Origin of the sequence: Spiribacter sp. 1M189 (genome assembly GCF_040838345.1) — a bacterium.
GTDB classification, from domain to species: Bacteria; Pseudomonadota; Gammaproteobacteria; order Nitrococcales; family Nitrococcaceae; genus Spiribacter; species Spiribacter insolitus.
Window position 1 is genome coordinate 510,733 of record NZ_JBAKFF010000001.1, and the last position, 223,042, is coordinate 733,774.

The window sequence follows — 223,042 nt, forward strand, 5'->3', positions numbered from 1 at the left end:
AATCGTCGGTGAGGGCTTCAATCACCCGATCGGTTTGCATGATCCCACCGCGCATGCCGAGATTCTTGCCCTCAGGGACGCTGGCGCTCGGCTGGGGGCCTATCGCCTTCCGGGCAGCACGATGTTCGTCACACTCGAGCCCTGTCCCATGTGCGTTGGGGCCATGATCCATGCCCGGGTTGAGCGCGTGGTGTTTGCCGCCAGTGATCCGAAGACCGGCGCCTGTGGCGGCGCCATGAGCCTGCATCAAGACACCACGCATAACCACCGGATCGCGGTCGAGGGCGGGCTTGAGGCCGAGAGTGCCTCCGCGATGCTGCGCGGATTCTTCCGGGCGCGTCGAGGCACTTGAGCGGAGCGTCAATTCCCCACTACATTGCATGACAATTCCGGCCAACCAGCGAGAGACCGTGAACCCGACAGCAATCCCCGAGACCATGGCCGCCGTCCTGCTCACCCGCCACGGCGGGCTGGATGCCCTTGAATACCGCACTGATGTTCCGGTGCCGCAGCCGGCGGCCGGCGAGGTGCTCCTCGAGGTCCATGCCTGCGGCATGAACAATACCGATGTGTGGGTGCGCGAGGGTGCTTACGGCAGTGATACCGATCCGCAGGCGGTCTCCACCTGGCGGCGCGGGCGCTCGACCCTGACCTTCCCCCGGATCCAGGGGACCGACAGTGTGGGCCGGATCGTTGCCGTGGGCGATGGCGTGCCCACGTCGCGTATCGGTGAGCGGGTCGTCGTCGATTTCAGCATCTACAACTGCGAGGACGACAGCCTCGCCGATATCGACTACATCGGTCATGGTCGTGACGGTGGTTATGCGGAGTACCAGTGCGTGCCGGCGGAAAATGCGCATGCCGTGGAGACGGATCTGACGGATGCCGAGCTCGCCACGTTCTGCTGTGCCTATCTGACCGGCGAGCACATGCTCGAGCGTGCTGCGGTCCAGGCCGGCGAGCGGGTCCTGGTCACCGGTGCCTCGGGCGGCGTCGGCTCGGGTATCGTTCAGCTCTGCCGCGCCCGTGGCGCCATTCCCTACGCCGTGACCCGGCGCGACAAGGCAGAAGCCCTTAAGGCGATCGGCGCCGAGGCGGTCATCGATCGGGCCGCCGACGACTGGGTCGTGGCGGTGGAAGAAGCCACCGGTGGCGAAGCCATTGATGTGGTCGCCGACCTCGTTGCCGGACCCCATTTTAATGATCTTCTGCGCATTCTCCGTCCGGAGGGCCGCTACACCACCGCCGGGGCCATTGCCGGGCCGGTGGTGGATCTCGACCTGCGCACGATGTATCTCAAGCAGCTCCAGCTGCATGGCTCCTCGCAGGGCCGGCGCAGCGATTTCCGGCGCCTGCTCGGGCATGCACTGGCCGGGCGTATCCGGCCGCTGCTGGACGCGACCTATCCGCTTTCGGATTTCCACCGGGCCCAGACCGATTTCATGAGCAAGGATTACGTGGGCAAGCTGGTGGTGGTGCCCGACCGGCACTGGGAACAGGTCGGTGCGCCCCATGCCCGCCGCTGACGGCTGGCCACGCCTTGAGTGGATGGATGTCGCCGTTGGCAGTGACATCCATCGCGTGGTCTTCTCTGGTGTGCCCGTCGACGCAACCCGCAGCGTGCGGGCGCGTATGGAATGGCTGAGCGGGCCGGGGGACGGACTGCGCCGTCTGCTGATCGAGCCGCCCTATGGGTTGCCCGCCTTCTGTGTCGACCTGATCACGCCGCCGGATGATCCCGAGGCCGAGGCGGGGTTCATCATCATGGAGGTGATGGGTTATCCGTTCTTCTCGGGCTCCAATACGATGGCGACGGCCTGCGCGCTCATTGAAAGCGGTCGTATCCCGCGCGAAACGGACGATGGGGTCCAGTGTGTCCGGTTGGAAGCGCCCGGGGGAAGGGTGGATGCGCATGTCACGCTTAAAGCGGGGCGGGTGGTCTCGGTGGATGTGGAGGGCGATGAGACCTTTGTCCACCGGGCCAACGCGTCGATCGAGCTGGCGGAGACCGGAATGGTCGGCTACGACCTCGTCTGGAGTGGCGGTCATTACGTCATGGTCGATGCCGATGCGCTGGGCTTGCGGCCGGAGCAGGCGGGTGATGCCGATGCGCTGGCCCTCGCTGCCCGGATGATCGAGGCGGTGCAGGCGGATTTCGATCTGAAGCATCCGGTGCTCGGTGACGTCGGGCTGCCCCGTTTTCTGCACTGGATGTGGCCGGAGCGCGAAGAGATGCCTGGTTGCTGGGTGGCCATCGGTGGGACCTACGGGCATCCGGGTGTCCTCTGGGGCTGCCCCACCGGGACCGGCACCGTTGCCCGTCTGGCCCGGCTCAGCCGTCAGGGGCGGGCCACGGTGGGCGCCACGCTGCGCAACACCAGTCCCTCCGGCACCATGTTCGAGGGCGAGATCGTCAGCGAGGGGATGGTCGGCGACTGCCGAAGCATCCGCACCCGTGTGCGCGGTGAGCCACGGGTGACGGGCGTCATGACCCTTGATCTGCCCCCGGCTAGCCCGCTTGTAACGGACCTCTCGCTGCAATGGCTGATGCAGTGAACGCCCCCAGGGGATCGCTCAGCCGTTTTTCATGTGAAGGTAGGTCTCGGCGTAGCGCCGACTCAGGTGCTGGCCGGCACTGATTGGATTGTCGGATCCGCTCGGGGCGACGTTCGCCTCGTAATCCGGGTTGAAGAACAGCGGCGCGGATATGCGCTCCTCCGCGTCGCCGACGACACGGTGTGGCGTGGCCTTGACGGCGCCTCCGCTCCACATCTCGAGCATTTCGCCGAAGTTGATGATGAATACGCCGGCTCCCCCCTGCACGCTATGCCAGCTGCCATCGCGCAATTCCACCTCCAGTCCACCGCGCCCATCGGTGGCCAGTAGTGTGAGGCAGCCGTAGTCGGTATGGGTCGCGATCCCGAAATCGCGGTCTCCGGCCCAGATCGGACGGGGCGGGTAGTAGTTGCCACGAAGCAGCGCCATGGGTCGGGCGAACTTGTCGGCGAATGCATCGGCATCATGACCGATCGCCCAGGCAATGCCTCGCAGTACCTCCATCGCGACCTCCCGCGCCTCCAGGAAGTACGCCTCGATGGTCTGGCGAAAACCGGCCGGTGAGCTTGGCCAGAGATTCGGTGCATAGACCGGGAGATCGGAGAGCGGATCGGTTTCGGGGAGGGGTACCCCGCAATCGAATACTTCCTTGTAATCCGGGTTGGACACCGGGTCCACCTGCTCGGATCGCGATGCACCCCAGCCGCGGTTCGAACCGGTGCGCGCCATGTCCACCTCGGACTTCACCGCGGGATCCTGACGGAAAAACCGGAGATACGCCGCGAGAACCGCCTGTTGCCTTGCGGCCGATATGGGCGTGTTCTCCAGAAGCAGGAAACCGGTATCCCGGGCGCCGAAGGCGACTGCTTGAAGGGTGTCCGTATCGCCCGCGGCGAGCTTCTGGAAGTCGATGCGTGGAATCAAGGCTGCTCCTTCCATTGTGAGGGCTCAGGCCTGATCGAGAATCCAGTCGGGGGCGATGCCGGATGCAGCGATGGCGGCATCGATATCCATATCGGCCAGTACGCCGCTCCGTGTGACCAGCGCGGTATGGAGGCCGGCGGTCTGGCCACCCAGGACATCGGTATGGAGGGTGTCCCCGACCATGAGTACTCGGCCGGGATCGATTCCGGCATCCTGCTGCAGCCGCTCCATGGCCAGTTCGAAGATGTTGCCATAGGGCTTGCCGTAGAAAACCGGCTCGACTCCGGTCTCGTCCTGGATTTCGTGGGCGTAGGTGCCCGGCTCGGTGGAATACCCGCCTTCCTGTGGGGCGAGCAGATCGGGGTTGGCCACAAACAGCGGACGGGGTCGCCTTTTGAGACTCTCGATGAGCAGCGCCTGACGGGCCGGCGTCCATTCCGATGCCCCGACCAGCAGAAACCCCTCGACGGCATCGTAGTCGGCGATGTCGTCGGCCAGCATGCGATAGTCGAGGGGCGGGAACTCGTCGGGGCCGAAGTGCTGACCGGCGATCATGCCCCAGTGGCGCAGCCCCTCCTGCTCGAGCTGCCGAACCAGTGTCTTGCGGCTGGTGATGACGTCCTCGGCATCGAAGTCGTAACCGAGACGACCGTAGCGCTGCATCAGCGTGCGATGGGCAAAGCCCGCTGCATTGGAGACCACCATGATGCGCTTGCCGCTGGCCTGCAGGGCGCAGATGCGCTCGGGTACACCCGCGACCGGCTCCATCCCCCGATTGAGCACGCCGTAGGCATCCAGCAGGATCGTGTCATAACGATCGGCGATGTCACCCAGATGACGCGCCCGGCGGCAGGCACCCTTTCTCGCCGGCGCCGGTAGCCGGTGCCGGATGGCTTCGTAGGCGGTGAAGCCCGGAGGCGCATCCGCTGGGGAGAGGGTAGCCGTGTTCTGATCCATCCTGATCCCGGAAAGCGATGACAAGACGGCACAGTCTAACGCGTTCCGTTCAGATGATCGCGTGGCGCATGCGGGCCGAGATCCACTCGCTCACCACCACGGTGCCGAGGATGAGCAAGAGGATGACGCTGACCTGTCCCCAGGCGAGGGTATTCAGCGATCCCTGCAGTTTCAGGCCGATACCGCCGGCACCCACCAGGCCCAGAATCGTGCTCTCGCGGATATTGATATCCCAGCGGAATACCGAAATACCCCAGAAGGCCGGCATGATCTGCGGGACGATGCCGTAGTTGAGCACCTGCGCCCGGCCTGCACCGGTGGCCGCCACGGCCTCCACCTGAAGCGGGTCGGTCTCCTCGATGGCCTCGTAGAGGAGTTTGCCGACAAAACCGATCGAGCGCAGGGCGATCGCCACCATGCCGGCGAGGATGCCCGGGCCGATGATGGCGACAAGAAGCAGGGCCCAGATCAATGCGTTGATTGAACGCGAAGTCACGATGATGAAGAGGGCGACAGGGCGCAGGAACCGGGTCGAGGGGGTGGTGTTACGCGCCGCCAGGAATGCGATCGGCACGGCCATGAGCACGCCACCAATGGTGCCAATGGTGGCGATGTTGATGGTATCCCACAGCGGAATCAGCAGCTCGGGCAGGTATTCCCAGCGGGGCGGCCACATGCGGCCACCGATATCCGCCGCCTGGCGGGGTGCATCCAGCACGAAGAACCACATGGTCTCGCGGTTCATGAGCTGCCAGCACCAGACGAACAGCGCGACCAGCCCCAACCAGCCGAACCAGAGCATCAGCCGCTGTCGGCTCGTGCGATGGCGCCAGATGGCCTTTTGATTGCTGGACTGGCTCATTGGACGAACTTCCGGACGTAACCCGAGGCATATTCGGCAACCATCACGATGGCGATGATGACCAGCAGAATGGCGCCGGCACTGTCGTACTCATATCGATCGATGGCGGTGTTGAGCGTACCGCCGATGCCGCCGGCGCCGACGATGCCGATCACCGCCGATTCGCGGAAATTGATATCGAGCCGGTAGAGCGAGAGGCCGATCAGCCGCGGCATGACCTGGGGCTGGATGGCATAGTTGATCAGTTGCCACCAGGACGCGCCGGTGGCCCGAATGGCGTCCGCCTGTCCGGGCTCGATCTCCTCGATGTCATCGGCGAGCAGCTTCGCCAGGAATCCGATGGTGGCGAGGCTCAGGGTCAGGAATCCCGCAAACGGGCCAAAGCCGAACATCGCCACGAAGAAAATGGCGATGATGATCTCCTGCAGGGCGCGGCTCACCGCAATGATGGCGCGGCAGACCAGGTAGACACTGCGTGGCGCGAGATTGCGCGCGGCGCCGATACCGATGGGCACCGAGATCAATACGCCGATGACCGTGGAGGTCAGCGTCATCGTCAGGCTCTCGATGAGCCCGCGTGAAATATCCCCCCAGCGGCTGGCGAAGTCGGGTTGCAGAAAGCCCATGGCAAAGCGCTGGCCGCGCTCCAGACCCTCCATTACACGTTGCCAGTCCACTTCGACGGAGCTGCCGGCGAGGATGAGGTACGCCAGGATGCCCAGCTGAATGCCGATGCGCCAGCGGCGACCCGTGATGATCTGCGGTGGCCGGCGCCAGCTCGTGGGGTAATGGGATACCGCGGCGCGACTCATCGAGCGGCGGCCTCCAGTGACTCCCGTGATGTACCGGCGTCTCCGACAGCCTGCGGTGCATTCGCCGGGGTCGATCCGTCGTCCTCGCGGTTCGGGTTCCAGTCCTCCTCGCCGTAGATGGTGGTGAGCGTTGCGTCATTGAGCGCGGCAGGATGGTCATCGAACACGATGCGCCCCGCATGCAAGCCGACAATCCGCTGCACGAATTGCTGGGCCAGCGGAACGTCATGGATGTTGATGATCGCCGGAAGCCGTTGCTCGACGCAGATCTCGGTAATCAACCGCATGATCTGACGTGAGGTGCGAGGGTCGAGGCTGGCGGTGGGCTCATCCACCAACAGCAGTTCGGGTTGCTGCGCCAGGGCACGAGCAATACCGACGCGCTGGCGCTGGCCGCCGGAGAGGGCATCGGCGCGTTTGTCGGCCTGCGCCATCAGCCCGACGCGATCAAGCAGCTGGTAGGCGCGCTGGATATCCTCAGGGGGGAACCGGCGGGTGAAGCTGCGCCAGAAGGGGACATAACCCAGCCGTCCGGACAGGACGTTTTCCATCACGGTCAGCCGTTCGACCAGGGAATATTCCTGGAAGATCATGCCGATCCGGCGTCGCTGCCGGCGTAGCTCCCGGTGGCCGATCGTCGCCAGATCGACCCTGCCGAGCTGGATCTGACCCGCCGTTGGCTCCACCAGACGGTTGATGCAGCGTATCAGCGTCGACTTGCCAGCGCCCGACGGACCGATCAGCCCAACGATCTGGCCCTCCGGCACATCCAGCGTGACCTCCGAGAGGGCCGTATCACCGGTGGCGTAGGTCTTGGTGAGCTCGCTGATCTGCAACATGGCGACGGTCCCCCGGGCAAAGCGAGGAAACGGGTGACCGTGGGCCACCCGTTTCATGGCGCTGCTGAGTCGTTACTCGCAGTCGTAGGCCACTCCGTTGGCTTCGTCAATGGTGCGGATGACGGCCCAGTCGTCCTGGAAGGTGATGGGGATGAACTGATCCTCACCGTTGCGGCCGAATTCCTCGGCAAGCGCCGTGCCTTCCCAGTCGAAGCCGAAGAACGCCTCCTGGATCTTCTCCTGGAGCGCCGGCGTCAGGTTGTGGGCAACACCATAACCGGTGGTGGGGAAGGTCTGGGACTGGTAGACCACCTCGATCTGGTCGTCGCTGATGACATCGCGGTCGAGCATCCGGCCCTTCACCGAGTTCGCAACCGAGGCGGCGAGGTAGTCCTGATTGGCAACGCCAAGGATTGAGTTGTCATGGGCACCCGAGAAGCTGGCCTCAAAATCCTCGCCGGCCTCCATGTCGAATTCGGCCTTGAGGATGGCCGACGGCGCCTTGAAGCCTGAGTTGGACGTCTCGGCGGTGAAAGTCAGTTCCTGACCACGGATGTCTTCGACCGATTCGATGCCGGATCCGGGGTAGGTGATGATCTCCATCTCGTAGCCGAACGAGCCGTCTTCAGCGGCCATCATGGCGAACGGACGAAAGCCCGCGCAGGCTACGGCGATGGGGTTGGAACCGGTGTTGAAGCCCGCGACATGCAGGCGCCCGGCCCGCATGGCCTCGATCTGGGCTGCATTGGACTGCACGGGGAAGAACTGCACGTTCTTGCCGGTCACCTCGGCCATGTGGTCGAGAAAACCGTCCCAGACCTCGGCATACACCGCCGGATCCTCGACTGGCGTGTAGGCGAAGACGAGCGTGCTCGGGTCGACCCACTCTGAGGCGTCTTCCGGAACGTCAGCGATCAGATCGCCGTCGCTATCGGTGTAACGATCGTCCAGTGCGAACTCGGCATTGGCGGCGCCGGCAATCGCAGCGGCGGCAAGGGCGGTCAGCGCCATGGTCTGCTTTTTCATCGTGTTCTCCAGCCTGCGGTTGGTTGATCCGAGAGACACTAAGCCGGTCCTGTTACCGCGCGATGACAGTCCTCAGGGTTTTCACCCCGATCCGGGGATGATGTACACTCTTTGCCTGCTGGAGAGGTGGCTGAGTGGTCGAAAGCGCCGCACTCGAAATGCGGTGAGCCGAAAGGCTCCGGGGGTTCGAATCCCTCCCTCTCCGCCAGGCAAAGAAAGAGGGGCCTTGCGCCCCTTTTTCTTTGCCTGATGAAAGCCGGGGTTCGAACCCCCGGAGCAGGCAGATTGGGTTCGACCAATCGCCGTGAGGCGATTGGGACGCTGAGCGTAGCGAGGCGCCCGAAGGGTGAGGCCCGAAGGGCCGAATCAATCCCTCCCTCTCCGCCGGGCAAAGAAAGAGGGGCCTTGCGCCCCTTTTTCTTTGCCTGATGAAAGCTGGGGTTCGAACCCCCGGAGCATGCAGATCGGGTTCGACCAATCGCCGTGAGGCGATTGGGACGCTGAGCGTAGCGAGGCGCCCGAAGGGTGAGGCCCGAAGGGCCGAATCAATCCCTCCCTCTCCGCCGCAGGAAGCCTATCCATCAATCTCCTCGAGATTCTTCCCGGTGGTCTCGATCCGGAACCAGGCCGTGATCAATGCGCCCAGAAGAGAAGTGCCCACGAGAATGATGAGCAACGTCTGCGTGCCGATCTGCGCCAACAGCATGGGAAAGAGAAATGCTGTCGTAACAGCACCGATTTTCGCGAAGGATGCGGCAAAGCCCGCGCCGCGTCCGCGAAGCCGTGTGGGAAAGACCTCGCCGGCGATCAGATAGGTCTGAGCGTTCGGGCCCATGTTGGTCATGAAATTGAATAGCATGAAACCCATGACCAGCAGCGTCATCTGCATCGGGCCACTGAAACTCTGGGAAAAGGCCGCGAGCGCCAGCCCGATCGCACAGCCAACGAAGCCGATCACCTGCAGGCGGATCCGTCCCACTCGATCGGCCAGCAGCACCGCCGCGATGATCCCGACAATCAGGAGAATATCGATCAGTGCAGCGCCTTTTGCCGCGAGGATGTCGTTCTGAATAATCGCCGTGATGTTGTGTGGATTGGCGGTCTGATGCCCAAGGGCGGCGGCAAGGATCGTTGGCGTGAAAATGCCGATTCCGTAAGTGCCCAGATCCTGCAGGAACCACGGCAGCGAGGCGAGAATGGTCGCCCGTCGGTTACGCCCGGTGAACAACTCGCGATAACCACGCAATCCGCCCTGCCGGGAGGCGTTCTGGTGGCGTTCTGCCGGGGCGCTGAGACGAATCTTCTTCGGGTATTCCGGCCTGCGCTGCAGCAGCCGCTTGAGTTCGGTCTCCGCTTTCTCCGTCCTCCCGCGCTCCAGCAACCAGTGACTGCTGCCGGCAATCGTAAAGCGGCCGATGATGACGAGGATCGCCGGGATGATCGCGGTCGCGTACATCCACCGCCAGGCCGTGACGTCCTGGAGGTTCGCAAGGATCAGATAGCCGATCGCGGTCCCGGCGAGCGCGCCCACCGCCTGGAAGCCAAATGCACTCAGCACCAGTTTTCCACGGCTTCGGCTCGGGATGCTCTCGGAGATCATCAGGTGGGCCGTCGGGTAGTCGCACCCAAGCGCCAGGCCCATCCCGAACAGGAATACGACGAGCAGCGGATAACTGGGGCTCAGGCTCAGGGCGGCGAGGAAGACGACGAAAATGACCATCTCCACGATGAACATATGCTTGCGGCCGAACGTATCGGCGAGGCCGCCCAACGCCGAGGCCCCGAAGAGGATGCCAGCCAGCGTCGCGGCGCCGACCACCCCTTTCTCGGCGGCGGATAGCCCGAACTCGGAGACGATCAGGGGCAGGGCAACGCCGGTCATGAAAACCACGAGCCCCTCAAAGAATTTTCCCGCCGTGGCCAGCACCCATATCCACCACTGCATGCGCGTCATCGGCGCACTGGGCACGTTGGTACCATCCCGCCATACGGGTGTTTCGTCGATGTAACCCTGAACCGTTTTGGCGGCGGGGGCCTCCGCCTGCATGGATGCCCCGGATGTGGTGCTCATCGGAAAGTCGCCATCCCTTTGCCTGATAGGAATCATGACAATATCGACGGTCTGTGACTTTTCCGTGTCGAGCGCCCTGTCCAATACCGCGCTATGATTCCGGCGGCGTCCAGAGTGGTCCGATATTGGCCGGGGCCGAATAACGGAGTTTTTGATCTTGCTGAACCGAATCTTTCAATACTGGGTGTATGCAACGCCGCCGGCGGCGCTACTGCTCATCGGGCTTTACCCGCTCTCTGGTGCCGGAATCGCGCTGCCCGTTTACCTTGCGTTACCCATCTATATGATTCATCAGTTCGAAGAGCATGATGCGGATCGTTTTGCGGTCTTTCTGAAAGGACTGCTTGGCCCGGAGCGCAGAGGCCTCACGGCGGCGGATATCTGGGTGGTCAATGTGGTATGCGTCTGGTTCGTGTTGCTCGCCGTGTTCTATCTCGCGAGCGGCGACCCGGCATGGGGTGTCCTGACGGGTTATCTGGTGATCGTGAACGCGGTTCTGCATGCTGCCTGGGCCGTGCGGCTTCGGCGGTACAACCCCGGGCTGTGGACGGCGCTATTGCTGTTCCTCCCGCTCGCGGTCTGGATTTTCGCAGTCGTCCCGGCGCCGCTATCGATCCATCTGGCCTCCTTGCTGGCCGTGATCATTCTGCATGCCGCGATCGCCTACCGAGCCTCGCGGCCTGCATGATGCCGGCCCTTGTCCGGCAGGCGATCGGCTCTGCCGGACAGGGGCCGCGGGTCGCGGTCAGTGAATGAAGGCGAAACGCAGGACGAACAGCGCCGCAATCAGCCAGACGGCGATGTGAACCTGACCGGGCTTGCCGGCCAGGGTCTTGCCGAGCACGTAGGTAATGAAACCCAGGCCCATGCCGTCGGCGATGGAGTAGGTGAGCGGCATGGCGATGGCCGTGACAACCGCTGGCGCCGTGTCCGTGATGTCATCCCAGTCCAGCTCGGCAAGGCCACGGACCATCATGCAGGCGACGAACAGCAGCGCCGGCGCCGTGGCATAGCCCGGGATCGCGCTGACCAGCGGCAGGAAGAACAGCGACAGTAGGAACAGTCCGGCGATCACCACGGCGGTGAGTCCGGTGCGGCCGCCGGCATTCACACCCGCCGCGCTCTCGATATAGGTTGTGGTGGTGGAGGTGCCGAGGACGGCGCCGCCGATACTGGCGCCGGAGTCGGCGACCAGGGCATTGCGCAGGCGGCCGATGCGGCCATCCTTGTCGAGGAAGCCGGCGCGGTGCGAGAGGCCCACCAGGGTGCCGGTGCTGTCGAAAAGATCAACGAACAGGAAGACGAGAACTACGGACACCAGCCCGAGTTCCATGGCGCCCGCGATATCCATCTGCATGAAGGTCGGGCTTGGATCCGGTGGCAGCGAGATGACGCCGTCAAACTCGGCCACGCCAAACGGCACGCCGAGGATGCTGACCGCCAGGATGCCGATCAGCACCGCGCCCGGAATCTTGCGGTAGCTGAGTGCCACCATGATCACGAATCCCAGCATGGCCAGCAGCGTGGACGGCGTGGTGAGATCCCCGAGGGTGACCAGCGTGGCGTCACTATTGACCACCACGCCGGCGTTTTTCAGCGCGATGATGGCAAGAAAAAAGCCGATACCCGCGGAGATCGACATCTTGAGTGACATGGGAATCGCATTGATCAGCCACTCACGGATCGGCAGGACGGAGATGATCAAAAACAGGATGCCGGAGAGGAAAACCGCGCCCAACGCGGTCTGCCAGGCAATGCCCATCCCCAGTACAACCCCGTAGGTGAAATAGGCATTGAGTCCCATGCCCGGGGCCAGCCCGAAGGGATAGTTGGCATAAAGGCCCATGATGAGGCTGCCGAGGGCGGCGGCCAGGCAGGTCGCCACGAATACCGCGCCCCAGTCCATGCCGGTATCGGAAAGGATGCTCGGATTGACCACAACGATGTAGGCCATGGTCAGAAAGGTCGTGAGACCGGCGAGAACCTCCCGACGGATGTCCGTCCCGTTCTCGGCCAGCCCAAAGAATCGCTCCAGCATTGTTCTGCCCCCGGAAATGCCCAAATACGCAGTATAACCTCCGTATTTGCGGCTGCCATGACTTGATCCCGTCATCTTTCGTTCATTGATCTGTCACAGGTGGGTACTAGCGTGATCGGAGACATGTTCACGCAATGAGGAATGGATCAATGAAGGTGACAAGCGCCCTCGCGCTCTCCGCCCTGTTCGCCGGGGTGGCCGCGGCCCAGACAACCGCCCCGATCATGGTGACCAATGCCCAGGATGCGGGCGATGGCTCGTTGCGCGCAGCGCTCTCGCAGGCGGCCGCAACGGACGCACCCTCGCAGGTCGTCATTGCAACCGGCGATGACATCGTGATCGCCGAGAGTCTCGTCTACCAGGGTGAGGCTCCGCTGGAGATCATCGGCAATGGCCAGCGCGTTCGCTCCGATGTCAACACGCATCTGCTCGTAAGCGCGAATGGGGGGAGCCTCGCCATCAGTGATCTCGCTTTCGAGGGGCCGGGTCAGTTCAGCATCGTCAACCGCGGGGATACCAACGGACAGACCGCCGGTAAGGGCATCTTCATCGATGTCCGCGACGATCAGACCGGTATCGTTGATCTCGCTCTGGATAACGTCCTGGTCAAGGGCGTGGCCAACCATGGCATCCATGTCTCTGACTGCACTCTGGCGGATGACTGTGGTGCCGGTGCAGGGGGTGGCGGCCAGGGGTCGCCCGCCTCGGTTCGTGTGCGCCTGAATAACGTCACCGTTGATGGCGTCGGCAATGGCAAGTTCGATGCCGACGGCCTGCGGGTCGATGAGCGCGGTGAGGGGGATATTCATGTCACCGGGCTGGCCTCTGTGTTCGCCCGGGTGGGTGCGGACGGCCTGGAGCTTGATGAAGGCCAGGCGGGTTCCATCCATTCGACCATGACGCGGACCCGTTTTGTCGACAACGGCGCGTATTGTGACCCTGCCTTGCTCGCCGCCTACATGCCGGCCGAGCCGGAGGGTGAGTTCGAGGATGGCGAGGTGCGCGAGGCGGACATCCCGGGTGACGTGACGGGCACGCCGGATGACAGCTGCTTCGAGCGCGAAGTCGATCTCTACGACTCGGGCTACGTCGAGGCATACGAGATCGGCATCGATGTCGATGACGGAATCGACTACGACGAGGCCGACGCCGGCGACCTCAATCTCACCATGATCAGCAGCACCATCAGCGGCAACTACGATGAAGGTGTGGATATGGACGAGGCCGGCCCGGGTGGCGGCAACCTGCACTACATCAACACGCTTGCCTACCGCAACGCGGATGACGGCTTCAAGATGTCGGAAGAGGACGCCGGCAGCGTCCATGGCGCGGTGCTCGGCTCGGTGTCCCGGGACAACGGCGGCAAGGGCGTCGTTTTCGAGGAAGAGGGCCCGGGCAACGTCCGTCTCACCGTGACGGAGACGCACACCGTCAACAACGACGACAGCGATGACACCGGCCTTGAGGTCGTGCAGGAAGACGAAGGGAGCGGAGAGCTCATCGTCGAATCGAGCCGCATTGAGGACGGCATTGACGCCGAGGGCGTGACCGTCACTCAGTAAGTCACCAGAGGAGCTGGCGGGGGTGCTTCACCCCCGGGGCCAGGGACGGCCCGTTCGGGGGTAGTGTCGACTGCCCCCTTTTTCTTTTTAACGGGATCGGCTGTCGGAGTGGTGCGCCTCAAAAACGGCCGTCGCGCCGTTATCCATCACCAGCAGGGTCTCGTAGGCATCCTGCTGGTCACCCATTTCCATGCCAGGCGAACCGATGGGCATCCCGGGGACGGTCAGCCCACGGGCATCGGGTTGCTCGGAGAGCAGATCGCGGATTTCATCGGCGTGGACGTGGCCCTCGATGAAATAGCCATCCACCATCGCCGTGTGGCAGGAGGTGAGGACCGGATCGATATCCAGCTGTGCCTTGATGCCGTTGAGTTGCTGGTGGCTGACATCGTGGGCGATGACCTCAAAGCCGTTGTCCCGTAAGTGATCCACCCAGGCGCTGCAGCACCCGCAGCTGGCGGTCTTGGCGACCTCGATCTGAACGGGCTCCGCCTTTGCCAGACCGAGGCCCAACAGGATGCCGCAGGTGGTGGTGATTGCCGTTCCGATGATCCTCATCCCGATTCCCTCACGTCCTTTCCGATACACGAAAGCATAACCGATCAACTGTCCGTGTCGCCCCAATTTGCTCGAGGCTGGCGATCAGCGACGATATTGACGCTGCCCTCTAAACCCCCCATAATCCGCGCTTCTCACAACGCGCCTGTAGCTCAACTGGATAGAGCACCTGACTACGGATCAGGAGGTTGGGGGTTCGAATCCTCCCGGGCGCGCCATATGACGAAAGAGCCGGCCGAAGGCGGGTTTTTTCGTCATATAATCGGGATCTGACAGGTTCGAACCCCCAACAGCCGGACCAGGGGTTCGATCCGAGCGCGCAGCGCGAGAGCACGAGGCCCGCAGGGCCGAGCTAATCCTCCCGGGCGCGCCATATGACGAAAGAGCCGGCCAACAGGCCAGCCGAGCACCGGGCACTGCAAACGCAGCCACATTCACATCGGCCGTGGAGTGCCGCGCATGCCCGTGCTGCTCGTTGCCCTCGGTGCCTTTCAATGGGGCCTCTCCGGTGGATTGGCCAGCATCCTCATGGACGCCGGCTGGTCGCCCCAGGTCATCACGCTCTGGCGGGTCGTCTTCGGCCTGATCTGCATGGGGACCTGGCTCGCCTGGCGCTTCTACGGCGGCATGCGTGGCGAGTTCGGCTGGCGGCTTGTCGGATGGTCCAGCCTCGCCGGGCTCGGCGTCGCGGGCAACCTGGTCTACTATTTCCTCAGCATCAGTGCCGGCAGCGTAGCGGTCGCGATCACGCTGATGTACACCGCGCCGGTCATGGTCTATCTGGTGTCCTTCCTGCTGAGGACGGAGCGGCCAACGATCACCAGCGGGTTGGTCATCCTGGCGACGCTGATCGGCATCGTCCTGATGACCGGGGTCTATACCGGATCCTCGGTTCGGCTGACCACGTTCGCCATCACCAGCGGCCTGCTCTCGGGGGCCTCCTATGCGCTTTTCATCTTCGCCTTCAAATCCGCCGGTCGGCATGGTTCCACGCCCGCGGCCCTGACCGTCGCATTCACGGCGGCCTTGATTGCGCTTGCGCCGCTAGTGGACTGGTCGGAGGCGCTTGAAGCGCCGGCATCGCCTGATTTCGGCCTCTTCATCCTCTTCGGTCTGATGGGCGCTGGCTTGTCTTTTCTTTGCTACTTCACCGGCCTGCGCGGTGTTCTCCCGTCCACAGCAGCGGTGACCGCCATGGTGGAACCGGCCACCGCCACCCTGTTCGGCGTGCTGCTGCTCGGGCAGTTGCTGAGTCCCAGTGAGGCTTCCGGTATCGCAATCATTCTGATCGCGGTCACCTGGCTCAACATCCAGCGCCAGCTGGAACGTCGTCGCGAGGCCCGCAACCAGTGAGCGGGTCTCCTCAACCACCAATGAAGGCCTCTGCCAGCGCCACCCAGAGCGGTATCGACAGGATGGCAGCCGGTGTCCCCAGTCCGGTGGAAGTCGCGATGTAGGCGGACGGATTGGCCTCCGGCAGTGCACCCCGCAGGGTCGGGGGGCCAGAGATATCCGAACTGGACGCTGCCATGACCGCCATCAGCACGACACCGCCGAGGGAGAACCCGGTCAGTTCATGGGCGACCAGTCCCATGCCGAGGCCGATCAGGCCATGGATCAGCGGGGCCAGCAGCCCATAGAAAACATAGACATGGGCGACGCGACGCATTTCGCCGAGCCGGTTCCAGGCCTCGAATCCCATCATCAGCATCAGGATCGAGAGCAGTCCGCGGAAGAGGGGTTCATAGAAGCTCTCGAACACGCTGTCGGGTCTGGCAAAAAGCCCCAGGCCAAGGCCGAGCAGGAGCGCCGATATGGCCGGGCTGCGGATCGTGTCCACCAGGATCGATCGGATTAACGCCCAGTCGATTGCTGGGCCGCCGCCGGCGCCGCCGCTACCGATCACCGCGACGCCGCCCTGGGAGACATCGCTGCGGGCGGCACGGCGCTCGGCAGCCATTCTGGCCATGATGATCGCGGTCAGCAGCGCTGCCACGTCCATGAAGGGATAGATTGCGCCGATGAAGCCTTCATAGGCGATGCCGGCGTCATCCAGCATCGCCATGCCAGCGGCAAGCGTGGATGCCGAGACCGCACCGAACAGCCCCGCCGTCGCCATCCCGTCCATTTCGGCCACGCCCCGAAGTCGGACCAGCGTCATGCGTCCAATCAGCACGATCGAGACGCCGGCGATCACCGCCAGAATGCCGGGCACGGCGAGGGCGACAAGCTCTGCCTCACGGACCGAGATGCCCGCCGACATACCGACCTTGAGGAGCAGCAGCATGACGACCAGCTTGTAGACGGGCTCGGGAAGCTCCAGTCGGCTCGACATGGCCGCGAGGAGCATGCCGCCAATCAGAAAGGCGAGGGTGGGTTTCTGCATCTGCGCCAGCAGCGTACCGGTCAGTTCGGAAAGGAAGTCCACGGATAACCCCTTTGCGTTCTCTTGTGTCGCGACGCAGCATCGCTGACCAGTATCGTTAATACAAATACAAGTTTTGCATCTTATCGTTCGACGGGAGCGAATGAACGAGCAGCGGGTTTCATCGGATAGTGCGGCGACTCAGTCATCGTGACGATGTCGCGAATTCGGCATTCAGGTGGGTCCACCCCCGCAATGCGGGCATGTCCGGCAGTACGCCGGGTCTATCGGCTAGGTGCCAGGCTGAACAGGATGGCGACGTCCGGTCTGCCGGATATCAAGTCAGGTGGTATCAGCGAATCGACTGGCCCGTGGCCTGCCAGTCGCGGACGAACTGATCCAGCCCCTTGTCCGTGAGGACATGGTTTGCGAGCCCACGGATGACCGCCGGTGGGATGGTGGCAACGTCCGCCCCGGCAATGGCGGCTTCCTTGACGTGATTGCCGTTGCGAATTGATGCAGCGAGAATTTCCGTCTCAAAGCCGTAGTTATCGTAAATGGCCCGGATCTCGCGGATCAGCTCCATCCCATCGAGGTTGATGTCATCGAGCCGGCCCAGGAACGGCGAGATGTAGTTCGCCCCCGCCTTCGCGGCGAGCAGCGCCTGATTGGCGGCGAAGCAGAGTGTCACATTGGTCTGGATGCCGTCGGTACGCATCCGGCGGCAGGCCTTGAGCCCGTCCAGCGTCAGGGGCAGCTTGACGACGACATTATCGGCGATGTCCGCCAGGATGCGCCCTTCGATCATCATCCCGTCGAAGTCCATCGCGGCGACCTCGGCGGATACCGGGCCGTCGACGATCTGGCAGATTTCCCCAACCACTTCCTTGAAGTCGCGCCCGGACTTGGCCACCAGCGATGGATTGGTGGTCACGCCGTCGAGGAGCCCGTATTCATTCAGCTCGCGAATGTCGTCGGCGATTGCCGTGTCAACGAAGAATTTCATTTCAGTTCCCGGGCCAGGGCGGCCAGCCCATGCTGCGCCCGCCCATGAGATGCAGGTGGATATGCCAGACGGTCTGGCCGGCATCACTGCCGCAGTTGAAGATGCTGCGGTAGCCGCCCTCGGCGATTTCGAGCTCCCGGGCGAGCTTGCGGGCCGTCAGGTGCATGTGGCCGAGCAGCTCCGCATCCTCGGGTTCAATCTCCAGCATGCTGGTTATGTGCTTGCGCGGAATGATGAGCACATGCACCGGCGCCTGCGGATGGATGTCCCGGAATGCGACGACTTTGTCGTCCTCGTGGACGATCTCGGCCTCCATGCGGCCGGCGGCGATTTCACAGAAAATGCAGGGCTTGTTCATGGCTGGGAGCCTAAGTCGGAATTCCGGGCCGGCGCAAGCCCGCCCGCGTCGACCCGGGCCCGTAGTGCATCGGCCAGGGCTCTGGCCTGTTCATTATCTGATGCGTTCACGGGATCCAGATCCTCGCGGGTCAGGAACGTGTCCGACCAGTGATCTCCCCCTGCCGCGAAGGTGGCAAAGTCTCCCCACCATAGTAAATGGTAGTGCCCGTCGGTGACGGCATTGTGGGCAACGCGGCTTTCTTCCTCGAGCCCGTGGACATCAACCCGCGTGAGCACGGGCTCAAGCTCGGCCTTGATGGCGATCAGCGCCGGACCGCGCAGCCCCCATCGCTGCGGCTCCATGCGCCGAAGCCACTGTGCGATCTCTGGCATGTTGCGAAACCACTGCAGGATGATGCGTCCACCGTCGGATGTTGCGCAGCCCACCTGAAAGCGCCGGGGGTCGCGGCGCTGCGTGAGCAGGTCAACGTCAGCGAAATTCTGGCCTTCCCAAGCGTGCATGATATTCCATTAAGTTATATCTAGATGCTGTATTAATCTTTTGTGAGATCCTCCGGAGCCCCTATCGTACCGCGGACATGAGAGAAACAAGCCAGTCGCGGGAGGTTATTGATGGGGCTACGTATCGGCAGTGTCGCGCCGGATTTCACGGCACAGACCACGGAGGGCGAAATCCGCTTCCACGAGTGGATCGGCGACCAGTGGGCCATTCTGTTCTCGCATCCCAAGGACTTTACCCCGGTCTGCACGACGGAGCTCGGCTACATGGCGCAGCTCAAGCCCGAGTTCGACCGCCGCGGGACCAAGGTGATCGGGTTGTCGGTGGATCCGGTGGAAAACCATGCCACCTGGGCGAAAGACATTGAAGAGACGCAGGGCACGGCGCCCAACTACCCCATGATCGGCGATACCGACCTGGTGGTCGCGAAGCTCTATGACATGCTCCCGGAAGACGAGGGTGACAGCTGCGAGGGTCGCACCGCGATGGACAATGCGACGGTTCGCGCCGTCTATGTCGTCGGCCCGGACAAGCGCATCAAGGCCATGCTCATCTATCCGATGACCAGTGGTCGGGATTTCAATGAGATTCTCCGGCTGCTCGACTCCCTGCAGCTCAACGCCCGGCATACCGTGGCAACGCCCGTGAACTGGCGCGACGGTGATGACATCATCATCCCACCGGCGGTGAGCGACGAGCAGGCGCGGGAAAAATTCCCGGAAGGCTGGCAGACGCTCAAGCCCTATCTGCGGGTGGCAAAGCAACCGACGGACTGAGCCTGCTTGAGTGCCGGAGTGCGATGCCGGCCGACTGTATCCGCCAGGGGCAATCAGCTTCCGGGGAAAAGCAATCGGTCGGCATCGCCGTGTTACACTGCAACGCTTTTCCGCAGCAAATACCGGCGGGACTGTCATGGCGCCTGCAGAGCGAATCTACCGCGTGATCTTCCACAATCAGGGTAAGGTCTACGAGATATACGCCCGTAACATCTCCGACGGTGGGCTGCTCGGCTTCGTCGAGATCGAAGAGCTTACCTTCGGTGAGCGGACCCAGGTCGTGGTGGATCCGGCCGAGGAAAAGCTCAAGAGCGAGTTTGCCGGCGTGAAGCGCACCTACGTGCCTATGCATGCGGTCATCCGGGTCGACGAAGTCGAAAAGGAAGGGCAGGCGAAGATCTCCGATTCCGACGGTAACGTCACCCCGTTTCCGATGCCCGTCTATGGCCCGGGTAAGGGTAGCGATTGATCGCGGAAGGGCAGTGAATTAAGCTGCACGCTTTCTGGAGAGGTGTCCGAGCGGTCGAAGGAGCGCGCCTGGAAAGCGCGTGTACGGTAACCCCGTACCGAGGGTTCGAATCCCTCCCTCTCCGCCAGATACGAAATGGCCCCCGCAGGGGGCTTTTTTGTATCTGACAGTGGCCGGGGTTCGAACCCTCGGTACAGACAGATGATGGGTTCGACCAATCGCCGGAGGCGGTTGGGACGCCGAGCATAGCGAGGCGCCCGTAGGGTGAGGCCCGAAGGATGAGGGTCGAATCAATCCCTCCCTCTCCGCCAGATACGAAATGGCCCCCGCAGGGGGCTTTTTTGTATCTGACAGTGGCCGGGGTTCGAACCCTCGGTACAGACAGATGATGGGTTCGACCAATCGCCGGAGGCGGTTGGGACGCCGAGCATAGCGAGGCGCCCGTAGGGTGAGGCCCGAAGGATGAGGGTCGAATCAATCCCTCCCTTTCACTTTCCTTGCGATGGGTTCCCCTGAGGGCCTGTTAACGTACGACGTCATGGCGCCGCGCACGTTACGTCTCTCGTCAGTGATCAGACGTTTCACATCTCTTGAGAAATTATAATTAAAATCCTCTAACCATCTGATTTAGCGCGTCGTAACTTACCTTTGGTTCTGGTGTTGCAAGTATCTTCATATGGCTTGTTAGGGGTGGAGCTTGACGTTAGACGTCATACGTCGTGACCGTTTACGTCCTTCGTCGACATAGCGTGTCGAGCATGTGCAACGGTACTCAGGTGTCAGGTCGCGAGCGGGAGCTTGTCGATTTATTCGAGCGCACTTTCACCGATTCGGAAGGCGCGGCCGAGGGGCGGCTGGTCCGCGATCTGGTCAGACAGTTGCTGGAGACGACGCCACCGGAAGATCTGCGTCTGTTCACCATCGACAACGCGACCGAATCGGCACCAATCGCTGGCGCGGTGCGCTGCGTCGAGTCCCTGAATCGCCCTGACGTCTGGTAATCGCCAGAGCGACAAATCCCGTCGAAGAGGCGATGAGCTACTCCGGCTCGCCAACGGTCATGTGCACAGGCGCCAGGCCCTCGATCTCTCCGACAATCTCGTCGCCCGGCTGAACCGGTCCCACGCCAGCCGGTGTCCCGGTCATGATCAGATCGCCCGGCGCCAGATGGTAATAATGCGAAAGGTCCGAGATGAGTTCGTCCACCCCCCAGACGAGGTCATCCAGACGACTGGCCTGTCTGCGCTCACCATTGACGGTCAGCTCAATACGCTGGCTGACCAGGGAGCCGAACCGGTCCGCCGGGGTCAGTTCTGCAAAGACGGCGGAATGCTCGACATCTTTCGCGGTATCCCAGGGAAGCTGTTTTTCGCGAGCCGCCAGTTGTAGATCACGGCGCGTCATATCCAGCCCGCAGCCATACCCGTAGATGGTTCCCCAGGCCTGAGCCGGCTCAATGCGGAAAGCCTCGGTACCCAGGGCCACGACCAGCTCCACCTCGTGGTGATAGTTTGATGTAGCGGGCGGGTAAGGCAGCGTCTGACCACTCGCAGCAAACGCAAGCGCCGACTTGGTGAAATAAAAGGGTGCCGCCCGGTCAACCTCCGCCCCCATCTCCGCGGCGTGGGCGGCGTAGTTGCGTCCCACACAAAATATGCGATGCACGGGGTACCTCACGCTCTCGCCTGCGACGGTCAAAGTCGGCCATTGCCGAATGGGGAAAGCGGTGGTTGTTGACATCACTCTGTCTCCAGGCGTCAGTAGACTGTCCACATGCATGGGTTGACGTCAGTATGCCGTTGCCGACAAGCAACCGCGACCTGCAGTGGCTGGATGATCAGGCCCAGCCATTGATACAGGCTACGATAAAAGGGGTATGCGATACGCCAGGCCTATAGAAATCATTGGCAGCAACAAATTCCATTCCTCGCTGTGTTTGTTATAAATGCAGCCTGAACGGGGGAGCCGGCCAGCCGGTGGCCCCGTCAGCCCGAACACGCAAAGCAATCGTACGAGCGGAGACAGACCATGGCAGCAGCTGATATCGACAAGGCCGGTAAATGCCCGGTGATGCACGGTGGGGCCACCACCGAGGGCAGTGACAACATGGAGTGGTGGCCGAATGCCCTGAATCTGGACATCCTCCACCAGCACGATACCAAGTCCAACCCGATGGGCGAGAGCTTCAATTACCGCGAGGAGGTGAAGAAGCTCGACTACCAGGCGCTGTGGAACGACATGCGCGCGCTCATGAAGGACAGCCAGTCCTGGTGGCCGGCGGACTGGGGGCACTACGGTGGTCTGATGATCCGCATGGCCTGGCATGCCGCGGGCTCCTACCGGACCGCCGACGGCCGTGGGGGCGGCGGCACCGGCAATCAGCGCTTCGCGCCGCTTAACTCCTGGCCGGACAACACCAACCTCGACAAGGCGCGTCGCCTGCTCTGGCCGCTCAAGAAGAAGTATGGCAACCAGGTGAGCTGGGCCGACCTGATCATTCTTGCCGGGACCGTGGCCTACGAGTCCATGGGTCTCAAGGTCTTCGGCTTCGGCTACGGCCGTGAGGACATCTGGCACCCCGAGAAGGATGTCTACTGGGGCTCGGAGAAGGAATGGCTGGCGCCGAGTGAAGAGCGCTACGAAGACGTCGACAATCCGGAAACCATGGAGAACCCGCTGGCCGCCGTGCAGATGGGGCTGATCTATGTGAACCCCGAGGGCGTCAACGGCAATCCTGATCCGCTCAAGACCGCCGAGCAGGTTCGGGTCACCTTCGAGCGGATGGCCATGAACGACGAGGAGACCGTTGCGCTCACCGCCGGCGGCCATACGGTCGGCAAGTGTCATGGCAACGGTGATGCCGAGCTCCTCGGTCCCGACCCGGAGGCCGCGGACATCGAGGAACAGGGCCTCGGCTGGAACAACCACACCACGCGTGGTGTGGGCCGTGACACCGTCACCAGCGGTATCGAGGGCGCCTGGACCACGCATCCCACACAGTGGGACAACGGCTATTTCCATCTGCTGCTCAACTACGACTGGGAGCTCAAGAAGAGCCCGGCCGGTGCATGGCAGTGGGAGCCGGTGGACATCAAGGAAGAGGACAAGCCGGTTGACGTCGAGGATCCGTCGATCCGGCTCAACCCGATCATGACCGACGCCGATATGGCCATGAAGATGGATCCGGCGTATCGCAAGATCTCGGAGCGGTTCTATAACGACCCGGCCTACTTCGACGAGATGTTCGCCCGTGCCTGGTTCAAGCTCACGCATCGCGACATGGGTCCCAAGGATCGCTACATCGGCCCGCATGTCCCCGATGAGGACCTGATCTGGCAGGATCCGGTGCCGGCCGGCAGCACCGACTACGACGTCGATGCAGTCAAGGCGCGGATCGCCGACAGCGGTCTGACCATTGATGAGATGGTGTCCACCGCCTGGGACAGCGCCCGCACCTTCCGCGGCTCCGATATGCGTGGCGGTGCCAACGGAGCCCGTATCCGGCTGGCCCCCCAGAAGGACTGGGAAGGCAATGAGCCCGAGCGGCTGCAGAAGGTGCTTGGTGTGCTCGAGCCGATCGCGAAGGAGACCGGCGCAAGCCTCGCCGACGTCATCGTGCTTGCTGGCAACGTGGGCGTGGAGCAGGCGGCAAAGGCGGCCGGCGTCGACATCAGCGTGCCGTTTGCGCCGGGCCGTGGCGATGCCACCGAGGAGCAGACTGACGCGGCCTCCTTCGACGTCCTGGAGCCGGAGGCCGATGGCTTCCGGAACTGGATGAAGAAGGACTATGTCGTGAGTGCCGAAGAGCTGATGCTCGACCGGGCCCAGCTGCTCGGCCTCACGGCGCCGGAAATGACGGTGCTGGTCGGCGGCATGCGCATGATGGGCACCAACCACGGTGGCACGCAGCATGGCGTGTTCACCGATCGTGTCGGTGCGCTGACCAACGACTTCTTCGTCAACCTCTGCGATATGGGCAACATCTGGAATCCCACCGGTAGCAACAGCTACGAGGTCCGCGACCGGCAGACCGACGAGCTCAAGTGGACGGCAACCCGGGCCGATCTCGTCTTCGGCTCCAACTCCGTCCTGCGCTCGTATGCCGAGGTGTATGCCCAGGACGACAATCAGGAGAAGTTCGTGAACGACTTCGTCAGTGCCTGGACCAAGGTGATGAACAACGACCGCTTCGACCTCGAAGCCTAGGTTCGAGTCGCTTCACCTGAACGGCCCCGTCGTGCCCCGTGCACGGCGGGGCTTTTTTTATGGCAGTATTGCGGCGATGAAATTCGGGGTCGCCCAGAAAGGAAATGGGGGATTCCGACATTAGCTTTCAGGAGTCGATCTTAATGCCGCATCTTGTTGTCAATCGCAGTCGGGCGTATGACCTGCTGGAGTCCTCCGAGAAGGCTGGCAAGAGCTTTGTTTGGGAGAGTGTGAACGCGATTCTCTATATTTTCGGTGGCATTGCGTTCGTTCTCGGAAGCATTTTCTTCTTCCCTGAGCTGGCAACAGAGATCAACTGGGGCGTGTGGGCCTTCTTCATCGGCTCGGTGCTCTATCTCATCGTCACGGGGCACGACCTGGTCGAGGTGATCCGCTACCACCATCATTCCAGTCAGGGGCGTCGCCTGGAGCTGATCGCCGCCTGTGGGTATCTGATTGGAACGGTCCTTTTTCTCGTCGGTAGCGTATTCTTTTTCACCTTCGTCAATTTAATTGTCGCTGGGGCCTGGTGTTTCATCATTGGCAGTGTGCTGTTCACGGCTACACCGTTCGTGAATGTCCTCCAGGTCCACTATTTCAGTAAACGGGCACTGCAGCTCTATACCCTGACCGGGATCAGTTTCGTCGCTGGCGCCATGCTCTTCACCACTGCCTCCGTTCCCTATCTGTGGAATGTCGGCGACTCGGCACTCGCGACGGAACTGTTGAATTTCCTCGGCGCTCAGTATCTCGTCGGCAGCGTGCTGTTCCTCGCGGGCGGACTGCTCAACTACCGACGGGCCTGGGTCCGGATCGGCGAGTTCCGTCGGCGGCGGGCCGGCCATGACGAGCCCGCCACGGAGCAGATGTCTTGATTCCGCTTTTCGGCACACTGTTCCCGGGCTGGATTCTGGTCGTTTTCGCGGCCGCGGTGGTCACCATCGGGTTGACCGCTGCGCTGCGCCTCGTCGGGATCAGCCGGGCGATACCGCTCAAGCCGGTGTTCAATCTGGCGCTTTTCCTGCTGGTGACGTTCATTCTCTGGGAGTTTCTCTATGGCAGCCATTGATCGGCGCGCACGACTTCTGCGGGCAAGGCGATGACGGATCGCGACGACATGCGCCGCATGGTGGCCGGCCGCAAGGGCGAAGGTCGGGAGAAGCCGGGCCGTCTCCGCCGGATCGTGGGCATCGCCCTGCTGGTGGTTGTCCTCGTCGCTGCCGGAGTGATGGGCGAGCGGATCGTCCGGACCTTCGATACCAGCCCGAGAACCAACGATGCCCAGATTGGCGCGGACACCACGCTGATGAGTGCACCGGTGGCCGGGAAGATCCATGCATTGCATGTGAGAGAGAATCAACGGGTCAGCCAGGGGGATGTGCTTTTCCGCATCGATCCGGTGCCCTATCGCCTGGCGCTGAGGCAGGCGGAGGCCAACCTGGCCGCGATCAGTGCCGAGCTGGCCGAAGCACGACGCCGGGCGGAAGCGGAGCTCGCCAATGCCGGCGGTGCCATGGAGGAGATTCAGCGGGCCGAGGACGATCTCGAACTCGCCGAACGCACGGTGGAGAGGCTCGCGCCGCTTGCCGAGGAGGGCGTCGTCTCGCAGCAGACGTTCGATGAGGCCGTGACCGCGCGTGAGAATGCCCGCACCTCTCTGCGCCAGGCGCGGCAGGCCGCGGAGGCCAGTGTGGATCTGGTGGAGACCACCGAGGCGCTTGAGGCGGAACGCGATGCGGCGAGGGCCGCGGTCGAGCTCGCCCAGTGGGAGCTCGACCGCACGACGGTAACCGCGCCGTTCGACGGACTGGTCGCGGGCCTGACGGCGTCCATCGGTCAGTACCTTCTCCCCGGCGCGTCGATCTTCACCCTGATCGACGATCGCTCCTGGTACGCCACCGCTCTGGTCCGCGAGACCGATCTGGCGGGGATCAGCAATGGCGATCGCGCCGAGGTGACCGTCGCTATCAACCCCGGCTCGCCGATCATGGGTGAGGTGGAGGGCATCGGTCGCGGTATCCAGGCCAAGGATGATGTCGACCTGGCCGGGCAACTCCCGTACATCGAGGCGACCCTCGACTGGGTGCAGGTGGCGCGGCGGTTTCCGGTGCGGGTGCGCCTGAGCGACCCGCCGGATCAACTCCAGCACCTGGGCGCCTCGGCGCGGGTGGTATTCTCGCCGGCGGACCCACCGGCATCCGATAGCAACAACGCCGCTGGAGGCGCGCGTTGAGCATTCTGGCCGATCTGGCCCCTCGCCCGGGGCGCCTCCGCGATGCGGTTTCCATCGGCGGACTCTGCACGGCGATCGTGGTGGTCTCGATGACCATGCGTATCCCCGAGGCGGGATTGGCGGCGTATCTCGTGTTCTTTGCCTATCGCCCCGATGCCAACGGCACCATCGGGGTGTCGGTGATCTTCATCTTCGTTGCGATCTTCGTGGTTGGCGTGTCCATCCCGGTGCTCGGGCTGGTGATCGACAACCCGCCCGCGCGCATGGTGGTGGTGGCCTGCATTACGTTTGTCGGCATGTGGCTCGCGAGTGCCACGCCCCTGGGGCCACTCGCCAGCACGCTCGCCTTTCTGCTGACTTTCCTTCTGATCCTCCCGGACGTCGTCGATCTGCCCATCCCCAATATGGTGGATCTGCTCACGCACAGCATCATCTGGGTCGGACCCATCGTCATCATCGCCATGATCACCATCGGCCTGCTGGCCTACCTGTTCGGGCGCAATTCCATCGGTGTGGTGGAGGATCGCATGGCCGAGCGGCTGGCCGCGGTGGATGATCGGCTGGCGGGCCGGATCGATGCCGCGGCCTTTGCCGAGATCGTCATGGCGGCGCCGGCGAAGGTGGAGGATCTGGAGAAGTTCGCCAAGCTCTCGACCTCGAAGGCCGACTGGAACCGGCTGATGGCGCTGGACCGTGAATCCCTCGAGCTCATGCTGGCCGTGGCCGCGCTCGACGAGGCCGGGGCCGACCCGCAGACCCGGGCGGCGCTGCAGGGGCAATTGGCGGATGTCCAGTCGATGGCCCAGGCGAGCCTGACGATGCCGACCGGATCCCGGCCACTCGTCGCCGCCACCGCCGAGGATGTCGCCGCCTGCATTCGCCGTGTTGGCGGGATCCTGAACGGCGAACAGCTGCCGGAGAAGCCCGTAACGGCCAAGGAGGGCGGTGGTTTCCGCGCGCTGCTCATGGAACCCCGGCACTGGCAGTTCGCCACCAAGGTCACCCTGGCGGTCATGGTCTGCATTTTCATGTTCACGGGGCTGGACTGGGTCAGTATCCATACCTGCATGATCACCTGCTATTACGTCTCGGAGGCGACCCTCGGTGAGTCGGTCCACAAGATGACGTTGCGCATGACCGGCTGTCTGATCGGTGCGGCGATTGCCGCGCTCAGCCTGATCTATCTGATCCCGCTGATGAACGATGTGGGTCAGCTCGCCATGCTGGTCTTCGTGGTGGCCTCCATCGGCGGGTGGATCGGCGTCGGCTCGGAGCGTATTGCCTACGCAGGCTTCCAGATCGTGCTGGCGTTCTTCCTCGTCGTACTGGAGGCCTTCGGCGCCTTCGGGCTTAACTTCGGGCCGAGCTACGATTTCGAGCCGGCCACCGGCCGGATTCTCGGTATCCTGTTCGGCTCCCTGGCCTGTGCCTTCGCCTTTGTCCTGCTCTGGCCGCTGCCCATGCGCGTGGACGTCGCCGACGGAATCGCACGCACCCACCGGGCGGTAGCCGCAGGGCTCCGGCGGCAGCCGGCGACGGCACGCGCCGAAGTCGTCGCCGGTCTCGGTCGCGCCCGGGAGCTGCAGGACTACACCCTGTTCGAGCGCGCCGTCGAGCTGGATTCGATCACGCCGGACTGGTGCGCCGCGACCGATGAGGCCTTTCGGACACTGGCCGTCGCATCGGTGCTGGAGCGGCGCCGGGCGCGGCGTGGGGAGACCGACGTGGCCGGTGTGGATGCGCTGGCCGGGGCCTTCGATCAGGATGCCGACTATTTTGCCCAGGGCACCCTGGCACCGCGGCGGGAGGCCATGATTGCCGAAGCCGACGATCTCCCGCCTGCTGACTCGCGCGACGGGGCCCTCGTCAAACACCTCCAGGAGATTGCTGGATGCCGAACCGTTCCTTCGCAGGCAGCGTCGCTACAGCCGGCGCTCTCCTCCTGACGCTCGCCGGTTGTGCAAATGACGCGGGCAGCCTCGCCCCGGCGCAGCCGGACAGGCAGTGGGCGGTGCCGGCCGAGCTCGCCGGGGAGGTCGACCGGGCGCTGACGCAGCCGGATCCGGAAGCCGTTGGTGTGGATCGGGCCAAACGCTATGGCCTCCCCGGCCTGATTGATCTCGCCCAGCGTCTCGACCCCGAGACCCGTCTGGCCTGGGAGCAGGCGAGGGCAGCGGCCTACGCCGTGGACAGCGCGCGCGCCGATTATTTTCCCCAGATCGGGGCTGCCCTGGTCGCTGGCAGGAGTCGCTCCGATATCACCTTCGATCTGCCCGGCCTTGGCAGTACCACCGTGGACAATACCGCCACCTCCACGATCCCGAGCGTCTTCGTCGAATGGATGCTGTTCGACTTCGGCGAGCGTGAGTCGGCGGTGGCGGTGGCCGAGAAGCTCGCCATCTCCGAGAATCTCGGGTTCAATCTGGCACACCAGCAGACCCTGCTGGACGTGAGCCGGGATTACCATGCGCTGCTATCCGCCCGGACCCAGGCCGAGGCCGCCGAGCGGGCGCTGGAGAACAGTGAACGAATCCTGTCATCCGCCGAGGCGCGGCTGGCGCGTGGGGTCGGCAATGTCGTGGAGGTGGCGCAGGCGGAACAGGCGCTGGCGCAGTCCCGGCTGGATGCCGTCCGCGCACGGGGGGATGCGAGGGCGGCCTACGCCAGCCTGATGGCCACGGTGGGGCTGCCGGCAGGGCGTGGCGTTGATGTGTCGACCCGGCCGATGCCGCTGCCGGAGGCGATGCCGGAACGACTCGATGCGGTGGTCCGCGATGCACTGCGTCACCGGCCGGATATTCTCCAGGCAGTGGTCAACCTGCAGGCGCAGCGGGCCGCCCTGGATGGAGCGGAGGCCGCCTTCCGCCCCAAGGTCGGCCTGGTGGCATCCGCGGCCCGGAACAACGGCAAGCTCGCCATCAACGGCAGCAGCTTTGATATACCGGCCACGGATACACTGGCGCTGCTCACGGTCGAAGTGCCACTGTTCGACGGGGGGCTGCGTGAGAGTCGGCGTCAGGCGGCAGCTGCCGAGGTGGCCGGCGCGGAGGCGCAGCTCGCCGCGGTCCGCCGTGCGGCGGAGGCGGAGGTCGTGACCGCCTACGAGGGGCTGGCGACGGCGCTTTCCGCATGGGAGAGCGCCGATGCGCTTGTCGCGGCGGCGCGACGGACCGCCGATGCGACCCTGTCGGCCTATCGTCAGGGGGTAGGGAGTCTGCCCGAGGTGTTGGCCGCGCAGAATGGCCTACTCGATGCCGAGCAGGCCCGCTCGCAGGCCCGGGCGGATGCCCAGATCGCCATGACGGTGTTTGCTTTTGAAACCGGATCTCTCAACCAAGGAGCGATGTGATGTACAAGGACTGGCCCCAGACCGCCCAGGAACTCTCGAAGCTGATGCAGAACTTCGGCAAGGGGCATCCCGAGGTGGCCAAGGGCTTTACCCAGTTGTCAAAGGCCGCTGAAAAGGACGGTGCCCTGAGTGCCAAGGACAAGGAGCTGATGGCGCTCGCCATCGGCGTGGCGATCCGTTGTGAGGGATGTATTGCCTTCCACGCCAAAGCGGCGGCCCAGTACGGCGCCAGCCGGGACGAGGTGCTGGAGACCATTGGTGTCTGTCTGTATATGGGTGGCGGCCCGTCGTTCGTCTACGGCTCACAGGCGCTCGAGGCATTCGATCGCTTCGCCGCCGAATCCTGAGTCGGGCAAGTCCGCACCCGACGAAAAAGGCCCCTCGGAAGGGGCCTTTTTCATTGCAGAGAGGGGGTTCGTGCGGGCTCAGTACTTGCCCCGCACCCCGTCTTCCGCCGCGCTGGTCGGCACCAGCGCCCGCACCAGCGTTTTCATGTCCAGCACGCCGATCTGCTCGCCATCGCTGACCACCCGATAGGTCAGGCTGGTATCCCCCTCGGATTCGGCGATCACCGCCTCCAGGTTCGTGTCTCCGTCGACATCGCCGGCCAGTGTGGTTTCCAGGGGCTCGGTCGTCGGATCCATGACCGAGCGCACCCGGAGCACACGTGCCCGGTTGATGTCGCTGATGAAGTCCACGATGTAGGGGTCATTGGGGTGCAGAAGGATTTCCTGCGGCTCACCCTGCTGGACGATATAGCCGTCCTTGAGAATGACCAGATGGTCGGCCAGCTTGAGCGCCTCGTCGAGATCGTGGGTGATGAACACGATGGTCTTATGGAGCTCTTTCTGCAGCTCCAGCAGCAGGTCCTGCATATCCGTTCGGATCAGTGGATCCAGCGCCGAGAAGGCCTCGTCCATCAGCATGATGTCGGAGTTGGACGTGAGCGCCCGGGCAATGCCCACGCGCTGCTGCATACCACCCGAGAGCTGATGGGGGTGCTGGTTGTCATTGCCCTGAAGACCCACCCGGTCGAGCCACTTGCTCGCCTCCTGCAGGGCAGCGGATTTGTCTTCGCCCCGCACGATGAGTGGCATGGCGGCATTCTCCGACACGGTTCGGTGGGGCAGCAGGGCGAACTTCTGGAAGACCATCGACATGCGCTGACGACGCATCTGCCGAAGTGCCTCGGCGTCGTAGCTGATGACGTCATCGCCGTCCACCAGGACCTGACCATCGGTGGGCTCGATCAATCGGTTCAGATGACGGATCAGCGTCGACTTGCCGGAGCCCGACAGACCCATGATGACGGTGATCCTGCCGTCAACCATGTCCACGTTGATGTCCTGCAGGCCCAGCACATGGCCGTACTGCTCGAGCAGTTCGGCCTTGCCCACGCCGGCCTTGACCCGCTCCAGCGCCGCGGCCGGGTCGTCACCGAAAATCTTGTAGAGATGCTGGATCGAGATCTTGATCTGATCACTCATGATTCCGGTTCCGTCCGCTTACTGCTGGGCCGTGTTGACGCGGGCGAGGGCCGCCTTGGTCACACGGTCGAGAATGATGGCGAGCAGCACGATGCCGAGACCGGAGACCAGTCCGACGCCAAGCTCGAGATTACGGATGCCGCGCAGCACCAGCACGCCCAGTCCGGGGGCGGACACCAGTGAGGCGATGACCACCATGGCGAGACTCATCATGATCGTCTGGTTGACGCCGGCCATGATGTTCGGCAGCGCCAGCGGAATCTGCACACCGTAGAGTTTCTGCCGGTCGGTCATACCGAAGGCGTCCGCCGCTTCGATCACGTCCTTGTCCACCAGGCGGATACCAAGATCGGTCAGGCGGATCACCGGGACGATCGCATAGAGGATGATCGCGATGCCGTAGAGCTTGGGCTCGGTTACCGAGAACAGGAAAATCAGCGGGATCAGGTAAACGAATGGTGGTAGCGTCTGGAGCATATCCAGTATGGGAATGACGCTTTTCTGCAGCCGATCGCTGCGCGACATGGCGATGCCGATGGGCACGCCCAGCAACACGCAGATCGCCGAGCACACAAAGATGATCGCGAGCGTCTGCATCGCGTAGTCGTAGTGATCGATGAAGGCGAGGAACAGAATCATCGTCGCGACGGTCACCACCAGGCGGCTCGATCGCGACGCCAGGAATACCACGATCAGCAGCGCCGGGATCATGATGAACCACGGCACCGTCTGGAACAGATTCAGCGCGCCGCTGAGAAACCAGCTGAGCGGCTGAGTGATTGGGTCGAGCACAAACTTCAGGCTGTCCTTCATGCCCAGAAAGCCATTCTCCAGACCGGTCGTGAGCTGCCGGGTCTGGGCAATGGCCGGACAGGCATCATGCAGGTTGTCGAGAGAGGGAAAAGGGGTTTCCCAGACCGAAGGGGCCTCACCGCTTCGCTTCGCGATGAGATCCTGCATGCTCATCGTGCCGCCGCCGCTCTCGCCGCACCAGCCCCGCAGCCCGAGTCCGTCAAAAATGAAATCGTAGGTCGCCATGCCCGGCTCCTCTGATCAAATGGGGAGGGGCACCGGAGCGAATGCTCCGGTGCCTGTTTCCGAGGGTGGTCGCCCTTAGAACATGCCTTCCAGATTGGCCTTGGCGTCGTCGCTCAGCCAGCTCATCCACTGATCCTGGTTGTTCTGCAGAAAGTAGACGACGGCCTCGTCGATGCTGGCCTGATTGTCGGAATGCCAGGCAAGGAGGCTGTTCATCTGATCGTTGCTGAAGGTGACGTTCTCCATCAGCTCGAAGGCTTCCGGCTCACGCTCGGCCAGATCCGCGGTAACGACGTTGTACACGTCAGCCGACGGGAAGCCCGACACACCCACTTCAGTGCAATCCGTGTCCTGGTTACAGGCGTGGATTTCCTCGTTGTACGGGCCCAGGTCAACGCTGACCATGTCGTACTTGCCGAGGGGTGCCGTGGGGCCCCAGTAGTAGCCGAAGTAGGGCTCGCCGTTTTCATAGGCCGATGCCATGGCACCCGCCAGGGTCTCGCCGGAGCCGTGGTGGAAGACCTCGATGCCGTTGCCCTCGAGATCAAACGCCTCGGCCAGCGAGTCGCTCACGATGCGGCAGCCCCAACCATCCGGGCAGCTGTGGAACATCCCACCAACGGCCTCCGGATTGTTCAGAATGCCCTCGATGGTCCCCAGCTCGGGATTTTCCTCGACAACGTAGTCCGGCACCAGCCAGTGCTCGGTGCCGCCGTCGCTGAACGTATCGGAGGCACGGATGACCTTGCCTTCCTCGGCCAGCTCGAAGTAGACCGGTGCCGAGTTGACCCAGAGCTCCGGCACGATGTCGGGCTCGTTATTCTCGGCCAGCGAGGTGATCGCCGTGGTGGTGGCGGACGGTACGACCGTGACATCACAGCCGTAGCCCTGCTCCAGCAGGAAGGCCGTGATACCGGTAATGATGCCACCGGAGGTCCAGTTCATTTCGCCGACCGACACCTCGCCACACTCGGCGTTGGCGGCCATTGGCAGCATTGCGCCCGTCAGGGCCAGTGCATAGAGGGAACGCTTACTCATGGTTAGCTCCGTTCTCTTTCGCTTTATCAGCGGTTAGTGGATGGCGGAGTCGCCCATCGATGGCTGCCCCGGTCGTTGATCGCCGGAGAGCGCTTCGATGTTCAGGGGGAAGAGGGCAGACGGAACATTCCGTTTGCCGGTGACAGGACGGTGCGGGTTGTCGATGACCCGAGTCTCCTTGCCCAAGTATTACTTAACTATAGATCAACTTTTCTGATAAGCCAAACGTTTGACCCGGATCAATGGAACCAGAGCGTGAGCAGGCCTGCCAGCGGCGCCAGGATCAGCGTGACGGCCCAGCGCCGCCAGACGAAGGGCCAGCCCAGCGTGGGAAGCTCGTAGGAGAGCACGCGATGGAGGGCGAAACACGACCAGCTGGTCAGCAGGGCGATGAGCTGGGGAACCCCGACACCAGCGCGCTCGAAGACCAGAATCAGCGGAAACGTCACCATGGGTCCGCCCGGCATGATCCCGCCCAACAGTGATGCGATCAGGATGCCATTCAAGCCGGATGAATCGCCCAGCCAGCGACCGAACAGCGCCTGCGGGATCAGCTCACCGATGAAGCTGGCGGCGATCAGCGCAATGGGCAGACGCACCAGCAGCGGCGCGAGTTGCTTCCAGGCACGGTGCATGACATCGCCGTGGCGGATATGCGCGTCCCGATGGGCGAGGCCAGCGAAGAGGAGGGCCAGTGCAAGGATGCTCAGATAAGCGAATGGCATCAGCGGTGCTGCGGCTCGCCGAGCCACTGACTGGTTACACCGGCGAGCAGCGGCAGCGGGAGGGAGACCAGCAGCCTCAGTAAGACGAAGTCGAGGCCGAAGAATGGCAGCTCCCACATCAACACCCGCTGAATGCCAAGCAGCGACCAGGCGGTGAGATAGGTGATGCAGACCGGTAGCGAGGCGCCCATGGCGCGCAGCCCGACCACCAGAGGGAAGGCCATGAACGGCCCCCCGGGGGTGATGGCGCCGGCGCCGGTGGCGATCAACAGGCCGCGCCAGCCGGCACGCCGGCCCAGCCAGTGTTCCACCACCCGCCGCGGCAGGAGCGCCTGGGCATAGGCGGCCATCACGATCGCGATAACGACCAGCGGCACGACCAGCACAATCAGCTCACCGCCGGAGAGCAGCGCCTGCGTAAACGCCTCCGGGCCCTGGCGATACCAGAGCAGGGCGCCCGAGAGGACGCCGAGGATGACGAAGAAAACTGTCATCCGCCGCGCTCCGGATTCTCCGCGATCTTCGTTTCACGGCGCAACCGGCGCCAGTTCTCGAATCGCTGCGCTTCGATGGCGCCGGCGGCCAGGCCCTGTCGGACACCGCAATCCGGTTCCCGGCTGTGCTGGCAGTCACGAAAGCGGCACTCGCGGGCGGCTTCCAGAATCTCGGGATAGGCCCGGTCGACCGCCTCGCTGCCCAGATGATCCAGTCGCAGGGTCCGCACCCCTGGCGAGTCGATCAGGGCGCCCCCATCCTCCCGGCGGAAGAGGGTGGTCTCGCTCGTGGTGTGGCGCCCTTGGCCGCTGGTTGCCGAGATCTCGCCGATACGCAGCGACAGCGCCGGGATGAGCGCCTGGGTGATGGAGGACTTCCCCACGCCGGATTGTCCGACCAGGACAATGGTCTCCCCGCCGGTCTGGTTGCGTAGGCCAGCCAGGCCGGCGCCCGTCGTGGTGCTGCCCTCGAGGACCGGGATACCAAGGCGACGGCAGCGCGCCTGCAGCGCCGCCAGTGTCGGGGCCGATGGCCCGAGCTCGAGATCCGCCTTGTTGCACCACAGAAGCATGGCCAGGCCAAGCGTCTGGCCGAGCACCAGGTAACGGTCCACCAGCAGGCTGTCCGGCGCGGGTTCGGGCGCGACCACGATCACCAGCCGATCGATGTTCGCCACCAGTGGCCGGGGCCGGCCCCGGAAATCACCCCGCTCGACGAGGTTGTGACGCGGCTCGATGCCATCGATCACGCCCTCGGGTGTGCCCGGCGTCCAGCGCACGCGGTCACCGCAGACGGGACGCCCCGCCCGCCGACCGCGCAGCTGGCATCGATGCAGCCCGCCGGCCATATCGTCGACCAGGCAATGGTCGGCGGTACTCATGATGACGAGCCCTGTTTTCTGACTCATGGCCGTCCCGATCCGGCGCCGGAATGCCTCTGGTAGACTTCGCATTCACTCACGGCAGCCGGAATACAGCGCTCATGTCCTACTCGGCCAGCAACCTGATCTGGATCGATCTCGAGATGACCGGTCTGGATGTTGACCACGACCAGGTTATCGAGATCGCCACCATCGTCACCGATGCCCAACTGAATATCCTTGCCGAAGGGCCGGTGCTCGCCATTCATCAGCCCGAGTCCGTGCTGGCCGCCATGGACGACTGGAACCAGACCCAGCACGGCGGCTCCGGGCTGATGCAGCGGGTTCGGGACAGCGAAATCGACGAGGCCGAGGCAGAGCGGCGCACCATCGCTTTCCTCGAGCAGTGGGTGCCCGCCGGTGTCTCGCCGATGTGTGGTAACAGCATCTGCCAGGACCGGCGTTTCCTGCACCGGGCGATGCCGCAGTTGCTGCGCTATTTCCACTACCGGCATATCGATGTCAGCACGCTCAAGGAGCTCGCCCAGCGCTGGCTGCCCGGCGTCGCGGAAGCCATGACCAAGCAGTCCTCTCACCTTGCACTGGACGATATCCGCGACTCCATTAACGAGCTCCGCCACTATCGCGCCCATTTTCTGGTGGAAGCGGCTCGGGCCCGGTGATCACCGGCGTGTCGGGCCGATTGCCCCATTCCGACCACGACCCGGCATAGCCACGGACGTGCTCGAAGCCGAGATGGCGCAGGACCACATAACTGAGCGATGAGCGGTGGTGGGTCTGGCAGTGGGCGACGATCTCCTGATCGCGGCGCAGGCCGCGCGATCGATAAAGCGCGTCGAGCTCGTCGAGCGGGCGCAGCCGGCCACTCCGTCGGGGATCCCGATTGTCTCCCCAATCGACGTTAACCGCCCCCGGGATGTGTCCGCCACGGGCCGCGCGTAAGTCTTCGCCGCGGTATTCCGCCGGGCTGCGGGCATCGAGTATGCAGACGCCAGGTTCATCCAGATGTTCGCGAATGTACTCCTCGCCGGCGACCACTTCCGGGGAACGCAGCTCGGCCGGGTAGGGTGCCGTCTCGGCACCGGGGGCAGGCTCGCCGCTGGTCAGTGGGTGGCCGTCCTCGCGCCAGGCCGCAAGTCCGCCGTCCAGTATGCCGGCGCGCCAGTGACCCAGCGCGTGGAGCGTCCAGACCAGCCGTGAGGCCCGACCCCCACCACTGTCATCGTAGGCGATGACGGTCTGGTCGGGGCGAATGCCGGCGTTGCCGAGCACCTCCCCCAGCACCGCCATGGGGGGCAGCAGACCGCTCGCGGGTGGTTCGGCGTGGTTAAGATCGGCGAAATCGACTCGACCCGCTGTCGGGATATGGCCGCTTGCATAGACGTCTGCATCGCCGACGAACACCACATGGGGCGGCCTGTCGCCTTGCAGGCGTCGGGCCAGCTCATCGGTGCTGATCACAATGGCCGGTTCGGTATCGCTCATGGGCACTCCCCTGGGGCGACAATTGGGCCGGGGAGTATAGCAGCGTCGGCCTTGAGCGCCGCTCAGGCGACCTTGATCAACTCCAGCCAGTGCCGGACCGGGACGTCGGCTGCCTCATCGAGATGGGTCAGGCAGCCGATGTTGGCCGTGGCGATGACCTCGGGGTCGCCGGTGGCCAGGTTGTCGAGCTTCTGGCTGCGCAACTGCCCGGCGAGCTCGGGCTGGAGGACCGAGTAGGTACCTGCCGACCCGCAGCAGATATGGCCATCGGGCACCGGCGTCATCTCAAAGCCGATCCGCGCCATCAGGGCGTCGACCCGGCCGTTGAGCCTCTGGGCGTGCTGCAGCGTGCAGGGCGTCTGGAAGGCAACCCGCCGCGGTGCATCGTCCGCCGGGGCCAGGCGATCGGCATGCGCCTCCAGCAGCTCAATGGGGTCAATGGCAAGCTTGGTCACCCGCGCCGCCTTGTCCGCATAGTCCGGATCGTCCGCGAGCAGATGACCGTAATCCTTGACCTGTGCGCCACAACCGCTTGCATTCACCACGATGGCCTCGGCACCGGCCTCAATATGCGGCCACCATGTATCGATATTGGCCCGGATGCGCTCAAGGGCGGCATCCGGGGCGCCCAGATGCTGGTCAATGGCGCCACAACAGCTCACCTCGCGCGTGCGCCGGACACCGATGCCGAGGTCCTCGAGAATGCCCGCCGTCTGGGGGTTGATCGGCGGCTCCAGGGCAGGCTGGACACAACCTTCAAGCATCAGCACGAAGCGCTCCCGCGACTGGGTGGACGGCCAGGCGGGGGCCGAACGGCGGGGCCGGATTTTCTTGCGCAACGCCTCGGGTACCAGCGGCCGGACGACCCGACCCATGGCGAGGAGACTGGCGAACAGCCGCGGCCGCGGCAGGACGCTGCGCAGGGCCAGCCGCAGCCAGCCCTGGACAGGCGGTCGCGGCACCTGCGCCTCGACGATTTCCCGGCCCAGATCGGCCAGCCGGCCGTATTCGACGCCCGACGGGCAGGTCGTCTCGCAGGCCCGACAGGTGAGACAGCGATCGAGGTGGAGCTGCAGGCTTTGCGTCGGCGTCTCACCCTCGAGGACCTGCTTGATCTGATAGATCCGACCCCGCGGGCTGTCCAGTTCGTCGCCAAGCAGCCGATAGGTCGGGCAGTTGGCAAGACAGAAGCCGCAGTGCGTGCACTTGCGCAGGATTTCGTCGGCTTCCTGGCCGGCCGCCGTATCCTTGATGAAATCGGCAAGATGGGTCTGCATGCTCAGCTCACCTCCGCTTGCGGGTAGAGTCGTCCGGGATTGAGAACGCCATGCGGGTCAAAGGCCTGCTTGATATGCCGGTGCAGCCGCTCCTTGACCGCATCCAGTGGCGCAAAGGCAGCGACCCCCGGCAGCTCGCCGCGGAAAAGCGTCGCGCTGCCACCCACCGCGGCGGCCTGCGCACGCAGTGCGTCGGCATCCTCCCGGCCGCGCAGCCAGAGTTGCTGACCCGACCAGTCCACCAGCACGGACCCTCCGAAGTCCGCTGGATCAACCCCCGGCGGTAGCGCAAGCCGCCAGAGGGGGCGCTCGTCTGCCGTGAAAAAGGCGTGACGATGATCGCGGATCGACTGCCAGAAGGCAGCGGCGTCGGACGCCTCCATCACCTCACCGCCAAGTGCCGCCTGAGCGTCCTCTACGGCCGAGGCCGTGCCCTCGAAACGGACATGGAGCTGATCGCCGTCGTGGAGCATGCCGGTGAGCGGCCGGCCGGCGCGCAGCCACTGCTCACTGAGCCGATGGCAGTCACCCGCGGCAGCCGCAAGGCGCAACGTGGCGGTGGCGGGCATGGCCGGGAGCACCTTGAGCGATACCTCGGTGATGATGCCCAGGGTACCGAGCGCGCCGGTGTTGAGGCGCGCGACGTCGTAGCCCGCTACATTTTTCATGACCTCGCCGCCAAAGCGCATGGTCTCGGCGCGGCCATTGATGAGCCGTATCCCCAGCACCATATCCCGCACGGCACCCGCGTATGGCCGGGCCGGGCCCGATAGCCCGGCCGCGACCATCCCGCCAACGCTGCCCCCGCCATTGAAATGCGGTGGCTCGAAGGCCAGTCGTTGGCCCTTGTCGGCAAGCGCCGCCTCGATTTCGTCGATCGGCGTACCGGCACGGGCGGTCAGGACAAGCTCGGTCGGCTCGTAGTTGACGATACCTCGATGATCGAGGGTGCTGACGACGCGGCCTTGTGTCGGATTTCCGTAAAACGCCTTGCTGGCGCTGCCCTCAATCGTGAGTGGCTGGTCGTCGGCGATGGCGGCTGCAACCTGCTCGACGAAGGCTGCGGTCTGATCGGCATCGATCATTAGAGGCGCTCAAGCTCGGGATGGGGCAGTTCACCGTTATGCACATGCAATCGACCGAACTCCGCGCAGCGGTTGAGCGTTGGAATGGCCTTGCCCGGGTTGAGCAGCCCGTCTGGATCGAACGCCGCCTTGATGCGGTGGAACTGCTCGATCTCGGGGTTGCTGAACTGCACGCACATTTCGTTGATTTTCTCGAGACCAACACCATGCTCGCCGGTGACTGTCCCGCCGACCTCGACGCAGAGCTGGAGGATTTCACTGCCGACGCGCTCGGCGGCAGCGAGCTGGCCGGGCTGGTTGCCATCGAAGAGTATCAGCGGGTGCAGATTGCCATCGCCGGCGTGAAAGACATTGACCGTCTCAAGTGCCTCGGCCTGGCTGATCTCGCTGATCCGGCGGAGGACATAGGCGAGCTGGCGGCGCGGGATCGTGCCATCCATGCAGTAGTAATCCGGCGAGATCCGGCCCACCGCTGGGAAAGCAGCCTTGCGCCCCGCCCAGAACCGAGCCCGCTCAGCGGCGTCGGCGGCGACCTGAATGCGCGTCGCGCCATGCTCGCGCAGACACTCATCGACGGCGGCCATCTGGTCGGCGACCTCCGCCTCGCTGCCATCGAGCTCGCAGATCAGAATGGCGGCGGCGGCGGTGTCATAGCCCGCATGGACGAAATCCTCGGCGGCCTGAATGGCGGCTCCATCCATCATCTCGAGCCCGCCGGGGATGATGCCCCGGGCAATGAGCCCGGCAACGGCGTGGCCACCCGACTCAACATCCGCAAAAGAGGCCATGAGGACCTGCTTGGTCAGCGGCTCAGGCAACAGCTTCACGGTGACCTCGACAACCACCCCGAGCATGCCCTCCGAGCCGTGCATGAGGGCCAGCAGATCGAGGCCCGGGCTGTCCGGCGCCTCGGCGCCGATGGTGGTCAGCTCGCCGTCTATGGTGACCACCGTGATGGCCAGTACGTTGTGCACCGTCAGGCCATATTTAAGGCAATGCACGCCGCCGGCGTTTTCGCCCACATTGCCGCCTATCGAACAGGCGATCTGCGAGGAGGGATCCGGCGCGTAATACAGCCCGTAAGGTGCTGCGGCCTCGGTGATGGCGAGGTTGCGGACACCCGGCTCCACCCGGGCGAGGCGCCGCCCGCGATCGATCTCGCGGATGCGGTTGAACTTGCCCATGGCGAGCAAGAGCCCCTGTGGATGCGGCAGCGAGCCGCCGGAAAGGCTGGTTCCCGCGCCGCGGCTGACGACGGGCACGCCATTATCGCGGCATAGCCGGAGGATGGTCTGGACCTGCTCGATGGTCTCAGGGATGGCGACCAGCCGGGGCAGCTGCTTGTAGGCGGCGAGGCCGTCGCACTCGTAAGCGCGGCGGCCGGCCTCGTGCACGATTAGCCCATCGGGCGGCAGGACATCGCCAAGCGCTTCGATGAGCGGATCGATATCCACCTCGAAGCGGAGATCTTCCTGCCGGAACAGCTCATGCGCTGGCATGCCTCTCTCTCCTCGCCGAATTGTACTGCACAGGCTAGCCCACCGCCCCTTCGCTCTCAAGCATGGTTCGGCCGACTCAGGCCTCCTGCGCGTCCTCGCCCAGGTACAGCCAGGTCTCAACCACGCTGTCCGGGTTGAGCGAGACGCTGTCGATGCCTTCCTCCATCAGCCAGCGCGCCAGGTCCGGATGATCCGAGGGGCCCTGGCCACAGATGCCGACATACTTATTCGCGCGGCGTGCCGCCTGGATGGCCATGTGCAACAGCGCCTTCACTGCGGGATCACGCTCTTCGAACAGATGCGCCACCAGGCCGGAGTCGCGATCCAGTCCCAGCGTCAGCTGGGTGAGATCGTTGGATCCAATGGAGTAGCCATCGAAGATCTCCAGGAATTCGTCTGCGAGGACGGCGTTGGAAGGCAGCTCGCACATCATGATGACCTTGAGGCCGTCCTTACCCTTCTCAAGACCGTTCTGCGCCAGCAGCTCCACCACTTGCCGGCCCTCGTCCGGCGTGCGCACGAACGGGATCATGATCCAGACGTTGGTCAGGCCCATTTCGTCGCGCACGCGGCGCAATGCCTGGCACTCAAGCTCGAAGCAGGGCCGGAAGTCCTTGGAGATGTAGCGCGATGCGCCGCGGAAGCCGATCATCGGATTCTCTTCCTCGGGCTCGTACGCGGCACCGCCGATCAGGTTGGCGTACTCGTTGGACTTGAAGTCGGACATGCGCACGATCACCGGCTTATCGGCAAAGCTCGCAGCCAGCGTGCTGATGCCTTCAGCGAGCTTGTCGACGTAGAAGCTCACCGGATCGTCATAACCGCTGATCTGGTTGTCGATCACCGCCTTGAGATCCTCCGGCTGGCGGTCGTATTCGAGCAGGGCGCGTGGGTGGATGCCGATCATTCGGTTGATGATGAACTCCAGCCGCGCCAGGCCGATGCCGGCGTTGGGCAACTGAGCGAAGTCGAAGGCCCGGTCCGGGTTGCCGACATTCATCATGATCTTGAATGGCAGCTCAGGCATGTTGCCCAGGGCGATCTCGCGGACCTCATAGTCCTGGATACCGCGATAGATGTAGCCGGTATCCCCCTCGGCGCAGGAGACGGTGACCTCCATGCCGTCACGGACGCGTTCGGTGCCGGCGCCGGTCCCCACCACGGCCGGGATGCCCAGCTCGCGGGCGATGATCGCGGCATGACAGGTCCGGCCGCCCCGGTTGGTGACGATGGCGGAGGCGCGTTTCATGATCGGCTCCCAGTCGGGGTCCGTCATGTCCGTGACCAGCACGTCGCCGGCCTCTACCGTGTGCATGTCATCAATGGAGTCGACCACGCGGGCCCGGCCCGCGCCGATGCGCTGGCCGATGGCGCGACCTTCGATGAGAACCTGACCGCGTTCGTGCAGCTGATAGCGCTTGAGGCTCTGTCCGCCGTCGCGGCTCTTCACGGTCTCGGGGCGTGCCTGAAGGATGAAAAGACGCCCGGTCTCGCCATCCTTGCCCCACTCAATGTCCATCGGCCGGCCGTAGTGGGCCTCGATGGTCATGGCCTGACGGCCAAGCGACTCCACCTCGGTATCGGTCAGGCAGAAGCGCATGCGGTCTTCGTCGGGCGTTTCCACCACCGAGACCGTCTCGTCGCTCTGCGGATCGGTGTCGTAGACCATCTTGATGGCCTTCTCGCCGAGTATGCGGCGCAGCACGGCGGGCCTGCCCGCCTCGAGCGTGGATTTGTGGACGTAGAACTCATCCGGGTTGACCGAGCCCTGTACCACGGTCTCGCCGAGGCCGTAGGAGGCGGTGACGAACACCACGTCCCGGAATCCGGATTCGGTGTCCATGGTGAACATCACGCCAGAGGCGCCGGTGTCCGATCGCACCATCTCCTGGATGCCCGCCGACAGGGCGACCTGATCATGTTCAAACCCATGATGGACGCGGTAGGAGATCGCCCGGTCGTTGAACAGTGAAGCGAACACGTCGCGGATGGTCCGCAGGACGTTGTCCAGGCCGCGGACGTTGAGGAAGGTCTCCTGCTGGCCCGCGAAGGAGGCATCCGGCAGGTCCTCGGCGGTGGCGGAGGAGCGCACCGCGACGGCGAGATCGGTCTTGCCGGTGCGGGCGAGCAGCTGCTCCCAGGCCCCGGTGATCTCGTCATGCAGCCGACCGGGGAAGGGCGTGTCGACGATCATCTGGCGGATTCGTGCACCGGCCCTGGCAAGCGCACGGACATCCTCGACGTCGAGGCCAGCGAGTTCGGCTTCGATTTTCGGGCGCAGGCCGCTCTCATCGAGGAAATCCCAATAAGCCTGCGCCGTGGTTGCGAACCCGCCCGGCACCTGGACACCGGCATCCGCCAGGTTACTGATCATCTCACCGAGTGAGGCGTTCTTGCCCCCGACATGCTCGACGTCGTTCATGCCGAGGGACTCGAACCACACTACGTACTCGCTCACTTGCGCTCTCCCGTTCAAGATTATGCTGACCCCGGTACACTGGGGGTTAATGTTGGATAGCCTGGTTGAAAGGTGTCATGGAGCCCGATCGAAGCGTTTTCTTTGTCTCCGACCGGACCGGCATTACCGCCGAGACCCTCGGTCATAGCCTTCTGACCCAGTTCTCCCTGGACTGCAGGCCGGTCAGCCTGCCGTTCACCGACAGCCCCGAGGCGGTGGACGCCGCGATTGAGCGCATCGAGGCCGCCGGGCGGGCGACGGGTGCGCGTCCCATCGTGTTCAGCACGATTATCGATGCCGGGCTGCGCAATCGGCTGCGTCGCGTGAATGCCGTGGTGCTCGATTTCTTCGATACGTTCATCGGCCCGCTGGAGAGCGAGCTCGGCATGGAGTCGAGCCATACCGTCGGGCAGAGCCATGGCATGGCCGACCCGGGTGCCTACAATCTGCGAATCGATGCCATGAACTACGCCCTGTCGGCGGATGACGGCGCGGTCGTGCGGCATTACGAACAGGCGGATGTCATTCTGGTGGGAGTGTCGCGTTGCGGGAAAACGCCGACCTGTATCTATATGGCGCTCCATTACGGGCTGTTCGCAGCCAACTATCCGCTGACCGACGACGACTTGCTGAGCGGCCGGTTGCCGGAGGTCCTGCGCCCGCATCGTGACCATCTCTATGCCCTCACCATCCGTCCGGAGCGCCTGGCCCAGATTCGCGCCGAGCGACGACCGGACACGCGATATGCGTCGCTGCGGCAGTGCCAGTATGAAACGGTCCGGGCGGAGGGCCTGTTCCACCAGGAAAAGCTGCCCTTCTCTGATACGACAACGATGTCCATTGAAGAGATCGCCGCCATGATCATCCAAACCCGTCAACTGCCGCGGCGACTGTATTAAATTCCCCCGCGGAATGCCAGTCTCAACGCTCAGAACCGCACCTGGCGTGTGCTAGGATTCACCCATGGTCATGCAGGCAACGAACACCACTCCAGAGCTTCCGGTGCAGGGCAGTTTCGCGGCACTCATGGAGCTCTACGAGAACAACTACATTTATCTGCGCCGGCTGGTGCCCCAGCTCGACGGCAGGCGGGATGCCCAGGTTTCCAGCGTGGACCGCGGGCCCGATCTGCATCTCGAGGTCATCGAGCGCTGTCCGTACACGACCAGCCTTCTGCTGACGCATCGGTTCCCGCGCCATCGTGGCGAGGAGGCGCTGCCCGATCTAAAGGTGCGTATCTATCACGATGCCCGGGTCGCCGAAGTGCTCATGGCAAGCGCGTCGCCATCGGCATCGATTCCGCCGGCGGAACCGCAGCATGCGGGCGGCACGCTGGCCTGGCGCTGGGCCGCCAATCGCTTTCTCAACCGCTGGCTGCTGTACTGTCTGGGCGAGGGGCATGGTTTCCCGGTCGATGAGGATGGCTGGGGTCAGGATCGCCCACTGGCACGACGCTGGGCGGTGTAGCGCGCTCTGCCATGCGGCTTTCCACCAAGGGACGGTATTCAGTCACGACCATCATGGACCTGGCCCTGCATCAGGATAGAGGGCCGGTCGCGCTGGCGGATATCTCCCGCCGACAGAATCTCTCCCTTTCCTACCTCGAGCAGCTTTTCGCGCAGTTGCGCCGCCATGGCCTGGTGCGAGGCGTGCGCGGGCCGGGGGGCGGATATTGCCTGGCGCGGTTACCCGAAGAGATCAGCATTGCCGACGTTATTCTGGCGGTTGAACAGCCAGTCGATGCCACGGCTTGCGGGGGCGAGGAGGACTGTGACCTGGGCGATCGCTGCCTCACGCATGATCTCTGGGCCGAGCTCTCGGGCCAGATTCAGAGCTTTCTGGCGGGGATCAGCCTCGCGGCGCTGGCTGGCAATCCTGATCTGCTCGAAGCCGCCGGCCGGGAGTGACCTAGGTCTCGAGGTTGATCAGCCCCATTTTCACGGCCGCCAGGGTGGCCTCTGCCCGGGTCGACACGTTGAGCTTGAGATAGATCGCCTTGATGTGGCCGGCGACTGTTGATGGCCGAATGGCCAGCGCTTCGCCGACCCGATGCCGATCCCATCCCTGGGAGAGCAGTTTGAGGACCTCGACCTCGCGGCGGGTGAGGCCGGCGGTCTCGACAGTGGATTGCCATACGCCGTCACCCGCTCCATCCTGAGTCTCCGCGCGCTGGAACTGGCGCAGGATCTGCCGGGTGATCTCCGGTGAAAGCCCCGGTTCGCCCTTGGCGATGCCCGCCAGCAGGCGCTTGATACCGGCATCGCCCTGATCCTTGAGGATATAGCCATCGATACCGTGCCGGAGCGCGGCCCGGATATGGGCATCGTCATCGTGCCGGGTGATCAACACGCGTGCAGCTTCCGGGTACAGCGCCAGCGTCTGCTCGATCAGCTCCAGTCCTGAGCCATCCGGCAGGTAGAAGTCCGTTACCAGCAGACCCGGCATGTACTGACCGAGCCGGGCATGGCCATCTTTCAGCCCCATGGCCGTTGCCAGATCGATCTGAGGCCAGAGATTGAAGAGAATCTGACTGACCCGGTGCTGCTCCGTGGGATCGGGATCGATAACCAGTGCACGTCTCATTCCACAATCCTTTGCTCACGGCCGCCATCGCCGCCTGCGGACTGACGTATATCAGCCCTGACGCCCTATTCATAGTTTTTGGCCGATGCCGGACTAGTGCTGGAGGATCTGTTCGAGGAATTCCCGTGTGCGAGGCTGTTGCGGGTTGGTGAAGAAATCACCCGGTGCCGCCGTCTCGACGATTTCACCGCCGTCCATGAAGATGACGCGGTCGGCGACGGTCTTCGCAAACCCCATCTCGTGCGTGACACAGAGCATGGTCATGCCACTGCCGGCGAGTTCCACCATGACATCGAGGACCTCCTTGATCATCTCCGGGTCCAGCGCCGAGGTGGGTTCGTCGAACAGCATGATCTTGGGCTGCATGCACAGCGCACGGGCAATGGCGACGCGTTGTTGCTGGCCTCCGGAGAGCTGTCCGGGATACTTGTGGGCCTGGTCCGGGATACGCACCCGTTCCAGGTAGTGCATGGCCGTCTCGATGGCTTCACCGCGGGGCGTCTTGCGCACCCAGATGGGTGCGAGCAGGCAGTTCTCCAGCACACTGAGGTGGGGGAAGAGGTTGAAGTGCTGGAAGACCATGCCGACCTCGCGCCGGATCGCCTCGATGTTCTTGACGTCCTCATTCAGCTCCACGCCGTCGACCACGATGCGCCCGCGCTGATGGGCCTCCAGATGATTGATGCAGCGGATGAAGGTGGACTTGCCCGATCCCGAGGGGCCGCAGATGACAATCCGCTCGCCCTTGCGCACGTCCAGATTCAGTGACTTGAGCACGTGGAATTCCCCGAACCATTTGTTGAGGTCCTCCACCTGGATGATGGCCTCATCCCGTGCCGTCGACTCCACCGGCGATGTGATGGACTCGGTTTCGAGTGGTGCGCCCGTCTCATGCATGCTCGACCCCTCTCCCTTAGTTCCCGTGACCGGTTTCCAGCTGTTTCTCAAGGCGATGGCTGTAGCGTGACATGCCAAAACAGAAGACCCAGAAGCAGAAGGCCACGAACAGATAGCCCTCGGCCATCACATTGTTCCACGCCGGGTCGCTGAGCGTGGACTTGACCGCCCCGAGCAGGTCGAACAGCCCGATGATCAGCACCAGCGTAGTGTCCTTGAATAGCGAAATGACCGTATTGGCAATACCCGGAATCACGATCTTCAGCGCCTGGGGCAGGATGATGAGCCGCATGCGGCGCCAGTAGCCAAGTCCCAGCGCTTCCGCAGCCTCGTACTGTCCCCGGGGGATGGCCTGAAGTCCACCGCGCACAACCTCGGCCATGTAGGCCGACTGGAACAGCGTGATGCCGACCAGCGCCCGCAGGAGCTTGTCGAAGGTCACGCCGTCGGGCAGGAACAGTGGCAGCATGACCGAAGCCATGAAAAGAATGGTGATCAGCGGCACCGCCCGCCAGAATTCAATGAACACCACGCAGATGCCGCGGATCACGGGCATCTCCGAGCGCCGGCCGAGTGCGAGGAGGATGCCGATGGGCAGCGCGGCGAGGATGCCGACATAGGCGAGGATGAGCGTGAGCATCAGCCCGCCCCAACGCGAGGTGGGCACGGACTCCAGGCCGAAATATCCGCCCGAGATCAGCACGTAGGCGGCCACCGGCAGTCCGGTGATGCCGAAAATCGCCAACCACTTGCGGACCTGCGCCGGCAGCGGCAGGAACTGCGGCACCACACTGAGGGCGAACAGCGCAAAGACAACGTTCGGGCGCCAGCGCATCTCTGCCGGGTAGAAACCATAGATGAAAAAGCCCAGGCGCTGCTCGACGAACACCCAGCAGGCACCATCCGGGTTGCAGGCGTCGGCGCCGCTACCGGTGAAAACCGCCTGAATGAACGCCCAGTTGATCAGTGGGACGAAAGTGGTGATCAGCCAGTAACCGATCGCCACCGTCAGCAGACTGTTGTACCAGGTGGAGAACAGGTTTTCCCGCAGCCACCGCAGCAGGCCACGTTGGGTGGGCGGCGGCGGCAGGTCGGGCGATGCCTGGTGCGTTGCCATCGTCCTATCGCTCCTTGAGCGCAACCGCGCGGTTGTAGAGATTCATGAGCAGCGAGATCGCCAGGCTGATGGTCAGGTAGACGGCCATGGTGATGGCCACGATCTCCACCGCCTGACCGGTCTGATTGAGCGTTGTCCCCATGAACACGTTCACCAGATCGGGATAGCCGATGGCCACCGCCAGCGACGAGTTCTTGGTCAGGTTCAGGTACTGGCTGGTGAGCGGCGGGATGATGACCCGCAGGGCCTGCGGGATAACCACCAGACGCAGTACCCGCCGCGCCGGCAGTCCCAGCGCCAGTGCCGCCTCGGTCTGTCCGCTGCTGACCGAGACGATGCCCGAGCGCACGATCTCGGCAATGAAGGAAGCCGTATAGAGCGTAAGCGCCAGTAGCAGGGCGCCCAGCTCGGGGATCGCCGTGATGCCGCCGCGGAAATTGAATCCGCCCAGCGCCGGGATGTCCCAGCTCACCGGCCCGCCCATGAGCAGGTAGCCGAGCAGCGGCAGGCCCGGAATGAGGACGAGTGAGATGGGCAGCACCGGGAAAATGCGCCCGGTGGCCGCCTGCCGGCGTCGCGCCCAGACGGCCAGGACCACGGTGATCGCCAGGGCGACCAGCAGCCCCGCGCCCATCACCCAGGCGCCAGGCTCGAAGATCGGTTTGGGCAGGACGATGCCGCGGTTGCTCATGAACGCGATATCACCCACGTTCACGGCCTGTCGGGGACCCGGCAGGGCGCCCAGGACCGCGAAGTACCAGAAAAAGATCTGCAGCAGCAGCGGGATATTCCGGAATATCTCGATGTAGCCCAGCGCGACCTTGGCCACCAGCCAGTTGCTGGACAGCCGTGCGATGCCAACGATGAAGCCCACGATGGTGGCCAGCAGAATGCCCAGTCCGGAGACAAGCAGGGTGTTGGCGAGCCCGACCAGGAAGGTCCGGCCATAACTCATGGTCTCGTCGTAGGGGATGAGACTCATGATGATGCCGAAGCCGGCGGTTTCATTGAGAAAGCCAAAGCCGGTGGTGATGCCGCGGCTTTCCATGTTGTTGACGGTGTTCTGGAACAGGCTGTAGCCGATCCATGCCACACCGGCAATGGCAAGGATCTGGAAGACCACGGAGCGGACCCGCGGGTCATTCCAGGGTTTTGGGCGTCCGGGTCGAAGCGGCCGCGGATCGGTGGTCATTGTGCCGCCCTGTTCCGCTGATGGGTTTCAGGAGAGGGCGGAACCGGACATGTCCGGCTCCGCCCGGCGATCAGAGTCTGGCGTCTGGCTTACCGGAACGGCGGTGCGTAGAGGATGCCACCGTCAGTCCAGAGCGCGTTGACGCCGCGGCTCAGGCCGACCGGCGTATCCGGCCCGACGTTGCGGTTGAACATCTCGCCGTAGTTGCCCACCTCGCTGATCACCTCGACCATGAAGTCATCGTCGAGCCCGAGGATCTCGCCCATGTTGCCATCCGCACCGAGGATGCGCTGGACGTTCGGGTTGTTGGAGTCGGTCATCTCCTCGACATTGCTCGAGTCGACGCCATACTCCTCGGCATTGATCTGCCCGAACAGGACCCACTTCACGACGTTGAACCACTCGTCGTCACCCTGGCGTACCACCGGCCCGAGCGGCTCCTTGGAGATCACCTCGGGGAGGATCACTGCGGAGTCCGGATCGCTCAGCTGTGTGCGCAGTGCGGCCAGCTGAGAGGTATCGGAGGTGAGGATGTCGCAGCGGTTGTTGTCGAACCCCTGGGCACTGCCCTCCGAGGTGTCGAACACCACGGCCTCGTAGTCCATGTCGTTGGCACGGAAGAAGTCGGCGAGGTTGAGCTCGGTCGTGGTGCCGGCCTGGGTGCAGACCGCCGCGCCGTCCAGGTCATAGGCACTGTCGACACCGAGGGCCTCTTTGACCAGAAAGCCCTGGCCGTCGTAGTAGTTGGTGCCGGTGAAATTGAGCCCCAGCGAGGCATCCCGGGTGGTGGTCCAGGTGGTGTTGCGCGAGAGCACGTCGATCTCGCCGGACTGGAGCGCCGTGAAACGCTCGGCCGCCGTCAGCGGGATGAACTCCACCGCGTCGGCATCGCCCAGCACGGCAGCGGCCACCGCCCGGCAGGTGTCAACGTCCAGCCCGGCCCAGTTGCCGTCGCTATCGGGCTGCGAGAATCCGGGCAGGCCGTTGCTCACGCCGCAGCGCAGCTGACCTGCATCGCGGACATCTTCCAGCGTTGAGGCCTGGGCCTGTCCACCCAGAGCCAGCAGCCCCGTGGCGGCAAGGCCCATGGTTATGATCGTCTTCTTCATCACTGCTTCCCCTATTGCATCGAGGTTGTGCAAAGCCATCGTGGCAACCGTTGATAACGCAAGGCTCATGCCAACACGGGACTCTCCTCCTCCTGGCCGGCCCGCGTCATACGATCGCCTGTCCGTTATGTCACGAATGCACCATGCTGGACAAGGCATGCAGGCAGTGCACCGAGATGGCGCGCGGCACAGCATGGACGGCGGACGTCACGGCTGCGACGATAGCGGGATTGCCCCTGAATCCCATGGAGTTCCTCAATGAGCGCAACGTTCGGCCTGTTCCTCCCCCGCAATATCCGTTTCGGTCGCGGGGCGGCCGGAGCGACCGCTGATGCCGCCATGGCACTCGGCGAGCGGCCTCTGCTCGTGCATGGCGCCTGCGCGGGGCGGGCGGATTGGCTCATACAGGCCCTTGATGCGGTCGGCCGCAAGCCATGGGGGATCGCCTGCCCGCGCGAGCCCGACGTCGGGCTGATCGAACAGGGGGTCGCGCTGGGGCGGGAGGTCAATGCCGACGTCGTCGTCGGCCTCGGCGGCGGATCGGTGATTGACATGGCCAAGGCCGTCGCCGGATTGATTCCGGCTCATGGTGAGGTGATCGACTACCTTGAGGTCGTGGGGGGAGGGCAGACGCTGGATGCTGAGCCGTTGCCCTTCGTGGCGGTGCCGACAACCGCCGGGACTGGCACTGAGGCGACCCGCAATGCGGTCATCGACGTGCCGTCGGCCAGGCGCAAGGTCTCGCTGCGCGACCCGAGACTGCTGCCGGCAACGGCCATCGTGGATCCCGCATTGACCGATGCCACGCCGCGGCATGTCACGCTGGCGAGTGGCCTTGACGCCATTACGCAGGTGATCGAACCGTATATCAGCTGTCAGGCCAACCGCTTCACCGATGCCCTCTGCCGCGAGGCCATTCCGGTTGGTCTGCAGGCCCTGGTGCGCCTGATGACGGATGAGGATCCCGCTGCTCGCGATGACATGGCCTGGGTCAGCCTCAGTGGTGGCCTCGCGCTCGCCAACGCAAAACTGGGTGCAGTCCATGGTCTGGCCGGCCCCCTGGGCGGCGTGACGGATATGCCGCATGGCGCGATCGCCGGCGCGTTGCTGCCGCCGGTCCTGAGAGCCAATCGTGAGGTGGTTCAGGGCTCGGTGGCCACGCGGATCCATGAGGTAGAGCAGTGGATCGCGGGCGCGCTTGCCTGTGGCAGCGACGAGGCCATTGATCGCCTCGCCGCCTGGTCGCGCGCCAAGGGTTTGCCCGGACTGGGTACCGCTGGCCTGGAATCATCATCGCTCGCGGCTATCGCCGAGGCCGCCGCCGGCTCGTCCTCCATGAAGGGCAATCCCGTCGTGTTGCCCGCGGCAAGGCTGGTGCAGGCGATGGAAGAGGCGTGGTAAGCCCGCTTGCCCCCCGCGATCGGCTTGGCCATACTCCGCCACCTCATGGACCCACTGCTGCGCCTTAGTGAATGGATCGACACCCTCAGCGACCGGGTGGGCCAGGGGCTGCGCTGGGTGGCCCTGTTGCTGGTCGTTGTGGGCGTGGTCAATGTGATTGGCCGCTACCTCGGTGCACAGCTTGGTATGCAGCTCAGCTCCAATGCCCTGCTGGAGGCGCAGATTCAGGCGTTCGCCGTGATCTTCCTGCTCGGCAGCGCCTACCTGCTGCGCCATGACGGGCATATTCGCGTCGATATCCTGCAGTCACGATTCGGTCCGCGCCTGCGGGCCTGGATCGAGTTGCTGGGGGCGCTGATGGCCCTGATCCCCTTCTGCATGGTGATGCTGATTTACGGTGTCGATTATGTGGCGCGGGCCTGGTCCCGGCTCGAGGTGAGTCCCAATCCCGGTGGATTGCCGCTCTATCCGATCAAGACCATGATTCTCATCGGCTTCTCGCTGCTGCTGCTCCAGGGTGTCAGCCAGGCGATCAAGGCCGCCGCCCGTCTGCGCGGGAAGCGGGCGTGATGCTCATCGAACTCATGCCGCTGGCGATGTTCGCCGTGCTGCTCTTGCTGCTGCTCACCGGCTATCCGGTGGCCTTCGCACTGGCCGGCACCGGGCTGCTCTTCACGGTGCTCGGCAGCGACTGGCTGCCGTCGCTCGGCCTGGCATTGCCATGGGAGCCCCTGTTTCGGGTCGCGCGCCTGAATGTCCTGCCGCAGCGCCTGTACGGCTCGATCATGGAGAACTACACACTGGTGGCGGTGCCGTTTTTCATTTTCATGGGCACGATGCTGGAGCGCTCGGGGCTCGCCGAGGATCTGCTCCAGACCATGGGGCGGCTGTTCGGGCGACTGCGGGGCGGGCTGGCGATTTCCGTGGTGCTTGTCGGCATGCTTCTGGCGGCCGCCACCGGCGTGGTCGGCGCATCCGTGGTCACGATGGGCGTGCTGGCGCTGCCGGTGATGCTCAAGTACGGCTATGACCAGCGACTCGCCACCGGCACCATCGCCGCGAGCGGTACGCTCGGCCAGATCATTCCCCCCTCAATCGTCCTCATCATCCTTGGTGACCAGATGGGGGTGAATGTCGGCGATCTGTTTGTCGGCGCGCTGCTGCCCGGCCTACTGCTGGGTGCCGCGTATGTGGCGTGGCTGATTATTGTGGCCTGGCGGCGGCCACTGGCAGCGCCGGCGCTGCCGGCGGGGGCGGACGACGAAGGCGCGGCGGGCCCTCTCTGGCGGGCCGTTCTGCGCTGCCTGGTGCCCCCGCTCGCGCTGGTGGGCGCGGTGCTCGGCACGATTTTCCTTGGTATTGCGACGCCCACGGAGGCCGGCGCCATGGGTGCGTTGGGCGCTACGCTGCTGGCGCTTTTCTACGGCAAGCTCTCGGGCAGCAATCTGCTCTCGGTTTCCGATAGCACCGTGCGCCTGACGGCCATGGTGTTCACCATTCTGGTGGGTGCCACGGTCTTCGCCACTGTCTTCAGTGCCATGGGTGGGAAGTGGCTGGTGGAGGATTTCCTCCTCGCCCTGCCCGGCGGCGAGATGAGTTTCATTCTCTTTGTGATGCTGACGATCTTCGTGCTCGGCTTCTTTCTCGATTTCATCGAGATCACCTTCATCGTCGTGCCACTGATTGCCCCCATCGCCGATAGCTTTGGCCTGAACCCGGTCTGGTTTGCCGTGCTCATCGCGATGAACCTGCAGGCCTCTTTCCTCACGCCACCGTTCGGTTTCTCGCTTTTCTATCTACGCGGGGTCACGCCGGCGGCCGTGCCCACCGGCACGATTTACCAGGGCATATTGCCGTACATCGCCATTCAGCTACTCATGCTGGCGGTGATCGTGGCCTTCCCCGGTCTGGTGACCTGGCTGCCGGGTCTGGCCGGCTGAGGGGAGGCGCCCGCGTCCGAATGAGCGCCGGTGCCTCCCCGCTGAGTGTCTAGCCGCGATCCCTGTAGATGAATTCGCGATAGCGGAAGCTGTTGGTCTGATCCCAGCCACGGAGCCGCTCGAGGAAGGCCGACCATGACTCGTAAATCCGCGCATAGTCTGGGTTGGCCATATCCTCCTCGTTGACCTCGGTGGCCGCCTGGGCAAAGGCCTCCAGCACCGAGTCGGGGAAGTGCTTGATCTCCACGCCGGCCGCCTTGAGCTCCTCCAGGGCCAGTGGGTTCTTCGCCAGGTACTGCGCGGCCATCCAGTTGTTCGCCTCCGCACAGCAGGCCTGGATCTGCGCCTGGATGTCCGTGGGGAACGTGTTCCAGATCTCCAGGTTGAAGTAAAAGCCCAGCATGGCACTAGGCTCGGCCCAGCTCGGCAGGTAGTAGTACTTCGCCACATCCTGCATGCCCAGAATCTGGTCATCGTAGGGGCCGACCCATTCGGCGGCATCCAGTGCGCCGCGCTCCATCGCGGTGAACACCTCGCCGCCGGGGAGCTGCTGGATGTTGACCCCGGCCTTCGCCATCACCCGGCCGCCATGGCCGGGGAAGCGCATGCGCAGGCCCTGCAGATCGGCGGGGCTGTTGACTTCGACGTTGAACCAACCGCCGCACTGGGCGCTGGTATTGCCGCCGGGGAAGGCGATGAGATTGTCCTTTGCGTTGAGCTCATTCCACAGTGCCTGGCCATCGCCGCCGGTCATCCAGGCGTTCTGTTGTTCCAGCGTCATGCCGAAAGGCAGCGCAGTGAAGAACCCATGGGCCGGATTCTTGCCAATAAAGTAATAGGGCGCGGTGTGGCAGGCCTCGAAGGCACCGTTCGAGACCGCGTCGTAGACCTCCAGGGCGCCCACCTCCGCCCCGCCCGGAGAGGTCCTTACGCGGACGTCGCCATCGGTTATTTCCTCGATACGCCGGGCGAAGTACTCGGCCGTGCCATAGAGGTTGTCGAGGGCCGCGGGCCAGGAGGTGAGCAGGTTGATGCGGAAGCGTCGCGGTTGCGCTATGACGGCAGGTGCGTTGACACCGCCCGCCGCCACCAGACCTGTTCCCGCACCCTTGAGAAATCCGCGACGATCCATCATTGCTCTCCTTTGTGCTCCGTTCGCGAGTGGCGGCAAGGTTAATGCCGCCGATCCGATGGCCGCAATGGCTGACGGATCGGCGTGGCTCTGCTACCTTTCAATCTGGCGGATTTCACGGAGAGCGTCATGGCAACCAGAACACAGTGGATGATTGATGAGTGGGCATCGCAGAGCCTCACTCGTCAGGTGGTTTCCGTACTGGCCGGCACGCTGTTGCTGGCGCTCTCTGCAAGGGTCCAGATCCCGTTCTGGCCCGTTCCCTTCAGCATGCAGACTTTCGTCGTCCTGGCGCTCGGCATGGTCTACGGGCCTGTCCTGGGCGCTGCAACGGTACTGACTTATCTCGGCCAGGGCCTTGTCGGCCTGCCGGTTTTCGTGGCTGGCGGCGGCCCCGCCTATCTCGCCGGCCCGACGGGCGGTTATCTGCTGGGTATGGTGCCGGCGGCATGGATTGCCGGTGAGCTCGTGCGCCGCGGCTGGGGCGCAGATCCGATCCGGGCCGTTGCCGCGGCGGCCGCCGGCAACCTGGCGGTATATGCGCTGGGCGTGAGCTGGCTGGCTGTTTGGCTGGGCAGTCTGTCCCAGGCCGTCACCGCCGGGCTGCTGCCTTTCCTGCCCGGCGCAGTGATGAAGATCGCCGGCGCGGGGCTGCTGGTCTGGGGCGTGATGCGCTACGCCGGAAAACGCGAATAGCCCCACTGGATGCCCGCCGGGCGGGGTCAAGTGCAGAGGAGGAGAGCAGTGAGCGACGGTCCGAAAGTGGATCCTCTCACCGAAATCGCGCCGGGGCTCATGCGGTGCGACACCGGGTATCTGCGAGCCGGCCATACCGCCTGCTATCTGCTCACTCATGGCGGCCGCGCCGCCATCATCGATACCGGCGTCGGGGCCAGCGTCCCCGGTATTCTCGATGCGCTCTCCCGACAGGATATCCCCCGGGATGCCGTCGACTGGGTGATTCCCACCCATGTCCATCTCGATCATGCCGGTGGTGCCGGTGCCCTGATGCAGGCGTTACCGAGCGCACGGCTTGGCATCCATCCCTCGGGCGCCGAGCACATGGCCGATCCCAGCCGGCTTGAGGTGGGCGTCCGGGCGCTCTACGGTGATGAATTCTTCGATCGTGAGTATGCACCGCTCACTCCGGTGGCCCGCGAGCGCATGGTGACGCTGGATGACGGCGAAACGCTGTTCGTCGGCCAGCGTCCACTGGAGATACTGCACACCCCGGGGCATGCCTGGCATCACCTGAGCGTCTTCGATGTCGAATCCGCGGTGCTGATCGCCGGTGATGCCGTTGGCGCGAGCTATCCCGGCTACATCCAGCAGCGCAGCCTGTTCATGGTCCCGGTGGTGCCGCCGCCGCAGTTCAATCCGGCTGCCTATCGCGCGACCCTGGCGAGGATTGTAGCGCTGGCGCCGCGGGCGGTGGCACCCGCGCATTTCCCCATCATCGATCGGGTCGACGCCGCGGCATCGCTGCTCGAGGCGATGCTCGACGCCGCCATCGAATGGACCTGGCAGGCCGCGTCGGCGGCGGATCTCAATCAGCGCCTGCTGGATGGCTGGTGCCGCTGGCTTCCGTCCGATGCCACACGGGAGCAGCTCGAACGGGATTTCGGGCTCGATATCTGGCTGACGTCGGAGGGCCTATGGCTCTGGCGCAGCAAAGAGGAAAGAAAGGCCGCACGCTGAAAGGGCGCGGCTGCAACATGAGGAGAGTGGCCGCCATGAGTCATCACTATAATTCGCTGTATCAGGAGTCGCTGGACAAGCCCCAGGAATTCTGGGCCGAACAGGCCGGCGCGGTTGACTGGGACCGACCCTGGGACCGGGTGCTCGACGACAGCGATGCCCCCTTCTATCGCTGGTTCTCCGGTGGCCGCCTCAATACCTGTCATAACGCCGTGGACCGGCATGTCGACGCCGGGCGTGGCGATCAGGACGCGATCATCTGGGACAGCCCGGTTACCGGCCAGACCCGCCACATCAGCTATTCCGAACTCCAGGACCAGGTATCGCGGCTGGCCGGTGTGCTACGGAATCTGGGGGTGGAGACCGGCGATCGCGTCATCATCTATATGCCCATGGTGCCGGAGGCGGCCATGGCGATGCTGGCCTGCGCGCGGATCGGGGCCATTCACTCCGTGGTGTTCGGCGGATTCGCGGGACCGGAACTGGCCAAGCGCATCGACGATGCCGAACCCCGGGTCATCCTGTCGGCCTCCTGCGGCATCGAGCCGAGCGGCGTCGTGGATTACAAATCGCTGCTTAACGAGGCACTGGAGCGCTCGGAGCATTCAGTTGATCGGTGCGTCATCCTGCAGCGCGAGATCCATCGCTGCGAGCTGGACGCGGAGCGGGATCTCGACTGGGAGACGGCCATGGCCGAGGCCGCACCGGCGGCATGCGTATCGGTCGACGCCAACCACCCGCTCTATATCCTCTACACCTCCGGCACCACCGGCCGGCCGAAGGGCATCGTCCGTGACCACGGCGGGCACGCCGTCGCACTGCTCTGGACCATGCGCAGCATCTATGGGGTCGCACCCGGCGAGGTCATGTTCACCGCCTCGGATGTCGGCTGGGTCGTGGGGCATTCCTATATCGTCTACGCCCCCTTGTTGAACGGCTCGACCACCGTGATCTATGAGGGCAAGCCCATCGGGACGCCGGATGCCGGCGCATTCTGGCGGATCTGCGAGACCTATGGCGCCCGGGCGCTTTTCACCGCGCCCACCGCGCTGCGGGCCATCAAGAAGGAGGATCCCGACGGTGAGTTCATCCATCGTCATGACCTGAACAAGCTGCGCGCCTTTTTCCTGGCCGGTGAGCGCTCCGATCCCGACAGCGTCCGCTGGGCCGATGGCCACCTGGGTATTCCGATTCTGGATCACTGGTGGCAGACGGAAACCGGCTGGGCCATTGCCGGCTACCCGTTCGGCCTCGAAGAGATGCCGGTGAAAATCGGCACCGCCGGCCGGCCGATGCCGGGCTATGACGTGCGTGTGCTGGATGAGGAGGGTGAGGAGATGCCGTATGGCGAGCTCGGCAATATCGTCATCCGCCTGCCGATGCCGCCGGGGACCATGCTGACGCTGTGGGGCAATCGCGAACGCCACCGCGATGGGTACCTGATGCGCTACCCCGGTTACTATCTCACCGGCGACTCCGGCGTGATCGACACGGATGGCTACGTCCATATCATGAGCCGGATCGATGACGTCATTAACGTCGCCGGTCATCGCCTCTCCACCGGGCGCCTCGAAGAGGTGCTGAGCGACCATCCGGCGGTGGTCGAGGCGGCGGTCTTCGGGGTCAAGGATGCCACCAAGGGACAGCTGCCGATGGGGCTGGTCGTCCCGGGCAGCGCGTTCGACGGTGATGATGAGGCGTTGGCGGCGGAGCTCGTCCAGCGCGTCCGCGAGGAGGTGGGGCCGGTGGCCGCATTCCGTCAGTGCGTGGTGGTCAAGCGCCTGCCCAAGACGCGCTCCGGCAAGACCCTGCGCGGGACCATGCGCAGTATCGCCAACGGCGAGGAATGGAACATGCCGGCCACCATCGATGACCCGGGCGTTTTGGATGAAATCGCGGGTTATCTCAAGCGCTGATCGAGGCTAAGTGACGCCGAGTATCCAGCCCTCGAGGGCGGCAGCCGCCCGAGTGTCGGCATCAAGCACGGGCTCCAGCAACGGCCGGAGCCAGCCTTCACGGTCGCTGCGCTGCAGCGTCCGGGCGACGACGTAGGCGTCGTGCTGATCCGGCGTGCGCTCATCGCGGGGGTGATCGGCGGACCAGATCGAGGGGTAGATCTCCGCCACGGCGGAGCGCCCCGGCGGCAGCCGCCAGCCATCGAAGGGCCAGGCATGCAGGGTATCCCCATACCGCTGTCGCAGATGCCATAGCCAGGGCAGTCCGGCATGCGTGGACTTGGCCACCGAGCCGGGTACATCGAAGTGGAAGACCGACTTGGCGCCGACCCGCGCTTCCGCCCGGCGTCGCCATCGGGCATGACCCGCTCGTGCGGGGCCGCTCCCGATCGTGCCGTCACGCACCTGTTGAACGCTCACTCCAGGCAGGTCGGTGGGGTAATGGGCGCGGAAATCCGCCAGAAAACCATCCCACGCCCTGGCCATGCCGTACTGTTCATGCCAGGCGACGGGGAAGGCGAAACCGTGGTCGATGCCAACCAGTGTCGGCACCGGATCGTCCAGTGTGTCCATGAGCCATTCCGCCAGCGAGCGACGGCTCCAGTGGCGGCGGCCGTCTGCGGTCGGTCGTCGTTCCCCCGGCGATTCGTCGCCCTCCGCGCGGTAGACGCGAAGTCCGGTCAGGCCTTTCTCCGGCGTGGCGGCGCCGGAGTAGTCGATGCCGATATAGCGCTGGAAGGCCGGTGTCGCCACGGCTCAGGCGTCCCCTTCCAGCCCCTGAACGGCAGCCCGCGCCGCCGCCTCGCCGGCGAGTAGGGCGCCTTCGATCAGACCCGGACTCTGCTCGGCGGTCTCGGCGGCACAGAACCATAGGCGACCGTCGAGATGACCCGTGCGCAGCGCCTCGGGGCCCACGCTTGGGTGTTCCGGTGGCCCGTGACGATCCGCATCGGCGCAGATCCATGGCGCGTCGGCCCAGTCGCGGATGACGACGTCGGTGGGCGCCGCAGCCTGAGGGCCCAGGCACCGGGTCAACTGATCTAAGATAGCCGTGCGCAGCGTCTCGGCCCCGCGCTGCGCCGGCGGGGTCGCCACGAAGCCGAACAGGGCCGCCTCGCCATCGAGGCTGGTGTGGTCATGGGCTTCGAACAGCGGCCCGAGGCGGCTGGCGATCCGGCCCGAGAGACCGGACTCACGCCAGAACGGGCGCGGGTAACGGATCACTGCCTTCGCTTGAGCGGCCATCCAGGTCGGCATGGCTCGAAGCATGTCCTGCAGCGGCGCACCGATGTCCGCTGGCAGCTGGATTCGTTCGGCAACGATGCGCAGTGGCGCGGCGATCAGCACCCGCTCGGCGATCAGTGGCTCGCGTCCGGCCGTCTCAATGCGCAGCCGGCCGTCGTCGTGATGGCGAACTGCGTTGACGGCATGTCCGGTCTGGATGGCGTCGTCGGGGAGTTCAGCGGCCATCGCGTCGACAAGGCTGCCGGGTCCGGCGGCGATCCGGGCCATTCCGTACTGGCCCGGCAGTGGCTGACACACAGGTCGTTCGGCAAACCCATCCAGTACCGCCTCGCCGCTGTCGTACTGCTCGAAGGTGCCAAGGCCGAGCCGCTCCAGCCAGCGCGGCACACCGGGCTGGAACGGTGGCCATACCCAGGTGGGACCGAGGTCGCCGACGATCTGCCCGTCGGACCCGCGAATACTGTCGATACGACCGCCAATGCGGTCGCTGGCCTCGAGAACCAGCGATCTGATGCCGGCTTCATGGGCGGTACGAGCGGCGGTCAGGCCGGCGAGGCCAGCGCCGATGATCGCGAGTGGCGTGTCGGTCATGCGGGTCCGTTATTCAAGTGAGGGTTTGACGCCTGGGACTCGGTACTCGCGGCGGAGCGCCTTTAACAGGCTGATGCAACAGATCATCAGAATGATCGCGACCGGGAATCCGGCGGTCAGCGCGCCGGTCTGCAGGCTCTGCAAGGCCTCCTCTCCGCCGACCAGCAGCAGCGTGGCGGCGATGGCACCTTCGGTGATACCCCAGATCACCCGCTGCCGACGGGGTGAGTGCTTTGCGCCCCGCGAGATCAGCGAGTCGACCACGAAGGTCCCGGAGTCGGACGACGTCACGAAGTAGGTGGCGATCAGCAACGTCGCGAGGGCCGATGAGACGGTCGTCCAGGGCAGTTCCGCCAGCGTGCGGTAGAGCGCCACCGTGGTGTCTTCGTTGACCGCGGCAGCGAGCCCCTGGGCCGTGCCGAAGACTTCCATGTATAGCGCGGTCCCCCCGAAGACGGTCAGCCAGGCAAAGACGAACAGTGTGGGCAGGGCGAGCACGCCGATGATGAACTCGCGGATCGTGCGGCCACGGGAGATCCGCGCGATGAAAATGCCCACGAACGGCGACCAAGCGATCCACCAGCCCCAGTAGAACATGGTCCAGTCTTTCTGCCATTCACTGCCGTTCATTGCGCCCGTGTGCAGGCTCATGCCCACCAGCTGCTGCAGATAGCCGCCGGTGGAGTCCAGCAGGAAGCGGATGAGAAACAGCGTGGGGCCGGTGATGAAGACGAACGCCATAAAGACCAGCGCAAGCCCGAGGTTGAACAGGCTCAGCCATTTCAGACCGCGATCAAGCCCGGAGATCACCGAGATGACCGCGAACCCCGTGATGGTGGCGATGATGGCCACCTGCCAGACGGGGGCCACCGGCATGCCTACCAGGATATTGAGGCCGGTGTTGAGCTGCATGGCGCCGAAGCCGAGCGAGGTGGCCAGCCCGAAGAGCGTGCCGAACACGGCCAGGATGTCGATGACATGGCCGATGGGGCCATAGATGCGGTCGCCCAGCAGCGGGTAGAAGATGGAGCGGATGGTCAGCGGCAGCCGATGACGAAAGCTGAAGTAGGCCACCGAGAGCCCGAGGACGACATACACCGCCCAGGCATGCAGGCCCCAGTGGTAGAAGGTGTAGATCATCGCCTCGCGGGCGGCCTGCGGTGTTTCACCGGCGCCGCTGGGCGGGTTCTGGTAGTGCAGGATCGGCTCGGCAATACTCCAGAACACCAGGCCGATACCCATGCCGGCGCTGAAGAGCATGGCAAACCAGGCCGTGAAACCGAACTGAGGTCGATCATTGGGCTGACCCAGGCGGATACTGCCGTAGCGGCTGAAGCCAAGCCAGAGCAGGAAGCCGACAAAAAACGTGACCGCCAGCAGATAGCTCCAGCCCAGGTATTCGGTGATAAAGGCATGCAGGCGTGAGAACGCCATGCTGGCGGTATCCGGCAGAAACACGCCAAAGGCGACGAAGCCACCGATGATCAATGCCGAGGCCGTAAAGACCGTTGGGTTGACGGTGGCAAAAAAGGCGTCTGCGCGGTAGGTGCGCGCCATGGCTTCAGCCACCCTCCCGGGTTCGGGAAATCCCGCCCTCCAGGGTGGCCGTCGCCAGGGTATGACCTTGGATTTCGGTGTCGAACTGGCGGCGGGTGGCGCCAGCGGTCAGGTCCAGGATCTGATCGAGCGCCAGCAGCGTGAAGCGATAGATGTGACGGCCCTCCGGTGGAATCGGGCCCGTGTAACCGGTCTTACCGAAGGCGTTCATACCCCGCACCGCCTCATCCGGCAAATCGATTGCACTCACCGACTCGGTCGCCGGCGGCAGGTTCCACACCAGCCAGTGGGTGAGCTGGCCCACCGGAGAGTCGAGGTCCTCCAGCAACAGCGCGAGGCTCGCCGCCGTGCCGGGGGTATCGTGGATCTCCAGCGGCGGCAGGCGGTTTTCGCTCGCCGCCGACATGGTCCACGGCAACTCCGCGCCGTCGGAGAACTCCGGACTGCTAAGGCGCATCTAGCCGCTGTCCGGATTGTTCAGCTCATAGCGCTGGAGCGTCTCAAGATCAATCACGGCAAGCGTCTCCTCATGGGTGGCCGCCAGGTCCACTGGTGGCGCCACGCCGGCCCGGTAGGCCTCCAGCCAGCGGCCGGCACACAGACACCAGCGATCACCGGGTCTGAGTCCCGGGAAATCGGCGAACGGCACGGGCGCGGTCAGGTCGTTGCCGCGACTGCGTGAAAAGGAGAGGAAGGCCTCGGTGACGATCGCGCACACCGTGTGCATGCCGCCATCCTCATGACCGGTGTTGCAGCAGCCGTCACGGAAAAAACCGGTCACTGGATCCTTGCCGCAAGCCTGCAGTTCCTCACCGAAGACATTGGTAGCGCTGAACTTTCCCATGACCCCGAGTATACGCTTCATGCCGATCGAGTCGCCAAATGCGGCCTTGATTTGTTGAAATCGCTGAATAAATCCCGGAGACTCGAAATCCAGCGCAGGCGGGAGAGTCCGGCACCAGGTGCCGGCGCCGAAGGAGCAACCGCCCCGGAATCTCTCAGGCACCCGGACCGCCTGCGTGTTGAACATTCCGAAAAGCAGCCGGCAACTCATAACGGCTCGCCGAAGGAGCAAGCGGAGCGGCCCGGGTCGCGCCGTGAATCTCTCAGGCACCAGGACGGAAGGGGCACGGGTCGCCGGATGGCGACGGGTGCACACAACCGGACTGGGAGATCGACGATGAACACCATTGCAGTCATCGGCGGCGGAATCACCGGCATCACCACGGCCTACGCGCTCCTCAACCGCGGCTTCGAGGTGACTGTCTTCGAGCGCAACCGCTACGCGGCGATGGAAACCTCCTTTGCCAACGGCGGCCAGCTATCGGCATCCAATGCCGAGGTCTGGAACCATTGGCCGACCATCATGAAGGGGCTGCGCTGGATGCTGCGCGCCGACGCCCCGCTGCTGGTCAACCCCAAGCCGTCCTGGCACAAGCTCTCGTGGTTTGCGGAGTTTGTCGCGGCTACGCGGCATTATGCGGATAACACCACTGAGACGGCCCGTCTCGCCATCGCCGCGCGGGATTATCTATTCGACTGGGGGCGCCGCGAGGGCATTGATTTCGATCTGGAACAACGCGGCATTCTGCATATCTACCGCGACCAGGCGGGGTTCGATCACGCGGCCGAAGTCACCCGGCTGCTGGCGAAGGGCGGGCTGGAACGCCGTGCCGTCTCGCCGGAAGAGATGCGCGCCATCGAGCCCAATCTGCGGGGCGAGTACTACGGCGGTTTCTACACCGAGAGCGACAGCACCGGCGATATCCACAAGTTCACCCACGGCCTTGCGCAGGCCGTCGAGCGGCGCGGTGCGCGCATGCGCTACGACTGCCCCATCCGCGATGTCGGCACGGCGGCGGATGGCGCCTGGGTGGAAACCGCCGGGGGCCGCGAGTCATTTGATGGCGTGGTGGTCTGTGCCGGCGTCGGTAGCCGTGAGCTGGCCGCGCGTTTTGGAGACCGCGTCAATGTCTATCCGGTCAAGGGGTATTCCATCACCGTCGAGCTCGAGGACGAAACCTCCCGGGATGCCGCTCCCTGGATGAGCCTGCTGGATGATGAGACCAAACTGGTCTCGAGCCGCCTGGGCGAAGACCGATTCCGCGTCGCTGGCACGGCCGAGTTCAACGGCTATAACCGGGATATCCGCGATGACCGGATCCGGCCGCTGCTGGACTGGGTCAAGCAGTGTTTTCCGGCGGTCAGCACCCGACAGGCGGTGCCCTGGGCGGGGCTGCGTCCAATGATGCCCGACATGATGCCCCGGGTGGGCGAGGGCAGACGCCCCGGCGTGTTCTACAACACCGGCCACGGGCATCTGGGCTGGACGCTTTCTGCGGTGACAGCGGAGCAGGTGGCCGGTGTTGTCCAGACGGCGCTGTCCGATAATCTGGTGGCCAGTCCGGTGCGCTGAACGGCGATTAATGCCCCTCGCTCAGGGGCGCCGGTACCAGAACCAGCTCAACCGCTTGAAATGCCCGGCCCACGGAAAGAGCACAAAGGTGAACAGCACCAGCGCGTGCTGCCATGGCTTGAACCACTCGACCTTGCGGGCGGAGCTGATCACCGGCGACACATCGAGGATGCGGAAATCCAGTCCGCGGGCGCGGGCGGCTCGGCGAAGTGCCCGCGAGTAGCCGAGCTCGTCGCCGGCATAGAGCCTTTCGTTGAACCCACCGATGGCCCGGTGCAGATCGGCGCGGGCGAATACGAAGCATCCGGCCGCCAGCCGCAGGTGGCGGGACAGGGCGTTCCACGCCGCGAGACCCAGGCGCTGTCCGGTGGAGTCCAGCCGGTCAAAGCCGATCGGCGCGCCACCGCCAGCGCAGCCATGCTTGATTGCCAGACAGACAGCGTTCAGCTGCGCTGGTGTGACCTGCGTGTCGGCATCGACGAACAGCAGCCAGTCGCCACGCGCCGCTGAGGCGCCGGCATTCCGCGCGCTTGCGATGCGGTGCTCTGGTTCATGGACCACCCGTACTCCGGCGGCGCGGGCCAGGGCGGCGGTTTCATCGCTGGAGTCGTTGTCGACGACGATGATCTCCGAGCGCAGTGGCAGTCCTGCCACCGCGTGCTGCAGTGCCTTGATCGTTTTCGGGAGGTAGTCGGCCTCATTCCACGCCGGAATGATGACGGAGATCCCGCGGTTGTCGGGAGACTCAGGAGGCAAAGGCGTGACTCACCCGGCGTCTCAGGGGCGGTAGGGCGATGTCCAGAATTGCCTGTGCGATGCGCATACCCGAAGGCTACACCCCTGTCCCGCTGTGCGAAAATCCGGTCATGCATAGCGCTTACACACAACCGATCGCCCGCCTCCAGGCGCTTGTCGTCGCCATCGCACTGGTTGGCTTGACGGCGGATGCGTCGGCGCTTGACCGGGGGCTGCGGCTCGATCCCGTTGCCTTGCGTGATGCCCCGGCACCGACGCCCGGAGAGTCGACCGTGTATGCCGCCACGCCCCACCGCCTCGTTATGCCTGACGGCACGGCGCTCCCCTTGAGGCGTTGGGGGCCGGCGCCGGAGGCCGGTCAAGCGCCCGACGCGGTGGTTCTCGGGCTGCACGGGTTCAATGATCACGCCGGGGCGTTCATTGCCACGGCCCGGGCCCTGAGTGCGGCCGGCATGGCCGTCTACGCCTATGACCAGCGCGGCTTTGGTGGATCGGATCAGCGCGGCGACTGGCCGGGCGCCGGTCAACTCGTCTCGGACGCCCGCTGGGCACTCACCCAGCTGCGTCATCGATACCCGGACACACCCATCCATCTCGTCGGCCTGAGTATGGGCGGTGCGGTGGCGAGCCTGCTCATGGACCGCTCGCCGGCGCCCAAGGTGGACAGCGCGGTGCTGGTGGCACCGGCATTCTGGGGCCGGGGTGTCATGCCCTGGTATCAGCGCTTCGCCCTCTGGGCGGGTGAGCAGGTCGCCCCTGATCTCACCCTGAGCAGTGAGACCCTCGACATAGAGCCGACGGACGATCCTGCGGTGATGCAGGCGCTCGGCGACGACCCGCGCTGGATCCGGGCGCCCAGTGTTGACGCAATGGCGGGAGTTGCCGATCTCATGGACCGCGCGCTGCGGGCGCTGCCGCGCTTTGATGGCCCACCGACGCTGATCCAGTACGGCGGTATGGATGAGGTGATTCCCGCCGAGGCGGCCTGCGCCATGTTCAGCGCGCTGCCAGCCGGCGCGCCATGGCGGGCGGCGTTTTACCCGGATGGCTATCACATGCTCACCCGCTACAGCGGATCGGCCGCGGTGATGTCCGATATCCGCGTCTTTCTCACCGACTCTGGGTCGGTGCTGCCCTCCGGCCGAGGCATTGGTCAGACGGCTGCCCGCCAGGCCGTCTGCGATGACTGAGCATGTTGAGGGGTGAGGCGCCTAGTGGACGCCCCGGGCGGCGGGCTGGCGCGAGGGGTTGAGCGCCCGGGCGTGTTCCCCGGGTGGCAGGCCACGGGCGAGGGCCTCGGCTTCCCGGGCCCGGCGTGCCGCCTTCTTGGCCTTTTTGGCCAGTTTGCGGGCCTTCTTCCAGGTCTTCCTGGCTTGCTTGGCGGCGTCGGTATCCACGATGGGTAGTGGTGCATCCCGTGCAAGGATGGGCTCGCCCAGATCGAGGGAGTCGGGTGTGACGCGCACGGGCGTGGCCGGTGGATGCGCCGGCACCGCGGCGGCCTGCTTTTTCGCCTTGCGACGCGCCTTCTTGCTGGGGATTGCCTGATCGCCAAGGGCGGCGAGTCGAGCCGCGGACTGGCTGACCACTTCACGGCGTTCGGATTTCTTCATCTTCTTCCAGCGCTTTTTCTCTGCACGCAGTCTGCCGCAGGACAGGCAGACCTGATCACGGAATTTGCAGACACCGGTACAGGGGTTCGACGCGGAGGCCATCCTGGCTCCTGATTGAGAATGATTCCTGATTGTGTGGCGATGTATGCCGCAGGTCAAGACGGTCCGGGCACCGTGGATTTCCCTTTCCCATGCCCTGAGCAGTAGGATCGGTAGAGGACGGGCATTCAGGGATAAGAAAGCCATGACGGATACGCTGCTGCGCCAGTGGGTCATGCTGCGGCAGATCCCCCGCTACCCGCGCAAGGTCACCGTTCGGGCATTGCGGACACAGCTTCTCGAGCAGGGTTACGCCGTCACCGAGCGCACCATCCAGCGCGACCTGCTGCGTCTATCCGGCGCGCTCTTCGGCCTCTTGCTGGACGATCGCAGCCGACCCCATGGATGGTCCTGGGACCGAGACGCCGCACAGCTGGACATTCCCGGCATGGAGCCGCAGACCGCGCTCGCATTCAAGCTCGCGGAGCATTTCTCCGGGCAGCTCATGGCCCCGGCGACGCTGAATGCGCTGGCGCCGTATTTCCAGCGGGCCGGGGCCGTCCTCGCCGAAATGGACAGCCCGGTGAGCGCCTGGCCGGAGAAAATCCAGACCGTCACCCGCGGCCAGACACTGATCGCGCCGGCCATTGATCCGATCATTCTCGAGACGGTCTACGACGCGCTCTTTAATGACCGGCAGTTCCGCGCCCGATACCACCGTCGTTACGATGACAGTGTTCACGACTACGTCATTCATCCGCTTGGCATTGTCTTCCGCGATGGCGTGGTTTACCTGATCTGCAGGCGGTACGGCCGCGAGGGGATCGCGCAGATGGCGCTGCATCGGATGCAGTCGGCGGAGCCGCTGGATGCACCGGCGGAACGTCCGGCGGATTTCGATCTGCAGCGCTACATCGAGGACGGCGGGCTGGATTTCAGGATGGGGCGGCAGCCCCTGCGCCTTGAGTTGATGCTGGATCCCGCCACGGCGGTTCACCTTGCGGAGACGCCCCTCAGCGATGATCAGCAAATGACCGAGTCCGTTGACGGGCGAATGCAGCTCCGCGCCAGCGTGGCGGATACCGCCCAGGTCCGCTGGTGGCTGCTGGGGCTCGGTGATCAGGTCGAAGTGATCGCTCCGGAGACGCTCCGCGATGAGATCGCCGAGCGACTCAATCGGGCGGCGGGGCAGTATCGCCGTCCTGATGGATCATGACGGGCCCGGGTGTGCGATCACCGAATGGCGCCTGGCCCGGGTGACCGCCGTGTAGAGCAGCTCGCGGCCGGCCAGCCGGAGTTCCGGCCGGGGCAGGACGACCAGGACGTCCTCGAATTCCGATCCCTGGGACTTATGCACGGTCATGGCGAACACCGTCTCCACGGCCTCCAGTCGACTGGGGAGAAAGAGGCGGATGCCCTGATCCGGCAGCTCGAAGGCGACGCGCAGGCGTGGTTCCTCCTCGCCGGGCAAGCGCGTCTCCAGGCAGATCCCCACGTCACCGTTCATGAGACCCAGCTCATAGTCATTGCGCACCACCATGACCGGGCGGCCCTCGAACCATCCCGTATCCCGGGCGATCCGACCGTCGGCCTTGAGCCGCCGGGCAATGCGTTCATTGAGCCCGCTGACGCCCAGCCGTCCCTGGCGGACAACGGCGAGCACCTGGAAAGCCGCGAAGGCCTGTAGGACGTCCCGAGCCCAGGCACTGGTCGCCTCCCAGTCATCCGTCGCCGGGCGTGTGCCATGCAATCGGTCCAGATACGGGTGATAGCCCTCGGCGCCGGCGGCGTCGATTCGGGCATCGGTGGCGTCGCGCAGTGGCATGCGCCGGATATCATCGTCATCGCCATCGAGCAGGGCGGCGGCGCGCGGATAATCGTCCAGGCGCACGGATTCGGCGAAGGCGCCGATGCCGCTCCCGGCGCTGAATCGCCGGCTCTCGCGAAGCTTGACGATATGCTGCTGCAAGTCGTCGCCCTTCGCCTTCCAGGCGCTGATGTCATCACCACTGGCATCCGCCACCCAGGCGATGGTCTCCGCGGTGTAGTTGCCCTCATCGGCGCCCCTGCAGAGCTCACCGAGCACCGCCCCGGCTTCCACGGAGGCGAGCTGGTCCTTATCACCGAGCAACACCAGGGTGGTCTCCGGGCGCAGGGCGTCGAGTAGTCGGGCCGTGAGTTCCTGGTCGATCATCGACGCCTCGTCGACCACCACCAGATCGGCATGCAGGGGGTTATGACGGTCATGCCGGAACAGCCGGCTGCCGGGGCGCGGGCCGAGCAGCCGATGCAGGGTGCTGACCTCGCGGGGAATGGCCGCGCGAATGGATTCGGGCAGGGGTAGGGCGTCGATCTCGGCGCTGATGGATTCACCGAGCCGCGCTGCCGCCTTGCCCGTGGGGGCGGCCAGGCGGATGCGCAGGGGCTGGTCCGGCTCGGTATCCATGCGCTGGGACTGCAGCAGGCCGAGCAGGCGCAGGACGGTACGCGTCTTTCCGGTGCCCGGCCCGCCGGTGATGAGGGTAAAGCGCGACCGGCTTGCCAGCGCGCAGGCCACCCGCTGCCAGTCAGGTTGCTTCTCCTGCGGCGGGAAGAGCGTATCCAGTCGACTGCGAAGACCGGGCAGCGTCTGTTTCGGGGCGTTAAGGCGGGCATCCAGCGCCGCCCGGATGAGCTGCTCGTTGGCCCAGTAGCGGCGCAGGTAGAGATGATGGCCGTCGAGTACAAGGGGCGCTATCCCGGTGTCGTCTGTCGTGGCGGGATCGGGCACATCGACCACGGCCGATTCGGTCAGCGCCTGCACGGCGTCGGTCAGAGCCAGCGCATTCAGCCAGCGCGCCGGGCCGTCGGCTTCACTCGCCTCTTCCGGGGGGTCCGGCCAGAGGCTCTGCGGTTCGCGAAGGGCCGCGTCCAGATCCAGCCGGGTATGCCCCTCGCCCACCTGGCGACTCGCGAGGGCCGCCAGGCTCAGGACGGTGTCGCTGCGCTCGCCGCCGTCCTCGGCCAGGAGCGCGGCAAAGGCGGTATCCGTGCCGCGCAGCCAGCCGTCGGACACCCAGCGGAGGAGCCGGTGGGGAAGTCGCCCGCTGCGGGGCAAGGCCTCATTGCTCATGGCGCACCTCGTGGCGGAACAGGGCATCCAGTTCCTCGACCATCGCGCGTTCCGGTCGCTCGGCATGCAGCCCGCGGCTTGGATGGTGGATGCCGCGCAGGAACCAGCAGATGGCACCGCCGACATGCTGGTCATAGTCGTATTCATCCCCCAGCCGAGCGCGCAGCAGGCGATGCAGCGCCAGCAGGTAGAGGGCGTACTGGGCGTCATAGCGCTTGTCCATGACAGCGGCGCGCAGACTGTCCGCGTTGTAGTCGCGATCGGCAGGGCCCAGGTTGTTCGACTTGTAGTCCATCACCCAGTACCGCCCGCCATGCACGAACACGAGATCGATGTATCCCTTGATCATGCCGTTGAGGTCATTCTCGCCAAGGGCGGGCCGGCCGGCGTCATCCAGTGTGTGACGGCGGATGACGGCGTCGATCTCGAGGGCGCGGACGTTGCCGACCGAGACGAGGAACTCCATTTCAGCGATGAAATCACCCGGTCCCAGATCGGCAAGACACAGCGCTGGACTATCCGGCAGCGGCACCGGCGTTGCGGTGACCTCACTAAGCCATTGTTGGACGACCGGCCGCCATGCCTGCCAGCGTCCCGTATTGAGGCTGCGCTCGAGCACCTGCCGGAAAGGCGGTTCATCCGCGCCGGGGAACTGCCGTGCCGCCAGCGACTCGAGGAGATTGTGGACCAGCGTGCCGGTGGCCGGGCCGGGGGGAACGGCATGGGGGCTTTCCGGGTCGGGCACGAGGCGTCCGGGCGGTTTTGGTGGAGCCGTTGGGTGGCGTTCATCGGCGACGGCCTCTTCCAGCACCGCCTCCTGCGCACTCCCGGGTGTCCAGGCCTTCGGCCCCTCGGCCACCAGCGCGCTGTAACTGGCGATCCACCAGTTCTCCGAACTGGGGGGCTGGCCATGGTAGCGCCGGGCCGAGGCCATTGCCGGCCTGACATCGGTCGCCGCCTCATGGCATTCCATGCGGCCAGGTGGCGTGACCCCTTCGGTGGCCATGCCGGCATCGCCCTGGGTGGCCCTGTCGAGACAGTCTGCCACCGCCTCGGGGGCGGCCTTCTCCGGACAACCGATCAGGCAGCCGATGGCCGAGCGGTCCAGCACGACTGTTCTGGCGCCGGATCGGGCGCTCGGGCGTACGGCGGCCATACCCAGCCAGCAGGCATGGATGGCGCGGGTGATGCCGACGTAGAGCAGCCGCATATCCTCGGCGAGACGACGGTGCTCGGCCGCATCCTCGTCTTTCTTCGTTGGCTCGAAGGTGATGGTGACCTCATCTCCGTCATGATCCACCCAGGGTGCGCCGTCCTGCTTCGTCCGGTAGGCGCAGACGAACGGCATGAACACCAGCGGGTACTCCAGGCCCTTCGACTTGTGCAGCGTGATGACTTTGATGAGCGCGGCATCGCTCTCGAGGCGGAGGATCCGCTCGTCGGGAGTGGTCTCGCCATCGTCGTTAATGGCCTCCTCGAGCCAGCGGATGACACTGGCCGGTCCATCCAGTCCCGCCGCGGCATCCTGCAGCAACTCGCTGATCTGCAGAAGGTTGCTGAGCCGGCGCTCGCCGCCCGGACGCGCCAGCAGGCGCGGTGCCACGGCATGGTCGTGGATCAGTCGGCGTAGCGCCGGGAGGATGCCGCGCCGCTGCCACAACCCCGCATAGTCGTGGAACTGCTCAAGGGCCGCCTCCCAGCGGGCATCGCTGCTGAACAGCGCATCCAGTGTTCTCCAGTCCCATGCCAGGCTGGCCGTGCCGAGCGCGGTGCGGACCTGCCGTTCCGACTCCGGCTCGGCCATCGCCTGCAGCCAGCGCAGCACATCCTGCGCCTCGGGGGTCTGCAGGACATTATCGCGGTCGGAGAGATAGACCGAGGTCAGGCCATGGCGGTTCAGGGCGGCGCGGATGAGCTCGGCCTCCTTGCCGGTACGCACCAGGATCGCGATATCCGCCGGACGCACCGGACGGGGTGGCCCATCGCCACGGAACCCGGCCTCGCCCCGACGGCCCTTGTCGAGTAGCGCCTGGATTCTTTCGGCGCCGATTTCCGCCATCTCCCGGCGATACCGCGGGATGGGGATGCTCTCCGCGCCGCCATCCTCGCCGTGGGCCTCGAGGTGCCAGAATGTCAGTGCCGGCGGCTGCTGTCCGTCGATCTCAAGCCGATCCTGGCGACCCTTGGCCGCCACGCGGTGGAAACCGATGCCCTTCTCCAGAAACTGGCCGGGAGCCAGCGGGGAGTGACCGAAGAGCGCATTGACCGCATTGACCATGTCGGCGCTGGAGCGGTAGTTGCGGGCGAGGGTATGGCGCTGCGCGTCGGGCACGTCCTCCGCCGCCGCGAGGTAGGTCGCGAGATCCGCGCCGCGGAAGCCATAGATCGCCTGCTTGGGGTCTCCGATCAGGAACAGGCCGGTGGCGCCGCTGGTGGACTCGCCATCGGCATCGTCCCGGTAGACGGTATTGAGGATCGCGTACTGCACGCGGTCGGTGTCCTGGAACTCGTCCACCAGTGCGACCGGGAACTGCTCTCGGATGACGCGCGCCAGTCGCGCCCCGCCCGTGGATCCCGCGAGGGCATCGCGCAGGCGGGTGAGCATGTCGCTAAAACCGATGATGCCGCGTTGGCGGCGGGTCTCTTCCACCCGATGATCGACCCATCGCGCCGCATGGGCGTAAAGCGCCGGCGCCATGCCCGCCAGGTCGGTCTGAAGCGCGTTGAGTGCATCAATCGCCTCGACTGCCGGATGGCCGGCGAGTGTCTCTGGCAGTGTCTGGTTTCTCCGGCAGGCCTTGCTGAGTGCCTCGGTGCCAAGCTGGCTGAGGTCGATGTCGGGTAGCCGGGGGCCGTCGCTGCTGAGCCATTCCCGAAGCGCCGGCTCGAGACGATTGCGCCAGGTATCCGGCTTCGGGCGATTGCCTCGCGAGAGAATCTTAGCCTCCCACGCCGACTCCAGCGCCTCGCTGAGGCTGTCCAATCCCTCGCCATTCGGGCCGAGTGCGCGGCGCAGCCCATCGATCGCGGCTCGCCAGTCGGTGGCCATGGCCTGCACCGCCCTGGTGGGGGCGTCCGCCGGCGTCTCGGCGAGTATCTCGCTGCGGCCCAGCAGCGGGCGGAGCCTGCGGGCGAAGGCGCCCGGCGAGCGCGCCGAACCACCCTTACCGACGGAGAGCACGACGCCCAGTGCCGCCAGCGCCCCGCCGTCGAGCGGATAGACATGGACACGCCAGTAATCCTCGATCGCCTCACGCTGGATGAGCGATTCGTCAGCGGAGAGCTCAAGGTCGAAGGCGTTTCCTGAGTCGAAGGCATGTTGCCTGAGCATCCGCTGACAGAAGCCATGAATGGTGTAGATGGCGGCCTCGTCCATCCAGTCGGCGGCGGCGCGCAGGTGATCGGCATGGCGCTCGCGCTCCGGCGCATCCGGGTAGGCGGCCAGCAGTCCCATCAATACGGCATCCGCCGGATCGGGCGCCTCCACGCCGGCAAAGCAGCGCGCCGCCTGGGCCAGGCGATCGCGGATGCGCTCGCGCAGCTCCTTGGTGGCATCCCGGGTGAAGGTCATCACCAGGATCTGCGGCGGCAGCATGGGGGCGCGGTCGGGATTGGCCGGATCGTGGCCGAGGACCAGGCGCAGGTAGAGCGCGGCCAGGGTGAAGGTCTTGCCGGTGCCGGCACTTGCCTCGATGAGATGTCGGCCATCGAGGGGTGTCGTGAGCGGGTCGAGGGGGATCGGGTGGGTCATCCTTCGCCCTCCCGGCCGAGATGATCGATAAGGGGCTGATGGAGCCGGGCGGCCCAGTAGGCGAAAAGCGTTTCTTCGGCGTGTCGCGGCTCAAGCAGCGAGGCGGCATCCGGGAAGCAGCGGCGTAGTGCGCCACTGCCGGCGTAATCCACCTCGCCGGTCTGGTTCGGGTTGCCCTCGTAGAACGGGGCGATGGATTCTGCCGAGAGTGGCTTTTTGTGCGCTTCGGCGAGATACCGGAAAACCGTGCGCTGGGGCAGGGGGAGGGGGCGCTCGAGTCCGGCAATCCAGCCGGCGAGCAGCCAGTCAAGCCTCTCCGTGGCCGTCTCGGTATCGAGGGCCGGGAACGGATACTCGCCATCATGCCCCACAATGATGGTCTCGCAGTTGATCGAACCGGCGTTTATGGCCACATGGGCCAGCCATTCCGGTATGAGTCTCGGGTAGTGGGGGTTGCCGTCTTTGCGGGTATCGCCTGCCTTCAGGATGAGTCGGATCAGACGACCATCTGTCAGGCGGCAGAGACCCGTTGCCCAGTCCTCGATCCGGAAGACCTGCCCGCTCACTTCTCTAAGCAGCTGGAGTTCCTGCGCAGGCTCGTGCCCGGCGACTTCCGCCATCCAGCGCTGCCAGCGGGCGGCCGCCTGCTGCGCGCCGTTCCTGGCCTCGTCCAGGAGCAGATGGCCCATGCCGCCCACTGGTAGCCGACCGGCGCGCCGCAGCCGCTCGCCAGCGGCCTCGATCGCCGCCGCCGGGTCATCCGGCAGCGGGTCTTGTCTGAGCGGGGCAAGCAGCGCCTCATGCAGCGCATGCGCATCCAGTCCGTCGAGCTCGAAGGGCTCGGTCTCCGGGGTCACCTCGCCGGTTTCGTCAAAGCGCAGTTTGAGCCGTTCGGCGAGGAAGTGCCCGGCCGGGTCGCGGAGGAAACGGCTCAGATCCCGCAGGCTGATGGGGTGGGGGTCGGAGAGCGCCGGCGGCGGGAGCGTGTCAGGGCAGGCGGCATCCCCGGGCAGCGCTGCCTTGTCGGTCGCCGCCGTCTCCCACTCCCGGGCATAGGTGAAGTATTCGCCCTCGCCGGTATAACGCGCGCTGAAGGGCTGCAGGGGATGATCCACGGTGAGCGCAGTGCTCGCTGTAACCCGTCCGCTCCTGTTCCCGCCCTCGGGCCCGGACAGTCGCCAGCCGCGATCCAGATGATCACGCAGCTGGCTGACCAGCACCGACGGCGGCAGTTCGCTGTCGTCCCGCGGGTTGCGGCCGATCCAGCTCAGATGAAGACGCTCACGGGCGGCGAGCAGCGCCTCGAGAAAGAGGTAGCGATCGTCCTCACGGCCCGAGCGATCGCCCGGGCGGTACTGTCCCGACGCTGCCATCAGGTCGAAATCCGCCGGCGGCCGCGTGCGCGGGTAGTCGCCCTCGTTCATCCCGAGCAGGCAGACCATGCGAAAGGGGATGCTGCGCATCGGCATCATGGTGCAGATATTCACGCGCCCGGCCAGGAAGCGCTGGGTCGGGCCCTCATCCTCCAGCGCGCCGAGCCAGACATCGCGGGCCACCGCGAGCGGGACCGGTTCGTCGAACTGTGCCTCCTCGCAGGCCGCGACCCATTTCCGCAGTGCGTCGGTTATGCGCGCTTCCAGTGCCAGCTCGTCGGTCGCCTCCAGGGCGAAGCAGTCGGCGAGCAGGGTCTCCAAGCGCTGAGCCCACTCGGCTGGCCGGCCTGGCTCGCTGAAGGCGGCGAGCTGGGCCTCGAGGGTATCCAGCAGGGCGCGCAGGGGGCCAAGCAGCGCGGCATCCAGACTGCCTACCTCGGGGTAGGGCTCAACGCCCTGCCAGGCATCGCCGCTGCCCACGGCATAACCGAGCAGCAGGCGGCGCAGGCCGAACCGCCAGCTGTTCTGCTCGAACGCGCCAGGCAGATCGAGCCGCTGGCGCTGCTGGCCATCAAGCCCCCAGCGGATGCCGGCCTCCCGGCACCACCGTCGCAGCAGCGCGACGTCGTCCTCGGACAGGCCGAAGCGCCGGCGGAATGGCGCCACCTCGAGCAGGTCCAGTACGTCGCCCAGGGTGAGCCGCGCGTTCGGCAGGTCGCTCAGCCGGGCGAGGGCGGCCGCCACCGGCGCCTCACTGCGACTGCGGCGATCGCCGATGGTATAGGGGATATAGCGCGCGTCCCGGCTGTCCACCGTGCCGAATACCGCCTCGACCGCCGGGGCGTAGGCATCGACATCCGGGACCATGACGATAATGTCCCGCGGGCGAAGGGGGTGGCCTTCGCGGTCGGCCCGCTCGAAGGCCTCCAGCAGCCGGTCGTGGAGCACCTCGACTTCGCGCTGGCGACTGTGGGCGCGATGAAAACGGATGGAGTCGTCCACGCCCAGTGGGCGTTCTTCGCCCGGCGCAGGCAGCGGTGTCAGCGCGTAGATGTCCTGCTGGAGCTGCTGGAGAAGCGGCGCGGATTCGATATCGGTGGTGTCGCCGATCGGCGGCTCGAAAAGATCAATGGACTGGAACCAGTCCCGGTAGCGTTCAGGCTCGTCCAGCTCGGCGAGCAGGCCGATGAAGTCACGGCCCTGCTTGCCCCAGGCGGCGAGCAGCGGGTGGCCGGGTGTGCCCGTCCTGCGCTGATGGCGTTGCCGGTCGAGCCTGAGCAGTTCGCGATCTTCGATCAGATCCGCCCAGAAATAGCCCGAGGGGTTCTGGATCAGTTGCAGGATCTGGGTGTGACGGGAGAGGGCGTGCAGCGCCTCCAGGACCGGGCGGGGCATGGAGGTGATCCCGAAAACCGTCAGACGTCGTGGCAGCGCGGCGAAATGACCCGGCTCCGCGGCATCGAGCGCGGCGATGAATCTCGTCTGGATACCGGGGCGAGAGAGTGTGCGGGCGGCCTCGCCCATGTCGGCATGCAGGGCCCGCCACAGCGCCGGTTGCCAGTGCTGGTCCGCCGCCATTGCCAGCGCCTCGCCACGGGCGCTGCGGAGCTCGTCACGCCCCTCGAGCCAGTCAGCGAGCCAGTCCGGCCGGTAGACCTGGTACTGGTCGTAGAGATCCGCCAGGCGCCGGGCGAGCTGGTAGCGTTTGCGCTGGTCCGTATCCCCGGCGAGGAAGCGGATCAGCGGGGCGAACGTCTCGGGATCGGCGTCGAGCAGGTCGGGCAGCAGTCGGTAGATCCGCCACTGCAGACGTTGCTTCTCGAATGGCGAGGTCTCCGGCACCTCGCTCGCGCCCAGTACCGTTCGGTAGGACTGCCAGAGGAAGGACTGCGGGAGGACGAAGCGCTGGGCCGCCGCAATGCCGCAACCGGCGGCGTCGGGCGTCTGCTCGGCGGCGAAGGCGAGCTTGAGCCACTGCGCCATGCCATTGGACTGGATGAGCACGGTCTCGTGCTCCAGCGGGTTGAGTGGATGATCATGCAGGTGAGTGACCGCCAGATCCCGCAGCGTCTCGAGCCGGTTGGCGTGTATCTGGGCAAAGCCGGGCGGAAAGGCATCGTTCATCCGGAGAGCGTTCCATGCCAGCGCGTCATTCGTCCATCCTAATCGTCTCGCGCGACAACTGCTGACGCAGCCGGATGATGGCGTGCCGGCCTAGAAGCGTTCCGCTCGCAGCACCTCGCAGTCGACCACGCTGACGACGCCAATGTGCCGCTCGACGACCGCGAAGGCGGCATCAAGCAGTGTATCCACACGCTCTGGCCGGACGATGCAGACTACGTTGACCATGCCACCGACGCGGCTGATCTGGCCCTCACCGCTCCAGTGGCCGGACCGGCCCGAGCCACCCAGCACCGGCAGCACGCTGAATCCGGTCACGCCGGCCTTGATCAGTGCCGCACTCAGGCGCTCCTCCATGATCGACTCGATAATGATCTCGACGCGCTTCGCCTTGTGGGTCTGCATGGCATCAGCCTCCGGTCAGCGTCTGCGACACCGCGAGATAGATCGGGATGCCGAGGGTGAGGTTGAAAGGGAAGGTTACACCCAATGACAGGGTGAGGTAGATGGACGGGTTGGCCTCAGGCAACGCCACCCGCATAGCCGCCGGCACCGCGATGTAGGACGCCGACGCCGCCAGCGTCATGAAAAGCAGGACACCGCCCGGGCTCAGCCCGAGCAGCAGGCCCGCGGCGAGGCCAAACACGGAGCCGATCAGCGGCATCACCAGACCGAAGGCGAACAGACCGGCGGTGAGTACGGATTTCGCCTCGCGCAGGCCGCGTCCGGCCACCAGCCCCATGTCGAGCAGGAACAGGCAGAGCACACCCTGGAACGGCGCCTGGATGAACGGGGCGATCATGTTCATCCCCTCGTCGCCGGTGATCCAGCCGATCAGGAACGAGCCCACCAGCAGCACGATGGAGCCGTTCAGCAGGATCTCGCGGACGAGGCCTTCCTCCATTCCGGCGGATTCCTTGCCAAAGCGGGCGATGATCCAGAGCGCCGAGAGGATCGCCGGTGCTTCCATGACCGCGGCCACCGCGACCATGTAGCCCTCCGGCGAGAGCCCGGCGGACTCTGCCACGGAGGTGGCGGCGACGAAGGTGACGATGGAGATCGAGCCATAGTGACCGGCCACGGCGGCGGCATCGGTGACCGAGAGTTTCGACATCACGCGGAGCAGACCAAAGGCCACCAGCGGAATGGCGAACGAGAGGATTATGCCCGCGATCAGCGACAGGATCAGGGTGGCATCGACGCCATGCGAGGCCACGCTTGCGCCACCCTTGAAGCCGATGGCGAACAGCAGGTAGATCGACAGGCCTTTGGCGATGGCCTCGGGAATCGAGAGATCCGATCGGGCAAATGCCGCGAGGACGCCGAGCACGAAGAAAAGAATGATCGGCGACGTCAGGTTGTTCGCCGCCAGCGCCAGTGTGCCTTCCATGTCTGCCCCGTCGTTTTTTTAAGGTCGTTGATCGCCTGGATGAACGGGGCCAGAGGGTAACCGATCGGGCCGTGGCCGTCAGGCTTTGCCGCCGAGCCACTGCTCGGCCCGTTTGCTGTCGGCCAAAGCCGGACCGCCCAGGGCGAATCCATCGCAGCGGTCGCCTGCGTAATGGATCCAGCGATCGCTATCCAGCTGGTGCCATTCCCCGGCTTCGATCGGTTCACGGACGGCAAGGGGATAAAGCGTGGTCTTGATGTTGATGGTATCCGGCGTCCCGTCATAGGCGGCATCGCCGCCAGTCAACGACGCCGCGATGATCTCCGCCTGACGGCGAAGAGCCCGGACGTAGGGCCGAACCGCACCCTGGTATTCAACGCAGTCGCCTAGTGCACGGATGAGCGGGTCGCTGGTGCACAGCTTTGAGTCGACAACGATACCACGCGAGGTCCGCAGTCCGGCCGCGTCGGCCAGTCCCGTGCTGGGAGCCAGACCCAGTGCACTGATTACGATATCGCCTTGCCAATGGCCGCCGTCGTCGAGGCGGGCGGAAAAACCCTGCTCGGGATTGCCCACCAGGTTCTGGATGGTTCGCCCGGTATGGATTCGGACATCAGCGAAGGCCAGATGCGAGCGTAGTGCCTCCGACGCTCCGTGCGGAATGAGTGATGCCAGCAGCCGGTCTGACCGCTCAACCAGGGTGACCTCATGGCCGGCAACGGTGAGGTCGTTGGCAAACTCGCAGCCGATCAGCCCGCCACCAATAATCAGCACCGACGCTGTTCTGTCATCAATCGTCGAGCGAAGTTGGCGGTAATCATTTAGCGCGTTTACGCTCATCGGCTGGCCGCTGCTTCCCGGTGGTAGCGGGAGTGGGCGTTGCGTGGCGCCCAGTGCCAGAATTAACTGCGCGTAGGGGACGCCACCCCTCGGCGTCAGCACCCGCCGTCGCTCCCGGTCGATGCATAGTGCGCGGGTGTGAGCCATTAATGTCACGCCGAGCCTGGCTGCCTGCGCTGTGCCATCATTCAGGATCAAGTCATCGGGTGTGAGCCCTTCCCCCGCCGCGGTCGAGAGTCGGGGCTTGGGGTAGAAGGCGCCATTGTCCGACGTGATCACCACAATGGCCCGTTCCGGGTCGGCGCGGCGCAATGCCTCTGCAGCCGCCCAGCCGGCCATGCCCGAGCCGATGATCACGGTCTGGGCGGCGTTCTCGGCGAGCCGGGGGCTTTGCGGCGCATTGGCCGGTCGCTCCTTGACTGCCTCTTCAAGCGGAACGAAGTCCGCCTTGCTGACGCCGCAGTCGGGACAGACCCAGTCGTCCGGAATGTCTTCGAATCGCGTTCCCGGTGCCAGGCCTCCGTCCGGGTCGCCCGCGGCCTCATCATAGATATAGCCGCAGACCACACATAGGTACTGGCGGTAGGGCATCTCGCTTTTACCCGCCGTCATGCCTCACGCCGCCTCCAGCCGGGCCAGCTCCTTGCGGATATGCTTGATCGCCGGCGTGACAATGGCAACGAAATACGACTCGCGCAATTTCCGCTGCACGGCGGAGTCTGCCAGGTAGCCGCGGGCGCCGGCGTGTAGCATTGCCGCCTGCGACGCCCTGAGACTCAGCACCGATGCCCGCTCCCGGACCTGGAGTACATCCCGGAACAAACGATCGTCGGATCCCGATGCAACCTCCTCGGCCAGGGCGTTCACGGCGCCCCGCAGGTCTTCGAGCTCCGTGCGTAAGGTATCCGGCTGCTCATCGAGGAATGCATTGACATGCGCATGCGTCCGGCTCATGTCTTCTATGATGTCGATGCAGGCCGCAATGACGCCGAGCGGCATACCCATCTGTAACAAGACGAACCCTGCGCGGATACGCGGCAGGAAGGCTGCGGCATCGTGGCTGATCACGTGATCATCCGGGATAAACACGTCTTTGAAATGGCATGCGTAGGTGCCGCTGCCCTCAAGCGCGATGAACTCGGCGCACTGTTTCAGGGAAAAGCCTGCCTGCGCGCAGTCGACCAGCGCCATGACGCGACGGTCGCTGTCAGGTTCGAGGAACACGGCGGCGAAGACATGATGATCGGCAAGGTTGGAGACCCAGGGCAGGGTTCCATTAGCGAGATAACCACCGTCCACCCGCCTGACGCGGATTTTAAGCTCCTCGATGGCGGCGACGTTTTTCATGCCATTGGAGAGCCCGGTGCCGCCCAGCAGCCGACCGCTTGCGACCGCTTCGAGCCACTTCTCCCGGGTCGCCGCCTCCTCGGCGTTGTCCAGGTACCAGGTCAGTGCGTCGTGGCACCAATGGCAAAAACCGGTCGACATGCAGACGCGGGACACCTCAGCCATGGCATCGATGGCACTCGCGAAGTCATGCCCTCCGGCCGCCGTGTGGCGGTTATAGAGCCCGTGATCGCCCAGTGTTCGCATGAACCCCTCGGGATAAAGCCCATCCCGATCAATCGTTGCCGCGAGCGGTGCAAGCTCCCTCGCGGCGAGTTCGCGGGGGTCACGCGTCCATACCTCGTCGAGTGCGTGTACCGATTCCATTGCTTATCTCTCTGAGCGGCTATGACAGCCCGAAGAGGCTAGAGGCGACCGCTCTGGGACGGAAATATCGAATCCGGCTAGCGATATTCCATATTGAGATATCCATCGCTTGTTTATAACGATATGCCGAAAAATTCGTTCCGATGCCGTAACCGGTTCCGTACCGTCCCTCCCCATTGGTCAAGCGAACGATAAGGCGCAGGTCTTGAGTATCAATATTCGTATCGCCGGCGTGTCGCACTGGTTTGCCTCGCCCGAGGACCCGGTGCTCGACGGGGTGAATCTCAACCTCGATGCCGGACAAACACTGTCAATCGTCGGCGAGAGCGGCTGTGGCAAGTCCACTCTGCTGCACATGATCGCGGGCATGCTGCAGCCACGGACGGGCCGGGTTTACGTAGGCGGGCAGCCGGCGCTGGCACCCAATCCGCGCTGGAACATCATGTTTCAACGCTCAGCACTCTACCCGTGGCTCACCGTCGTGAAGAATGTTGCGCTGGGGCTGGAGTTTGCTGGTATCCGAAAGGGCAGACGGGCTCGAGCCCTGGCGATGCTCGAGCGGGTGGGGCTTGCCGACCGAGCGGATGCGCACCCCCAGGACCTTTCCGGGGGACAGCAGCAGCGCGTCGCCCTGGCAAGGTCGTTGGTGGTCTCACCCTCCGTGATTCTTTTGGATGAGCCCTTCTCGGCGCTGGATACGTTTACTCGCAGCGACCTCCAGGCCGAGGTGCTATCGATCGTCGCCGAGCAGGGGATCACGCTGGTCCAGGTGACTCATGACCTGGACGAGGCGGTGATTATGGGCGACCGAATCGCGGTCATGGAGCGCCACCCCGGCCGGATTCACGGCGTGATCGAAAACCGCATGCCTGCCCCGCGGCAGCCCGGACGGCCCGGTTTCGCGGAAATGCGTGACGAGTTGCTTGCCGCGTTCGGTCGCGCGCGCCGAAACCCGTTGAGTACTGATACCCGGCCGAGCCAAGCGCCGGTCGCCGTCAATGCCTGATCAGTCAGAGGAAAGGAAGATGACAGAAGAAGACCCGACGGGGCGCGCGCAGAGTCAGTCGGATTGCGGCTGCAGCCGGGTGCTGACACCTGATTATGAGATTCGCGCTGGCCGGCGCCGGTTCATGCTTGATGGTCTTGCCGCCATGGGCGGCCTCACCGCCGCAATGACGCTGCCGGTGGGGTTTTCGCCGGCTCACGCGGAGACTCATCCTGTCCTGCGAATCGGTTACCTGCCGATTACCGATGCCACCTCGCTCCTCACCGCCTACGCGATGGGCTATTATCAGGATGAGGGCGTCCAGGCCGAAAAGCCTGAGTTGATCCGAAGCTGGTCGTCATTGGTAGAAGGCTTCGCACGCGACCGTTTCAACCTGGTTCATCTTCTCAAGCCCATCCCAGTATGGATGCGCTACAACAACGACTTTCCGGTCAAGATAATGGCCTGGGCGCATGTCAATGGCTCGGGGCTGGTCGTGGGCGGGCGCTCCGATATCGAAAGCTTCGTCGACCTTGGCGGGACGCAGATCGCCGTGCCGTACTGGTACTCGGTGCACAACACGCTCTTGCAGATGGCACTCCGCAAAGCAGGTCTGGAGCCGGTCATTCAGGCTCAGGAGGCACCGCTCGGCCCGCAGCAGGTCAATCTGCTGATACTGCCGCCGCCGGAGATGCCGGCGAGCCTTGCGGCAGGGCAGATTGACGGCTACATCGTTGCCGAGCCCTTCAATGCCGCCGGCGAGTTGCTGGCGGGCGGTCGATTGCTGCGGTTTACCGGCGATATGTGGGAAAACCACCCCTGCTGTGTGGTCTGCATGCATGAGCATCAGGTCAGCGCCAATCCGCAATGGACGCAACGGGTCATCAACGCTGTGGTCCGCGGTGCGCAGTATGCGCAGAATCACAAGGCGGAGGTCGCGGAGATGCTCTCGCGCGACGGTGAGGGGTATCTGCCGATGCCGGCAGAGGTGGTGCGCCGCGCCATGACGCACTACGACACGCCCGAATATCGGGAAACGGGCGCGGTTCAGCACCCGGATTGGGCGACAGGGCGGATCGACTTCTCGCCCTATCCTTATCCCTCGGCGACCAAGCGGCTCGTCCGGGAGATGAACCAGACGCTCGTCGAAGGCGATCAGACTTTTCTGAATGGCCTGGATCCTGAATTTGTCGCCGATGATCTGGTGGACTACCGATTCATCGACGAGGCATTGCGGCGGTATCCAGAGGCCGATTATCTGGGCAGTCGCAAACGTCGGGAGCGTCTGGCGCTGTGAGTGCGGCCCGTGGCGCAACACTCCCGCGGTATGCCGGCCTGATGCATTGGCTGCAGCGGATCGGCTATCCGCTTGCCGGTGCGGGAGGCCTGTTGTTCCTCTGGTGGCTTGGTGGCGTTTACATCGATGCGCAGCCCGATCTCTTCGCCTTCACGCGGTTTGCTCCCTCGGCCGCATTGCCGGCGGCGTGGCAGTTGCTCGTGAGCGGTGATCTGCTCAATGCCGCCGCGGCGAGTCTTCAGCGTATTGGTTGGGGGATGTTGATCGCGACGCTGATCGCTGTGCCGGTCGGCATCCTTGTGGGGCTCTCCGAGGTACTGCAACGCGCGACGTCGTTCCCTTTCCAGCTCCTGCGCATGGTAAGCCCGTTGGCGTGGATGCCGATTGCGGTGATGGTCTTCGCCACCTGGGACGGGGCGATCATCTTCCTGATTGTTATGGCTGCCATCTGGCCGGTGCTTTTCTCGACCGCCTTCGCGGTCCAGCGCATCGACCCCCTGCATGCCCGCGTGGCGCGCAATCTCGGTGCCTCCTTCGCGGGCCGGTTGCGACGCCTCATCCTGCCGGCCATCGCACCAGATGTCCTCGCGGGACTGCGGCTTGCGCTGGGCGTGGCCTGGGTGGTGCTCGTGCCGGCGGAATATCTGGGCGTGACCAGCGGGCTTGGCTACGCCATCAACGATGCCCGGGACATTCTTGCCTATGACCGACTCGCCGCTCTGGTCCTGTGGATCGGACTTATCGGTTATCTGCTGGATAGCCTCGTGGTCTTTTTCATGCGGCGTGTCGCATGGCGGCAAACCGCTTAATCACTCAGTACTGTCAAGGGAGACGATCCGATGAGTAGCGTTACCAACGAATCCACCACCAAGGCAAACCTGCGGCCCATCGATCGGGAGGGCCTCCTCGGTTTCGCCGAGAAAGGCCGGAACAACCCGGGAGCACGCGGCACGAACACGGTGCACACCGTGGTGGAAGGCCAGTACCGGACCATCAGCTATGTCCGTGGCCACGAGGTAGTCGTTGACGAGCCTCTGCATTTGTTTGGCGAGGACACGGCGCCTGCGCCGGCGGAGGTCATCCTTTCTGCGCTGGGGGGCTGCCTTGCCGTCGGAATCACTGCGGTCGCCACCTGGAAGCAGGTCTCCCTTAGCAAAGTTGAGCTCCACCTTGAGGGCGATATCGGCAATCCCGCGGCCTGGGGCGCCGGTGGCCACGAGCCATCGCCGGAGGAAATGGGCATCCAGGCCGTCCGCGTGCGCGTCGATATCGAGGGTGACGCCCCGCGGGAGACGTTGGACGAAATCGTCCAGCGGGCGAATTACTTCTCGCCCATCGGCAACACCATCCGCAATCCCATCGATTTCGAGATCAGTCTGCTGGATTGAGCCGCTAAGCCCGGTATGGCACCCGGTAGCTGCACATCTTGCAGGTGTTGCCTTCCTCGAGCTGGTAGGGCGTGTCATAGAAGCTCACCAGCTCCCATGCACCGGCCGTCTCCAGATCGAGCATGCGGCGACGGTAGCCATATTCCTCGTAGGCCCCTTCCCGAATGGTGAAGACGATCACGCCACCGGGGCGGACGATGCGCACCAACTCGTCGAAGGCATCGCCGGTGACATGGCCGTAGGTGAAGGTGCCGGTACACACAACCGCGTCATAGGCGTCGTCGTCGACGGGCAGGCGATGTTTCATGTCGGCCTGCATGCGTTCACCGTAAATCCCTTTACGCGCCGCCTGGGCGAGCATGTCCGCGGAGTAGTCGAGGGCGTCGATGTGGCGGTAACCCAGTTTGACCAGCTCCTCGCCCACCAGGCCGGTGCCGCAGCCGGCATCGAGGATTCGTGCGTCGGTCGAGCCACCCAAGGCCTCGTGGAGAGCCTTGGCCGTGGCAACATGAGCGACATAGCCAAACCGGTCCAGCAGGTCGCTGTCGTATTGGTCGGCCCAGTCGCGATAGGCGCTCATCAGCGCCTCGTGATCGGTGGCGTTATAGACCCGGTTGAGGATCTCCGTCTCGGTGATCTTGCGCTCGCTCATACCGCTCCTGTCTCAAGCTTCGATCGGACGACTGTACCGCGATCGTTTCAGGCTTTTCACGGGGTACCCCGCCTCGGTAACTTCTCCGCGGTCAGGTCCAGCGTGCCGCAGGTGATAGCATCCCAGTCCGCACCAATAATGGAGACAAGCATGTCCTACACGATTAACCGGGTCATCGAGGATGCCGATTTCGAGGCCGTCGATGAGCGCACCCGCAAGGCGCTTGCCGATCACAGCTTCGGCGTGCTGACGGAAATTGACGTCCAGGGCACCATGAAGAAAAAGCTGGACAACGACATGGCGGGCTATCGGATCCTTGGCGCCTGCAACCCGGCAATGGCCTGGGAGGCCATTGGCGTCGAGCCACGGGTTGGAGCGATGCTGCCATGCAATGTCATTCTGCGCGAGGTGGCCGAGGGTATTGAAGTCAGCGCCGTCGATCCGGTCTCGTCCATGTCCGGGATCGATAACCCCGAGCTTACAAAGATCGCCGGAGAAGTCCGGGACCGGCTGGCGGTGGTTGTTGAGGCGATCTGACCCGGCATGCGGCGCGGACTCAGGGCGGGAATGACCCTATGACATGCACTGAGCCGGTCTCATCGGGCCGGACAACGACACCCTCACCGGAGCGCACGCCCTGTCCGGTGATCGCCCGGATATTCACCTGGTGAGTCACAAGGACGGCCGGTGGGCCGTTGGCGAGCTCGCCAAGTAGGTGGCGCAGGTCGGAGACGATTTCATCGCGCTGATCACGGGCCTGGAAAAAGCTGTTCAGCCCCGGATGGGGTTTCGCCTCTGTCAGTGCCATCTCATCGGCCGTGTCCCGGCAGCGGCACCAGTAACTCGTGTACACAACGGCGTCTTTGAGGCCCTCGTCGCGGAGCTGCGCGCCAATGGCCCGGGCCTGCTGGCGGCCGTTTTCCGAAAGGTTTCGCTGGGTGGTGCAATCCGCCACATCGAATCCTGCCGGATCGCCAAATCCGGGCGCGATGGCATGACGAAGCAGCAGGACATGCCCATTTTCCCTGAGTGCTTCGAAGACGTCGTCGTCAGCCGCGGCGCTGGTGCTCACCAGCGCTGCCACTAATAAGAAGGCGAAGTATTTCATTGAAAGCCACCCGCCGTCGCTGCCTATGCCTGAGAGTGGTCATCATGCCAGAGCTCAGATTGCCGCGGGCGGCTTTCCAGATCCTCGCATTCGCCTACAGGCGCCCGATGTATTCCATCTGGTCGCGGGCGTCGGCGGGTACATCCTTGACCAATGCGACCCTGAGCACTCGGCCACCTTCACTGTCCAGGCTGACCTCATCGCCGAGTGCGACATCGATCGAGTCGGGTCTGAGGTTGTACATCGCGCCCGTCATCGGGTCGACGACCAGCCAGCCGATCAGGCCCCCGAATACGAGATTTCCTGCGACATACCATCCGTTTGGACGGGATTCGATGAGAATCTCCCGCGATTCAAATCCGGTCTTGCTGACATCCACCGTGTAGGTTTTACCGCCGAAATAACTGCCGTCGGACTTTTTGAGCTGGACCGTGACCGGTGTCTCGCCGGAATGGATCTCTTTGCTACGCTCATCGGTAATGGTTACCTGCGCGTCATCCGGCGTACTGTTGATGGTGACCGCCTGTTCCCGTTCGCCAACGATGGAGGCGCAACCGGTCAGGATCGCCGTGAATCCAATGGCGGTGAGTGAAAGTGCTCGCATTGCCTTTTCCCTGGATCGCGAATGAAGTCTCCAGGGTAGGCGGTAGCAACGACGGCTCGCGTCGGAAGAATCACCCAGCAGTATGGGCTCGCCTGGACCTCAATCATCCCTTTGGGTCCCGCCCTTGATGAAATCCAGAAGCCGGCTCACACCCCAGGTCATCAACAGCAGGATCGCGCCCATAAGAGCCGATCCGTCGATCAGCATCCACACCCCTGTGATGGCCAGCATCAGCATCACGAGATACCAGAGCATGATCCAGAAGGCTTGCTGCAGTAGCAGGTAGACCAGTCCGACCAGGGCCAGTACGGCGATCCATTGCATGGCGACGCCCTTTTCCCTCAGTAACGGAAACTCAGGCCCAGACTGCCACCCAGTTCCGTATGCGCCCCGGCAATGATGCCCATGGAATGGCTGACTGGCAGGTGGTAATAAACGCCGGCGTCGGGCCGGATGACGTTGTCCTCGTTCTGCTTGTAGAGCCATCCGGTGATGTCGGAGCGGGCGATCTCGCTTTCCTCGTAGAACGTGAATCCGCCCGCAATCCAGAGCGAGCCATAGCGGCCGGGGAGCAGGCGATAGGCCACATCAAGGGAAATCAGGCTGCCGATGCGTTTCTTGCCGAGTTCGGTGTAATCAGAGTGGGGCACGGGATAGTCCCGGATCTCGCTGTCCGAATAATCACTATCGAAAACGGCACCGATGATGAGCCCCAACTCATCGCCCATCAGCCCGGCGTAGGCACCGCCTTCCCCATCGGCATCAGCTCCGCCCACCCAGACATCTGCGGCCGCCGTATTGATGATCGCCAGTGCCATGGAGATCGCCAGCATGATGATTAAGGGCAGCCTGAATGTGACCTGCATGATCCGGACTCCCGAGTGCTTGATTGAGCCTCGAGGAGATCATGCAGCCGCGACAGTCTGCGTCGGGGCGATTCCAGGATGGACTGGCCGGCGCTGACCGCGGAGGCTGCTGGCTGCAACGGGTTCACGGCGATAAGCTGATGGCATGTGGACTCAATGCGAAATTCCGCTGGCCCGTCCTGTCAGCTTTCGGAGGGCATCGTGACATCGCTCATCTATAACCGCAGCGTCTGGCTGGCGCTGCTCCTGGGTGTCCTGGGCGGTGTGCGCATCTGGGTCATGGCCTCCACGGGTGTCGCCGCTTTGCCGCATATCCTGGCGGCACTGACCCTCCTCATCCCCGGGGTTTTCTTTGGCGTCGCGCTGCGCAGCCCCTGGCCTGCCGCGGCCGGCCTGCTGGGCGTGGTGGTGATCGAGCTGTCGTTGTCGTGAGGGCCTGATCTGGCGCCGGCCAAAAAAAACCGCCGGTCGGTGACCGGCGGTTTGAGTACGCCGGACTAAGGCCCGGCGGGATGAGGCCGTTTTAGCTGGCCTTGGCGGTCTTCGCGGTCTTCTTCGCGGCGTTGACCGTCTGGGTCGCCGTGTCAGAAACACTCTGAACGCTGGACTCGACGAGCTTGCGGGTCTCGTTGACGAAGTCCTGGTTCATTGCGACGACCTTCTCGGCATCACCCTTGACGCGCTCGCCGAGGTCCTTGGCGACAGCCTGCTGCTTCTCGGCGTACTGCTGAAGGGCTGCGGTGTCCTTGATGTCGAGCATGGCGCGGGCCTGCTGCAGACCAAGCTCGTTGTAGGTCCGTGCCGCTTCCATCTGCGCGTCAATCAGCTTCTCGGCATAGTCCATGGCCAGCTTCGCGTAGTCGCGCGTCGGCGCCATGAAAAGCTTCTCGGCCTGCTCGCTGTACTTGGTAAACATCTCGTTGTTCATCATGAAGTCGTTCATCGTGTTGTCCTCATCGGATTTGCTGCATGTGAAGACGGCCATCTCCGTCTTGTTGCAGTGCAATATATCAAGCACGATTGTGCGGCGCAACAATTTTTTTCAATGCGTTGTCAGCGACCGGCGTCGTCGGATGTGTTCCAATCCTCCAGTCGACCGGGAACCCGGACAACCTCTACCAGACAGGATCGCAATCTGATGCCCAAACAGACCATTGTCTTCGGTGTGCTACTGATCATCCTCGGTGTCGGCGCCTACCTCTTCTCCGGCAGTCAAACGGCGCTTATGCCTGCGTATCCGGGTATTCTGCTTGCGGTTCTGGGTGCGCTCGCAGGCGCTTTTCAGAATGCCCGGCGGCACTGGATGCATGCAGCCGCAGCGGTTGCGCTGCTGGGTGCCCTTGCGCCGGCGTCCGCATTAGTCGTGAGAGCGGCGCAGATGAGTCCGCTGGCGCTGTTGGTCAACGTGGGGATGCTGGGGCTTTGCGCCGTATTGCTGGTGCAGATGATCCGCTCGTTCATTGCCGCGCGCCGGTCCGCCTGATCTCAGACCCGCCGCGGGTCGATGCCTCGAGGCTCATCAGCCCATCAGATAAGGCGGCTCCCGTTGGGTACGACGATATCGGGGCCGCAGAGCACGATGGCCCCGTCGTCACGATGGAATCCGGTGACCAGGCACTCGGACATGAATGGCCCGATCTGCTTGGGCGGGAAGTTGACGACTGCAAGGACCTGCCGGCCCATCAGGCTTTCTGGGTCGTAGAGGTCGGTGATCTGCGCGCTCGACTTGCGCTCGCCTATCTCCGGGCCGAAGTCGATGCGCATTCTCCAGGCGGGACGCCGGGCCTCCGGGAATTCCTCGACACCAATGACGGTGCCGACCCGCAGCTCCACGCGGGCGAAGTCTTCGAACTCAATAGTCTGCATGCGGGCGGTCTCGGTGGCGTGGACGGGTTAAAGACTAATCAGGGCGGCGAGGCGTCACAAGTGGACAAAGCCGGACCAGACGCCAAGGCCTTGACGCGTAGGACGCAGAGCAGAGCGCTGCCACTGCTATCATTACCGACATGTGGATCCAGCGCGAAATACAGCTTGCCCGTCCCCGCACGCTGGTGCTCACCCTCTCGGGTGATCGTCAGCGGACCGATTCCGACTGAAGCGGCGCGCTCGAATTGTCTCAGTACGAACGGCTCATCGCAGAGGGCGCGGTCCTGCGCCGACAGCAGATGCTTTTTCTGGGCGTGCCCACCTTCTTGGTCGCCGTCGCGGCCTATGCGCTGTCAAAAAGTCCTGCCGATGGACTCCTGTCGATCGTACTGGCGCTGGTGCTGACACCGGTAAGCGTCCATGCGCTGCTGCTGTTGGGCTCAGTGAGATATCGGGTTGCATGGCGGCGATCGTGTCAGGTTCGCGCCGAACGGGCTCGGCTGCGGCAGGCGTTGGCCGAGCGCTTTAACGCCTTCCGCGTCCGGGCCCGCGGTGAATCGTTCAAGAAGGCTTATGGTCTTGCCGGGCGCGATATCCGTAGCCTGGAGGAGGCCCTCGCCGTCGGCATGCACCGCGAGCGGCGCGAGGTTTTCGTCACCGCTTTCATGCGATCCGGGGTGGTCGTCCGTGTCACCGCCTCGATCGGCTCCTCGTACCGGTGCCGGCCGGCGGATGATCCGGCGAAGTGGCGTGATCACATCGACCGCCTGCGGTGCGATGAAATACGCCAGTACCACAATCACCCCGTTTACGAGGGCAGCACGACGCCCTCCGCCGGCGATATCCGGACCAGCAGGCAGTTCGAGAAATTGCTCGGCGCGCATGCCTCGAAGCTGCGGTCGTTCATTATCTGCTGGAACCGCGTGGGTGAATGGCGGGTCATCGAGTATGACGCCCGGGGTGGTCACTGGATGCATGATGCGTTTGATATCGCCCGGCAACACGCGGGGTTGAGTGACGAGCGCGGCGGGTCAAAACTGTCGGCCCGGGCGCGAAATCCCATGAGTCACCCATGAGGTCAGTGATGAGAACACTCGCAGCGCTTTTAATCGCAGTGGCGATGGCATGGAGCCCGATGGCGTTCGCCCATTCCGAGCAGCGCGCCACCGTGCCGGCGGATGGGGCGGAGCTGGAGACGTCGCCGCCGGCGATCGAGATCGGTTTTGATGACCGGATGCGGATCATCAGCGTCGCGCTGACCAGTGCCGCCGGCGAAGCCTATGACCTTGAACCGCGCAGCGGGCGGTCCGCTTCCGACACGCTGCGCGTGGATCTGCCCGAGCTGCCGGCGGGCGACTATCGCTTCGAATGGCGCGGTCTGGCCACGGACGGACATGCCATGTCCGGTGAGCTCGGGTTCTCAGTGATGGGCAATTAATGCTGGACGGGCTGGCCGTCGTCGTCCGCGCCGTATTCTACGCCGGTGCGCTAGTCGCGGCCGGCTCGGTGCTTTGCCTTTGGCTGCTCTCGACCCTGCCCGCCGCGGAGCGGGAGAGACTGCGGATGCTCACGCCGATTGCCGGGCTCGTGGCCCTTGTCGCGGCCGGGTCGGGTGTGGCGCTGGAGGCAGTCTTCCTGGCGGGGAATGATTGGGGCGCTGCACTGGATACAGAGCTCATCGGGTTCATTCTGGACGGGCCAAAGGGGCTCTCGCTAGCCGTTCTCGTTGCGGGGCTGATCCTGAGCTCGCTCATCTGGCTCCGGCGTCTGGCGGCCGACTGGCTGGCGCTCGCCGGTGTATTCGCCATCGCCATCAGCTTCGGGCTTACCGGTCATACCTGGACCGCACCGGACATCCTTCTGAATGCCCTTGTCGCCTTGCACGTCTTACTGCTCTCGTTCTGGCTGGGTGTTTTTGTCCCGCTCTACCGGATGAGCCGAGGGGATCCGCTGCGGGCCGGTGCGGTCGCACATCAATTCGGACGTCAGGCGGTCTGGGCCGTTGCCGGGCTCGCGGCCGCCGGGCTGATCACCCTGCACCAGCTGACGGGCGGGCTGCTCGCTGCACTGGCAACGCTCTACGGCCAGATCTTCGCGGTGAAGCTTTCGCTCTTCGTGCTGGTCATGGGCTTTGCGGCCTATAACCGGCTCAGGCTCACGCCGGCGCTGCTGTGCGGCGACCCGGCGGCCCCGGGCCATCTGCGCGCCTCCCTGGTGCTCGAGTCGGGACTGCTTCTTGGGATTCTGCTCGTGACCGCCACCGTGACCACGGTGACAGGGCCGGGCGCATCTTGATGATCACCTGGTCCCCGCACTCACGGGTGCCGCCCTATAGCCAGCGGCGCGTCCGGCGGCAGTAAGCCCGGTAATCTTCGCCGAACTTCGTGGCGAGGGCCTCTTCCTCGGGCCGGATCTGCCAGACGGTGAGGGCAACGGTGAATGCGGGCAGCATCACGAGACTGGCGACGTTCCCGAGCCACAGGATCCAGGCGAACAGCAGCAGCGCATCGGCGAGGTAGATCGGATTGCGGCTGCGGGCATAGGGCCCCGTGGTGATGAGGTGCCGGGTCTGCTCCGGATGCATCGGGTTGATGGTGGTGTGGGCGCGGGCAAACCAGATCGCGGAAATCATCATGACCGCCACGCTAAGCCCCGCGAGGATGACGGCCAGCGTTGCCTGCCCGGACAACTCGAGGCGCGCCGATGGCCACCATCGATCGATGGCCCAGGCGCCGATACCGGCCAGTAGCAGGAGGAGAGGGGGTGGCAGACGCGTGCTCATAGCCCGCTACTCTGCCCGGGATGACGGCCGTGCCCGACCGACCGTCCCCTCCCGGCGCGGATCGGCGGCGCCGCGGATTACGCCATTGGGTAGATGCTCGATGCCATGCAGTCCGCTGGTCATGGAATCGACCTCGATCTCATGGCCCAGCGCCTCCAGGCCGGGGACCAACGCTTCGGCGTCGGTATCGGCCTCGATCTCCGTCCTGCCATTGCGGTTGACCATATTCCCCGCCTCGATCGCCGCTTCAACGCCACTGTCCTGCATCAGCACATCGGCAACGCGCTGTGCGACATAGCCAATGATGCGTGTACCCCCCGGTGAACCGATGATGAGGCGCGGTTGATTGTCGGCATCGAGCGCAATCACCGGCGACATGGAGGACAGGGGGCGCTTGCCGGGCTGAACCCGGTTCGGATGAAGTCGTCCATTCGCCGCACGGGGGTCGAAGCGAAAATCCGTGAGCTGATTGTTCAGCAGAAAGCCGTCCACCATCAGACGGGAGCCGAAGGGCATCTCGATCGAGCTGGTCATCGAGACGGCATTGCCATGGGTGTCGAGCACACTGAAATGACTGGTCGAGTGATTGATGCGTTTCGCCTCGCTCATGGCGCTGTCCGGGTCGTTCAGGCCCGGGGCCGCCTTACCCATCGATTGCGTTGGCGATATCAACGCCGCGCGCTCGGTCAGATAGGGCTCACTCAGCAGGGTCGCGACGGGGACATCAACGAAGTCGGTATCGCCGAGATATTCGTTTCGATCCGCAAAGCCGAGACGCGACGCCTCAAGCAGCAAGTGCGCCCAGGCCAGCCGGGTCATGTCCTCGGTCTCGGCGCTCGCGATCTCCATCAGGCGGAGGATCTGTAAAACCGTCATGCCACCGCTGCTTGGCAGCGGCATGCCGCAGACCGATTCGCCCGCGATGGATCGGCAGACCGGCGCTCGCTCAACCGCCCGGTAGTCCGCCATGTCCTCGCGCGTGAGCTCACCCCCGTGGGCCTGCACCGTTGCCACGATCGCATCGGCAATCGGGCCCTCATAAAAGGCATCTGCCCCGTGGTTGGCGATCTCTGTGAGGGTTTCCGCAAGGGCGGGGTTGGTCAGTGTCATCCCGGCGCTGACGGGCTCGCCATCGGGGAAGAAATACCCTGCCATCGGCTCGAACGCATCCAGTGGCAGGTCAATGCGCAGCATTTCGGCCAGGCGGGGTGTGACCTCAAAACCCGTTTCGGCCAGGCGGATGGCCGGCTGAAAGAGTGTTTTCCATGGCAGTCGGCCATGTTCCTCGTGGGCCAGCTCGAGCATGCGCAGGGTGCCGGGTACGCCCACCGATTGCCCGCCGGGGACCGCATCGAGGAAATCCATCGGCGTGCCGTCTTCGGTGAGAAAATGGTCGGTTTCCACCGCCGAAGGCGCCGTCTCACGTCCATCGTAGGCCTGCACTTCGTCCGTTGCGTTGTCGTAGTACAGCAGAAAGGCCCCGCCGCCAATGCCGCTTGACTGCGGCTCCACCAGGGTGAGTACGGCCTGTATGGCGATTGCCGCATCAATGGCGGCGCCGCCGGCCTCGAGCACCTCGACACCCGCCGCCGTGGCCAGCGGATGGGCCGCCGCAACCATCCCGGGCTGCGGTCTCTCGTCGGCCTGAGTCGTCGCCGCGACGAGCAGTAAGCTGCAACACAGAAGGATGAGGCGCCAGGCGGTAAGGGGTGTTGCGGTCATAGGGGCCACCAATCAATTACCGGAGCCGGCCGGCAGGTTGTCCGTGAATCAGCTGCTAGCGTCGCGCACTCATGTTGCTCGGCGCAACGGGCGGACAGGACGGTGGTGGGCAGGGCACAATGCATCGCATGACGCTAGATATCGAACTGCAGTACCTGCACGGCTTCAACTCCGCCGCGCTCGAGACGGACACAAAGGTCATCGAGCTGCGGCGCCGGTTTACCGTGCGGCTCATCAACTACAACAGTTTTGCGCCGAGGGATGCCATCATCGAACAGCTCGAGGCGGCCACGCGAGCGCAGGGCCCGGTGGCGTTCATCGGCACATCACTGGGCGGCTACTACGCGGCGGTCATGGGAAAACGCCACGGTTGCCCGTCGGTTATGATCAACCCCAGCACGGATCCCCATTGGGGTCTGAGTCATTACCTGGATCAATGGCTGCCAAACCCCAAGCTACCGGATCTCCCCCCGCGCCGGCTGACGCCGGAGGCCGTGGCGTCCTACGCCGGGCAGGCGCTATCGCCGGACCCGGACGACTACGCCATCCCGCCGAAGCTCATTGTTGATCGGGCGGACGAGCTGCTGGATGCCGACGCCACGCTGCGGGCGTACGGAAGGCTCGGTGACCCCCTGGCGTTCGAGGGCGGTTCGCATCGCTTTGAGCACATGGCCGAGGCACTCGGGCCGATACAGGATTATCTCTCCCGCCGTTGATTCACGCTGAGGGCGGCTCGAGGAAAAAGACCACCGTCACCCGGGCATGGTCGGTCACGGTATCGGGCTCGATTGAGGGTTCGCGTGTCGCATCATCTGGCCCGGTGGCGGCGAGCGTCGCCGAGCGCATCGGACGGGGCGAGGGTGCACTCACTTCGTGGATGCAGAGCGCCTCGCCAATGGACTGGCCGAGTGCGTCGGCCATGGTCTCCGCCCGGGTCCGGGCGTTCCTGATCGCCGCGGCGAGGGCCGGATGAGCATCCGCGCCGCCCTCGGGTCGCGCCGTGTAGTTCTCGAGCGACAGCGAATCCGGTTCGGCATCGGTCAGCGTCTGCATCCATGCGCCCGCCTCGTCCACCGGCACATCGGTGAGACGAAGCATCCGCGTTGCCACAAAGCCGGCAAGGGTCCTGTCCCCATCGTCATAGCGCCACTGCGGGGTGATTGAGGCGTTGGCGGCCACCAGGCGCATGGGCTTTTCCGTGCGTGCGCGCAGGCGGTCGAGCAGTGGTCCAAAGCGTGCCTCGAGGGCATTGCTGGCCGCGGCGCTTGTCTGGGCGCGCTCCACAAAGCGGGCATGAATATCGACATGGGTGGCCGGGCGTTCGGTCCGTGCCTCGCCCTGTGCCGTCAGCGTTGTGACGTCATCGACGCACTGCGTGGCGGGCTGGGCATGCACGGCGCTTCCGAGGCCGAGGAAGGCGGCGACGGCGAGCCAGAAGCGATGACGGTAGTTGATGCGATGCATGAGACCGGTGCCTTTCCGTGACGCTGATAGCGCTTATCCTCGTGGGGTGCGGGCCGGGACGCAAGGCAGGATTGGAAATTGCCTAACGGCCCATTTGCCGTACTCGTGGAATAGCGCACAATTGGGCGTCCATACGTGAGGAATGCGTCATGGCGGGGATTACAGCAACTGAGGCGCGCAGCAGGCTTTCTCAATTGATTGAGGAGACCGCCGAGTCCCATCAGCCCGTTATTATTACGGGCAAGCGAAACAGCGCCGTCCTGGTTTCCGAAGAAGACTGGTCTGCAATTCAGGAGACACTGTTCCTGCTTTCCATACCCGGTATGCGGGAATCCATTCATGAGGGAATGGATACCCCGGTGCATGGATGCGATGCAGGAGAGCCACTATGAATGACCAGCTGCGGAGGCCATGATGACCGTAGACAAGACCGGCCGGAATGATCCATGCCCGTCCAGCGCGCGCCATGCTGTCCGCCATGGGGCAGCGGGAACTCTACCCCCAGCTCTTCCGGACCTACGTCACCGAGTTCAACTGGGCATACCAGGACGGGTATCCGGAAGTGCCTTTCGTGCAGCAGGCCTGGGGATTCACCGCCTATCTGCTTCATCTCGAGGGGCACCGGCAGCAACCCGCCACGTTTTACGCCGATGCCTTTCACCGGGCGTTCCCGGCGATCGACCACGAACTCGAAGACGACCTCCTGTGCCGCTCGCCGGAGGAGCTCTTGCGTAGCCTCTACACTCTACGCGTGCTGGAGCGTTTCGCCGATTTCACGGGCATTGCCACGGTCCGGCATGAGGGCGATGACATCCTGACCCGTCCGCAGACAACTACGGTGCAGGCGGCGCCACTGCTAGGCAGGCTCATCAGTTTCAGGTCCTGACGGAGAGGAGACCCGACTTGAATCAACCGACCATTGCCGAGGCGCTTTCCGCCGCAGAGCGCCAGGCCGTTCTTGAGTACACCAGCGGCTGTTTTGTGTTGCCCGCCCACAGCCCGCATGGGCCCGATCACTGGCAGCGGGTACGCTACAACGGGCTACTGCTTGCCGAGATCACCGGTGCCAACCGGCGGGTCATCGAGCTGTTTGCCTTCTTCCATGACAGCTGCCGCGAGACCGATGGCTGGGATATCGAACACGGGCCAAAGGGCGCCGAGCTGGCGCTTGCCTACCATGGCGAGGGTCTGCTGCCGGCCAGTGAGGCGGAACTCGATCTGTTAGTGATTGCCTGTCGCGGCCATACCGTCGAGCGCACGCATGCTGATGCCACGATCGCGACCTGCTGGGACGCCGATCGCCTGGATTTGCCGCGGGTGGGGATCAAGGTCGACCCGCAGTATCTGTGCACCAGCGCCGCCAAGAATCCGACCGTGATCCGCGAGGCAGAGGCGAGGGCGGTGGGGCACCTTTAAAAGGCTCCTTCCGCCCAGGCAGCGCTGGATTGCAAGATCAAGACTTAGATGCCCAGGCGCATACCGAAGATCATGATGCGGAGACGAACGAAATCCTGCGCTGAGTGCAGCACCCCAGGCGATGTCCTCTACCGGTGTCGGTATGGGACAGGCACCGATTGGGTTTTTGTGTGTGGCTCATGTCTTGCCGAGATCAAATCAGCCCATGCCGATACGTACCAGTATGGCGGGACATGGAAGCGTCGTAAGAACTGAATCCACCTGGACAGCAACAATGCGGAGAATCTCTTTAGCGGGGATTTTCCTCGCTGCCGCCTATAGCCTCCGGGATAGTAATCTCATAAACTAAAAGCTGGCCCACTCACGGGCCGGGGGGATTTGATCCAGCTTGCCGCCCCCGCCATACCGGCAAATGCGGCTAAAGCGGAGGCGCTTCGCATGTCATCCGACAACCTGCCTTTCGATGGGCCCGACCGGGCCGTCTATGCCAACTACAACATCCGTTTCCATCCCATGCCACCGGGGCCTGATATCGATACCGTCATCGCCTGGGTGCGCGACAACGGCATTGAGGCCCGACTGTTCAACACCTTCGATGGAGGCGGCAGCAACGGGTTGATCCTCGAGTGTCGTCACGTCGAGGATCTTCTGGATTTCCAGCAGCAGTGCCTTGATGAGCATGACCGCCGCGGCTGGGCGGAAGATGCTCGGGGTGGTCATCATCCGTTCCGGATCGAGGCCGGCGGCATCACCTTCACCAGAGAGGGGGAGCGATGAGCCTGGGCAATGCACCGGACTATGCGAGCATCCACCATTACTATGATCCGGTGGAGATCTGTTTTCTCTGCGATTACCTGCGCATGCCGCGGCCGGATGCGCTTAAATCGCGGCAACTCGAGGTCCGGCTTGATGATCGGGCCGGTCAGAGCCCGGAGGGGTTCATCCGGCCGGTGATCGGCGCCGGGGGTTCGGACATACTGCTGATCGAGAACTGTGTTGCCCGGCTCGCCCTCAATGCGATCGAGGATCGCCTGCCACAGTGGTTCGCGCGCAGGGACGATGGCGAACTGGTGAGCTCCCGCGAATCCCAGTCCGCGCGCTCGACCGGTGTGCCACTGCTGCCGACCTACCTTTTCAGCATCAACTGGGCGAGCACCGGCCCGGGCCTCGACTGGCCCGAGGACTATCACATGGGCTATCTGCCCGGCTTCGACGTGCTCGTGGTCACCGCCTCGCAGCCATCAACCGATGTCTACGCGTACCACGACCAGGCCATCGGCTGGTTTCCGGCCGCCGGTGATGTCGAGGCGGGCATCAGGGCGATCATCGTTGACTGGTGGCGGGCTCAGGCCTCATGTCTGCAGGAACGCTGGGAGGAGCTGACCGGCGTGGGGCTGATCAACGGCGACGCGGAGCGCTGGGCGGATGAGGTATGGTTCGAGGAAGAAGAGGAAGAAGAGGAAGAAGGCTGATCTTGGGCGAGGCTGACGTGGTCTGCGACACGATATGACGTAGGGAGGCGGTGGCGACGCGCTCCGGGTGACTACGTTAACGTCAACATCTGATGTCACACGATCATAGCCACGACCATAGCGCGCATTTCGCCGCCCATAACCGCTCCTTCGCCATCGCAGTGGGGCTCAATACGCTGTTCGTGGTGATTGAGGCGGTTTACGGCGTGATGGCCGGATCGCTCGCGCTCATCGCCGATGCCGGTCATAACCTCAGCGACGTCATGGGGCTCACCATGGCCTGGGCGGCCAGCTGGATGGCGAGCAGGGCCGCCACCAACGCTAAGACCTATGGCCTGAAAAAGACCACGATTCTGGCGGCGCTATTCAATGCGCTGATCCTCATCGCAGCGGTCGGCGGGATCACCTGGGAGGCCGTGCGACGGCTGACGGATCCGGCCGATGTCGCCGGGCTCACCGTTATCGGGGTGGCGGCAATCGGGGTGGTGATCAACGCCATCACCATGCTGCTGTTCCTCAAGGGTCAGCGGGGGGATATCAATATCCGCGGGGCATTCCTGCATATGGCCGCCGACACGGCGGTGTCGGTTGGTGTTGTGGTCTCCGGCACGGTGCTGGTGCTGACCGGGCTCGCCTGGATCGACCCCGTAGTGAGCCTCGTCATTGCGGCGGTGATCTTCATCGGCACCTGGCAGCTGCTCAAGGATTCGTTAGCGCTTGCCATCGACGCCGTGCCCCGGGGCATTGATCCGGCCGCGGTACGGGCCCGGCTCGAGGCGCTACCCGGTGTGAGCTCCGCCCATCATTTACATATCTGGGCGCTGAGCACGACCGAGAACGCGCTCACCGTCCATCTCGTCAAACCCGATCCCGAGGGCGACGACAGGCTCCTCAACGTGGCTTCGGCCCTACTGGCCGAGGACTTCAACATCCAGCACACCACCATCCAGTACGAGCGGGACCATCGACAGTGCCCGACCGGTGGCGGTTGTTGAGTGATCGCGTGGGCGTCATGAAGCCGATAATCGTTCGCGATCCTGCGCATGCGCGCCCAGGGCCATTTTTGGGAATGTGGCCTGCATCGTTAGGTGTCGGCGATCTGTCGGATCGCATCGGCGAGGCGGTCGGGCGGCTGAGCGCCCGAAATCAGATAGCGTCCGTCGATGACAAAACCCGGCACGGCACTGACGCCTGCCTGCATGAATCGTTGCTCGGCCGCCCGGACGGTCTCGGCGTAGCGATCGGAGCGGGCGACGGCCTCGGCAGCTTCACCGTCCAGGCCAACCTGCTGCGCCGCCTCGCGCAGGACCACCGGATCTGATGGGCGCTTCGCTTCACCGAAGTAAGCATCGAAGAGCGCCTGCTGCAATGCGGTTTCGCGGCCTTGTTCCGCGGCCCAGGCGAGCACGCGGTGGGCGTCGAACGTATTGTGCGCACGACGCGCCCTCGCACCATCGAAATTCAGGCCAAGGTCGCTGGCGAGCTTGATCATTTCGTCCTGAGTGCGCTCAACACTGTCGGCGTCCTGGCCGTATTTCCGGCATAGATGATCGAGTATCGGCTCACCTTCGGGTGGCATGTCCGGATTGAGCTCGAACGGCTGCCATGCGAGCTCGACTTCGATATCGCCGTTGAGTATTTCCAGCGCCTGTTCAAGGCGTCGGTAGCCAATCGCACACCACGGGCAGGCGATGTCAGAAACCAGGTCGATTCGAAGGTTCTGCATGATCTATCTCCTTAGACGCGCCTGGAATAAGCGGATGAATACTCGGTATTACTGGCCTGAAACGCTGGCTGATACGCTCGGTAATTCAATTATTTCAGGAACAGATCGCCATGAGTCGAGCCGACGAGTTTATTGAAGCGAACCAGCAGTACGCCAGCCAGTTCACGCAGGGCGACCTGCCCATGCCCCCCGGGCGCCAGGTCGCAGTCGTCGCCTGCATGGATGCCCGCCTCGATGTCTATCGCCTGTTAGGTCTCGGCCTCGGCGAGGCGCATGTCATCCGTAATGCGGGCGGCGTGGTCACCGATGATGTTGTCCGGTCACTCCTCATTTCGCAGCGTCTGCTCGGGACCACGGAAATCGTCCTGATCCACCACACCGACTGCGGCATGCTGACGTTCAAGGATGACGCGGTGAAAGCCGATATCGAAGAGGAGACGGGCCATCGGCCGGCGTTCGCGCTCGATGCATTCGATGACCCCCATGCGGACGTCCGCCAGTCGATTCGGCGGTTAAAAGCCGTCCCGTACCTGCCCAATCGTGAGGCTATCAGTGGGTTTGTCTACAACGTCGGTAACGGAACGCTGGAGTCTGTGAGCGAGTCGTCAGACTGATGACTCGCGGGCGCTCGGTGCAGCGGACGATGCGGGGTCTGAGTGCCGGTCTATCGCTATAGCCGCCCGGTGCCGCCGAATGCCCCTATTTTCGAGGGGACCATGCGAGGTGTCCCGCGGCGCTGGGCCAGGACCGTCTGCGACACCATATGACGCCACATGCCACTAGGGTGGTGCTGGCAGGGAGCGCCCCGGTTTGTGAAGCCGGATTCGGCCAGGGAAGGCCACCCTGTCCCGATCAAGGGACAATACCACTGCTGGCGGCCTCGCTATTTGCGGGCCCGCTGCATCGCCTTCAGCCAACCGCCGCCTGGCCGGCGTAGCGAATGCCCAGGTCGTCTTCCGCCTCCTGCAATGACCCGTTCTTTTGCTCAATCAGCACGACATCGCCGGATTGATTGACGATGACGAAGTCGATTTCGCCGAATGCCTGCCGACGAGGGGTGAGATCGGCGACGTGGCGGCTGTAGAAGACGGTGTAATCGGCAGAGAGCTCGTCAGCCAGGCGCTGGAGTGTCGCCAGTTCGGCCTCGGAGGCACCGCCGAGCCTGAGTTCGGCGATGTTGGTTGGCATGACCCGCGCCTTCCCCAACGACATCCTTGAGCTCCCTTTAACGCCGACCATGGCAGTGTCTTCAACCTTGAGCCCGCAGCCCGCCAGGGCGCAAGAGCTCATGCGGATCGGACTAGACCCGGGTCAAGGCACTGCCGACCCGGACGGCGCTTTGCAGCGTCTCGAGTGGCTGCCCGTCCAGGTCATACCGGCGTGCGTGGTCCGGGGTGTAGTTGATGATGAATCCGGTGACCGGGCCATAGAGGGGGATGCCGTTCGGGGCCTGATCCTGGCAGTAGGCGACATAACCCTCGGTGGGCAGGCCCGAGGGGAAGGGCAGACGCAGCCGTGCCGGGGCATTGATGAACCCCGCCATGGCCGTGGAGCTCGGCTGGCTGCGTGCAGTGGTCCAGACGGCATGGGGTTCGAAGCGGGCGCGGTAGTCCGCTTCGGCCTGCGCCTCGATGGCCTTGCGGGTGGCGCGTGCAGCATCCGCGATGTCCGTCACGGGTAGGCCCAGTGCGCCGGCGAGGCGCTCGCAGAGGTTGTCTTCCGGCAATGCACCGGCCGCCGCGAACGCATCGAGCCGCCGCAGCGCCTTGCTCGGGTTACTCGGGCTCAAGCGCTGGCCGATATCGCCGCGGGCTCGTCGCAGCGCGGCCATGCGATCACGCACCAGTTGCTCGAGGGGCGTTCGCTCAGGCATCGGCGGCCTCCCTTGCGTTTTTGGTGCCGTTGGCCTGCTGGGGCACACCCGTGGCGAGTCGGAAGAAATAAAAGCGCCGGTCGATGAGCTGGCAGTGATAGCCACGGATGCGCCGGGCGAGCAGGGCGCTTACACGGGCGTAGATGGCGGCTTTACGCGTCGTGTTGGGTGAGATGACGAAGTAGCTCGGCCGGGCGCGGTTGATCCAGCCGTTAATGCGCCCGCGCACAGCGCGCATCAGCCGGAAGGCATTGATGCCGGTATCAATATCGTCGAATAGCTCGATACCCGGCACATAGTCTTCCCATTTCTCAAAGGGATCGTATTCGCGGTAGAGATCGAATAGGTGGCCACGGCCGGGGATATGTCCGCCGGTAAGGGCGAGGGTGATCTCGCCTGCCTCACGCAGGACAAGGACGTATTCAAAGCCGTCGACCTTGAATTCATGACGCTCGATGGATGGCATACCGGGCATGGTTTTGCCTCCTTTTCCGCCAGGGGGGAGGATGAGCGGTCATCGCCCATCGCGATAGAATCGTATCCCACGGGTGCGACAGGTCCTGTCGGAGTTGCGCGTTACGTTACGCGTTCCGCTTGCAATGAGGTCCGGCTATGACATCGCCCATCCAGTGGTCTGACACCCTGACAAATCAAACGCGCCAGGCGCTCGAGAGCCATGGACTGGATATGCCTGGCTTCGCCTGGGAATACATCAACTTTAAAAACGCCGATGGCGGCTACGGACTGATGCAGATTGACGAGCTGCTCATGGGCCGGTTCGTGATCACCCGCCGCGAGACAGACACTGTGGAGTCCTTCGATACGCCGGACGCGGTCATCGAAGCAGGTTGGGTGCTCGACTGATGGCGGATCCCAGGCTCAAACGTATTGCCGTGATCGGCTCCCGGGATTTTGATGACTATGCACGGCTGGAGTCCGTGCTTGAGCCCCATCTGCCCGCCGTCCTCGTCTCCGGCGGCGCCCAGGGCGCTGATGCGCTCGCCGAGCGCCTGGCCCAGGAGCGCGGGCTGACCATCGACGTCATCCGCGCCGACTGGAATCGCTACGGCCGGGGAGCCGGCCCCATTCGCAATAAACAGATCGTCGAGTCGGCGGATCTCGTCATCGCCCTCTGGGATGGCAAGTCCCGCGGTACGCGTTCGGCGCTGGCGCATGCGGACAAGGTGGGTGTGCCGATGGAGTTCCACCACCCCGACGGAACGGTGACCGATTGATGCTGACCCCGGCCCACTGGATCGCGCCGGATGGCGAGCGCCTCGACGTACGCACTTCGCACATTGCGGCCGTCATTGCGGACCCGGCCCGCTTTGGCGTCACCGAGGCGTGGTTGCGAGCGGTCTATGCCGAGTACGGCGAGGCCGAGCGTTTTGGCTGCGAAGGCCGTGCACGCGCGGCCGTCATTCGGTATCTCGTCACGGCGGGCTGGATTCGGACGCGGCAGACCATCCGCCCGGTCACCTACTGGAGCATCACGGTCTATGACCTGGACGCCGAAACACGCCAACGACTCCAGGCCTGGGTGGATGACGGACTGGCGGCCGACTGGCTGAAAGCCGCCAGCGAGCTGCGCAGTTATTTCATCTCGGATGACAAGACCTCGATCATGGAAGCCGCCGAGCTGAAGGGATGAAGCGGCGTTGCAAGCGACCCGGTGCATGCTGGGGTAGCGGATGAGGTCAACCGCTAGTACCGTAAATTCGGACGGACGGCCAGGGAGTAGGGCATGTACGACATCATCGGCGACATTCATGGGCATGCCAGCCGGCTGGAGCAGCTGCTCGAGAGGATGGGCTACGAGCGGGATGCGGACAGCTGGCGGCATCCGGATCGCCAGGCCATCTTTGTTGGTGACTTCATCGATCGCGGGCCGGAGCAGATCGCGACCTATCGCCTCGTGCGATCCATGATCGACCGCGGCGCCGCGCTTGCCGTCATGGGCAATCACGAGTTCAACGCCGTCGCCTTTAAGACGCCGCACCCGGAGCAACCCGGTGAGCGCCTTCGACCGCACAGCGAAAAGAACCGCAATCAGCATGCGGCCTTCCTCGACCAGGTGGGCGAAGACAGCGCCCTGCACGACGAGATGATCGCCTGGTTCAAGACGCTGCCGCTCTACCTCGATCTCGAGGGCCTGCGTGTGGTTCATGCCTGCTGGCACGATTCGTCGCTCGAGACGCTGAAATCCCACCTGGATCGCCAACAGTGCCTGCATGCGGATGCCTGGCCCGATGCCGCCCGCAAGGGCACGGATGCCTATAACGCCACCGAAACCCTGCTGAAAGGCCTTGAGATCCCGTTGCCGCCGGGTGAGCGCTTTCTGGATAAGGACGGCCACGAGCGCCAGCACATCCGAACCCGCTGGTGGGGTGAGGGCGCGGGCACCTACCGCTCCGTCGCAATGCTGGATGACGCGACGCGCGAGACACTCTCGGAGGAGCCTGTTCCGGGTGACGTGTTACCTGGCTACACCGACGAAAAGCCGGTCTTCGTCGGGCACTACTGGCTGCGCGGGACACCCGAGCCCATGAGCGACCGAGTGGCCTGTCTGGATTACACCGTCACTGAGCCGGCGCCAGAAGGGAAGTTGACGGCGTATCGGTGGAGTGGAGATAGGAGCGTAAATCGTGAAGAGTTTGTTTGGGTTTGAATCTATGCGTTACTTATTGCAGTAGAACCGGCGATGCTTTCCACGCTAACGGTTATCGGTTCGGGTATCCGCACTGTCGAAGGGATATTATCAAGACCCCAACGTACTAGCCGAAGCCTATTTCCGCCTAGATAGGACCTTAAAATATAGAGTTATTCTTGAGAATTTAATTCGTTCTGTTCAGATGGGGTCAAGTGTCACTCGCAGTAAAGTCGAGTTCATGACTCAACCACATAAACATAAAAACCCTTCACCAAGAGTCCGCCTCGACAGAATAGCCAGATTTTTAAAGATAGGATGTTTACCTTATTGAATATTTGCTAGCGTTTCACGACTACCTTGGCGAATGTCGACGAATCCCTCGGGTCGAGTATGCCGACGCAGTTTGGCTTCGCTACTCCATCAGCAACTTGGCCCATGATATAAAGGAAAATTGAAGTGACTGGATTTACCGAGCTTAACATAAACCCAGACCGGATATTAGAAGCGGTTTCAAAAATTGGTTATCGTCCGCCAATTGCCTTAATGGATATAATTGATAATTCAATTGCAGCATTCGCAAATAAAATTGATGTTATCCTGGATCTCGAAGAGGGAAAAAAATTTCATAATCGATCCGCAATTAAACGATTTATACTCGTCGATAATGGAAAAGGCATGACAAATGCTGAAGTCCAGACGGCGCTGGACATCGGGTCTAACGTGAAGTATCCACCACATTCCTTGTCCAAGTTTGGGTTAGGTCTTAAGTCTGCAGGGCTGTCCCTTGGTGACCGTATATATGTAGTGAGTAAACAGGATGGTAAACTGACAAATGCCAAGTATATAGATAGAGAGGTGGTGCGTTCTGAAGGTTCATACGGTCTAGTGGAAGAAAGCCCTGAACCTCGCTTTGCTGATCTCCTTACGGATTATCAGTCCGGGACTGTGGTTGTAATAGAAAAGCCCGCGAAGCCACAGGACTCACCGAAAAAAATCATTAACGAACTCGATGAGCGAGCTGGAATTGTCTACTACGAAAAGCTCGGCTGCGAGGGTGGGGTCGAAATAAAAATAAAGTGCGGCGATGATGCCTGGACCGTTAATGGATTTGATATCCTTTGCAGCGAAGAAGCAAGGAATAGTTTTGATCCCGATGTGTACGACCCAAGATACCCGGTTCTAGCTATCGATGAAGATCTCGATGACCCACTCGATCCAGAAAAAAGCCCCCGCATAAAAGTGCGTGCGGCAATTTTTCCGCAGAATAAAATGGGAAATTATCCAGGATTTTCCGTGGAGGAAAAAAAGAAGATTAATTCATATAAAATCAAAAGGGACACGTCAGGAGTTTTTGTTTTCCGTAATGGGCGCGCAATTCGGTGCGGAGACTTGCTTGCTGGAATCACGAAAGACGACATAGGTTTTCGTGTTAAAATCAGTTTGCAAGATGAGCATGATGACTCTTTCCGTATTGACGTTTCTAAACAGAATGTCGAATATCCGGAAGAATTTGAAGAAAACTTGAAGCGCCTGTTTCGCGTACCGCTCGGTCAGGCGAGAGAGGCGTTCAAGATCTGTAGGCGTTTGTTGGATTCCGGAGACGATGCTGAGGGTCACGCTGTAAGCGAAAGGCTTGAAGACTTCGATGAAGATGCGAGTGATAGCGAGAGTGATGTCCCGCCCGGTGAGCAAGAGATAAGAGAGCGGGATCTCGTTGATAGCAGCAAAGCGGAGCAGGAAGAGGAGGTTGTGGTAGATGAAAGCGAGGATAATATTGCGGAAGTAAATTCGGGGGAGCGCGCAGAGACGGAGGAGTCCGAGTTCGCAAAAGTTCGTTATTCTGAAACCGTAACTGGGTCATATTTATATCGACCCGGTATGGACACGTATCACGGCACCTTTGTGCGTATCAGTAAGTCGCACCCCTTTTACGATACAGTATTGTCACAATTACCGGCAGCAGATACGACTCGGCAGTCTGTAGAAGCAATCATCTTTATCTTGGCGTCTGTCTATAATAGCTTGTATAAGACCGAGTCGAAAGTTACTACTGACGATTTAGAGAGACTGTTGAATAAGCATTCATTGGAGGTTTCCCAGCGATTGGAAAGATGGATTCTGCAGAACCAGGATTTATTTGAGTAGATCATGATCGTAGAAACAGGCATCCTTTTTTTGCGAAGGACGGTTGATCCTACGATTTATTTTATTCTCGTCGACGCGTATATATATATCGGGGAGACGATGTCCTTTCCGGCGCAGAGGTGGGGCGCACACGTCGCTCCGGGTGGGAGCTTAAGACAAAAGCTTTCTGCGATAGATACTAATTATGTTGACTGGTGGGAACCTTTGCGGTTCATCTCGTTCTCTTGTGCGGAGGAGCTGAGTGATGTCAAGGATAGTCAAAAGAAAACGGCACTTAAAGCAGTCGAACATCAAGTCCACTGTGATCTCGGTAGTAGGCCAAGTCAATTAATTCGGAGGGTGGAGGTTATTTCCGATACGGAAAAAACGGCCCCGCGGTTTTGGAGGGACTGGGAAAGCACACGCATAATTTCCCATCGTATTATTGAGGGATTGGCGTTGGTATTGGAGAATGAAGATGGTTAATAAATTGCTGAATCGGTATATCATTTCGATTATCCGGGCTTCGAGAAATTTGGTGGCCAGGCTGTGCTCTTTATGTTAGAAATATGGGAGCATTGCCATGAGATTTGGTAATGTCGGCTTGCTATGCGACAACATGAAAACACCACGGTGTATATGTGTAGTACATAGACTTATTGCGTTCCTTGACTCTTGCGCGATGGGGGTCGCATTCATGCGGTTCTTTATTAAGGCATAGATACAAGCTTGATGAGGTCCACAGAAAGTCTCCCATGTCATTTCCACATTACTCATCGGGCCGAGGTCAAAGGTATGGATAGGTGATTTGTCTTTTAACGAGGTGCAAAGGGCCCATCGGCAGAGAATGTTCCACTGTTGTATCTTTGTAGTGCGCTTCAGCCCAATTAATTGGCGCTTCCCCTGTTCGCTAATGCGGATGATGTCAGACATTCCTCAATCAGGCTCCAAAGTATCCGGTTTCGATATGTGAAGTCGCCCTTTCCTCACTGTACTGTATTGTGATGGCTTTTGAGGTGTTCGTCCTTAGGGCGGCATATAGATCTCCGTTGATCTCTTCGTCCGTGGAAAGTAGCAGGGACTGATGGCTTGCCATGGGGAAGTAGTTGTCGACGAGAGTTCGCCGGTGCAGGCTATCCAGCCGACCCAGGGGTGTATCGATCACCGTGGGTAAGGCGCTCGTTGAAGCCTTGGCGATAGACCACACGAGGCCGACGGCTAGTAACTGGCGCTCGCCGGCGGACAGTCGGTCCGGTGTTATCGGCCCCCCCTCCTGGTCCTTGAGAGTCAGCTCGAGTGTCCGTGGGTGAATTGTCACGCCCGTAACCAGTCGCTCTTTCCGGTATAAGAGTTTTAAGCTTTCCAATAGAAGGGTTTCTAGTCGATTAATATGCTGAGCTCTGAGCCGGTCATTAAATTGACTTAATATGGTTTGAGCGGCTTCTCGCTCGGTGAGGATACGCTGTGCTGTTTCATCCGCGAAATCGATCAGGGCCTTGTCACCCATTAAGTTGCTGATCTTGCCCTCCATCTCCTCAATTTCTCGCTGGACTTTCTCGATTTGCTCTTTTGTGGTCGCGATTTCTACCATTAGGCTCTCGCGAGAGGCCTTTTTGTCGGCCAGGTCGCGGCTGACGAGTTGCACGTCTTCCGTTTGCGGCAGCCCAGCGAGCGTACGCGTCGCACGTGTCTGTCGTTCCGTTGCGGCTTCGTGAGCGGCGTGTGCGTCCCTGGCCGCATTTCGAAGCTGATCGAAGTACTCTTGATCATACTTCGCGAGTTCGGAATAGGGTATGCCGATGGTTACCTCCGCGTTTATGCCTTCAGCCCGTCGGGTTCTGTCAGAGGTAATAAAGTCCTGAATGGCTGCGAGCGTGTCCTCATCGATGCTGATGGATTCCAGATAGGCAGTTAGCGCCTCGTCCCTCTCTTGTAGTACATCCAGTATTGCTCCATCGCGTTGCGCCGCTTCCTCTTTGGCGGCCTGTTCTTGGCAGTCTCTTAGCTGCTGTTCAACCAGCAGCAAGGGTAATCCTCCAGCCGCTAGCTCACGAAGTGCTTGCGATGAGGCCTCGACTGCGGTGTCCGCCGCTTGCTTCTCCTCTTCGAGCTCAGACTGCCGCTCATATAGATCGCCGCCGATGGATTGGAAGTGAGCGCTGAGCTTGTTGATCTCCTTGCTTACTATATCGAGGTCCTTTTGAGATACTGCTCGCCGTCTTGTCAGCTGTTCTCGCATCCCCTCTAAGTGGGTGAGTTCCGCTCGGGCCTGATCGATGTCCGCGTTAGCGTTCTTGTTGCCCGTTGACTTTATACGTCTTTGAGCGACTACATCCAGATCCTTCTTAAGCTGGTTGACAGTATCCAGTCCGAGTAGAGCATCTAATCCGCTGCGTATAAGCTCTGATGCATTATTGGGGTCAGCAAAATATTCGATCTTTTCTCCGTCGAAAAAGAACAACTCGGCTAGCCTGGTTGGTATAAACTCGTCGACGTGTTCATACCAATTTTCAGAGTAAACGGGGTCGAGCTTGCCATCCCTCGTCACTTCAAATTGTTCTTTTATCCCATCACCTGCCTGTCGCCAGGTCCGCATTATGCGGATCGTTTCAGGACGGTTTGCAGCATAACGGGTGAATTCGAGTTCGACTGCAGCGCCCTCTGCCGGATCGGAGTAACGATTAATTGCCCTTTTGAGGAAAGCATCATATCCAAGCGTCCCTCGGTTAGAGCATCGAGCGAATTTGCCGTGCAGGGCCAATTGCAGAGCATCAAGGATGGTAGTCTTGCCGCCGCCATTCAGGGCACCAATCAGGACGATTGGTTTGTCTGGCTCTACACTGAGGTCGAGCGTGTGCCGTCCTCTATAGATACCGAAGTTGTGGAGTGTGAGTTCTTCGAAGTACATAAAAGGCTCTAAGGCATCTCGTTAACAAGCTCAGAGAAATAATCGGGATGGCTCCCTGCAAGCTGTTCCCGAGCCGAGTCAAGCGCCTCTTTGCGCCTCAACGCGAAGGCCTCAGCCTCCGCTTCTGTCGTAAATGCGCCGCGCTCCATCGCTTTATCCAGGGCTTTAAAAAGGCCAGAGCGCCGCGCCATAGTGCGATGGCGTTCTTCAATGTGTAGAAGCTCGCGGATTAGTTCGAAGCGAAGGCCCTCGGGGTCCTCGTGTTCTGTGCAAACTTCCTTGAGCAGTGCCAAGGCCTCGGTGGAGAAGGCGGAACCCTCGCCGAGATTTCTGCCAGCGTAAGGTTCGCCTGTCGCTTCCTCGTAAAGGGAAGGTAGCCGGTCCTCAATCTCATGTTTCTCGACCACCCAGATCCTGCGGATTTCCTCGAGCTCAGCAAGCGAGATACTCTCAAAGTCTTTCACCATTTCAGGGGCTTCCCCGCGATGTGCAGCCTCTCGCACTTCCTGTTGGGAGTGCAGCAGGGCCTTCAATAGAGTCTCCCGGTAGTACTGCTTATAAGGTCCGTGCACGAGTCGTCCGTTGTGGACCATGAGTGAACCGTTCATCTTGCGGAAGTCTCGATGTTGCCGGTCTTCCTTGGTGTCAAGATATTTGTTCCGGAACTCCATAAGAGGTGTCATCCACTCCTTCTCGTGGTCGTTCTGGATCATCGCTTCCATTGATTTGTCCTGCTCGACAAGCGTGCAGACATAGCAACCGAAGCGGCTGTCTCCGCAGCTTGGCGTGCTCGTGTCGACTACCAGGGGGCACTCGCCGTCTTCCGTCGCGCCTTGGTACATCCCAAGCAGGTCTTTGTTGCGGTATCCCCAAGGATTTTTCACCTGCATCAGGTACTGCCATACGTCATCGTTCGTCCACTCGCCGATCGGGGTGAATACCCAGCTCCGATCGAGATCTCCGTGGCGGCTGAGCATCTCCCGGGTACTACCTTTTTCATACTTCGCCATATTGGCGGCGCGAGCGGCGCTCTCTGCCTTCCTTGTGCCCAAGACAAGGATTGCTTCGCCGTTTGACTCAACGACTTCGTTGATGAAACGGTTCGACGGGTTAATCTTGAGACGGCTCGTGCACCAACGGAACTTCGGCCTCGGTGCCGGATAGCCGCGGCCAATCAAATTGACCCAGAAGCTATCACTCGGGTCCGGCGTTAGCCGATGCGCCTGGATCGGCATGCCCTGATCTTCGCTCGCTGTGCGGACTTTGCGCAGCGAGTTCTCCACCCACATAGCTACAATCGGGTTTTCAACCAGAGTGTCTGTACTGATGACATGGATCGGTTTTTGGCGTTTTTCGCTGGGAAGCTCGGCGATGGCGTGCCATACCACTTGAAGGGTGGCCGTCGAGTCCTTGCCACCGCTATAACCGATCACCCATGGGATATCGTCGCTGAGGTAAAGCCCTCGGATCGCTTCGCTGAGCGCGTCGATTGAGGTCTGCAATCCGGCTTCAAAGGCCGTCTTGCGGGGAAGTGCAGAGACAGGTTCAGTCGACATAATCACCTCGCTGGAAAGCGGCTTCGGCACGGGCTTCCTCCGGGGAAAGGTCGAGCCCGAAGCGGTTCTTAATCAAGTTGGTGGTCAGGGTTACGTTGTGAGACCCCTTCTGGACGCGTCCGCCGATCATGGCTCTGCCTTCCCAGAGATAGCCATTACTACGGGCCCAGTCGACGTCCTTGAGCGGCTTAAGGCGCTCTCGCCAACCATTGGGGTGCTCAGCCAGCAATTTGCGGCCCGCGGTCCCAAGTGCCTGTAGGACGATCGAGTGTGAGTGTATGAAGTCCCTTCGGACCTCTCCTGCAGACATCTTCGACTGCCGGACGTAGTGCCACTCCGGAATGTACTTGGCGATTTCGTCCCAATAGGCCTGACATGCAGCGGCCGCCGATTCAACAGAGTCAACGTTCTCCGTGCCCTGAAGGGAGCTGCAGGCGGAATAGATAGCGCTCAGCGTGAAGAGCTTCCGTGACCGAGCCGACAAGGTCGTCTTTTCCATCTCGACGACGTCTTTGAAGGCATCTGATTCCATGGCAACGTGTTTGGCTACTTTGGCCATGTTGTTCCGATGGTCGTATAGCAGCCCGAGTGACCGGCTTGGCTTGACGGCATAGCGGTTGAGGTCAGCGAACATCTGCTGGCACCGTTCGAGGTTGCGGTCCAGGAAAAACACCACCGCGATGGTCTCGTCCGCGAGTGTTGGATCCTGTTTTAGAGCCTCTTCGACCGCCTTCCGTCTATGCTGCCCATCATTGACGATAAATCGGCTCTGCATGTCGACATGGAGTGCCCCGAGACGGTTTGCTTCGCCCTCATCGCCGACGGCGTTAAACCGCACATCACCATCGATGGAAGCCGTGAGCGCGGAGAACACGTAGTCTTCCCGATTCTCCAGCAGGTAACGTGTCATCTCGGGGATGCGAGAGTGGTTGAGCGTGCGCTGCGCCCGTAGCTCTGGCACAAGCTCCTCCTCGTCGAAGAGGAAGATTTTTGGGATGAGCCGCAATGGGCACATCGACACATAGTACTCACGCCCGGCCTGCACGCCACGTATGGAGGGGAAGACGTACTCGAAAGAAGCATCCATGCGTTGGTCCCGTGTTTGTATGTATGTTTGTATGATAAAAGCTGAATGTGTGGATGCAAGACCTGCAAACACCTTCAGCGACTCCGTTCGTCGGACAGGGAGGATTAGCCTTGACGGTTTACCTGGACTGCAATTCAACAACGCCGCTTGACCCAGTCGTGCGTGAAGCAATGTTGCGCTTCCTGGAAGATGAGTTCGGTAACGCGGGGAGCCGAACCCACGAGTTCGGAGCCCGAGCAAAACAGTCAGTCGAAGAAGCGCGGCGCTCCGTCGCCAGTCTGGCAAAGGCAGACGCTCAGGATGTCGTCTTCACGAGCGGGGCTACGGAGAGTAATAACCTCGCGATCCGTGGGTTGGCGGAGTACGGGCGGCGTGAGGGCAAGACGCATTTGGTCACGACAGCAATCGAGCACAAGGCGGTTTTAGAGCCTTTTGAGCAGCTCGAGCGACAGGGATTTGAGGTCACGATAGTCCCAGTGGACGCATCGGGGGCCGTCTCTGTCGCCGCTGTGGAGGACGCTATCCGCAGTGACACGCTTGTCGTTTCTGTTATGCACGCGAACAACGAGACGGGTGTCGTCCAGCCTATTGAGGAGATTGCTGAACAGCTTGACCCGGAGGGACCGTATCTCCACGTGGATGCAGCCCAGACCTTCGGTAAGCTCGATGACCCACTACAGCATCCACGGGTCGACTTGATCAGTCTGAGCGCTCATAAGATCTTTGGTCCAAAGGGGGTGGGCGCGTTAATCGCACGACGTCGCGGTCGAGCCCGGCCCCCGCTGGAGCCGCTGATGCATGGCGGGGGACAGGAGCGAGGACTGCGTCCGGGTACCTTGCCCGTTCATCTGATCGTTGGATTGGGTGAGGCTGCTCAGCAAGCGGCTCAAGATAAAGTGGAGCGAGCAGCCCGCTGCCAAGAGATTCGCCGAGGCATCGTTCATGCGCTCGCACCGCTTGGTGTTCAGTTCAATGGCGATCAATCGTTGGTAATGCCGCATGTCCTAAACTGTTCGGTGCCGGGCGTAGACTCTGAAGCGGGCATGTTGGCATGCAAGGGCAAGATTGCGATCTCCAATGGATCGGCCTGCACGTCAGTGTCGTACACGCCGAGCCATGTTCTCGAGGCCATGGGCTTCTCCGAAGATCGGATTGAAGGGGCAATGCGGTTGTCCTGGTGCCACCTAACGCCAGATGCGGATTGGCAGGCGCTAATCAGGCAACCTTTGGCGCGGCTGGCAGGTTAGGGCTCCATGCCTGAATCCATCGTCATTCTCACCGGTGCCGGGGTGTCCGCCGAGAGCGGCTTGGGAACCTTTCGCGATTCCGGAGGAATCTGGGACCAGTACGATCTCGAAGACGTCGCAGCGCCGGAGGGGTTCGCTCGCAATCCGGCGCTGGTCCACGACTTCTACAATGCCCGCCGGGAGAACGCCGCGCTTGCCCAACCCAATGCCGCCCATGAGGCGCTGGCCCGACTCGAGCGCCGTCTGCTCGGCCGGGTCACGCTGATCACCCAGAACATCGACGGTCTGCATGAGCGCGCGGGCAGCCGTCGGATCTACGCCATGCATGGCCGGGTTGACCGGGCCGTCTGTGCTGCCTGCGCGCACCGCTGGCCATCGCCGCCACAGCTATCAACCCAGACGGCGTGCCCGGCATGCGGGCAGAGCACCTGTCGTCCCGATGTGGTCTGGTTTGGCGAGATGCCCTATCACCTCGACGAAATCGAGCAGGCACTGCGACGCGCCACGCAGCTGGTGGTCATCGGGACCTCGGGGACGGTATATCCCGCCGCTGGGTTCGTGGAGGTGGCCAGCCAACTGGATGCGCACACGGTGGAAATCAATTTGGCCCGCAGCGAAGCAAGCGATGCCTTCGACCGTGTCATCGAGGGTCCGGCCAGCGAGGTGGTGCCCGCCTGGGTGGACGAGGTCCTCGGGTCATGGTGAACGCTTCTCATCTTTAGTTCTTCACGGACGATAAGGATCCGAAATGAGCATTGTCGGTAACGCCTCCCCATGTGCGGCCGCTACGTCCTGAACGCCTCAGGCACTGAAATCGCCCAGGCCCTTGGTATCTCCCAGGCGCCGGAGGTCACGTCATCGTTTAACATCCCCCCGGGCACGCGGCAGTGGGTGGCGCATGCCGCTGGTGAAGGCGGTGTGGTGCTGGAGCAGCTGGGGTGGGGGTATCGCCCGGTGTGGGCGGGCCAGGATGCGCCGCAGCCCATCAATGCCCGGGCCGAGAAGGTGGCGGCCTCGCCATTCTTTCGTGATGCCTTTGCCCGTTACCGCTGTGTGGTGCCCGCGACGGGCTGGTATGAGTGGCAGAAGCACGATGGTGCGAAGACGCCGTATTACGTCACCACGGCTCAGCCGCTGATGTTTTTCGCCGGGCTCTACGACCCGCCGCGAGAGGACAGTGCGGGCAGCTTTGCCATCATCACGCAGCCCGCCGCGCAGGGCATCGCCCATATCCACCCGCGCATGCCGGTGGTGCTGGATCAGACCTGCCTGCAGGATTGGTTGGATCCGGCCAATCAAACCCGGGACGAGGTAAAGGCCGTCACCCGCGCACTCGACCCGGCTCAGCTCAATGCTTGGCGAGTCGATACACGCGTCAACAAACCAGCCAATGATGATGCGGGGTTGATCGCTTCACAGGGCTAGAGGTGTCAAAAGCCATCATTCCGGCAGGCCGTCTTCGTCGTAGAGAAAGTCCTGACTTTGGCGGGCGCTGGTGCCGGGCAGGGCTTTCGCCGCCGCCCGAGCGCGGACAGCGGCGATTCGCACCGCTCTGCCTGCGCCCAAAGTGCGAGGGCGCATTGCAACCAGTCGGGCAACGGCATGCCCGTGCCGGGTCAACACGATATCTTCACCAGCCTCGGCCCTGCGGACGAGATCAGTAAGTCGTGCTTTGGCATCCGTGATGTCGAGTTGCATAAACCCTCCTGGTTGGGATCTGTTCTCGACCCTGCAGTGGTCTAAAATCAATGATCCGGTCGTTAAACGCCTCGCCCGGGACCCTTTGCGCGGTCTGCTACGCAGAGGTGTGATAACGATACGGTACTAGGCACACCAGCCAAGGATGGTTTCACCGATGGATCCCGTACAGGATGATGAATTGAACGCACTCACCGCCTTGGGGCAGGCGGTAGCTGACGCCCTGGAGCGTAAGCGTCGACTGGGACAGTATGCAGTGGTCTGGCGCGACGGCAGGGCGGTCAAGCTCTCCCCTGAGGAGATTGGCAGCGCGGAAGCGGATACATCCCAGGCCGGCCCAGGGGCTGCACGATGAGCGATCTGATCATCTTCGAAGACGATGCCCAGCAGGTGGAAGTGCGGCTGGAAGGGGAGACCGTTTGGCTCAGCCAGTCGCAGATGGCGGCTCTGTTCGACACCTCGACGGACAATATCGGGCTGCACTTGAAGAATATTTATAAAGTCGGGGAGTTGGATGAAGGGGCAACTACCGAGGATTTCTCGGTGGTTCGTCAGGAAGGCTCTCGGCAGGTCAAGCGCCGCCTCAAACACTACAACCTCGACGCCATCATCTCGGTGGGCTATCGGGTTAGCTCCATGCGCGCCACTCGCTTCCGGCAGTGGGCCACCCGCGTCCTTCGCCAGCATCTCACGCAGGGCTACAGCCTTAATGAGCATCGGCTGGCGCAACGCGGTCTGACCGAGCTGGAGCAGGCCGTCCATCTGCTGGGCGAAACGTTGGTGCGCCAGGAGCTGGTGGGCGACATCGGGCGCCTTCCTGTTTCTCCTGTACTTGCGCCAGGAAGGCATGCCGCTGACGTTCGATGAAAACGGCCTGACGGCACTGACCCTGCTGATTGCCGAGAGCGATCCGAAGGCGAAGGACCTGATGGTGCGGCTGGTCATGCACCTGCTTGCCCGGGACGACGCGGGGTTGATCGCGCAGTCTGCTACTCTTTCTGAATGATTCCCGTCAAAGGCCTTCACCACATCACCGCCGTGGCCGCCGACCCGCAGCGGAATCTCGACTTCTACGCCGGCGTCCTCGGCCTGCGGCTGGTGAAAAAGACCGTTAATCAGGACGATCCGTTCACCTATCACCTCTACTACGGCGATGCCCTGGGCCGACCCGGAACGGCGATGACGTTTTTCCCATTCCGCGGTGTGCGGGCCGGGCAACCGGGCCGAGGACAGCCGTTGGAGACGCGGTTTACGGTGCCGGCGGAATCATTGCCGGACTGGCAGGCGCGCCTGACACAGGCCGGCATTCAGCCCCGGACGGGATCAGTGGCAGAGGGAGCGCCCTCCCTGCATTTCACCGACCCCGATGGCCTGCCACTGGCGCTGGTGGGGCAGGGCACGGCGGAAGGCGCTCCCGGCGCGCCAGACTCAGACATCTGGCAGGCGCCGGGTCTGGCCGCCGGCATGGCAATCCAGCGGTTTGCCGGGATGACGCTCTCCAGTCACCGGCCGGATTCCACCGCGCGGGTGCTGACTGAATTACTCGGGTATACCGAGGGCGCAGCCGATACCGACGGCCGCTGGTTTCACGCTCCGGAGGGTGGCACTGGAGATCAGCTGTATTTATTCAACGATGCGGCGCCCGGCCAGCCAGGCTATGGCACGGTGCACCACATCGCGTTCCGTGTGTCGGATCACTCGGCACTGCTAGAGATGCTCGAGCGCGTGCAGGCCACGCGTCTGCCGTCGTCCGGTGAGGTGGACCGGTTCTATTTCAAATCCGTCTATTTCCGCGAGCCCGGCGGCATGCTCTTTGAGATCGCCACCGATGACCCGGGCTTTGCCGTGGATGAGCCCGCCGAGTCCCTGGGCGAGGCGCTTAAGCTCACCGACGCGCATGAACCGATGCGAGCGGCAATCGAGGCCCAGCTACCGGCGTTGCGATTAAAGAGGCACTGAAAAATGAGTAAGCAAAAAGTAAGCGATGAAATTTTGCAGGGTATTCGGGAGCTCCAGCATCACGACGCCTGTTCACCGGCGGAGCGTTTGCGGCTGTTTGAGGAGGCTACCGAACGGCAGCGGGCTCGAGAGAAATCCATGTCGATCAAGATAGATGACGAAGAATCCTCAGAGCGCGACTGGACGCGTGAACAGCTTTACGATGCTGAATAACTCACTGAGCCCACACCCCCAATGACTGACTTTTTCGCCACCGCTCCGCGCGGCTTCGAAGAGCTGCTGGCCGCGGAGTTGCGCGGCCTCGGCCTGGCCAGCGCGCGGGTGCGGCGTGGCGGGGTCAGCTTTAGCGAATCGCTGGCCGCCGCCTACCGCGCGTGTTTGTGGTCACGGCTCGCCAACCGCATCCTCCTGCCCATCGCACGCTTTGAGGCAGAGGACGAACAGGCCTTGTATGACGGCGTGCAGGGCATCGACTGGTCGGCGCATCTGGGCGTGGACAACACCCTGGCGGTGGACTTTACCGGGGTGCGGGCGCGCATTGCCCATGGTCGCTTCGCCCAGCAGCGCGTCAAGGATGCCGTGGTCGATCAGCTGCGTGATGCCAGTGGTGCGCGGCCGTCAGTGGATACCGATCAACCCGATGTGCGGGTGAACGTCCACATGATGGAAGCGGCGGTGACGGTGGCGATTGATCTGTCGGGCGAGAGCCTGCATCAGCGTGGCTATCGGCGCCAGGGCCGCAGCGCACCGTTAAAGGAGAACCTGGCGGCCGCCATGCTGCTGCGTGGCGACTGGCCCACACTGGCGGCCCAGGGCGGGGCGTTGATTGACCCCATGTGTGGCTCGGGCACGCTGTTGATCGAGGCGGTGTGGATGGCCACCGACACGGCGCCAGGGCTCTTGCGTACACGCTTTGGCTTTCATCACTGGCGGGGCCACGACGACGCCCTGTGGAAACCCCTCATCGACGAGGCGCTGGAGCGTCAGGCGCGCGGTGCTGAAAAGCCACCGACGATCCTGGGGTTTGATCAGGATGAGGAGGCGGTCGCCGCCAGCCGCGATCACCTGCGTCGAGTGGGTCTGGCCGATTGCGTGCCGGTGGAGTGCGCCGGGTTGTCTCAACTGCAGCGACCGGCCGATCGGCCGCGCGGTCTGGTCATCACCAACCCACCCTATGGCCAGCGCCTGGCCGAGCAACATGAGCTGGTGCCGTTGTACCTGAGCCTGGGCCAGACCCTGAAGACGCGGTTTGCGGGCTGGCGCGCGATGGTGCTGAACGGCTCGGGCTGTGCGCTGGGATTGAAACCCGAGCGCAGCTGGCAGGTCTTCAATGGGCCCATTGAGTGCCGCCTTGAGCGATTTGAGCTGCAGGCCGGTGGCGGGGAGGCAACCCCCGCCCAGGACCTGGTCAACCGCCTGCACAAAAACCAACGGCAGTTAAAGAAATGGCTGGCGCGTGAGGCCATACACGCCTATCGGGTGTACGACGCCGACATCCCGGAGTACGCGCTGGCCGTGGATGTGTACAACAGCCAGGATGCCCGGTGGCTGCACGTCCAGGAGTATGCCGCCCCCGCCACGGTCGATGCCGGCAAGGCGCAGGCCCGCTTGCGCGCCGCTTTGAGTGTGTTGCCCGGCGCACTCGGCACGGACCCTTCAAAACTGGTGTACAAAGTCCGCCAGCGCCAGCGTGGCGAGCATCAGTATCAGCGCCTCGCGGAACAAGGCCAGTATCTGGAGGTGCAGGAAGGGCCCTGCCGCTTGCTGGTCAACCTCACCGATCATCTGGACACGGGCCTGTTTCTGGATCACCGGCCGGTGCGGCAGTGGATTGGTGAGAACGCTCGGGGTAAGCATTTTCTGAACCTGTATGCCTACACCGGTGCCGCCACCGTGCATGCGGGCCTGGGGGGCGCGGCCAGCACCACCAGCGTGGATCTATCAAAAACCTACCTCGGCTGGTTGCAGCGCAATCTGCATCGCAATCAGCTCAACAGCCCCGTGCATGCGCTGGTCCAGGAAGATGTGATGGCATGGCTGAAGGGCTGTGATCGGCGGTACGACCTGATCTTTCTGGACCCACCGAGTTTTTCCAGCTCAAAGCGCATGGCCGGCAGTCTGGACATCCAGCGCGATCATGTGGCGCTGATCCAGGCGGCGGCCGCGTGTCTGAGTGAGGACGGCCTGATGATCTTTTCCACCAACCGCAAAGGCTTCAAGCTCGACCCGGTGCTGCATGAGCAGTTCAGCATCGAAGACCGCACGGCGTGGTCCATCCCGAAAGACTTTCAGCGCCATGTCTGGGTGCATGGGTGCTGGTACATTCAGCTAAGTGAGCGGGAGAGGCATCAGTGAATCATCCGATCGGTGAACAGACGGTCCTGATTACCGGAGCGGGCCGAGGACTTGGCGCTGCCATTGCCACGGCGTTTGCGCGCGAAGGCGCCCGCGTGGCCATCAATTATCGCCATAGTCGTAATCATGCTGAGGCACTGGCTGCGTCGATTGGCCCTCAAGCCGCTGTCTACCAGGCGGATGTCAGCGATGCGCAGGCGGTCCAGGAACTGGTGGCCCGAGTTGCCGATGAGCTTGGACCACCCACCACGCTGGTGCACAACGCGCTGGCGAATTTCCGCTTTAACGGCGAGGCCCGGAAGCACCTCGATACGCTGCAGTGGTCGGATGTCGCGGCGCAGGGGGAGGTGGCCGTGGGTGGCTTGATTAACGCGCTGCGTGCCCTTGATGAGCATTTTACGACTCACCAGGGTGGTCGTGTCATTACCGTGGGCACCAATCTCTTTCACAACCCGGTGGTGCCGTATCATGACTACACGGCGGCCAAGGCCGCCTTAATGGCGATGACACGTACCGCCGCGCGCGAGCTCGGCCCCCGCGGCGTTACCGTGAATATGGTCGCCGGTGGGCTGTTGCGCACCACGGATGCCAGCGCCGCCACCCCGGAGGCGGTCTTCGACCTGATCGCCAGCCAGACCCCATTGGGCCATGTGACCACACCGGAAGAACTGGCCGATGCGGTGCTGTTCTTCGCCTCACCCTGGGCTCGAGCGGTAACCGGGCAGACGTTGATTGTCGATGGCGGACTGGTCTGTGACTGAATCCGCGGCACTTGAGCGCAAGCGAACGTGAGCGGATGCTGAGGCCACTATGACGGACTCCACGACGCATTCCGGCGCCGAGGCGCCTCTCGACATCGCCATCATCGGCAGCGGCGTGGCGGGCGCATCGGCCGCGCGTCAGCTCGCACTCTCCTTGCCGGCTCGGTTGGGGCGTATCGCCATCCACGAAATCGGCCGCGGCCCGGGCGGTCGGGCGGCCACTCGCAAGTCCCGATCGCTGCTTGGCTTTCGGGTGAACCACGGCGCCCCCTATGCGGATATCACCACCGCTCAGGGTCAGGCGCTGATTGCTGCGCTGGACGGGGCAGCCGAAGCCTACACCGGTGAACGTGTGCGGATTGACGCGCAGACCGGCAGGATGCACCCGCTCGCAAAGCCAGAGGGGGTATCGCTTGTCACCGGCGCGGGTGGCGAGATGGCCCAGATCGCCGAGGGCTTGCTGCGGGATGACGCCGGTGGTGTGCTCGCCCCCATAGAGACCCGGTTCACCAGCATGGTGCGGGGGCTCACCCGTGAGCCGACAGACAAGGGCCCATGGCGGCTGAGCGATAAACACGGTGAGACCATTGACCGGGCCGATTGGCTGGTCGTCGCCGGCAGTGGCGTGGCGCATCCGCGATGGTCGCAGACCTTCGGTGGCGAGCCGCCCTTGGTGTCCGCGGCCCAGTCGGTGGACGATTCCACGCTGGACAAGGCATTGGCGGTGATCGCCGGGCAGGGCGTGGCCCCCGTTCTGACGGTGTTTTTCTACCTGACGGGGGAGGCGGCGGAGCCATGGCTCGCGATGGGCCTCAACGATGGGGTTGTGGAGGGAGACACCAGGATCGCCAGGCTGTCGGTTCAGCCGACGGGGGAGGGGAGTTGCTCGGTGGTCCTTTACTCCACCAGCGAATACGCCCGTGAAAACGCCGGGGTCCATGGCGCCTCCTCGAGCGCGGCCAGGGTGGGCAATGCCGCATCCAGCGCCGATCGGGAAGCGGTGATCATTGAGGATCTGCTCTCGGCACTTACAGGGATTCCGTCCATGCCGGCGGTCGAACCGAGCGCCTATGCTTTCGGCCCGCTGTTGCATCGCTGGGGCAATGCCTTCCCGCTCGGCGAACCACTGCCGCGATCCCTGGCCGTCTGCCCGGACGCCCGCGTCGCCTTCTGCGGGGATTACGTCGCCACTGATGCGCGCATGGGCAGTTATGAGAGTGCCCTTTTATCCGGTGCCAATGCCGCAGAGGCCATTTGCGGCTCACTGCGCTAGTCTGCATAGAATCAGCAAAATAACGACGAGAGAGGAGAGAGACGATGACGGGACAGCAGGATGTCGTGATTGTTGGTGGGGCACGGACCCCCATCGGCGAATTCGGTGGTGGTCTCAAGGATGTACCGCCGACGCAGCTCGCGGCCACGGTGTTGGGCGAGTCGGTCAAGCGTGCGGGTGTCGCGCCCGACCAGGTCAGTCAGGTGGTTTTCGGTAACGTCATCCACACCGAACCACGAGATATGTACCTGAGCCGCGTTGCCGCAATCGAGGGTGGGTTGCCTGACAGCGCCTGTGCGCTGACATTGAACCGGCTCTGCGGCAGTGGCCTGCAGGCCATTGTAACGGCCGCGTCCTACATTCGCCTGGGTGAGGCGGAGGCCGTAGTGGGCGGTGGTGCGGAGTGCATGTCGCGGGCGCCCTACTGGTTGCCGACCGCCCGTTGGGGGCAGCGCATGGGCGACGGCGGCATGGTGGATGCCATGGTGGGCGCGCTGACCGATCCGTTCGACCGGTGCCACATGGGGATCACCGCCGAGAATGTCGCCGAGAAGTGGGGCATTTCGCGCGAAGAACAGGATGCGCTGGCGCTGGCGTCGCACCAACGGGCGGTGGCGGCGATCGAGGCCGGTCGCTTTATTGAGCAGATCGTCCCGGTGTCGATCAAAACGCGCAAGGGAGAGGTCGTCTTCGATACCGATGAGGGGCCGCGCGCCGATGTCACCGCCGAGCGGCTGGGCGCGATGCGTCCGGTGTTCAAGCGTGAGGGCGGTACGGTCACCGCCGGCAATGCCTCGTCCATCAACGACGGTGCGGCGGCCGTCACGATGATGTCAGCGAGGGCTGCCGAGCAGTCCGGGATCACGCCGTTGGCGCGTCTGGTCGGTTCATCCCTCGCTGCGGTGGATCCCAAGTACATGGGCATTGGCCCGGTGCCGGCGATTTCCCAATTGCTCGAGCAGACCGGCGTCAATGCCGACGACATCGATGTCTGGGAGATCAACGAGGCGTTTGCGGCGCAGGCACTGGCCGTCGTGAAGGATCTCGAGCTCGATCCGGTGCGTGTCAACCCGAACGGCAGCGGCGTCTCGCTCGGTCATCCGATCGGTGCGACCGGTGCCAACCTGACCGTCAAGGCCCTCGCCGAACTCCAGCGAACCGGAGGCCGGTACGGCGTCATCAGTATGTGTATTGGCGGCGGTCAGGGCATTGCGGCATTGATCGAGCGCGTCTGATCGTAGGGTGACTACGCCCGGCGTTCCAGGCCCATCGCCCAGAAGTCGATCTCGAGCCGGGTGGCGTCACGGAAGACCGTGACCAGTTCCTGGAAACGCGCGGGGGTGACCTCGCCCAGCCGGGCGTCGAGCCATTCCTGCTCGGCCCGCATGGCGTCCTGGAACTCGGTGCTCGCGTACATGGCGATCCAGGCCTCGTAGGGGTTGTCCGCGCCACGCACGGTGCTGGGACGCTGGTTGATCCAGTTGGCGACCTCGCCATAGCCGATGACGCAGGGGGCGAGGGCGACGTGTAGATCCAGCAGGTCGCCGCGATGGCCGGTGTCCAGCACATAGCGGGTGTAGGCCATGGTGGCGCGGGCCTCGGGCAGCGCTTCGAGCTCGGCCTCGTGGATGCCCCATTCCTGGCAGTACTCCACGTGCAGTCCCAGCTCGAGATCGACGATGGCCTTCAGCCCCTCGTGGGCCTGGCGCAGGTCGGCGAGGGTGCGGCTTTTGTAAGCGGCAAGCGCGAAGGCACGGGCGAAGTGAATCAGGAAGAGATAGTCCTGCTTGAGGTAGTGCTGAAAGGACTCGCGGGGCAGCGTGGCGTCGGCGAGCTGCGCGACGAAGTCATGCTGGATGTAGGCCTGCCAGTCCTAGGCGCAGGCGGCCTTGAGATCATCGAATCGGTAATGGGTCGTGTCCGTCATATCCACCTCAATAGGGGCCATAGGTCGCTTGTGCCTCGTCGGCGGCCTCCTGGCAGGCCATGCAGAGTCTCTAGCGCGATGCCACGGTCTCCAGGTCGCCACGATAGCCGGCGAGCCGCTCCCGCGCCTGGGCGCGCTGCGCCGGGGTGAGGGTGCTCAGAAGCCGGTGGGTGCAGCGTCGCCAGAGCGCGCGGCTGGTCTGCCGGTAGTCCTGCAGCACGGGTGAACGTGCGGCATCTTCCAGCAGCCAGCCCTGGAGGAAGTCCTCCACCTCGGCCTGCGGTGCGTCGTTGCGAAGCAGGGTGATCAGATCCTCTTCTGTCTGCCGGCGCCAGGCCTGCCATTGATCGCTGACATCGGGCATTGCCGCCACGCACTCGGTCAATTCGGTCCTTTGGCTGGTATCCAGCGGCCCGACCCAGTCCTGCGTGCGCTCGATGGCGCGCTGCGCCTGGTCGACCAGCAGACACTCGGTATAGGTTTCCCGGCCCTCGGCCAGCGTCGTCTGGAGGGCCTCGATCTGCCCGGCGTCCAGTTCTCTCAGCAGCTCCGCGGCAAGCGGTATCACATCGGTGACGTTGGTCCGGACGAGCTGCTCGCCGTCGATGAAAAGTGCGTCCACGTCGGCCTTCTCTGGTTCCGGCGTGGCGAGCACGGTTTCCACCCGATCCAGGTAGGCATTGATATCAGGCAGGCGGTTCTGGCGGTGATACTGCTGATAGGCGGCGAGCCCATCGCGCAGCCGGCCACGCTGCTCGCCGGTGAGGTCGAGATAGTCACCGATCTGCCAGGCGCCGACCCAGTCCGCGTTTTCGTAGGCCAGTTCGACACGGCTGCAGGCCACCACGGTCAGGCTGACAATGATGACCGCGAGATAGCGTTGAATGGCGCGGTTAGGGCGAATCATCGGTGAATGCTTTGACCTGGAAGCGGATGCGCAGTTCATCCGCGACGCGCAGCCCGCCGCCCAGCGCAGAGTAGGGGACAAGGCCCAGCTCGCTGAAGCGCGTGCGCAGTGCGCCGGTGGCGGTGAGCTCGCTGTCATCCCGGTCCAGCGCAACGGGTACGGTGTGAACCGACGTCTCGCCGGCGATGGTCACGCGAAAGCGCACATCCGGCTGCCACTCGGGGCCGGTGATCTCGAGACTCGAGAGTCGGATGAGCGGATGCGAGGCGGCATCGAGCTGGGACTCGCCGAGCATGTTCTGCCGGGTGGCGCGGATGGCACTCTCCGGAACATCCGGCTCGAGCCCCTCGGCGGCACGCCATGCCGCCCGGTCCACCGCCAGTTCGGCCACCGGCACTTCAAGGCGGAAGGCGGAGTCCTGCCAGCGGTCCGCGACCACCACCGTGCCACCGATCACCGGCCCGCCGATGACGTGGGGATGGCCGAGCGCGGCGAGTGGCCCTTCAGCGCCCAGGATGATCCGCAGATGCGAGGCGGCGGGGTCAACGATATAGCGCCGGCCATCCGGGAGTGGCGGCAGGACCTGCTCGCTCGCCGCCGGGCTCGCTGAAACGGCGGGTGGCGTCGGCGAGGGGGCGGTGCTGCAGCCGGCCAGCAGCATTACAAGAGCCGTCAGCGAGAGTAGGCGGTTGAGACGCTGATGGGTCATGCGGATACCTCTCGAGAGCCCGTCCATGTCACCATACCTTTGATGGCGACGAAACGACTCTACTACGATGGCAGTTGCGGGATGTGCCGCCGCGAGATCGAGCACCTGCGCGGCCGCCTCGAGCCGGAACTCGAGCTGGTGGATATCAGCGCGCCGGCCTTCGAGCCGCCGGCGGGCTATACGTTCGCCGCGATGATGGAGCGCATCCATCTGCATGATGGCGAGCGCATGCAGGTGGGCCTGCCCGCCTCGCTTGTCTACTGGCGCATGGCCGGTGGCGGGTTTCGGCTGCTGGCGGGGCTGCTGAGCCTGCCGGGCGTCTTTGCACTGGCCAACCGGGCCTATAACCGCTGGGCGGCCTGGCGCCTGCGCGGCCGGTCATGCAGCGCTTGATTCGCCTCGGCATCGTTGCACTGGCCATGGCGTTGGCACTACCCGGCGCCGCCACTGCGCTCGACTGCCAGATCCCCGAAGAGCGACTTGAGGCGGTGGCCGCCTCCGGTGATCGATTCGACACGCTGCGCACCTTGCATGTGGCTGTGGACGGCGAGCCGATGGTGGCGAGGGGGTTCCGTGGCGTGTCGCCGCAGGCCGCCACTAACGTCAAATCCGCCTCCAAGACGCTGATCGCCGCCGTCGTCGGGGCCGCCATCGAGCGCGATGTGATCCGCGATGTGGACGAGCGGGTGGTTGAGGCGCTGCCCGATGCGCTCCCGCCAGAGCCGGCCCCTGCGCTTGAGCAGGTCACGTTGGCCCATCTGCTGTCGATGCAGGCCGGCCTCGAGCGGACCTCCGGCGAGTACTACGGGGCCTGGGTGGCCAGCGAAAACTGGGTGGAGGCCGCGCTGGCACGGCCCATGGAAGGGAAGCCGGGTGGTGAGATGCGGTATTCCACCGGCAACAGCCATCTGCTCTCGGCCATTCTCCAGCGGCGGACCGGCGAGAGCACCTATACGCTGGCCAACCGCTGGCTCGGGCCCGCCGGTGTCGAGGTCGCTGACTGGATGACCGACCCGCAGGGCATCGCCTTTGGCGGCAATCAGGTGGCGATGCGGCCGGCCGCGTTGCTGGCGCTGGGCGAACTCTATCGGCGTGACGGTATGACGGCCGCTGGCGAGCGGTTGCTGCCCGAGGGCTGGGTGGCGCAGAGCTGGCGGATCCGCGGCCGTTCCCGCTGGACCAATGATGGCTATGGTTATGGCTGGTTCATCCGGGAGTTTGCGGGCTACCCGGGCTACTACGGCTGGGGCTATGGCGGGCAGATGCTCTACGTCATCCCCGATCTGGCGATGACGGTGGTGATGACCTCCGATGCGGACCGGCCCTCCGGGCGTACGGGCTACCGTGATGCACTGCATGCGTTCACCGGGGAGATCGCAGAGCGGGTCGCTGACCTCCCGTCCGCCTGTCTGGCCCGTCAGGCCCGCTCAGGAGACGTCGGCATAATGCGCACCACGCGGGAGCTTCCCGACACCCGGGTTGAAGGTGTTGGTCGGATCAAGCCGGCGATAGAAGTCCGCTAGCGGCTCTTTCGCGGGGTACAAGTGGCCGACGTTGTGCTCCGCCGGGTATTCCGCGCCGCGGGCGTCCAGGATCTCCAGCATTTTCGCCTTATGCGCCGCGACATCGGCACCCTTGCGGAAGACGTAGTCCTGGTGGAACACGTTGCAGAAGAAGTGCCCGTAGTACAGCCGATGGACCAGGTCATCGGTGATTGATTTCGGCAGCGTCTCGAACCAGTCGCGATCATTGCGCGCCAGGGCGATGTCCAGGGCGAGGATGTCCTCGACCTCGGCGTCGTGAATGATCTGGTAGCGGACACCCGCCCCGGCGGCGGCGAAGCGGTGCAGCATGGCCCGTTCGGCCTCGTCCGGCGTGCAGCGGAACCAGGCGTCCGGGAAGCAATCGTTCAGGAACGCCTCGGTCTCCTCGACCATGTCCCCGTTGACCCTCAGGATCAGGTGATGTTCGAAGCGATCGCGCCATTCCACGACCCGTGCCGGGAGCGGGTCCGGCGCCAGACGGGAGAGGCGCTGGAGGACGTGATCGGTGAACGGCGCCGGGACCAGCGGAAGCCGGCGGAAGAGGCCATCAACGCGGTTTTTCAGCGCGAATGCCTTCGGCAGCCGTGCCGTCCCCAGATACTTGATGATCAGGAAGCTGTCCTTGCCGTAGCGTCGGGCGACATCGAACAGCTCGCGATGCAGGTACTCTGCGGTGATGGGCAGCTTCGTCGCCTCACGCAGGAAGCGGGCCCGGAATTCGGCCATCTGCCCGGTATCGTTGCTGCCGATGTAGTAGGTGCGCACGTCGGATTCCTGCTCGAAGGTATCCAGCCGCACGGCGAAGACCATGACCTTGCCGGCGCTGCCGGAGACGCCGTAGAGAAGGCGCGGATCGTTGTTGTACCGCGCGGCGCCGGGTTCATCGGCGCCGCGGATGATCTCCGGGTAGCCGTCATCGCTCGCCTTGCCGGCATGCCAGTCGATGTCCTCGGGCCGGTAGTCGCCGCGCTCGAGGCGCTCGAGGATTTCTTCGGGTGTGGCGCCCAGGTCGATGCCAAGTTCATTGATCAGCTCGAGCTCGCCCTGTTCGTTGACGCGGGCATAGATGGCAAGTTCGGTATAGGCCGGGCCGCGTCGGCAGAGTGCGCCGCCGGAGTTGTTGCAGACCCCGCCCACCACGCTGGCACCGAGCGAGGTGGAGCCGATCACCGAGTGCGGTTCGCGGCCGTACGGCGCCAGCGCCTGGGTCAGCTCGAAGAGGGTTGCACCGGGCAGGGCGATCGCCTGTCGGGCATCACCAATCAGCTGCAGGCCCTTGATGCGCATTGAATTGATCGCCACCGCCGGGCGGTCGTATTGACCTTTCGGTGTTGAGCCCTCGGTCAGCCCGGTGTTGGCCGCCTGCGGCACGATGACGGCGCCGGCCTCGACCGCGGCGCGCGTACACTGCCAGAGCTCGACCAGCGTTCCCGGATGGACCACCGCGACGACCTCGCCGCTGCCCGATCGGTAGCCGGTGCAGTAGGGCCGGGTGGCTGCCTCATCGGTGAGTACATGATCGCCTCCGGCGATGCTGATCAACCGATCAACAAGGACATCCGTCTCGCTCATCTCATCCTCCTTGGCCGAGCAGTCTGAATCGGCGCCTCCCCGCTTGGCGAGCCCCCGCCACTTTCTTACAGTGGCCGTTAACGTGCAACGAGGAGTCCATCCATTGTGAGACCGGAAGTACGTCATGTCTTCCATCCGCCCAGTCATACGTACTCGTATGTCGTCTGGGATCCGGCGACCCGCCGGGCCGCGATCATCGACCCGGTGCTCGACTATGACCCCGCGTCGGGCCGCAGCGAGACGGACACTGCGCAGGCGCTGGTGGATATCGTCGAGGCCGAGGGGCTGACGGTGGACTGGTTGCTGGAGACCCACGCCCATGCCGATCACATGATGGCGATCCCCTTCCTCAAGGCCCGCTTCGGCGCGCCGGTGGCGATCGGCGAGGGGATCACGCAGGTGCAGGCGCGCTTCGTCCGGCTCTTCAACCTTGGCTCGGATTTCCCGAGCGATGGCCGACAATTCGACCACCTGTTCGCCGACGGGGAGCCCTTCGCCATCGGCGAACTCCCCGCACAGGTCATCCACACCCCGGGGCATACCAGCGATCATGTCAGTTATGTGATCGGTGATGCGGTGTTCGTGGGCGACACGCTCTTCCTGCCCGACGCCGGTACCGCGCGCTGCGACTTCCCGGCCGGGTCGGCAACCGACCTTTATCGCTCGATCCATCGGCTGTTCGAGGCCCTGCCGGACAGCCAGCGAGTGTTCGTTTTGCATGACTATGGCACCGAGGCGCGCGGGCCGGCCAACGAGACCACCATTGGCGCGGAGCGGGAAGGCAACATCCACGTCGGCGCCGGCACCAGCGAGGCGGACTTCGTAGCATTGCGGGAGGCCCGTGACGCCACCCTGCCCATGCCGACGCTGATCCTGTCCGCCGTGCAGGTCAATATCCGCGCCGGCGAGTTCCCGCCGGCGGAGGGCAATGGCATGTGCTATCTCAAGATTCCGCTGGATGAATTCCGGGCGCACTGGCGACCGTAGCGGAGGTGTGTCCGGCGCTACCGGCACCGGTTCGCCCGCGCGCGCTCAGGGCGGGCCAGGCGACCTGAACCGGCGATGCAACGCCGCGATATGCGCGGGGCCGATCTCGCAGCAGCCGCCCACGATCGTGGCGCCGGCATCGATCCAGTCCCGCACATGCCCGGCATAGACGGCGGGCGTCATGCTCTCGCGCGCGGTCAAGGCATCCACGGTGCCGCCGGCCTCGAGCTCGGCTGCCGCCTCGAAGCCATTGGCATAGCCGCCGAAGGGGACGCCTCGACCGGCCAGGATTGGCATAGCGGTGGTGACGGCCTCCGGGGCAGAGCAGTTGATCAGTACGGCATCGGCGCCGGCCTCCACAACGGCCGATGCCGCATCGGCGAGTGGCTCCCCCGAGCGCAACCGCGTCCCGTCCTGATCATCCACGGTGAAGGCGATCCAGACTGGCCGGCCACTCTGCCTGCCCGCGTGGGCCGCGGCGACCGCCTCGCGGGTGAGGCTCATGGTCTCGGCGATGAAAAGATCCACGCCGCCGGCCTGTACCTCGACGAGGCGGGCGTAGTCTCGCTGGCAGGTGGCATCGTCCGGGACGAGCTCGGCGTGATAACTCGCCACCAGCGGGGGCAGACAGCCGGCTATGCGGACCCGGCGATCGCTCTTATCGCGGGCCGAATGCGCGGCGTCGAGTGCTGCCTTCTGCAGTGAATCGAACCATGCAGGATCCCCGTCGCGGGCCAGGCGCTGGGGAGTGGCGACGTAGGTATTGACGGTGATGACATCCGCCCCGGCCGCGATGTAGTCACGATGCACCGCGGCGACCAGATCCGGCTCATCGCGCATGACCTGCGCCGACCACAGTGGTGTCGCCGGTGCCTGCATGCGTTTGCGCAGCTCCTGGCCCATGCCGCCGTCGAGGAGGGTGATCGTGTGCTCGGTCATGGTTTGATCTTCAATCCGCCTCGCCGGCTGTTGTGTCCGTCAGCCCGGCGAGGTGTTGGGTGTCATTGAATCGCAGAATGCGGCAGCGGTAGGTGCTGAGGCCCTCGGAAGACGCCCGCGTTTCGGCATGGCCTTCGGGGGTGAGCTCGAACTCGAAAACGGCGGTGTTGTGCGGCCGCACCCCCCAGATGCGCCGGGTCCCGAGCACCGCCGAGAGCAGGTACTGCAGGAACCCCCCGTGCGTTACGCAGAGCACGGTCTCCCCAGCCCGGTGGTCTGCGAGCAGGCGCTCGACCACGGCGGAGGCCCGACGCTCGCGTGACTGCAGCGTCTCCGCCTCCGGGACGGCGTTCCAGTCGCGCTTCGCCGCGAACTGCCGGGCGACTTCCGGATGTTCCGCCTCCAGCTCGGCCCAGGTCCGCGCCGAGAACACGCCGACGTGGTACTCGCTCAGATCGGCAAGGGTTTTGATCGGTAGCGAAAATGCACTCGCCAACGCCGCCGAGGTGGCCTGGGCCCGGCCCAGCGGTGAGCTGTAGATCACACCGGGGGTGACACCTTCCGCTTCGAAGGCACTCAACAGCCCATCCGCCAGGCAGCGCGCCTGCCGCTGGCCCAGCGCACTCAACGGGTAATCACTATGCCCCTGCCATCGGCCCTCGTGATTGGCCGTGGTCTGTGCATGGCGGATGAGTAGAAGTCGCATGGTGCGCAGAGCCTAGCGACTGGCCGCGAAGCCCGCAATGCATGCGCTGATCCTGGGCTCTGTTAGGCTGCTGCCATGGCTGATACTGCGACCCATAAAGCTCACCTCTGGGTGGATGCCGATGCCTGCCCGGTGCCGATTCGGGAGATTCTCTTCCGTGCCGCTCAGCGGGTGGGGGCGAGGCTGACGCTCATTGCCAACCAGCCCATCCGTACGCCGCCATCACCGCTGATCGACACCGTCCAGGTGGGTTCGGGATTTGACGTGGCGGACGACGAGATCGTGCGTCGGGTCGCGTCAGGCGATCTCGTGATCACCAGTGACATTCCCCTGGCCGCCGAGGTCATTGATAGGGGTGCGCATGTCTTATCGCCTCGCGGAGAAGAGCAGACCCGCGAGAATATCCGTGCCCGGCTGCAGATGCGCGATTTCATGGAAACCCTGCGCAGCAGCGGCATACACACCGGCGGCCCGCCCAGTCTGAGCGCCACTGACCGCAAACGCTTTGCCGACGCGCTGGATCGCTATCTGGCGCACTGAGAGGGCGCTTACCCGGAGAGCGCCTCGAACAGTCTTGCCACCGCCTCAGCACCAGGATCATTGTGGCCCGACAGGCTATCCTCGGCGAGGTAGCTCGCCCGGCCCGCTTTGGCACGCGTGATGGTGGCGGTTTTGTCTGCGCCATTACGCGCCGCGCTCGCGGCCGCCGGTAAGCCGCTTGCGAGCGCATCGAGCGCGGGCGCAAGTGCATCGATCATGGTGCGGTCGCCCGGTTGCGCCCCGCCGACCTGCTGGATCCGCTCAAGACCCGCCTTCAGCGCATCAACTGGCCCCATGCCCGACGCCGATGCATCGCCTGCCGCCGCAAAGAAGATTGCCAGCAGGACACCGGAGGAGCCGCCCATGGTCTGGCTGAGTTCCAGCCCAATGGCCCGGTAGAGCTGGGTCTGATCGGCCAGCGGAAGCTTGTCCATGGCCTTGATCAGCGCCCGCGCGGCGGTTGCCAGGGTGCTACCGGTATCGCCATCGCCCGATTTGGCATCAAGGGCATTCAAATCCTGCTCGGCGTCGATGAGAATGGTGCAGCAATGCTCAAGAAATACCCGCGTTTCGGTGTTCTCGGAAGGGATGGCCTGGATCGGCGTCAGCCCGTCAGGCAGTGGTTCCACTCGAATTTCTCCGACGCTCGAGCAGCCGGGCCAGGCCCACGGAGCAACCGGTGCGACAAGTGCTGCTTGATCCGCCTCGGTGAGTGGGAGTAACGACACCGAGAAACCGCGCATGTCGAGCGAGGTCATCATGGGCGCCGGGCCGATCAGCATGCGGATCTGTTGGCCAATGCGCGACTGACATAACGCCTCGGCGAGGACAGACATCTCAAGCGGGGTGCTGCTGCCGAGATTATTGAGTAGCGCAACATGCGGGCCAGTCCCCATGGCCGGTTCCAGCCGCTCCACGACCATCTGCATTGCCTCGCGCGCCGACGAGAAGGCGACCTGTTCGACGCCGGGCTCACCATGAATACCAAGGCCGAGCTCCGCCTTGCCCGCCGGGATGCGCTCCTCCTTCGGAGACCCGGGGATGGTGCAGGTATCCAGTGACATGCCGATGGAAACGGCACCCTTGATGATTCGCCTGGCCGCCTCGGCCACCCTCTCCAGTTCAACACCCTGCTCGGCAAGTGCACCGGCGATCTTGTGAACGAACAGGGTCCCCGCGACCCCGCGGGGCTGGGGCAGGTCGGGCAGGGCGATGTCATCGTCCACGATTACCATTTCGACCTTGAGGCCCTGCGCTCTTGCGCGCTCCGCCGCCAGGCCGAAATTGAGGCGGTCTCCGGTGTAATTCTTGACGATCAGAAGACAGCCTGCCTTCCCTGTCACCGCCAGGATGCCAGCGAGCACGGCATCGACCGATGGCGAGGCGAAGACCTCGCCGCAGACGGCGGCGGTCAGCATTCCCCGGCCGACAAAGCCGGCGTGACTGGGCTCGTGGCCCGATCCCCCACCAGAGATCACTGCGACCTTCGAGCGGTCCCAGTCCGTGCGCACCACCACTTTGATATGCGGGTAGCCATCGAGTCGCGCGAGCCGACCCCCCGCCGTGCGCAAGGTCCCGTCAATCGCCTCCGTGACCAGGGTTTCCTTCGCATTAATGAACTGCTTCATTGCGTTGTTCCTCAGACAACTCGATCGCCGGCGGCGTCGAAATACAGCGGATTAAGGGGCTGGATTGGCAGGTAGTCGCCAGCTTCCAGCTCGTTGTGGGAATCCGTGAGCGTGACGATGTCATGGCCTTCAAGGCGAAGATGCAGCCGCGTCTGATCACCCAGCGGCTCCACTCGCACCACCTCTGCCGGCTTGCCTTCGCCCTGCTGGATATGTTCCGGGCGCAGACCAATGGTCGCGGCGCGTGTCGGTGCGCCGCCGAACAGGCTCGCCGGAAGGGTATTGATGCGTGGTGAGCCCAGCCGACCTGCCACATAGAGGCTGACAGGGTTCTCGTAGATCTCCCGTGGTGGGCCGAACTGCACCAGTCTGCCTTCGTCGAGCACGCCCACCTGCGTGGCCATGGTCATGGCCTCGATCTGATCATGGGTCACGTAGAGCAGCGTTGCACCGAGGTTGGCGTGTATGCGCTTGAGTTCGATGCGCAGATCCGCCCGCAGCTTTGCATCCAACGAACTCAGCGGTTCGTCCATGAGGTATATCGCAGGATCACGGACAAGGGCGCGGCCGATTGAGACACGCTGCATTTCGCCACCGGAGAGGGCAGTCGCCTTGTTGTCGAGCTTGTGCGCGATAGCGAGTACCTCCGCGACTTCCTGAACCCGGCGCGAGATCTCCGGCTCGGGCGTTTTCAGGATTGGCGAGCGCAGCGGGAATGCCAGGTTGTCCCGGACGGTCATGTGGGGGTAAAGGGAGTACTGCTGGAAGACCATGGCGACGTCACGCTGCGCGGGCGTCATGCCCAAGACGGACTGCCCATTGATGAGAACATCGCCGGCATCCGGTCTCTCCAACCCGGCGATCAGGCGTAGGATCGTGGTCTTGCCGGCGCCGGTCGGGCCGAGCAGCACGACGAATGCGCCGTTCGCGATCTCAAGGTTGACGTCCTGCACGGCGCGCGTCGTGCCGAATTGCTTGCAAATGCCGGTAACCGATACGTCAGCCATGCGACAGCACTCCTTCGTTCAGCGCTGACCGGAGTGCCCGGCCGGACTGCTCGTCGAACAGACTGACTGTGGCACCGTTGAAATCGAGACCGACGGGCTCACCCGGTTGCACGCGCTGTGTCGAGGGGACCCGAGCCTTGAGCTCACCGTCCGGGGTATGCAGCGTGACGATCTGGGTGGTGCCGAGGTATTCAACGGCCAGGACCTCCCCGCGATACCGGGACGTATCGGAAAAACGGACGTGCTCGGGTCGCACGCCGTACACCATCTGGCCCTCGAAAGCCTCGCGCTGGACCGGTACCGGAAGCGATTCATGATGCATCCTGACCGTCTCCGCACCCGCCTCGAGGGCACCTTCGAAGCGCAGAAAGTTCATCGGCGGAGAGCCAATGAACTCGGCCACAAACAGGGTGGCCGGCTTGTCATAGATGTCCTGTGGCCGCCCGAACTGTTCGATCACGCCGTGGTTCATGACCACGATCTTGTCGCCCATTTGCATGGCCTCCAGCTGGTCATGGGTCACATAAACCGTTGTAGCACCCATGCGGTTGTGCAGCGCTCGGAGTTCTTCTGCCATGTATTCGCGGAACTCGGCATCCAGCGCACCAAGGGGCTCATCCATGAGGAAGCACTTCGGATCACGAACGATGGCTCGTCCCAGGGCGACCCGCTGACGATCTCCGCCGGAGAGTCCGCCGACCCGTTTGTCGAGGAGTTCGGTGATGCCGAGGATGCGGGCGACTTCCTCGACTTTCTCATTCGCTTCGCTGCGAGGGACACTCTGGCTGATCAGCGGGTAGCTGATGTTCTTGCGCACGTTCATATGCGGATAGAGCGCGAACATCTGGAAAACGAAGGCGATGTCCCGCTGGCTTGCCCGCTTCTGGCTCACTTCCTCGCCATCGATGTAAATCGACCCGGAGGTCGGCAGCTCAAGCCCGGCGATCATGCGTAACGTCGTGGTCTTGCCGCAGCCGGACGGGCCGAGAAGCATGAAGAACTCGCCATCCTGAATACGAAAGCTCGAGGACTCCACGGCGGTGAAAGAGCCGAACTCTTTGCGCAGATTCTTGATGAGAATTTCCGCCATCGGTCACTCCGGAAAGTGGCTGACGATAATGAACATCACGGTGCCCACCAGCGTGACGATAAAAGAGTAGGTGAATGCCGTGATGATGTACGGCTGCATCAGCATGAAAACGCCCAACGCAATCAGAATGGAAGCGAGCATCTCCCAGGGGCCTCTTCGCAGCTGCAGGAGTCCATGGATGAAGCGGTTCATTTGCGCACTGCTCCAAAGGTGATGCCGCGCAGCAGATGCCTGCGCAGAAGAATGGTGAACACCATCACGGGCAGCAGGAAAATCGTTACGCCGGCGGCAACCGCGGGCCAGTCCCGGCCACCGACGCCGATGATGGTGGGCAGGAAGGGCGGAGCGGTCTGGGCCGTACCCGAGGTGAGTAGCACGGCAAAGGCGTACTCATTCCAGGCGAATATCAGGCAGAAGATCGCGGTGGACGCGATGCCCGCAGCCGCCTGGGGCAGTACGACCTTTCGGAAGGCCTGAAATCGGGTGTACCCATCAATGAGTGCCGCCTCTTCGTACTCGCGCGGTATCTCGTCGATGAAACCCTTCAGCAACCAGACCGACAGTGACAGATTGACGGCGGTGTAGAGCAGTATCATTCCGGCGTGGGTGTCGCTCAGGCCCGCCGCCCTGAACATCAGAAAGATGGGTATCGCGATCGCAATCGGCGGCATCATCCGCGTCGAGAGGATGAAGAAGAGCAGATCGTCCTTCAGCGGGACGCGGAAGCGTGAAAACGCGTAGGCCGCAAGCGTGCCGAGGAAAACCGACAGGAAAGTCGACCCGAAGCCGATGATCACCGAGTTCATGAACCGTTCGCCGAAACGCGACGCACCGGCGATGACCATCCCCTTGTCGTGAACGATCTCCTCGTACCAGTTCTCGGGTGGATTGGCCTCCAGGTACTCAGGGCTCTGCCGTGTCTGCGTGGTGAAAAGGTTGACGTAGCCCTCCAGCGATGGCTCGAAAACCACTTTCGGTGGATAGGCGATGGCGTCGGAGGATGACTTGAAGCCGGTACCTATGATCCAGAGCAGGGGCAGAAGGGTGATCAATGCGTAGGTGACGACCAGTACGCCGGCGATGGTTTTCTGCCGCCCGGATGGCTCAGTGATGGAAAAGCCGCTCATCGCTCCTTCACCTTGTTCAGGGCCTTCACATAGATCGAGGCGAGGCCAAATACCGTCACGAAAAGGATCACGGCGTAGGCCGAGGAGAAGCCGGTTCGCCACTTCTCGAACGCCTCGCGCTTGAGATCGATCGAGGTGAGGGTGGTGACATTGCCCGGGCCGCCGCCGGTGAGCTGCACGACGAGGTCGAACATCTTGAAGTTCTCGATACCCCGGAAGAGTACGGCCAGCATCAGGAATGGCAGCGTCATGGGGATCGTGATCGTCCAGAACTGACGCCACTGGGAAGCTCGATCACATTCTGCCGCCTCGTAGATCGAATCAGGAATCGATCTCAGCCCCGCGAGGCAGATCAGCATGATGAAGGGCGTCCACATCCAGGTGTCGACGATGACGATGGCCCAGGGGGCGAGATTGACATCGCCGATCATGGAGAACTGCTGCGGGTCGGCGCCGGTGAAAAACGCCATGACGTGATTGAAGACACCGATCTGCGGCTGATAGAGCAGCGTCCAGAAATTCCCGACGACGGCGGGAGAGAGCATCATCGGGAGCACGATGACGGTAGTCCAGAGGTCATTGCCCTTGAACTTACGATTGATCAGCCACGCCAGTGCAAAACCGATCAGCACCTGCAGGAACAGTGTCCAAAACAGGAAATGGGCGGTTGCCTGCATTGTCAGCCAGACGTCGCTGTCGGTGAGGATCCGCTCGTAGTTACGCAGCCCCACCCAGCTGACCTCGGCATTGGGCCGGTTGGCGCGGTAGTTGGTGAAGCTGAGCCGGATCGTCCAGATCAGCGGGAATATGTTGACGGCGAGTAGCAGTACGATCGTTGGCGCGACAAAGATCCAGGCGATGGCTCTATCGGATAACCCTCGGATTCGTCGCGCCACACGGACTGGCGCTGCTTTCGCGTCACGATCTACGACAGTCCCGGACATGAGACAGCTTCCCGGCGGTTTGTTGGGGGGTTGCGGGACTGCGGCCATGCCAGCAGTCCCGCCGGTTGTTGCCAGTGCCGCCCGTGCAACGGGCGGCAGCATGGCGTTGCCTTAGAGCTTGCCCTCGTCCTCGAAGACCTCGGTCCAGTCTTCCACGAGGCCGTCAAGCGCCTCTTGAGCGGTACCCTGATCCGCCACCACGTAGTTGTGGATGCGCTCCTGCATGGGGATCAGCAGGGACGCGTAGGCGGGTTCAGCCCAGAAGTCCTTCACGATCGCCATGGAGTCGAGGAAGGTCTTGGCATAAGGCTGGCTCGATTCGAAATCCGGATCTTCCACCACGGCCTTCAGTGCCGAGTAGCCACCCAGCTCCCACCAGCGTGTCTGCACCTCAGGCTGGGCGAACCACTTGATGTACTCCAGCGCCGCGTCCTGACTGTCGGAGTAGGACACTACGGAGATCCCCTGGCCGCCGAGCTGGGCATACTGGCCTGCCGGACCCGCCGGGTTCGGGAAGTAGCCGGCCTTTTCAGCCCCGACATTCGGATCGGCGTGCACGCCGGGCCAGATGAAGGCAAAGTTCATCTGTAGCGCGACCTGCCCCGACTTGAATGCGTCGATCGTCTCGGACATGTACCAGTTTGAGGATCCCGGCGGTGTGCAGCAGTCGTAGAGTTCTTTGTAGAACTCCAGGCCCTCGACGGCACCCTCCGAGTTCACATATCCATCGAGAATATAGGGGTTATCCGGGCTGCCGTACTCGAAGCCGTAGTTGTAGAGCGCATTGGTCGCGCCCATGGTGATCCCTTCGGAGCCGCGTTCAGTATAGATCGCCGCGCCGTAGACCGTGTTGCCGTCGATTTCGCGGCCCTGGAAGAACTCCGCAATGTCCTTCAGCTCCTCGAGTGTCGCGGGGACGTCGAGCTCACGGCCATAGGTCTCCTGGAATTCCGCCTGAAGTTCGGGACGCTCGAACCAGTCCTTGCGGTAGGTCCAGCCAACCACGTCACCGAATGCCGGCAACGCCCAGTAATTCGGGGTGCCCTTCGGCCACTCCGAGTAACCGGCCACGGTCGCCGGAATGAAGTCATCCATCGAGATGCCTTCAGCGTTGAAGAATTCATTCAGCTTCACGTAGTGGCCGGCCTCCGCACCGAGTCCAATCCACTGACTATCGCCGATCATCAGGTCGCAGAGCTCACCGCCGGAGTTGAGCTCGTTGAGCATGCGGTCGGCGAAATTCGGCCACGGCACGAACTCGAAGCTCATGTTGTGCCCGGACTGTTCCTCAAAATCCTTGGAGAGCTCTATGAGTGCATTGGCTGGATCCCAGGCGGCCCAGCAGAGAGTCAGGTCGTCGGCATGCGCGTTGGTCACGGTGAGGCCCGAGGCCGCGGTGAAGGCTGCCGCCGCCAATAGCTTGGCGCTTTTCATCGGTGATCTCCTCCGGTCGAATGACGGTTTTATTCTGTTCTCGCACCTGAACCGAATCCCTCAAGTGCTGGCTTGAACATATATGAGGTACGTACCTCTTTTCAACACCAATGTGTTCATCGGATGCCGGTCCGGCCGGATTGCTGATCAGGGAAGGTTTTCGCGCAGGAAGATCTCGATGCGTGCCTGCTCCTGGGCTTCATAGATCAGCAGGTCGTCGCAGAGTGCGCGCAAGACACGCAGGGCGCCGCGAATCAGATGGCCAACGTTGTGCGCGATAACCGCGGCAATCTCATCGTTCGACAGCGCCCGGTAGGTGGCGGGCGTGAGCTCGTGGGCAATCACGTGGAGGTCGCTCTGTCGTTCATGCCGGCGCAGGTGATCAAGCAGGGCGGAGTTGCCCGAGCCAACGGAGTAGATGCCGGCAAGCTGTTCCCGGCTGTTAAAAACCTGCTCAAGGATGCGGCCCATTCGGACGGGATCGTCATAGGCCTCCACCGACGGCAGCACGGTGAGATGCGGGAATTCCGCTGCAATGACTTCGTCGAAGCCGACCCGCCGCTCGAGGCTGTCCCTGGAGTGAATCGAATTTGTCACCACCAGGATTTCACCGGGTTTTTGTGCGAACCGGCCCATGAGTTGTGCCGCCGTCCGCCCTGCGGCAACACTATTGACGCCGAGGAAGTAGTCGCGGCGGGAATTCGGAAGGTCCGAGACCAGCGCGACAATGGCAAGGCCGGCGTCCTTGAGACGGGCAACAGCATCACGGACCTGGGGCGTCTCCGGCACCATTAACGCGATGCCATCGAGTTTTTCTGTCCCGAGGCCCTGCAATGTCCTCACAATGGCGTGTGGATCACGTTGGGGAACGCGGAGGGTCTCGACCACAGTGCGCTCGGCAACGTGGTAAGAGGAGGCCTCGTTGAGAGTGGATTCGAGCGCCTCGACGAACTGGCTCGGCCCGTCTGGCAGGATGAATGCGAATCGGTACTGTCTTTGTTTCGCAAGGTTGGCGGCTGAGGTGTCTCGCACATAGCCGAGCCGATCTGCCGCCGCGAATACCTTGTCCATGGTCTTCCGGCGCACGCCAGGGCGCTCGTTCAGTACGCGATCGACGGTCGCCAGGCTGACACCTGCTTCCTCTGCGATGTCATGAACTGTGGGTCGGCTCAAAGCGTTTCTCCCTTGTCGGCGAAAAGCTAGCCGGCTATTACTGATGCGTCAATTTCTGTGATTGTGAGGATGCGACATGCCCAGTCCCGCCCCGATCCTCGTCTTCGATGTCAACGAGACACTGCTCGACCTGACGGCCCTGGAGCCGGTATTCGAGGACCTGTTTGGCGAGCGCCGCGCCATGCGCGACTGGTTTGCCGAGCTTATTCTCTACTCCCAGACGCTGACGCTTGCTGGCCAATACCGGCCATTCAACGAGCTGGCGGCCGCCGTGCTGCGCATGCGTGGCGAGATCGTCGGCGTCGGGATCAGCGACGCGGATATACAGACACTGGCCACGGCAATCGGCGCCATGCCGGCGGTGGGCGATGTGGCCCCCGCACTGGAGCGCTTTCGTGACGGCGGTTTTCGCCTGGTGACACTGACCAATTCCCCACCCGCGGGCTCACCCACGTCGTTGGAGCGGGCAGGTATCGCCGGCTTTTTCGAGGATCATTTCAGTGTGGACGCCGTTTCGCGTTTCAAACCGGCGCCGGAATGCTACCGCCAGGTCGCTGATGCGCTGGGCGCGCCAATCACCGATCTCTGTCTGGTGGCCTGTCATGTCTGGGATACGATTGGTGCGCAGGCGGTGGGTTGTCAGGGCGCCTTTGTCCAGCGCCCGGGGAACGCGGTGATGACCGTGCCGCGGCTGCCGGCGCCGGATTTCGTCGCGGATGATCTGGGCGCGCTGGCTACCCGGATGGGCTGTCGGTAGCGCCGCGATCATGCAGCGCCCGGCTCAGTGCCGCGCCCAGCAGCACGATGAGCGCCGAACCGTACACCCAGAGCATCAGCACCACCAGCGAGCCGGCGGCGCCATAGGCCGATGTCGGCGCCTTGAGGGTGAGGTAGGTGGCCATGAGGTAGCGGCCCGGCATGAAAAGCATGGCGGCAAGCAGTGCCCCCGGAACGGTGTGGCGCCAGCGGATCGGGCGCTCGGTATCCGGCAGGATGCGGAAGATCACGGTCAGAAACAGGGCGATGAGGGTCACGCTGACCAACGGTTCGAGCTGCGCGAGGCGGGCGACGTTGAACGGCAGCCAGACGCTGGCAAACTCGGTGGCCGCCCGGAGCGCGACCGTGGCGGTGAGCGAGATGATGATCATCAGGCCGAATAGGGCCACCACCAGCAGCGAGATGAGCCGGTTGTAAATCACCGTAAGCAGTGCGGCGCGCTTCTTGCCGATGACCACGTCCCAGAGCTGGTTCAGCGAGCGCTGCAGCTGGACGAAGACCGCGGTGGCACCGATCAGGATGGCGCCGATGCTCGAGAGGGTCGGTAGCCAGCCCGCCTCGCGGATATGCGTGTTGGCGATCATCTGCCGCGCGGCCTCGGCGGCCTCGGCGCCGATCAACCCCTGCAGCCTCGTGACGATGCGACTCTCCGCCGCTTCCGGGCCGAGCACCAGGCCGGCCACCGCGATCACCAGGATCATGATCGGCGCGAGCGAGAACAGCGTGTAGAAGGCGAGTGCCGCGGCATTGCCGAAGGGGTTGTGCGCAAACCAGAGTTGAAAGGTGTCGGCGGCGACCTTCACGGCCTGTCCTGCACGGTGGCGAACGGGCTGGTCGCTTGAGGATCCCTTGGAGACGCGTTGAGCCGACATGGCGAAGATCATACCGCGTGATCGCTCGGTGCAGGTGGCCTGCGATATGATCTGTGCTTTGGTCTGTGATCGAATCCACTAACGGGGAAGCCTGCCCATGCCCGTCTTCGTCCTCCTCGCCGGTGTGCTCGGCCTGCTCTCAGTGGGATTTGGTGCATTTTCCGAGCATGCCATCCGGCCGAACGTCGATGCGGAGTATTTCCGCTACCTGATGACTGCCGTGCGCTATAACCAGGTGCACGCCGTCGCCCTGCTCGCCCTCGGGCTGGGGCTTGCCGCCCCGCTGGCAAGCGAGACGGTGGGGCGCCTGCGCATTGCGGGCTGGCTGATGTTCGTCGGCACGGTGCTATTCAGTGTCAGTATCTATGTCGCGGTCTTGCTGGATGTGATGGCCATCACCTACATCACGCCGGTAGGCGGGACAGTCCTCATGTTTGCCTGGGCGGCTTTGATCTGGGCGGGCTGGCGAGCGAACCAGGCCGCTTGACCGGGCGCTCCCGTTTAACGCCGGTTTTTCAGCAACCAGGTAAGCCACAGTCCCAGCATGCAGAAGAAGGCAAACACCCAGCCGGACACGGCCGCCGCCATGATGCCGGAGAGCAGTGTCCCCACGGTACAGCCGAGTGCCGTCATGGCCCCCCAGCCCATGAGGATGCCACCGGCCAGCTTGCCGGTGGTACTGGCCAGCGTCACCGGCTGCGGGCGGAAATCCCCGGCCGCCAGTGCCGAGGCGAACGAGCCCAGCACAAGGGCGATGATAAAGGCGCCGTTCTCGGAGAGCAGGGTGTCCTTGACCGCCGTGGCGCAGCCGGAGAAGCCGTCCAGGCCCTGCAGCCGCTCCGGTAGCAGGCTGAATCCCGCCCCGGTGGTGCGGGCGATACTGCCGATCTCGGCGGTCACGCCCAGCGGTGCCACGCGAAGGTAGGCCATGATGGCGAGGGCGCCGATCAACAGTCCGCCGACGTAGGTGGGCCATCGCTGCCCGAACAGGCAGGCGCGCAGGCCTGGCGGTGCCGCCGGTGCGGCCGGGGCGGCCGGGGCGGCGGGGCGATGCCACCGCATGAGCAGGAGGGCAAGACCACCGAGGATGCCCAGCTGGATCAGGACCGAACCGCCATAACCGGTCATCGCCGGCAGCCAGAGCACCGGTGCACGGTCGATGGCGGCGAGGTAGAGTGTGTTCCACGTGGCGAAACCCAACGCGAAGCCGACCAGAACGCCGGCGAGTGCGGCGATGGATTCGGTGGCCCCTTCGCCAAGCCGATAGAGATGGGCACTGATGCACGAGCCCGACAACGACATCCCGACTCCGAAGGCAAACGCTGCAACAGCCAGTACCCAGCTGACCGGGCCGATGTGGGCATCGGGTGGAAGCCGACCAGCCGCGGCGTCGGGCACAAAGAGCCCGAAGATCAGGTGATACCCCAGCGTGCCCATGGCAAGCGCGGCGATGATGCCGAGCAGGCCGCGGGCGTCGCGGCCCTCCAGGAAGTCACGGGTCACGCAGAAAAAACAGAATCGGGATCGCTGTAGCAGTACGCCGAACGCGGCGCCAAGCAGCACACTCAGTGCCAGCGGCTCACCTACGCCGCCACTCAGTCGCCAGGCCCAGATGAGAACGCCGATGGCGACAATCGCCGCTAATGCGTTGGAGAAAAAATCGCTCCGGCCCTGGGCCGGAGCGATTGTCGTTGCGGTGTTATTTGGCATCGTGAGTGTGAGGGCAATGCCCGAGTCTCGGTTACTGCCCGCCCCAGACAGTGCCTGCCAGGTTGGTGACCGGGACACCCACCGAGTTGCCATACTCAGTCCAGGAGCCGTCGTAGTTCTTCACGTCATAGCCAAGAATCTTCGAGAGCGCGAACCAGGTATGACTGGAGCGCTCACCGATGCGGCAGTAGGTGATCACCGGCTCGCTGCCATCGACACCGGCCTCTGCGTACAGGGCACCAAGCTCATCGGCCGACTTGAACGTTCCGTCCTCATTGACCGCGTTGCCCCAGCCCACGTTGACGGCGCCCGGGATATGGCCCGCCCGTACCGACAGCTCGTTCACCCCATCGGGCGCGATGATACGGCCTTCATATTCAGCGGCCGACCGGATGTCCACCAGCTGAGCGGCTGGCTCGTCACTACTCGCCACCTCGACCACTTCGGGGAGGAAGGCGCGGATGGAGTAATCCGCGGCGTCCACTGTGACATCGCCTTGTGCGTAACTGGCCGGCCGGATACCGAGCTCGCGGCCCTCGGCTTCCCACTTCTCGCGGCCGCCATCAAGCAGTCGGACGTTATCCACACCGTAGATATCGAAGATCCAGGCGCCCCACGCCGCAAACCAGTTGTTGGTGTCACCGTAGAGAATGACCTCGGTGTCATCGGAGATGCCGGCATCGCGCAGCAGAGCCTGGAAGTCGTCACGGGCGATGATGTCCCGGCTTACCGTGTCGACGAGGTCCGTGTGCCAGCGGAGGTTAACGGCGCCGGGGATATGGCCCCGTTCGAACTGGCCCGGGTTGACGCTGACTTCGATCACGCGGACGTCTTCCCGGTCGAGGTTATTGGCCAGCCAGTCCGTGCTGACGAGGGCATCTGTGCTGGCCTGGGTCAGCCCGGTGAAGAGGGCGAGGGCGGCGAGCGCCACAGCCCCGCGGATGGCATTGGCTACAATCATGATTGGCCTCCTGGTTGCTGATGATCGGTTAGCAGCAGTCTAGGGAGGCATAAGTAGAATAGGAAAGAATTTAAAGTGATTTGATAAGTGCGAAAAAGAATAAAAAAGGCGCTTCCTGCTGGCCCGCTCACCGGCCAGCCGGCACCAGCCTCAGCAGTTCGCCGTTCACATGGTCCGTGAGCAGATAGAGCGCCCCGCCCGGTCCCTGTTCAATGGCACGGATGCGCCGGCCACGATCGGTGAGCAGGCGTTCCTCCTCCACGACACGGCGGCCGTCCAGTTCGAGATGCGCGAGGTGCACCTGGGCGAGGGCGCCGACAAAGAGATCGCCCTGCCAGTCCGGAAAGACGGAACCGGTGTAGAACGCCATGCCGGATGGGGCGATGGAGGGTGTCCAGTGATGAATGGGCGGAATCGTCCCGGGTAGAACGTCGGGCCCGATCTCGGGACCCCAGTATTCACGGCCATAGGTGGTCTCGGGCCAACCGAAATTGCCGCCGGGCTCGGGCAGGTTGATCTCGTCACCACCGCGCGGGCCATGTTCATGGATCCATAGCGCGCCGGTTTCGGGATGGATCGCGGCGCCCTGCGGGTTGCGATGGCCAAAACTGTAAATGGCCGGCTGCGCGTCCGCTCGATTCGTGAAGGGATTGTCCGCTGGTACGCTGCCATCGTCATTGAGACGCAGGACCGATCCGTTGTGATCCCCCAGGTCCTGGGCATGGTCGCGCTCACCGCGGTCACCGGTGGTCATGAAAAGATACCCCTCGCGGTCGAAGACGATGCGCGAGCCAAAGTGCTTGGTGCTGCGCACACAGGGTTCGGCCACGAATAGCGTCTCAAAGTCTGCCAGTCGCTCACCATTGAGGCGCCCGCGGCCCAGATGCGTGGCATTGCCACCGTTACATTCTCCGGCCCACGTCAGATAGAGCAGGCGGTTCTCGGCATAGTCCGGGTGCAGTTCGATGTCCAGCAGACCGCCCTGGCCGCGGGCGTCAACCGGGGGCGTTCCGCGAATCGCCGTGCGCTCGCCCGTCTGCGGGTCAACCCGTAGCAGGCGTCCTGGACGCTCGGTGACAAGCGCCTCACCGCCGGGCAGAAACGCGAGGGCCCAGGGGTGCTCAAGGCCTTCCACGGCGGTCTCGACCGTTGGCTGGGCGAACGCGGTGGCCATCCCGAAAACCAGCGCGAGTGCCAGAAGCGATGCAGGCCGCATGGGCGTATCCCCTGAGTGAGCGTGTCATGCTGTGATCGATAAAAGCCGTTCAACGTTCCCGGTCATCCGGCGCCGATGGCCTATTGCTATGTACCAACACGATGCACAAGGTCGCCCAGCCGATCGAGCAGGCCGCATCGGTGCCTTTCATCCACATCGGCGATGTGACGCGTGAGGCCATTGAGGCGGCCGGCTTCGGGCGGGCTATCAGCGCATCATCGAGCGGCTCGTCGACGCCGGGGCCGAGGCGGTGGTGCTGGGTTGTACCGAGATCGGACTGTTGATTGATGAGTCGGCACTGCCCGTGCCGGTCTTTGATACGACTCGGCTTCATGCGGATGCCGCAATTTCCTTTGCCCTTGGCTGAGAAGGCATGACATGGCGCGTTGGAGCGCGTAGCGTCGAGGAGTATGACCGCCGACTTACCTTCTTTGGAAACCGTGATCGATGAGCTTGCCGAGTTACTCTCGCGCGAGCCCGATGCGGAAATCACGCAAGCCGGTGACTGCCTGCAGATCACCCGGCAGCAAACCGTCACCGATGTCATGCCATGCCGCGTCCAGGGGGTCGGCGTCGATGCCGGGGTGCGGTACCCGGCAGTCACCATCAAAACCGTGCCACGGGGCAATGTGGCGTTTCCGGGTTCGGCCCGAATGCGCGCGGCCCGACTCAACCCCCGCAGTGCGGTCGGCGCGGTCCAGCCCCCCTCGACAGGCAGCCGAGCGGGGCTGACCATCGGCAGCCGGGTCTGCGTGGATGCTGAAGTCCCCTGGCATGCCACCGGCCGGCATATGGTCCGGCTGGCGGTGATGGAATCCGGCGGAACCCTCTTCGATGCGCCGCAGCCCGAGAACCGGCATCTCGATCGGGCAGGGCTCGGGGTGTGGCGTAATTGCCTGCAGAGCATTGCCGGCGTTGAGCCGGATGCATGGCGTGTCGTCAAGCGAGCTCCGGACGGCCTGATGGCGCAGCCCCTGGGCTGGCCGCCGGTGCGCGGGGCAAGCATCTCGCTGGCGGTCCGCGGTAACACGCCGCTGGTGGGCCGCGGCTTCCAGTATCGGCTGCAGATGCCGAGGCAGTATTCTGACAGCGACGAGCTGGCCTGGCTCTGCGATGAGCTCAACCGCCAGGAGTGGGAAAACGCCACCGGGGCGCCGCATATCGGTGCCTGGTCGGCCTCCGAGGATGGTTATTGCTGCTATCAGGTCAGCGTCCCGGCCCGACTCGGGCGACGAATGCCGGATCTGCCCAGACAGCTCCTTGAGACCTCAGGTGCGCGGGCTAACTCTGCGGTTGCGCTGCAGTCCCTCGCCTGATCCGCCGCGGGTGTCCTGCTGCAGTCGGTCAGACTGGGGGCGCGGGCGCCTGCTGGCCAGCAACAGGCCGGCAAGGATGAATACTCCTCCCACCGCGTGAAACGCCGCGAGTTGTTCGCCCAGGAAGATCGTGCCGAGGATCGCCGCGAAAACCGGGATGAGATAGAGGAAGAGGGCGGCCCGGGAGGCGCCAATGGTGCGAACGCCGTTATTCCAGAAGGTATAGGCCAGCAGCCCGGGGCCAACGGCAACGGTCAGAAACACCCAGAAGTTCGACAGGTTGGGCAGCTGCAGACCGACCTGACTGATCTCGGCCAGGTAGAACGGCGCCACCACGGGAATCCCGAGGGCGATCTGCACGGTCAGGAAGGCGGCGGCGCTCAGCGGCACGGCCTGGCGGCGCAGTACCACCGAGAAAGTGCTCCAGGATGCGACCGCGCCGAGCATCACCAGGTCGCCGGGCACGAATTGCAGGCGCAGCAGCCGCATCGGGTCGGCCTCGGTGATGATGGTGAGGATGCCAAAGAAGCCCAGTGCGATGCCGAGTCCTCGGATCGGATCAAGGCGTTCGCCCAGTGTGAAATGCGCGGCCAGTCCGAGCGCGATGGGGAGGCTCGCGTTCATCAGCGCGATATTGAGGGCGGTGGTGGTCTGCGCGGCCACATACAGCAGGGTGTTGAACAGGCCCACGCTGAGCGCGGCCAGAACGACCATCGCGCGCCAGTGGCGCTTGACGATGGGCCATTGCCGGATCACCGCCGGGATGCCGATGGGGGCGAGAATGATCAGCGCCGTGACCCAGCGCCAGAACGCCAGCGAAATGGGCGGAATCTCCCCTACCGTGGCACGCCCCAGCACGGCATTGGTCGCCCAGAAGAACGCCGTCCCGGTAAGCCCGGCACAGGCAAGCAGGATGCGGTTTCTGGAAGGGCTGGCGTCGTTCATGGTGGCGGGCATGTTATGCCGGCCACCCGTTGGGTGAAAGGATTTTCGCTTCGCTCAGGCCGCCGCGGTATGCGCGTCAAGCGAGATGATGTCCTCGTCGCTCAAATGCAGCCAGAAGGCCGTGACGATGGCATTGCGTCGTGCCCGGGCGGAGACGCGCTGATCCGGCAGGGGCCAGTCCAGGGGGTGGCCCGGATGGATGGCGACGCGGTCGAACAAAGCGCCGGTCAGACTGGGTGTTATCGTGACCGCCTGGAACAGCGTGACGTGCATGGGCCACTCGTAATGCGCCGGCGCCTCGGTCTGCGCGGCGACGCTCACCATCCCGTTGCCCGATTGCCGGAAGCGCCGCCATGCGCGGAGGACCTCCGGCGCGCGAAGCAGGCGTTTGCGGGCATGCTGTTGCACCCGATCCAGCGCCATGAGCAGATCGGACTTGTCGGGGTTGATCATGAGCTGGCGGCGCTGCGTGAGCTCGGCATAAAGCGAGTCCGGGATCTCCGGGCGGATGTAGTCTCGAGCCATCGGAATGCCTCCGTTGCGGTGGATGATGACGCAAGACTGGCAATAGCCGCCGGCGCCTTGCTGTGAACCCTGCCGCATCATCAACCTGCCCAACCGCGGTGCATTCATGTTGTTGCCATGCACTATAACGTCGCGTTTTTTCGTATTTCACTGTGTAGTTTGCCCCTGCGAGAATCCCACAAGCGACGGAATATACAAAAAATTTTAGGCAAAAGGACTGGTCTGGCACGAGACGTGCATCTTCTTGTGCGGCACCGCATGGAACGCCGGATCAAAGGAGCAATGTGGCTCTGGATGATCCAGTCGCCAGCCTGGACTCGGGCGAAACACGTCGCTCGATTGTTGCGGTGCACGGCACAAATGTGTTGACAGGCCGGCACAGGTATGTAGGACTGAATGAACGTCGCGCATCAGTGTTGATGATGCGGCTGGTATAAAACATTGGGGCAGAGCGGCCCATCATCGAGGCGCCTTCCGGCGTGCTTGGTGATGGGCCGTTTTTTTTTGCTTGGCGCGGGCTGACAGCGCCACAAAACCTGAAGGAGGCGTCTCATGGATCGCCGCAAATTTCTGAAAGGTATGGGTTTAGGGGGTGCGGCCGGCGTTGCGGCCGTTAACGGATTCCCGCATGTGTGGGTCAAGGGCGGTACCGCGATGGCGGCATCGGGAGAGATCCCGGTGGGAGTGCTTTTCTCGCAGACGGGTGCGGTCGCCGTTGTCGAGAGTACGTTGCACGACGCCTGCATGATGGCTATTGAGGAGATCAATGCGAGCGGTGGCGTCAATGGCCGCATGCTCAAACCATTCGTCGAGGATCCGGCGTCGGACCCGGCGACCTTTGCCGATCGCGCCAACCGTCTGGTGCGCCGCGACAAAGTGGTATCGGTCTTCGGCTCCTACACATCAGCAAGCCGTCAGGCCGTGCTGCCGGTGGTTGAGGGTCAGAACAATCTTTACTGGTATCCAACGCTGTACGAGGGGCGCGAGTGCTCGCGCAACGTGATGTACGGCGGCGCGGTACCCAACCAGCAGCAGCAGGAGTTTGTGCCCTGGCTCATGGAGAATTTCGGCGGGCGCTTCTACCTCCTCGGTAACGACTACGTGTATCCGCGCGAGGAAAACAACGTTTGCCGGATGATCCTGGATGATTTCGGTGGCGAGGTCGTCAACGAGGAATACGTGCCGCTGGGCCATGACAGCTTCAGCTCGATCATCAGCCGCATCCGGCGTGAGCAGCCCGACGTCATCTTCTGCACCCTCGTGGGAGACTCCGACGTGGCTTTCCAGCGTGAGTACCGTGCTGCCGGCCTGGACGCCGAGAAGATGCCGGTAGCGAGCCTTACCCGCTCCGAGGTGGAGGTCCGTGCCATCGGTGGGGATGCAGCAGCGGGCCATTTCTCGTCGGCACCCTATTTCATGGGGCATGACTCGCCTGAGAATGAGCAGTTCGTCGAAGCCTATCTCTCGAAGTACGGCGGAGATCAGGTGACTCATTTCGTTAATGAGGCGGCCTATTTCCAGGTCTATCAGTTCAAGGCCGCGGTCGAGGCCCTCGGGGACGTGGACCTCACGCCAGCCGCCATTCGCGATGCGGCCATTGGGCAGTCACTGCGTGCGCCGCAGGGTGACATTCTCATCGACGGCAATCTCCACACGCATCTCTGGCCGAAGATTGCCCAGTGGCAGCCGGATGGCCAGGCCCGGGTGGTCGTAGAGTCAAGCGAGCGCGTCGCGCCCGAGCCTTACTGGGCCTACGACTTCCAGACCTGCACGATCGCGGGGCTGGAGGAGGGCTGATCCCCGGCTTTATCTGACGGCACGCCGGGCGTTTCGGGGATCTCCGAGGCGCCCGGCTCTATCCCGATAGTCTATCTGGAGTGGGGACGATGGGCGTCTTTCTCAACGAATTGTTTATAGGGCTGAGCCTGGCCTCGATTCTGCTGATGGTCGCGCTGGGGCTGGCGATCATTTACGGATCGATGGGTGTCATCAATCTCGCCCACGGTCAGTTCGTGATGCTGGGCGCCTATGGCGCCTGGTTGCTGCAGGATGCCCTGGGCTTGAGCCTCTTGCTCGCGATCCCGATCGTGTTTCTGGCCGTTGGTCTGATCGGAATCGTTATAGAGCGAGCCGTGGTTCATCGGCTCTACCACCGGCCGCTGGACACCATCCTCGCCACGTGGGGGATCGGTATTGTGATTGAGCAGGTGGTGCGTCTTCTGCTGAGCTCGGATGCGCGTTATGTGGCGCGTCCAGGGTTTCTCGATTCCGGCTTTGATCTCGCTGGCGCTTACATCGCCTCCTACCGACTTTTCGTCGTGGTCTTCGCGCTCGGCATGTTTGCCGCGACCTGGTACGTCATGTTCCGCACCGAATTTGGCATGCGTCTGCGCGCCATGGTGCAGAACGTCGAGATTTCCCGGTGCTACGGCATTAGTGCCCGGCGCATCTATGCGTTGACGTTTGCCTATGGGGCCGGCCTGGCTGGCATTGCCGGGGCCCTCGTCAGTCCTCTCGTCAGCGTGACGCCGACGATGGGCAATAGCTTTGTCGTCGATGCTTTCCTGGTGGTGATCGTTGGGGGCGTCGGCAGCCTCCTCGGCGCTGGGACTTCCGCGCTCATGCTCGGCGAGGCCACCGCGTGGCTGTCCTTCCTGTTCAACGAGACCACCGGCCGGATCCTCATCCTGCTGGCTGTCGTCGTGTTCATCCGCTTCCGCCCGGAAGGGATGTTCCCCGCGAAAGTGCGTGGCTAGGAGATTGCTGCAATGAACCGTATGTTCAAATTCGACTGTGTCGGCTATCTGATCTTCGCGCTGATCGTCCTGGTGCTGATGCCCGCCATGGTCGGCTTCGGGGGCTACGAGCTGAACACCTATTCCCGCTATCTGGCACTGGGCATGGTGGCCGCCGCGGTTGCGCTGTCGTGGGGGCAGGCCGGCATCCTGAATCTCGGCCAGGCGCTTACGTTTGGCATCGGCGCCTATTTCACGGCGATGCACCTCAAGCTCAAAGCCAGTGCCTCGCTGGCGGGTGGGTTGCCGGACTTCATGGGCTGGACCAATGTTGAGGCGTTGCCCTGGTTCTGGGTGCCGTTTCACTCGTTGGCGTTCACCCTGGCGGCGATCATTCTGGTTCCCGCCGCGCTGGCTGGACTGCTTGGGGCCTTCATGTTCCGCGGCCGGATTACCGGTGTCTTCGTTGCCATCATCACGCTCTCGCTGATGCTGGCCGTGCAGCTCTGGATCATCAGCGAGCAGGGCTGGACCGGCGGTGAGAACGGGCTCACGGGACTGGCACCGCTCAGCATCTTCGGCTTCTCGCTGGATCCCTACACAGTCGCGTTCTACTACCTGACCGCCGGCTTGCTGTTATTTGTCCTCGGACTTGCGCTGGTCATCGTCAAGAGCAAGGCCGGCCTGGTGCTTCGCGCTATCCGTGAGAACCCCGAACGGGTGCGCTTCTTCGGCTACGACGTATCGCGCTACGAAACGATCGTCTTCGCGGTCTCGGCGTCGATGTCCGGCCTTGCCGGCATGATCTACTGCCTGGTGCTCGAGTTCGCGTCGCCGACCTACATGGGGCTCTCGCTCAGCCTGGCCATGGTGATCTGGGCCGCCGTCGGTGGCCGTGAGTCGGTCATCGCGGCGGCGCTCGGCGGCATCGCGGTCAATATGGCGGAGGGAAAGCTCTCCGATCTGTTCTTCGATCAGTGGACGCTGATGCTTGGCGTGATCTTCATCGCGGTGGTGCTCTTCTTGCCGCGCGGCATTTTCGGGCTGATCGATCAGCTGCGCCTGCGTTTTCACGAGCGTGGCAGCCGTGAGCAGCGTGTCGATGCCGAGCCGCTGAGCCCCCCCAAAACCACAGAGCAGGAGGGCTGAGGCGATGGCGTCCGTCACACTCGAGTCACTCACCGTCCGCTTCGGCGGGCTGGTGGCAGTCAACGAACTCGATCTGCAGGTCCGTGATGGCGAACTGCGGTGCTTACTCGGGCCGAATGGAGCGGGTAAATCCACCACGCTCGATCTTATCTGCGGGAAGACCCGGCCCACCTCCGGGCGGATTCTGCTGGGTGGCACGGATATCACGACCCTGCATGAGTTCGAGCGAGCGCGCCACGGCGTCGGGCGCAAGTTCCAGACTCCAAGTGTTTTCAAGGACCTGACAGTGCTTGAAAACCTGGAGGTCGCGCGGTCGGCGAACCCATCCTTTCTGCATTCGCTACGCGTTTTCCGAACATCGGTCCAGGGCCGGATCCAGGAGGTTCTCGATCTGGTCGGGCTGAGCGCGGAGGTCGCCACGCGGGCCGGCAATCTCTCTCATGGCCAGACCCAATGGCTCGAGATTGCCATGCTCCTCATCCAGGACTGTCAGGTCCTGCTCATGGATGAACCCACGGCTGGCATGACGATTCAGGAAACCGAACAGACGGCCAGGCTCTTCAGCCAGTTGCGTGGTGAGCACACGATGATCGTGGTCGAGCATGACATGAGTTTCGTCCGTGATATCGCCGAGACCGTCACCGTCATGGACATGGGGAAGCTGCTGGCCCAGGGCACGATCCAGGAGATAGAGGCCGATCCAAAGGTTCGGGAAGCCTATCTGGCGGATACGGGGGATGAGGCTCATGCTTGAGGTAAAGGATCTCTATTCCTATTACGGCAAGAGCCCGGTCATCCAGGGGATCGACTTCCAGGTGGCCGAGGGCGGGTTTTTCGGCGTCGTCGGGCGAAATGGCGTTGGCAAGACGACGCTCCTGCGAACCCTCATGGGACTGACCGACAGGGCGACCGGGACAATCCGCTTCAACGGCCAGGATCTGCTCCAGAAGACCACGCCCGAGCGCGCCGGGGCGGGGATTGCCTACATTCCCCAGGGGCGTGAGGTGATTCCGCGCTTTACCGTGCGCGAAAACCTGATCATGGGCACTTTCCCGCGCGAGGACGGCAGTCGCGACATCCCCGAGCACATCTTCGAGATGTTCCCGATTCTCGATGAGTTCATCGAGCGCCGGGCCGGCGACCTGTCCGGAGGGCAGCAACAGCAGCTTGCCATCGGTCGCGCCCTGGCAATGAAGCCGCGGATCATGCTTCTGGACGAGCCCACCGAGGGGATTCAGCCGAATATCGTCCAGCAGATTGAGCAGGTGCTGAAGCAGCTCAACCGGGAGATGGGCCTGACGATCATCCTCGTCGAGCAGAACACCCGTTTCGTGCGGGAGGTTGCCGACGAGTTTTTGCTTATCGAAAAGGGCCGCGTCTCGCTGCGGGGGCCTGGCGAGGCGCTCACCGGCGAGGTCGTTGAGAAGTATTTGTCGATTTAGCGGTTCCTGCGATTCCACCAGGAATTGTCTGGGACTTTTTCATGGCGATATAGGAGAGAGCGCAATGCGTCACGGTGATATTTCGAGTAGTAACGACACGGTCGGCGTCGCCGTTGTCAACTACAAGATGCCCCGGCTGCATACCAAGGCCGAGGTGCTGGACAATGCCCAGAACATTGCCGACATGGTCGTCGGCATGAAGAAGGGTTTGCCGGGCATGGATCTGGTCATTTTCCCGGAGTACAGCACCCACGGGATTATGTACGACCCTGATGAGATGATGGAGACCGCCTCGACTATCCCGGGCGACGAAACTGAGATCTTCGCCAAGGCCTGCCGTCAGGCGAACACCTGGGGGGTTTTCTCTCTGACGGGTGAACGCCACGAGGAGCATCCCAAGAAGAGCCCCTACAACACGCTTGTTCTGATGAATAATAAAGGCGAGATCGTCCAGCGCTACCGCAAGGTGATCCCCTGGTGTCCCATTGAGGGCTGGTATCCGGGTGGCCATACCTATGTGAGTGAAGGGCCGAAGGGGCTCAAGGTCAGCCTGATCATCTGCGATGACGGCAACTACCCGGAGATCTGGCGCGACTGTGCCATGAAGGGTGCCGAACTGATCGTCCGCTGCCAGGGCTATATGTATCCGGCGAAGGAGCAGCAGATCAACATGGCCAAGTGCATGGCCTGGGCCAACAACTCCTATGTGGCCGTTGCCAATGCCACCGGGTTTGACGGGGTCTACAGCTACTTCGGGCACTCCGCGCTGGTCGGTTTCGACGGTCGCACGCTGGGTGAGTGCGGTGAGGAAGAGATGGGGATCCAGTACGCGCAGATGTCCGTTTCGCAGATTCGTGACGCCCGTGCCAATGATCAGTCGCAGAACCATCTCTTCAAGATCCTGCATCGGGGCTACACCGGCATGCATGACTCGGGCGACGGGGACAAGGGCGTAGCCGAGTGCCCGTTCGAGTTCTACAAGACCTGGGTCAACGACGCCGAGAAGGCGCGTGAAGATGTCGAGGCCATGACCCGCGAGACGGTCGGTACGGCCGAATGCCCCGTGGGCAACCTGCCGTATGCAGCGAAGGAGAAGTCAGCGGGTAAATAAGCTGACGGGCTGCCGTTGTGCCCGGCACCCTGGTGCCGGGCCGCGGCATGCAGACGATCCTTTCAGGGAGAGGCCATTGGATGCCGTTTCTGACCGACAGACTGGCCGATGCCGAGCGCAACCGAGCCGACCGTGAAGCCCTGGCCGCCGAGAGTGTGGGCAATGGCTTGCAGAATGCCGCCGAAGAGACTGCGAACCTGCAATCGCGCTACAAGTTTGATGTTGCCGGCGTCATGGCAGTGGTTCGGCACGAGGTGCGGGGGCAGTCTCAGGCGCTCGACGCCATTGAGCGCATGCTCAAGGTTGTCCGGGCGGACATCGCGGACCCTCGTCGACCCCCTTTTACGGCATTGTTTCTGGGCCCGACCGGTGTCGGTAAGACCGAGACCGTCCGCGCGTTGGCCCGTGGGCTGTATGACGATGCTGATGCCTTCTGCCGGGTCGATATGAATACGCTCTCGCAGGAGCACTATGCCGCCGCGATTACCGGGGCGCCGCCAGGGTACGTCGGCGCCAAGGAGGGTAAGACCATCCTTGATCAGGAGCTTATCGAGGGGCAGCGGGGCAGGCCGGGAATCGTCCTATTTGATGAGATCGAAAAAGCCAGTCCAGAGGCGACCCAGGCGCTGCTGAATGTCTTCGACAATGGCCAGATGACGGTCGCTTCGGGGGAGCGCACCTACAGTTTTCGCAACACCATCGTGCTCATGACCAGCAATCTTGGTGCTCGCGATATCTACCAGCACGAGGCGCTTGGCCGCGGTCGCCTTGGTCATTGGCGGCGCCTGCGTCGGTGGCTCGCCGGGCATAAACTCGACGAACTGCTGCGCAATCGGCTGAATGACCATTTCTCACCGGAATTCGTCAATCGCATAGATAACATTACGGTCTATAACTGGATCGAGCGCGAGATGGTCGAGGAGCTGGCGGGAATCGAGATCGAAAGGCTTAACCGGCGGCTGCAAAAGCACAATTGCAGGCTGGCGCTCGATCATGCGGCCCGCCGGGCATTGGCGGCCCGGGGGTTCGATCGTCAGTACGGCGCCCGGGCCCTGCGGCGGGTCATTCGCAGCGAGGTGGAGGTGCCGTTTGCCGAGTATTTGCTGAGCGGTGCGCATGACCCCGCCGCCCATCACGGGGCACCGGCGACCTACGAGGTGCGCATCAATAAAAGCGACGATATGGAATTTCATCGTATGACCGAGCGGGAAAATCAATGACAGGGAATCGAAACGAGGAAAGCTGGCCGGTTGGCATCCTGTTCTCGCAGACAGGCGTTACCGCGATCATCGAGCAGTCGCAGCTCAACGGCGCGCTGCTCGCCATCGACGAAATCAACGAAGCAGGCGGTGCGGCGGGCCGGCCGATTTCGCCGATCATTCTTGATCCAGCCTCCGATCCCGTCCGCTATCGGACCATGGCGGAAGAGCTGCTCGGCAGTCTCCAGACCAATGTCATCTTCGGCTGCTATATGTCCTCTTCCAGAAAGGAAGTGCTGCCGGTGGTCGAGCGCTATAACGGGCTGCTCTTCTACCCGACCCTGTACGAAGGTTTCGAGTATTCGCCGAACGTCATCTACGGGGGGGCCGCGCCCAATCAGAACAGTCTGCCCCTTGCCATGTACCTGATGGACAATTTCGGTTCTCGATTTTATTTCGTCGGGTCGGATTATATCTACCCGCGCGAGTCCAACCGGGTGATGCGCAATATCGTCCGCCAGGGGGGCGGAGAGGTGGTCGCCGAGAAATACGTTGATCTGAGCGCCGGTCCCGAGGACTTTGCGCCGATCATCCAGCACATCGCCGAGGTTCAGCCCGATGTGGTGTTCTCAACCGTGGTCGGTACCGGCACGGTGAATTTCTACCGCGCTTACCATGAGGCCGGTGGCGATGGCCTGCAGCGGCCGATCGCGAGCCTGACCACCAATGAAGCAGAGGTGGCGGCCATGGGTAACGCATCGGCGCAGGGGCATATCACCGCCGCGCCGTACTTCCGCAACATCGTCACCCGCCGCAATATGGACTTCCTGGCCCGTTACCAGGCGAAGTTCGGTGAGGTGGAGACGGTCACGAGCGCTTGTGAGGCCGCTTATTTTCAGGTTCACTTGTATGCCAACGCGCTGAGACTCGCGGGTGCGGGAAACACGGATCAGTTGCGCTCGGTATTGCGCGGGGCGGAATTTGAAGCACCGCAGGGACGCATCAAGGTTGATCCGGACAACAATCATGCGTATCTGCTATCCCGAATTGCGCGAGTGGACGATCAAGGCGAGTTCATCCTCGAGCGCGAGGCCTCTCGCCCGATCAAGCCGGACCCCTACCTGGCCGTGCCGGCCTTGAACGACTGGGCCAACACGCCGGTCTGGATTCGATGACGGGCGACGAGGGCATTATTGAACGCCTCCGCGGGCTGAATGCTCTCGTGCTGCATCCCAGAGACGGTGATGCCGAAGAGCTACTGCTGCAGCTCAACCGGATCGGATGCCGAGCGCAGGCGGTCTGGCCACCGCCCAAGGTGGATGCGGATCCGGTGGATATCGCCTTTATCCTTGTCCAGGAAAAGCCGCTTGAGAGTATTCTTGAGTATCTCGAGCGCCAGTCAACGCGTCCTTCCCTCATTGGCCTTGCCGGCTACGAGAGCCCGTCGGTACTTAATCACCTGATTTCGCTGCAGGTCGATAGTGTGCTGACCAAGCCGATCCGCCCCTCGGGGGTCCTGACCAGTATGGTCACCGCGCGGCGGATCTGGCAGGAGTGCCGGCACAAGGACCGGTTGATCTCAAAACTTCGAAGCAAGGTCGAGAACAGCCAGAAACTCAATGATGCCAAACTGATCCTGATGCGCCTGCACGAGATCGGCGAGCAGGATGCCTATCGGGCGATGCGCCAGCAGGCCATGGAGTCACGGCAGACCGTGACCGAGGTCGCCGAGGCCATCATTCAGTCACACTCCCTGCTGACGAGCCTTGTCAGTCACAGAGATTTTGACGCTGATCCCGGCCCTGACTGAATCCGAGCCCGCCATCCTGATTCCACCGCGTCATGATTGCAGCTGACATGACGTTCCTGTTAAGTGTGCAGTGCAACATACGCAGGAACAGGAGTCAGTATGAGCACCAGTACGCTACCCGGTGACTTTTCCCTGGAAGGCCGGGTGGGGATCGTTACCGGTCTCGCCAATGAGAACAGCATTGCCTATGGCTGCGCTCGGGCGCTCTCGGCGCTGGGCGCGGAGTTCATGGTGACCTATGCCAGCCCCAGGGCGGAGCGGTTCGTGACCCCGCTTGCCGAGGCAATGGGCAATCCGGAGTACCAGCTTTGCGATGTGCAGGATCCGGACTCGCTCGCCGGTCTGTTCCGCCGGGCGGAAGAGCGCTGGGGCCGGCTCGACTTCGTCATTCACTCCATTGCCTTCGCCCCGCTGGAGGATCTGCACGGGCGGTTGACGGATTCGTCATCAGCGGGCTTCACCCAGGCCATGGATGTCTCCTGTCATTCCTTCATTCGCATGGCCCATCACGCCGAGCCGCTCATGAGCGAGGGCGGTAGCCTGATCTGCATGACCTATCACGGTGCCGATCAGGCAGTAGCCAACTATGGCCTGATGGGACCCGTGAAGGCGGCACTGGAGTCGTCGACCCGTTACCTGGCCACTGAGCTGGGGCCTGCGGGCATTCGCGTCAACGCCATCTCGCCCGGGCCGATCCGGACCCGGGCGGCTTCCGGGTTGAAGGACTTCGAGGAGCTCGCCACCGACGGCGAGACACGATCGCCGCTGGGACGGCTGGCTACCGTTGAGGACATCGGCAACACGGCGGCCTGGCTGATCTCGGATGCCGGCTCCGCGGTTACCGGCGGGATCCATTACGTGGATGCCGGTCATCACATTCAGTTCTGATCAAGGAGAGCGCAATGGGGGCCCTAGGCCAGACCACCACGATCGAGAACCGGACCTATGAAGAGATGGTGGTGGGCGACTCGGCAACTTTCGAGAAACGCCTCACCATGGACGACATCAAGCTCTTTGCCGTGATGTCGGGGGACGTGAACCCGGCTCACGTTGACGAAGAGTTTGCCCGTAGCAGTCGCTTTCACGAGCTCATCGCCCATGGCATGTGGGGTGGCGCGCTGATATCAACGGTGCTGGGTACCCAATTGCCCGGGCCGGGGACGATCTACCTGGGACAGACGCTGCGATTCCGCGGGCCGGTGACACTCGGGGATCAAGTGCGTGTCACGGTTACCGTCCGCGAGAAGCTCGATGAAAAGCGCCATATCGTTTTTGGCTGCGAGTGCCACAACCAGGATGAGGCGCTGGTTTTGGACGGCGAGGCGCGGGTGCTTGCGCCCTCGGAGAAGATCAATCGACCGCGGGCGGTGATGCCCTCGGTACGGCTTGCCGAGCGCGGCCGTCTCTCCGAGATGCTGGCCGGGGCGGAGTACGACGAGCCGGTGACAGCTGCGGTTGTCCATCCGGTGGATATCGAGAGTATGCGTGCGCTATCCGCGGCGGCGGGTGAGGGCGTCATCCGCCCGGTGCTGGTTGGCCCGGCGGCCCGGATCGATGCCGCCGCAGAGGATGCCGGCGTGGACATCGGTGCCTTCGAACGGGTCAACACCCGGCATAGCCATGCGGCGGCTGAGGCGGCGGCGGGCCTGGCAGCAGCCGGTGATGTGGCGACCATTATCAAGGGCGGGCTGCCGATGGATGAGCTCCTCAGCGCCCTGATCAGGCGGGATAACGGCCTTGCGACGGAGCGCACCCCCAGCCAGGTCATGGCGTTTGACGTCCCGACCTATCCGCGGCCGCTGCTGATCTCCGATCCGCAGGTGAATATCCATCCGGCACTCTTCGAGAAGCGGGATATGGTTCGCAATGCGGTCGCCCTGGCCCATGCCCTTGGAATCGACGAACCGCGTGTCGCCATGCTCTCGTCGTCGGAGGCGATTGAGCCAAACCTCTCCTCAACCCTGGATGCAGCGGCCATCTGCAAGATGGCGGATCGGGGGCAGGTATCAGGGGCGGTCGTCGATGGCCCGATGGCTTTCGACACGGCCATTTCCGAGGCAACCGCGAGCGCGCGGGGCGTGGATTCTCCGGTGGCGGGTCGCGCGGACATACTGGTTGCCCCCGACCTGGAAGCGGCGAGTATGCTGGTAAAGCAGCTCAGCCACCTGGCCGATGCACGGGGTGCCGGGCTTCTGCTCGGGCTGAGAGTTCCGGTGGTGATGAGCAATCGCGACGACGATGTCGCAAGCCGACTGACGGGTATCGGCCTGGCAAGGCAGTACCTCGCGCATGTCGTGGATGCCCGCCGCGGCGCACTGGGTGCGGTCGTCTAGACCGGATCAGCGGTCGAGGGTCTTCTGCCGATTGGCATCGTCGACGAATACCAGCGAGGGCCGCCAGTTATCGGCGGTGTCGGCATCAACCGAGGCGTAGGCGGCGATGATCACCTTATCGCCACGGCTGGCCAGATGGGCGGCCGCCCCGTTGATGGTGATGTCGCCGCGATCGCGCTCGCCTTCGATGATGTAGGTCTCGAATCGATGACCATTAGTGATGTTGTAGACGTGGACCTGCTGGAATGGCACCAGGCCTGATGCATCCAGCAGTGCCCGGTCAATGGTGATGCTGCCTTCGTAATCCAGGTTCGCGTCCGTGACGGTGGCGCGGTGGATCTTGGCTTGCAACATGGAAATTTTCATCGCTTCAATTCGTGACCTTATCGCCGTTTCGTGGCCCAATAATGGGCTCAAGCCCGCACATTGTAATCACGGGAGACGCTTGTCAATGACATTTCGTAACGAGTACCACCACGGCGGGATCAGGCCGCCGGCTGGCCTGAAGCAACGCGGAGATGCCCTGTGAGCGAAGATATCTACGCCGGTCTCTCGCAGCTCGGCAGCCAGACGGCTATCCCGACATCGCCCGAGGACGCCGTCCTGGAACGGGTGCCCAACCCCCAATCCGACGTGCGCTACGTGGCGCGTTTCACCGCGCCGGAGTTTACCTCGCTCTGTCCCATGACCGGGCAGCCGGATTTCGCGCATCTGGTCATTGACTACATCCCGGGCCAGTGGCTCGTGGAGAGCAAGTCGCTCAAGATGTTCCTGTTCTCATTCCGCAACCACGGCGCCTTTCATGAGGACTGCACCGTGACCATTGCCCGGCGCCTCGCCGACCTGCTCGAGCCGGTCTGGCTGCGCATCGGCGGGTACTGGTATCCGCGCGGCGGCATTCCCATTGACGTGTTCTACCAGACCGGCGAGCCGCCGGCGGACGTCTGGATCCCGGACCAGGGCGTGGCCTCCTATCGGGGACGGGGCTAGAGCATGTCCTTTGCATAGCGCATCATCCCGGAGCGTCGCAGTGCAGAAATTTGGCGGTCTGCTGCGCCTGGCAAGCTATCTGAGGCCGTACTGGCGACAGGCCCTGATCGCCGGCGCTGCACTTATCGTGGCGGCTGGCAGTGTGCTCGGCATTGGCCAGGGCCTGCGGCTCGTGATCGATCGGGGTTTTGCCGAAGGTACGCAGGCCGCCCTGGATCAGGCCCTGCTGATCACCGGCGCGGTCGTGCTGGTGCTGGCGGCGGCCTCGGCGCTGCGCTTCTACTGGGTGATGTGGATCGGAGAGCGAGTGGCGGCCGATCTGCGGCGCGATGTGTTCAATCATCTGCTGGCGCTGGAGCCGGGTTTCTACCTGCGCAACGGGGTGGGTGAGATTCAGTCGCGTATGACCACCGATACGGCGCTGTTACAGAGCGTGCTGGGGTCGACGTTCTCCATGGCGCTGCGCAATGCGCTGTTGCTGCTTGGCACGCTGGCCATGCTGGTAGTGACCAGTCCAGGGCTGAGCGGGCTGGTGATCATTGGCATTCCGGTGGTCGTTGCGCCGATGCTGATCTATGGCCGCCGCGTTCGCCGACTCTCCCGGCTGAGCCAGGATCGCATCGCCGATGTTGGCAGCTATGCCGGAGAAACACTGGGTGGTATCGAGACCGTGCAGGCCTTTGTGCACGAGCCGGTGGACCGCGGTGTTTTCAGTGACCGGGTGGAGGAGGCATTTGCCACCGCGGTACGGCGTATCCGCCAGCGTGCCGGGCTGAATGCGGTGGCATTGCTTCTCGCGTTCAGCGGCGTGGCGTTCGTGCTCTGGCGCGGTGGGCACGCAGTCCTCTCGGGCGCCATGACGGCGGGGGAGCTCTCGGCCTTCATTTTCTATGCCGTGTTGGCCGCAGGCGCCGTGGGCGTGCTCTCGGAGGTTGCCGGTGAGCTATTCCGGGCATCCGGCGCCGCCGAGCGGCTCTTCGAGCTGCTGGACGCGCAGGCGGAGATCCGCGCACCGCAACGGCCGGTGCCTCTGCCGGCACCCGCGCAGGGCGAGGTCATGCTGGAGCAGGTGATGTTCCGCTATCCGACGCGTCCCGAACCCGCGGCACTTGCCGGTGTTGATCTGCGGATCAATGCCGGCGAGACCCTGGCGCTGGTCGGGCCCTCGGGTGCCGGCAAGAGTACGCTGATCAGTCTTCTGCTCCGCTTTCATGATCCCGACTCGGGCCGGATTCAGTTCGACGGCGTGGACTTGCCTGAGGCCGATCCGGCTGCGCTGCGTAGATCGATGGCATTGGTCGCCCAGACGCCGATCCTGTTCACGGGAACGGTCCGGGATAACATCCGATTCGGTGATCCGCAGGCAACCGACGCGCAGATCATCCAGGCCGCCGATGCAGCCAATTGCACGGATTTCATCGAAGCACTGCCACAGGGGATCGATACGCACATCGGACCGGGTGGGGTGCAGCTCTCCGGCGGACAGCGCCAGCGCGTGGCGATCGCCCGCGCCATTCTCCGCGATCCGGCCCTATTGCTGCTCGACGAGGCGACCAGCAGCCTCGACGCGGAAAGCGAACAGCAGGTGCAGATTGCACTGGCTCGTCTGATGGCGGATCGGACCAGTGTGGTGATCGCTCACCGCCTGGCGACGGTCCGTAACGCCGACCGGATCGCCGTCCTGGAAGCCGGGCGGATTCGGGCGGTGGGATCACACGACGAACTGATGGAGGCTGACAGCCTGTATGCGCATCTCGCCGCCTTGCAATTCCGTGCGTCCTACGCCTGAGTCGGGCAGGCCAACTGGCGCCGCTTGAGGCTGTAGCGCCCGGCAGCGGCGATCATTGGGGGTGCCGGCAGGGCGCGCAGAACGCCCCACAGATCCAGGGCGCGGGGTTGGCTCATTAAAAAGCGCACCAGTGATTCCGGCGGCGTATTTCGGAATAACGTCATGAAGCGCTCCGGTGCCTGGCCGAGTTCGGCGTCCGCCCAGAGCGATTCGAGGAATACGCCGTCGAGCCAGTCCATGATCCGCTGGCGGCCGGGCGGGGCCGGCTCGTGACCGGCGATCAGCGCATCGGCACACTGGTCGGCCCATTGCTGGATGCCGTGGAAAGCGTAGCCGGTGGCCGGTCGCATGCTGCCGCCGGCGGTGCCAGTGCGCATCCAGCCATCGCGATCGTACGGCGCAATGGGCGCCATCGGGAGATTGCCGTATTCTTCTCGCTTGACGGTGTATCCACCGCAACGACGCTGTTCGAGTAATCGGTCGAGCGCGCTGGCCAATTCCGCCCGATCCGGCCGATTCGGCGTGAAGCGAGTCAGCTCGACAAGGCGCCGGCTGTCGCTGATCGGCAACTCGTAGACGAAGGTAAGCAACGGTTCATCGTCTTCGAGGAAATGCATCAGACCAACGGGCCCGCTGCCGTCGAGATCAGGGCCGCTGATTTCCCGACCGATAAAGCTCTGCCAGACCCAGGGCCTTGGCAGTTGCAGCGTCGGCGCACGGGAATCCATAACCCGCTTTGCGCTTATCTCGCGTCCGTCGCTGAGGGTAAGCCGCCAGCTATCGGCCTCGAGCGCCGAATCCACCAAGGAGACGCCGCCGAGGTAAGACCAGTCGTCCCTGATTTCAACCGCGCCGAGGGCTCGTTGCTGAACCGCTGACGAGCGCAGCATTTCGTAGGGGAGGCGTTGGCTGCTGCGGACCAGGTCCTCGTCGGCGTAGCGGACGGACCAGCTGGTCCAGCTGCGTTCGACTTGCTCGATAAAGGGGTGGTCATGGACCCGCCAGCCGCACCAGGTCTGGTCATCGAGCGGCAGGGGGCGAGGTTCAACGACCGCGATACGGCCCGGGTAATGCGCACTCAGGCGCACGGCAAGACTCATCGCGGCGGCACCAAAGCCGACGAGCGCCAGGTCGAAGTCACTCATGCCGGCCGATCGCTGGCTCCGGTATCGAGCCGTGGCCGCGCTACCGTGTGCATCGCGAGCCGGCGCCGCTCGCGATGGCTGAGTGAGACCCGACCCTCCCAGTAGCGGCATCCACCGTCTCGGACGCGCAGACCAATGGCGCGGTAGAGTCGGGCGGCGACACGGATCGCCATGCGATTGCGCAGCGGAATCAGCCCCATGCCGGTCTCGGCCCGGGCATAGTGCGTTTCGGCAAGATCAACGACACGTCGGATTGCACTGCGCACCGGCTCGCGATGGACCGGCCTGGCGGTCGCAATCGCATCGGCGGAGAGCTGCCCGATCCACTGCCCGGGCAGATAACGTCGGCCGCGGCGGGCATCCTCGAGCACATCACGAGAGATGTTCGTGAGCTGCATGGCGATTCCGAGTGATACCGCCGCATCCCGCCCGCGAATCGGATCCGCCCCGAGTAGTGGGCACATCAGTTCACCCACCGTGCCGGCCACGCCGTAGCAGTAATCCAGCAGCTCCTGCTCGTCATTGATAAGACAGCCCTCATCGGCTTCCTTCGCCGCGGTACGGGCGAGTGTCACCAACGGCGCCGTGGCCAGTGCCCGTCGCCGGACCATCTCGCCAAAGCCATCCACCGGGATGCGTTCCGGTTCGTGGGCTTCCAGGGCATCGATGAAGTCCTCGATGCGCCCCGCACCATCCGTGGATTCGTCGGCGATGTCGTCAATAAGACGGCAGACGGCATAGAGGACGGCCACGTCATCGACATCTCCGGGGCGCAGCAGTCGGCTCGCCATGTGGAAGCTGCTGGCATGCCGCGCCAGGACGTCACGCGGGTTCATGCGGCCTCCGCATCATCCGGGAACAGGCGCTCAAGGACCTTGGCGCTGGAGAGCACGCCCGGCATGCCTGCGCCGGGATGCGTGCCGGCACCGACCAGGTACAGGTTTCGCAGCCCCTCGGCACGGTTGTGGAAGCGGAACCATGCCGACTGACGAAACAGCGGAGCGACGCTGAAGCCGCTGCCGTGGACGCTTTGGTAGTTATGGCGGAAATCGTCCGGTGTCATGTGAAAATCCGCCCGAATATGCGCACTGAGCTCCGGGAGGATCGTGCGCTCCAGCGCGTCGATGATCCGCGACTTCAGCTTCGGCCCTTCCACCGACCAGTCAATATCGCCGAGCAGGTTCGGTACCGGCGCCAGCACGTAGAAGCTGTCATGACCGGCCGGCGCAAAGCTGGGATCGGTCGCGGTCGGGCGATGCAGGTAGAGCGAGAAGTCCTCGGATAGCACCTTGCGGTCGAAGATATCGTGCAGTAGCTCGCGATAGCGCTCGCCAAGCCAAATCGTGTGGTGCGCCACCTCCGGATATTGCCGGTCGGTGCCGAAGTAGAGGACAAACAGACCCATCGACGTGCTGGCGAGGCGGCGCTTGATACGCGCTGTGGTCGGAACGCTGTCCATCAGCTCGCCGTAGAGGTGCATCGGGTCGAGGTTGGAGACAAAATTGTCGGCGCGAAGCTGCCGGCCATCATCAAGACTCACGGATTCGACGCGATTGCCGGTGCGATGCACGCCGGTGATACTCCGGCCGTTCTCGACCCGCACGCCCTGGCGCTCCAGCAGGCCGGCGAGGGCGTCGACCAGTGCGCCGGTCCCGCCCATGGCGAAATGAACCCCCCACTCGCGCTCGAGGTAGTGGATGAGTCCATAGATGCAGGTGGTGTCAAACGGGTTGCCACCGACGAGCAGCGGTTGCAGGGATAGGGCGCGGCGCAGGTACGGGTGCTGGATATGGCGGGAGACCATGGTCCAGACACTGCGGTCGAAGCGAAGGCGCAACAGCCTGGGGATCTGCCGCGCCATGAATGACGCGCGATGGAAGGGCTGGTCGCCGAGCTCGCGGAACCCGATATCGAACAGCTCGCGGGACTCCGCCAGCAGGCCATGGTAGCCGGATACGTCCTCCGGGTTGAACCGGGCGATCTCGGCCTCCATCCGCTCGATTCCCGGGCCGTAGTCGAAAAAGGTGTCGTCCGGGAAGCGGAAGCGATACCAGGGATCAAGGGGGCGCAGTTCCAGATGGTCGTGCAGTGACTCGCCGAACAGCTCGAAGAGCTCGGCGAACAGAAACGGCGCGGTGATCACCGTCGGCCCGGCGTCGTGCCGGTAGCCTTGGCGCTCGAACACCTGTGCCCGTCCGCCCAGCCTCGGGCAGCGATCGACGAGCGTTACGTCATGGCCTCGTGCCCTCAGGCGCAATGCAGCGGCGATGCCCCCGAAACCGCCGCCCATAATCAGGGAGTGCATAAGCTCCTATCCTTTTTGTCGTGTCGGGGTCGTCCGGGCTACTTGCTGGGCTTTGTCCGCGAGCCGTTCGATCAGGCTCATGACGTCATGACTGAGCGGGGCGGGCAGCTGTGCAGACAGGCGACGCGCCCGGCCCAGCGCCGCATTGACATGACGCAGACAGCGCTGCCGGATGCGGCCGCCATCCTCGGCCCGGCCGGGTGGTTGATGATGCCGCCAGGCATGCAGGGGATGGAGACGCCCGGTATCCGCGAGGCATGTCATCTCCTGGAGATCATCCATGTCGTCGAGGATCTGATAGGCGAGTCCGATTGCCTCGGCCACTCCGCGACTGAGCGCCGGGGTGTATCGGGCAGGGGCGGGTGTGGTGATGCCGACGTTCAATGCGAGTTCGATAAGCGGTGCGGTTTTATCACGCGTAGCCCGCAGATAGTCCGCTACACGCCGGGGTGCATCGGAGGCGTTGTCGGCCAACTCGACGCTCTGGCCGCCGATGACCCTACCGGCGTGCTCGGCCATGAAGTCGGAGAGGTGGCGAGCCGTCGTTGCGTCCTTGACCCGTGTCGCCGCGCGAAACGCGCTGGTGAGCAGCAGGTCGCCGGCGCAGAGGGCGATGTTGTCGCCATGGATGGCGCGGACGGTGGGTTTATCCCGTCGGTAGTCGTCGCCGTCGCTGATGTCGTCGTGGACCAGCGATGCGTTGTGCAGCAGCTCGCAGGCCGCGGCTGCCGCGATATTGTCCTGGGCGCTCAGCCGGTTGGCGCCACTGGCCAGTGCCAGTTTCGCCCGCATCCGGTGTCCGCCGGTTTCAAGGTGATAGAGCGCGGCCTCACGGGCGGGTGTCGCCGGCATGCCGCATACAAGGGCGATCATGAACTGATCTACCCGCTCAAGCAGGGAGGGTTCAGCGAATGCCTTCAGCGCGTCCTGCCCGGTGGCAGTGACTGTGTCGGGTGTCCTTGATTGAGTGACGTCGACTGCGGCCACTTGGATTACCCCCTCGCGCTCGGTCCGCTGAAGCGGCTGCCGGACAAGGTCCGACAGCCACTGGTTTGGCGCTGGCTGTGCCAGCTGATCGGTCTCCCGATCAGGCCTGGGCGTTGGCCTCGTGCTCGGACTTGCGCATGGCAATCACGAGAATGAGGATGCCGAAGACCGCCTTCGCCACGATGTCGGCGATGGTGTAACCCACCTCGACGGCCGTGATGGCAGCACCACCGGTCAGCCCGATCAGCGGGAAGAGGAAGACGATCGGGTAGAACAACCAGGAGATGACCACCAGGGTCGCCGCGCCGTTGATCAGGCCACGGACGTTCTCGGGCTGCTTGCCGATCGAGCCCTTCAGGCCGACCACGAGCTGGTAGACGATGTAGACGAACGGAATCATCGACAGCACCCAGAACGTGAAACGCGTGCCGGCGGATTCGGCCACTTCGCCGGGATAGCCCAGGATGATCATCAGGGCAGCCGCACCACCGAGCCAGACGCTCTTGGATACGGTCTCGCTGCGCGAAAGCCGCATAACGAGGATCAGCTCGATAAGCAGCAGCGGCACAGTGAGCAGCCAGTCAACGTAACGGTAGGCCTGGTTGAACGGATAGCCCGTTACTTCCAGATTGCCGTTCATTACAGAGAATGCCGCATCCCATGAGAGCATGATCTGCAGATAGTGGTAAGCCGCAATCGCGGTGACCAGCCCGGAGATGGTAACCGCCATCTTGTAGGCCGGGGCGACCTGGCTGCGGGAGAACCACAGGAACAGCGTTGCGGCGGCCATGACCGCAAGGCCGAACGAGAAGGCATTGGCAATGAATGTGTACTGGCCAAGACTGAGAGTCGAAAGGTCCATCGGTTTATTCCTCCTTTTGGAATCGTTCCAGACGGTACGCCCCGTTATGGAGCAGGTCAATCGCCTGAAACGCACGGCTGCGGTGCATTCGATTGACTGAGGAAATCGACCGGAAACATGGACTGATCCGGACCTCGCTCATGGACAAATAACGGGTCCGAGTCGTTCGATGTTTTTTTCCGGCCCCTACGTGGTGCAAAGTGCACAGTGGGTATTATGCATGAAAGCGACGCAAGCTTACATGACATTTGTCAAATTCCATTCTCCAGTCACGACAACGCTCAAGGAGATGACCGATGCGGTTCATCGTCACGCTCACATTCTCGATGCTGTTGATCACAGGCTGCAGTGGTGTGCCGCTGGTGCCAGGGATCTGAGATCACTAACGGAGGGAGAAATCCACCGGAACGTTGACGACTTGACCCGCGACGTCCAGGTCGTCCGGTGGCGGGGGCAAGGGTCGTGCGCGCGCCAGCATTTCGCGCACGGCCTCATCGAGCCGCTGATGACCGCTGCTACGGCTGATGCGCGAGGACTTTATCTGTCCGTCGGCGGTCAGCTCGATCTCGAGAACGGCCGTCCCCTCGAGACGTCTCATTTTCGCTCTTCGCGGGTAACGGCGGTGTTCCGCCAGCCATTGCCGTAGCTCCCCAAAGTACGATGCGATTTGTTGCGCCGCGGAGTGCGCCGTCTGGTCTGCACCGACGGGCCCAATCGGTGTATTGATTTTTTTTTCAGAGGCCTGCGAAGCATTCTTTGAATTCAGTTGATCTTTATTGGGCTTTGCCGTGTCATCGACGCTGGGACTGGGCTCGTTTGCAGCATGCTCCGGCGGCATGCTGCGTTCCGCTCTCTGCCCCGGTTCAGCGGCCGGCTCGGTCGCCGTTTCTGGCGCGGCTTTTACTTTGTTATGAGCATGTCTAACAGCGGGCTCAGCCGACGGCGTGGACTTGTCGAGTGGAGGTGACGCCGGCTCTGACTCTGGTTCCGACTCTGGCTCTGACTCTGACCTTGACTCTGGCTGACGCGGGGTCGCAGGCGTAGCCGAACCGAGGTCGATGGTGACCGTGCGCTCACCATCACGATCCCCGGTGACGGTGTCCGGTTGCGTGGCCCCTACGAGCAGGAGCAGGTGAATGCCACCGGCGACCGCCAGAGCCAGGATCCAATGCGTGGGGTGCAGCCGCTTCATGGTTGCCGTGTCGTCAGTTCGGTGGTCCTCACCCCCGCCGCCTTCATCTGCTTCAGCAGTGTGATGACGGTGTTCGCCTCTACCTCGCCATCCGCAACAATGCGTATACGCGGGCCGGCGTCGCTGCCGATCATTTCGACCAGTCGCTGCTCGAGACGATCGCGACTCACGCGGCGCGAGTCGATGGCGAGGGCGCCGTCGCGCGCCATGTGGACAGTGACCTCCGCTGGCGTGTCGACTGGATCACCGGCGACCATGGGTGGGTTCACCTCGAAAGGGGGAAGGCGTGTCAACTGGCCGGCGATGATGAAAAACGCGAGCAGCAGGAAGACGATATTAATGAGTGGCAGCACGGCCGCTTCACTATCATCCCGCCTGCGTCGGGTCTCGAGGCCAAGTCCCATCGTTACGGCGCCTCCGACGGGATCAGGGTAATGTCATCGATGCCGGCCCCGCGCAGATCGGCGGTTGTCTGCAGCAGGCGTTCGAGCGTGACCCCCTCTTGGGCCCGGATCGCCACGACCTCACTGGACGTCTGTCGCAGGCGCTGACGGACGGCGTCGCCGACATCGCCGGAGAAAAGCGGTTCGCCGTCGATTCGCATGCCGACCGGCGAGAGCTCGATATGGACCTGGTCACTGGCGCTTTCGCTGCCCGCGCCACCGTCGGCGACGCCCAGTGGCACGCGTCCCTGGTCTTCGAGCGTGCTTGCCAACATAAAGAAGATCAGCAGGATGAAAATGACATCAATGAGCGGTGTCAGTCGGATAAGGCGTGCCGAGCGGGATACGGGCGCGCGGATGGTCGGCATCGAAAGGGACATCACCGGCCTTTTGTCGAACGGCTCGCCGGTGCCTGGGTGAAAAGCCGGGTGACGAGGCTGTCCATCTCCTGCCCGAGGCGCTCCACTCGAGACTCGAGCCAGCTCAGCGAGGCAACGGCAGGGATCGCAACACCCAGTCCGACCGCGGTGGTCGTCAGCGCCTGCCAGATGCCGCCGGAGAGTACGGCCGGGCTGACACCGGACCCCTCGCGCTCCATTGCCTGGAAGGCCTCGATCATCCCCAGCACGGTTCCGAGTAAGCCGAGCAGCGGGGCAAGGCTCGCGATCAGCTCCAGCGGGCGCAGGCCACCACGCAGCGCACGTAACTCGTCGTTGCCGACTCGGGTCAGCTCCTCGCGCAGCCGGCGGTCATCGAGCGGGGCGGCAGTCAATCCATGAATGGCGAGCGCCGTCAGCCGGGCGGCCGGCGCGCGTGTCCGACTCACCATCGCCCGGGCGGCCTCGCGATCCCCGCTGAGGAACAGATCAACCGCTGCGCGCGCCTCTTTGAACCGATGAATGCGGTTGATGGCGAACTGCATACTCTTCGCCAGAATGATGGCCAGACCGACAACCGACATAAGCAGGAGCACGGCGATGACCGGGCCACCGGTCTGGTAGAGCTGACGGATCGTCTCGGCAATAGTCATGCGCAGAGCATACTGCAGCGCATGTCCGTCATGAAATTGGCTCTGTTAAGCTGGCGCATTGCACTGCGGGAGTCCCCATGAGTCTGATCCATCTCACTGATATCGAGTTCTCGGTGGGTGGGCCGCCACTGCTGGACGGCGCGTCGCTCTCTGTCGAGCCCCGGGAGCGTATCTGCCTGGTCGGCCGCAACGGGGTGGGCAAATCGACGCTGCTACGCATCATCGACGGATCGATCGAGCCGGAGGCTGGCCGCGTGCAGGCCGGGGAAGCGGTGGCGGTTGCTCGGCTTGAGCAGGCGGTCCCCGATGATCTTGAGGGTAGCGTGTTTGACGTGGTCACTGAGGGCCTGGGTGAGCTGGGGCAATTGCTTGCGAGGCATCACGATCTGACCCAGGCGCTGGGAGCGGGGGAGGGTGATCCGGAAGCGCTCGCGGATCTGCACTCGCGCATCGACGCCGCCGGCGGATGGCAGATCGAGCAGCGCGTCGAATCGGTCCTGACGCGATTCGGGCTGCCGGCGGACAGTCCATTCCAGGGGCTCTCCGGCGGTCTCAAGCGCCGGGTTCTGCTGGCCCGCGCCGTGGTGTCGGCGCCGGATGTGCTCCTGCTCGACGAGCCCACCAATCACCTGGATATTGACGCCATCAGCTGGCTCGAATCGTTCATGCGCGAGTTCAGCGGCAGCATCGTGTTCGTCACGCATGACCGGGCGTTTCTCCAGGCGGTTGCAACGCGCATTGTTGAAATCGACAGGGGACAGCTCACGAGCTGGCCCGGCGACTATGCCAATTACCTGCGCCGGCGCGCCGAGCGTGATCACGCCGAGGCGGAAGAGCAGGCGCGTTTCGATAAGAAACTCCGGCAGGAGGAGGCGTGGATCCGGCAGGGCATCAAGGCCCGGCGAACCCGCAACGAGGGGCGGGTGAGAGCCCTGCAGGCCATGCGCAGGGAGCGGGCGGAGCGGCGCGAGCGTCCCGGGGATGCACGGCTGACGATGGCTGCCGGCGAGCGCTCGGGCAAGCGGGTGATCGAAGCGGAGCATGTGGACTACGCCATTGCGGGGCGACAGCTGGTGCGCGATTTCAGCACCCGGATCCAGCGTGGTGACCGGGTCGGGATCCTCGGCCCTAATGGTGTCGGTAAGACGACATTGCTGAGATTGCTGGTGGGTGACCTCGTGCCAGACAACGGGCGAGTCATCCAGGGGACGGGGCTGCAGATCGCGTATTTCGACCAGCATCGGGCATCCCTCGACGACAGCCGCAGCGCTCGGGAGAACGTTGCCGGCGGCGAGGAATTCATCGATCTCGGTGCCGACGGGCGGCGTCATGTGATGGGCTACCTGCAGGATTTTCTATTCTCGCCGGAGCGTGCCAATGCGCCGATCAGTCGATTATCAGGTGGCGAGCGTAACCGTCTTCTATTGGCCCAGCTGTTCGCCCGGCCCTCGAATCTGCTCGTCCTCGATGAGCCCACCAACGATCTGGATGTGGAGACACTGGAGTTGCTGGAGGAACGCCTGGTGGGCTACTCCGGCACCTTGCTGCTGGTCTCTCATGACCGCGCGTTTCTCGACAATGTCGTGACCAGCGTTCTGGTACCCGAGGGGGATGGTGTGATTGGCGAGTATGTCGGCGGCTATGCGGACTGGCTCCGTCAGCGCACGCCTGCGCCGGCAAAGGCGACGCGGAGCCACCAGCCCACTACCGAGCGTCAGGAGGCTGCGGCGGGTTCGAGCGGAGGGGATCGCCGTTCCAGAAAACCGAAACGCCTCACCTACGGCGAGGCGCTGGAGCTGGAAGGCCTGCCCGCCCGTATCGAGTCGCTCGAGTCCGCCGTTGACGCCGAACGCCAGAAGGTAGGCGACCCTGCGCTCTACCAGGCGGACGCGACCACCATCCAGACCGCCATGGCCGACCTGGAGTCAGCCGAAGCCGAGCTCGCGCAGGCCTATGAGCGCTGGGAGTGGCTGGAGGCCCGGCGTGACGCGTGAGGCGGTCAGCGCATGGTTGGCATCACGAACTGATTGTCGTCGCGGACCCCGCGGGGCCAGCGCGCGGTGATGGTCTTCATGCGGGTATAGAAGCGCACCCCATCCGGCCCATGGGCATGCAGTACCCCGAAACGCGAGCGCTTCCAGCCACCAAAACTATAGAAAGCCATGGGCACTGGAATCGGTACGTTGATGCCAACCATGCCTGCCTCGATGGCGACGGCATAGGTGCGCGCGGCGTCGCCGTCGCGCGTGAAGATGGCCGTCCCGTTACCGAACTCGTGGCGATTGACGATAGCCACCGCTTCATCGAAATCGCTCGCCCGGACCACGGATAGCACCGGGCCGAAGATCTCCTCGTTGTAGATACGCATGTCGGTGCTGACATGATCGAACAGGCAGGCGCCCATGTAGAAGCCGTCGGGATGGCCGGGGACGTCAACCTCACGGCCGTCATGGACCAGTTCGGCCCCCTCACGAAGCCCGATCTCGACATACTCCGCCACCTTGTCCCGGTGGTCCCGGGTAACCAGTGGGCCCATCTCCGGCTCATCGGCGTCGAGGCCGTTACCGATCCGAAGATTCGCCAGACGCGCCTTGAGCGCCGCCACCAGGCGCTCGGCGGTCTCCTCGCCAACCGGGACGGCCACGGAGATCGCCATGCAGCGCTCGCCCGCTGAACCGTAGGCCGCGCCCATGAGTGCGTCGGCGGCGCCCTCGATATCGGCATCGGGCATGATGACCATGTGATTCTTTGCACCGCCAAGCGCCTGAACGCGCTTGCCATGGGCAGCGCCGGTCGCGTAGATCGATTCCGCAATGGGCGTCGAGCCAACGAAACTGATGGCCCCGACCCGCTCATCAGTCAACAGCGTTTCCACCGATTCGCGATCGCCATTGAGTACGTTGAAAACCCCGGCGGGCAGACCTGCCTCTTCCAGCAGCTCGGCGAGCAGCAGCGGCGTGCTTGGCGCCTTTTCGGAGGGCTTGAGAATGAATGTATTGCCGCAGGCAATGGCGATGGGGAACATCCACATCGGCACCATAGCCGGGAAGTTGAACGGGGTGATCCCCGCACATACGCCCACCGGATGCCGTTGCGACCACGAGTCCACGTCGCTGCCGACATTGCCGGAGTGCTCGCCCTTGAGCAGGTGCGGGATGCCGCAGGCGAATTCCACGACCTCAAGCCCGCGGGTCACCTCGCCCCGGGCATCCGAGAGGACCTTGCCATGCTCGCGTGTGATCGACTCGGCGATGCGTGACAGATCACGCTCTAGCAGGGCCTTGAAGCGAAACATCACCCGTGCGCGCCGCAGGGGGGTCATCGCCTGCCACTCGGCCAGGGCCCGGTGCGCCGCCGTGATGGCATCCCGCGTGCGCTCGGCGTCTGCCAGTGCCACGGCGCCGGTCTGCTCGCCGGTCGCGGGGTTGTAGACCGGCGCGCGGCGATCCGGCTCCTTCGGGGTCCTCGTGCCGTTGATGTAGTGGTTGATCTCGTGAACGGGTGTCTCGGTCATGTCTTTTTTTCCTTCAGGCCCGGATGGCCCTTTGTACAGGCATTGATCGGTCGGGCATCTTACCGCGGGGTCATTCCGCCCGGCGCGGACTCGCGATGAACTCGAGAATCATGTGCGGCACCGTGAGGGCGGCAAGCCCGATAAAGATGATGCGCATGAGGATAGCGTCACTCGGCATACCGATCAGGAAGGGCAGAGCCGCCAGGGCGAGTGCATAGGTTGCCAGCGTGGTTGGTGCGACCGCTCGAAGGCGCTCACGCCAGCCGTCGAGGCCGAGATCACGGGCGGCGAGCTCAAGATGTCGCGGGCTATGAAGAAAACACCAGTAGGCGATGAAATAGGCGAGTGGGTGCAGCAGCGCGGCCCCGGCTGCCAGGAGCAGGGGGTCACGCCAGTCGCTGGTGGCGCGGCTTGGGCTCAGCGCCAGCGCGGCGACCAGGATGATGCCGCCGACACCGAGTGCCCACGGCGCCGCCGCGACGAGGAGATCCGCCCGTGTTGCACCCAGCATCTCAAAGAGCGGCTGGACCGCTTGCGGGTGCAGAGTGACCGGCAGGCCGAGGATCCATAGTCCATAGCCCACGCCACCGATACGCCCCAGCCGATGGGCGACATCGTCCCCGAAATGCACGGCGGAGTAGAGCAGGAACGCCCCGAGGGCGGCATTGGGCGCCTGCAGCCAGATCGCAATCACCACCGCGCTCAGTGCCATGTATCCGCCGAGGAAGGCGATGAGGCGCGGCATGCTGTGAAGCCTTAGGTGGCGTTTGGCAACCGCAGTGTCGAGGCTGCCGTGGGGAAGCCCGAGGACGGCGGTGCTCAATGCCAGGACGACGTAAAGCGGCCATTGCCCCGACAGGGCCGAGAAACCCAGCGAGAGCAGAAGACCGATCGGGAAAAGCCAGAAGGCTGGGGGCCGGGCACTCGTTTCCATGATCGTCTCCGTCGTTGTTACGCCGAATCATACGCCAGAGAGATTACCAAGGCGGCCCATGCCCGGCCTATGCCAATCTGCATTCCGCTTGACTTCGCGCAGGACAACCTACGCCCGCCGACCCGCTCGCGTCCTACCATTTCTCCGCGAATGGTCGTGCCTCGACTTCGAATGACCAGGCTGACCGCGGTTGGTGGGTAAGCCACCAGGCCGTTTCCGCAATATCCTTCGGGTCGAGAAAGAAATCGTCCGGCTTATCCGGCAGCCGTTCCCGGGCCCGGGGGAGATCGACGATCCCGTCGATCATGATGGTCGATACATGGATGCCCTCGGGCCAGAGCCGCTTGGCGAGCGATTCGGTGAGATTACGCTGGGCGCCTTTGGCGCTGGCAAAGGCGGCGGTCATGGCACCACCCCGGCGCGACGCCGTGGCGCCAGTGACCACGATGTTGCCGTGGCCCGCCTTGCGCATGCCGGGGGCGACCGCGCGTGTCGCAGTCACCAATCCAAGCACGTTCACCCGCCAGGAGGCCTCGAAATCCGCCAGGTCCAATGATTCGAAGTCGCCCCAGATACCGGCGCCGGCGTTGTGCAGGAGCGTATCGACCGGGCCGAGTTCGTGGCTGATCCGCGCGAATGTCTCGCCGATGGCCTCCGGATCGGCGAGGTCACAGTCGTAGGCCCGCGCCTGTTCGCCGATTTCCTCGGCGAGCGGCCCGGTGGTCCCGGCGCTGCGGGCAATCAGCGCGACCTGATATCCACCGGCCGCAAAGCGGCGGGCGAAGGCCGCGCCATTGCCTGGGCCGACACCATTGACCACGCATACGGGATGGTCTTCAGTCATTCGAACAGATCCTTATGATGCTGTGCCTTTGAGGGTCGCCATGTCGATCACGAAGCGATATTTCACATCTCCCTTTTTTACCCGCTCATAGGCCTCGTTGAGTTTACGGATATCGAGCATCTCCACATCGCAGGCGATGTCATTATCGGCGCAGAAATCGAGCACTTCCTGGGTTTCGGGCATCCCGCCGATCAGCGATCCGGCGAGCACCTTGCGGCCCATGACCAGAGGGCCAGCCTGCAGCGGCGGCTCCACGGGCTCGAGCAGGCCCACGAGGATGTGGGTGCCGTCGTAGCGCAGTAGCCCGATGTAAGGATTGAGATCATGCTGAACCGGGACGGTGTCGAGCATGAAGTCGAACTGCCCGGCGGCGGCCTGCATCTGCTCTTCGTCGGTCGAGATGATGACCTGGTGGGCGCCCTGGGCCTCGGCTTCCGACACCTTGTCGGGCGAGCGCGTGAAGACCGTGACTTCGGCGCCCAGTGCGCGGGCGAACTTGATGCCCATGTGACCCAGTCCGCCCATACCGATCACCCCTACTTTGTGGCCGGGTTTCACACCGTAGTGGCGCAGCGGCGAGTAGGTGGTGATACCGGCACACAGTAGCGGGGCGGCGGCCGCCGGATCGAGTTGCTCGGGGATGCGCACGACGAAGTGTTCGTTGACCACGACGGAATCCGAATAGCCGCCGTAAGTCACCGTACCGTCATGCCGGTCGATGCCATTGTAGGTCACCACGGGGCCTTCCAGACAGTACTGCTCGAGACCCTGTTGGCAGGGCTCGCAGTGCCGGCAGGAGTCCACCATGCACCCCACACCGACGGTATCGCCTGGCTGGAAGGCACTGACATGCTCGCCGACCGCGGTCACCCGCCCGATGATTTCGTGGCCCGGGACCACCGGGTACATGGTCATGCCCCAGTCGTTCTGGGCGAAGTGGATATCGGTGTGGCAAACGCCGCAGTAGTCGATTTCGATGGCGACATCATCGCCCCGCAGCTCGCGACGCTCGATGGTCAGTGGCGCCAGACCGGACGCCTCTGATTGGGCAGCATAGGCATTGGCTGTCGGCATGGTTGGCTCCGTTTTCCGTCCAAGTGGTGCGCAAGGGTTTCATACGTGGTCGTTTACTGAAAGCGGCATCGCCAACGGGGCCACAATAACCAGGATGAGTGGATGGGCTGGCTCAACCACCTGATCACGTCTGTTGCCCATCGCAACGCTTGGCTTTCAGACCCGATAGCCAAGGGCTTCCGGGAGCCAAAGCGCGATTGCCGGAAAAGTCACGAGCAGGATCAGTGCGGTGATCATGCTGAGGACCAACCATAGCGTCCAGCCAAGCGTTGATTCGATCGTTACCCCCGCGACTCGTGAAGTGACAAGCAGGTTCACGGCCACAGGCGGTGTGAACTGGCCGATGGCAATCGTCATGGCCATCACGATGCCGAACCAGACGGTATTCCATTCGAAGGCCTTGACGATCGGCATAAGGATGGGAATCAGAATGATATAGATGGATACCCCGTCGATCACCATCCCGATGAGCAGCAGGAAAACCAGCACCAGGCCAAGGACGACGATGGGGTTGTCGGAAATGGACAGGACCGCCTCAGCGGCCTGATCAAAGGCACCCAGAGTGCTCCCGGCCCAAGCGAAGATCCCTGCCATGGAGATGATCAACAGGATAACGCCCGACATCATTGCCGCATCGACCAGCGCATCGTAAATCATCCGCAGATCGAGGTTACGGTAGACCACAGTGCCGATGAACAGGCCGTATACCACGGCGACGACGGCAGCTTCGGTGGGCGTAAAAAGCCCGCTGCGCAGACCGCCGAGGATCAGGACGGGCGCAAACAGGGCCGGAAGGGCATGAATGAAAGTCTCCCGCACTGAAGGCCGCACCTCAGTGCCATCTGATTCAAAATGATTCCGGCGCGATAGCCAGATCGCGGGCGCCATCACGGCGACACCGGCGATCAGCCCTGGGATGAGCCCCGCGGCGAAAAGCGCCCGCAGATCGACGGAAGGGACGAGAATGGAGTAAATGATTAACGCGACGGACGGGGGGATCAAGATAGCGGTCGATGCCGAGGCCGCAATGACCGCGGCCGAGAAAGCCTTCGGATAGCCCGCCCGCATCATGCTTGGCACCATGACCGTCGCTACAGCGGCGGCATCCGCTGGCCCGGAGCCCGACATGCCGCCCATTATCATGCAGACGATGACGGCAACGGTAGCCAGTCCGCCGCGGCGCACGCCAACAAGCGCGCGAGCGAAGTTAACGAGGCTTGCGGCTACCCCTGACCGCTCAAAGATAATACCCGTGAGCACGAAAAGCGGTATGGCAACCAACGGATACTTGGCGATCGCGTTGTAGGTGTTCGTGCCGAGGGTCGCAAGCATGGCGGGCGAGAGACCCGCGATGATGCCGATCACGCCCGCGATCCCGAGTGCCGTGGCGATCGGTGCGCCGATCACGATCCCGAGTGCCATGACGATGAAAATGAGTAACTCGGGCGCCATCAGTCCGGCGTCCTTTGTTTGAGCTGGCGGGCAAATCGCCCCAGTAACCGGAGAATGATGACGACTGCAGCAATCGGCAGCCACATGGAATAGATCCATGCCGGGATACCAAGGCCCGGTGTCGTCGCCTCGAACAGCCACTCCTCGTAGGCGAACCGGCTGCCAAACCAGGCCACCAGGCCGAATATCGTCAGATTAGCGGCCAAAATGACGATGGTGGCGGTCCATCGGGCCGACCGGTTCATACGGTCGAGAAAAAACGTGATCCTGATCTGCTCGTCACGTGCAAAGGCGATCGCTGAGCCGAAAAACGCCAGGATCACCAGCAGAAACACGGAGACTTCCTCTGTGAATGCAAACGAGAAGTCAGTGAAGTACCTCACCAGTACATTGGCGAAACTGATCACACAGATGACCGCCAGCGCACCCGCGATGACCGCTCGCTCAATGGCGAGCGGCATCCTGGGCTCCGCCTGCCGGTCCTTCCGGGGAGGCGACATAAGCTTTCCGAGATGTGGCAGCTAACGGTTGGCGATGGCCTCTCGGGCGGTTTCTACGAGTTCGGCGCCGATCTGTGGGGTCCATTCCTCATAGACGCTCGTGGTTGCATCCCGGAATTCAGCCACTTGCTCATCAGTCAGTTCGGTGATGGTGACACCGCGCTCCTCGATAGCCCCCCGCAGGCTCGGGACAGCCGCACGAGACTGCTCTATCTCCCAGAGGCCGGCGTCCACGGCGGCCTGCTTGATCATCGCCTGGTCTTCCGGGCTGAAGCTCGCCCAGATATTCCGATTCGCGGCGAAAATCAGCGGATCGGCCATGTAGTGCCAGCGGGTCAAGTAGGTTTGGCCTACTTCATGGATGTTGGCGATGTGGAAGACCGACAGGGGGTTTTCCTGCCCGTCCACGGCCCCAGTGGACAGTGCCGGCTTGGCATCCGCCCAACTCATCTGGGTCGGATTGGCGCCGAGGGCATTGAATGTGTCCTCGAATAACGGGGAGCCGACAACGCGAATCTTCATGCCTTCGAGGTCCGATGGTTCGTCAATCACACCGTTGGAGTTCGATAGCTCGCGAAAGCCATTTTCTCCCCATGCAAGTGGCACGACCCCCTTGGCCCGGACCGCCTCGAAAATCATTTCGCCAGTCTCGCCCCCGGTCAGCGCATCAATCGCTTCGTAGTCCGGCATGAGAAACGGCAGTGAGAAGAGGTTGAGTTCAGGGACCTGCGGTGACCAGTTGATGGTGGAGCCGATCGCAAAATCGATCACGCCGCTGCGCAGTGCGGGAAACTCGCGTGTCTGGTTTCCACTCACGAGTTCGGCATTTGGGTAAACCTTGAAGTTGATCTCCCCGTTGCTGCGCTCATCGACCAGCTCGGCCCACCGCTCGGCGGCCTCCCCCCAGGGGAATGGCGCTGGAAGCACCGTCGAGACCGTGTATTCGTTCTTGTACTGCGCAAGACCCTGGATCGGGATCACGGCGAGCATCATCGCTGCAGCAGCGCATAGGATCGTTGAGTTGCGCATCTTCTCCTCCTCCTTGTGGTTATTACCGGTGAAATCGTAGCGCCATGAACCGGTGTTGCCCACCCTCGCGGGAGTCATCACCCGCTCTGCCGCAATAAAAAACCCCGCCGAAGCGGGGTTCAAGGGGTATTGGTGGAGACGGCGGCCGGAGGCCGGAGGCCGTCTCCGTGTGCCCTGTTATCGGGTACGCTTATCGCAGACGTATTGCGGTGGTTATCGACTTAACGCGCCGTGTCGGCCAGGATCATCTCTGCGGCCTTCTCGGCAATCATAAGGGTCGGGGAGTTGGTATTGCCGGAGGTGATGGTCGGCATGACCGAGGCATCCACCACGCGGAGGCCGGGCACGCCGTGCACCCGCAGGCTTGCATCGACCACCGCACCTCTCTCGGGGGATGGGCCCATGGCGCAGGTGCCCACCGGGTGAAAGATCGTTGTGCCGACATCCCCGGCGGCGTGGGCCAGCGCCTCGTCCGAGTCGATCCCCGCGCCGGGTAGGCGCTCGGCCGGCTGATGCGCAGCCAGCGCGGCGCTCCCCATGATCCGACGGGTCAGTCGAATGGCATCCACTGCCACCGCCCGGTCACCCTCTGTTGAGAGATAGTGCGGCTCGATGCGGGGCGTCGAGGCCGGATCGGCATCGCGAAGACTCACACGCCCCCGGCTTTCGGGGCGTAAGTTACAGACCGACACGGTAATTGCCGGGAAGGGATGCAGTGGATCACCGAGGCGGTCCGTGCTCAATGGCTGGACGTGATACTGAAGATTGGCCCGCGCCTGATCCGGGCTGCTTCGCGCGAAGCAGCCCAGCTGGCTGGGTGCCATGGATAAGGGGCCGGTGCGGCGCAGCGCGTACTCAAGGCCCATGAGCATCCGGCTCGACAGACGATGAACACGTTCGTTCAGCGTGGATGCGCCCTGGACGCGATAAACTGTGCGTAGCTGTAAGTGATCCTGGAGATTTTCGCCAACGCCCGGTAGGTCTTGCTCAACGTCAATTCCCAAGGCATCTAATGCGTCTGCGGAGCCGACCCCCGAGCGTTGCAACAGCACGGGGCTGTGGACCGCGCCGGCTGCAACGATGAGCTCGGCACCGGCGTTGGCGCTCAGGCGCTGGCCATTCTGGCGGAAGCGCACGCCGGTCATCCGTCCGTCCACCCGGTGGAGCGTCTCCACTTCCGCGTGGGTGAGCACGGTGAGATTTTGGCGATGACGAATCGGGCGGAGGAAGGCCCGGGCGCCGCTGACGCGCACGCCTTTTCGCTGATTGACATGGAAATACCCGCAACCCTCGTTATCACCGGTATTAAAATCATCAACGGGCGGGATGCCCTGCTCAGCGGCCGCTTTCTGGAAGGCCTCGAGGATCGGCCAGGACAGCCGTTGGCGCTCGATCCGCCATTCGCCGCCCTGATCATGCCACTCATCTTTGATAAATCCATGGTCCTCGTGGCGACGGAAATACTCGAGCACGTCGGTCCATCCCCAGCCGGGATTGCCGGCATTCACCCAGCTTTCGTAGTCCGCCGCCTGACCGCGCATGTAGATCATGCCGTTGATCGAACTGCTGCCGCCCAGCACTCGCCCCCGGGGGTAGGCGAGCGCACGGCCGTTGAGGCCCGGGTCCGCCTCGGTTTTCAGACACCAGTCGGTTCGTGGGTTATTGAGCGTGTAGAGGTAGCCGACCGGGATATGGATCCACGGGTAGCGATCCTTTCCACCGGCCTCGAGCAAAAGGACGCGATGGTGAGGGTTTGCGCTGAGTCGGTTGGCCAGTAGGCACCCGGCGGTGCCTGCACCAATCACAATATAGTCATACTCGCCAATCCACTCGGCCGCTGTGTCATCTGCCATATGCCGCTTCCCCTCCAGACACGGTTTATCAAGCATAACCCCATGGGATGGCTGCCGGATGCTTTTGCCTGGCCGTAACCCAGTACCGCGGCGGGGGCTGGATGCGGCGAGCCATCCCGGCCTGTTAATGATCGATGGGGTCAGTTCCATTGCCTCGCTGCCATTCCGCTGAGCGCAATGCGCGTCCCCGGGCGTAAGGGCAGTGAGCTGACGTTGTTCGATGGCAGTGGTGTTGGACTGCAGGATCTTTCCCTTGCGCGCGCTGCGCTGGAGCGGGCCCGGGCCCGGGCCCGCGTTCGGGGAATGGGTCAGCGGCTGGATCTTACCTGTGAGTGACCACTAGAAATAATTCGAAATAAAAAACCCCGCCGAAGCGGGGTTCAAGGGATGTTGGTGGAGACGGCGGGAATCGAACCCGCGTCCGAAGGGCCTCCGCCCCAGGGTCTACATGCTTAGCGCCGTCTTTATTTTTAGTGGCGACCTACCCAACGGCCAGGGTATGGCCACCACGATCCCGAGTTGGGTTTCGCCGCGCGGGTCCGGGCTCCCCGCGGGGCTAGCCTGTGTAGTATGCCTGTCCAACATCGACCACAGGCGATCAGATGCGGACAGCTCACGGGTTTTTAGGCCGCGAGTGCGTAGTTGTCGTCGTTGGCAACTATCTTTTTTGTCACATGATTAACGAGGTTGAGTGACATCCTCGGCATGCACCTGGAGTTTCGTGACCTCCGTCGAAGCCATGTCGTCCCCAAGTAATCGATAGGACAGGTTAGCGTTGAAAGGGTTCCATGGGAAGCGCTATACGCGATGCTTGAGCAGGCGTTCCTTCTCGCGCTGCCAGTCGCGCTCCTTCTTGTCGGCGCGCTTGTCGTGCTGCTTTTTGCCCTTTGCCAGGCCGATGCTCAATTTGGCCTTGCCCCGTGACCAGTGGAGGTCCAGTGGGACGACCGTGTAGCCACGCTGCTCGGTAGCGCCCACGAGTTTGGCGAGCTCTCTTTGATGCAGCAGCAGCTTGCGGGTCCGGGTGGGGTCCGGGTTGACGTGTGTGGAGGCGGTCGGCAGCGGGGGGATATTGCAACCGATCAGGAACGCCTCGCCATTGCGCACCAGGACATAGGCCTCGGTGAGGTTGATGCGACCGGCCCTTAGGCTCTTGACCTCCCAGCCGTGCAGCACGAGCCCTGCCTCGAAGCGCTCTTCGATGAAATACTCGAACCGCGCGCGGCGATTGACGGCGATCGTGGCGCTCTCGCCACTGGGCTTTTTCTTACCTGCTTTCTTACTCACCGCAGCATTCTAACGGGGCGTCGCCGCTGCATCCAATTCGCCGGCACCAATGAGGGATTGTGGCGAGTCTGGTACCCTTTCCGGCTTGATTGGACAGCAACCTCGAGACGAGCGAATCGAATGACCACGGTCTCCCGTTCCGCGATGGTCCGGCATTCCGCCGAGGAGATGTTCGAGCTGGTGGACGACGTCCGCGGCTATGAGAACTTCCTCCCCTGGGTAAAGCGCAGCCGGGAGCGGGAGCGCAGCAGTGATGTGGTCATCGGTGAGCTGTTGTTCTCCAAGGCGGGTTTCGAGAAGTCGTTTACCACGCGTAACCGCCGGCAACCGGGAAAGATGATCGAGATTCGCCTGGTGGAAGGGCCATTCCGTCATCTTGAGGGGTTCTGGCGGTTTGATCCGCTGGGTGAAGATGCCTGCAAGGTGTCGCTTGATCTGGAGTTCGAGTTCTCGAACCGCCTTCTGGCGATGGCCTTTGGCAAGGTCTTCACGCAGGTGGCCGGCACGCTGGTGGATTCCTTCGTCAAGCGGGCCAATGAGCGCTATGGCCGCGGCTGACTCGCGGCATGGGCCGGATCGGATGCCGGTTGAGGTGGCCTATGCTCGGCCCGACAGTCAGCGCCTGATCGCGCTTGAGGTCGCGCGTGGCACGACCGCTGAAGAAGCGATTCATGCATCAGGCATCCTTGCCGAATGTCCCGAAGTCGATCTCGCTGAGCAGGCCGTGGGGATATTCTCGCTGCCGGTGGGCTTGGATACCGTGCTGTCGCCGGGCGATCGGGTCGAGATCTATCGGCCGCTGCAGGTTGACCCCAAGGCGCAGCGCCGCGACCGGGCCCGCGCCCAGCGGGCACGGAATGAGGGTCAGGCCTCTGGTTCGTAGAGCGGATTGTCGGGCTGTATGAAGCTGCCCCGGGCGGCACTGAGACCGCGCTCATCGAAAAACAGGGTCAGCTTCCGCGAGACAGGCTTGAGGTCGGTGCTCCGAGGTTCGACTTCATAGACATAGTCCCATCGGCCATCACTGAACGGATCCTCGATGGTCGGCGGCCCGAGCACGAAGCTCACCTGCCGTCGCGTCATGCCGGGTTCGAGACGGGCGACGCTCTGGGCATCAAAGAACGTCCCCTGGCGCACTTCCGGCTTGTAGAGGATCGGCAGGCGATCCACTGTGCTGGCGCAGCCGGCCAGGGCGCCGGCCAGGAGGGACACTGCGAGCAGGCGTTTGCCGGTGTATACTGGAATCATTCTAAACAGGCCGTCGTGCTGACTGGTGGAAGCAATATGGTAACGCAGCCCCGTCCAAGCTCACAGATTCCCTGGGAGATCAGTCAGGAGTCCGATGAGCTCCGTCGTGCCGGGCTGAAGGCAACGCTGCCGCGGCTCAAGATCCTGCGGATTCTCGCCGGACGGGAGCGGGCGCACCTCTCCGCCGAAGAGGTGTATCAGCGGCTGCACGACGCCGGCGACGACATCGGGTTGGCCACCGTTTACCGCGTGCTCACGCAGTTCGCGGAGGCGGGTATCGTCATCCGCCACAATTTCGATAGCGATCGGGCCGTCTTCGAGCTGAACTCCGGCATACACCATGATCACCTCGTCTGCGTGGATTGTGGTCGCGTCGAGGAATTCAAGGACCGGATGATTGAGCGCCGCCAGGCGGACGTGGCCGCCGTTTCCGGGTATGAATTGATCAGCCACTCGCTCATCCTCTATGGGCGCTGTCCCGAGTGTGCGAAGGCGCCACGGATGAAAGGCAACGTCCTTTAGTTCAGTCGACTCTCTCGAGCATTTCCCGTGCGTGATTGAGCGTCTTCTCGGTCATCTCCAGGCCACCGAGCATGCGAGCGAGCTCGCGGGTTCGCTCCTCCGGCGAGAGCGGTCTCACGTCAGTGACCGTCCGGCCATCTTCCCGGTGGCGTTTCTCCACCTGTAGCTGGTGCATGCCCTGCGCGGCGACCTGCGGCAGGTGCGTGATGCAGAGGACCTGATGATGGCGGGCGAGGGCACGCAACTGGCGGCCGACCACTTCGGCAACACCGCCGCCAATGCCGGTATCCGCTTCGTCGAATATCAACGCAGGGAGCTCTGCGGTGTCCGCCGTAGCCACTTCCAGCGCGAGGCCGATGCGCGAGAGCTCACCGCCGGAGGCGACTTTCTGGAGCGGCGCCGGTCGCTGATCGGGGTTGGTGCGTATGTCGAATCGGATGCGATCCGTGCCGTGGGCGGTAGGTGGGGCTTCGCTGTCCGGGTCCACGACGATGGTCAGCTCGGCGCCAGTCATGCCCAGCTGAGCCAGTAGATCATCGACCCGCTCGCCAAGCTGCATGGCGGCCGTCCGGCGTGATTCCGAGAGGATCGCCGCCGCATTGCGGTAATCGTCGAGGATGCGGTCGCGTTCGGCGTGGAGCTCAAGCAGGCGGCTGTCCGCGGATTCCAGGCGGTTGAGTTCGTCCCGCAGCGCCTCGGCATGCGCGGCAAGTCCCTCGGGTTCAACCTGGTGCTTGCGCGCGAGGTCATGGAGCCGACTCAGCTGGTCTTCCACCACCTGCAGACGTTCCGGATCCATCTCGAGCCGATCGGCGAACTGCCTCAGCCCCTGGCAGGCCTCCTCGAGCTGGACCTGACCAGTGGCCAGCAGATCGCGCGTCTCGGCCAGCGCGCTGTCGACACCGAGATGCGGATCCAGCTCGCGTTCTGCGGCGGCGATGATGGTCTGGGCGGTCGTCTCACCCTCGTAGAGAAGCTCCAGGCTGCGCTGGCAGGCGATGATGATCTCGCTGGCGCCGGCGAGACGTCGCTGTTCTTGCTCGAGTTGGCTGAAGGCCTCTTCGGTCAGTGCCTCTTCGTCCAGCTCCTCGAGCTGATAGCGCAGAAGATCGATCCGGTCCTGATGATCGCCGTCGCCGCCACTCAGCGAGCGGATTTCCGCCTCAACGCGCTGCCACCGCGCATGCAGCGAGGACACGGGCTCCAGCTTATTGGCATGCCCCGCGAATCCATCCAGCGTGCGGCGCTGAATTTCGGGGCGCATGAGCGCCTGATGGGCATGCTGTCCGTGAATGCCGACCAGCAGGCGGCCAAGCTGTTCGAGCTGATGTCGGGTGACCGGTCGACCGTTGACCCAGGCCTGGGAGCGACCATTGCTCTGGATGACCCGGCGCAGCAGGCACTCATTGTCTTCATCCAGATTCTCCTCAGTCAGCCATGCTCGTGCCCTCGGCGTGTCGCTGACGTCGAAGATGACATGGATTTCGCTGCGTTTTGCCGCCTCGGGGACCATTGAGGTGTCGGCCCGATCGCCGAGACACAGACCCAGGGCATCCAGAAGGATCGATTTGCCGGCACCGGTTTCGCCGGTGAGGACACTGAGTCCAGGATGCAGGTCGATGGTGAGTTCATCGATGATGGCGAAGTCACGAATCTCGATGCGATTCAGCATGGTGGTGCTCCGTCCCCCCAATGCAGCTTCGCTCGCAGAATATCGAAATAGCGGTGGCCTGGTGGGTGCACAAGTCGCAGTCGGTGGGGCGATACCAGGATTTCGAGCCGTCCGTCAGCAGAGAGCGGGAGATCGCTCTGGCTGTCACAGCTGACATGGACCTGGTCGATGGAGTCGGCCTGGACGCGCACCTCGATGCGACTGTCCGCGCTGATGACCAGGGGTCGGTTGCTGAGGGTATGGGGAGAGATGGGGACCAGCGCCACGGCGTTGATGCCCGGATGCATGATGGGTCCGCCGCCGGACAGGGCGTAGGCCGTCGAGCCGGTAGGGGTGCTGACGATGAGGCCGTCTGAGCGATGACGGTTGCAGGGCTCGCCGTCGATCCAGGTCTCGAACTCGATCATGCGAGCGGTATTCCAGCGTTGCAGAACGACCTCATTGAGCGCGGTGGACCGGGCGATGACCCGGTCGCCTTCCAGCACGCGGGCCTCAAGCATGAGGCGCTCCTCGACCTGCATATCGCCGTCCACCACGCGGGCGATTTCGTCGAAGCGATCCGGCGATACATCGACCAGGAATCCCAGCCTTCCCCGATTGACCCCCAGCACGGGGACGGTGTGCGGCGCGACGATCTTCGCGGCGTGCAGCAGTGTGCCGTCGCCACCGACCACGATGAGTAAATCGATACGGCCGGCGAGGGTCTCCAGCTTGTCGGTGTTGCGGCCATCGTCCGGGTCGGCCGCCGCGCCCATTGCCGTATCGAGGGAGACCTCGAGGCCATGGGCCTCGAGCCGCTCGATGAGCTTGCGAATGGTATCGATGACCGCGGTGTCGTTCGGTTTGCCGGTTATCGCTATGCGTTGAAACGCTGGCATGCATCCCCCTCGCCGATGCCATGACAAGTTAGCATGGCGCCCGCAAATTGACAGCCATCCGGGGCGTTGATAGCTTCGCTTGGCACTCTTGATCCAAGAGTGCCAACTCCCACGGAGGCTTGAATGGTTCAGCGACATCGCGATGAGCCGCTCACCGAGCGCGCACAGCACCTGCTCAGAATGCTGGTGCATCGCTACATCCGCGATGGCCAGCCGGTGGGGTCGCGGGCGCTGACGCGCGATGGCGGTCTCGACCTTAGTGCGGCCTCAATCCGGAATGTCATGGCCGATCTTGAGGAGGCGGGGTACATCCAGTCGCCACACACCTCCGCCGGCCGGATTCCGACGGACCGCGGCTATCGGTTTTTCGTCGACTCGCTGCTCAGCGTTCAACGCGAAAGCGGGCTGGATGCCGACAGCCTGAGAATCCGGCTGGATGCGGGTAGGGATACCGATTCACTGGTGGATTCCGCCTCCAATCTGCTCTCCGGGCTGACCCATCTGGCCGGCGTGGTCACGTTGCCGCGGCGGGATTATGGGGCCATCCGACATATCGAATTCCTGCCGCTGTCCGAACGCCGCATTCTCTCGATCCTTGTGCTGAATGACTCCGAGGTGCAGAACCGGGTCATCGAAACGGACCGACCCTACAGCGCGGCCGAGCTCCAGCAGGTCTCGAATTACCTCTCCGCCGAATTCGCCGGCAAGAACGTGGGTGATGTCCGGCGCGGTCTGCTCGAGGCCATGCAGGCCGATCAGCAGCACGTGAACAGTCTGATGACCTCGGCGATCGCCGTGGCACGGGAATTGTTCGCGGAGACCGGCAACGAGGACGAAGACTTCGTCATGGCGGGTGAGACCAATCTGATGACCTTTGCCGAGCTCTCCAGCGTCGAGAAGCTCAAGGAGTTGTTCGAGGCGTTCGGGCGCAAGCGGGACATCCTGCATCTGCTCGACCGCTGCCTATCGGCGGATGGCGTGCAGATCTTCATCGGCCAGGAATCCGGCTATCGGGCCTTTGATGGTGTCAGCCTCGTGACCTCCACCTATCAGAGTGATGATCAGGTCCTCGGTGTCCTGGGCGTCATTGGCCCGACCCGCATGGAATATGACCGCGTGATCCCGATCGTCGATGTCACGGCGCGGCTGCTGGGGCATGCCTTGAAACCCGATCATTGATCCCCATTTCTACCGACGAGCAGGCGCCGCCATGACGGCGGCGTTGAGCCGGATGCCGGAACAGCGGAGCAAGCAATGAGCGAAGAAGACAAGCGAGAGAACTCAAGCGAAGAGTCCACGCAGGCGGAGAGCGGGGCGGAGTCATCCGCCACTGGGCCCGATGGCCCCATCGAGATGCCGGAGGGCGAGGACCTGCAGGCCGCACTGCGTGAGGCCGAAGCCCGTGCCGAAGAGAACTGGAGCCAGTTCCTGCGCGCCCGGGCGGAGATGGAGAACCTACGCCGCCGGGCGGAAAAGGACGTGGCAGCCGCCCGTCAGCAATCGCTGGAGAAGCTGGCCAGTGAGTTGCTTGGCGTCAAGGACAGCCTCGAGATGGGGCTGCAGGCCGCCAGCGAGGATGGTGCGGATGTGGCCAAGCTGGCCGAGGGCTCGGAGCTGACGCTGCGCATGTTCAATCAGGCGTTGGAGAAATTCAGCATCGAGGAGCTCAATCCCGAGGGTGAGCGGTTTGATCCGGAGGCGCATGAGGCAATGGCGGCCCAGGAGGCCGCCGATGTCGAACCCAACACGGTGATCAACGTCGTGCAGAAGGGCTATCGCCTCGGCGACCGGCTGCTACGCCCGGCCATGGTGATTGTCGCGAAGGCGCCGGCTTGATCCGGACCAGGGTCTTGAAAAACGCCTCTGGTGCCTAAATCTCACCAATTGAACCGAATTTGAAATCGAGGAGCATTGAATAATGGGCAAGATCATCGGAATCGACCTGGGAACGACCAATTCCTGCGTCGCGGTGATGGAAGGGGGATCTTCCCGGGTTATCGAAAACGCCGAGGGTGATCGGACAACGCCTTCCACCGTCGCATTCACCGAGGATGGCGAAGTACTCGTCGGTGCCGCCGCCAAGCGTCAGGCGGTCACCAACCCCGAGAACACACTGCACGCCATCAAGCGGCTGATCGGCCGTAAGTTCGAAGAGGACGTCGTCCAGCGGGACGTCCGCGAGATGCCTTACAGCATCGTCAAGGCGGACAACGGCGACGCCTGGGTCGAAGTTCGTGACAAGAAGATGGCGCCGCCGGAGATCTCCGCGCGGGTGCTGCAGAAAATGAAGAGCACCGCCGAGGATTATCTCGGTGAGGAGGTGACCGAGGCGGTGATCACTGTCCCGGCCTACTTCAACGACTCCCAGCGGCAGGCCACCAAGGATGCGGGCCGTATCGCCGGCCTTGAGGTCAAGCGCATCATCAACGAACCCACCGCCGCGGCGCTGGCCTATGGCCTCGATAAGAAGGGCGGTGATCGCAAGGTGGCGGTTTATGACCTCGGTGGCGGGACCTTCGACGTCTCCATCATCGAAATCGCCGAGGTTGAGGGCGAGCATCAGTTCGAGGTGCTGTCGACCAATGGTGACACGTTCCTGGGCGGTGAGGACTTCGACCGCGCGGTGATCGACTACCTCGTGGCCGAGTTCAAGAAAGACCAGGGCATCGACATTTCTTCTGATCGCCTTGCCCTGCAGCGGCTCAAGGAAGCGGCGGAGAAGGCCAAGATCGAGCTCTCCTCGGCACAGCAGACCGAGGTGAACCTGCCCTACATCACGGCCGATCAGACCGGGCCCAAGCATCTCAACCTCAAGCTGACACGTGCCAAGCTCGAGAGCCTGGTTGAAAACCTGGTCCAGCGCACGATCAAGCCCTGTGAGGTGGCGCTCAAGGATGCCGGCCTGAAGGCGGGCGACGTGGACGAGATCATCCTGGTGGGTGGCCAGACCCGCACGCCGAAGGTTCAGGAGGCGGTCAAGGCGTTCTTCGGCAAGGAGCCGCGTCGCGACGTCAATCCCGACGAGGCCGTGGCCATCGGTGCGGCGATCCAGGGCGGTGTGCTCGGCGGCGACGTCAAGGACGTGCTGCTGCTCGATGTGACGCCGCTCTCGCTGGGTATCGAGACGCTTGGCGGTGTGATGACCAAGCTTATCGAGAAGAACACGACGATCCCGACCAAGGCCAACCAGGTGTTCTCCACCGCCGAGGACAACCAGAGTGCGGTGACCGTGCATGTCCTCCAGGGCGAGCGCGAAATGGCCTCGGATAACAAGTCGCTGGGTAAGTTCGACCTCTCCGACATTCCGCCGGCGCCGCGTGGGGTACCGCAGATCGAGGTGACGTTCGACATCGACGCCAACGGCATTCTGCACGTCACGGCCAAGGACAAGGGCACGGGCAAGGAGCAGTCGATCCAGATCCGCGCCTCCAGCGGGCTCTCGGATGATGAAATCGAGCGCATGGTCGAGGATGCCGAGTCCCACGCCGAAGAGGACCGCAAGGCCCGTGAGCTGGTCGAGGCCCGTAACCAGGCTGACAATCTCATCCATGCCGCGCGCAAGAGCCTCGACGAGGTGGCCGACAAGGCCTCGGATGACGAGAAGAAGGCGGTGCAGGACGCCATCGCTGACCTTGAAGAGGCCATGAAGGGCGGCGACAAGTCCACCATCGAGTCGAAGACCGAGGCGCTGGCGACGGCCTCCGGCAAGCTGGCGGAGAAGCTCTACCAGGATGCGGGAGCCGGCGAGGGGACTGGCGAAGCCGGCGCCGAGGGTGGTGCCGGATCGAACCAGGAAGACGTGGTCGACGCCGAGTTCGAGGAAGTCAAGGACGACGACAAGAAGTAACGGCGCTTCGCGGAACAACCGTTTCGCCGGCAAGGCGCAGTGCATCGAATGCTCCGGTCCGCCGGGCATTCGTTGCCTGCGCCTTTGCTGTTGACGCCGGGGTGGTTACCCTGCAAACAGACCAGTCAGAACGGGCACCATGGCAAAACGTGACTATTACGAAATCCTCGGGGTTTCCCAGAACGCCTCCGAGAGTGATCTGAAAAAGGCGTATCGACGCCTGGCGATGAAATATCACCCGGACCGCAACCCGGGTGATAACGATGCGGAGCTGCATTTCAAGGAGGTCAAGGAGGCCTACGAGGTCCTCAGTGATCCACAGAAACGCTCGGCGTATGACCAGTTTGGCCACGCCGGTGTCGATCCCAGCGCCGGTGGTGGGGGTGGCGCCGGGTTCGGTCGCGGAGGCGCCGACTTCGCGGATATCTTCTCGGACGTCTTTGGCGACATCTTCGGCGGCGGTGGCCGAGGCGGAGCGCGGGCGTTCCGGGGAGCCGACCTGCGCTATCGCATGGAGGTGACGCTGGAAGAGGCGGTTCACGGTGTCGAGCGCGAAATCCGGATTCCCACCCAGGTGCGGTGTGAGGCCTGCGAAGGTTCCGGCGCCGCACCGGGAAGTGAGCCGCAGGCCTGCCCGACCTGCAATGGCCACGGCGATGTGCGGGTCCAGCAGGGCTTTTTCTCGATCCAGCAGACCTGCCCGCGCTGCAGCGGCAGCGGGCAGATCGTCAGCGATCCGTGTCGGCAGTGTGGCGGCAGCGGAACCGTCCCCGACTACAAGACGCTCAATGTCCGAGTGCCCGCCGGCGTCGATACCGGCGATCGCATTCGGCTGAGCGGTGAGGGCGAGCCTGGGGAGCAGGGCGGCCCACCCGGCGATCTGTACGTCGAGATGGTGGTCAAGCCGCATCCCATCTTCACGCGTGATGGCGCCGACCTGCGCTGCGATATCCCGCTCAGTGTGACCACCGCTGCACTCGGCGGTGAGCTCGAGGTGCCGACGCTCGATGGTCGGGTCACGCTGCGTGTTCCCGCGGGCACCCAGTCCGGGAAGGTCTTCCGCGTGCGCGGCAAGGGAGTCAAGCCGGTGCGCGGCGGTACATCCGGCGATCTATTGTGCCGCGTGGCAGTGGAGACACCCGTTAATCTCACCGGTCGCCAGAAAGAGTTGCTCGAGGAGCTTGCCGACACGCTGGAGCGGGGCGGCGAGCATCACAACCCCCGCGGCAGCTCCTGGCTCGATTCAGTGAAGTCGTTCTTTGAAGGGATGAAATTCTGACATGACCGCCGTTGCCATTCTGGGCGCCGCCGGGCGCATGGGCCGGACACTCGTGGAGCTGGTCGCGGCGGCGGATGATCTGACCCTTGCTGCAGCCACTGTCCGCTCCGACAGCGGATGGATCGGGCATGATGCCGGCGAGCTCGCCGGCTGCGGACGCCTGGATGTCGCCCTCACGGGCGATCCTGCTGGTGCCGCGGCCGCGGCCGAGGTGCTCATCGATTTCACCTTGCCGGCTGCGCTGGAGGGGAATCTGGCGGCGGCGGTGGCGGCGGGCACGCCCGTTGTCATCGGTACCACCGGCGTGGATGCGACCGGGGAGCAGGCCATCCACCGCGCATCGGCACAGGTGCCGCTCGTCTATGCCGCCAATTACAGCAGCGGTGTCACGCTGTTGCGCCGGTTGGTGCAGACCGCCGCTGCGGCACTTGGCGACGATTACGATGTCGAAATTACCGAGGCGCATCATCGCTACAAACGCGATGCGCCGTCGGGCACGGCCCGGGCGCTGGGCGAGTCGGTGGCGCGGGGCCGGGGTGTGCGGCTCGAGGATCATGCCATCCAGGCGCGTGAAGGCATTGTCGGCGAGCGCCCGGCCGGCGCGATCGGGTTCCAGGCGCTGCGTGGCGGCGATATCGTTGGCGAGCATACGGTGATGCTGGCGGGAGACGGCGAGCGGCTGGAGCTCACCCACCGTGCCTCCAGCCGGGCCACGTTCGCCCGCGGTGCCCTGCGTGCCGCGCGCTGGGCGGCCGAACGCCCCGCCGGGCTGTACGACATGAATGATGTGCTCGGTCTCAACGACCGGGCGCCGGATTGACGCGGGAGAGACGCATGCGCATTGCCATCATCGGAGCGGGCATTGCCGGTCTGAGTGCCGGCCGTGCGCTTCAGGCGGCCGGGGTCGAGTCGATGATTTTCGACAAGGGCCGCGGGCCCGGCGGGCGGATGGTCAGCAAGCGCACCGAGTACGGCGCGATCGATCTTGGCGCCCAGTATTTTACGGCTCGGGATGGAGAATTCCGCGCGGCGGTGGATGAGTGGGAATCCGCCGGCGTGGTCGCGCCATGGCCAGTGAGCCCGCTGGTCCTCCCGGAACGTCAGCCGGCGCGACCGGAGACGCGACTGGTGGCGGTGCCGCGCATGTCCGCGCTGGCCCGATATCTGGCCGAGGGGCTGGACCTGCAGAGCGGCATACAGGTCAGCGAGATCACACGCGAGCTCTCGGGTTGGGTGCTCAATGGGCGCCACGGAGAGTCGCTGGGCGAGTTCGATGCGCTGCTGCTCACTGCCCCAGCGCCGCAGACGCAGTCGCTGCTTGCCGAGCCCTGTCCCAGGCTGGCGGCGCGGGCGGCCGCCTCAACGATGCAGCCCTGCTGGTCGGTTGGCCTGGTGCTCGAACGGCCGCTCGAGGTCGATTTCGACGCCGGTTTCCCGAGTAGTGGTCCGCTCGGCTGGGTGGCCCGATCGGGTTCCCGTCCGGATCGGCCTCACTTGCCGGAGATCTGGACCCTGCATGCAACGGCGGCCTGGAGTGAAGCCAATATCGAATGGTCGCCGGAGGCCGTCGGTGAGTATCTATCCACTGCGTTTACCGAGCTGATTCGGCAGACCCCGGCGGTCACCGCCCGTATTGCCCATCGCTGGCGCTTCGCCCGCGCCCGAGGCGCCCTCGCCGAGTCGGTCGGATATCTGGAGCACGAGGATGTGCTGTGCGCCGGTGACTGGGTAACGGATGGCCGGGTTGAGGGCGCATGGCGCAGTGGCCGCGCCGCCGCCCGACGGCTTATCAATCGGCTGATGGAGCGTTCCGGGCAAGACGGCGGATAATCGCCTCATAGGCAGTGCTCAGGTCGCCAATTGCCTCCACTTTGATGTTCTCGTCGACCTGATGGATGCTCTCGTTCACCGGCCCGAATTCCACGACCTCGGCGCCGAGTGGGGCGATGAAACGTCCGTCGGAGGTGCCACCGGCCGTATTCGCCGTGGGCCATTGCCCCGTCTGCTCCCGAATGACGGCGATGACGGCCTCCCGTAGCCGTCCGGGCGGGCTGCCGAACGGCTCCGCGGAGTGCGACCACTCCACCTGGCCGGCGGGGGCATACCTCGCAACGACTGCCTCGATTCGCTCGCGCAGCCCGTCGGCGCTACTCGCCGGGGAATAGCGCAGGTTAAAACGCGCCGACGCGCGGCCGGGAATAATGTTGACCGCGTCGGTATCGGTATCCACCGCGGTGAGCTGTAGGCGCGTCGGTGGAAAGTCGGCGGTGCCGGCATCCCAATCGCCATCGACGAGTTCCGTGAGTATCGACGCAAGCCGGTGGAGTGGATTGTCGGCCTGATCGGGGTAGGCGACATGGCCCTGCTGGCCCTTGACGACGATTTCGCCGCTCAGTGATCCGCGGCGTCCCACGCGAATCGTGTCGCCCAGTTCACTGTGGCTGCTGGGCTCGCCGACGAGGCACCAGTCAACGGGCCCGAGTCGCTCCGGCAGCAGGGGCGCGACGGCGCGGATCCCATCCTGCGCGGGTCCTTCCTCGTCGCTGGTCAGGGCGATGGCAAGCCGCAACCCTTCGTCGCCCGCGGACTCGGACACGCGCTCACAGGCAGTAACGAACGCCGCGACACTTGCCTTCATATCCGCGCTACCGCGTCCGAAGAGTCGCCCCTCGCGACGGGTCGGTTCGAAGGGCGGTGACTGCCAGGCCTCGGCTGGCCCGGTGGGCACCACATCGGTATGCCCCAGGAAGAGCAGGACGGGGCCCTGCCCACCCCGGACCGCCAGCAGGTTCGAGACATCCCCGTGGGGTAGCCAGGCGATATCGAAACCCGCCCGCTCGAGCCGCTCGGCGATCAGCCGCTGGCACCCGGCATCGTCGGGGGTGATCGATGCCCGGCGGATCAACGCCTCGGTCAGCGCGAGTGTAGTCTGCGTGGCATCGGCGGGCATTCGTGTCGTCCTTCGCTCAGGGTCGCAGCAGCTCGTTAATCCCTACTTTGGCGCGGGTCCTGGCATCCACCTGTTTGATGATGACCGCGCAGTAGAGGCTGTGGGATCCATCCGCCGCCGGCAGGCTGCCCGGCACCACAACCGCCCCCGGCGGCACCTGGCCGTAGGTCACCTCACCGGTCTCGCGGTTGTAGATCTTTGTGCTCTGGCCGATATAGACGCCCATTGAGATGACGGCGCCCTCGCCGACGATGACGCCCTCGACGATCTCTGAGCGCGCCCCGATGAAGCAGTTATCCTCGATGATGGTCGGGCTCGCCTGCAGCGGCTCCAGCACGCCGCCGATGCCGACACCACCGGAGAGGTGCACATTGCGGCCGATCTGGGCGCAGGAACCCACCGTTGCCCAGGTGTCGACCATGGTGCCACTGTCGACATAGGCGCCAATGTTGACGTAGGAGGGCATAAGCACAACGCCGGGCGCGATGTACGAGCCCCGGCGTGCGGCCGCTGGCGGCACCACGCGGACGCCATCGGCATCGAAATCGGCACTGTTGTAGTCGGCGTACTTCAGCGGCACCTTGTCGTAGTAGTCCGTCTCCCCGCCGCGGATGCGCTGGTTTGGCGTCAGCCGGAACGACAGCAGCACCGCCTTTTTCAGCCATTCGTTGACCTGCCAGCCATCGCCGGTTTTCTCGGCGACGCGATCCTCACCGCGGTCAAGCCGGGCCAATGCCGCCTCGACCGCCTCTCGGACCGCCGGCGAGGCGGTTTCCGGGGCCAGGGTGTCGCGGTTCTCGAAGGCGGACTCGATGGTGTCCTGGATCGATGCCATGAAGGGTCTCCGTCAGTCATTTCCATTGTTCGATAAAGCGGCGCATCCGCCTGAGCGCATCCTCGCAGATGGCCTGCTCGGCCACCAGTGCCAGGCGCACATGGCCCGCTCCTGGGTCACCCTCCGGCGTCGGGCGCGAGAGATAGCGTCCGGGTAGTACCGTGATGCCCGTGTCGGCATACAGCGCCTTGGTAAAGGCTTCGTCATCGCCGCCGGGCACCGGCAGCCAGATGTAGAAACCGGCCTCGGGCTCGTCATAAGGGGCGATATCGGCCAGGGTTTCCCGGGCCATGGCGAATTTGTGTCGGTAGGCCGCCCGGTTTTCCCTGACGTGGGTCTCGTCGCGCCAGGCAGCGAGGCTCGCCTGCTGAGCATGAAAGGGCAGCGCGCAGCCCTGGTAGGTGCGATAGGCGGCGAATGCCTCGATCAAGACCGCATCGCCAGCGATAAAGCCGGAGCGCAGCCCCGGCACGTTGGACCGCTTCGACAGGCTGTGAAAGACGAGACAGCCCCTGAAGCCATCACGCCTGGCGGCCTGGCAGGCCGCAAGTAGACCAAGCGGAGGCGCCTGCTCGTCGTGGTAGAGCTCGCTGTAGCACTCATCCGCGGCGATCACGAAACCGTGACGATCCCGGATGGCGAAAAGCTGATCCCAGAACGCCTGTGGCAGGACCCGCCCGGTAGGGTTGCCGGGGCTGCAGAGGTAGATCAGGCCGCATTCGGCCCATTCCCGTTCTTCGATGCCGTCGAGATCCGGTATCCCGCCTCCGCCGGTGTTGAGCATCCGCGGTCGGCCACCGGCCAGCAGGGCCGCGCCTTCGTAGATCTGATAGAACGGGTTCGGCATGAAGACCACTGGCCGATTGGCCGGATCGATCAGGGCCTGCGTCACGGCGAACAGGGCCTCGCGGGTTCCGGCGGCCGGGAGGACGTGCCGATCCGGATCAATGCGGGCGTCGATCAGCCCAAAGCGCCAGCGGAGCCAGTCCGCGATGCCCGCGCGGAGTTCCGGCATGCCGGCGGTGGCCGGGTATCGGCCGAGACCGCTATCGACGCCGGCACGAAAGGCCTCAGCGATGAAATCCGGTACCGGGTGCTTTGGCTCGCCGATGGACAGGGGGACCGGCATGGCCGTCGAGGCCGGCTTTATCCCGTCGAGCAGGCGACGCAGGCGCTGGAAGGGGTAGGCCTGCAGTCGCGCCAGTCCCGGATTACCGCCGGCGAGCACGTCAGACGCCATCACCCCTCCGCATGATGTCCGATTCACCCTCGAAGGTGCTCAGCAGGTCGCTGCGCAGCTGCTGGCGTGTGGCGCTGGTCAGCGGGTTGTTGTCGTCGTCGGTGATGAAGAATACGTCTTCCGCCCGCTCGCCGATGGTCGCGATCTTGGCGTTCTGTACCCGCAGACCGTGGCGGGCGAATATATAGCCCACCTGGGCGAGCAGCCCCGGCTGATCCCCGGTGATCAGCTCCATCGCCGTTCGATGGTTGCGGGTGTCATCGCTGAAGTCCACCTGTGTCGGTGTCTTGAAATGCCGCAGGCGCCGGGGCGCGATGCGGGAGGAGGGCTCGGGCAATGCCTCCGGATCATGGAGGTGATTGATCAGGGTTGCGCGCATCCGCTCGACCCGAGCTCCGTGGCCTTCCCCTTCGTCGTGCTCGAATTGGACGAGGAAGCTGTCGAGCGTATAGCCGTTGTCTGTGGTGATGATGCGCGCGTCAAGGATATCCAGACCGAGCTGATCCAGCGCAGAGACGGCAATCGCGAATATGTTGGCGCGGTCGCGGGTGTAAATGAAGACCTCCATACCGCCGCGCTTTGCATCGTCTTCGATCAGTACCAGCGGGGCGTGGGCCGCATCCCCCGCTGAATGGATGGCCTCGGTATGCCACGCCACCTCGGCAGCGGAGTAGCGCAGGAAATAATCCGGGGTAAAGTGCCGCCAGATGGAGCGCACGGTCATATGATGAAGCCCGCGGCGCCGCAGGAGCTCGCGGGCCCGATGCTGCGCCTCCGCCACCAGTTCGTCCTCGTCAATGGGCCGCCCGAGACCACGCCGCACCGCGCGAGCGGTCCGCCGATAGAGCTCGAGCAACAACGACTCGCGCCAGCTGTTCCAGAGTTTCGGGTCGGTGGCGCGGATATCCGCTACGGTCAGCAGATAGAGATGGTCGAGGTGATTGAGGTCCCCCATCTCGGCGGCGAACTCGTTGATCACGGCGGGGTCGCTGATATCGCGGCGCTGTGCGGTCATTGACATCAACAGATGCTTGCGGACCAGCCACGCGACGAACCGGCAGTCATAGCGCGACAGGCCGTGCTGCAAGCAGAAGGCGTAGGCATCTTCGGCACCGAGCTCAGAGTGATCGCCGCCCCGACCCTTGGCGATATCGTGGAAAAGCCCGGCCAGGTAGAGCAGCTCGGGCTTGGGCAGGCGCGCATGCATCTGGCTGAGCAGCGGGAATTCAGCCTTGTGCTTCGCGACGCCGAGGCGGCGTAGATTGCGCACGACCATCAGGGTGTGTGTGTCCACGGTGTAGACATGAAACAGGTCGTACTGCATGCGGCCGGTGATCTCGGCGAACGCCGGGATGTAGCGGCCGAGGATGCCATGGCCATGCATCCGGCGCAGGGCATGGGTGATTCCACTGGGCTGGCGGAGGATTTCCATGAAAAGGCTGCGAGCGCGGAGGTCCCGGCGGAATCGGGCGTCGATGCGGTCGCGATGTTCGCGTAGCAGTCGTACCGTCGCGGCGCGTATGCCGCGAATCTCCGGGTACTGCTGCATAAGGAGAAAAAGCTCAAGCATCGCAAAGGGATAGCGACGGAACACGTTGCGATGCGTGACCTCGATAAAACCGCGTTTTACCTGGAAGCGCTTGTTCAGCAGGGTCGGCTTTTCATCGACATCCGCGTAGAGGATGGTTTCCTGGTAGAGCTGCAGCAGCATTTCGTTGAGCCGCGTGAGCCGCATGATCATGCGGTAATAGCGCTGCATGAACTGCTCGACCGCCAGGGTGTGCTCGGTGTCTTTGTAGCCGAACTGGCGGGCGAGTTCGGCCTGGAAGTCGAACAGTAGCCGGTCTTCCCGGCGTCCGGCGAGCAGGTGAAGTGCGAAGCGGATGTCCCAGAGGAAGTGCTGGCCCTGAATCAGGTCTTCGTATTCATTCTCGGTGAGAAACCCCAGGCCGACCAGGTCGCTCAGCGCGCGGGCGCTGAAGTGGCGTTTCGCGACCCAGCCCACCATGTGGATGTCCCGCAGGCCGCCGGGGCTCTCCTTGAGGTTGGGCTCTAGGTTGTAGGCCGTGTCGTGATAGCGCTCGTGACGCCGCTGCTGTTCGGCCAGCTTGGCCTCGAAAAACGCCGGACCTGGCCATATACGGAACGGGCTGGTCGCCGTCTGCATGGCGTCGAAAAGCTGCCGATCGCCGGCCAGTGCCCGGGATTCCATGAGATTGGTGGCAACGGTGATGTCCTTTGCCGCCTCGGTGACACAATCCTCGACACTGCGAACGCTGTGGCCAATCTCGATGCCGATATCCCACAACCGGGTGACCAGATCGGTCAGACACGCCTCGAGGCCTTCCGGCAGCGTGTCGGGGATGATGACCATCAGATCCGTATCGGAGGCGGGATGGAGCTCCCCCCGTCCATAACCGCCGACTGCGGCCAGGCAGGCCTCGTCGGCGAGGGAGCCGAGGCAGAGCGTCCAGACGCGCGTGACGATTTCATCCATGACCGCCGCGCGCAGCGGTACGAGCTCGAAGGCCGGAGTCCCTTCCAGGAAACGTGCCGCCAGCGTGTCATCGGCGTCGCGCAGCGCTTGTTGCAGCAGCGCCGTGGCGTTCTCGCCGGCCGCCAGGCGCTGGTCCAGCCCATCGAGGTCGAGAAGCTGCCAGTCGATGGCCTCGGCCGGAGACTCCGGCGCAGTCGCTGCCATCTCAGTCGCCGCCGCTCAGAGTAAGGATATCCACGCCATCCTCGGTCACGGCGACGGTATGTTCCCATTGCGCGGAAAGGCTGTGGTCCTTGGTCACTACGGTCCACTGATCGCCCAGCAGACGGGTGTCCGCCCGGCCTGCATTGATCATCGGCTCGATGGTGAAGGTCATGCCCGGGCGCAGCGGCTCGCCGGTGCCGGGCCGTCCGTAGTGCAGCACTTGGGGATCTTCATGGAACCCAAGGCCGATGCCGTGGCCGCAGTATTCTCTCACCACTGAGCATCCCCGGGCCTCGGCCAGGGTCTGTATGGCATTTCCGATATCACCGAGCCGGGCGTCGGGACGGACCTCCTTGATACCGGCGTAGAGCGCCTCATGGGCCACCTCGGTGACGCGACGCGCCTGCACGCCGGGCTCACCGGCGAAGTACATACGGCTCGTGTCGCCATGCCAGCCGTCGTGGATGACGGTCACGTCGATATTCAGTATGTCGCCGCGCTTGAGCTTCTTGCTGCCGGGGATGCCGTGGCAGATGACGTGGTTGACCGAAATGCAGGTGGCCTTGGGAAAGCCGCGGTAGTTGAGCGGTGCCGGGATGCACTCCAGCGCCTCGATTTTCTCATGGCATAGCCGGTCGAGCTCGCCGGTGGTGATGCCCGGACGGACATGCTCACTGATCATGTCCAGCACGGCAGCGGCCCGGCGGCCGGCTTCGCGCATTTTCTCGATCTCGTCGGGGGTCTTGATGGTGATGCTCATGCGGCCTTTCAAATTGTCGATTTAAACCGCCTATGGTATAAACGGCGCGCCATTTGGGCAATTCGACAAACCAATACCACACATGCACCGACACAGCTGGCGGGGTGCCCTCAGGGTTGCCAGTTGCGGGTGCATGGAGGCCTAACCCATACAAAGGAGTATTCGTCATGGCCAAGGTGACCATGCGTCAGATGCTGGAGGCCGGCGTGCATTTCGGCCACCAGACCCGTTACTGGGATCCGAAGATGGCCCCGTACATCTTCGGCGAGCGCAACAAGATCCATATCGTCAACCTGGAGAAGAGCCTTCCGCTCTACCAGGACGCGGTCAACTACGCGGGTAAGCTCGCTGCAAACGGGGGCCGGATCCTGTTCGTCGGCACCAAGCGGGCGGCCCGTGACGCCGTGCGCGAGGAAGCCGACCGTTGCGGCATGCCTTATGTCAACCACCGCTGGCTGGGTGGCATGCTGACCAACTTCCGTACCGTCAAGCGCTCCATCCGCCGCTACAAGGAGCTGCAGGAGCAGAAGAAGGACGGCACCTTCGAGAAGCTCGGCAAGCGCGAAGTGCTCTCCCTGCAGCGCGAGATGGACAAGCTGGAGCGCTCCTTCGGCGGCATCGTCGACATGGAATCGCTGCCGGACGCCCTGTTCGTGATCGACGTCGGTTACGAGCGCATTGCCGTGCAGGAGGCGATCAAGCTGGGTATCCCGGTGGTCGCCGTTGTCGATACCAACAACAGCCCCCGCGAGGTGGACTACGTCGTGCCCGGCAACGACGACGCCATCCGCGCGATTCGTCTGTATCTGCGTGGCATCTCCGATGCCATCATCGATGCACGCATGGCCACGGCCCAGGCGCCGGCCGGCGATGACGAGTTCGTCGAGCTCCCCGGCGAGCCTGCCGCAGCGGAGGCCGCCCCTGCAGAAGCAGCGGGTGCCGAGGCCGCTCCCGCGCAGGGCGAGGCCAGCGAGAGCAAGCGTGCCGGCGACGAGCAGAGCGCCGGTTAACCGGAACAGGACAGAGGACAATCTGATGGCGATTACCGCACAACTGGTCAAGGATCTGCGGGAGCGTACCGGCGCGGGCATGATGGAGTGCAAGAAGGCGCTGGTGGAGACCGATGGCGATATGGACGCCGCCGTCGAGCACATGCGCAAGCGCGGGCTTGCCAAGGCCGACAAGAAGGCCGACCGGGTGGCCGCCGATGGGGCCGTGATCGCGGCCCTGTCGGAAGACGGTCGCAGTGGCGCGATCGTGGAGATCAACAGCGAGACCGACTTCGTCGCCAATGGTGACGACTTCCAGGCTTTTGCCCGCCAGGTGGCGAATCGAATCCTTGCCGATGACCCGGCGGATCTCGGTGCGTTACTGGCGATGCCGCTCGAGGATGGCGGCGATTCGCTGGAGCTCGCCCAGAAGGAGCTCGTCGCTAAGATCGGCGAGAACATTCAGGTCCGCCGTTTCCAGCGCTATGCGACGGACAGTGGCCGGGTCCATCACTACCTCCATGGCAGCCGGATTGGTGTGCTGCTCGAGCTCGAGGGCGGTGACGATGCGCTGGGACGGGATCTTTGCATGCATATCGCGGCGAGTCGTCCGGTCTGCGTCAGCGTTGACGACGTCCCCGAGGATCGGGCCGCCAGCGAGCGTGAAATCCTCGTGGCCCAGGCGCAGGAGTCGGGCAAGCCGCAGGAGATTATCGATAAGATGGTCGAAGGCCGGCTGCGGAAGTGGCTGAGCGAGATCACCCTGCTCGGACAGCCATTCGTGAAGGATCCGGATCAGACCGTGGAAAAGCTCCTCGAGGCGCATGGCGCAAAGGTCGTGCGCTTTGCCCGGCTTGAGGTCGGTGAGGGGATCGAAAAGAAGGAAGAGAACTTCGCCGAAGAGGTCGCCGCAACGGTCCAGGGCAGCTGAGGGTCGCGCCATGTCGGATCCGGTCTATCGACGGATTCTGCTCAAGCTGAGCGGCGAGGCGCTGCTCGGTGACGCCGAGTACGGCATTGATCCTGCTGTCCTCCGGCGGCTGGCTACAGAAGTCCATGCCCTGATTGATCGGGGCGTGGAAGTGGCGCTGGTCATTGGCGGCGGCAATATCTTCAGGGGCGCTGGGCTGGCCGCGGCCGGCATGGACCGGGTCGGTGCCGATCACATGGGAATGCTGGCCACGGTGATGAATGGCCTGGCGATGCAGGACGCCCTTGAGCGTGAGGGCGTCTTCACCCGTGTCATGTCGGCGATCAAGATCAACCAGGTCTGTGAGGATTACATCCGGCGGCGGGCGGTGCGCCACCTCGAGAAGGGGCGTGTGGTCATTCTTGCCGCCGGGACCGGTAATCCGTTTTTCACGACCGACTCCGCCGCGAGCCTGCGGGCAGTGGAAATCGGCGCCGATATCATGCTCAAGGCCACCAAGGTCGATGGCGTGTACTCGGCGGATCCGGTGACCGATCCCAATGCCAGGCGCTACGAACGGCTGACCTATGACCGCGTGCTCGACGAGCGCCTCTCGGTGATGGATGCCACGGCGATTGTCATGTGTCGTGACCAGAACATGCCCATTATCGTGTTCGATATTAACCGTCCCGGTGCCCTCGCGAGTATCGTGGAAGGCGAGAACGTCGGGACCCGGGTGGAACGAGGATGACTTCATGATCGATGACATTGCCCAGGACGCGGACCAGCGCATGGACAAGAGCGTGGAGAGCCTGCGGCAGGATCTGCATAAGATCCGCACAGGCCGGGCGCATACCAGCCTGCTCGATCAGGTGACGGTGAGCTACTACGGTACCGAGGTACCGCTCAACCAGGCGGCCTCGGTGGCAGTGGGCGATGCCCGTACGCTGCTGGTCACGCCCTTTGAGAAGAGCATGGTGGCGCCCATCGAAAAAGCCATTATGGAGTCCAACCTGGGGCTGACGCCGAATTCCGCCGGTCAGGCCATCCGCATTCCTTTGCCACCGCTCACTGAAGAGCGCCGCCGTGACCTGGTCAAGGTGGTGCGCAGCGAGGGGGAACAGGCCAAGGTGGCGGTCCGGAACATCCGCCGGGACGCCAATGGCGATCTCAAGCAGCTCCTCAAGGACAAGGACATCACCGAGGACGAGGAAAAGCAGGCCGAGGATCACATCCAGAAGCTCACCGATCGGCACGTCAAGGCCATCGACGAGGTCCTTGCCGCCAAGGAAGAAGAGCTGATGTCCGTGTGAGGCCGTCAGCGACTTGACGCCCAGCATGAGTGAGTCGCCAAGAGCGATCCCCCGGCATGTCGCGATCATCATGGACGGCAACGGCCGATGGGCGGCGCGCCACGGCGAGCCGCGGCATCATGGCCACCGGGCAGGCGCGGAATCGGTTCGTCGGACCGTTGAATGCTGCGCGCGGGCCGGTGTCGAGGCACTGACACTATTCGCGTTCAGCAGCGAGAACTGGCGGCGGCCGGCGGCCGAGGTCGGCATGCTCATGGAGCTTTTCATGCGCGTGCTCGATCGCGAGACCGATCGCCTGCACCGCAACGATATCCGTCTCAACATCATTGGCGACCGCTCGCGTCTTGCCCGACGCTTGCGTGCTCGCTGCGCATCGGCCGAGCGTCTAACTGCCGACAATACCCGCATGCAGTTGAATATCGCCGCCAGCTACGGTGGACGATGGGATATCGCCTCAGCGGCGAGGCGTCTTGCCGAGGCGGTCGCGGCCGGTGAACGGACGCCGGAATCCATCGATGAGAACGCCCTGGGGGCGGAGATCTGCCTGCATGGCCTGCCGGAGCCCGACCTTTTCGTGCGCACCGGCGGCGAGCAGCGGATCAGCAATTTCCTGCTCTGGCAGCTTGCCTACACCGAGTTGTATTTCACGCCGGTGCTCTGGCCCGACTTTGATGAAGGCGAAATGAATCGGGCCCTGGTCTGGTTTGGGGAGCGCGAGCGCCGTTTCGGCGGTCTTCGCAATGACGCGGGGGATGACACCGGTGCTTAAGCAGCGCGTGCTCACGGCGATCCCGCTGGCGGCGCTGGTACTCGCGGTCGTTTGGTTGCTGCCGGGTATCTGGCTGCAGGGGCTTTTCGCCGTCGCTGCACTGATCGCGGCCTGGGAGTGGGCCGGACTCTCCGGTCTTGAGGGGGTTGTCGAGCGTCTGGTCTATCTCGTTGTTCTGGGTGGCCTACTCATTGGCCTCAGTACCATTGACGCGGCGGCCAGCCAGGCATGGCTGATCCCCGGGCTGCTGTGGTGGCTGGCAATCGCCGTCTGGGTGCTTGCGCAGGCGCGCCGTGGCGAGTGCTACCGGCTTCCATCCTGGCTTGCGGCCCTGGCGGGTCTCATCACGCTGGCACTGGCCTGGCTGGGCATCGTCGCTATTCATTCGCTGCCGGTGAGCGGCCCGTTCTGGGTAACGGTGCTCATGGTCCTTGTCTGGGGGGCGGATATCGGCGCGTATTTCGCCGGACGGCGATTTGGCAAGCATAAACTGGCGGCGGCGATCAGCCCTGGAAAAACCTGGGAGGGCGTGATGGGCGGCCTCGCGCTCGGATTACTGGTGGCCGTGGTCCTCCAGCTGGCCGCGGCGCCGCAGCTCCCGGGGTTACCGGGGCTTGGCTGGCTGCTGCCCGTGGCGGCAATGGTGATTGCCCTATCAGTCATCGGCGACCTTGCCGAGAGCGTGCTCAAACGTCAGGCTGATCGTAAGGATAGTGGTCAGCTACTGCCCGGACATGGCGGTATGCTCGACCGCATCGATGCGCTGCTGGCTGCTGCGCCGGTCCTTGCAGCCGCACTCATGAGGGTGGGATGACCGATTCTGTGGCGGTACGCGGCGTCGCCATATTGGGCGCCACGGGTTCAATTGGCACCAGCACACTGGATGTCATTGCGCGGCACCCGTCCCGGTACAGGGCGGTGGCGCTCAGTGCCTGGCGCGATGTAGATGGCATGGAAGCGCTCTGCCGACGCTTTCGTCCGCGCCTGGCGGCGATGGCGGATGACGATGCGGCGGCGGCGCTGCGCGGCCGGCTCCTGGATCTGGACGATGTCGAGGTGCTGGCCGGTCAGGCCGGCACGGTGGCGGTTGCAGAGGCGGCGGCTGCCGATACCGTGGTCGCCGGGATCGTCGGGGCGGCGGGCCTCGCGCCCTGCCTGGCGGCCGTCGAGGCGGGTAAACGCGTCCTTGTCGCGAACAAGGAGGCCCTCGTGGTGGCCGGTGAACTCATCATGTCGGCGGCCCGGCAGAGCGGGGCGCTTCTGCTGCCCATCGACAGCGAGCATAACGGCATTTTTCAGTGCCTCCCGCAGGCGCCGGGGGAGACGCTGGATGCGTCGGGTGTGGAGCGACTCGTACTGACGGCGTCCGGCGGGCCTTTCCGGGATCGTGATCCGGCGACACTCAGTCGCGTGACGGTGGAGGAGGCCTGCGCGCATCCCAACTGGTCCATGGGCCGGAAGATCTCGGTAGACTCCGCAACCATGATGAATAAAGGCCTGGAACTCATTGAAGCGTGTCGCTTTTTCGGTGCGCCGCCAACCCAGGTCGACGTGCTGGTCCACCCGCAGAGCCTGGTGCATGCGCTGGTGCAGTATCGCGATGGTTCGACCCTGGCTCAAATGGGAACGCCCGATATGCGGACCCCGATTGCCAATGCCCTTGCGTGGCCGGAGCGAATCAATGCCGGTGTGGCGCCCCTCGACCTGCTGAGCGCAGGCCGACTGGATTTCTCCGCACCGGACGGGGGGCGCTTCCCTTGTCTGGAACTTGCCCGTTCGGCACTCAATGCTGGATATGGCGCCACCGCGGCGTTAAACGGCGCCAACGAGGTGGCGGTATCGGCGTTCCTTGACGGTGCCCTGCGCTTTGACCGGATAGCGGTGGTGATCGAGGAGACACTCTCAGCGCTGGATGGTGAACCCGAAAACCGGCTCGATGCATTGATCGACCACGAACAACAGGCCCGTCGCGAGGCCACCGCGTCCCTCAAGCGTTGGAGTCAATGATGAGCTGGCTGATCAATATTCTCGGATTCCTTCTGGTCATCGGGGTCCTGGTGACCGTCCATGAATTCGGCCATTTCTGGGTGGCCCGCCGCGTCGGCGTCCGGGTGTTGCGGTTCTCGGTCGGCTTTGGTCGACCGCTGTTGAAGCGCACGGGTGCTGATGGCACGGAGTATGTCCTCGCCGCGATTCCCCTGGGTGGATACGTCAAGATGCTGGATGAGCGCGAGGGGCCGGTGGCGGAAACCGACCTGGATCAGGCGTTCAACCGCAAGCCGCTGTGGGCGCGGAATGCCGTGATTGCGGCCGGGCCGGTGTTCAATTTCGCCCTCGCGATCGTGGCGTACTGGCTGGTCTTCGTCATCGGCGCGACCGAGGTCCGACCGATCATCGGGCCGGTCATCCCGGATACACCCGCTGCCGAGGCGGGGCTCATGGAGGGAGATGAACTGATCCGGGTTGATGGGACGCGCGTGAAGGCGTGGGACCAGGCGGTGATGACATTGCTTGACTCCGCGGACAACGAGCCCGTGCGTGTCGAGGTCGCGCGGGGTGAAGGCCAACCGGTCATGGTGTCGCTTGACCTGACCGATACACGACTGCTCGACGAACAGGGCGAGGTACTCCAGCGGATCGGCTTACGACCCTGGCAGCCGACGATCGAGCCGGTCATTGACGAGGTCGTCTCCGGCAGCAGTGCCGGAGAGGGCGGGCTGCAGTCCGGTGACCGCATCCTCCGGGCCGATGGCAGTGAGATTGGATCATGGCGCAGCCTGGTGGAGTTCGTGCGCGAGCGACCGCAGACCGCCGTCGATCTCACCATCGGGCGCGATGGCCGGACGCTCGAGCGAAGCGTGACGCTGGGCAGCCGCGGCGAAGGCGATCAGCGCATCGGAGTGCTGGGTGTCAGGCCCCGCGTCCCGCCGGGTCTCTTCGACGATCTTCGTCACGAGGTGCGCTATGGACCGCTGGCCGCCATTGGCGAGGCGATGGAATCGAGCTGGCGGGCGGGCACACTGACGATCGATGTGCTCATCAAGATGGTGATCGGCGAGGCATCCGTGAAGAATCTCAGCGGCCCGATCAACATTGCCCAGTATGCCGGCGACTCCGTTTCCCTGGGACTGATTCCGTTTCTGAAGTTTCTCGCGATCGTCAGCATCAGTCTTGGTATCCTTAATCTGATGCCGGTGCCCGTACTCGATGGCGGGCATCTGCTGTACAACACGATCGAATGGGTCCGGGGGCGTCCTCTATCGGAGGCGGCACAGGGGCTGGGTCAGCAGATCGGCCTGGCACTGCTTTTCATGTTGATGACCCTGGCCTTGTACAACGACCTGCACCGTCTCATGGGCGCCGGGGGCTGAGCGAAGGGCGAATGATGCGAACACGACTGGCGGCATTCCTGCTGTTACTGACCGTCGCGACCGGAGCGCAGGCGTTCACGATCGAAGAGATCCGCATTCGGGGTCTGGATCGCATCGCCGAGGGGACCGTCCTGAACTACCTTCCCCTCGAAGTGGGGGATGAGGTTGATGCGCAGGTCAGCGCGGACGCCGTGGAGGCACTCTACGACACCGGGTTCTTCGATGACGTGGCCCTGCTGCGCGACGACGACACACTGATCATCGCCGTGGAGGAGCGTCCGGCGGTTGCCCGGATCGAATTCGTCGGCAACGACGCCATCGCCAGCGACCGGCTGCGCACCGGTCTGACCGCGGCGGGGCTCGGCGAGGGCCAGAGCTTCGACCAGTCGCTGCTGGCCACCATTGAGCGTGAGCTGGAGCAACAGTACTTTGCGCTTGGCTACTACGACGTGGATATCGAAAGCACGGTGTCGCCGTTGCCACGCAACCGCATCAGCCTGCGGCTGGACGTCGAGGAAGGGAAGCCCGCCTCGGTCCAGCCCGTGCGCTTCATCGGCAACCGTGACTTCGACACCGACCGCCTGCGCGACCAGTTTCAGATGGGGCCGAAACCCTGGTGGGCCTTTCTCTCCAATCGGGACAAGTACTCCCGCGAACGCCTTTCGGCCGATCTGCAGCGACTTCGGGCCTTCTATCGCGATCGCGGATATGCGGATTTCCGCATCGAATCCACCCAGGTGACGATCAGTCCGGATCGTCAGCGCATCCACATTACGGTCAACCTGGATGAGGGACAGCAGTACAGCATTGGGGATATCGCCCTCGCGGGCAACCTGATCTATCCCGAGGAAGAGCTTCGCGCGCTGGTCGAGCTGGAGAGTGGCGAGATCTACAACCAGCGCAATATCACCGATACGACGGAGGCCCTCCGTGACAAGCTCGGTGAGCGCGGTTATGCGTTTGCCCGCATCAATCCGATCCCGGAATTGCGGGAGGCGGAGCGCATCGTCGATCTGACGTTCTTCGTCGATCCCGCCGAACGGGTCTACGTGCGGCGTATCCGCATCAGTGGTAATGAAACCACGCGTGACGACGTCATTCGTACGGAGCTCAGGCAATACGAGGGTACGTGGCTTTCCACCGCCGATCTGCGCGAGTCGGAGTCGCGCCTTGGTCGGCTGGGTTTCTTCAGTGATGTCACGATTGACACGCCAAGGGTGCCGGGGACGACTGATCAGGTTGATGTCGAGGTCAACGCTACCGAACGCCTGTCGGGCAGCCTGCGAGCCGGCGTCGGGTTTGGCTCGGGCGAGGGGGTCATACTCAATCTCGGCCTCGAGCAGGACAACGTCTTCGGTACCGGTGACCGGGCCGAATTTGTCGCCAACAGCGACAATTCCGATACCGTCTATCGCCTCTCGTACCTGGAGCGCAATTTTACGATGAGCGGTATCGACCGGCGCTATGCGCTGTCGTTCCGCGACCGTGATGCCGACGAAGCCGACCTGGCGGATTATGGCCTGAAGACAACCCGGGCCTCCTACGGCTACCGCGTCCCGGTCACTGCCAACGACCGAGTGGGAGCGGATCTGACATTCGAGGACGTCTCGCTGAGTTTCGATCAGCCAACGCGCATCGAAGAGCGTTTCGCCGAGCGCAACGGCACAAACAACACCAATATCCTGGCCGATCTCTCCTGGACGCGGGATACCCGGGACTCGGCGGTCTTCCCCACCCGGGGCGGTCGGCAGAGCACCAGTCTGGAAGTGGCGCTGCCCGGGGTGTCCGACCTCGAGTACTACCGCCTGAGTTATGAGCAATCGCGCTTTTTCCCGCTGACTGACCGCTTCACGCTGGCCCTCGACGGCACGCTCTCCTATGGCGATGCATACGGCGCCGGAGAAACCCTGCCGTTCTATGACAATTTCTATGCGGGCGGCATCCGTACCGTGCGGGGCTACGAGCGGAACTCGCTGGGTCCTCGCGACGAGAATGGCGATCCCACTGGCGGTAACGTTCGAGCACTGGGGCGTGCGGAGGTGCGCTTTCCGCTGGCACAGGACGACGAGGGCAATAACCTGCGGGTTACAACGTTTGTTGATGCCGGTCAGGTATGGGATCGCGAGCACGAGGATCTCAATGGGTTCACCGGGATCAGCCTGACCGACGTGCGCTATTCCGCCGGCCTCGGGCTGATCTACTTCTCGCCTATCGGCCCGCTCACGATGAGCGTGGCACAACCACTCAACGCGGAGTCCGGCGACGAGAAACAGCCCTTCCAGTTCACTATCGGGGCGTCGTTCTGAATGAAACCAGTCATGAAGCAAAAGGCATCGGGGCGCGGGGCACGGCACCTCCTGGCGGCATTATCCCTGCTGCTGGCCAGCCCGTTTGCGTTGGCGCAGGTCAGTGCGGATCTCAATATCGGATACGTCAATCCGGGCCGGGTGTCCGATGAGGCACCGCAGGCTGACGCGGCCCGGCAGCGCCTGCAGGAAGAATTCGCGCCGCGCGATGAAGAGATCGTCGCCATGCAGGAAGAACTGCGTGGACTGGAGGATCAGCTTGCCGAACAGCGCATGCGGCTGGACACGGAGGCCGAACAGGAGCTGCAGCGTCAGATCGTCAACCAGCGGCGACAGATACAGCGCCAGCAGGAGGCCTTCCGCGAAGACTTTAATCTACGCCGTAATGAGGCCCTTGGAGACCTGCAGCAGCGGATCCTGCGCGTTGTTGAGACATTCGCCATGGAACAGGGCTATGACCTGGTGGTGAGTGATGGGGTGGTCTTCGCCAGCGATGCGGTGAACATCACCGATCGCATCATCGAGCGGCTCGAGCGTCAGTACGAGCAGCGCAACGGGACGCAGTAACGGGGACTGGCTGGTGACAACCGAGGACTACACGCTCGCCGAGCTGGCGGCGCTCACTGACAGCCGGCTCGAGGGGAGTGGCGAGCGGCGCATCCACGGCGTGGCTCCGCTGGAATCGGCGGGCCCGGACGACATCAGTTTCCTCGCCAACCCCAAGTACCGCGCGCATCTTGGCGAGACCCGCGCGGCGGCCGTCATCTTACCGGATCGGGAATCGGCCGAACCGTACGATTTTTCGGTCTTGCGCGCCGATAACCCCTATCTCGTGTTCGCGCGGATTGCCCGGATTCTCAACCCGGTGGCCCATGTCGTCCCCGGCGTGCATGCCTCGGCGAGTGTCGCTGCAGGGGTGCGTCTGGCGGATACAGCCTGTGTCGAAGCGCAGGCGGTGGTTGGTGAGGGTGCGGTGATCGGTGCCCGATGCCGGATCGGCCCCGGCGTCGTCGTTGGAGAGAATGTGGTGATCGGAGACGACTGCCGCCTCGATGCGAATGCGTCGGTGCTTGATGGTGCGCGGCTCGGGGCCCGTGTGCATATCCTGCCCGGTGCCGTGATCGGCGGCGAGGGATTCGGCTTCGCCCATGCGGGGGATCACTGGGAGCCGGTCCCACAGCTTGGCAGCGTGGTCATTGGCGATGACGTCTCCATCGGCGCGAACACCACCGTCGATCGAGGTTCCCAGGGGGACACGATCATCGGCGACGGCTGCAAGATCGATAATCTGGTGCAGGTGGCGCATAACGTCCACATCGGCGAGCATACGATCATTGCCTCGGGGACGGGCATTTCCGGGAGCACGCGTATCGGACGATACTGTACGATCGGTGGATCGGTGGGTTTCGCCGGGCATCTGGAGATCGCCGACGGCGTGACTTTCACCGGCATGGCAATGGTGATCGGCAACGTCCCCGAGGCTGGCGTCTATTCGTCGGGCATCCCCGCGATGCCAACGCGTGACTGGCGTCGGAGCGCGGTGCGCTTCCGGCAGCTTGACGAGATGGCGCGCCGGCTCGAGAAACTGGAGAAGGCAATGCAGAAAACAAAGGAACGTGATGAGCAGTGACCCCTCGCAGCCGGTGACGGAGCGCGTGATCAACCTGGACGGGATCAAGCGCCGTCTGCCGCACCGCTATCCCTTCCTGCTCATCGACCGTGTCCTGGATTATTCCCCTGGCGAGTGGTTGCGCGCGGTGAAGAACATCAGCGCCAATGAGCCATGGGCAGTCGGACATTTCCCCGACAGGGCCATCATGCCCGGCGTGCTTCTCGTCGAGGCGATGGCTCAGGCCTGCGGGCTGCTCGCCTTTGTCACCGATGAGGCACGGGCCGATAAGGAAATGCCCTCCGAGGCGCCGCTCTTCTACCTCGTCGGTGTCGATGACGCGCGCTTCAAGCAGCCGGTAGAGCCGGGGGACAGCCCGCATATGGTGGCCTCGCTGGAACGGGTGGTGCGTGGCATCTGGTTATTCAAGGCGCGCGTTGAACTGAATGATCGCCTGGTGGCCAGTGCCGGTATCCGCTGCACGATGAGGACGATGTGACGGCGGTCCATCCGACGGCGGTTATAGACCCGGCTGCCAGACTTGCGGCCGATGTCGAGGTGGGTCCCTATGCGGTCATCGGCCCGGGGGTGGAGATTGCAGCGGGCTGCGTCATCGGTCCGCATGCAGTGATCCGGGGCCCGACCGTCATTGGCAGCGGCACGCATGTTTTCCAGTTTGCCTCCATCGGCGAAGTCCCGCAGGACAAGAAGTACGCCGGTGAGGACAGTGCCCTCGAGATCGGCTGCAACAACACCATTCGCGAGTTCGTGACCATTAATCGCGGCACCCGTGATGGCGGCGGCGTGACGCGCATCGGCGATGACAACTGGATCATGGCCTATGTGCACATCGCCCACGACTGCCTCGTCGGCAACGGGGTCGTGTTTGCCAATGGCGCCTCACTGGCCGGTCATGTTCTGGCCGGGGACGGCGTCACCCTGGGTGGGTTCACGCTGGTGCATCAGTTCTGCCGCCTCGGCGAGGGCTGCTTTACGTCCATGGGCAGCTGTATCCGGCGGGATGTTCCCCCGTGGGTCATGGTGGCCGGCGATCCGGCGATACCGCATGGCACCAACAGTGAGGGTCTGCGTCGCCGGGGTCTTGATGGCGAGGAGCAGCGGCGTCTGCGGGCCGCCTACCGAACGCTCTACAAGCGTGGCCTGCGTCTCCAGGAGGCGATCGACGCCATCGCCGCCGACGCCGACGATGATCCGTTGATCGAGCGTTTCGTGGCGTTCCTGCGAGAGTCGCCCCGCGGCATCGTCCGCTGAGCCGAGGGCGGCATGCGGATCGCACTCGTTGCGGGTGAACCCTCCGGTGACTTCCTCGGTGGTGGCCTGATCCAGGCGCTGTCGGCGCGCTTCCCGGGGGCAACCTTCGAAGGCATCGGCGGCAGTCATATGACGGCCGCGGGGCTTGAGACCTTTCATCCGCTCGATGCCCTCTCAGTGATGGGTGTTGCCGAGGTGCTGCGTCACCTGCCGCGCCTGCTCGTCATCCGACGTGACCTGCGTCGGCGCTGGATCAGCGATCCGCCGGACGTGTTCATCGGCGTTGACGCGCCGGACTTCAATCTGGGTCTGGCCCGCTCGCTGCGCTCCATCGGTATCCCGACCCTGCAATATGTGAGCCCGACGGTGTGGGCCTGGCGATCCGGACGGATCCGGCTGATCCGCCAGGCGGTCGACCGCATGCTCTGTATCTATCCGTTCGAGGATGACTTCTTCGCCCGATCAGGGGTGGATTCGCGTTTCGTGGGTCACCCGCTGGCTGACGAGATTGCGCTGCAGACCGATCATGCAGCGGCTCGCGAATCTTTCCGGATGGAGGCCGGCGAGTCGATGATCGCGCTGCTGCCCGGCAGCCGCCGCAGCGAGATCCAGCGCCTGCTGCCGGTCTTCCTCGAGGTGGCTGACCGGATCACGGCGGTCCTTCCAGAGAGCCGGTTCGTGATCCCCGCTGCGACCCCCGCGCTGCAGACGATGATCGAGGAGGGCGTTGGCGGGTCCTCCCGCCGGGCGAGAGTGGCGGTGATACCCGGTCAGTCGCGAAGGGTTCTGGCCGGCGCTGACGCCGGGCTGATCGCATCCGGGACGGCCACGCTGGAGGCCATGCTGCTCAAATGCCCGTCGGTCATGGCCTACCGCGTCAATGCCATGACCGCGATGCTGGCGCGCCGGAGCCTGCGGATTCCGTTCTTCGCGATGCCCAATCTCATGGCGGGCGAAATGCTGATGCCCGAGTTCGTGCAGGACAAGGCCAATGCCGAGGCCATCACCCCCGCGGTCCTCTCGTTGCTCGAGGCACGACGCAAGCGGCGGGAAATCGCCGAGCGCTTTGCCGAGCTCCATGCCCGGCTCCGGCTGAATGCCAGCGAGCAAGCGGCGGCGGGGGTTGCCGACTTGCTCTCAAGCCGTGGAGAGCGCGATTGAATAGCCTGATCGATGGTGATGTCGCGGGCGTCGATGAGGTGGGCCGCGGCCCACTGGCTGGCCCGGTGGTGGCCGCCGCGGTGCGGCTCGACCCCACCGTCAGCTGGTCTGAACTGCGTGACTCGAAGCGGCTTTCACGCCGACGCCGGGAACAGCTCGATGCCATGATCCGTGAGCAGGCGCTGGACTGGCGAATCGAGATCGCCAGTGTGGAGGAAATCGACCAACTGAATATCCGCGTGGCCAGCCTGCTCGCCATGCAGCGCGCCGTAGCCGCACTGACACCGGCGCCGCGGGCGATCCTGGTGGACGGAAGGGATGTACCGAGCGTGGCATGCCCCGCCACCGCGGTGGTGGGGGGTGATGACAGCGTGCCGGCCATTGCCGCGGCCTCCATCATCGCCAAGGTTTACCGCGACCGCTGCATCCTCGCGCTGCATGAGCAGTATCCGCAGTACGGGTTCGACCGGCATATGGGTTACCCGACCATGCTGCATCGCGAACGCCTGCGGGCCAATGGGCCCTGTCCGGCGCATCGGCGCAGCTTTGCGCCGGTGAGAAGGCTACTCAGCGTCTGATCACGTCGATGACGCGTTCGATATCGGCGTCCGGCATTTCGGGGTACATCGGCAGGGAGAGGCAGCGCGCGGCAGTCGAGTCCGCCACCGGACAACCCGGACCGTTGCGGTTCATGGTGTGCACCGGCTCCGCTCCGCCGAAGGCCGCCTGGCGGTGCAGGGGGACGGGGTAGTAGACGGCGGAGGCGATATGCTCTGCCGCCAGTCGCTCCATCAGCGCGTCGCGCCCGGCCTGGTCGTCGCAAAGCAGGGTGTACTGGTGATACACATGCCTCCCGATCCCGTCCTCATGGGGGGTGACCAGACCCGGTCGTCCGGCGAGTCCCTCGCTGTAGCGATGGGCAACCCGACGGCGGCCATCGTTGAAGTGATCGATATGGGGGAGTTTGGCCCTGAGGATAACGGCCTGCAGCTCGTCAAGCCGGCTGTTGTAGCCGATACGATCATGGTAGTAACGACGATGACTACCGTGGTTGCGCAGGGCGCGTAATTCCCGGGCAATGGCCTCGTCCTGGGTGGTCACAAGACCACCGTCGCCGTAGCCGCCCAGATTCTTGCTGGGGAAGAAGCTGAACGCCCCGGTGACGCCCCGGCTGCCGGTCATGTCGTCGTCGATCGCGGCGCCGAATGATTGGGCGCAATCCTCGATCAGCTGCAGGCCGTGATGCGTCGCCAGCGCCTGGAGCCGCGGCATGTCGGCGGGTTGGCCGAACAGATGAACCGGCACGATGGCCCGGGTTCGCGGACCGATCGCGGCGGCGACGGCATCCGGGTCAAGGTTGAAGGTCTGCGGGTCGATGTCCGCGAATACGGGCCGCGCGCCGACGTAGCAGATGGCCTCAGCCGTGGCGATGAAAGAAAAGGGGGTGGTGATCACCTCGTCGCCGGGGCCAACACCCGCCCCAAGCAGGGCGAGATGCAGCGCATCCGTGCCGGAGGCCACACCCACGGCATGGGCGCAGCCGAGATAGTCGGCTGCCTCCGCCTCGAACGCCTGGACACCGGGGCCCAGGATAAAGCGTGCCTCGTCCAGCGCCGCCGCCAGGCCGTCATCAATGGCCCCTCGGATCAACGGGTACTGTGCCGTCAGATCGACCATGGGGATAGGGTGGGGTGCGGTGTCGCTCATACGGCATTCCGGTTGAGTTGTTGTCCGATCTCGATGGCCGCCGCCAGCGCCCGTCGACCGTCCTGCGCATCCACGATGGGCCGGCTACCCCCGTGGACGGATGCGACAAAAGCGCCGATTTCGTCGGCGAGGGCATCCCGGCGTTCGATCTCCCGCTTTTCCCGCTCGATCTGGTCCATGGTGGGGGGTCCCTGCGCGTCGACCCGGCGTCGCTGAATATCCAGCTCGCCTGCCTGCAGGTCGAGGGCGAGGTAGGCGTTGGGCTGGAAGATCCGCATCCGGCGCTCGGCCTTGGGGCTGACGCGCGATGCAGTGACGTTGGCGATGCAGCCGTCGGCGAAGCGGAGGCGGGCATTGGCGATGTCGATATCCTCGGAAATGACCCGCGCCCCGCTCGCATCCATCTGTTCCAGTGGCGCATCCACCAGCTCGAGAATCAGGTCGATGTCGTGGATCATCAGGTCGAGCACCACACTGACGTCTGCACCGCGAGGATTGAATGGGGCGATGCGATGTGACTCGATGAACAGCGGCCGATGGATCTGCGTTGCCGCCGCCACCATGACGGCATTGAACCGCTCGAGGTGCCCGACCTGGATAAGGCAGCCGTTCTCTTCGGCCGCTTCAATCAGTTCGTCCGCTTCGGCGAGTGTCGTGGTCATGGGTTTTTCGATGAGCAGGTGGAGCCCGGCACCGATCAGCCGCAGCGCCATCTCGTGATGCAGACGCGTCGGCGTGACCAGGCTCACGGCATCGACGCGGCCGATCAGTGCCCGGGGATCGGTCGACGCCTCGCAGCCGAGCTCATCGGCCACCTGTCGCGCCCGATCGGCGTCGGCATCCACCACGGCGACAAGATCGCAGTCGGGGTGCGCTGCGTATTTCTGCGCATGGAATCGGCCGAGGTAGCCGACACCCACCACCGCGGTGCGCAGGCGACTCATCGGGTCAGCCCCCGGCGACTGGCGCGAATGAACGCAGTAAAGACCTCAATCTCCGGCCGCGTCAGCTCCGCATCGGCACTGATTGACGCCAGCGCGGTATCCAGTGAGTGGCCGCGCCGGAAGACCAGATCATAGACGCGACGGACATCCCGGCGCTGATCCGCGCTCAGCCCCGCCCGTGCCAGGCCGCGGGTATTCAGCCCGCGGAGGCGGGCGCGGTTACCCGCCACCAGGGTGTAGGGGGCGACGTCCCGGGTCACGACTGCGCCGCCGCCCACCATCGCAAGGCGGCCGATATGCACGAATTGATGGATGCCGCAGACCGCCGAGATAGTGGCTTGATCATCGACATGGACATGACCCGCCAGCTGGCTTGCGTTGGAGATGGTGACCCCATCGCCGATCTGGCCGTCATGGCCGACATGGCTGTAGGCCATTAAAAGATTGTTGTTGCCCACCCGCGTGACACCGTCCTCCTTGGTGCTTGCCCGATGCACCGTCACGAACTCGCGGAAGGTGTTGCCAGCGCCGATTTCCAGCGCGGTCGGCTCGCCCTGGTAGCCGGTGTCCTGCGGCGGCAGACCGAGCGTTGCGTGGGCGGCGACGTCATTGTCGGGCCCCAGGCGAAGGGGGCCTTCGAGGACCGCATGGGGCCCGATGACGCAGTCATCGCCAATGGATACGTCGGGGCCCACAATCGCATACGCGCCAACGCGGCTGCGCTCGCCGATCTCGGCCCGGTCGTCGATGCAAGCGGTGGGGTGGATGCGGGTCTCCTGCATGGGTGCATGATGGCGGAAACGGTCGATCACGGCCAGTCCACGATCTATCATTGCCGTGTCGTTCGGCGGTACGATTAGCGGTCTGACCGGCTCGGGTAGGATCATGTCGCCAGCCTTTGTCCATCTCCACCTTCATACCGAATTTTCGCTGATCGACGGGACCGTGCGGGTGAAGCCGCTGGTCCAGACCGCCGCTCGCGAGGGGATGCCGGCGGTGGCGGTCACCGACCAGGGCAACCTGTTCGGTATGGTCAAGTTCTACAGTGCCGCAGTGGCCGCCGGCGTGAAGCCCATTATTGGTGCCGACCTGCGTATCGCCGATGCCGACCGGGACGGCCATCACGTCCTCACTTTCCTGTGCATGGATGACACGGGTTACGCCAACCTCACGCGCCTGATCACGGCGAGCTACCTGGACGGCCAGGGCGAAGGGCTCCCGCTGGTGGACCGGCGCTGGCTGGACGACTGGAGCGAGGGGCTGATCGTGCTCTCTGGCGCCGCAGGGGGCGATGTCGGCGAGGCGCTGGTCTCGGGTAACGGTGATCTCGCCCATCGGCGCCTTGCCTTCTGGCAGCAGCGTTTCGGTGACCGTTTCTATCTCGAGTTACAGCGGACGGATCGTCCGGGTGATGAGGCTCATGTCCATGCCGCCGTGGCGCTCGCCGCGGAGACTGGCACCGCCGTGGTCGCCACCAATGACGTGCGCTTTCTCGAACGCGGTGACTTCGAAGCCCACGAGGCGCGGGTCTGCATCCATGACGGCCGGATCCTCCACGATCAGGATCGCCCCCGGCACTACAGCGACGCGCAATATCTGCGCAGTCCCGCCGAGATGATCGAGCGCTTCGCCGACATTCCCGAGGCCATCGACAACACCGTGGCCATCGCGCAGCGATGCAACCTCTCGCTGACCCTTGGCCAGAATGTCCTGCCAGACTTCCCGGTACCCGGTGACCAGACCATCGACGACTACCTGCGCGAGGAATCACGCGCGGGTCTGGCGCAGCGTATCGCGCGGCTGGGCACACCCGGCGGCGACGAGGCCGAATACTACGCCCGGCTGGATCACGAACTCGATGTGATCATTCAGATGGGCTTTCCGGGATACTTCCTGATCGTGGCCGACTTCATTCGGTGGGCCAAGTCGCGCGACATCCCGGTGGGGCCGGGGCGCGGATCGGGGGCCGGGTCGCTGGTGGCTTATTCGCTGGACATAACCGACCTTGATCCATTGCGTTACGACCTGCTCTTCGAGCGCTTTCTCAACCCCGAGCGGGTCTCCATGCCGGATTTCGATGTCGATTTCTGCATGGAAAAACGCGACCAGGTCATCGACTATGTGGCCGAGCGCTACGGCCGCGAGAAGGTCTCCCAGATCGCCACCCACGGGACCATGGCGGCCCGGGCCGTGGTGCGCGATGTCGGCCGGGTGCTCGGGCACGGCTATGGGTACGTCGATCGCATCGCCAAGCTGATTCCCTTCGAGATCGGCATGACGCTGGATAAGGCGCTGGCCCAGGAAGCCGATCTGCGGGAGCTCGCCGAGCAGGATGAGGACGTGGGCTTTCTGCTCGATCTGGCGGGCCGGCTCGAGGGGCTGTCCCGCAATGTCGGCAAGCATGCCGGTGGCGTGGTGATAGCCCCCAGTGATCTCACCGACTTCGCACCGCTTTTCTGTGAGCCGGATGGCGGCGGACTGGCGACGCAGTTCGACAAGGACGATGTCGAGGCCGTGGGTCTGGTGAAGTTCGACTTTCTGGGCCTGCGCACGCTCACCATCATCGACTGGACGGTGAAGGCGGTGAACGCGCTGCGGGAAGCCCGCGGTGATCAGGCACTGGACATCGCAACGATCCCGCTTGATGACAAGCCGACCTTCGAGCGGCTCAAGGAATGCCAGACAACGGCCGTTTTCCAGCTTGAATCCCGCGGTATGAAAGATCTCATCCGGCGGCTCCGGCCGGATAGCTTCGAGGACATTGTCGCCCTGGTCGCCCTGTTCCGGCCGGGCCCCCTGCAGTCGGGCATGGTCGAGGATTTCATCGACCGCAAGCATGGCCGCAAGCCGGTGGCCTATCCGACGCCGGAACTCCATCACGATGCACTCAGGCCGATCCTCCAGCCCACCTACGGGGTGATCCTCTACCAGGAACAGGTCATGCAGATCGCCCAGGCCGTGGGTGGTTACAGCCTGGGCGAGGCGGATCTGCTGCGCCGGGCGATGGGCAAGAAAAAGCCCGAGGAGATGGCCAAGCAGCGCACCATCTTCCTCGAGGGCGCGAAGGGGCAGGGCCTGAGGGCCGAACACGCCGAGGGGCTGTTCGACCTGATGGAGAAGTTCGCCGGCTATGGTTTCAACAAGTCGCACTCGGCGGCGTACGCGCTGCTCTCCTATCAGACGGCCTGGCTGAAGGCGCATTACCCCTCGGCCTTCATGGCCGCGGTGCTGTCCTCCGACATGGATAACACCGACAAGGTGGTCACGCTCATTGATGAGTGCCGCGCCATGTCGCTCGAGGTTGCGCCGCCGGACGTCAACCGCTCGGACTGGATGTTCCGGGCCCCGGACGATGGTGGTGTCGTCTATGGCCTTGGCGCGGTCAAGGGCGTTGGTCACTCGGCGGTGGAGGCCATCGTCGAAGCCCGCCATGAGGGCGGCGCGTTCCAGGATCTGCATGATCTGTGTCGACGGGTGGACCTGCGGCGGGTCAACCGTCGGGTTCTCGAGGCATTGATCCGATCGGGCAGCCTGGATGGCATTACACCGAACCGTGCCACCGCCATGGCGAATCTCCCCAATGCGCTGCAGGCGGCCGAACAGCAGAGCCGCAACACGGAGATCGGTCAGGACGATCTTTTCGGTCTGGGCGCTGCCACGGAGGAGCATGCGGGCGAGGGCGGTGCGCATGCGCTCGAACGGGTCGAGGAATGGCTGGAGCGGGAGCGACTGGCGGCCGAGAAAGAGACGCTCGGTCTCTACCTCACTGGCCACCCAATCAGCGAGCATGAGGCGGAGCTCGCGGGCTTCATCAGCGGCCGCCTCAAGCAGGCCGGCACGGGGCTCGAGCGCAGCACCGGGCGTCGCGACAGCGAGCAGCGCGTGGTCCTGGCCGGCCTGGTGGTGGCGGCACGCAGCCGAATCACCCAGAGCGGCCGAAGGCTTGGGTTTGTGACCCTGGATGACCGCACTGCCCGCATGGAGATCGTGCTCTTCGGAGATGTCTATCAGCGCCACCGCCACCTGCTGGAGAAGGATCGGCTCATCGTTGTGGAGGGAGACCTCGGCTACGATGAGTTCAGCGATGGCTACCGCGTCTCCGCGGAACGGGTGTATGACCTCGCGGGCGCCCGGCTGCACTTCGCCCGGCGGCTGGTATTGCGGGTGGATGCCGAGCAGGCGGGCAATGGGTTTGTGCCGGCTCTTCAGGAGGCACTCGCGCCCTATCAGCAAGGCGAGTGCAGCGTTTGTATCGACTACGAGGGCCCCGACGTCTGCGCCCGGATCCGTCTGGGCGATGAGTGGCGCGTCCGCCCCGAGCCGGAGTTGATCAATGCACTCGCGCGGCTGTTGCCGGCGGACCGGGTGGCCGTCGACTACCGGCGACAGGCGCGTGGTAGGATCTGGCAATCTTGACTGAAGGAGCGCGACATTGGCGTCCAGCGATCTGAATTTTCTCGAATTCGAGCGGCCCATTGCGGAGCTTGAGGCGAAGATCGAGGAACTGCGTTACGTCAGTGATGATGCCGAGGTCAGTATCAGCGACGAGCTCACTCGGCTGCAGGCGAAAAGCCGACAGCTCACCGAGCAGATTTTCCGCAATCTGACGCCCTGGCAGGTCTCGCAACTCGCCCGGCATCCCCATCGCCCGTACGCTCGCGACTATATCGATGCGATCTTCACCGAGTTCGAGGAGCTGCATGGCGATCGTGCCTACGCCGATGATGCCGCCATCATCGGTGGCGTGGCGCGCCTCGATGGCGAGCCCGTGATGGTGGTGGGCGAGCAGAAGGGCCGTGACACGCGCGAGAAGGTCGCGCGCAATTTCGGCATGCCGCGCCCGGAGGGCTACCGAAAGGCGAAACGGCTGTTCGAGATGGCAGAGCGGTTCTCCCTGCCCGTGTTCACCTTCATCGATACCCCGGGGGCCTATCCGGGCGTTGGCGCCGAGGAGCGAGGCCAGAGCGAAGCGATCGCCCACAACCTGTTTCTGCTCTCGCAGCTGCGTACCCCGGTGATCTGCACCGTGACGGGCGAGGGGGGCTCGGGCGGGGCGCTGGCCATCGGCGTCGGCGACCGCCTGTTGATGCTGGAGTACAGCACTTACTCGGTGATCTCGCCGGAGGGCTGCGCCTCGATTCTCTGGAAGAGTGCGGACAAGGCCGCGGAGGCCGCCGATGCCATGGGCATCACCGCCACGCGGCTCAACGAACTCGGCCTCGTCGATCAACTGATCGAGGAGCCCCTTGGCGGCGCCCATCGCGACTGGGCCGAGACCGCGAGACGGCTGGGTGAGGCGCTCCGACGACACCACGGCGAGGTGGCAGCCCTGGATGTGGATACCATGTGTTCGCAGCGCTACGAGCGTTTGATGGCGCTTGGGCACTTCAAGGAATAACCCGCCAACGAACGGGTCTCCCAACCCGGCACGGCTTTTCGATGCCGTGCCGGTTGGCGCCGTTGGGTGTGTTGTCGCCTTCAGCGGTGGTCTCGACTCTACGGTGCTCCTGCATCTCGCCACGCGGAGCGACAGGCCCGTCCGCGCGATCCATATCCACCATGGCCTGCAGCCCGGAGCCGAGGAGTGGGCGGGTCACTGCAGCGAGGTATGTGAAGGCCTCGGCGTTGCCCTGACGATTGTCCGGGTCAACCCTGAGAAGACCGGGCGTGGACTGGAAGATGCCGCCCGGGAGGCGCGCTACGCTGCCCTTGCGGCACGGCTGAAACCGAACGAGTGTCTGTTGACCGCTCACCATGCCGACGACCAGATCGAGACACTGTTATTGCGCATGATGCGGGGGACTGGACCGGATGGGCTTGCGGGTATCCCGGTACGGCGCGCGTTCGGCGCCGGCTGGCTGGCGCGTCCGTTGCTGGCC

229 protein-coding genes, 3 tRNA genes, 1 other RNA gene and 1 riboswitch (2 of these 234 running past the window's edge) are annotated in these 223,042 nt (G+C 63.7%); of the genes, 118 read left to right on the top strand and 115 right to left on the bottom strand.

Annotated features, from left to right (window positions below; genetic code table 11):
• The 3 genes in view from tadA to V6X30_RS02545 are tightly spaced (at most 58 nt apart) and all read left to right on the top strand, a layout consistent with a single transcriptional unit that may run on beyond the window.
• A protein-coding gene (tadA, locus tag V6X30_RS02535; protein ID WP_367983074.1) for a tRNA adenosine(34) deaminase TadA crosses the window boundary here: on the top strand, positions 1–352 show its 3' portion. The gene continues 83 nt to the left of window position 1, outside the view; 352 of the gene's 435 nt are visible here — the last part of the coding sequence; the start codon falls outside the window, past its left edge; the stop codon is at positions 350–352.
• A 58-nt stretch (positions 353–410) separates the two neighbouring features.
• A complete protein-coding gene (locus V6X30_RS02540; protein ID WP_367983075.1) occupies positions 411–1,526 on the top strand; it encodes an alcohol dehydrogenase family protein in 1,116 nt (371 codons plus the stop codon).
• Entirely contained in the window at positions 1,513–2,556 is a 1,044-nt protein-coding gene (locus V6X30_RS02545) for a proline racemase family protein (protein ID WP_367983076.1), read from the top strand. Before V6X30_RS02540 ends, V6X30_RS02545 begins: the two co-directional genes overlap by 14 nt.
• An 18-nt stretch (positions 2,557–2,574) precedes the next feature.
• Here V6X30_RS02545 and V6X30_RS02550 read toward each other — a convergent pair whose 3' ends face one another.
• From V6X30_RS02550 to phnD, 6 genes are all read right to left on the bottom strand, one after another.
• Positions 2,575–3,480, bottom strand: a complete 906-nt coding sequence (locus tag V6X30_RS02550) for an isopenicillin N synthase family dioxygenase (protein ID WP_367983077.1) — start codon at positions 3,478–3,480, stop codon at positions 2,575–2,577.
• A gap of 24 nt (positions 3,481–3,504) precedes the next feature.
• Positions 3,505–4,437, bottom strand: a complete 933-nt coding sequence (locus tag V6X30_RS02555; protein WP_367983078.1) for an HAD-IIA family hydrolase — start codon at positions 4,435–4,437, stop codon at positions 3,505–3,507.
• A gap of 49 nt (positions 4,438–4,486) precedes the next feature.
• The gene (gene phnE, locus V6X30_RS02560) at positions 4,487–5,299 is read right to left on the bottom strand and encodes a phosphonate ABC transporter, permease protein PhnE (RefSeq protein WP_367983079.1); all 813 of its coding nucleotides are present in this window, start codon (positions 5,297–5,299) and stop codon (positions 4,487–4,489) included.
• Positions 5,296–6,111, bottom strand: a complete 816-nt coding sequence (gene phnE, locus V6X30_RS02565) for a phosphonate ABC transporter, permease protein PhnE (protein WP_367983081.1) — start codon at positions 6,109–6,111, stop codon at positions 5,296–5,298. Before phnE (V6X30_RS02565) ends, phnE (V6X30_RS02560) begins: the two co-directional genes overlap by 4 nt.
• Complete coding sequence (gene phnC, locus V6X30_RS02570; protein ID WP_367983082.1) at positions 6,108–6,950, bottom strand: phosphonate ABC transporter ATP-binding protein; 843 nt, start codon at positions 6,948–6,950, stop codon at positions 6,108–6,110. Before phnC ends, phnE (V6X30_RS02565) begins: the two co-directional genes overlap by 4 nt.
• 72 nt (positions 6,951–7,022) lie before the next feature.
• A complete protein-coding gene (phnD, locus tag V6X30_RS02575) occupies positions 7,023–7,976 on the bottom strand; it encodes a phosphate/phosphite/phosphonate ABC transporter substrate-binding protein (protein ID WP_367983083.1) in 954 nt (317 codons plus the stop codon).
• 120 nt (positions 7,977–8,096) lie between these two features.
• Here phnD and V6X30_RS02580 point away from each other — a divergent pair.
• Positions 8,097–8,184 (top strand) — tRNA-Ser (locus V6X30_RS02580).
• 366 nt (positions 8,185–8,550) lie between these two features.
• On the opposite strand, the gene V6X30_RS02585 is transcribed toward V6X30_RS02580, so the two are convergent.
• A complete protein-coding gene (locus V6X30_RS02585; protein ID WP_367983084.1) occupies positions 8,551–10,047 on the bottom strand; it encodes an MFS transporter in 1,497 nt (498 codons plus the stop codon).
• A 157-nt stretch (positions 10,048–10,204) separates the two neighbouring features.
• Between V6X30_RS02585 and V6X30_RS02590 the strand changes: the two genes are divergently transcribed.
• Positions 10,205–10,735 carry an HXXEE domain-containing protein gene (locus V6X30_RS02590; RefSeq protein WP_367983085.1) on the top strand — a complete coding sequence of 177 codons (531 nt, stop codon included), beginning with the start codon at positions 10,205–10,207 and terminating at the stop codon, positions 10,733–10,735.
• 57 nt (positions 10,736–10,792) lie between these two features.
• Here the strand turns inward: V6X30_RS02590 and V6X30_RS02595 are convergent, their stop codons facing one another.
• Positions 10,793–12,085, bottom strand: a complete 1,293-nt coding sequence (locus tag V6X30_RS02595; protein WP_367978621.1) for an NCS2 family permease — start codon at positions 12,083–12,085, stop codon at positions 10,793–10,795.
• 149 nt (positions 12,086–12,234) lie between these two features.
• Between V6X30_RS02595 and V6X30_RS02600 the strand changes: the two genes are divergently transcribed.
• Positions 12,235–13,647 carry a hypothetical protein gene (locus tag V6X30_RS02600; RefSeq protein ID WP_367983086.1) on the top strand — a complete coding sequence of 471 codons (1,413 nt, stop codon included), beginning with the start codon at positions 12,235–12,237 and terminating at the stop codon, positions 13,645–13,647.
• Between the two features lie 87 nt (positions 13,648–13,734).
• Here V6X30_RS02600 and V6X30_RS02605 read toward each other — a convergent pair whose 3' ends face one another.
• Entirely contained in the window at positions 13,735–14,205 is a 471-nt protein-coding gene (locus V6X30_RS02605; protein ID WP_367983087.1) for a DUF411 domain-containing protein, read from the bottom strand.
• A gap of 141 nt (positions 14,206–14,346) precedes the next feature.
• Between V6X30_RS02605 and V6X30_RS02610 the strand changes: the two genes are divergently transcribed.
• Both V6X30_RS02610 and V6X30_RS02615 read left to right on the top strand, forming a co-directional pair.
• Positions 14,347–14,423 (top strand) — tRNA-Arg (locus tag V6X30_RS02610).
• A 241-nt stretch (positions 14,424–14,664) separates the two neighbouring features.
• The gene (locus tag V6X30_RS02615) at positions 14,665–15,558 is read left to right on the top strand and encodes an EamA family transporter (RefSeq protein WP_367983088.1); all 894 of its coding nucleotides are present in this window, start codon (positions 14,665–14,667) and stop codon (positions 15,556–15,558) included.
• Between the two features lie 10 nt (positions 15,559–15,568).
• Here the strand turns inward: V6X30_RS02615 and V6X30_RS02620 are convergent, their stop codons facing one another.
• The 4 genes from V6X30_RS02620 to V6X30_RS02635 all read right to left on the bottom strand — a co-directional run bounded on the left by V6X30_RS02620 (position 15,569) and on the right by V6X30_RS02635 (position 18,437).
• Entirely contained in the window at positions 15,569–16,633 is a 1,065-nt protein-coding gene (locus V6X30_RS02620) for a sodium-dependent bicarbonate transport family permease (RefSeq protein ID WP_367983089.1), read from the bottom strand.
• A 289-nt stretch (positions 16,634–16,922) separates the two neighbouring features.
• Positions 16,923–17,576 carry a fructose-6-phosphate aldolase gene (gene fsa, locus V6X30_RS02625; protein ID WP_367983090.1) on the bottom strand — a complete coding sequence of 218 codons (654 nt, stop codon included), beginning with the start codon at positions 17,574–17,576 and terminating at the stop codon, positions 16,923–16,925.
• A gap of 1 nt (position 17,577) precedes the next feature.
• Positions 17,578–17,934, bottom strand: a complete 357-nt coding sequence (locus tag V6X30_RS02630; protein WP_367983091.1) for a histidine triad nucleotide-binding protein — start codon at positions 17,932–17,934, stop codon at positions 17,578–17,580.
• Positions 17,931–18,437, bottom strand: a complete 507-nt coding sequence (locus V6X30_RS02635; RefSeq protein ID WP_367983092.1) for a hypothetical protein — start codon at positions 18,435–18,437, stop codon at positions 17,931–17,933. Before V6X30_RS02635 ends, V6X30_RS02630 begins: the two co-directional genes overlap by 4 nt.
• A gap of 111 nt (positions 18,438–18,548) precedes the next feature.
• On the opposite strand from V6X30_RS02635, the gene V6X30_RS02640 reads away from it, so the two are divergent.
• From V6X30_RS02640 to V6X30_RS02655, 4 genes are all read left to right on the top strand, one after another.
• Complete coding sequence (locus V6X30_RS02640) at positions 18,549–19,211, top strand: peroxiredoxin (protein ID WP_367983093.1); 663 nt, start codon at positions 18,549–18,551, stop codon at positions 19,209–19,211.
• A 136-nt stretch (positions 19,212–19,347) separates the two neighbouring features.
• Positions 19,348–19,680, top strand: a complete 333-nt coding sequence (locus tag V6X30_RS02645) for a DUF1820 family protein (protein WP_367983094.1) — start codon at positions 19,348–19,350, stop codon at positions 19,678–19,680.
• 36 nt (positions 19,681–19,716) lie between these two features.
• Positions 19,717–19,807: transfer RNA gene (locus V6X30_RS02650), tRNA-Ser, on the top strand.
• Between the two features lie 649 nt (positions 19,808–20,456).
• A complete protein-coding gene (locus tag V6X30_RS02655; protein WP_367983095.1) occupies positions 20,457–20,681 on the top strand; it encodes a hypothetical protein in 225 nt (74 codons plus the stop codon).
• Positions 20,682–20,718: 37 nt separating this feature from the next.
• Here V6X30_RS02655 and V6X30_RS02660 read toward each other — a convergent pair whose 3' ends face one another.
• On the bottom strand, positions 20,719–21,345 hold the full coding sequence (locus tag V6X30_RS02660) for a fumarylacetoacetate hydrolase family protein (RefSeq protein WP_367983096.1): 627 nt from the start codon (positions 21,343–21,345) through the stop codon (positions 20,719–20,721).
• Positions 21,346–21,708: 363 nt separating this feature from the next.
• Here V6X30_RS02660 and katG point away from each other — a divergent pair, with 363 nt between their 5' ends.
• From katG to V6X30_RS02695, 7 genes are all read left to right on the top strand, one after another.
• Positions 21,709–23,886 carry a catalase/peroxidase HPI gene (gene katG / locus V6X30_RS02665; RefSeq protein WP_367966417.1) on the top strand — a complete coding sequence of 726 codons (2,178 nt, stop codon included), beginning with the start codon at positions 21,709–21,711 and terminating at the stop codon, positions 23,884–23,886.
• A gap of 143 nt (positions 23,887–24,029) precedes the next feature.
• Positions 24,030–24,761, top strand: a complete 732-nt coding sequence (locus V6X30_RS02670; protein WP_367966418.1) for a YrhK family protein — start codon at positions 24,030–24,032, stop codon at positions 24,759–24,761.
• A complete protein-coding gene (locus V6X30_RS02675) occupies positions 24,758–24,955 on the top strand; it encodes a hypothetical protein (protein ID WP_367966419.1) in 198 nt (65 codons plus the stop codon). The genes V6X30_RS02670 and V6X30_RS02675 overlap by 4 nt, the downstream gene beginning before the upstream one ends.
• Positions 24,956–24,985: 30 nt before the next feature.
• Positions 24,986–26,119, top strand: coding sequence for an HlyD family efflux transporter periplasmic adaptor subunit (locus V6X30_RS02680; RefSeq protein ID WP_367966420.1), 1,134 nt, complete (start codon positions 24,986–24,988; stop codon positions 26,117–26,119).
• Entirely contained in the window at positions 26,116–28,065 is a 1,950-nt protein-coding gene (locus tag V6X30_RS02685) for an FUSC family protein (RefSeq protein ID WP_367966421.1), read from the top strand. The genes V6X30_RS02680 and V6X30_RS02685 overlap by 4 nt, the downstream gene beginning before the upstream one ends.
• Positions 28,011–29,468: a TolC family protein gene (locus tag V6X30_RS02690; protein WP_367983097.1), complete on the top strand. Its 1,458-nt coding sequence runs from the start codon at positions 28,011–28,013 to the stop codon at positions 29,466–29,468. The genes V6X30_RS02685 and V6X30_RS02690 overlap by 55 nt, the downstream gene beginning before the upstream one ends.
• Positions 29,468–29,815, top strand: a complete 348-nt coding sequence (locus tag V6X30_RS02695; protein ID WP_367966423.1) for a carboxymuconolactone decarboxylase family protein — start codon at positions 29,468–29,470, stop codon at positions 29,813–29,815. The genes V6X30_RS02690 and V6X30_RS02695 overlap by 1 nt, the downstream gene beginning before the upstream one ends.
• 78 nt (positions 29,816–29,893) lie before the next feature.
• Here V6X30_RS02695 and V6X30_RS02700 read toward each other — a convergent pair whose 3' ends face one another.
• The 6 genes from V6X30_RS02700 to rsgA form a co-directional block, all read right to left on the bottom strand.
• The gene (locus tag V6X30_RS02700; RefSeq protein WP_367983098.1) at positions 29,894–30,955 is read right to left on the bottom strand and encodes a quaternary amine ABC transporter ATP-binding protein; all 1,062 of its coding nucleotides are present in this window, start codon (positions 30,953–30,955) and stop codon (positions 29,894–29,896) included.
• Positions 30,956–30,973: 18 nt separating this feature from the next.
• Positions 30,974–31,993 carry an ABC transporter permease gene (locus V6X30_RS02705; RefSeq protein WP_367983099.1) on the bottom strand — a complete coding sequence of 340 codons (1,020 nt, stop codon included), beginning with the start codon at positions 31,991–31,993 and terminating at the stop codon, positions 30,974–30,976.
• A gap of 75 nt (positions 31,994–32,068) precedes the next feature.
• Positions 32,069–33,031 carry an ABC transporter substrate-binding protein gene (locus V6X30_RS02710; RefSeq protein WP_367983100.1) on the bottom strand — a complete coding sequence of 321 codons (963 nt, stop codon included), beginning with the start codon at positions 33,029–33,031 and terminating at the stop codon, positions 32,069–32,071.
• A 239-nt stretch (positions 33,032–33,270) separates the two neighbouring features.
• Positions 33,271–33,756 (bottom strand): hypothetical protein, encoded by a 486-nt coding sequence (locus V6X30_RS02715; protein ID WP_367983101.1) that lies wholly within the window; start codon positions 33,754–33,756, stop codon positions 33,271–33,273.
• On the bottom strand, positions 33,756–34,250 hold the full coding sequence (locus V6X30_RS02720) for a permease (protein ID WP_367983102.1): 495 nt from the start codon (positions 34,248–34,250) through the stop codon (positions 33,756–33,758). Before V6X30_RS02720 ends, V6X30_RS02715 begins: the two co-directional genes overlap by 1 nt.
• A complete protein-coding gene (rsgA, locus tag V6X30_RS02725) occupies positions 34,247–35,158 on the bottom strand; it encodes a ribosome small subunit-dependent GTPase A (RefSeq protein ID WP_367983103.1) in 912 nt (303 codons plus the stop codon). The genes V6X30_RS02720 and rsgA overlap by 4 nt, the downstream gene beginning before the upstream one ends.
• Before the next feature lie 74 nt (positions 35,159–35,232).
• On the opposite strand from rsgA, the gene orn reads away from it, so the two are divergent.
• On the top strand, positions 35,233–35,793 hold the full coding sequence (gene orn, locus V6X30_RS02730; protein ID WP_367984522.1) for an oligoribonuclease: 561 nt from the start codon (positions 35,233–35,235) through the stop codon (positions 35,791–35,793).
• On the opposite strand, the gene V6X30_RS02735 is transcribed toward orn, so the two are convergent.
• From V6X30_RS02735 to ppsA, 5 genes are all read right to left on the bottom strand, one after another.
• The gene (locus tag V6X30_RS02735; RefSeq protein ID WP_367983104.1) at positions 35,735–36,616 is read right to left on the bottom strand and encodes a sulfurtransferase; all 882 of its coding nucleotides are present in this window, start codon (positions 36,614–36,616) and stop codon (positions 35,735–35,737) included. The two genes, orn and V6X30_RS02735, sit on opposite strands and share 59 nt — an antisense overlap.
• A 62-nt stretch (positions 36,617–36,678) precedes the next feature.
• The gene (gene glcF / locus V6X30_RS02740) at positions 36,679–37,893 is read right to left on the bottom strand and encodes a glycolate oxidase subunit GlcF (protein ID WP_367983105.1); all 1,215 of its coding nucleotides are present in this window, start codon (positions 37,891–37,893) and stop codon (positions 36,679–36,681) included.
• 2 nt (positions 37,894–37,895) lie between these two features.
• Complete coding sequence (gene glcE, locus V6X30_RS02745) at positions 37,896–38,978, bottom strand: glycolate oxidase subunit GlcE (protein ID WP_367983106.1); 1,083 nt, start codon at positions 38,976–38,978, stop codon at positions 37,896–37,898.
• Positions 38,978–40,477, bottom strand: coding sequence for an FAD-linked oxidase C-terminal domain-containing protein (locus V6X30_RS02750; protein ID WP_367983107.1), 1,500 nt, complete (start codon positions 40,475–40,477; stop codon positions 38,978–38,980). The genes glcE and V6X30_RS02750 overlap by 1 nt, the downstream gene beginning before the upstream one ends.
• A 76-nt stretch (positions 40,478–40,553) precedes the next feature.
• The gene (ppsA, locus tag V6X30_RS02755) at positions 40,554–42,935 is read right to left on the bottom strand and encodes a phosphoenolpyruvate synthase (protein ID WP_367983108.1); all 2,382 of its coding nucleotides are present in this window, start codon (positions 42,933–42,935) and stop codon (positions 40,554–40,556) included.
• 77 nt (positions 42,936–43,012) lie between these two features.
• On the opposite strand from ppsA, the gene ppsR reads away from it, so the two are divergent.
• From ppsR to V6X30_RS02770, 3 genes are all read left to right on the top strand, one after another.
• Positions 43,013–43,834: a posphoenolpyruvate synthetase regulatory kinase/phosphorylase PpsR gene (ppsR, locus tag V6X30_RS02760; RefSeq protein WP_367984524.1), complete on the top strand. Its 822-nt coding sequence runs from the start codon at positions 43,013–43,015 to the stop codon at positions 43,832–43,834.
• Between the two features lie 70 nt (positions 43,835–43,904).
• Positions 43,905–44,402 (top strand): DUF1249 domain-containing protein, encoded by a 498-nt coding sequence (locus tag V6X30_RS02765; RefSeq protein ID WP_367983109.1) that lies wholly within the window; start codon positions 43,905–43,907, stop codon positions 44,400–44,402.
• Positions 44,403–44,413: 11 nt separating this feature from the next.
• A complete protein-coding gene (locus V6X30_RS02770) occupies positions 44,414–44,842 on the top strand; it encodes an Rrf2 family transcriptional regulator (RefSeq protein WP_367983110.1) in 429 nt (142 codons plus the stop codon).
• A gap of 1 nt (position 44,843) precedes the next feature.
• On the opposite strand, the gene V6X30_RS02775 is transcribed toward V6X30_RS02770, so the two are convergent.
• From V6X30_RS02775 to V6X30_RS02795, 5 genes are all read right to left on the bottom strand, one after another.
• Positions 44,844–45,518: a response regulator gene (locus V6X30_RS02775; protein WP_367983111.1), complete on the bottom strand. Its 675-nt coding sequence runs from the start codon at positions 45,516–45,518 to the stop codon at positions 44,844–44,846.
• A gap of 93 nt (positions 45,519–45,611) precedes the next feature.
• Positions 45,612–46,415, bottom strand: coding sequence for an amino acid ABC transporter ATP-binding protein (locus tag V6X30_RS02780; RefSeq protein ID WP_456242964.1), 804 nt, complete (start codon positions 46,413–46,415; stop codon positions 45,612–45,614).
• 16 nt (positions 46,416–46,431) lie between these two features.
• Positions 46,432–47,532: an amino acid ABC transporter permease gene (locus V6X30_RS02785; RefSeq protein ID WP_367983112.1), complete on the bottom strand. Its 1,101-nt coding sequence runs from the start codon at positions 47,530–47,532 to the stop codon at positions 46,432–46,434.
• A gap of 4 nt (positions 47,533–47,536) precedes the next feature.
• Complete coding sequence (locus V6X30_RS02790; RefSeq protein WP_367983113.1) at positions 47,537–48,724, bottom strand: amino acid ABC transporter permease; 1,188 nt, start codon at positions 48,722–48,724, stop codon at positions 47,537–47,539.
• 89 nt (positions 48,725–48,813) lie between these two features.
• The gene (locus tag V6X30_RS02795) at positions 48,814–49,833 is read right to left on the bottom strand and encodes an amino acid ABC transporter substrate-binding protein (protein ID WP_367983114.1); all 1,020 of its coding nucleotides are present in this window, start codon (positions 49,831–49,833) and stop codon (positions 48,814–48,816) included.
• Between the two features lie 258 nt (positions 49,834–50,091).
• Here V6X30_RS02795 and V6X30_RS02800 point away from each other — a divergent pair, with 258 nt between their 5' ends.
• From V6X30_RS02800 to V6X30_RS02810, 3 genes are read left to right on the top strand one after another with little or no spacing between them, the layout of a single operon-like run.
• Positions 50,092–51,234: an iron-containing alcohol dehydrogenase gene (locus V6X30_RS02800; protein ID WP_367983115.1), complete on the top strand. Its 1,143-nt coding sequence runs from the start codon at positions 50,092–50,094 to the stop codon at positions 51,232–51,234.
• Between the two features lie 24 nt (positions 51,235–51,258).
• The gene (locus tag V6X30_RS02805) at positions 51,259–51,804 is read left to right on the top strand and encodes a TRAP transporter small permease subunit (RefSeq protein ID WP_367983116.1); all 546 of its coding nucleotides are present in this window, start codon (positions 51,259–51,261) and stop codon (positions 51,802–51,804) included.
• Complete coding sequence (locus V6X30_RS02810; RefSeq protein WP_367984526.1) at positions 51,804–53,174, top strand: TRAP transporter large permease; 1,371 nt, start codon at positions 51,804–51,806, stop codon at positions 53,172–53,174. Before V6X30_RS02805 ends, V6X30_RS02810 begins: the two co-directional genes overlap by 1 nt.
• Positions 53,175–53,223: 49 nt before the next feature.
• Here the strand turns inward: V6X30_RS02810 and V6X30_RS02815 are convergent, their stop codons facing one another.
• Positions 53,224–54,309, bottom strand: coding sequence for a TRAP transporter substrate-binding protein (locus V6X30_RS02815; protein ID WP_367983117.1), 1,086 nt, complete (start codon positions 54,307–54,309; stop codon positions 53,224–53,226).
• A 126-nt stretch (positions 54,310–54,435) separates the two neighbouring features.
• Between V6X30_RS02815 and V6X30_RS02820 the strand changes: the two genes are divergently transcribed.
• Genes V6X30_RS02820 through V6X30_RS02830 form a run of 3 tightly spaced genes read left to right on the top strand, consistent with a single transcriptional unit; the run spans position 54,436 to position 57,920 of the window.
• Positions 54,436–55,002: a biotin transporter BioY gene (locus V6X30_RS02820; protein WP_367983118.1), complete on the top strand. Its 567-nt coding sequence runs from the start codon at positions 54,436–54,438 to the stop codon at positions 55,000–55,002.
• 48 nt (positions 55,003–55,050) lie between these two features.
• On the top strand, positions 55,051–56,004 hold the full coding sequence (locus V6X30_RS02825; RefSeq protein WP_367983119.1) for an MBL fold metallo-hydrolase: 954 nt from the start codon (positions 55,051–55,053) through the stop codon (positions 56,002–56,004).
• 35 nt (positions 56,005–56,039) lie between these two features.
• Positions 56,040–57,920 (top strand): propionyl-CoA synthetase, encoded by a 1,881-nt coding sequence (locus tag V6X30_RS02830; RefSeq protein ID WP_367983120.1) that lies wholly within the window; start codon positions 56,040–56,042, stop codon positions 57,918–57,920.
• A gap of 6 nt (positions 57,921–57,926) precedes the next feature.
• Here the strand turns inward: V6X30_RS02830 and V6X30_RS02835 are convergent, their stop codons facing one another.
• From V6X30_RS02835 to V6X30_RS02855, 5 genes are read right to left on the bottom strand one after another with little or no spacing between them, the layout of a single operon-like run.
• Entirely contained in the window at positions 57,927–58,712 is a 786-nt protein-coding gene (locus tag V6X30_RS02835) for a hypothetical protein (protein WP_367983121.1), read from the bottom strand.
• Positions 58,713–58,715: 3 nt separating this feature from the next.
• The gene (locus tag V6X30_RS02840) at positions 58,716–59,795 is read right to left on the bottom strand and encodes a flavin monoamine oxidase family protein (RefSeq protein ID WP_367983122.1); all 1,080 of its coding nucleotides are present in this window, start codon (positions 59,793–59,795) and stop codon (positions 58,716–58,718) included.
• A 9-nt stretch (positions 59,796–59,804) separates the two neighbouring features.
• Positions 59,805–61,352: a BCCT family transporter gene (locus V6X30_RS02845; RefSeq protein ID WP_367983123.1), complete on the bottom strand. Its 1,548-nt coding sequence runs from the start codon at positions 61,350–61,352 to the stop codon at positions 59,805–59,807.
• Positions 61,353–61,356: 4 nt separating this feature from the next.
• Positions 61,357–61,809, bottom strand: coding sequence for a YbhB/YbcL family Raf kinase inhibitor-like protein (locus V6X30_RS02850; protein ID WP_367983124.1), 453 nt, complete (start codon positions 61,807–61,809; stop codon positions 61,357–61,359).
• Positions 61,810–62,196 carry a DUF2237 family protein gene (locus V6X30_RS02855; RefSeq protein WP_367984527.1) on the bottom strand — a complete coding sequence of 129 codons (387 nt, stop codon included), beginning with the start codon at positions 62,194–62,196 and terminating at the stop codon, positions 61,810–61,812.
• Positions 62,197–62,285: 89 nt separating this feature from the next.
• Positions 62,286–62,376: riboswitch (glycine riboswitch) on the top strand.
• A gap of 156 nt (positions 62,377–62,532) precedes the next feature.
• Here V6X30_RS02855 and V6X30_RS02860 point away from each other — a divergent pair.
• A complete protein-coding gene (locus V6X30_RS02860) occupies positions 62,533–63,768 on the top strand; it encodes a D-amino acid dehydrogenase (protein ID WP_367983125.1) in 1,236 nt (411 codons plus the stop codon).
• A 21-nt stretch (positions 63,769–63,789) separates the two neighbouring features.
• Here the strand turns inward: V6X30_RS02860 and V6X30_RS02865 are convergent, their stop codons facing one another.
• Positions 63,790–64,524: a glycosyltransferase gene (locus V6X30_RS02865; protein ID WP_367983126.1), complete on the bottom strand. Its 735-nt coding sequence runs from the start codon at positions 64,522–64,524 to the stop codon at positions 63,790–63,792.
• A 110-nt stretch (positions 64,525–64,634) separates the two neighbouring features.
• On the opposite strand from V6X30_RS02865, the gene V6X30_RS02870 reads away from it, so the two are divergent.
• On the top strand, positions 64,635–65,714 hold the full coding sequence (locus tag V6X30_RS02870; protein WP_367983127.1) for an alpha/beta hydrolase: 1,080 nt from the start codon (positions 64,635–64,637) through the stop codon (positions 65,712–65,714).
• Positions 65,715–65,735: 21 nt separating this feature from the next.
• Here the strand turns inward: V6X30_RS02870 and V6X30_RS02875 are convergent, their stop codons facing one another.
• A complete protein-coding gene (locus V6X30_RS02875; RefSeq protein WP_367983128.1) occupies positions 65,736–66,239 on the bottom strand; it encodes a DUF1289 domain-containing protein in 504 nt (167 codons plus the stop codon).
• A 142-nt stretch (positions 66,240–66,381) separates the two neighbouring features.
• Between V6X30_RS02875 and V6X30_RS02880 the strand changes: the two genes are divergently transcribed.
• Positions 66,382–67,392 (top strand): helix-turn-helix transcriptional regulator, encoded by a 1,011-nt coding sequence (locus V6X30_RS02880; protein WP_367983129.1) that lies wholly within the window; start codon positions 66,382–66,384, stop codon positions 67,390–67,392.
• Here the strand turns inward: V6X30_RS02880 and recD are convergent.
• From recD to V6X30_RS02915, 7 genes are all read right to left on the bottom strand, one after another.
• Entirely contained in the window at positions 67,387–69,288 is a 1,902-nt protein-coding gene (recD, locus tag V6X30_RS02885) for an exodeoxyribonuclease V subunit alpha (RefSeq protein ID WP_367983131.1), read from the bottom strand. The genes V6X30_RS02880 and recD overlap by 6 nt on opposite strands.
• Positions 69,278–73,039, bottom strand: coding sequence for an exodeoxyribonuclease V subunit beta (recB, locus tag V6X30_RS02890; RefSeq protein ID WP_367983133.1), 3,762 nt, complete (start codon positions 73,037–73,039; stop codon positions 69,278–69,280). Before recB ends, recD begins: the two co-directional genes overlap by 11 nt.
• Complete coding sequence (recC, locus tag V6X30_RS02895; protein ID WP_367983135.1) at positions 73,036–76,536, bottom strand: exodeoxyribonuclease V subunit gamma; 3,501 nt, start codon at positions 76,534–76,536, stop codon at positions 73,036–73,038. The genes recB and recC overlap by 4 nt, the downstream gene beginning before the upstream one ends.
• A gap of 90 nt (positions 76,537–76,626) precedes the next feature.
• Positions 76,627–76,938, bottom strand: a complete 312-nt coding sequence (locus V6X30_RS02900; protein WP_367966459.1) for a P-II family nitrogen regulator — start codon at positions 76,936–76,938, stop codon at positions 76,627–76,629.
• Between the two features lie 4 nt (positions 76,939–76,942).
• Positions 76,943–77,923 carry a sodium-dependent bicarbonate transport family permease gene (locus tag V6X30_RS02905; protein ID WP_367983136.1) on the bottom strand — a complete coding sequence of 327 codons (981 nt, stop codon included), beginning with the start codon at positions 77,921–77,923 and terminating at the stop codon, positions 76,943–76,945.
• 78 nt (positions 77,924–78,001) lie between these two features.
• Positions 78,002–79,375, bottom strand: coding sequence for a rubredoxin (gene rd / locus V6X30_RS02910; RefSeq protein WP_367983137.1), 1,374 nt, complete (start codon positions 79,373–79,375; stop codon positions 78,002–78,004).
• Positions 79,376–79,378: 3 nt separating this feature from the next.
• A complete protein-coding gene (locus tag V6X30_RS02915) occupies positions 79,379–80,476 on the bottom strand; it encodes an acyl-CoA dehydrogenase family protein (RefSeq protein WP_367983138.1) in 1,098 nt (365 codons plus the stop codon).
• Positions 80,477–80,681: 205 nt separating this feature from the next.
• Here V6X30_RS02915 and V6X30_RS02920 point away from each other — a divergent pair, with 205 nt between their 5' ends.
• Genes V6X30_RS02920 through V6X30_RS02935 form a run of 4 tightly spaced genes read left to right on the top strand, consistent with a single transcriptional unit; the run spans position 80,682 to position 84,146 of the window.
• Complete coding sequence (locus V6X30_RS02920) at positions 80,682–81,482, top strand: ABC transporter ATP-binding protein (RefSeq protein ID WP_367983139.1); 801 nt, start codon at positions 80,682–80,684, stop codon at positions 81,480–81,482.
• Positions 81,483–81,501: 19 nt separating this feature from the next.
• Complete coding sequence (locus V6X30_RS02925; protein ID WP_367983140.1) at positions 81,502–82,758, top strand: ABC transporter substrate-binding protein; 1,257 nt, start codon at positions 81,502–81,504, stop codon at positions 82,756–82,758.
• Positions 82,755–83,567, top strand: a complete 813-nt coding sequence (locus tag V6X30_RS02930; RefSeq protein WP_367983142.1) for an ABC transporter permease — start codon at positions 82,755–82,757, stop codon at positions 83,565–83,567. The genes V6X30_RS02925 and V6X30_RS02930 overlap by 4 nt, the downstream gene beginning before the upstream one ends.
• A 30-nt stretch (positions 83,568–83,597) precedes the next feature.
• Entirely contained in the window at positions 83,598–84,146 is a 549-nt protein-coding gene (locus tag V6X30_RS02935; RefSeq protein WP_367983143.1) for an OsmC family protein, read from the top strand.
• 4 nt (positions 84,147–84,150) lie between these two features.
• On the opposite strand, the gene V6X30_RS02940 is transcribed toward V6X30_RS02935, so the two are convergent.
• Positions 84,151–84,798 carry a class I SAM-dependent DNA methyltransferase gene (locus V6X30_RS02940; RefSeq protein WP_367983144.1) on the bottom strand — a complete coding sequence of 216 codons (648 nt, stop codon included), beginning with the start codon at positions 84,796–84,798 and terminating at the stop codon, positions 84,151–84,153.
• A 150-nt stretch (positions 84,799–84,948) separates the two neighbouring features.
• Between V6X30_RS02940 and V6X30_RS02945 the strand changes: the two genes are divergently transcribed.
• Positions 84,949–85,335 carry a DUF302 domain-containing protein gene (locus tag V6X30_RS02945; protein WP_367978569.1) on the top strand — a complete coding sequence of 129 codons (387 nt, stop codon included), beginning with the start codon at positions 84,949–84,951 and terminating at the stop codon, positions 85,333–85,335.
• Positions 85,336–85,354: 19 nt separating this feature from the next.
• Here the strand turns inward: V6X30_RS02945 and V6X30_RS02950 are convergent, their stop codons facing one another.
• From V6X30_RS02950 to V6X30_RS02965, 4 genes are all read right to left on the bottom strand, one after another.
• The gene (locus V6X30_RS02950; protein ID WP_367983145.1) at positions 85,355–85,906 is read right to left on the bottom strand and encodes a histidine phosphatase family protein; all 552 of its coding nucleotides are present in this window, start codon (positions 85,904–85,906) and stop codon (positions 85,355–85,357) included.
• A 94-nt stretch (positions 85,907–86,000) separates the two neighbouring features.
• Positions 86,001–86,510, bottom strand: a complete 510-nt coding sequence (locus tag V6X30_RS02955) for a hypothetical protein (protein ID WP_367983146.1) — start codon at positions 86,508–86,510, stop codon at positions 86,001–86,003.
• A gap of 99 nt (positions 86,511–86,609) precedes the next feature.
• A complete protein-coding gene (locus tag V6X30_RS02960) occupies positions 86,610–86,834 on the bottom strand; it encodes a hypothetical protein (RefSeq protein WP_367983147.1) in 225 nt (74 codons plus the stop codon).
• Positions 86,835–86,851: 17 nt separating this feature from the next.
• On the bottom strand, positions 86,852–87,376 hold the full coding sequence (locus tag V6X30_RS02965) for a hypothetical protein (protein ID WP_367983148.1): 525 nt from the start codon (positions 87,374–87,376) through the stop codon (positions 86,852–86,854).
• A gap of 201 nt (positions 87,377–87,577) precedes the next feature.
• On the opposite strand from V6X30_RS02965, the gene V6X30_RS02970 reads away from it, so the two are divergent.
• Positions 87,578–87,808 carry a hypothetical protein gene (locus V6X30_RS02970; protein WP_367966471.1) on the top strand — a complete coding sequence of 77 codons (231 nt, stop codon included), beginning with the start codon at positions 87,578–87,580 and terminating at the stop codon, positions 87,806–87,808.
• Between the two features lie 91 nt (positions 87,809–87,899).
• Here the strand turns inward: V6X30_RS02970 and V6X30_RS02975 are convergent, their stop codons facing one another.
• The gene (locus V6X30_RS02975; RefSeq protein ID WP_367983149.1) at positions 87,900–88,361 is read right to left on the bottom strand and encodes a phasin family protein; all 462 of its coding nucleotides are present in this window, start codon (positions 88,359–88,361) and stop codon (positions 87,900–87,902) included.
• Between the two features lie 153 nt (positions 88,362–88,514).
• Between V6X30_RS02975 and V6X30_RS02980 the strand changes: the two genes are divergently transcribed.
• Positions 88,515–88,859 (top strand): hypothetical protein, encoded by a 345-nt coding sequence (locus tag V6X30_RS02980; protein WP_367983150.1) that lies wholly within the window; start codon positions 88,515–88,517, stop codon positions 88,857–88,859.
• Between the two features lie 44 nt (positions 88,860–88,903).
• Here V6X30_RS02980 and V6X30_RS02985 read toward each other — a convergent pair whose 3' ends face one another.
• Positions 88,904–89,242 carry a tRNA-binding protein gene (locus tag V6X30_RS02985; RefSeq protein ID WP_367983151.1) on the bottom strand — a complete coding sequence of 113 codons (339 nt, stop codon included), beginning with the start codon at positions 89,240–89,242 and terminating at the stop codon, positions 88,904–88,906.
• Positions 89,243–89,487: 245 nt separating this feature from the next.
• Here V6X30_RS02985 and V6X30_RS02990 point away from each other — a divergent pair, with 245 nt between their 5' ends.
• The 3 genes from V6X30_RS02990 to V6X30_RS03000 are packed head-to-tail and all read left to right on the top strand — an operon-like array spanning position 89,488 to position 91,537.
• Complete coding sequence (locus V6X30_RS02990) at positions 89,488–90,318, top strand: hypothetical protein (protein WP_367983152.1); 831 nt, start codon at positions 89,488–89,490, stop codon at positions 90,316–90,318.
• An 8-nt stretch (positions 90,319–90,326) separates the two neighbouring features.
• Positions 90,327–90,680, top strand: a complete 354-nt coding sequence (locus tag V6X30_RS02995; RefSeq protein WP_367983153.1) for a copper resistance CopC family protein — start codon at positions 90,327–90,329, stop codon at positions 90,678–90,680.
• Positions 90,680–91,537, top strand: coding sequence for a CopD family protein (locus V6X30_RS03000; RefSeq protein WP_367983154.1), 858 nt, complete (start codon positions 90,680–90,682; stop codon positions 91,535–91,537). The genes V6X30_RS02995 and V6X30_RS03000 overlap by 1 nt, the downstream gene beginning before the upstream one ends.
• 34 nt (positions 91,538–91,571) lie before the next feature.
• On the opposite strand, the gene V6X30_RS03005 is transcribed toward V6X30_RS03000, so the two are convergent.
• Together V6X30_RS03005 and ggt are read right to left on the bottom strand one after the other, a co-directional pair.
• Positions 91,572–92,024, bottom strand: coding sequence for a methyltransferase family protein (locus V6X30_RS03005; protein WP_367983156.1), 453 nt, complete (start codon positions 92,022–92,024; stop codon positions 91,572–91,574).
• Between the two features lie 6 nt (positions 92,025–92,030).
• Positions 92,031–93,746, bottom strand: a complete 1,716-nt coding sequence (ggt, locus tag V6X30_RS03010) for a gamma-glutamyltransferase (RefSeq protein WP_367983157.1) — start codon at positions 93,744–93,746, stop codon at positions 92,031–92,033.
• Positions 93,747–93,874: 128 nt separating this feature from the next.
• On the opposite strand from ggt, the gene V6X30_RS03015 reads away from it, so the two are divergent.
• Positions 93,875–94,462, top strand: a complete 588-nt coding sequence (locus V6X30_RS03015) for a YqiA/YcfP family alpha/beta fold hydrolase (protein ID WP_367983158.1) — start codon at positions 93,875–93,877, stop codon at positions 94,460–94,462.
• A gap of 1 nt (position 94,463) precedes the next feature.
• Here the strand turns inward: V6X30_RS03015 and V6X30_RS03020 are convergent, their stop codons facing one another.
• The gene (locus V6X30_RS03020; protein ID WP_367983159.1) at positions 94,464–95,210 is read right to left on the bottom strand and encodes an SIMPL domain-containing protein; all 747 of its coding nucleotides are present in this window, start codon (positions 95,208–95,210) and stop codon (positions 94,464–94,466) included.
• A 149-nt stretch (positions 95,211–95,359) separates the two neighbouring features.
• Between V6X30_RS03020 and V6X30_RS03025 the strand changes: the two genes are divergently transcribed.
• From V6X30_RS03025 to V6X30_RS03050, 6 genes are all read left to right on the top strand, one after another.
• On the top strand, positions 95,360–95,602 hold the full coding sequence (locus V6X30_RS03025; protein ID WP_367983160.1) for a type II toxin-antitoxin system Phd/YefM family antitoxin: 243 nt from the start codon (positions 95,360–95,362) through the stop codon (positions 95,600–95,602).
• Positions 95,603–95,649: 47 nt separating this feature from the next.
• Entirely contained in the window at positions 95,650–96,096 is a 447-nt protein-coding gene (locus V6X30_RS03030) for a hypothetical protein (RefSeq protein ID WP_367983161.1), read from the top strand.
• A gap of 17 nt (positions 96,097–96,113) precedes the next feature.
• Positions 96,114–96,626, top strand: a complete 513-nt coding sequence (locus V6X30_RS03035) for an HD domain-containing protein (protein WP_367983162.1) — start codon at positions 96,114–96,116, stop codon at positions 96,624–96,626.
• 438 nt (positions 96,627–97,064) lie between these two features.
• Positions 97,065–97,403: a hypothetical protein gene (locus V6X30_RS03040; protein WP_367983163.1), complete on the top strand. Its 339-nt coding sequence runs from the start codon at positions 97,065–97,067 to the stop codon at positions 97,401–97,403.
• Complete coding sequence (locus V6X30_RS03045) at positions 97,400–98,098, top strand: hypothetical protein (protein ID WP_367983164.1); 699 nt, start codon at positions 97,400–97,402, stop codon at positions 98,096–98,098. The genes V6X30_RS03040 and V6X30_RS03045 overlap by 4 nt, the downstream gene beginning before the upstream one ends.
• Positions 98,099–98,190: 92 nt before the next feature.
• A complete protein-coding gene (locus tag V6X30_RS03050; protein WP_367983165.1) occupies positions 98,191–99,093 on the top strand; it encodes a cation diffusion facilitator family transporter in 903 nt (300 codons plus the stop codon).
• Positions 99,094–99,182: 89 nt separating this feature from the next.
• Here the strand turns inward: V6X30_RS03050 and V6X30_RS03055 are convergent, their stop codons facing one another.
• Positions 99,183–99,824 (bottom strand): DsbA family oxidoreductase, encoded by a 642-nt coding sequence (locus V6X30_RS03055; protein ID WP_367983166.1) that lies wholly within the window; start codon positions 99,822–99,824, stop codon positions 99,183–99,185.
• A gap of 110 nt (positions 99,825–99,934) precedes the next feature.
• Between V6X30_RS03055 and V6X30_RS03060 the strand changes: the two genes are divergently transcribed.
• On the top strand, positions 99,935–100,438 hold the full coding sequence (locus V6X30_RS03060; RefSeq protein WP_367983167.1) for a beta-class carbonic anhydrase: 504 nt from the start codon (positions 99,935–99,937) through the stop codon (positions 100,436–100,438).
• A 295-nt stretch (positions 100,439–100,733) separates the two neighbouring features.
• On the opposite strand, the gene V6X30_RS03065 is transcribed toward V6X30_RS03060, so the two are convergent.
• The 3 genes from V6X30_RS03065 to V6X30_RS03075 all read right to left on the bottom strand — a co-directional run bounded on the left by V6X30_RS03065 (position 100,734) and on the right by V6X30_RS03075 (position 102,172).
• Entirely contained in the window at positions 100,734–101,012 is a 279-nt protein-coding gene (locus V6X30_RS03065) for a nuclease-related domain-containing protein (protein ID WP_367983168.1), read from the bottom strand.
• Positions 101,013–101,124: 112 nt separating this feature from the next.
• Positions 101,125–101,697: a hypothetical protein gene (locus V6X30_RS03070; RefSeq protein ID WP_367983169.1), complete on the bottom strand. Its 573-nt coding sequence runs from the start codon at positions 101,695–101,697 to the stop codon at positions 101,125–101,127.
• The gene (locus V6X30_RS03075) at positions 101,690–102,172 is read right to left on the bottom strand and encodes a hypothetical protein (protein ID WP_367983170.1); all 483 of its coding nucleotides are present in this window, start codon (positions 102,170–102,172) and stop codon (positions 101,690–101,692) included. Before V6X30_RS03075 ends, V6X30_RS03070 begins: the two co-directional genes overlap by 8 nt.
• Positions 102,173–102,309: 137 nt before the next feature.
• On the opposite strand from V6X30_RS03075, the gene V6X30_RS03080 reads away from it, so the two are divergent.
• From V6X30_RS03080 to V6X30_RS03100, 5 genes are all read left to right on the top strand, one after another.
• A complete protein-coding gene (locus V6X30_RS03080) occupies positions 102,310–102,561 on the top strand; it encodes a hypothetical protein (RefSeq protein ID WP_367966502.1) in 252 nt (83 codons plus the stop codon).
• Positions 102,561–102,932 (top strand): DUF2493 domain-containing protein, encoded by a 372-nt coding sequence (locus tag V6X30_RS03085; RefSeq protein WP_367983171.1) that lies wholly within the window; start codon positions 102,561–102,563, stop codon positions 102,930–102,932. The genes V6X30_RS03080 and V6X30_RS03085 overlap by 1 nt, the downstream gene beginning before the upstream one ends.
• Positions 102,932–103,348 (top strand): hypothetical protein, encoded by a 417-nt coding sequence (locus V6X30_RS03090; protein WP_367983173.1) that lies wholly within the window; start codon positions 102,932–102,934, stop codon positions 103,346–103,348. Before V6X30_RS03085 ends, V6X30_RS03090 begins: the two co-directional genes overlap by 1 nt.
• 93 nt (positions 103,349–103,441) lie before the next feature.
• Positions 103,442–104,365: a metallophosphoesterase gene (locus V6X30_RS03095; RefSeq protein ID WP_367983175.1), complete on the top strand. Its 924-nt coding sequence runs from the start codon at positions 103,442–103,444 to the stop codon at positions 104,363–104,365.
• Positions 104,366–104,803: 438 nt separating this feature from the next.
• The gene (locus tag V6X30_RS03100) at positions 104,804–106,492 is read left to right on the top strand and encodes an ATP-binding protein (protein WP_367983176.1); all 1,689 of its coding nucleotides are present in this window, start codon (positions 104,804–104,806) and stop codon (positions 106,490–106,492) included.
• A 540-nt stretch (positions 106,493–107,032) separates the two neighbouring features.
• Here V6X30_RS03100 and dndE read toward each other — a convergent pair.
• From dndE to dndB, 4 genes are read right to left on the bottom strand one after another with little or no spacing between them, the layout of a single operon-like run.
• Positions 107,033–107,404, bottom strand: a complete 372-nt coding sequence (gene dndE, locus V6X30_RS03105; RefSeq protein WP_367983178.1) for a DNA sulfur modification protein DndE — start codon at positions 107,402–107,404, stop codon at positions 107,033–107,035.
• 7 nt (positions 107,405–107,411) lie between these two features.
• Positions 107,412–109,379, bottom strand: a complete 1,968-nt coding sequence (dndD, locus tag V6X30_RS03110; protein WP_367983180.1) for a DNA sulfur modification protein DndD — start codon at positions 109,377–109,379, stop codon at positions 107,412–107,414.
• Positions 109,380–109,387: 8 nt separating this feature from the next.
• Positions 109,388–110,965, bottom strand: a complete 1,578-nt coding sequence (gene dndC / locus V6X30_RS03115; RefSeq protein WP_367983181.1) for a DNA phosphorothioation system sulfurtransferase DndC — start codon at positions 110,963–110,965, stop codon at positions 109,388–109,390.
• A complete protein-coding gene (gene dndB / locus V6X30_RS03120; RefSeq protein ID WP_367983182.1) occupies positions 110,925–112,022 on the bottom strand; it encodes a DNA sulfur modification protein DndB in 1,098 nt (365 codons plus the stop codon). The genes dndC and dndB overlap by 41 nt, the downstream gene beginning before the upstream one ends.
• A 110-nt stretch (positions 112,023–112,132) precedes the next feature.
• Between dndB and dndA the strand changes: the two genes are divergently transcribed.
• From dndA to V6X30_RS03135, 3 genes are all read left to right on the top strand, one after another.
• Complete coding sequence (gene dndA, locus V6X30_RS03125; RefSeq protein WP_367983183.1) at positions 112,133–113,269, top strand: cysteine desulfurase DndA; 1,137 nt, start codon at positions 112,133–112,135, stop codon at positions 113,267–113,269.
• 6 nt (positions 113,270–113,275) lie between these two features.
• Positions 113,276–113,974, top strand: coding sequence for an NAD-dependent deacylase (locus V6X30_RS03130; RefSeq protein WP_367983184.1), 699 nt, complete (start codon positions 113,276–113,278; stop codon positions 113,972–113,974).
• Between the two features lie 69 nt (positions 113,975–114,043).
• Positions 114,044–114,694, top strand: coding sequence for an SOS response-associated peptidase (locus tag V6X30_RS03135; RefSeq protein WP_367983185.1), 651 nt, complete (start codon positions 114,044–114,046; stop codon positions 114,692–114,694).
• 15 nt (positions 114,695–114,709) lie between these two features.
• Here V6X30_RS03135 and V6X30_RS03140 read toward each other — a convergent pair whose 3' ends face one another.
• On the bottom strand, positions 114,710–114,967 hold the full coding sequence (locus tag V6X30_RS03140) for a type II toxin-antitoxin system Phd/YefM family antitoxin (protein WP_367983186.1): 258 nt from the start codon (positions 114,965–114,967) through the stop codon (positions 114,710–114,712).
• Positions 114,968–115,124: 157 nt separating this feature from the next.
• Between V6X30_RS03140 and V6X30_RS03145 the strand changes: the two genes are divergently transcribed.
• From V6X30_RS03145 to bktB, 9 genes are read left to right on the top strand one after another with little or no spacing between them, the layout of a single operon-like run.
• Entirely contained in the window at positions 115,125–115,322 is a 198-nt protein-coding gene (locus V6X30_RS03145; RefSeq protein ID WP_367983187.1) for a hypothetical protein, read from the top strand.
• Positions 115,319–115,834, top strand: a complete 516-nt coding sequence (locus V6X30_RS03150) for a virulence RhuM family protein (RefSeq protein ID WP_367983188.1) — start codon at positions 115,319–115,321, stop codon at positions 115,832–115,834. Before V6X30_RS03145 ends, V6X30_RS03150 begins: the two co-directional genes overlap by 4 nt.
• Complete coding sequence (locus V6X30_RS03155) at positions 115,815–115,973, top strand: hypothetical protein (RefSeq protein ID WP_367983189.1); 159 nt, start codon at positions 115,815–115,817, stop codon at positions 115,971–115,973. Before V6X30_RS03150 ends, V6X30_RS03155 begins: the two co-directional genes overlap by 20 nt.
• Complete coding sequence (locus V6X30_RS03160) at positions 115,970–116,926, top strand: ring-cleaving dioxygenase (protein WP_367983190.1); 957 nt, start codon at positions 115,970–115,972, stop codon at positions 116,924–116,926. The genes V6X30_RS03155 and V6X30_RS03160 overlap by 4 nt, the downstream gene beginning before the upstream one ends.
• Before the next feature lie 3 nt (positions 116,927–116,929).
• On the top strand, positions 116,930–117,139 hold the full coding sequence (locus tag V6X30_RS03165) for a hypothetical protein (protein WP_367983192.1): 210 nt from the start codon (positions 116,930–116,932) through the stop codon (positions 117,137–117,139).
• A gap of 21 nt (positions 117,140–117,160) precedes the next feature.
• Positions 117,161–119,281 carry a bifunctional 23S rRNA (guanine(2069)-N(7))-methyltransferase RlmK/23S rRNA (guanine(2445)-N(2))-methyltransferase RlmL gene (gene rlmKL, locus V6X30_RS03170; protein WP_367983194.1) on the top strand — a complete coding sequence of 707 codons (2,121 nt, stop codon included), beginning with the start codon at positions 117,161–117,163 and terminating at the stop codon, positions 119,279–119,281.
• Positions 119,278–120,042, top strand: coding sequence for a 3-oxoacyl-ACP reductase (locus V6X30_RS03175; protein WP_367983195.1), 765 nt, complete (start codon positions 119,278–119,280; stop codon positions 120,040–120,042). Before rlmKL ends, V6X30_RS03175 begins: the two co-directional genes overlap by 4 nt.
• 49 nt (positions 120,043–120,091) lie before the next feature.
• Positions 120,092–121,315, top strand: a complete 1,224-nt coding sequence (locus V6X30_RS03180; protein WP_367983196.1) for an NAD(P)-binding protein — start codon at positions 120,092–120,094, stop codon at positions 121,313–121,315.
• Positions 121,316–121,359: 44 nt separating this feature from the next.
• Positions 121,360–122,550: a beta-ketothiolase BktB gene (bktB, locus tag V6X30_RS03185; protein ID WP_367983197.1), complete on the top strand. Its 1,191-nt coding sequence runs from the start codon at positions 121,360–121,362 to the stop codon at positions 122,548–122,550.
• 11 nt (positions 122,551–122,561) lie between these two features.
• Here the strand turns inward: bktB and tenA are convergent, their stop codons facing one another.
• From tenA to V6X30_RS03200, 3 genes are all read right to left on the bottom strand, one after another.
• The gene (tenA, locus tag V6X30_RS03190; protein ID WP_367984528.1) at positions 122,562–123,173 is read right to left on the bottom strand and encodes a thiaminase II; all 612 of its coding nucleotides are present in this window, start codon (positions 123,171–123,173) and stop codon (positions 122,562–122,564) included.
• 139 nt (positions 123,174–123,312) lie between these two features.
• Positions 123,313–124,149, bottom strand: a complete 837-nt coding sequence (locus tag V6X30_RS03195; RefSeq protein ID WP_367983198.1) for a DUF6279 family lipoprotein — start codon at positions 124,147–124,149, stop codon at positions 123,313–123,315.
• Positions 124,136–124,858, bottom strand: coding sequence for a YceI family protein (locus tag V6X30_RS03200; protein ID WP_367983199.1), 723 nt, complete (start codon positions 124,856–124,858; stop codon positions 124,136–124,138). The genes V6X30_RS03195 and V6X30_RS03200 overlap by 14 nt, the downstream gene beginning before the upstream one ends.
• Before the next feature lie 42 nt (positions 124,859–124,900).
• Between V6X30_RS03200 and V6X30_RS03205 the strand changes: the two genes are divergently transcribed.
• Positions 124,901–125,251 carry a thiol-disulfide oxidoreductase DCC family protein gene (locus tag V6X30_RS03205; RefSeq protein WP_367983200.1) on the top strand — a complete coding sequence of 117 codons (351 nt, stop codon included), beginning with the start codon at positions 124,901–124,903 and terminating at the stop codon, positions 125,249–125,251.
• Complete coding sequence (locus V6X30_RS03210; RefSeq protein ID WP_367983201.1) at positions 125,239–126,381, top strand: serine hydrolase domain-containing protein; 1,143 nt, start codon at positions 125,239–125,241, stop codon at positions 126,379–126,381. Before V6X30_RS03205 ends, V6X30_RS03210 begins: the two co-directional genes overlap by 13 nt.
• On the opposite strand, the gene dld is transcribed toward V6X30_RS03210, so the two are convergent.
• Positions 126,286–127,974: a D-lactate dehydrogenase gene (gene dld, locus V6X30_RS03215; RefSeq protein ID WP_367983202.1), complete on the bottom strand. Its 1,689-nt coding sequence runs from the start codon at positions 127,972–127,974 to the stop codon at positions 126,286–126,288. The genes V6X30_RS03210 and dld overlap by 96 nt on opposite strands.
• Positions 127,975–128,079: 105 nt before the next feature.
• Between dld and V6X30_RS03220 the strand changes: the two genes are divergently transcribed.
• The gene (locus V6X30_RS03220; RefSeq protein WP_367983203.1) at positions 128,080–128,961 is read left to right on the top strand and encodes an MBL fold metallo-hydrolase; all 882 of its coding nucleotides are present in this window, start codon (positions 128,080–128,082) and stop codon (positions 128,959–128,961) included.
• A gap of 45 nt (positions 128,962–129,006) precedes the next feature.
• On the opposite strand, the gene V6X30_RS03225 is transcribed toward V6X30_RS03220, so the two are convergent.
• Together V6X30_RS03225 and V6X30_RS03230 are read right to left on the bottom strand one after the other, a co-directional pair.
• Positions 129,007–129,900 carry a homocysteine S-methyltransferase family protein gene (locus V6X30_RS03225; RefSeq protein WP_367983204.1) on the bottom strand — a complete coding sequence of 298 codons (894 nt, stop codon included), beginning with the start codon at positions 129,898–129,900 and terminating at the stop codon, positions 129,007–129,009.
• A gap of 10 nt (positions 129,901–129,910) precedes the next feature.
• Complete coding sequence (locus V6X30_RS03230) at positions 129,911–130,606, bottom strand: histidine phosphatase family protein (RefSeq protein WP_367983205.1); 696 nt, start codon at positions 130,604–130,606, stop codon at positions 129,911–129,913.
• 75 nt (positions 130,607–130,681) lie between these two features.
• On the opposite strand from V6X30_RS03230, the gene V6X30_RS03235 reads away from it, so the two are divergent.
• Positions 130,682–131,146, top strand: coding sequence for a YaiI/YqxD family protein (locus V6X30_RS03235; RefSeq protein WP_367983206.1), 465 nt, complete (start codon positions 130,682–130,684; stop codon positions 131,144–131,146).
• A gap of 8 nt (positions 131,147–131,154) precedes the next feature.
• Here V6X30_RS03235 and V6X30_RS03240 read toward each other — a convergent pair whose 3' ends face one another.
• The 8 genes from V6X30_RS03240 to V6X30_RS03275 all read right to left on the bottom strand — a co-directional run bounded on the left by V6X30_RS03240 (position 131,155) and on the right by V6X30_RS03275 (position 139,549).
• Entirely contained in the window at positions 131,155–132,774 is a 1,620-nt protein-coding gene (locus V6X30_RS03240) for a dihydroxyacetone kinase subunit DhaK (RefSeq protein ID WP_367983207.1), read from the bottom strand.
• Positions 132,775–132,785: 11 nt separating this feature from the next.
• Positions 132,786–133,781, bottom strand: coding sequence for an ABC transporter ATP-binding protein (locus V6X30_RS03245; protein WP_367983208.1), 996 nt, complete (start codon positions 133,779–133,781; stop codon positions 132,786–132,788).
• Positions 133,774–134,871, bottom strand: coding sequence for an ABC transporter ATP-binding protein (locus tag V6X30_RS03250; protein ID WP_367983209.1), 1,098 nt, complete (start codon positions 134,869–134,871; stop codon positions 133,774–133,776). Before V6X30_RS03250 ends, V6X30_RS03245 begins: the two co-directional genes overlap by 8 nt.
• A 3-nt stretch (positions 134,872–134,874) precedes the next feature.
• Entirely contained in the window at positions 134,875–135,063 is a 189-nt protein-coding gene (locus V6X30_RS03255) for a hypothetical protein (RefSeq protein WP_367983210.1), read from the bottom strand.
• Positions 135,060–135,998, bottom strand: a complete 939-nt coding sequence (locus V6X30_RS03260) for a carbohydrate ABC transporter permease (protein ID WP_367983211.1) — start codon at positions 135,996–135,998, stop codon at positions 135,060–135,062. Before V6X30_RS03260 ends, V6X30_RS03255 begins: the two co-directional genes overlap by 4 nt.
• A complete protein-coding gene (locus V6X30_RS03265; RefSeq protein ID WP_367983212.1) occupies positions 135,995–136,894 on the bottom strand; it encodes a carbohydrate ABC transporter permease in 900 nt (299 codons plus the stop codon). The genes V6X30_RS03260 and V6X30_RS03265 overlap by 4 nt, the downstream gene beginning before the upstream one ends.
• A 159-nt stretch (positions 136,895–137,053) precedes the next feature.
• Positions 137,054–138,376 (bottom strand): ABC transporter substrate-binding protein, encoded by a 1,323-nt coding sequence (locus V6X30_RS03270; protein WP_367983213.1) that lies wholly within the window; start codon positions 138,374–138,376, stop codon positions 137,054–137,056.
• A 147-nt stretch (positions 138,377–138,523) separates the two neighbouring features.
• The gene (locus V6X30_RS03275; RefSeq protein ID WP_367983214.1) at positions 138,524–139,549 is read right to left on the bottom strand and encodes a LacI family DNA-binding transcriptional regulator; all 1,026 of its coding nucleotides are present in this window, start codon (positions 139,547–139,549) and stop codon (positions 138,524–138,526) included.
• 76 nt (positions 139,550–139,625) lie between these two features.
• Here V6X30_RS03275 and V6X30_RS03280 point away from each other — a divergent pair, with 76 nt between their 5' ends.
• On the top strand, positions 139,626–140,306 hold the full coding sequence (locus V6X30_RS03280; protein WP_367983216.1) for a haloacid dehalogenase type II: 681 nt from the start codon (positions 139,626–139,628) through the stop codon (positions 140,304–140,306).
• Here the strand turns inward: V6X30_RS03280 and V6X30_RS03285 are convergent.
• Positions 140,284–141,129, bottom strand: coding sequence for a YihY/virulence factor BrkB family protein (locus V6X30_RS03285; RefSeq protein ID WP_367983217.1), 846 nt, complete (start codon positions 141,127–141,129; stop codon positions 140,284–140,286). The two genes, V6X30_RS03280 and V6X30_RS03285, sit on opposite strands and share 23 nt — an antisense overlap.
• A 166-nt stretch (positions 141,130–141,295) precedes the next feature.
• Here V6X30_RS03285 and V6X30_RS03290 point away from each other — a divergent pair, with 166 nt between their 5' ends.
• The gene (locus V6X30_RS03290; protein ID WP_367983218.1) at positions 141,296–141,685 is read left to right on the top strand and encodes a DUF423 domain-containing protein; all 390 of its coding nucleotides are present in this window, start codon (positions 141,296–141,298) and stop codon (positions 141,683–141,685) included.
• Between the two features lie 14 nt (positions 141,686–141,699).
• Here V6X30_RS03290 and V6X30_RS03295 read toward each other — a convergent pair whose 3' ends face one another.
• From V6X30_RS03295 to V6X30_RS03305, 3 genes are all read right to left on the bottom strand, one after another.
• Positions 141,700–142,908, bottom strand: coding sequence for a YeeE/YedE family protein (locus V6X30_RS03295; protein WP_367983219.1), 1,209 nt, complete (start codon positions 142,906–142,908; stop codon positions 141,700–141,702).
• A 31-nt stretch (positions 142,909–142,939) separates the two neighbouring features.
• The gene (locus tag V6X30_RS03300) at positions 142,940–143,869 is read right to left on the bottom strand and encodes a sulfurtransferase (protein WP_367983221.1); all 930 of its coding nucleotides are present in this window, start codon (positions 143,867–143,869) and stop codon (positions 142,940–142,942) included.
• 127 nt (positions 143,870–143,996) lie between these two features.
• Positions 143,997–145,085 carry a PQQ-dependent sugar dehydrogenase gene (locus V6X30_RS03305; RefSeq protein ID WP_367983222.1) on the bottom strand — a complete coding sequence of 363 codons (1,089 nt, stop codon included), beginning with the start codon at positions 145,083–145,085 and terminating at the stop codon, positions 143,997–143,999.
• Between the two features lie 101 nt (positions 145,086–145,186).
• Between V6X30_RS03305 and V6X30_RS09775 the strand changes: the two genes are divergently transcribed.
• Genes V6X30_RS09775 through V6X30_RS03315 form a run of 3 tightly spaced genes read left to right on the top strand, consistent with a single transcriptional unit; the run spans position 145,187 to position 146,401 of the window.
• On the top strand, positions 145,187–145,369 hold the full coding sequence (locus V6X30_RS09775) for a hypothetical protein (RefSeq protein ID WP_408022352.1): 183 nt from the start codon (positions 145,187–145,189) through the stop codon (positions 145,367–145,369).
• A complete protein-coding gene (locus V6X30_RS03310) occupies positions 145,339–145,452 on the top strand; it encodes a hypothetical protein (RefSeq protein WP_367983223.1) in 114 nt (37 codons plus the stop codon). Before V6X30_RS09775 ends, V6X30_RS03310 begins: the two co-directional genes overlap by 31 nt.
• Positions 145,453–145,495: 43 nt before the next feature.
• Positions 145,496–146,401 carry a hypothetical protein gene (locus V6X30_RS03315; RefSeq protein WP_367983225.1) on the top strand — a complete coding sequence of 302 codons (906 nt, stop codon included), beginning with the start codon at positions 145,496–145,498 and terminating at the stop codon, positions 146,399–146,401.
• Here V6X30_RS03315 and V6X30_RS03320 read toward each other — a convergent pair.
• A complete protein-coding gene (locus tag V6X30_RS03320) occupies positions 146,354–147,358 on the bottom strand; it encodes a DMT family transporter (protein WP_367983227.1) in 1,005 nt (334 codons plus the stop codon). The genes V6X30_RS03315 and V6X30_RS03320 overlap by 48 nt on opposite strands.
• A gap of 42 nt (positions 147,359–147,400) precedes the next feature.
• Positions 147,401–147,871, bottom strand: a complete 471-nt coding sequence (locus tag V6X30_RS03325; RefSeq protein WP_367983228.1) for a hypothetical protein — start codon at positions 147,869–147,871, stop codon at positions 147,401–147,403.
• 552 nt (positions 147,872–148,423) lie between these two features.
• Here V6X30_RS03325 and V6X30_RS03330 point away from each other — a divergent pair.
• From V6X30_RS03330 to V6X30_RS03380, 11 genes are all read left to right on the top strand, one after another.
• Entirely contained in the window at positions 148,424–149,668 is a 1,245-nt protein-coding gene (locus V6X30_RS03330) for a transporter substrate-binding domain-containing protein (RefSeq protein ID WP_367983229.1), read from the top strand.
• 89 nt (positions 149,669–149,757) lie between these two features.
• On the top strand, positions 149,758–150,627 hold the full coding sequence (urtB, locus tag V6X30_RS03335) for an urea ABC transporter permease subunit UrtB (protein ID WP_367983230.1): 870 nt from the start codon (positions 149,758–149,760) through the stop codon (positions 150,625–150,627).
• Positions 150,628–150,639: 12 nt separating this feature from the next.
• Positions 150,640–151,755: an urea ABC transporter permease subunit UrtC gene (urtC, locus tag V6X30_RS03340; protein ID WP_367983231.1), complete on the top strand. Its 1,116-nt coding sequence runs from the start codon at positions 150,640–150,642 to the stop codon at positions 151,753–151,755.
• A 4-nt stretch (positions 151,756–151,759) separates the two neighbouring features.
• Positions 151,760–152,509 (top strand): urea ABC transporter ATP-binding protein UrtD, encoded by a 750-nt coding sequence (gene urtD / locus V6X30_RS03345; RefSeq protein ID WP_367983232.1) that lies wholly within the window; start codon positions 151,760–151,762, stop codon positions 152,507–152,509.
• Positions 152,502–153,197: an urea ABC transporter ATP-binding subunit UrtE gene (gene urtE, locus V6X30_RS03350; RefSeq protein ID WP_367983233.1), complete on the top strand. Its 696-nt coding sequence runs from the start codon at positions 152,502–152,504 to the stop codon at positions 153,195–153,197. The genes urtD and urtE overlap by 8 nt, the downstream gene beginning before the upstream one ends.
• A 64-nt stretch (positions 153,198–153,261) precedes the next feature.
• Positions 153,262–154,308, top strand: coding sequence for an aliphatic amidase (locus V6X30_RS03355; protein ID WP_367983234.1), 1,047 nt, complete (start codon positions 153,262–153,264; stop codon positions 154,306–154,308).
• An 80-nt stretch (positions 154,309–154,388) separates the two neighbouring features.
• On the top strand, positions 154,389–155,528 hold the full coding sequence (locus V6X30_RS03360) for an AAA family ATPase (RefSeq protein ID WP_367983235.1): 1,140 nt from the start codon (positions 154,389–154,391) through the stop codon (positions 155,526–155,528).
• Positions 155,525–156,682, top strand: coding sequence for a transporter substrate-binding domain-containing protein (locus V6X30_RS03365; RefSeq protein WP_367983236.1), 1,158 nt, complete (start codon positions 155,525–155,527; stop codon positions 156,680–156,682). Before V6X30_RS03360 ends, V6X30_RS03365 begins: the two co-directional genes overlap by 4 nt.
• Positions 156,679–157,317, top strand: coding sequence for an ANTAR domain-containing response regulator (locus tag V6X30_RS03370; RefSeq protein WP_367983237.1), 639 nt, complete (start codon positions 156,679–156,681; stop codon positions 157,315–157,317). The genes V6X30_RS03365 and V6X30_RS03370 overlap by 4 nt, the downstream gene beginning before the upstream one ends.
• Before the next feature lie 99 nt (positions 157,318–157,416).
• On the top strand, positions 157,417–158,205 hold the full coding sequence (gene fabI / locus V6X30_RS03375; RefSeq protein ID WP_367983238.1) for an enoyl-ACP reductase FabI: 789 nt from the start codon (positions 157,417–157,419) through the stop codon (positions 158,203–158,205).
• Between the two features lie 14 nt (positions 158,206–158,219).
• Positions 158,220–159,650: a bifunctional enoyl-CoA hydratase/phosphate acetyltransferase gene (locus V6X30_RS03380; protein WP_367983239.1), complete on the top strand. Its 1,431-nt coding sequence runs from the start codon at positions 158,220–158,222 to the stop codon at positions 159,648–159,650.
• Positions 159,651–159,656: 6 nt separating this feature from the next.
• On the opposite strand, the gene panD is transcribed toward V6X30_RS03380, so the two are convergent.
• Positions 159,657–160,016, bottom strand: coding sequence for an aspartate 1-decarboxylase (gene panD / locus V6X30_RS03385; RefSeq protein WP_367983240.1), 360 nt, complete (start codon positions 160,014–160,016; stop codon positions 159,657–159,659).
• Between the two features lie 159 nt (positions 160,017–160,175).
• Here panD and queF point away from each other — a divergent pair, with 159 nt between their 5' ends.
• Both queF and V6X30_RS03395 read left to right on the top strand, forming a co-directional pair.
• Positions 160,176–160,640 (top strand): preQ(1) synthase, encoded by a 465-nt coding sequence (queF, locus tag V6X30_RS03390; protein WP_367983241.1) that lies wholly within the window; start codon positions 160,176–160,178, stop codon positions 160,638–160,640.
• 40 nt (positions 160,641–160,680) lie between these two features.
• The gene (locus V6X30_RS03395; RefSeq protein WP_367983242.1) at positions 160,681–162,429 is read left to right on the top strand and encodes an ABC transporter transmembrane domain-containing protein; all 1,749 of its coding nucleotides are present in this window, start codon (positions 160,681–160,683) and stop codon (positions 162,427–162,429) included.
• Here V6X30_RS03395 and V6X30_RS03400 read toward each other — a convergent pair.
• The 9 genes from V6X30_RS03400 to V6X30_RS03440 form a co-directional block, all read right to left on the bottom strand.
• Positions 162,420–163,574: a lycopene cyclase family protein gene (locus V6X30_RS03400; RefSeq protein WP_367983243.1), complete on the bottom strand. Its 1,155-nt coding sequence runs from the start codon at positions 163,572–163,574 to the stop codon at positions 162,420–162,422. The two genes, V6X30_RS03395 and V6X30_RS03400, sit on opposite strands and share 10 nt — an antisense overlap.
• Positions 163,571–164,410 (bottom strand): phytoene/squalene synthase family protein, encoded by an 840-nt coding sequence (locus V6X30_RS03405; RefSeq protein WP_367983244.1) that lies wholly within the window; start codon positions 164,408–164,410, stop codon positions 163,571–163,573. Before V6X30_RS03405 ends, V6X30_RS03400 begins: the two co-directional genes overlap by 4 nt.
• Positions 164,407–165,879, bottom strand: coding sequence for a phytoene desaturase family protein (gene crtI, locus V6X30_RS03410; RefSeq protein WP_367983245.1), 1,473 nt, complete (start codon positions 165,877–165,879; stop codon positions 164,407–164,409). Before crtI ends, V6X30_RS03405 begins: the two co-directional genes overlap by 4 nt.
• 6 nt (positions 165,880–165,885) lie before the next feature.
• Positions 165,886–166,866 carry a polyprenyl synthetase family protein gene (locus tag V6X30_RS03415; protein ID WP_367983246.1) on the bottom strand — a complete coding sequence of 327 codons (981 nt, stop codon included), beginning with the start codon at positions 166,864–166,866 and terminating at the stop codon, positions 165,886–165,888.
• Positions 166,867–166,966: 100 nt separating this feature from the next.
• Complete coding sequence (locus V6X30_RS03420; protein WP_367983247.1) at positions 166,967–167,728, bottom strand: bacteriorhodopsin-like; 762 nt, start codon at positions 167,726–167,728, stop codon at positions 166,967–166,969.
• A 382-nt stretch (positions 167,729–168,110) separates the two neighbouring features.
• Entirely contained in the window at positions 168,111–168,920 is an 810-nt protein-coding gene (locus tag V6X30_RS03425; RefSeq protein WP_367983248.1) for a TonB family protein, read from the bottom strand.
• Positions 168,917–169,324 carry an ExbD/TolR family protein gene (locus tag V6X30_RS03430; protein WP_367983249.1) on the bottom strand — a complete coding sequence of 136 codons (408 nt, stop codon included), beginning with the start codon at positions 169,322–169,324 and terminating at the stop codon, positions 168,917–168,919. The genes V6X30_RS03425 and V6X30_RS03430 overlap by 4 nt, the downstream gene beginning before the upstream one ends.
• A 2-nt stretch (positions 169,325–169,326) precedes the next feature.
• The gene (locus V6X30_RS03435) at positions 169,327–169,731 is read right to left on the bottom strand and encodes an ExbD/TolR family protein (protein ID WP_367983250.1); all 405 of its coding nucleotides are present in this window, start codon (positions 169,729–169,731) and stop codon (positions 169,327–169,329) included.
• 11 nt (positions 169,732–169,742) lie between these two features.
• Positions 169,743–170,393, bottom strand: a complete 651-nt coding sequence (locus V6X30_RS03440; RefSeq protein ID WP_367983251.1) for a MotA/TolQ/ExbB proton channel family protein — start codon at positions 170,391–170,393, stop codon at positions 169,743–169,745.
• A 77-nt stretch (positions 170,394–170,470) separates the two neighbouring features.
• Between V6X30_RS03440 and V6X30_RS03445 the strand changes: the two genes are divergently transcribed.
• Positions 170,471–172,387, top strand: coding sequence for an ATP-binding cassette domain-containing protein (locus tag V6X30_RS03445; RefSeq protein WP_367983252.1), 1,917 nt, complete (start codon positions 170,471–170,473; stop codon positions 172,385–172,387).
• A gap of 5 nt (positions 172,388–172,392) precedes the next feature.
• Here V6X30_RS03445 and V6X30_RS03450 read toward each other — a convergent pair whose 3' ends face one another.
• From V6X30_RS03450 to V6X30_RS03485, 8 genes are all read right to left on the bottom strand, one after another.
• On the bottom strand, positions 172,393–173,907 hold the full coding sequence (locus tag V6X30_RS03450) for a CoA-acylating methylmalonate-semialdehyde dehydrogenase (protein ID WP_367983253.1): 1,515 nt from the start codon (positions 173,905–173,907) through the stop codon (positions 172,393–172,395).
• A gap of 70 nt (positions 173,908–173,977) precedes the next feature.
• Positions 173,978–174,841, bottom strand: coding sequence for a Brp/Blh family beta-carotene 15,15'-dioxygenase (locus tag V6X30_RS03455; protein ID WP_367983254.1), 864 nt, complete (start codon positions 174,839–174,841; stop codon positions 173,978–173,980).
• Positions 174,842–174,974: 133 nt separating this feature from the next.
• Complete coding sequence (locus V6X30_RS03460) at positions 174,975–175,685, bottom strand: SDR family NAD(P)-dependent oxidoreductase (protein WP_367983255.1); 711 nt, start codon at positions 175,683–175,685, stop codon at positions 174,975–174,977.
• 12 nt (positions 175,686–175,697) lie between these two features.
• Entirely contained in the window at positions 175,698–176,759 is a 1,062-nt protein-coding gene (locus tag V6X30_RS03465) for an NAD(P)-dependent alcohol dehydrogenase (protein WP_367983256.1), read from the bottom strand.
• A gap of 156 nt (positions 176,760–176,915) precedes the next feature.
• Positions 176,916–178,295 carry a TRAP transporter large permease gene (locus tag V6X30_RS03470; protein WP_367983257.1) on the bottom strand — a complete coding sequence of 460 codons (1,380 nt, stop codon included), beginning with the start codon at positions 178,293–178,295 and terminating at the stop codon, positions 176,916–176,918.
• Positions 178,211–178,672, bottom strand: coding sequence for a TRAP transporter small permease (locus V6X30_RS03475; RefSeq protein ID WP_367983258.1), 462 nt, complete (start codon positions 178,670–178,672; stop codon positions 178,211–178,213). The genes V6X30_RS03470 and V6X30_RS03475 overlap by 85 nt, the downstream gene beginning before the upstream one ends.
• Positions 178,673–178,732: 60 nt before the next feature.
• Positions 178,733–179,863 carry a DctP family TRAP transporter solute-binding subunit gene (locus tag V6X30_RS03480; RefSeq protein WP_367983259.1) on the bottom strand — a complete coding sequence of 377 codons (1,131 nt, stop codon included), beginning with the start codon at positions 179,861–179,863 and terminating at the stop codon, positions 178,733–178,735.
• A 98-nt stretch (positions 179,864–179,961) separates the two neighbouring features.
• Positions 179,962–181,593 carry a GMC family oxidoreductase gene (locus V6X30_RS03485; RefSeq protein WP_367983260.1) on the bottom strand — a complete coding sequence of 544 codons (1,632 nt, stop codon included), beginning with the start codon at positions 181,591–181,593 and terminating at the stop codon, positions 179,962–179,964.
• Positions 181,594–181,770: 177 nt separating this feature from the next.
• Between V6X30_RS03485 and V6X30_RS03490 the strand changes: the two genes are divergently transcribed.
• On the top strand, positions 181,771–181,929 hold the full coding sequence (locus V6X30_RS03490) for a hypothetical protein (RefSeq protein ID WP_367983261.1): 159 nt from the start codon (positions 181,771–181,773) through the stop codon (positions 181,927–181,929).
• A gap of 55 nt (positions 181,930–181,984) precedes the next feature.
• Here V6X30_RS03490 and ssrA read toward each other — a convergent pair.
• Positions 181,985–182,343: a transfer-messenger RNA gene (gene ssrA, locus V6X30_RS03495) on the bottom strand.
• 48 nt (positions 182,344–182,391) lie between these two features.
• On the bottom strand, positions 182,392–182,880 hold the full coding sequence (gene smpB / locus V6X30_RS03500) for an SsrA-binding protein SmpB (protein WP_367983262.1): 489 nt from the start codon (positions 182,878–182,880) through the stop codon (positions 182,392–182,394).
• A gap of 120 nt (positions 182,881–183,000) precedes the next feature.
• Here smpB and V6X30_RS03505 point away from each other — a divergent pair, with 120 nt between their 5' ends.
• Positions 183,001–183,438 (top strand): type II toxin-antitoxin system RatA family toxin, encoded by a 438-nt coding sequence (locus tag V6X30_RS03505; protein ID WP_367983263.1) that lies wholly within the window; start codon positions 183,001–183,003, stop codon positions 183,436–183,438.
• Between the two features lie 22 nt (positions 183,439–183,460).
• On the top strand, positions 183,461–183,763 hold the full coding sequence (locus V6X30_RS03510; protein WP_408022353.1) for an RnfH family protein: 303 nt from the start codon (positions 183,461–183,463) through the stop codon (positions 183,761–183,763).
• Here V6X30_RS03510 and V6X30_RS03515 read toward each other — a convergent pair.
• Positions 183,745–184,128, bottom strand: a complete 384-nt coding sequence (locus V6X30_RS03515) for an outer membrane protein assembly factor BamE (protein WP_367983265.1) — start codon at positions 184,126–184,128, stop codon at positions 183,745–183,747. The two genes, V6X30_RS03510 and V6X30_RS03515, sit on opposite strands and share 19 nt — an antisense overlap.
• 36 nt (positions 184,129–184,164) lie before the next feature.
• Here V6X30_RS03515 and fur point away from each other — a divergent pair, with 36 nt between their 5' ends.
• Positions 184,165–184,650 (top strand): ferric iron uptake transcriptional regulator, encoded by a 486-nt coding sequence (fur, locus tag V6X30_RS03520; protein WP_367983266.1) that lies wholly within the window; start codon positions 184,165–184,167, stop codon positions 184,648–184,650.
• A 1-nt stretch (position 184,651) separates the two neighbouring features.
• Here the strand turns inward: fur and recN are convergent, their stop codons facing one another.
• A complete protein-coding gene (gene recN / locus V6X30_RS03525; protein ID WP_367983267.1) occupies positions 184,652–186,322 on the bottom strand; it encodes a DNA repair protein RecN in 1,671 nt (556 codons plus the stop codon).
• Positions 186,316–187,200: an NAD(+) kinase gene (locus V6X30_RS03530; protein ID WP_367983268.1), complete on the bottom strand. Its 885-nt coding sequence runs from the start codon at positions 187,198–187,200 to the stop codon at positions 186,316–186,318. Before V6X30_RS03530 ends, recN begins: the two co-directional genes overlap by 7 nt.
• Before the next feature lie 123 nt (positions 187,201–187,323).
• On the opposite strand from V6X30_RS03530, the gene hrcA reads away from it, so the two are divergent.
• From hrcA to V6X30_RS03560, 6 genes are all read left to right on the top strand, one after another.
• Positions 187,324–188,379, top strand: a complete 1,056-nt coding sequence (gene hrcA / locus V6X30_RS03535) for a heat-inducible transcriptional repressor HrcA (protein WP_367983269.1) — start codon at positions 187,324–187,326, stop codon at positions 188,377–188,379.
• Positions 188,380–188,454: 75 nt separating this feature from the next.
• Complete coding sequence (grpE, locus tag V6X30_RS03540; RefSeq protein ID WP_367983270.1) at positions 188,455–189,036, top strand: nucleotide exchange factor GrpE; 582 nt, start codon at positions 188,455–188,457, stop codon at positions 189,034–189,036.
• A gap of 82 nt (positions 189,037–189,118) precedes the next feature.
• Positions 189,119–191,047, top strand: a complete 1,929-nt coding sequence (gene dnaK, locus V6X30_RS03545; RefSeq protein WP_367983271.1) for a molecular chaperone DnaK — start codon at positions 189,119–189,121, stop codon at positions 191,045–191,047.
• 139 nt (positions 191,048–191,186) lie between these two features.
• Positions 191,187–192,326 (top strand): molecular chaperone DnaJ, encoded by a 1,140-nt coding sequence (gene dnaJ, locus V6X30_RS03550; RefSeq protein WP_367983272.1) that lies wholly within the window; start codon positions 191,187–191,189, stop codon positions 192,324–192,326.
• Position 192,327: 1 nt separating this feature from the next.
• Entirely contained in the window at positions 192,328–193,146 is an 819-nt protein-coding gene (gene dapB, locus V6X30_RS03555; RefSeq protein WP_367983273.1) for a 4-hydroxy-tetrahydrodipicolinate reductase, read from the top strand.
• Positions 193,147–193,160: 14 nt separating this feature from the next.
• Entirely contained in the window at positions 193,161–194,156 is a 996-nt protein-coding gene (locus V6X30_RS03560; protein ID WP_367983274.1) for an NAD(P)/FAD-dependent oxidoreductase, read from the top strand.
• On the opposite strand, the gene dapE is transcribed toward V6X30_RS03560, so the two are convergent.
• The 5 genes from dapE to map are packed head-to-tail and all read right to left on the bottom strand — an operon-like array spanning position 194,116 to position 200,812.
• A complete protein-coding gene (dapE, locus tag V6X30_RS03565) occupies positions 194,116–195,276 on the bottom strand; it encodes a succinyl-diaminopimelate desuccinylase (protein ID WP_367983275.1) in 1,161 nt (386 codons plus the stop codon). The two genes, V6X30_RS03560 and dapE, sit on opposite strands and share 41 nt — an antisense overlap.
• Positions 195,277–195,292: 16 nt before the next feature.
• Complete coding sequence (dapD, locus tag V6X30_RS03570; RefSeq protein ID WP_367983276.1) at positions 195,293–196,111, bottom strand: 2,3,4,5-tetrahydropyridine-2,6-dicarboxylate N-succinyltransferase; 819 nt, start codon at positions 196,109–196,111, stop codon at positions 195,293–195,295.
• Between the two features lie 16 nt (positions 196,112–196,127).
• Positions 196,128–197,351: a succinyldiaminopimelate transaminase gene (dapC, locus tag V6X30_RS03575; RefSeq protein WP_367983277.1), complete on the bottom strand. Its 1,224-nt coding sequence runs from the start codon at positions 197,349–197,351 to the stop codon at positions 196,128–196,130.
• Positions 197,341–200,052: a [protein-PII] uridylyltransferase gene (glnD, locus tag V6X30_RS03580; protein ID WP_367983278.1), complete on the bottom strand. Its 2,712-nt coding sequence runs from the start codon at positions 200,050–200,052 to the stop codon at positions 197,341–197,343. Before glnD ends, dapC begins: the two co-directional genes overlap by 11 nt.
• A 1-nt stretch (position 200,053) precedes the next feature.
• Positions 200,054–200,812 carry a type I methionyl aminopeptidase gene (map, locus tag V6X30_RS03585; RefSeq protein ID WP_367983279.1) on the bottom strand — a complete coding sequence of 253 codons (759 nt, stop codon included), beginning with the start codon at positions 200,810–200,812 and terminating at the stop codon, positions 200,054–200,056.
• 167 nt (positions 200,813–200,979) lie between these two features.
• Here map and rpsB point away from each other — a divergent pair, with 167 nt between their 5' ends.
• The 15 genes from rpsB to rnhB are packed head-to-tail and all read left to right on the top strand — an operon-like array spanning position 200,980 to position 215,090.
• The gene (rpsB, locus tag V6X30_RS03590; protein ID WP_367983280.1) at positions 200,980–201,822 is read left to right on the top strand and encodes a 30S ribosomal protein S2; all 843 of its coding nucleotides are present in this window, start codon (positions 200,980–200,982) and stop codon (positions 201,820–201,822) included.
• A gap of 25 nt (positions 201,823–201,847) precedes the next feature.
• Complete coding sequence (tsf, locus tag V6X30_RS03595) at positions 201,848–202,732, top strand: translation elongation factor Ts (RefSeq protein WP_367983281.1); 885 nt, start codon at positions 201,848–201,850, stop codon at positions 202,730–202,732.
• A gap of 10 nt (positions 202,733–202,742) precedes the next feature.
• Positions 202,743–203,462 carry a UMP kinase gene (gene pyrH, locus V6X30_RS03600; protein WP_367983282.1) on the top strand — a complete coding sequence of 240 codons (720 nt, stop codon included), beginning with the start codon at positions 202,743–202,745 and terminating at the stop codon, positions 203,460–203,462.
• A gap of 4 nt (positions 203,463–203,466) precedes the next feature.
• Positions 203,467–204,024 (top strand): ribosome recycling factor, encoded by a 558-nt coding sequence (gene frr, locus V6X30_RS03605; protein ID WP_367983283.1) that lies wholly within the window; start codon positions 203,467–203,469, stop codon positions 204,022–204,024.
• Positions 204,025–204,049: 25 nt separating this feature from the next.
• On the top strand, positions 204,050–204,793 hold the full coding sequence (gene uppS / locus V6X30_RS03610) for a polyprenyl diphosphate synthase (protein WP_367983284.1): 744 nt from the start codon (positions 204,050–204,052) through the stop codon (positions 204,791–204,793).
• A complete protein-coding gene (locus tag V6X30_RS03615; protein WP_367983285.1) occupies positions 204,786–205,607 on the top strand; it encodes a phosphatidate cytidylyltransferase in 822 nt (273 codons plus the stop codon). The genes uppS and V6X30_RS03615 overlap by 8 nt, the downstream gene beginning before the upstream one ends.
• Positions 205,604–206,800, top strand: coding sequence for a 1-deoxy-D-xylulose-5-phosphate reductoisomerase (locus tag V6X30_RS03620; protein ID WP_367983286.1), 1,197 nt, complete (start codon positions 205,604–205,606; stop codon positions 206,798–206,800). Before V6X30_RS03615 ends, V6X30_RS03620 begins: the two co-directional genes overlap by 4 nt.
• Positions 206,800–208,164: an RIP metalloprotease RseP gene (gene rseP / locus V6X30_RS03625; protein ID WP_367983287.1), complete on the top strand. Its 1,365-nt coding sequence runs from the start codon at positions 206,800–206,802 to the stop codon at positions 208,162–208,164. Before V6X30_RS03620 ends, rseP begins: the two co-directional genes overlap by 1 nt.
• 11 nt (positions 208,165–208,175) lie before the next feature.
• Positions 208,176–210,470: an outer membrane protein assembly factor BamA gene (gene bamA, locus V6X30_RS03630; protein WP_367983288.1), complete on the top strand. Its 2,295-nt coding sequence runs from the start codon at positions 208,176–208,178 to the stop codon at positions 210,468–210,470.
• A gap of 12 nt (positions 210,471–210,482) precedes the next feature.
• Positions 210,483–211,037: an OmpH family outer membrane protein gene (locus V6X30_RS03635; RefSeq protein WP_367983289.1), complete on the top strand. Its 555-nt coding sequence runs from the start codon at positions 210,483–210,485 to the stop codon at positions 211,035–211,037.
• A gap of 13 nt (positions 211,038–211,050) precedes the next feature.
• Positions 211,051–212,100: a UDP-3-O-(3-hydroxymyristoyl)glucosamine N-acyltransferase gene (gene lpxD / locus V6X30_RS03640; RefSeq protein WP_367983290.1), complete on the top strand. Its 1,050-nt coding sequence runs from the start codon at positions 211,051–211,053 to the stop codon at positions 212,098–212,100.
• The gene (fabZ, locus tag V6X30_RS03645; protein ID WP_367983291.1) at positions 212,090–212,578 is read left to right on the top strand and encodes a 3-hydroxyacyl-ACP dehydratase FabZ; all 489 of its coding nucleotides are present in this window, start codon (positions 212,090–212,092) and stop codon (positions 212,576–212,578) included. The genes lpxD and fabZ overlap by 11 nt, the downstream gene beginning before the upstream one ends.
• Positions 212,575–213,351 (top strand): acyl-ACP--UDP-N-acetylglucosamine O-acyltransferase, encoded by a 777-nt coding sequence (gene lpxA / locus V6X30_RS03650; RefSeq protein WP_367983292.1) that lies wholly within the window; start codon positions 212,575–212,577, stop codon positions 213,349–213,351. The genes fabZ and lpxA (V6X30_RS03650) overlap by 4 nt, the downstream gene beginning before the upstream one ends.
• 12 nt (positions 213,352–213,363) lie before the next feature.
• On the top strand, positions 213,364–214,512 hold the full coding sequence (gene lpxB / locus V6X30_RS03655; protein ID WP_367983293.1) for a lipid-A-disaccharide synthase: 1,149 nt from the start codon (positions 213,364–213,366) through the stop codon (positions 214,510–214,512).
• Entirely contained in the window at positions 214,509–215,090 is a 582-nt protein-coding gene (gene rnhB, locus V6X30_RS03660; RefSeq protein WP_367983294.1) for a ribonuclease HII, read from the top strand. Before lpxB ends, rnhB begins: the two co-directional genes overlap by 4 nt.
• Here the strand turns inward: rnhB and V6X30_RS03665 are convergent.
• Genes V6X30_RS03665 through lpxA (V6X30_RS03675) form a run of 3 tightly spaced genes read right to left on the bottom strand, consistent with a single transcriptional unit; the run spans position 215,080 to position 217,996 of the window.
• Positions 215,080–216,219, bottom strand: a complete 1,140-nt coding sequence (locus V6X30_RS03665; protein WP_367983295.1) for a DegT/DnrJ/EryC1/StrS family aminotransferase — start codon at positions 216,217–216,219, stop codon at positions 215,080–215,082. The genes rnhB and V6X30_RS03665 overlap by 11 nt on opposite strands.
• Entirely contained in the window at positions 216,216–217,163 is a 948-nt protein-coding gene (locus V6X30_RS03670; protein WP_367983296.1) for a Gfo/Idh/MocA family protein, read from the bottom strand. Before V6X30_RS03670 ends, V6X30_RS03665 begins: the two co-directional genes overlap by 4 nt.
• Positions 217,160–217,996: an acyl-ACP--UDP-N-acetylglucosamine O-acyltransferase gene (gene lpxA, locus V6X30_RS03675; RefSeq protein ID WP_367983297.1), complete on the bottom strand. Its 837-nt coding sequence runs from the start codon at positions 217,994–217,996 to the stop codon at positions 217,160–217,162. Before lpxA (V6X30_RS03675) ends, V6X30_RS03670 begins: the two co-directional genes overlap by 4 nt.
• A 52-nt stretch (positions 217,997–218,048) precedes the next feature.
• Here lpxA (V6X30_RS03675) and dnaE point away from each other — a divergent pair, with 52 nt between their 5' ends.
• The 3 genes in view from dnaE to tilS are tightly spaced (at most 16 nt apart) and all read left to right on the top strand, a layout consistent with a single transcriptional unit that may run on beyond the window.
• Positions 218,049–221,579, top strand: coding sequence for a DNA polymerase III subunit alpha (dnaE, locus tag V6X30_RS03680; RefSeq protein WP_367983298.1), 3,531 nt, complete (start codon positions 218,049–218,051; stop codon positions 221,577–221,579).
• Between the two features lie 16 nt (positions 221,580–221,595).
• Complete coding sequence (locus tag V6X30_RS03685) at positions 221,596–222,561, top strand: acetyl-CoA carboxylase carboxyltransferase subunit alpha (protein WP_367983299.1); 966 nt, start codon at positions 221,596–221,598, stop codon at positions 222,559–222,561.
• Positions 222,542–223,042 carry the 5' portion of a tRNA lysidine(34) synthetase TilS gene (tilS, locus tag V6X30_RS03690; protein WP_367983300.1) on the top strand. Its footprint extends 849 nt past the window's final position, so the window shows 501 of its 1,350 coding nt (coding positions 1–501); the start codon lies at positions 222,542–222,544; the stop codon falls past the right edge of the window. The genes V6X30_RS03685 and tilS overlap by 20 nt, the downstream gene beginning before the upstream one ends.

What these genes read in the sequence shown, in the direction of transcription:
- V6X30_RS02770 (WP_367983110.1), top strand. Translation starts at nt 44,414, where the DNA reads ATGCGGCTTTCCACCAAGGGACGGTATTCAGTCACGACCATCATGGAC.
- V6X30_RS02750 (WP_367983107.1), bottom strand. Translation starts at nt 40,477, where the DNA reads ATGCCAGCGCATGAGCTGTTCCGGCAGGAAGATCTCCGCTTCGAGGTG.
- phnE (WP_367983079.1), bottom strand. Translation starts at nt 5,299, where the DNA reads ATGAGCCAGTCCAGCAATCAAAAGGCCATCTGGCGCCATCGCACGAGC.
- V6X30_RS02640 (WP_367983093.1), top strand. Translation starts at nt 18,549, where the DNA reads ATGGGGCTACGTATCGGCAGTGTCGCGCCGGATTTCACGGCACAGACC.
- V6X30_RS03000 (WP_367983154.1), top strand. Translation starts at nt 90,680, where the DNA reads ATGCTGGACGGGCTGGCCGTCGTCGTCCGCGCCGTATTCTACGCCGGT.
- V6X30_RS03300 (WP_367983221.1), bottom strand. Translation starts at nt 143,869, where the DNA reads ATGATTGTAGCCAATGCCATCCGCGGGGCTGTGGCGCTCGCCGCCCTC.
- V6X30_RS03080 (WP_367966502.1), top strand. Translation starts at nt 102,310, where the DNA reads ATGACATCGCCCATCCAGTGGTCTGACACCCTGACAAATCAAACGCGC.
- V6X30_RS02635 (WP_367983092.1), bottom strand. Translation starts at nt 18,437, where the DNA reads ATGCACGCTTGGGAAGGCCAGAATTTCGCTGACGTTGACCTGCTCACG.
- V6X30_RS02940 (WP_367983144.1), bottom strand. Translation starts at nt 84,798, where the DNA reads ATGAGCGAGCGCAAGATCACCGAGACGGAGATCCTCAACCGGGTCTAT.
- V6X30_RS03295 (WP_367983219.1), bottom strand. Translation starts at nt 142,908, where the DNA reads ATGCCAAATAACACCGCAACGACAATCGCTCCGGCCCAGGGCCGGAGC.
- V6X30_RS02795 (WP_367983114.1), bottom strand. Translation starts at nt 49,833, where the DNA reads ATGAAGAAGACGATCATAACCATGGGCCTTGCCGCCACGGGGCTGCTG.
- urtE (WP_367983233.1), top strand. Translation starts at nt 152,502, where the DNA reads ATGCTTGAGGTAAAGGATCTCTATTCCTATTACGGCAAGAGCCCGGTC.
- V6X30_RS02735 (WP_367983104.1), bottom strand. Translation starts at nt 36,616, where the DNA reads ATGAGCGATACCGAACCGGCCATTGTGATCAGCACCGATGAGCTGGCC.
- V6X30_RS02695 (WP_367966423.1), top strand. Translation starts at nt 29,468, where the DNA reads ATGTACAAGGACTGGCCCCAGACCGCCCAGGAACTCTCGAAGCTGATG.
- V6X30_RS02925 (WP_367983140.1), top strand. Translation starts at nt 81,502, where the DNA reads ATGACAGAAGAAGACCCGACGGGGCGCGCGCAGAGTCAGTCGGATTGC.
- V6X30_RS03135 (WP_367983185.1), top strand. Translation starts at nt 114,044, where the DNA reads ATGTGCGGCCGCTACGTCCTGAACGCCTCAGGCACTGAAATCGCCCAG.
- V6X30_RS03090 (WP_367983173.1), top strand. Translation starts at nt 102,932, where the DNA reads ATGCTGACCCCGGCCCACTGGATCGCGCCGGATGGCGAGCGCCTCGAC.
- dnaK (WP_367983271.1), top strand. Translation starts at nt 189,119, where the DNA reads ATGGGCAAGATCATCGGAATCGACCTGGGAACGACCAATTCCTGCGTC.
- V6X30_RS03370 (WP_367983237.1), top strand. Translation starts at nt 156,679, where the DNA reads ATGACGGGCGACGAGGGCATTATTGAACGCCTCCGCGGGCTGAATGCT.
- V6X30_RS03405 (WP_367983244.1), bottom strand. Translation starts at nt 164,410, where the DNA reads ATGAACCCGCGTGACGTCCTGGCGCGGCATGCCAGCAGCTTCCACATG.
- fabI (WP_367983238.1), top strand. Translation starts at nt 157,417, where the DNA reads ATGAGCACCAGTACGCTACCCGGTGACTTTTCCCTGGAAGGCCGGGTG.
- V6X30_RS02850 (WP_367983124.1), bottom strand. Translation starts at nt 61,809, where the DNA reads ATGCGCCTTAGCAGTCCGGAGTTCTCCGACGGCGCGGAGTTGCCGTGG.
- V6X30_RS02670 (WP_367966418.1), top strand. Translation starts at nt 24,030, where the DNA reads ATGCCGCATCTTGTTGTCAATCGCAGTCGGGCGTATGACCTGCTGGAG.
- V6X30_RS02995 (WP_367983153.1), top strand. Translation starts at nt 90,327, where the DNA reads ATGAGAACACTCGCAGCGCTTTTAATCGCAGTGGCGATGGCATGGAGC.
- rpsB (WP_367983280.1), top strand. Translation starts at nt 200,980, where the DNA reads ATGGCCAAGGTGACCATGCGTCAGATGCTGGAGGCCGGCGTGCATTTC.
- V6X30_RS02815 (WP_367983117.1), bottom strand. Translation starts at nt 54,309, where the DNA reads ATGATGGATCGTCGCGGATTTCTCAAGGGTGCGGGAACAGGTCTGGTG.
- panD (WP_367983240.1), bottom strand. Translation starts at nt 160,016, where the DNA reads ATGAAAATTTCCATGTTGCAAGCCAAGATCCACCGCGCCACCGTCACG.
- V6X30_RS03270 (WP_367983213.1), bottom strand. Translation starts at nt 138,376, where the DNA reads ATGAAAAGCGCCAAGCTATTGGCGGCGGCAGCCTTCACCGCGGCCTCG.
- recB (WP_367983133.1), bottom strand. Translation starts at nt 73,039, where the DNA reads ATGACCCACCCGATCCCCCTCGACCCGCTCACGACACCCCTCGATGGC.
- V6X30_RS02875 (WP_367983128.1), bottom strand. Translation starts at nt 66,239, where the DNA reads ATGGCCTCCGCGTCGAACCCCTGTACCGGTGTCTGCAAATTCCGTGAT.
- V6X30_RS02845 (WP_367983123.1), bottom strand. Translation starts at nt 61,352, where the DNA reads ATGGCGCGCACCTACCGCGCAGACGCCTTTTTTGCCACCGTCAACCCA.
- rd (WP_367983137.1), bottom strand. Translation starts at nt 79,375, where the DNA reads ATGACGGCGGGTAAAAGCGAGATGCCCTACCGCCAGTACCTATGTGTG.
- V6X30_RS03040 (WP_367983163.1), top strand. Translation starts at nt 97,065, where the DNA reads ATGTCATCCGACAACCTGCCTTTCGATGGGCCCGACCGGGCCGTCTAT.
- V6X30_RS02775 (WP_367983111.1), bottom strand. Translation starts at nt 45,518, where the DNA reads ATGAGACGTGCACTGGTTATCGATCCCGATCCCACGGAGCAGCACCGG.
- V6X30_RS02600 (WP_367983086.1), top strand. Translation starts at nt 12,235, where the DNA reads ATGAAGGTGACAAGCGCCCTCGCGCTCTCCGCCCTGTTCGCCGGGGTG.
- V6X30_RS03140 (WP_367983186.1), bottom strand. Translation starts at nt 114,967, where the DNA reads ATGCAACTCGACATCACGGATGCCAAAGCACGACTTACTGATCTCGTC.
- V6X30_RS03665 (WP_367983295.1), bottom strand. Translation starts at nt 216,219, where the DNA reads ATGAGCGACACCGCACCCCACCCTATCCCCATGGTCGATCTGACGGCA.
- lpxA (WP_367983297.1), bottom strand. Translation starts at nt 217,996, where the DNA reads ATGATAGATCGTGGACTGGCCGTGATCGACCGTTTCCGCCATCATGCA.
- V6X30_RS02915 (WP_367983138.1), bottom strand. Translation starts at nt 80,476, where the DNA reads ATGGAATCGGTACACGCACTCGACGAGGTATGGACGCGTGACCCCCGC.
- V6X30_RS02945 (WP_367978569.1), top strand. Translation starts at nt 84,949, where the DNA reads ATGTCCTACACGATTAACCGGGTCATCGAGGATGCCGATTTCGAGGCC.
- V6X30_RS03455 (WP_367983254.1), bottom strand. Translation starts at nt 174,841, where the DNA reads ATGGAAACGAGTGCCCGGCCCCCAGCCTTCTGGCTTTTCCCGATCGGT.
- dld (WP_367983202.1), bottom strand. Translation starts at nt 127,974, where the DNA reads ATGAGCGAGACGGATGTCCTTGTTGATCGGTTGATCAGCATCGCCGGA.
- V6X30_RS03250 (WP_367983209.1), bottom strand. Translation starts at nt 134,871, where the DNA reads ATGGCGGAAATTCTCATCAAGAATCTGCGCAAAGAGTTCGGCTCTTTC.
- glnD (WP_367983278.1), bottom strand. Translation starts at nt 200,052, where the DNA reads ATGGCAGCGACTGCGCCGGAGTCTCCGGCCGAGGCCATCGACTGGCAG.
- V6X30_RS03240 (WP_367983207.1), bottom strand. Translation starts at nt 132,774, where the DNA reads ATGAAGCAGTTCATTAATGCGAAGGAAACCCTGGTCACGGAGGCGATT.
- phnD (WP_367983083.1), bottom strand. Translation starts at nt 7,976, where the DNA reads ATGAAAAAGCAGACCATGGCGCTGACCGCCCTTGCCGCCGCTGCGATT.
- V6X30_RS03530 (WP_367983268.1), bottom strand. Translation starts at nt 187,200, where the DNA reads ATGCCAGCGTTTCAACGCATAGCGATAACCGGCAAACCGAACGACACC.
- V6X30_RS03015 (WP_367983158.1), top strand. Translation starts at nt 93,875, where the DNA reads ATGACGCTAGATATCGAACTGCAGTACCTGCACGGCTTCAACTCCGCC.
- V6X30_RS03165 (WP_367983192.1), top strand. Translation starts at nt 116,930, where the DNA reads ATGAGTAAGCAAAAAGTAAGCGATGAAATTTTGCAGGGTATTCGGGAG.
- dndB (WP_367983182.1), bottom strand. Translation starts at nt 112,022, where the DNA reads ATGGATGCTTCTTTCGAGTACGTCTTCCCCTCCATACGTGGCGTGCAG.
- V6X30_RS02785 (WP_367983112.1), bottom strand. Translation starts at nt 47,532, where the DNA reads ATGGCAACGCACCAGGCATCGCCCGACCTGCCGCCGCCGCCCACCCAA.
- dapC (WP_367983277.1), bottom strand. Translation starts at nt 197,351, where the DNA reads ATGGCGTCTGACGTGCTCGCCGGCGGTAATCCGGGACTGGCGCGACTG.
- V6X30_RS03515 (WP_367983265.1), bottom strand. Translation starts at nt 184,128, where the DNA reads ATGATTCCAGTATACACCGGCAAACGCCTGCTCGCAGTGTCCCTCCTG.
- V6X30_RS02980 (WP_367983150.1), top strand. Translation starts at nt 88,515, where the DNA reads ATGCCCAAACAGACCATTGTCTTCGGTGTGCTACTGATCATCCTCGGT.
- V6X30_RS02790 (WP_367983113.1), bottom strand. Translation starts at nt 48,724, where the DNA reads ATGACCACCGATCCGCGGCCGCTTCGACCCGGACGCCCAAAACCCTGG.
- V6X30_RS03070 (WP_367983169.1), bottom strand. Translation starts at nt 101,697, where the DNA reads ATGCCTGAGCGAACGCCCCTCGAGCAACTGGTGCGTGATCGCATGGCC.
- V6X30_RS03160 (WP_367983190.1), top strand. Translation starts at nt 115,970, where the DNA reads ATGATTCCCGTCAAAGGCCTTCACCACATCACCGCCGTGGCCGCCGAC.
- V6X30_RS03465 (WP_367983256.1), bottom strand. Translation starts at nt 176,759, where the DNA reads ATGCCGACAGCCAATGCCTATGCTGCCCAATCAGAGGCGTCCGGTCTG.
- V6X30_RS02705 (WP_367983099.1), bottom strand. Translation starts at nt 31,993, where the DNA reads ATGGCGACCTACGATTTCATTTTTGACGGACTCGGGCTGCGGGGCTGG.
- V6X30_RS03505 (WP_367983263.1), top strand. Translation starts at nt 183,001, where the DNA reads ATGACCACGGTCTCCCGTTCCGCGATGGTCCGGCATTCCGCCGAGGAG.
- V6X30_RS03210 (WP_367983201.1), top strand. Translation starts at nt 125,239, where the DNA reads ATGCAGCGCTTGATTCGCCTCGGCATCGTTGCACTGGCCATGGCGTTG.
- V6X30_RS03075 (WP_367983170.1), bottom strand. Translation starts at nt 102,172, where the DNA reads ATGCCCGGTATGCCATCCATCGAGCGTCATGAATTCAAGGTCGACGGC.
- V6X30_RS03620 (WP_367983286.1), top strand. Translation starts at nt 205,604, where the DNA reads ATGACCGATTCTGTGGCGGTACGCGGCGTCGCCATATTGGGCGCCACG.
- V6X30_RS03435 (WP_367983250.1), bottom strand. Translation starts at nt 169,731, where the DNA reads ATGCCGACCATCCGCGCGCCCGTATCCCGCTCGGCACGCCTTATCCGA.
- urtC (WP_367983231.1), top strand. Translation starts at nt 150,640, where the DNA reads ATGAACCGTATGTTCAAATTCGACTGTGTCGGCTATCTGATCTTCGCG.
- bamA (WP_367983288.1), top strand. Translation starts at nt 208,176, where the DNA reads ATGATGCGAACACGACTGGCGGCATTCCTGCTGTTACTGACCGTCGCG.
- rsgA (WP_367983103.1), bottom strand. Translation starts at nt 35,158, where the DNA reads ATGAGTCAGAAAACAGGGCTCGTCATCATGAGTACCGCCGACCATTGC.
- crtI (WP_367983245.1), bottom strand. Translation starts at nt 165,879, where the DNA reads ATGCACTCCCTGATTATGGGCGGCGGTTTCGGGGGCATCGCCGCTGCA.
- V6X30_RS03005 (WP_367983156.1), bottom strand. Translation starts at nt 92,024, where the DNA reads ATGAGCACGCGTCTGCCACCCCCTCTCCTCCTGCTACTGGCCGGTATC.
- V6X30_RS03145 (WP_367983187.1), top strand. Translation starts at nt 115,125, where the DNA reads ATGGATCCCGTACAGGATGATGAATTGAACGCACTCACCGCCTTGGGG.
- V6X30_RS03130 (WP_367983184.1), top strand. Translation starts at nt 113,276, where the DNA reads ATGCCTGAATCCATCGTCATTCTCACCGGTGCCGGGGTGTCCGCCGAG.
- V6X30_RS02595 (WP_367978621.1), bottom strand. Translation starts at nt 12,085, where the DNA reads ATGCTGGAGCGATTCTTTGGGCTGGCCGAGAACGGGACGGACATCCGT.
- dndD (WP_367983180.1), bottom strand. Translation starts at nt 109,379, where the DNA reads ATGTACTTCGAAGAACTCACACTCCACAACTTCGGTATCTATAGAGGA.
- bktB (WP_367983197.1), top strand. Translation starts at nt 121,360, where the DNA reads ATGACGGGACAGCAGGATGTCGTGATTGTTGGTGGGGCACGGACCCCC.
- fabZ (WP_367983291.1), top strand. Translation starts at nt 212,090, where the DNA reads ATGAGCAGTGACCCCTCGCAGCCGGTGACGGAGCGCGTGATCAACCTG.
- dnaJ (WP_367983272.1), top strand. Translation starts at nt 191,187, where the DNA reads ATGGCAAAACGTGACTATTACGAAATCCTCGGGGTTTCCCAGAACGCC.
- V6X30_RS03085 (WP_367983171.1), top strand. Translation starts at nt 102,561, where the DNA reads ATGGCGGATCCCAGGCTCAAACGTATTGCCGTGATCGGCTCCCGGGAT.
- dapD (WP_367983276.1), bottom strand. Translation starts at nt 196,111, where the DNA reads ATGGCATCGATCCAGGACACCATCGAGTCCGCCTTCGAGAACCGCGAC.
- V6X30_RS03445 (WP_367983252.1), top strand. Translation starts at nt 170,471, where the DNA reads ATGAGTCTGATCCATCTCACTGATATCGAGTTCTCGGTGGGTGGGCCG.
- V6X30_RS02905 (WP_367983136.1), bottom strand. Translation starts at nt 77,923, where the DNA reads ATGGAAGGCACACTGGCGCTGGCGGCGAACAACCTGACGTCGCCGATC.
- V6X30_RS02810 (WP_367984526.1), top strand. Translation starts at nt 51,804, where the DNA reads ATGCTCATCGAACTCATGCCGCTGGCGATGTTCGCCGTGCTGCTCTTG.
- map (WP_367983279.1), bottom strand. Translation starts at nt 200,812, where the DNA reads ATGAGCATCACCATCAAGACCCCCGACGAGATCGAGAAAATGCGCGAA.
- V6X30_RS03290 (WP_367983218.1), top strand. Translation starts at nt 141,296, where the DNA reads ATGCCCGTCTTCGTCCTCCTCGCCGGTGTGCTCGGCCTGCTCTCAGTG.
- V6X30_RS02840 (WP_367983122.1), bottom strand. Translation starts at nt 59,795, where the DNA reads ATGACCGACACGCCACTCGCGATCATCGGCGCTGGCCTCGCCGGCCTG.
- V6X30_RS03490 (WP_367983261.1), top strand. Translation starts at nt 181,771, where the DNA reads ATGCGCGTCCCCGGGCGTAAGGGCAGTGAGCTGACGTTGTTCGATGGC.
- V6X30_RS02605 (WP_367983087.1), bottom strand. Translation starts at nt 14,205, where the DNA reads ATGAGGATCATCGGAACGGCAATCACCACCACCTGCGGCATCCTGTTG.
- hrcA (WP_367983269.1), top strand. Translation starts at nt 187,324, where the DNA reads ATGGTTCAGCGACATCGCGATGAGCCGCTCACCGAGCGCGCACAGCAC.
- V6X30_RS03315 (WP_367983225.1), top strand. Translation starts at nt 145,496, where the DNA reads ATGACCGCCGACTTACCTTCTTTGGAAACCGTGATCGATGAGCTTGCC.
- dapB (WP_367983273.1), top strand. Translation starts at nt 192,328, where the DNA reads ATGACCGCCGTTGCCATTCTGGGCGCCGCCGGGCGCATGGGCCGGACA.
- pyrH (WP_367983282.1), top strand. Translation starts at nt 202,743, where the DNA reads ATGTCGGATCCGGTCTATCGACGGATTCTGCTCAAGCTGAGCGGCGAG.
- phnC (WP_367983082.1), bottom strand. Translation starts at nt 6,950, where the DNA reads ATGTTGCAGATCAGCGAGCTCACCAAGACCTACGCCACCGGTGATACG.
- V6X30_RS03510 (WP_408022353.1), top strand. Translation starts at nt 183,461, where the DNA reads ATGCCGGTTGAGGTGGCCTATGCTCGGCCCGACAGTCAGCGCCTGATC.
- V6X30_RS03055 (WP_367983166.1), bottom strand. Translation starts at nt 99,824, where the DNA reads ATGCAGAACCTTCGAATCGACCTGGTTTCTGACATCGCCTGCCCGTGG.
- V6X30_RS02860 (WP_367983125.1), top strand. Translation starts at nt 62,533, where the DNA reads ATGAACACCATTGCAGTCATCGGCGGCGGAATCACCGGCATCACCACG.
- V6X30_RS03065 (WP_367983168.1), bottom strand. Translation starts at nt 101,012, where the DNA reads ATGCCAACCAACATCGCCGAACTCAGGCTCGGCGGTGCCTCCGAGGCC.
- katG (WP_367966417.1), top strand. Translation starts at nt 21,709, where the DNA reads ATGGCAGCAGCTGATATCGACAAGGCCGGTAAATGCCCGGTGATGCAC.
- V6X30_RS03230 (WP_367983205.1), bottom strand. Translation starts at nt 130,606, where the DNA reads ATGCGACTTCTACTCATCCGCCATGCACAGACCACGGCCAATCACGAG.
- dndE (WP_367983178.1), bottom strand. Translation starts at nt 107,404, where the DNA reads ATGTCTGACATCATCCGCATTAGCGAACAGGGGAAGCGCCAATTAATT.
- fsa (WP_367983090.1), bottom strand. Translation starts at nt 17,576, where the DNA reads ATGAAATTCTTCGTTGACACGGCAATCGCCGACGACATTCGCGAGCTG.
- V6X30_RS03050 (WP_367983165.1), top strand. Translation starts at nt 98,191, where the DNA reads ATGTCACACGATCATAGCCACGACCATAGCGCGCATTTCGCCGCCCAT.
- V6X30_RS02975 (WP_367983149.1), bottom strand. Translation starts at nt 88,361, where the DNA reads ATGGCCGTCTTCACATGCAGCAAATCCGATGAGGACAACACGATGAAC.
- V6X30_RS03150 (WP_367983188.1), top strand. Translation starts at nt 115,319, where the DNA reads ATGAGCGATCTGATCATCTTCGAAGACGATGCCCAGCAGGTGGAAGTG.
- orn (WP_367984522.1), top strand. Translation starts at nt 35,233, where the DNA reads ATGTCCTACTCGGCCAGCAACCTGATCTGGATCGATCTCGAGATGACC.
- V6X30_RS02765 (WP_367983109.1), top strand. Translation starts at nt 43,905, where the DNA reads ATGCAGGCAACGAACACCACTCCAGAGCTTCCGGTGCAGGGCAGTTTC.
- dnaE (WP_367983298.1), top strand. Translation starts at nt 218,049, where the DNA reads ATGTCGCCAGCCTTTGTCCATCTCCACCTTCATACCGAATTTTCGCTG.
- V6X30_RS03355 (WP_367983234.1), top strand. Translation starts at nt 153,262, where the DNA reads ATGCGTCACGGTGATATTTCGAGTAGTAACGACACGGTCGGCGTCGCC.
- V6X30_RS02555 (WP_367983078.1), bottom strand. Translation starts at nt 4,437, where the DNA reads ATGGATCAGAACACGGCTACCCTCTCCCCAGCGGATGCGCCTCCGGGC.
- V6X30_RS02630 (WP_367983091.1), bottom strand. Translation starts at nt 17,934, where the DNA reads ATGAACAAGCCCTGCATTTTCTGTGAAATCGCCGCCGGCCGCATGGAG.
- V6X30_RS03245 (WP_367983208.1), bottom strand. Translation starts at nt 133,781, where the DNA reads ATGGCTGACGTATCGGTTACCGGCATTTGCAAGCAATTCGGCACGACG.
- V6X30_RS03205 (WP_367983200.1), top strand. Translation starts at nt 124,901, where the DNA reads ATGGCGACGAAACGACTCTACTACGATGGCAGTTGCGGGATGTGCCGC.
- V6X30_RS03200 (WP_367983199.1), bottom strand. Translation starts at nt 124,858, where the DNA reads ATGACCCATCAGCGTCTCAACCGCCTACTCTCGCTGACGGCTCTTGTA.
- tsf (WP_367983281.1), top strand. Translation starts at nt 201,848, where the DNA reads ATGGCGATTACCGCACAACTGGTCAAGGATCTGCGGGAGCGTACCGGC.
- V6X30_RS02545 (WP_367983076.1), top strand. Translation starts at nt 1,513, where the DNA reads ATGCCCGCCGCTGACGGCTGGCCACGCCTTGAGTGGATGGATGTCGCC.
- dapE (WP_367983275.1), bottom strand. Translation starts at nt 195,276, where the DNA reads ATGCCCGCCGATGCCACGCAGACTACACTCGCGCTGACCGAGGCGTTG.
- ggt (WP_367983157.1), bottom strand. Translation starts at nt 93,746, where the DNA reads ATGACCGCAACACCCCTTACCGCCTGGCGCCTCATCCTTCTGTGTTGC.
- V6X30_RS03460 (WP_367983255.1), bottom strand. Translation starts at nt 175,685, where the DNA reads ATGACTGAAGACCATCCCGTATGCGTGGTCAATGGTGTCGGCCCAGGC.
- V6X30_RS03400 (WP_367983243.1), bottom strand. Translation starts at nt 163,574, where the DNA reads ATGAGTGACTTCGACCTGGCGCTCGTCGGCTTTGGTGCCGCCGCGATG.
- V6X30_RS03320 (WP_367983227.1), bottom strand. Translation starts at nt 147,358, where the DNA reads ATGCCCGCCACCATGAACGACGCCAGCCCTTCCAGAAACCGCATCCTG.
- V6X30_RS03060 (WP_367983167.1), top strand. Translation starts at nt 99,935, where the DNA reads ATGAGTCGAGCCGACGAGTTTATTGAAGCGAACCAGCAGTACGCCAGC.
- V6X30_RS03475 (WP_367983258.1), bottom strand. Translation starts at nt 178,672, where the DNA reads ATGCCGCTCGCCATTGAGCGAGCGGTCATCGCGGGTGCGCTGGCGGTC.
- V6X30_RS02820 (WP_367983118.1), top strand. Translation starts at nt 54,436, where the DNA reads ATGGCAACCAGAACACAGTGGATGATTGATGAGTGGGCATCGCAGAGC.
- V6X30_RS02715 (WP_367983101.1), bottom strand. Translation starts at nt 33,756, where the DNA reads ATGCCATTCGCTTATCTGAGCATCCTTGCACTGGCCCTCCTCTTCGCT.
- V6X30_RS02830 (WP_367983120.1), top strand. Translation starts at nt 56,040, where the DNA reads ATGAGTCATCACTATAATTCGCTGTATCAGGAGTCGCTGGACAAGCCC.
- V6X30_RS03225 (WP_367983204.1), bottom strand. Translation starts at nt 129,900, where the DNA reads ATGACCGAGCACACGATCACCCTCCTCGACGGCGGCATGGGCCAGGAG.
- frr (WP_367983283.1), top strand. Translation starts at nt 203,467, where the DNA reads ATGATCGATGACATTGCCCAGGACGCGGACCAGCGCATGGACAAGAGC.
- V6X30_RS02965 (WP_367983148.1), bottom strand. Translation starts at nt 87,376, where the DNA reads ATGCAGGTCACATTCAGGCTGCCCTTAATCATCATGCTGGCGATCTCC.
- V6X30_RS09775 (WP_408022352.1), top strand. Translation starts at nt 145,187, where the DNA reads ATGCACAAGGTCGCCCAGCCGATCGAGCAGGCCGCATCGGTGCCTTTC.
- V6X30_RS02720 (WP_367983102.1), bottom strand. Translation starts at nt 34,250, where the DNA reads ATGACAGTTTTCTTCGTCATCCTCGGCGTCCTCTCGGGCGCCCTGCTC.
- V6X30_RS03330 (WP_367983229.1), top strand. Translation starts at nt 148,424, where the DNA reads ATGGATCGCCGCAAATTTCTGAAAGGTATGGGTTTAGGGGGTGCGGCC.
- V6X30_RS03260 (WP_367983211.1), bottom strand. Translation starts at nt 135,998, where the DNA reads ATGAGCGGCTTTTCCATCACTGAGCCATCCGGGCGGCAGAAAACCATC.
- V6X30_RS03485 (WP_367983260.1), bottom strand. Translation starts at nt 181,593, where the DNA reads ATGGCAGATGACACAGCGGCCGAGTGGATTGGCGAGTATGACTATATT.
- V6X30_RS03420 (WP_367983247.1), bottom strand. Translation starts at nt 167,728, where the DNA reads ATGGACCTTTCGACTCTCAGTCTTGGCCAGTACACATTCATTGCCAAT.
- ppsR (WP_367984524.1), top strand. Translation starts at nt 43,013, where the DNA reads ATGGAGCCCGATCGAAGCGTTTTCTTTGTCTCCGACCGGACCGGCATT.
- V6X30_RS02935 (WP_367983143.1), top strand. Translation starts at nt 83,598, where the DNA reads ATGAGTAGCGTTACCAACGAATCCACCACCAAGGCAAACCTGCGGCCC.
- rseP (WP_367983287.1), top strand. Translation starts at nt 206,800, where the DNA reads ATGAGCTGGCTGATCAATATTCTCGGATTCCTTCTGGTCATCGGGGTC.
- V6X30_RS02700 (WP_367983098.1), bottom strand. Translation starts at nt 30,955, where the DNA reads ATGAGTGATCAGATCAAGATCTCGATCCAGCATCTCTACAAGATTTTC.
- V6X30_RS03635 (WP_367983289.1), top strand. Translation starts at nt 210,483, where the DNA reads ATGAAGCAAAAGGCATCGGGGCGCGGGGCACGGCACCTCCTGGCGGCA.
- glcF (WP_367983105.1), bottom strand. Translation starts at nt 37,893, where the DNA reads ATGCAGACCCATCTTGCCGATTTCATCAAGGATACGGCGGCCGGCCAG.
- V6X30_RS03325 (WP_367983228.1), bottom strand. Translation starts at nt 147,871, where the DNA reads ATGGCTCGAGACTACATCCGCCCGGAGATCCCGGACTCGCTTTATGCC.
- V6X30_RS02950 (WP_367983145.1), bottom strand. Translation starts at nt 85,906, where the DNA reads ATGAAATACTTCGCCTTCTTATTAGTGGCAGCGCTGGTGAGCACCAGC.
- V6X30_RS03095 (WP_367983175.1), top strand. Translation starts at nt 103,442, where the DNA reads ATGTACGACATCATCGGCGACATTCATGGGCATGCCAGCCGGCTGGAG.
- V6X30_RS03235 (WP_367983206.1), top strand. Translation starts at nt 130,682, where the DNA reads ATGGCTGATACTGCGACCCATAAAGCTCACCTCTGGGTGGATGCCGAT.
- V6X30_RS03155 (WP_367983189.1), top strand. Translation starts at nt 115,815, where the DNA reads ATGCCGCTGACGTTCGATGAAAACGGCCTGACGGCACTGACCCTGCTG.
- V6X30_RS03020 (WP_367983159.1), bottom strand. Translation starts at nt 95,210, where the DNA reads ATGCATCGCATCAACTACCGTCATCGCTTCTGGCTCGCCGTCGCCGCC.
- V6X30_RS02955 (WP_367983146.1), bottom strand. Translation starts at nt 86,510, where the DNA reads ATGCGAGCACTTTCACTCACCGCCATTGGATTCACGGCGATCCTGACC.
- V6X30_RS03670 (WP_367983296.1), bottom strand. Translation starts at nt 217,163, where the DNA reads ATGAGTCGCCTGCGCACCGCGGTGGTGGGTGTCGGCTACCTCGGCCGA.
- V6X30_RS03425 (WP_367983248.1), bottom strand. Translation starts at nt 168,920, where the DNA reads ATGAAGCGGCTGCACCCCACGCATTGGATCCTGGCTCTGGCGGTCGCC.
- V6X30_RS03255 (WP_367983210.1), bottom strand. Translation starts at nt 135,063, where the DNA reads ATGAACCGCTTCATCCATGGACTCCTGCAGCTGCGAAGAGGCCCCTGG.
- V6X30_RS03195 (WP_367983198.1), bottom strand. Translation starts at nt 124,149, where the DNA reads ATGATTCGCCCTAACCGCGCCATTCAACGCTATCTCGCGGTCATCATT.
- V6X30_RS02780 (WP_456242964.1), bottom strand. Translation starts at nt 46,415, where the DNA reads ATGCATGAGACGGGCGCACCACTCGAAACCGAGTCCATCACATCGCCG.
- V6X30_RS03030 (WP_367983161.1), top strand. Translation starts at nt 95,650, where the DNA reads ATGATCCATGCCCGTCCAGCGCGCGCCATGCTGTCCGCCATGGGGCAG.
- rlmKL (WP_367983194.1), top strand. Translation starts at nt 117,161, where the DNA reads ATGACTGACTTTTTCGCCACCGCTCCGCGCGGCTTCGAAGAGCTGCTG.
- fur (WP_367983266.1), top strand. Translation starts at nt 184,165, where the DNA reads ATGGTAACGCAGCCCCGTCCAAGCTCACAGATTCCCTGGGAGATCAGT.
- V6X30_RS03440 (WP_367983251.1), bottom strand. Translation starts at nt 170,393, where the DNA reads ATGACTATTGCCGAGACGATCCGTCAGCTCTACCAGACCGGTGGCCCG.
- V6X30_RS03365 (WP_367983236.1), top strand. Translation starts at nt 155,525, where the DNA reads ATGACAGGGAATCGAAACGAGGAAAGCTGGCCGGTTGGCATCCTGTTC.
- V6X30_RS02645 (WP_367983094.1), top strand. Translation starts at nt 19,348, where the DNA reads ATGGCGCCTGCAGAGCGAATCTACCGCGTGATCTTCCACAATCAGGGT.
- V6X30_RS02855 (WP_367984527.1), bottom strand. Translation starts at nt 62,196, where the DNA reads ATGGGAAAGTTCAGCGCTACCAATGTCTTCGGTGAGGAACTGCAGGCT.
- V6X30_RS03430 (WP_367983249.1), bottom strand. Translation starts at nt 169,324, where the DNA reads ATGGGACTTGGCCTCGAGACCCGACGCAGGCGGGATGATAGTGAAGCG.
- recN (WP_367983267.1), bottom strand. Translation starts at nt 186,322, where the DNA reads ATGCTGAATCGCATCGAGATTCGTGACTTCGCCATCATCGATGAACTC.
- V6X30_RS03305 (WP_367983222.1), bottom strand. Translation starts at nt 145,085, where the DNA reads ATGCGGCCTGCATCGCTTCTGGCACTCGCGCTGGTTTTCGGGATGGCC.
- V6X30_RS02680 (WP_367966420.1), top strand. Translation starts at nt 24,986, where the DNA reads ATGACGGATCGCGACGACATGCGCCGCATGGTGGCCGGCCGCAAGGGC.
- V6X30_RS02615 (WP_367983088.1), top strand. Translation starts at nt 14,665, where the DNA reads ATGCCCGTGCTGCTCGTTGCCCTCGGTGCCTTTCAATGGGGCCTCTCC.
- V6X30_RS03025 (WP_367983160.1), top strand. Translation starts at nt 95,360, where the DNA reads ATGGCGGGGATTACAGCAACTGAGGCGCGCAGCAGGCTTTCTCAATTG.
- uppS (WP_367983284.1), top strand. Translation starts at nt 204,050, where the DNA reads ATGAGTGAGTCGCCAAGAGCGATCCCCCGGCATGTCGCGATCATCATG.
- V6X30_RS02900 (WP_367966459.1), bottom strand. Translation starts at nt 76,938, where the DNA reads ATGCAGACCCACAAGGCGAAGCGCGTCGAGATCATTATCGAGTCGATC.
- V6X30_RS02800 (WP_367983115.1), top strand. Translation starts at nt 50,092, where the DNA reads ATGAGCGCAACGTTCGGCCTGTTCCTCCCCCGCAATATCCGTTTCGGT.
- V6X30_RS03280 (WP_367983216.1), top strand. Translation starts at nt 139,626, where the DNA reads ATGCCCAGTCCCGCCCCGATCCTCGTCTTCGATGTCAACGAGACACTG.
- V6X30_RS03180 (WP_367983196.1), top strand. Translation starts at nt 120,092, where the DNA reads ATGACGGACTCCACGACGCATTCCGGCGCCGAGGCGCCTCTCGACATC.
- lpxB (WP_367983293.1), top strand. Translation starts at nt 213,364, where the DNA reads ATGCGGATCGCACTCGTTGCGGGTGAACCCTCCGGTGACTTCCTCGGT.
- V6X30_RS02585 (WP_367983084.1), bottom strand. Translation starts at nt 10,047, where the DNA reads ATGAGCACCACATCCGGGGCATCCATGCAGGCGGAGGCCCCCGCCGCC.
- V6X30_RS02880 (WP_367983129.1), top strand. Translation starts at nt 66,382, where the DNA reads ATGACGGATACGCTGCTGCGCCAGTGGGTCATGCTGCGGCAGATCCCC.
- V6X30_RS02690 (WP_367983097.1), top strand. Translation starts at nt 28,011, where the DNA reads ATGCCGAACCGTTCCTTCGCAGGCAGCGTCGCTACAGCCGGCGCTCTC.
- grpE (WP_367983270.1), top strand. Translation starts at nt 188,455, where the DNA reads ATGAGCGAAGAAGACAAGCGAGAGAACTCAAGCGAAGAGTCCACGCAG.
- phnE (WP_367983081.1), bottom strand. Translation starts at nt 6,111, where the DNA reads ATGAGTCGCGCCGCGGTATCCCATTACCCCACGAGCTGGCGCCGGCCA.
- V6X30_RS02985 (WP_367983151.1), bottom strand. Translation starts at nt 89,242, where the DNA reads ATGCAGACTATTGAGTTCGAAGACTTCGCCCGCGTGGAGCTGCGGGTC.
- urtD (WP_367983232.1), top strand. Translation starts at nt 151,760, where the DNA reads ATGGCGTCCGTCACACTCGAGTCACTCACCGTCCGCTTCGGCGGGCTG.
- V6X30_RS03450 (WP_367983253.1), bottom strand. Translation starts at nt 173,907, where the DNA reads ATGACCGAGACACCCGTTCACGAGATCAACCACTACATCAACGGCACG.
- V6X30_RS02960 (WP_367983147.1), bottom strand. Translation starts at nt 86,834, where the DNA reads ATGCAATGGATCGCCGTACTGGCCCTGGTCGGACTGGTCTACCTGCTA.
- recC (WP_367983135.1), bottom strand. Translation starts at nt 76,536, where the DNA reads ATGAACGATGCCTTTCCGCCCGGCTTTGCCCAGATACACGCCAACCGG.
- V6X30_RS03560 (WP_367983274.1), top strand. Translation starts at nt 193,161, where the DNA reads ATGCGCATTGCCATCATCGGAGCGGGCATTGCCGGTCTGAGTGCCGGC.
- V6X30_RS02710 (WP_367983100.1), bottom strand. Translation starts at nt 33,031, where the DNA reads ATGAGTAAGCGTTCCCTCTATGCACTGGCCCTGACGGGCGCAATGCTG.
- glcE (WP_367983106.1), bottom strand. Translation starts at nt 38,978, where the DNA reads ATGATCGATGCCGATCAGACCGCAGCCTTCGTCGAGCAGGTTGCAGCC.
- V6X30_RS03045 (WP_367983164.1), top strand. Translation starts at nt 97,400, where the DNA reads ATGAGCCTGGGCAATGCACCGGACTATGCGAGCATCCACCATTACTAT.
- urtB (WP_367983230.1), top strand. Translation starts at nt 149,758, where the DNA reads ATGGGCGTCTTTCTCAACGAATTGTTTATAGGGCTGAGCCTGGCCTCG.
- V6X30_RS02870 (WP_367983127.1), top strand. Translation starts at nt 64,635, where the DNA reads ATGCATAGCGCTTACACACAACCGATCGCCCGCCTCCAGGCGCTTGTC.
- V6X30_RS03380 (WP_367983239.1), top strand. Translation starts at nt 158,220, where the DNA reads ATGGGGGCCCTAGGCCAGACCACCACGATCGAGAACCGGACCTATGAA.
- recD (WP_367983131.1), bottom strand. Translation starts at nt 69,288, where the DNA reads ATGAGCAATGAGGCCTTGCCCCGCAGCGGGCGACTTCCCCACCGGCTC.
- V6X30_RS03360 (WP_367983235.1), top strand. Translation starts at nt 154,389, where the DNA reads ATGCCGTTTCTGACCGACAGACTGGCCGATGCCGAGCGCAACCGAGCC.